This window comes from Streptomyces sp. NPDC001153 (genome assembly GCF_053598315.1).
Genome location: NZ_JBSFJZ010000016.1, coordinates 1 through 195,410, shown reverse-complemented (window position 1 = coordinate 195,410; position 195,410 = coordinate 1). Strand labels below are relative to the sequence as shown.

Below are 195,410 nucleotides of genomic sequence, written 5' to 3'. Positions count from 1 at the left end.
GCCGCCCCTGGACGGAGGGGCGGCGCGGCTCTCTCGTCCGCGGTCAGCCCTCGGTTCCGGTCAGGCCGCCCAGCACTCCCCCGAGTCCTTCCGCCGCCGGGACGGCGCCGATCGGGCCCATCCGGGCGAGCGGTCCGGTCAGGCCGCCGAGGTCGCCGTCGTCCCCCGGCATGACACGGGTGTGGGCGACCGGGGTGTACTGGAGGGCCTGGACGGGGATGGCGGCGTAGTCGGTCAGTCCCGGCACCTGGGTGCCGGCCTGCGGGGCCATCGTCCCGAGCGAAGCGGGCCGCAAGGGCACGTCCGGGACGCGAGCGGCGTCCGCGGACGCCGTCGCCACGCCCGCACCCAGCGCCGCCGAGGCGGTCGCGAGGACGATCAGGGCGCGCCGCGCGGTGTGGTTGCGGGGGGACGTGTGTCGTGTCATGCGGGGTCACCTTCTGATACTCAGGGTGAAACGGTCGACACAGAGGGTAGTTGAGGCGGGAGTCACGCTCAAAAGCCGACCCGCGGGGTCGGCAGGCGCGCCGCCATGCGTCAAACTGGTGTTCCGTGAGCATTCATCCCCCGTCCCCCGCCCGTGTCGTGCTGCTGTGCGGCCCCTCGGGCTCGGGCAAGTCCCTTGTCGCCGCCCGTTCCGGGCTTCCCGTCCTGCGTCTGGACGACTTCTACAAGGAGGGCGACGACCCCACTCTGCCCCTGGTGGAGGGGAGTTCGGACATCGACTGGGACCACCCGGAGTCATGGGACGCGGAGGTCGCGGTGCAGGCCATCGCCCGGCTGTGCGCCACGGGTTCGGCACCGGTGCCGGTGTACGACATCGCGCTGAGTGCCCGTACCGGCGAGGAGACGCTGCACATCGGCCGTACCCCGCTGTTCATAGCGGAGGGCATCTTCGCCGCGGAGATCGTCGCGCGCTGCCGGGAACTGGGCGTGCTCGCGGACGCGCTGTGCCTGAGCCGCGGGCCGTTCACCACGTTCCGGCGGCGGTTCCTGCGGGATCTGAGCGAGGGCCGCAAGTCGGTGCCGTTCCTGTTGCGCCGCGGCTGGCGGCTGATGCGCGCGGAGCGCTCGATCGTCGCCCGCCAGGTGTCGCTGGGCGCGCATCCGTGCGACCGCGACGAGGCGCTGGGGCGGCTCGCGGCAGCCGCGGCGGGGCGGCACGCCCGTCGGCAGACGGTGGCGTGAGCGCCGTACGGAAACGGAAACGGGACTGGACAGGCCCCCCGACCCTCCAGTCCCGCTTCGCGCACTCCCCCGTTTCCCCCGTGGGCCCTCCCCCGGTGCTCCCCCGTGTCCCCCTCCGTTTTCCCCCGTGTCCCCCGTCGGGTCACCTCCCGGTGACCCCCGACCTTCAGGCGACCAGCTCGCCGAAGGCGTCCTCCTCGTCACGGCCGAAGCTGAGGACCTCGTCCTCGCGCAGCCGGCGCAGCGAGCGCCAGATGCTGGACTTCACCGTGCCGACACTGATGTCGAGGATCTCCGCGATCTCCGGGTCCGTACGGCCCTCGTAGTAGCGCAGGACCAGCATGGTGCGCTGGAGCTCGGGCAGCCGGGCCAGCGCCTGCCACAGGACCGCGCGCAGCTCGGTGCCGCGCATCGCGTCCGTGTCGGAGGGCGTCTCCGGCAGTTCCTCGGTCGGGTACTCGTTGAGCTTGCGGCGCCGCCAGGCGCTGATGTGCAGGTTGGTCATGGTGCGGCGGAGGTATCCGCCGACCGCGGCCTTGTCGCTGATCCGGTCCCACGCCTTGTACGTCGAGAACAGCGCGCTCTGCAGCAGGTCCTCGGCCTCGAAGCGGTCGCCGGTCAGGTGGTAGGCGGTGGCGTACAGGGAGGCGCGGCGCTCCTGGACGTAGGCGGTGAACTCCGCCTCCGTCAGGGAACGGCGCTGCTCCCCCGAGTCCTCCCTGTACGCGGATCCCCCGTGCGTCTCCCCCGTGTGCGCGTCAACCACCGTCATGTAGGCGGTGTGCTGACGCCCGGTGCCGCGAGCGCACCCCCGCCCGCTCACGGCACCGGACTTCTCGGAACCCCGGTGCACATCGTGCAGTCGCGTGATTACGGCGCTGGTGCTGATGCTGTGCAGCGTGTTCATCTCGCGCTCCCCGTGGTGGACTTCCGGTCGTTCGGTCCTGCCCGGGCCGGCTCGGCTGGCCGCCCTGCCCGTGCCCAAAAGACTGCCGGGGCGACTTCATGGACGTGTCCGCCGACTGTCACAGACCTGTCACAGGGGTCCGGCCCGGCATCGTCACAGGAAGTGCACAGATGGTGGCGGTGGGGAAGGCCCGGTGTCGGCGGGTCGTACGACAGCCCGTCCATGGGCCAGAATGAGCCCGTGCCTTCCCTGTTGCTGATCGAGGACGACGACGCCATCCGCACGGCCCTGGAGCTCTCCCTGACGCGCCAGGGCCACCGGGTGGCGACCGCTGCCAGCGGTGAGGACGGTCTGAAGCTGCTGCGCGAGCAGCGGCCCGACCTGATCGTGCTGGACGTGATGCTGCCCGGCATCGACGGCTTCGAGGTGTGCCGTCGCATCCGGCGCACCGACCAGTTGCCGATCATCCTGCTGACCGCGCGCAGTGACGACATCGACGTGGTGGTCGGGCTGGAGTCCGGCGCCGACGACTATGTGGTCAAGCCGGTGCAGGGCCGGGTGCTGGACGCCCGGATCCGGGCGGTGCTGCGGCGCGGGGAGCGCGAGTCCAGCGACTCGGCGACGTTCGGCAACCTCGTCATCGACCGGTCGGCGATGACCGTGACGAAGAACGGCGAGGACCTGCAGCTGACCCCGACCGAGCTGAGGCTGCTGCTGGAGCTGAGCCGGCGGCCCGGTCAGGCCCTGTCCCGGCAGCAGCTGCTGCGGCTGGTGTGGGAGCACGACTATCTCGGTGACTCGCGGCTCGTGGACGCCTGTGTGCAGCGGCTGCGCGCCAAGGTCGAGGACGTGCCCTCGTCGCCGACCCTGATCCGTACCGTCCGTGGTGTCGGCTACCGCCTGGACACTCCTCAGTGACCGACGAGCAGGGGGGGCTGCGCGGCTGGGCCGCGGGGCGCACGGGAAATCTGTCGCGGCTCAGGTTCACCAGCCTCAGGCTGCGCCTGGTCGTCGTCTTCGCGCTGGTGGCTCTCACGGCCGCCGTCTCGGCGTCCGGCATCGCCTACTGGCTGAACCGGGAGGCGGTGCTCACCCGCGCCCAGGACGCGGTGCTGCGCGACTTCCGGCAGGAGATGCAGAACCGCGCGGGCACGCTGCCGGCACACCCCACACAGGACCAACTCCAGCGCGTGGCGGGCCAGATGGCGGCGAGCAGCCAGCACTTCAGCGTGCTGCTGGTCGCCCAGGACACCGGTGGCAAGACGGTGTACGGCAACTCGGGCGGCATCAACGGCTTCTCGCTGGAGGACGTGCCGAAACCGCTGCGCGCGGCCGTGGACAAGCGGCAGAAGGTGACCGACGCCAACAAGGAGCCGTACCACCTGTACTGGCAGCGGGTCGTGGACCACGGCACGCCGTACCTGGTGGCCGGTTCGCGCCTGATCGGCGGCGGGCCCACGGGCTACATGGCCAAGTCGCTGGAGCCGGAGGCGAAGGACCTCAACTCGCTGGCCTGGTCGCTCGGCATCGCCACCGGGCTCGCGCTGATCGGCGCCGCGCTGCTCGCCCAGGCCGCCGCCACGACCGTACTGAAACCGGTGCACCGGCTGGGGGTCGCCGCCCGGCGGCTCGGCGAGGGCAGGCTGGACACGCGGCTGCGGGTGTCGGGGACCGACGAACTCGCGGACCTCTCCCGGACGTTCAACAACGCCGCCGAGGCGCTGGAGAAGCGGGTCGCGGAGATGGCCGCGCGGGACGAGGCCTCGCGTCGCTTCGTCGCCGACATGAGCCACGAGCTGCGGACGCCGCTGACCGCCATCACCGCCGTGACGGAGGTGCTGGAGGAGGAGCTGGAGTCGGAGGCCGGCGGCATCGACCCGATGATCGAGCCCGCGGTCCGGCTGGTGGTCAGCGAGACCCGGCGGCTGAACGACCTGGTCGAAAACCTGATGGAGGTCACCCGCTTCGACGCGGGCACCGCCCGGCTGGTCCTGGACGACGTCGACCTCGCCGACCAGATCACCGCCTGCATCGACGCCCGGGCCTGGCTGGACGCGGTCGACCTGGACGCCGAGCGCGGCATCCACGCCCGCCTCGACCCGCGCCGGCTGGACGTCATCCTCGCCAACCTGATCGGCAACGCGCTCAAACACGGCGGGTCGCCGGTGCGGGTGTCGGTGCGCATCGACGGCGACGACCTGGTCATCGCGGTGCGTGACCACGGGCCGGGCATTCCCGAGGACGTGCTCCCGCACGTCTTCGACCGCTTCTTCAAGGCGAGCGCCTCCCGGCCGCGCTCCGAGGGCAGCGGGCTGGGCCTGTCCATCGCCATGGAGAACGCCCACATCCACGGCGGTGAGATCACCGCCGCCAACTCGCCCGAGGGCGGCGCGGTGTTCACACTGCGGCTGCCGCGGGACGCCTCCCGGCTGACGGAGGAGTCCGACGAGGGCGGGAAGACCGACGAGAACGCTTCCGGAAACTCCGGAAGCCCGGGAAGTTCAGGAAAGGAGGGGTGATGTCCGTACGACGCCTGACCGTGCGACGCCTGCTGGCGCTGCCCCTCCTCGGCCTGCTGGTCTCCGGCTGCGGTATCCGGGCCACCCAGGTGCCGACCGACTTCGGGGCGGCGCCGTCCAGGGTGCCGTGCTCGCTGGCCGGGCCGGACCGGGCCACGCAGTCCGCGCAGGGCGTGCCCGTGCAGGTCTTCCTGCTCTGCGGGGCGTCCCTGGTGACCGTCGACCGGACGGTCGGCGTTCCCGAGGGCACCCCGGACGCGCGACGCCGCGTGATCGTGGCCCAGCGGCTCCTGGACCAGCTCGCCGCGTCCCCGTCCGCCGCGGAGCGCTCCGCGGGCTATACGACGTACGTGCCGGGCGGCCTCACGGTGCGCGGGCCCGGCCACGGGGACCCCGAGGACGCGCTCCACCTGAGCACGCCACCGTCCCGGCTCACCTCCTACGCCCTGGCGCAGCTGGTGTGCACCCTGTCCGACTCGGCGGCGACGGAGGGCGACGGCTCGGTCATCCTCGGCGGTCCGGACAACGGACCGCTGCGCCGCTACGCGTGCACCGCCGACGTCCGCGACCGCCCGGGCAGCGTCGAACCGCCGTCCAGCGAGGTCGCGGGGAAGTAGCCGCCCGAGGGTGCGCGGGGTCGTCCTCCCCGTGCGAAACCCCTTTCCGGAGCGCAGGGCAACCGGAAGGTTGCGGGGCGGAACCGATCGGGTGCGGCAGCGCGTCTTGGGGGACGTGCAGCGTCAAGGCTCCATCGGCGGCGACAGCGCCGCGATCCGTATCCGGGTGACGGGAGGTGTCCTCCTCGTCGCCCACCTGGCCCTCGTCGCCTGGCTGATGCTGCGACCCCTGGACGTCCCCTGGGTGTCACCCCCCAACCTGCACCCCCTCGCCGGCATCAGGGCCGACCTGGCCCTGGGCTGGCCGGAGGCCGCCAGACCCATCGGCGAGGGCCTGGCCCTGCTGGCCCCGCTGGGCGTGCTGCTGCCGATGGCGCACGGCAGGCTGACCGTCTCCCCGGTCTCCTCCCTGATCCGTACGGCCGCCGCCGGCGCCCTGGTCTCCGTCGGCATCGCCCTGCTGCAGACCGGCATCCCGGGCCGGGTCGTGGACATCGACTCGCTGCTGCTGAACACCGCCGGCGTCGCGCTGGCCCACCTGGTGGTCGTACCCGCGGGCCGCGCCCGGGTGCGGCGGTGGCAGCTGCAGGACCACACCGGGGCCGAGCCGGTCACCGTCCAGGAGGAGCTGTCTCAGGGGCGTACCCCGACGATTCCCAGGGTCGGGATAGCTCCATAGAGTGACGCTTCGTCCGCTTCGTGTCCGTATCGTCGAAGACAGCTGCTGGAAGACAGCCGACAGGAACCGACGACCACGGAGGAGCCGACATGACCACCCTTGCCCGCCCGACCCACGGCCGCATGATCGGCGGAGTGTGCGCGGCACTCGCCCGGCGCTTCGGCACCTCCGCGACGACGATGCGGGTGATCTTCCTGCTGTCCTGCCTGCTGCCCGGCCCCCAGTTCCTGCTCTACATAGCGCTGTGGATCCTGCTGCCGGCCGAGGACCGGACGAGTACCGCCTGGTGACCGCCGTCTGCCGCCCGGCGACCGGAGTGCGCAAAACGCCGACAGGGCGCCCCCGGACCTGACCGAGGCGCCCCGACGGCGTCGTACGGCGGCCGGCCTCAGCCGAGCGCGATGCCGTTCACCGGCAGGCCGTGCACGGGCGCGCCCTGCACGGGCAGCCCGCCGAGGCGGCTGTGGACCGGCCCGGTCGCCCCGCCCTGCAGCGCGTTCTCGACGGCCGGCTGCGCGGCGGCCATGCCGGCGCCGAGGGCGTCCTGCCCCCGGGAGAGGGCGTCGGTGGTGCCCGGCTGGGCGATGCCGGCGTCCCCGGCCGGCAGCGTCCTGGAGACGGTGTCCAGCGGCGGGGTCGCGTCCGGTACGGCCGGGGCCGCGTTGGCCGCGCCCGCACCGACGGCGGCGAAAGCGGCACCGAGGGCGGCGACGCCGAGAGTCCTGACGGCAGAGTGCTTCATGGTGAGTGCGTCCTTGAAATAGGGGACGGAGAACAAAAACGATGAACGGTCCTCGACCGTAAACACGCCCGATCACCCGCCGCAAACACCGAAATGCGGACGGCTTGTGAACCGTCTTTCACAACCCGTCCCCCCGCCGAACCGCCGCTATCCCGCCGAACCGGCAGAACCGCTGGTGGAGGCCGTCTGCCGGAACAGCCATTCGGATTTCAGCTCGGCATATCCGGGCTTGACGACGTCATTGATCATAGCGAGCCGTTCATCGAAAGGAATGAACGCCGATTTCATGGCATTGACCGAGAACCACTGCAGGTCGTCCAGCGTGTAACCGAACACCTCGACGAGATGCTCGAATTCCTGACTCATACTCGTGTGCGACATCAGCCGGTTGTCGGTGTTCACGGTGGCCCGGAAGTGCAGCCGGCGCAGCAGCCCGATCGGGTGCTCGGCGTAGGAGGGCGCGGCCCCGGTCTGCAGGTTGGAGCTGGGGCACAGCTCCAACGGGATCCGCTTGTCGCGGACGTACGAGGCCAGCCGGCCGAGCGTGACGGAGCCGTCCTCGTGGACCTCGATGTCGTCGATGATCCGCACGCCGTGCCCGAGCCGGTCGGCGCCGCACCACTGCAGCGCCTGCCAGATGGACGGCAGCCCGAAGGCCTCGCCGGCATGGATGGTGAAGTGGTTGTTCTCGCGCTTGAGGTACTCGAAGGCGTCCAGGTGCCGGGTGGGCGGGTAGCCGGCCTCCGCGCCCGCGATGTCGAAGCCGACGACCCCGGAGTCCCGGTAGCGGTTGGCGAGTTCGGCGATCTCCAGGGAGCGGGCGGCATGCCGCATGGCGGTCAGCAGGGCGCCGACCCGGATGCGGCGGCCGTTCTCCCGGGCGAGCCGCTCGCCCTGCCGGAACCCCTCGTTGACGGCCTCGACGACCTCTTCGAGGGTGAGCCCCATGTCGAGGTGCTGTTCGGGGGCGTAGCGCACCTCGGCGTAGACGACGCCGTCCTCCGCCAGGTCCTCGGCGCACTCGCGGGCGACCCGGACGAGTGCGTCCCGCGTCTGCATCACGCCGACGGTGTGCCGGAAGGTCTCCAGATACCGTTCCAGCGAGCCGGAGTCGGCGGCCTCGCGGAACCAGATGCCCAGCTTGTCCGGATCGGTCTCGGGGAGCTCCGTATAGCCGCTCGCATGGGCGAGTTCGACGACGGTTCCGGGGCGGAGACCGCCGTCGAGATGATCGTGCAGCAGAACCTTGGGTGCCCGGCGGATCTGGTCCGGCGTCGGAACGGCCCCACTTGGTGCAGTCTGGCTCGTCATTTCCGCACTGTAACGCCTACGCGCGTAGAGATCCCGGCGAACGCGACAGTTCCGCGGCGGCGGTTTTCCGCCGATACCCAACGGTGACCGCCCATACGGGTTTCGTCCACCGCCCCTTCTGACACTGTTCTGTCATGGGACAGCAAGCGACACCGGTCCGAACGGCCGGGCTGGGAAAGGCGGTCGGCCCGGTGCCGACGGCGGTGAGCGGAGCGGTGCTGCTGCTCCCCGGCGGGGAGGAGGCCTCCACCCGCAGGCCGTCCCCCGTGCGGGCGACGATCGCGCTGCGCTCGCTGGGCCGGCGGTTCGCTCGCGCGGGGCGGGAGGAGGGCTTGGCTGTCCATACCGTCCAGTACCGCTGCCGGGGCTGGAACGGGAGCGAGGCGCATCTGGCCGTGGACGCCGAGTGGGCCGCCGACGAGGTCGTACGCCGGTACGGGGACGTTCCCGTGTGCCTGGTCGGGGTGGACATGGGGGGACGGGCGGCGCTGCGGGCGGGCGGACACGAGGCCGTCAACTCCGTTGTCGCTCTTGCGCCCTGGCTGCCGGAGGACGACGTCGCCGCGCCCGCCGAGCCGGTGAAGCAGCTCGTGGGGCGGCGGGTGCTGATCGTGCACGGCACGAACGACGAGCGGACCGACCCGGAGCTGTCGTTCCGGTTCGCGGCGCGGGCGAAGAAGGTCAACCGGGAGGTGTGCCGGTTCGAAGTGCACTCCGACGGGCACGGGTTGCACGGCCACCGGGAGGAGGTCGCCTCCCTGGCCGTCGACTTCATGATGGGGGCGTTGTTCGGACACTCCGTGTCCCGCCCCGTCGAGGACGCGCTTGCCGCGCCGCCGCCGATCGGGCTTCGGATGCCGTTGGCGGTGGGATTCGGTAAGTCGTTGAAGCGGTAGGGCTCAGGGAAGCAGGCTGCCCCTTCTCGAGAGCAGGAACCTCTTGAAGGCGGCCACCGGAGGTGTGTCCGGGCGGTCCGCCAGCCACGCCACGCCGATCTCCCGTACCGCTCTCGGGGCCGTGACCGACAGTTCCACGACCCCGGGCCTGGGGACTGTGGGCGGGGGCAGAAGGGCGACGCCCAGGCCCGCCGCCACCAGGCCCCGCAGGGTCTCCGCCTCCTCGCCCTCGAAGGCGACCCTCGGGCGGAAGCCGGCCTCCCGGCACAGGGCGTCGAAGATGCGGCGCAGGCCGTAGCCGGCCTCCAGGGTGACCCAGGATTCGTCGGCCGCCTCGGCGAGGCGGACGCGGCGGCGGGTGGCCAGGCGGTGGTCGGCGGGGACGACCAGGCGGAGTTTCTGCTCGTCCAGGCGGCGGGCGACCAGGTCCGGGGCGTCGGGGACGGGTGAGGTGAGGCAGAGGTCCAGTTCGCCGGCGCGCAGGCCCTCCAGCATGGCCTCGCCGTAGTTCTGCACCAGGCTGAAGCGCACGCGCGGGTGGTCCTCGCGGAAGGCGTGCAGGAGGCCCGGGACGGTCTCGGCGCCCATGGTGTGCAGGAAGCCGAAGGCGACCTTGCCGGTGGCCGGGTCGGCGTCGGCGCGTACCTCCTCCGCGGCCCGCTCGATCTCGGCGAGGGCGCGTTCGACGGAGGTGAGGAAGGTGCGCCCGGCGGGGGTCAGGGAGACCGTGCGGCCGTGCCGGGCGAACAGGTCGACGCCCAGGTCCTGCTCCAGGCGGGCCATCGCGCGGGAGAGGGTGGACTGGGGGACGTTCATCTCGTGGGCGGCGCGGGTGACGTGCTCGGTACGGGCCACACCGGCGAAGTACGCGAGGCGGGGAGCCAGTACCCGCGACATCGCGGACATGTCTTCTGTGTCACTGTTCGGTGACAGGCGAGGCTGTGAGCTCTGCTGATGCGGCATGGGAACGATTATGGCGATTCCATGCATTGGACGGATGAGACGGGCCGTACCTACGGTCGTGGCATGTCTCCCGCCAGTACCGGGGCGTCCACCACCGTGGGCGCCGCACCGACCGTCCCCGTCTCCGACACCTCCGCCTCCGACTCCGACTCCCGTATGACTCCGGGCGGCCCCGGCTACCGCCGGATGAGCCTCGCCCTCTTCCTCGCCGGAGTCGCGACCTTCGCTCTTCTGTACTCCACGCAGGCCCTGCTGCCGCTGATCTCCGGCGAGTTCGGGGTCGCGGCGAGCGAGGCGAGCTGGACCGTGGCGGCCGCGACCGGCGGACTGGCCCTGTTCGTCCTGCCGATGAGCGCCCTGTCCGAGCGCTTCGGCCGCCGTACGGTGATGACGGCCTCGCTGGCCGTCGCGGTGGCGGTGGGACTGCTGGTGCCGTTCGCGCCGTCGCTCGGCGTGCTGGTGGTGCTGCGGGCGGTGCAGGGCGCGGCGCTGGCCGGTCTGCCGGCCTCGGCGCAGGCCTATCTGGCCGAGGAGGTCCGGCCGAAGGCGCTGGTCACGGCGATCGGCCTGTTCGTCGCGGGCAACAGCGTGGGCGGCATGAGCGGCCGGGTGATCACCGGCTGGGTGGCCCAGGAGTGGGGCTGGCGGGTGGCCGTCGGCGTGATCGGCGTGATCGCGGTGGGCTGCGCGATCGCCTTCCGGCTGCTGCTGCCGGCGCCGAGGCACTTCACGGCGGGCTCGCTGCGGCCTCGCGTCCTGCTCGGCACGGTCCGCGACCACCTCGCGAACCCGCTGCTGCGGCGGCTGTACGCGATCGGCGCGCTGTTCATGACGGTGTTCGGCGGCGTGTACACGGTGATCGGCTACCGGCTGACGGGCGCGCCGTTCGGGCTGCCGCAGGGCATCATCGGCTCGATCTTCCTGGTCTACCTGGTGGGTACGGTGTCGGCGTCCACGGCGGGCCGGCTGGTGGGCCGGCTCGGCCGCCGGGGCGCGCTGTACCTGGCGGGCGGTACGACGGCGGCGGGCCTGCTGCTGTCGCTGGTCCCCTCGCTGCCGCTGGTCCTGCTGGGTCTGGTGCTGATCACGGCGGGCTTCTTCGCGGGCCACGCGGTCGCCTCCTCCGCGGTCAGCAAGACGGCCACGCGGGGCCGCGCCCAGGCCTCGGCCCTGTACCAGTCCACGTACTACATCGGCTCCAGCGTCGGCAGCACGGTCGGCGCGACGGCGTTCCACGCGGCGGGGTGGAGCGGCACGGTGCAGGTCGGCCTGCTCGCGGTCGTCGGGGTCGTCACCATCACGGTGCTCGGCACGCGGGCGGCCCGGGTGGCGGCCCGGCGCGCAGTCGTGGCCAACGCGCACTGAAGCGCCCCGTCCGACCTGCGCTTTTCCCACTCTGGGCGCCATTGTCAGTGCCCTGCGGTAGCTTCCAAGGTGCTGGGGCGCGAAGGCGCGCCACAGGAACGGCCACAGGGGTGGGTGGACGATGGGCGACAGCACGGCGACGGCGGACCTCGACGTCGCACTGGAGAAGCACCGGACCGAGCTGACCGGGTACTGCTACCGCATGCTCGGCTCCTCCTTCGAGGCGGAGGACGCGGTGCAGGACACCCTGGTGCGGGCCTGGCGGAGCTACGACAAGTTCGAGGGCCGCTCGAGCCTGCGCTCGTGGCTGTACCGGATCGCGACGAACGTGTGCCTGGACATGCTGACGGCGGGCAACAAGCGGGCGAGACCGATGGACCTGACGGAATCGACCCCGCTCGCGCAGGCCGCGCTCTCCCCCCGCCCGGACCACACCTGGCTGGAGCCGATGCCGGACGCGCGGGTGCTGCCCACGGTCGACGATCCGGCGGAGGCCGCCGTCGCGAAGGAGTCGATCCGGCTGGCCTTCATGGCGGCCCTGCAGCAGCTGCCGCCCAAGCAGCGGGCGGTGCTGATCCTGCGCGAGGTGCTGGCCTGGAAGGCGAGCGAGGTCGCCGAGCTGCTGGACACCTCGGTGGCCTCGGTCAACAGCGCGCTGCAGCGTGCGCGGGCAACGCTCGCGGAGCGCGCGGAAGCGGGCCCCGAGGGCGCGGTGTCCGATCCTCTGGACGAGGAGCAGCAGAAACTCCTGGAGCGCTATGTCAAAGCCTTCGAGGGCTACGACATGACGGCGCTGACGGCGTTGCTGCACGAGGACGCCGTCATGACGATGCCGCCGTTCGACCTGTGGCTGCGCGGCCCCGCCGACATCACCGGTTTCATGTCGACGCTCGGCGCCTCCTGCGCCGGGTCGCGTCTGCTGCCGGTGCGGGTCAACGGGCTGCCGGGGTTCGCGCACTACAAGCCGGACGAGGAGAAGGGCGGTTTCGGTCCCTGGGCCGTGCAGGTGCTGGAGCTGTCAGGGGGCCGGATCACCGGTTTCCACTGCTTCCTCGACACCAGGCGCTGGTTCCCGCTGTTCGGCCTCCCCCTCCATCTGGAAGCGGAGCCCGACGAGGTCGAGCAGGGCGGGTAGCGCGGGGTCGGGGTCCCGCAGCCGGATCCGCCCGCCGGCCCGGCGGGCGGCCAGCTCCAGCCGCGCCAGCAGGTCCACGGCGGCCAGGCCCGGGGGCCCGAGTGCGCCCACGTCGCACACGACGACGCGGGCGCCGCCGCCCGCCAGCAGCATCCGCACCTGGGCACACAGCGACGCCAGCTCGTCCCCGCTGACGGGGCCGGGCAGCACGAGCACGGCGGGTTCCTCGGCCTTCACGTGCGGTAGACCGGCGGGCCTGGCGTAACTCATCGCCACGGATCACCGTCGGCACAGATCACATTGACCAGTTCCCTCTTCTCCTCGGAGGGTTGGCCGTGTGACGGGGGTGCTGAGCGGGTTCGCGGTGATCGCGGTCGTCATCGGGGTGGGCTATGTGCTCGGGCGGCGCGGGACGCTCGGGGCGCAGGGCGGCGAGGTGCTGACCCGGCTGGCCTTCACGGTGGCGGGCCCCGCGCTTCTCTTCACGACCCTCGCGCGCGCGGACCTGTCGGTGCTCTTCTCGGCACGGCTGCTGGTGACGGCGCTGAGCACGGCCGCGGTCGCGGGGGTGTTCGCCGCGGTGGGTGCGGTGCGCCGCTGGGGTGTGGGCCGTACGACCATCGGCGCCCTGTGCTCCGGTTATGTGAACTCGGGCAACCTGGGTATTCCGATCGCGGCGTACGTTCTGGGCGACGCGTCCCTGGTGGCACCGGTGCTGCTCTTCCAGGTGGTCCTGGTGACGCCGGTCGCGCTGACGATCCTGGATCTGTCGGGCATGGGCGAGAAGGGAACGCTGTGGCGGCGCCTGGGGACACCGCTGCGGAATCCGATAGCGGTGGGCTCGCTGTCGGGGGTCGCCGTGTCGGCGGCGGGCTGGACGATCCCGGGCCCCCTGATGAACCCCCTCACCCTGATCGGCAACATGTCCGTCCCCGCGGCCCTGCTGGTCTTCGGCATGTCGCTGCACGGCAGTTCGGCCCCCGGCCGGGGCCGCGACCGCCAACTCGTCCTGCTGTCCGTCGTGTTGAAGTCCCTGGCCCAGCCCCTGGCGGCGTGGGCACTGGCGACGGCGGTCTTCGACCTCCACGGCGCCCCGCTGCTGGACGTGGTGGTGACCTCGGCCCTCCCCGCCGCACAGAACCTCTTCACCTACGCCAGCCGCTACCGCGTGGCCGAGGGCCTGGCCCGCGAGTCGATCCTGCTGTCGACCGTGGTGTCGGTGCCGGTGCTGGTGGGGGTGGCGGCGGTGTTGGGGTGACGCCGGGTCAGTCGACTGGGAACTCGCTGGTGTCGATCGTGATGTCGAACGGTGCCGGGAGCTTGATGGGGTCGCCGAACTTCACGGCGCTGAGGACCCGGTAGACATCGCCCTTCGGCTCCCCGTAGAGGGTGGCGGTGGGGCCTCCGGGGGCCCAGCGGTCGATGAGGAGGTAGAGCGGGATCCCGGCGGTGGCGTACGCGGCAGCCTTGCTGACGCGGTCGTGGCGCGCGTTGGACTTGGAGGTCACTTCGACGACGAGTTCGGCGAGGGCAGCGGGAATGTAGGAGTCCGTCTCCGGGGGCTCCTGCACCAGCGTCACCAGCAGGTCCGGGATGAACATGCCCAGCCGTGAAGGTACGGCGATCGACAGTGTCTGGAAGATGCCCCAGTCGTCAGGGATTACGGAGTAGAGGCGACGCTGGATGCGTTCCGCGATCACGTTGTGGCGGAACGCGGGAGTGGGTGACACGGTGATGATCCCCTCGATGATCTCCACCTTGCTGCCCTCGGGCCATTCCATCTCCTCCCAGTACCGGACGAGGTCGTCCCAGTTCTGGTCGGGGTCCTGGCTCACGGTGAGTGCGCTCACGGCGGTCTCCTATCGGTGCGTCACCGATCCCAGCATGCCGAACGGGACCGGCGGCGGTCCACCGATCCCGTTCACTCAAAAGAGAAATCCCCTGGTCAGGCGATACGTTCCAGCACCACCGGCGATGCCGTGAAGTCGGTGCCCGGTGCCGCGATGTCGTAGGAGCCCTCCACCGCCTGCAGCGCGTACGGGAAGCGCTCGGGGGTGTCCGTGTGCAGGGTCAGCAGGGGCTGGCCCTCCGTCACCGTGTCGCCCGGCTTGGCGTGCATCTCGACGCCCGCCGCCGCCTGCACCGGGTCCTCCTTGCGGGCGCGGCCGGCGCCCAGACGCCAGGCGGCGATGCCGATGCCGTAGGCGTCCAGGCGGGTCAGGACGCCGGAGGACGGCGCCTTGATCACGTGCTGTTCCTTCGACGTGGGCAGCACGGCGTCCGGATCGCCGCCCTGGGCCGCGATCATGCGGCGCCATACGTCCATCGCCGAGCCGTCGGCCAGGGCCTTCGCCGGGTCGGCGTCCTTGACCCCGGCCGCCTCCAGCATCTCGCGCGCCAGGGCCAGCGTCAGTTCCACCACGTCCGCCGGGCCGCCGCCCGCCAGGACCTCCACCGACTCGCGGACCTCGAGCGCGTTGCCGGCCGTCAGGCCCAGCGGGGTCGACATGTCGGTCAGCAGGGCCACCGTCTTCACGCCGTGGTCGGTGCCCAGGCCCACCATCGTGGTCGCCAGTTCGCGGGCGTCGTCCAGCGTCTTCATGAAGGCGCCGCTGCCGACCTTCACGTCCAGGACCAGGGAGCCCGTGCCCTCGGCGATCTTCTTCGACATGATCGAGGAGGCGATGAGCGGGATCGCCTCCACCGTGCCCGTCACGTCCCGCAGCGCGTACAGCTTCTTGTCCGCCGGGGCCAGGCCGTCGCCCGCCGCGCAGATCACCGCGCCGGTCCCCTCCAGCACGGACAGCATCTCCTCGTTCGAGAGCAGCGCGCGCCAGCCCGGGATCGACTCCAGCTTGTCCAGGGTGCCGCCGGTGTGGCCCAGGCCCCGGCCCGAGAGCTGCGGGACCGCGGCACCGCAGGCGGCGACGAGGGGAGCCAGCGGGAGCGTGATCTTGTCGCCGACGCCGCCCGTCGAGTGCTTGTCGGCCGTCGGGCGGGACAGGGCGGAGAAGTCCATGCGCTCGCCGGAGGCGATCATCGCGGCCGTCCAGCGGGCGATCTCGCGGCGGTTCATGCCGTTGAGCAGGATCGCCATGGCGAGCGAGGACATCTGCTCGTCGGCGACCTCGCCGCGGGTGTACGCGTCGATGACCCAGTCGATCTGCTCGTCGGTCAGCTCGCCGCGGTCCCGCTTGGTGCGGATCACGGAGATGGCGTCCATGGCCATGGCGGGTGTGGTTCCTTCCGGGAGGTGCGAAGTGTGCGGCCCCCCTGCGAGCGGGGCAGGGGGGCCGTACGGGACTTACGAGGAGAGGTGCCCGGGCCCGAAGGCCTGGGGCAGCATCTCGGAGAGGGGGAGGACGCCCTCGGGGGTGTCCAGGAGGAGGTCCGGGCCGCCGAACTCGTACAGCAGCTGACGGCAGCGGCCGCAGGGGACCAGCAGGCCGCCGGTGCCGTCGACGCAGGTGAAGTGCGTCAGCCGGCCGCCGCCCGTGCGCTGCAGGTCCGAGACCAGGCCGCACTCGGCGCACAGGCCGATGCCGTAGGAGGCGTTCTCCACGTTGCAGCCGGTGACCGTGCGGCCGTCGTCGACCCGGGCCGCCACACCGACCGGGAAGCCGGAGTAGGGGGCGTACGCGTGGGACATCGCCTCGCGCGCCACCTCCCGCAGCGCCTCCCAGTCGAAGTCGGCGGCCGTCACTTGCCCTGGCCCTTCCGGTAGCGCATGCCGTCCGCCTTGGGCATCCGCAGACGCTGCGCCGACAGCGACAGCACCAGCAGGGTGACGACGTACGGCGTGGCGCCCACGAAGTCGCTCGGGACCTCGTCGGTGACCAGGTACCAGAGCAGGACCAGCGCGGCCACGATGAGGCTGACCGCGCCCTGCCACAGCGACGTGCGGTACAGCTTCCAGCCTGCCAGGACGACGAGCAGGATGACCAGCAGGAGCAGCAGCGCGTGGACGGTCGGACCGCCGTTGCGCAGCTGGAGCGCGTCGGAGTAGCCGAACAGGCCCGCGCCCATCGCGAGGCCGCCCGGACGCCAGTTGCCGAAGATCATCGCCGCGAGGCCGATGTAGCCGCGGCCGCCGGTCTGGCCCTCGAGGTAGGTGTGCGAGGTGACCAGCGCGAGGAAGGCGCCGCCGAGGCCGGCGAGGCCGCCGGAGACGGCGACGGCCGCGTACTTGTACTTGTAGACGTTGACGCCGAGGGACTCGGCGGCGGTCGGGTTCTCGCCGCAGGAGCGCAGCCGCAGACCGAACGGCGTGCGCCACAGCAGCCACCAGCTGCCGACGAACAGCACCGCGGCCAGGATCGTGATCACGGACAGGTTGGTGATCAGACCGCCGAGGATGCCGGCGAGGTCGGAGATCAGGAACCAGTGGTGGTTCTCCAGCGACTGCAGACCGTCGGAGAGGCCGGGCACGGTGACCTGCGGCAGCGAGTCCACCGGCGGGGACTGCTTGGGGTTGCCGCCCGCGTTGGCCGCGCTGCCGCCCGCGAAGAACAGCTTGGCGAGGTACTGGGTGGCACCGAGCGCGAGCAGGTTGATCGCGACACCGGAGACGATGTGGTCGACGCCGAAGGTGACGGTGGCGACGGCGTGCAGCAGGCCGCCGAGGACGCCGAAGCCGATGCCGCACAGCAGGCCGAGCCAGGGGTTGGACTGCCAGCCGACCCAGCCGGCGCCGAAGGTGCCGAGGATCATCATGCCCTCGAGGCCGATGTTGACCACACCGGACCGCTCGGACCACAGACCCGCGAGGCCGGCGAGGCCGATCGGCACGGCGAGGCCGAGCGCGGCGCTGACCTGCCCGGCGGAGTCGAGCTGGTTGGAGCCGGTGATCACGCGGACCGCGGCCAGGAGCAGCAGCGCGCCCGCGACGAGCAGGAGGATCTGGCCGAAGGAGCGGCCGGAGCGCTGCGGCGCGCCCGCCGCCTTGGGCGCCGCGGGCGGCGGCGTGTCGGTCATCGTGGCAGTCATCACGCCACCTCCTGCTTCTTCGTCGGGGCGGCGGCCTGCGCGGCGAGTTCGGCGCCGACCTTCTGCTGCTGGCGCTTGAGGCCGTAGCGGCGGACGACCTCGTAGGCGATCACGACGCACAGGACGATGACGCCCTGGATGACGCCGAGGATCTCCTTGTCGTAGCCCTGGAACTCCAGGTGGTTGGTGGTGCGCTCCAGGAAGCCCCAGAGCAGGGCGCCGAGCGCGATGCCGACCGGGTGGTTGCGGCCGAGCAGCGCGATGGCGATGCCGGTGAAGCCGACGCCGACCGGGAAGTCGTTGCTGAACGCGTAGGAGTCGTTGAGCAGGGTCGGCATGCCGATCAGACCGGCCACCGCACCCGAGATGATCATGCTGGTGGCGATCATCTTCTTCACCGACACGCCGCTCGCGGAGGCCGCGCTCTCGGACTGGCCGACGGTGCGCAGGTCGAAGCCGAAGCGGGTGCGGCCGAGCACGAACCAGTACGCGACGCCGACGGCCGCGGCGATGAAGATGAAGCCCCACAGCTGCCCGGCCGGGCCGGTGTTGATGCTGAAGAAGTACGAGGACGACGGCAGCGGCTTGGTGGAGACGACGGTGCCGCCCTGTTCCAGCTGGGCCAGCTTCCCCGGCTGCAGCAGGTAGGCGATGATCGCGGTGGCGATCGAGTTCAGCATGATGGTCGAGATGACCTCGCTGACGCCCCGGGTCACCTTGAGGATGCCCGCGATGGCGGCCCACAGGGCGCCGGTCGCCATGGCGCAGATCAGGATCAGCGGGATGGCGATCCAGCCGGGCACGGTCAGCGCGCCGCCGAGGACGGCGGCGAAGAACGCGGCGAGCCGGTACTGGCCGTCGACACCGATGTTGAACAGGTTCATCCGGAAGCCGATGGCGACGGAGACACCCGCGAGGTAGTACGTCGTCGCCTTGTTCAGGATGTAGACCTGGCTGTCGCTGGCGAGGCCGTAGGTCACCATGTCGCTGAACGCGTTGCCGGGGTTCTTGCCGGTCGCGAGGATCACCAGGGTGGTGACGACGAGCGCGGCGACGACCGCCAGCACCGGCGCGGCGATGCCGAGGAGCAGCCGCTCCTTGTCGATCCGAGAGGTCAGCTTGTTCATCGCTCGTCGTCCTCTGTGTGCTCCAGGTGGCCGGTGGCCGCACCCGTCATGGCGGAGCCCAGCTCTTCGGGGGTGATGGTGGCGGGGTCGGCGTCGGCGACCAGGCGGCCGCGGTACATCACCCGCAGGGTGTCGGAGAGCCCGATCAGCTCGTCCAGGTCCGCGGAGATCAGCAGCACGGCCAGGCCCTCGCGACGGGCCTCGCGGATGTAGTCCCAGATCGCGGCCTGCGCGCCGACGTCCACACCGCGGGTGGGGTGGGCGGCGATGAGCAGCTTGGGGTTGTGGCTCATCTCCCGGCCGACGATCAGCTTCTGCTGGTTGCCGCCGGACAGCGAGGCCGCGGTGACGTCGATACCGGGGGTGCGGACGTCGTACGCCTGCACGATCCGCTCGGTGTCGGTGCGGGCGGCCTTGATGTCGAGCAGCTGGCCGCGGGAGTTGGGCTTCTCGGTGACGTGGCCGAGGATGCGGTTCTCCCACAGCGGGGCTTCCAGCAGCAGGCCGTGGCGGTGGCGGTCCTCGGGGATGTAGCCGATGCCGGCCTCGCGGCGGTCGCGGGTGGGGGTGCGGGAGATGTCGGTGCCGTCGAGGGTGACGACACCGGCGTCCGGGTGGCGCATGCCCATGATCGCCTCGACCAGTTCGGACTGGCCGTTGCCCTCCACACCGGCGATGCCGAGGACCTCGCCCTTGTGGATGGTGAAAGAGATCTGGTCCAGGATGATCCGCTCGATGCCCTCGAGGTCGGTCTGCGCCAGGTGCAGCCCCTCCACCCTCAGCATCGGGACGTCCGTGACGGTGGACTCCGCGGTCTCGGGGGTGGGCAGCTCGGCGCCGACCATCAGCTCGGCGAGCTGCTTGGGAGTGGTCCCCTGCGGCGAGACCGTGCCGACGGTGGTGCCGCGCCGGATGACGGTGATCTCGTCGGCGACCGAGAGCACCTCGCCCAGCTTGTGGGAGATGAAGATGACGGTGAGGCCCTCGGACTTCAGCTCGCGCAGGTTGTCGAAGAGCGCTTCGACCTCCTGCGGCACGAGTACGGCCGTCGGCTCGTCCAGGATGAGGGTCTTGGCGCCGCGGTAGAGGACCTTGAGGATCTCCACGCGCTGGCGGTCGGCGACGCCCAGCTCCTCGACCAGCACGTCCGGGCGGACGTTCAGGCTGTAGGCGTCCGAGATCTCCTTGATCCTGGCCCGGGCCTTGCCGCCGATGCCGTACAGCTTCTCGGCGCCGAGGACGACGTTCTCCAGCACGGTGAGGTTGTCGGCGAGCATGAAGTGCTGGTGCACCATGCCGATGCCGCGGGCGATGGCGTCGCCGGGGTTGTGGAAGGTGACCTGTTCGCCGCCCACCGTGATGGTGCCCTCGTCCGGCTGCTGCATGCCGTAGAGGATCTTCATCAGGGTGGACTTGCCGGCGCCGTTCTCACCGCACAGGGCGTGGACGGTGCCCGTGCGGACCGTGATGTCGATGTCGCGGTTGGCGACGACGCCGGGGAAACGCTTGGTGATGCCGCGCAGTTCGACGGCAGCGGGAGGGCTGGACGCGTTGATGGCGCACTCTCCTGTGGGAAAGGGGCTGCGTAGGGGAGGGCTGGGGCGTCGGCGACGCTAGCGCGGCAACTCCATGCTACACGCGTAGAGTTGACACATTGTTATGGCTCGGCGGGGGGCTCCGGAGGGCGCCCCCGCGCCGAGCCTCAAGTCCCACGGTACGGCCGGACCGTCACATCGGCGGTCCGGCCGTACCGGACGGGTCACGGGGTGGTCTTGACCTTGATCTGGCCGGAGACGATCTTCTGCTTCGCGGCGTCCAGCTTGGGCTGGATGTCGTTGATGAAGCCACCGCTGGTGGCCAGCGAGACACCGTTCTTGGCGAGGGAGTAGGCGTTGAGGCCGGCCAGCGGCTTGCCGTCGTGCACGGACTTGATGAAGTCGTACACACCGACGTCGACGTTCTTGACCATGGAGGTCAGGATCGAGCTCTTGTACTTGGCCAGACCCGGGATGTTGTACTGGTCCGAGTCCACGCCGATGGCCCAGGCGCCCTTCTTGCCGTTGACGGCCTCGATCGCGCCGTTGCCGGAGGAGCCGGCCGCCGAGTAGATCACGTCGGCGCCGTTGTCCAGCATGCCCTGCGCGGCCGCCTTGCCCTTGTCGGGGCTGGCGAAGCCGGAGAAGTCCGAGCCGTGGCTCAGGTACTGGGTGTCGACCTTGATCTTCGGGTTGGTGTCCTTGACGCCCTGGACGTAGCCCGCCTCGAACTTCTTGATCAGCGGGACGTCGACACCGCCGATGAAGCCGACGTGGTCCGTCTTGGTCTTCAGTGCCGCGGCGACACCGGCCAGGTAGGAGCCCTGCTCCTCGGTGAACGTGATGCTGTCGACGTTGCTCGCGTTCACGACCGAGTCGACGATGCCGAAGTTGGTCTTCGGGAACTGCTTGGCGATCTTGGTCACGGCCGGCGCGTAGGAGAAACCGACGGCGACGATCGGGTTGTACCCCGCCTGCGCCAGGTCCGACAGCCGCTGTTCGCGGTCGGCCTCGGTGTCGGAGGTCTTGGCGGTCAGCTCCTTGATGGAACCGCCGAACTCCTTCGCGGCCTTGTCGGCACCGCGCGCGGCGGAGTCGTTGAAGGAACGGTCACCACGGCCGCCGACGTCGTAGGCGAGGCCGATCTTGATGCCGCCCTTGGCGCTGCCCGAGGACGAGGGGCTGGCGTTGTTGTCGGAGGACGTGCTGCCACACGCGGTGGCAGTCACGGCGAGAGCTGCGGTGGCGATTGCCGCAGCGGAAAGCTTGGCTACCCGGCGCACGGGAGGCTCCTTCACCTGACCTGAGCGCCGTGTCGGCGCTTGATGTGAGCACCATGCCAGTGCTCGAGCCGAAACGCCCCGGCGGCGTCGGCTTCGCGGCATCGTAACGCGCGTAGATGTCGCAAAAAACCCTCTCGCGACTCCGTTATCGATTCGAGGCAAACAGCGTCTGAACTCGGCCTCTCGGCCCTCTCATGGCGCTGTTGCACAGCGTGTACGAATGGCTTACGAGTGTGTTGCGCCGCCCAGGGGAAGGACACTCGGGGCCCCGCCCCCCGCCCCCGAAGGCCCCGGCCGGCCTTCCGGTGTCGAGACGCCCGGCCTCCCGCGTCGAGGCTCCCGGACTGCAGCGTCGGAGGTGCGCGTCTCCCACCTCGGGGGCGCACCGGTCTCCCACCTCCGGGCGCACCGGTCTCCCACCTCCGGGGGGCGCCGGTCCCCCACCTCCGGAGGGCGCCGGTATCACGCCTCGGTCCCGCGCCGGTCTCCCGCTTCGGGGCTCGCCCAGGAATCCCGCCTCGGGGCCCGAGCCCGGTCTCCGCCTCGATCCCCTCTGAGGTCCCGCCGCGGCGGGCGCGCCCGCCGCCCGCGCCTCGGGGCCCCAGCCTCCTGCCCCGGGGCCACGCCTGACTCCCACCTCAGGCCCCGGACTCCGGCCTCGAGCCTCCCCGGACTGCAGCCCCGGGCCCGCACCGGATTCTCGCTTCGGGGCCCGGACTCCCACCTAGGGGCGCCCGGGCCTCCCGCCTCCGGCCCGTGCCGGACTCACGCCTCGAAGCCCCCGGACCAGGCCTCCGGGGCGCGCCGATCTTCCCGCCTCAGGGCCGCGCCGGACTCTCACCCAAGACTCCGGACTCCCCGGCGGGGCCCGCCTGACTCTCGCCGCTGAAGCGCGCCTGGCCTCTGCCTCGGGCCGATCTCCCACCTCGGGACACCCCAGCCCCCGGACTCCCCGCCCCGGCGACACCCCGAGCCCCCAGCCCAGACCCCGGACTCACGCCTCGGGGACAGCCCGGTCCCCCGCCTCGGGCCGCCGGACTCCCGCCTCCGGCCCGCGCCGGACTCCCACCGCGGGAGCGCCCCAGCCTCCCGCCTCGAAGCCCCCGGACCGGAACTCAGAGGCGCGCCGGACTCCCCGCCTCAGGGCCGCGCCGGACTCTCACCCAAGACTCCGGACTCCCCGGCGGGGCCCGCCTGACTCTCGCCGCTGAAGCGCGCCTGGCCTCTGCCTCGGGCCGATCTCCCACCTCGGGACACCCCAGCCCCCGGACTCCCCGCCCCGGCGACACCCCGAGCCCCCAGCCCAGACCCCGGACTCACGCCTCGGGGACAGCCCGGTCCCCCGCCTCGGGCCGCCGGACTCCCGCCTCCGGTCCGCGCCGGACTCCCGTCTCGGGACACGGGACTCCGCCGAACGGCCGCACCGCGGACCGCGGGGTCAGCCCTGTACCTCGTTCGGTTCCAGGAAGGCCGCTGCCGTGAACATCTCCACGCCGACCGTGATCGCGTGCTCGTCGGCGTCGAAGTCGCCCTGGTGGAGATCGCGCACGGTGCGCTCGCCGGGCCGCCGGACGCCGAGCCGGGCCATGGCGCCCGGGACGTTCTCCAGGTACCAGGAGAAGTCCTCGCCGCCGAGGCTCTGCTCGGTGCTCTCGACGGAGTCCCGGCCGCGGCGCGCCGCCATCGCCCGGCGCAGCAGGTCGGTGGACTCCCGGTCGTTGACGACCGGCGGCACCCCGCGCACATAGGTGATCTCGGACTTGGCGCGGTGCAGGGTGGCAACCTCGTCGATGGCCGCGTGCACGATGTCGGGGGCCTGCCGCCAGGCGTCCAGGTCCAGGCAGCGCACGGTCCCGGAGAGCTCGGCGTGCTGCGGGATGACGTTCGGCGCGTGCCCGGACTCGATCCGCCCCCAGGTCAGCGCCAGCCCGGCGCGGGTGTCCACACGGCGGCCGATCAGCGCGGGCACGTCGACGGCGACGCGGGCGGCGGCGGTGACCAGGTCGGTGGTCAGGTGCGGGCGGGCGGTGTGGCCGCCGGGGCCGTCGAGCGCGATCTCCAGCCGGTCGCAGGCGCTGGTGATCGCGCCGTGCCGCAGTCCGATCTTGCCGGCGTCGACGCGGGGGTCGCAGTGCACGGCGAGGATCCGCTCGACCCCCTTCAGCACCCCCTCCTCGATGGCGTCCAGCGCGCCGCCGGGCAGCACCTCCTCGGCGGGCTGGAAGATCAGCCGCACGGGACGGGGCAGCAGACCCTTGCTGTGCAGGTCGGCGAGCACGAGCCCGGTCCCCAGCACGACGGTCGTGTGCACGTCATGACCGCAGGCATGGGCCCGATCGGGCACGGTCGACCGGTACGGGCAGTCGGTCTTGGTGTCCGGGATGGGCAGGGCGTCGATGTCCGCGCGCAGTGCGAGCAGCGGTACGGCCGGCCGATCACCCTCCGCCACACCGATGTCACACACGAGTCCGGTTCCCTTGGCGAGCACCCGGGGCCGAAGCCCGGCCAGCTCCAGCCGCTCCTTGATCGCGGCGGTCGTACGGAACTCCTGATTGCCCAGCTCAGGGTGCATGTGCAAGTCGCGACGGAAGGCGACGAGTTCGGCGTGCAGGGCTTCGCTCAGCACGCCGGGGAGCACATCCCCCGCGAGGCCGGCCTCGGACTCTAGGGACATCAATTGCTTCACCCTCTGAAGGGTAGGACGCCCGGCTGGTCAACTACCCCTCGATCAACAAAACTTCAGCCCGTTAGGGGAAGAAAATCTGACCGGCGGACGCATGGCGGCGGACTGTGATGGGTAAAACCCTTCTTTCTCCTTCCACGGATACCATGCCTCGCCACGGTCACGCTCGCGATGTCCACGAACCGGACTACAGCGCGACCCGCGTCCCGCTGGGGCCCGCACTCGTGACCGACGCGACCTGGACCTTCCTGCACACGACCTTCCTGCAGACGAACCGCATCTCCTACGACGCGATCGCCAAGGACTACGCCGCCCGGTGTCCGGCCGACGGCCGGCATCCCCTGGGCCGCACCGTGATCACCGCCTTCGACCAGCTGGTCGCCGAGCACGGCGCGGCCCCCTGGCCGACCTGGGCAGCGGCCCCGCACACGTCACCGCACTGCTGCACGAGCTGGGCGTCCCGGCCTTCGGCGTGGACCTCTCCCCCGCCATGGTGACGCCGGCCCGCGACACCTACCCCGAACTGCGCTTCCCCATCGGTTCGATGACCTCCCTGGACCTGCCGGACGCCACCCTGGGCGGCATCCTCGCTCTGTACTCGACGGTTCGCACTGGCCAGGAAGGCCGGCCGAGTCAGTCGCTCCGCGCCGGTACGGCGTCCCGCCAGAGGGTGATGTCCAGGGTGACGTAGGTGCTGGCACTGGTGCTGGGCGACTGCCCCTCGAAGGTCACCAGGGCCACGATGCCGTCCCGGGTGATCGCACACAGCTGCCTGCCCCTGGAGAACCGGCTCACCGAGACCTCCGGGGGCAGAGACGGCGATCACGATCGCGGCGGAAGCCGACGAGGAACCGACCTGACACGCCGGCCAGGCCGGCTACGCCGGGCTCACCGCGGCCAGCCGGTGCACGTCCCTCGCCGTACCAGTAACCCCCGACAGGAAGCCCTGCGCCCGTGGGGAAGCGGACTCGGTCAGCCAGGTCGGGTCGATGTCGAAGACCGCCACCCGTACCCCGGTGCCCGCGAGGGCCAGCGGCAGGGTGTGGACGACCGTCGACGGGAAGCTGAGGACCGTACGGCCGATCGGGCCCCGGCGGGCGATCACTTCCAGGGGGAGGTCCGGGCGGACTATCTCCAGGCCGGTCTCGGCGGCCAGGCGGTGGAGTTTCTCGGCGCTTTCGCGGCGGTGCGCGAAGTAGCGGGTCGCGCCGTGCGTCCTGGCCAGGCGACGGACCGCCTCCAGATAGGCCGCCCCGTCCACAACTCCCGTTTCCACCAAGGACGTTCCCACCATGTCCGCGCTCTTGGTGATGCGCGGCGGACCGAAGCGGGCCCGGGTCCAGGAGAAGTCGTTCGCGGTGACCGTGACGCCCTGCGGGGTCTCCGTCACCGGCATCGAGGAGAAGACCTCCACCCTCCGGCGCGCGCTGGGTGTCAGCCGGCGGCGGGCCGAGGACGACACCGGCGCGAAGAGCAGGTCCCTGGCCCCCGGACGGCCGCCCTTGCGGTGCCAGCGGACCAGCCGCTCGCCCCGGGCCAGCTGGGCGACGAACTCCATCGTCGCGGTGCCGTCGTCGACCACGACCAGGTCCTTGGCCCGCGTGATCGTCAGCAGCAACTGCACATACCGCGAGAACGGGTCGCCCATGACGATCCGGTCGGCCCGGCGCAGCGCGCCCGCCAGGCCGCCGATCGTCGAGAAGGGCGCGGTCGTGCCGCCCCGCGCCTCCTCCCAGCGCACCCGGTACCCCTCGTCCCGCGCCAGGTCCGCCATGCGGCGCAGCTGGCCCCGGGTCATGGGGTCGGTCGGGGACAGGACGACGACCGTGAGGTCCGCGCCGGTCCCCGGCGGGTCGCCGGCCACCGTCCGCCGCACCTGCGAGGGCACGGACGGAAGCGGGTCCGTGCCCGGCAGCGGCTCCGAGCCCGGCAGCCGGACCGGGTCCGCGCCGCGCAGCCCGTGCAGATGCGCCCACTCCAGTACGTTCAGCAGCTGGACGGGGCTCTCCACGAAGGCGAGCGTGCGGGGAGGGTGGCCGGCATGACCGGCGCGGGGGCTCATCGGCGTACGACCGTCCCGTCGTAAGGGGCTCAAGAGGTCGGGCTTCAGACCGTGACCGGCTCGCCGGCCGCGGCCGCGATCTCCGCCTCGGCGACGGCACCGGCGACGCGGCGCAGCTTCTTCATCGGGCCGAGCTCGGAGTCGTAGACCTTCTTGACGCCGTCACCGAGGGACGCCTCGATCACGCGGATGTCGCGGACCAGGCGCTCCAGGCCCTGCGGCTCCACCGACGCGGCCTGGTCGGAGCCCCACATGGCGCGGTCGAGGGTGATGTGACGCTCGACGAAGGCCGCCCCGAGCGCGACCGCGGCGAGGGTGGTCTGCAGACCCGTCTCGTGGCCGGAGTAGCCGATCGGGACGTTCGGGTACTCCTTCTCCAGCGTGTTGATCACGCGGAGGTTCAGCTCCTCGGCCTTCGCCGGGTAGGTGGAGGTGGCGTGGCACATCAGGATGTTGTCCGAGCCCAGGACCTCGACCGCGTGGCGGATCTGCTTCGGGGTCGACATGCCCGTGGAGAGGATGACCGAGCGGCCGGTGGCGCGGAGCGCGCGCAGCAGCTCGTCGTCCGTCAGGGAGGCGGAGGCCACCTTGTGGGCGGGCAGGTCGAACTTCTCCAGGAAGGCGACGGCCTCGGTGTCCCACGGGGAGGCGAACCAGTCGATCCCCTTCTCCTTGCAGTACTCGTCGATCTGGCGGTACTCGTCCTCACCGAACTCCACGCGGTGGCGGTAGTCGATGTAGGTCATCCGGCCCCAGGGGGTGTCGCGCTCGATGTCCCACTGGTCGCGCGGGGTGCAGATCTCCGGGGTGCGCTTCTGGAACTTGACCGCGTCGCAGCCGGCCGCGGCGGCCACGTCGATCAGCTTGAAGGCGTTCTCCAGCTCACCGTTGTGGTTGATGCCGATCTCGCCGCAGATGTAGACGGGACGGCCCGGGCCGACCTCGCGCGAACCGAACGTACGCAGACGGGAGTTGGTGCTCATCAGGGGGATGTCCTTACTTGGGGAGGGAGTCGAGAGAGGGGCCGAGGATCCAGCTGGCGATCTCTCGGATCGCGCCGTCACCGCCGGGGAGGGTGGTGACCGCGCGTGCGGCGCCGCGTACGACGTCGTGGGCGCTCGCGACCGCCACGGGCCAGCCGACGAGGGCGAAGCACGGCAGGTCGTTGACGTCGTTGCCGACGTAGAGCACGCGCTCCGGCGCGATGCCCTGCTCCTCGCACCACTGCTTCAGCGCGAGGTCCTTGCGGTCGATGCCGTGCAGCACCGGGAGCTTGAGCTTCCGGGCGCGGGCGGCGACCACAGGGTTCTGTTCCGTGGACAGGATCAGCATCTTCAGGCCGCTCCTGCGCAGGGCGGCGATGCCGAGTCCGTCACCGCGGTGCACGGAGACGAACTCCCGTCCCTCGGAGTCGATCAGCACCCGGTCGTCGGTCTGGGTGCCGTCGAAGTCGAGGACTACGGCGTCGATGTCGTCGTAGGCGGGCAGCGAACCGGGGCGGTCCGCGTCGAACAGGGGGGCCAGGGCGCGGGCGCGGGCCAGGTCGTGCGGGTCGTCGATCTCCAGGACCCGGGCGGGGTCGGTGCGGACGAGTTCCGTACGGCCGAAGAAGCGGTGCTGGTGCTTGCGGAAGCCGGCCGCGTCCATCGCGTAGGCGGCGCCGGTCTCCAGGAAGTCCTGGGGGCGGTCCTGGCGGCGCGGGCGGTAGGACTTGTCGTGGTTGACCCCGGCGCCGCCCTCGGACTCGGCGTCGGCCTCCCGCCAGACGAAGCCGTGGAAGGGGGCCACGGTGACGGCCGTGTCCGCGCCGTTCTCGACGACCGCGCCGGCCACCCCGTCTATGTCCTCGCGGACGATGAACGGGCTGGTGCACTGCACGAGCAGGACCGCGTCGACCGCCGCGCCGTGCAGCGCCTCGTGGGCGTCCATGGCGTGCAGGACCGCGGCCTCGGAGGTCGCGGTGTCCCCGGCGATGGCGGCGGGCCGGAGCACGACCTCGGCGCCGGCCTCGCGGGCGGCGGCGGCGATGGCCTGGTCGTCGGTGGAGACGACGACGTCGGTCACCAGCCGGGTCGCCCGGCACTCGCGCACCGCGCGCGCCACCAGCGGGACTCCGCCGACGGGGGCGAGGTTCTTCGCGGGCACGCCCTTGGAGCCGCCGCGCGCGGGGATCACCGCGAGCACCCGGCGCACCGTCGCGCCCTGTCCCGCTTCCGAGTTGGACATCCGATCTCCTTGAGAGGTCACAGCTCCCCCATCCGGCGGATCACCGGGGCGACCCGCTGCACGCCGTGGCGGTAGGCGCCACGCGCGGCACGGCGCACGATCTGGCGGACCGGCCCGGGCTCCTTGTCGGCGGCGGGCGCGCCGGGCAGCGGTACGCCGTCGGGGCCGAGGTGGTGGCGGGCGAGGATGCCGGGCAGATAGCCGGGCGCGGTCTCGGGGGTGTAGTAGGGGTTCACGGGCGGCAGGCCGCCGGGGCGGTCGAGCAGCTTGGCGATGCGTTCACGCGCGACGTCGAAGGCCGTCCCGTACGACCCGTCGGCGGCCACGCCCTGCCGGGCCACCCACTCCGCGTCCGGCACCGGCCGGTACCCGGCGTCGAGCTGGTCCCAGGAGGCCAGGCACCCGGAGCCGGTGAAGTGGTGGTTGCCGAGCACCTCGCGCACGCCCAGGTCGGTCAGGAGCACCGTGGGGATGCGGCGGTGCAGGGCCTCCAGGGCGGCCGTGGAGCTGACCGTGACCAGCAGGTCGGTGCGGTCCAGCACCCCGCCCATGTGGCCGTACACCAGGCGGAAGTTGGCGGGCACGTCCTTGCCCTGGACCAGCTTCTGGTACGGCAGCTCCTCGATGTGGGTGGTGTGTTCGCCCGGCTTGGAGCGCAGCTTCAGCAGCACCTCGCGCTCGGGGTGTTTCCGGGCGTGCTCGATCAGCCGGTTGAGCAGGTACGTACGGTCCTTGCGGCTGTCGGGGACGGACGGCTGGGCGGCGAACACCACGGTGTAGGGCTCGTGTTCACCGGTGTAGGGCGCCCCGCCGAGGAAGGGCAGCGCGACCTCGGTGACCGAGGAGGCGTCGGCGCCCACACCCTCGTACACGGCCCGGAACCGGTCCGCGTCGTGGCGGGAGTTGGCGAGGACGAGGTCGGCGCCGTGCCGCAGCAGCAGGCCGTCGGCGAGCTTCTCGTAGACGACACCGACGTACCCGGTGACGACGACGGGACGCCGGGCGGCGCCCGCCCAGGTGGCGCGCAGCCCGTGCAGCATGGCCTGGACGCCGCCGCCGACAAGCGCGAGGATGAGGACGTCGTACCGGTCTTCGGCGGCGCCGCCCATCCCGCGCAGGAACTCGACGCCGGTGACCTCGCGGAGGGAGTCCGCCCGGACGCCGACCTCCTTCAGCTGACGGGCCGTCGGGGTGGCTCGCCCCCGCAGGAGGTAGCCGTCGAGCCGGATCTCGGCGTCCGCGGGGGCGAGGCGCTGCGCTGTGAGCGCACCCCACTTCCACCGGGTGTCGGAATCGGCGAGGACGGCGACCCGCAGGGACTTCGTAGCACTTGCTGGCACGCCGAAGACGCTAGGAAGCCATTCCGAGGTTCCGCCCAACCCGAATGCAACAAACGGTTAACAGCACACCGCCGAATGGCGAATCGGGCCGCCGGGGCAAGCGAAAAAGACCTGGTTCACGGCTTCGCCACATGCCGTTCACTCAGCATCAAGCGGGCGGTCAAGACGAATGACGGGCTTCGTCCTAACGTTCAAGCCGTGGTCAAGCTCTCCGTCATCGTGCCGTTCTACAACGTGCAGCAATACGCGCCCGACACGCTCAGGAGCCTGAAGGCGAACGCGCGTGAGGACTTCGAATTCATTCTCGTCGACGACTGTTCGCGCGACGGGACACCAGAGATTCTCGCGCGCGCGGAGCGCGAGCTGCCCGGAGCGGTCTACGTCCGGCACGAGCAGAACGGAGGGCTGGCGACCGCCCGCAACACCGGTATCGACCGGGCGCGCGGTGAGTACCTGACCTTCCTGGACGGCGACGACTGGCTCGCCCCCGGCTACTACCCGCAGCTGGTCGCGGCCATGGAGGAACTCGGCTGCGACTTCATCCGCACCGACCATGTGCAGTGCACCGCACGGTCGCGCACGGTGAACCGGGTGCCCGTCGGCCGGCGGAACGTGGTGCTCAGCCCGCGGGAGGCGATCCTGCCCGCCGACCGGTCCACCTCCGTCGACTACGCGTACGCGTGGGCGGGCGTCTACCACCGCCGACTCGTCGACAAGGGGCTGCTGCACTTCACCGACGGTCTGCGCACGGCCGAGGACCGGCCGTGGATCTGGAAACTGCACCGGGAGGCGGAATCCTTCGCCGCGGTGAGCATGCTCGGCGTGTTCTACCGGCGCGGAGTCGCCTCCTCGCTCACCCAGATCGGCGATGTCCGGCAGCTCGATTTCATTCGCGCGTTCGATCAGGTCATTACGGAAACCGCCCAGGACCGGGACGCCGATGACCTGTTGCCGAAGGCGGTCCGCACCTATTGCGCCATCATTTCCCATCATCTGGGATCCATCGAAAGGTTCGAGCCCGCGGTGGCGAAGAAACTGAAATCCATGAGTGCCGCGGCCCTGCGGCGCATGCCGCAGGACGTGCTGGACGACGCGCTCGACTCCATGGACCTGGAGCGCGCCACCAAGCTGCGCCGAATGCGCCGCCGTCCCGCCTCCGCGGGGGCCGCCGCGTGACCACCCAGATCTTCCAGGCGTCGACGCTCTACGGCACGGCCACGCTCGCCGCCGCCCTGGACTCCGGCTGCTTCCGCCCGGCCGACCGGCGGATCCTGCTGGTCTGCAACAACGCGGCCACGCCCGAGACGACGCCCGGGCTGGACGAGGCGCCGGGCTTCGAGAAGCTGCGCGACCGTTTCGACGACGTGATCCTGTACAACGAGACCATCTTCCCGTTCCACCCGGGCGGCTGGGCACCCCGCGTGGACGACATGCCGCTGTGGGAACGCTTCCTGCGCCACGAGTGGCAACTCGGCGACGAGGACGTGGAGCTGGCCGTCGAGTCGATCCAGGTCAACCCGTCCCTGGCGCTCGCGCAGATCTTCAACGGCGCCCCGGTGACGGTCTACGCCGACGGCCTGATGAGCTACGGCCCGACCCGCAACAAGATCGACCCGCTGGCCGGCACCCGCGTGGACCGGGTGCTCCACCTGGACCTGGTGCCGGGCCTGAAGCCGCTGCTGCTGACCGAGTTCGACGTGCCCGGCGAGCTCGTGCCGACGGCCGCCTTCACCAAGGTCCTCGCCGAACTCGCCCCGTCCGGCGCCGAGTTGCCGGACGTCGAGGAGCCCGCGCTGCTGCTCGGCCAGTACCTGTCCGCACTGGACATCCTCACCGCCGAGCAGGAGGAGAACCTGCATGTGCGGATGCTGAAGGGCGCGGCCGCGCTCGGGCACACCAAGGTGGTGTTCAAGCCGCACCCGTCCGCCCCGGCCCGCTTCGCCCGCCTGCTGGAGCAGGAGGCGGAGCGGCTGAAGGTGGAGCTGACCGTGCTCGACACCCCGGTCCTCGCCGAGGTGCTGTACCAGCGCATGCGTCCGGCGCTGGTCGTCGGCTGCTTCTCCACCGCCCTGCTCACGGCCAAGGCCCTGTACGGCCTGCCCGTCGCCCGGATCGGCACCGAGGTGCTGCTGGAGCGGCTGACGCCGTACGAGAACAGCAACCGGGTCCCGGTGACCATCGTCGACGCGCTGCTGCCCGCCCTCGGCGACCGCGGCGCGGTGACCGAGCAGCGCACCGGCATGGCCGTGGACGCGCTCGGCGCGCTGATCCGCGCGGTGGGCTTCGCGATGCAGCCGAAGATCTACCCGAGCCTGCGCCCGGAGACCGAGGCCTGGCTGGCGCGGAACCTGAACCAGCGCACCATGCGCTACTTCAAGCGCCGGCGCCTGTCCTCGCTGGCCCTGCCCGGCGGGGTGCCCGCCCAGCTGGCGTTCATCCCGCGCAACCCGACGGTCCGCCGGATGGCGAAGAAGGCGCGCAGTCTGCGCAATTCGGTGCGCCGCTGACAGCTCCGAGTGAATGTTCACCGACCAGTTGACGAACAGTGTGCCGAGCGGCCCGGTCGTGGGTGTGAGGCGCCGAGACCCTGGCAAGGCGGCCTACACCATGGTTGCTCCATCCCCCGCCCGCACCGCCGTTCCCGTTCCTCCCGCCCCCGGAACGGCCCCCGCTTCCAGGCCCCGCAGCCGTCTGCTCGCCCTGGACGGTCTGCGGCTCGTCGCCGCGCTGATGGTCTGCCTCTACCACTACACCGGCCGCGGCGGCACGGTCTCCGCGTCCTGGCACGGGAGCCCGGGCCACCTCTTCCCGGGCCTGTCCCGGGCCGCGGTCTACGGCAATTTCGGCGTCGAGCTCTTCTTCGTCATCAGCGGTTTCGTGATCTGCATGAGCAGCTGGGGCCGCACCCTCGGTGACTTCTTCCGCTCCCGGGTCGCCCGTCTGTACCCCGCGTACTGGGTGGCCCTGGCCCTGGTCACGGGGGCGTCCCTGGCCCTGCCCGTCGTCGTCCACCCGGTCCGGCTCGACGAGTTCCTGGTGAACCTGACGATGCTCCAGCAGCCGATGGGCGCGACCCGGGTGCTGGGCGTGTGCTGGACGCTCTGGGTCGAGGTGCGCTTCTATGTGCTGTTCGCGCTGCTCGTCGTCCTGCGCGGGGTGACCTACCGCCGGGTGGTGCTGTTCGCGTGCCTGTGGACCGTGGCGGGCGTGCTGTGCCACTCGTCCGGCAACGAGCTGCTGAACCAGGTCGTCATGCCCGAGTACGCCCCGTTCTTCATAGGCGGTCTGGCGCTGTACCTGATACACCGCTTCGGCAGCGACCTGCTCGCGTGGGGCATCGTCGCGATGTCCTGGCTGCTCGCCCAGAGCGAGGCCACCCGCGGGCTGTGGGGCCCGCACCCGCACCGTGACCCCTACGTCGTCGTCCTGATCGTCACCGTCGCCTTCGCGGCCGTCGCCGCCGTGGCACTGGGCTGGACGCGCTGGGCCTCCTGGTCCTGGCTGGTCACGGCCGGCGCGCTGACGTACCCGTTCTACCTGGTCCACGAGCACCTCGGCTGGTTCGCCATACGGGTGCTGCACCGGGGGCTCGGCCTGCCCGCGTGGCCGACGCTCGCGGTGACCGTGCTCGGCATGCTGGTGCTGGCCTGGCTGATCCACCGGTTCGTGGAGAGGCCGTTCGGGCCGCGGCTGAAGCGGGCCCTGAAGGAGCGTAAGTTGGGCGACCGTTCACCTGGTCTTGGGTTTTGAACCGGGCCGTCGGGCAGGCACCGTAGAGCCCTTGCCGCAGATGCCGCACAGGCTTTCCGCAGGGATCTCACAGACGCCGTACCGAGGGAGTGCCCACCCCGCATGGCCACCATCCAGGATGCGATCCGACCGCCCCGCCGTCTCGACGACGTCCCCGGCTGGTTCCCGGTGCTCGACCAGCTGCTCTTCGACTGGTTCCTGAACCGGCAGGAGACCACCGGGATGCGGGGTGATCTGCTGGAAGTCGGGGTGTACATGGGCAAGAGCGCGATCTTCACCGGCCGGCACCGGCAGCCGGGCGAGCGGTACACGGTGTGCGACCTCTTCGAGGGCGACGCCCCGGACGACGCCAACCGGGCGGAGTCGGCGAAGTCGTACGGCGCGCTGACCCGGCGCGTCTTCGAGGACAACTACCTCTCCTTCCACGACGAACTGCCCCGCGTGCTGCAGGGCCCCAGCTCGCTGGTGCCCGGCGAGGTCGAGCCGGACTCCTGCCGGTTCGTGCACATCGACGCCTCCCATCTGTACGAGCATGTGCACGGCGACATCGGGGCCGCCCGCGATCTGCTGCTCCCGGACGGGATCGTCGTCCTGGACGACTTCCGCTCCGAGCACACCCCCGGCGTCTCCATAGCCACCTGGGAGGCCGTGCTCAACCGCGGCCTGCACCCGGTCTGTCTGAGCACCCAGAAGCTCTACGGCACCTGGGGCGACCCGGAGCCGGTCCAGGAGGAGCTGCTGGCCATGGTGCGGGAGCGGTCCGACTGCCATCTGAGCGTCCAGGAGGCCGCCGGGCACCGGATCGTCCGGCTGAAGTCGAAGGGGATGCGGGCGCCGGAGTTCCCGCCGTCCAGGCATGCGGCGGCGGACGCGGAGCCGGAGCCGGTACCGGTACCTCAGGAGGCCGCGGCGCCCTCTCCCGCGCCGGCGCCGGTCCGGCACGCGCCGCGGCGCAACGCGAGCAGGGTCCGCCGGATCGCCGTCGACCTCCTCCCGCCGGTCGCCACCCGGGCGATCCGCAAGGCACGCGCCCGGGCACGCGCCAACCGGCGCTGACCGCCCGCTCAGCCGATCCCGTACCGCGCCCCGATCCCCGCGATCACGATCGCCAGCCCCTCCTCGAACTGCTCGTCGTAACCGTCGAAGAGCAGCTTCCCGGCCTCGGCGGCGAGCGGGTGGCCGGCCAGCCGCCGGGCGCGTTCCTCGATGTCGTACCCCTCTCGGCGCTCGCCCGGGAGGGGCTGTACGCCCTGCTCCTCGGTGACGAAGCCGACGGTGTACGCGTTCACCGTGCGCGCCGCGTGGACCGCCTGGGCGAGGGTGAATCCGGCCTCCGTCAGCAGCCGCAGGCCGGCCTCCTGCTGGGGGGCGTGCTCCGTGCCCGTGAACCGTGAGCCGCTGTAGACCTTGGCGCCGTCGCGGTAGCCGAGCAGCGCCGCCCGCAGTCCGCGGCCGGCCTTGAGCAGCCGCTCCTGCCAGCTGTCGGCGGGGTCGAGCGTGGTACCGGCGGCCATCCGCCGGTACATCTCCGTCGCCATCTCGTCCAGCAGCGCCTGCTTGTCCTTGAAGTGCCAGTACAGCGCGGGCGCCTTGACGTCCAGTTCCCTGGCGATGGCGCGCAGGGTCAGGCCGTCCAGGCCGACCTCGTTGAGCAGCCGCAGGGCGGTGGCGGCGACGCGGCGGCGGTCCAGGGGGGCGCGTTTCTCAGGGCTCACGCTTGACAGCTTAACAGCGTTAAGGGCACCCTTCTGGGCAACGGCACTTAACGGCGTTAAGGAGAAGTGTGATGGATGTGCTGATCGTGGGCGCGGGTCCCACCGGCCTGACCCTCGGCATCGACCTGGCCCGCCGGGGCGTGGAAGCGCTGGTCGTGGAGCGGGCGGAGGGGCTGTTCCCCGGCTCGCGCGGCAAGGGGCTCCAGCCGCGCACCCTGGAGGTCTTCGACGACCTGGGCGTGGTGGACGCGATCCGGGCGGCGGGCGGCCCCTATCCGCACCGGGTGACCTGGAAGGACGGCGAGCGGGTCGGCGAGCTGCCGATGTTCGAGAGGATCGAGGCGGACGAGGGCGCGCCGTACACCGAGCCGTGGATGGTCGCACAGTGGCGGACGCAGGAGATCCTGCACGCGCGCCTGCTCGAGCTGGGCGGCCGGGTGGACTTCGGGCGCGAGGTGACGGGCCTGGAGCAGGACGCCGAGGGCGTGACCGTCCGGTTCGCCGACGGTACGGCCGTGCGCGCGGGGTACGTCGTCGCGGCCGACGGCGGGCGCTCGGTGGTCCGGCGCGCGGTGGGCGTGGGCATGGCCGGGGAAACGGTCGACCCGGCGCCGTTCCTGGTGGCGGACGTACGGCTGACGGGCCTGGACCGGGACTTCTGGCACGTCTTCCCCAAGGACGACGGCACCGTCGTCGGCCTGTGCCCGCAGGCCGGCACGAACGACTTCCAGCTCCAGGCACGCCTCGCCGAGGGCACGGAACCCGACCCGGGCTTCGATGGCATCCGTAGGCTGGTCGCCGCGTACACCCACCTGGACGCCGAGGACGTCACCGAGCTGCGCTGGTCCTCCGGCTTCCGCCCGCGCGCCGCCCTCGCGGACCGCTTCCGGGTGGGCCGGGTCTTCCTCGCCGGCGATGCCGCCCACGTCCACTCGCCGGCCGGCGGCCAGGGCCTGAACACCAGCGTCCAGGACGCCTACAACCTGGGCTGGAAGCTGGGCGCGGTCCTGCGCGGCGGGGCGCCGGAGGCGTTGCTGGACACCTACGAGGAGGAGCGCCGGGCGAACGCGGCGGCCATGCTGGACCTGTCCACGGGCGTCCACCGCGGCGAGGTACGGCGCGGAAGGGCGACGGTGCAGCTGGGGCTGGGCTACCGGGAGTCGTCCCTGAGCAGGGAGACGCGGGACGAGCCGGCCGGCGTCCGGGCGGGCGACCGCGCCCCGGACGGCACGGTGTCCGGCGTGCGCCTCTTCGACGCGTTCCGGGGACCGCACTGGACGCTGCTGGGCGCGGACGCCTCCGTTGCCGGTGTGCGGGCGCTCCCGGCGGCGCCGGAGTCCTACGGCCCGGGCGTCCGCCTGATCCGCCCGGACGGCTATGTGGGGTGGGCGGGAGACTCGCCGGACGGGGCCGAGGCCTACCTGGCCGAGGTCGGCGTCTGACCGGGGTGGTGGTCAGTCGTCGCCGTCGAGGAGGGTGCCGACGGGGAGGTCGAGGGTGACGCCGACGGATTCCGGGACGGGGACGAACTGACCTCGCTTGAAGCGCTGAGGGTCGGGGTACTTGCCGTCGGCCGGGTCGGTGTAGAGGAGGACCTCGTCGTGCTTGCGGTCAGCGATGAGGTAGGCGGGAAGGTCTGCCTGGGCGTAGCACTCGACCTTGGGACCGAGGTCGTCGGACCAGTTCGAGGACGTCACTTCCACCACCATGCGGAAGACGTTCGGTGCGTAGTAGTTCTTCGTGACATGGGCGTCGCGGAAGTCCTGGTCGACGACCGAGAAGTCGGGGATCGCAAAGTCCTCAGGCAGCGTGGGCAGCCAGAGCCCGACGCCCTGGACGTACTCGTACCCCGCCTCAACGAGCCCCGCCCGGTCGAAAGCCCTGCCCAGTTTCGTCAGCGACAGAGCGTGCGAACCATCCGGCGGCGGTGTCACAGTAAGCCTCCCCTGGAGAATCTCCACGCGGTGGCCAGGCAGTGCACGGGCAAGCTGGTCGGCAGCCTCGCCCAGGGTCAGCTCCTGCTGCAGTACGGCCATGGCGTCCTCCTTTTCGGGGCCCACTCTGCGACGAGAGTAACCGGGAACATGGGGACTCGGCTCGCGATCACCCATACGAAGTAACCACCCAGCTCAGAACACCTCCGACGGCTCGTAAGCCCCCCAAACCCCGCGGAGCGCTCCGCACACCTCCCCCACCGTCGCCCGCGCCCGCAGCGCCTCCTTCATCGGGTACAGGACGTTCTCCTCCCCCTCCGCCGCCTTCCGCAGCGCGTCCAGCGCCGAGTCCACCGCCCGCCGGTCCCGTTCGGCCCGGAGCTTCTCCAGGCGTTCCGCCTGCCGGGCCTCGATGGCGGGGTCGACGCGCAGCGGCTCGTACGGCTCCTCCTCGTCCAGCTGGAAGCGGTTCACGCCGACCACCACCCGCTCCCCGGAGTCCGTCTCCTGGGCGATCCGGTACGCGTTCCGCTCGATCTCGGCCTTCTGGAAGCCCCGCTCGATCGCCGCGACCGCCCCGCCCAGATCCTCCACCCGACGCATCAGCTCGACGGCCGCGTCCTCCACGTCGTCCGTCATCCGCTCCACCGCATACGACCCCGCGAAGGGATCCACCGTCGCCGTCACGTCCGTCTCGTGGGCCAGCACCTGCTGGGTGCGCAGGGCCAGCCGGGCGGACCTGTCGGTCGGCAGCGCGATCGCCTCGTCGAAGGAGTTGGTGTGCAGGGACTGGGTGCCGCCCAGCACCGCCGCCAACGCCTGCACCGCGACCCGCACCAGGTTCACCTCCGGCTGCTGGGCCGTCAGCTGGACGCCCGCCGTCTGGGTGTGGAAGCGGAGCATCAGGGACTTGGGGTTCCGGGCGCCGAACTCCTCCCGCATCACCCGCGCCCAGATCCTGCGGGCGGCGCGGAACTTGGCGACCTCCTCCAGCAGCGTCGTACGGGCCACGAAGAAGAAGGACAGGCGGGGCGCGAAGTCGTCCACGGACATCCCCGCCGCCACCGCCGTGCGGACGTACTCGATGCCGTCCGCCAGCGTGAACGCGATCTCCTGGACGGGCGACGCCCCGGCCTCGGCCATGTGGTAGCCGGAGATCGAGATCGTGTTCCACCTCGGGATCTCGGCGGTGCAGTACTTGAAGATGTCCGCCGTCAGGCGCAGGGAGGGCTTCGGCGGGAAGATGTACGTCCCCCGCGCGATGTACTCCTTCAGCACGTCGTTCTGGATCGTGCCCGTCAACTGGTCGGCCCGCGCGCCCTGTTCCTCCGCCACCAGCTGGTAGAGGAGCAGGAGGAGGGCGGCCGGGGCGTTGATCGTCATCGACGTGGAGACCTGGTCGAGCGGGATGCCGTCGAACAGCACCCGCATGTCCTCGATCGAGTCGATCGCCACGCCCACCTTGCCGACCTCGCCGTGCGCGAGGAGTGCGTCGGAGTCGTGGCCCATCTGGGTGGGCAGGTCGAAGGCGACGGAGAGGCCCGTGGTGCCGTGGGCGATCAGCTGCCGGTAGCGGGCGTTGGATTCGGCGGCCGTGCCGAAGCCCGCGTACTGGCGCATGGTCCAGGGCCGGCCGGTGTACATGCTCGGGTAGACCCCGCGGGTGAAGGGGTACACGCCCGGTTCGCCCAGTTTCCCGGCCGGGTCCCAGCCCTGCAGGTCCCGCGGCCCGTAGACCGGCTCGATGGGCAGTCCCGACTCGGACTCACGCGACATGGATGCCTCCGGAGTACGTCTTGTCACCCCTCACCATGCCCCGTCGTTCGGCGACGGTCACGCGGGGAAGCATCCCGGCATGACGATCTCGCGAAGACCCGCCGCCGCCCTCACATCGGCCACCGCACTCGCCGCCCTCACCGCCCTGTGCGGCTGCACCGTGCATCCCTCGGACGCCGACGGCAAACCCCGGGCCCCGGTGTACGCCCAGAGCCCGGCACCGCCCCTGGAAAGCCGCGCGGCACAGCCCACCCGGACGGAGCAGCCGTCCCCGGCCGCGCCCGCTCCCCGGCCGCCGTCCCCCGCCGTGCCCGCGCCCGCTCCCCGGCTGCTGTACTCGCGCGGCGACAGCGGGCTGGGGGTACGGGAGCTGCAGGCGCGGCTGCGCCAGCTGGACTGGCTGTTCGAGGGGCCGACGGGGTCGTACGACGCTCCGACCGAGCAGGCCGTGCAGGGGTTCCAGGGCAAGCGCGGGCTGCCGCGGACGGGGCGGACGGACACCGTCACCTGGCAGCGGCTGGTGGGGATGACCCACGCGCCCGGCACATGGGAGCTGTATCTGATGGGCGGTCAGCCGGCCGGCGCGCCCGACCCGCGCTGTATGACCGGGCGCGTGCTGTGCATCGACAAGACGACGCGGACGCTTCGCTGGATGGTCGGCGGGCGGACGCTCTCGACGACGGCGGTGCGGTTCGGGGCGCAGTACACGCCGACCCGCGAGGGTGTCTTCCACGTCTACCGCAAGGAGCGGAACTGGGTGTCGACGCTCTACCACTCGCCGATGCCGTACGCGATGTTCTTCAGCGGCGGCGAGGCCGTGCACTATTCGTACGACTTCGCGGCGCGTGGCTACGCGGGGGCCTCGCACGGGTGCGTGAACGTCCGGGACGAGACGGCGATCCAGCAGCTGTTCGCTCAGGTGCGGGTGGGCGACAAAGTCGTCGTCCACTGGTGAGGCGGGATTGCGGGGCGCGGGCGGGACCGGGGGAACGTGTCCCGCCCGCGCCAGGTGCACGAGCCGTGGGTACGGGGGGAACCCCGGCTCAGTGCGACGGCCGATGACCAGTCGGCTCACTCAGTACTGCGTACCGGCCGCCGAAAACGTCACACCCCGCCCGAAGAATTTTTCACGACCCACAAAAGCGCAGGTCAGAGGGGCAAAAAAGGGAGCGGAGGGAGGGAGCGGCCCGCGGGCCGGTCGGGTCAGAGGGCGGTGTACGTCGGGCTCGGCGCCGGGCCGGGCCGGGTGCCGGTGCTCCGGGCGGGGCGGGCCGGGGCGAAGGCCGTGGGTGCGGGCGCCACAGCGTCGCCGTGCCAACCCTTGCCGCCTCCGCTGCCCTTGCCGTCGCCGGTGCCCTTGCCGGGGTTGCCGCCCCAGCCGGGGTGACCGTCGCCGCCGTGGCCGGGGTTGCCTTCCTCGTCGCCGCCCCGGCCGTTTCCGTTGCCCTTGCCCTTGTCGCCGTTCTCGTCGCCCTTGCCGCCGCCCGTCGCGCCGTCGGCCGAGTCGACGGTGGCCAGGACGACCTTGCAGTACCGGCTCACCCGGGCACTGCCGCCCGCCAGGTGCTCCAGGACGCGCCGGCGGCCGGAGTCCAGCTCCTTGCCGTCGCGGATGTCCCGGCAGGCCGAGGCCGCGTCCCGCCACCAGCCGCCGGGGGTGCCGGAGGGGTCGCCGGTGCCGGGAGAGCTGCTCCTGCCGTTGCGGTCGCCCGGTACGACGGCCTCGCCGGAGGCGCCACCGCGGTCGGTGCCCGCGCTGCCGCTCGGCGCGCCGGGCCCCGCAGTCGCCCCCGGGGTGCCCTGCGGGACGGAGGCGAGCGGCGTTCGGGAGGTCGGGTCGGCGGAGACGGAGGCGGCGGGGTGCTCGTGCCGGAACGGTGTGGGCAGCATCCCGGTCCCGGCGGCCATGGCGACCCCGCCGACCGTGCCCACGGCCACCGCCGCGGCCAGCGCCAGCCGCACGGGGCGGGCCCAGCGGGTCCGGCGGGCGGGGATTCCGGTACGGGCCGGGGCGGCGATGCGGACCAGGCCCGCGTCGCCGCCGGGCACGGACAGGCCGGAGGCGCCCTCGGCACGGCCGACGGCGGTGCCTTCCGCGGCGGCGGCCTCGCGGGCCTTGCGGAACGCGGCCAGGGCGGCCTGCTCGCCGGGGAGTTCGCCGGTGGCGGGGGCCGTCCGGGAGGTCAGCGCGCCGAGCGCCCGGGAGAGTCGTTCGGCCTGGTCACGGGCGGAGGCATCGACGGCTTCCAGCGACTCGCCGCGCAACAGGCGTTCCGCCGTCTCACGGTTCAGCCACTTGTCCTGCTCGTCGGCCATCACATGTCCTTCTGCGTCCGCGCACGCGTATCCGTCACAGTTGCGGACGACACCGCGCGGCCGCGCGGTTCTCGCTGGGGTGGGAGCGCGTCGAGCACGCCCGCCGATTCCGGATCGTCACCGAGCAGCTCCGCGAGCCGCTTCAGGCCGCGGTGTGCCGCGGTGCGCACGGCGCCGGCGCGTTTGCCGAGGGTCTCGGCGGCGCTCTTGGCGTCCAGGCCGACCACGACGCGCAGGACGACCGCCTCGGCCTGGTCCTGCGGGAGCCGCGCGATGAGGGAGAGGGTGCCGTCGGTGGTCAGGGCCTCGATGGCCTCGCCGGCCGTGTCGGACTCGGCGGCCCGGCCGGTCAGTTCCGTCTCGTCGCCGCCTATGGCGGGGCGGCGGCCGCGCATGCGTATGTGGTCCAGGGCGCGGTTGCGGGCGATCCGGGCGGCCCAGCCACGGAAGCGGTCGGCGTCTCCGCTGAACCGGTCGAGGTCGCGGGCGATCTGCAGCCAGGCCTCGGACGCCACGTCCTCGGCGTCCGGATCGCCCACCAGCGTCCGTACGTATCCGAGCAACCGTGGATGCACCGCGCGGTACACAGTACGGAACGCGGTCTCGTCACCGTCCTGCGCCGATCGCACCGCGGCGGTCAGCTCCGCGTCGTCCCCCAGCACCTGACTCCCTTTACGCCTGTTTCCCGGTCGGCGCGAAAGGCACGTTACGGCGTGAAACAGCTCCCCGTCCATGTCCGTAGAAGATGCAACTAACTCGTGACCAGGTGCGGATGTGCGCAGGGTGAGATTCGACGGTGGCCGGGTGTGACAGAAACAGCACGCACGGCGCTGTAGAGAGTACGGGTCGCGCGCGGCCCGTCAGCGCGACGGCCGGGGCCTCTCCTGTGGGGGGTGGCGGCCCCGGCCGTTGCATCAGTTTGCCGTTCTGACCTGGGCCGATGCGCGGCATCGGCGACCAATGCGGCCAACGCGCGGCCAATGCTGGTGTGCGGGCCCGTTCGACTCGGCGCTTTCCGTGCCGGGCCCTGGTTGCGGCCCGACGAGGGGTGCCTCACCTGCGCGGAGGCCTCCACGGGTTCTCACCCGCGTCTAGAACGTCCGTGACCTTGCCGTGACACACCGACGGGCCCGCGTGACGAGGACTACTTCTTCCCCGGGGCCCTACGGTCGGAACTGCCACTGTTTCCGGCGCTGTTGCCGCCCTTGTCGGCTTTCTTCCCGTATGCGGCTTTCACCTGGGCCGCACAGTAGGCCGCCACCTTCTCCTCGCCGCCCGCCGCCCCGACGAGCCGCTGCCAGGCCGTCGCGTCCAGGGCGCCACTCCGGTCCCCTGCCCGCTCGTAGGCGCGGCAGTGGGCCACCGTGTCCCGGGCGGTGGCCGGATGGTGCGGGCGCGTGGACGCGGCGCCGGATGCCTGACCGGCGGTCCCGGCGGGCGTGCCGGGAGCGGGCGGCCGGTGCGGGGTGCTCGCCGACGGGAGGGCCGGATGCGGGGTACCGGGGCGGCCGTGGGTGCCGGAACCGGCGGAGCCGATCGCCGCGAAGGCGACACCGCCCAGCGTGAGGCTCGCAAGCGCCACCGAGAGCGCGGCCCTCAGCGACACCCGGGCACGCCTCGGCACGGCGGGCCGCCAGTCGTCCCGGCGCCGGGTGCGGGCGCGGGACGCCCGCGTCGCATGGGCGGCGCGGAAGGCGGCCACGGCCCGGCGCTCGGCCTCGGCGTCGACGCCGCCGGCGCGCAGGGCGGCACCGAGCCGCGCCTCGAACCCGGAGTCCGCACCGCCCTCGTCCGCCTGGTCCGCGCAGGCGTCGCCGGGCGCGGAGAGGGTGCCGCCGGGGTGCGCACGGCGGCGACCGAAGGGACCGTCGCCGCCGTGCCGTTCACCCATGCCCGTTCCCCGTCCTCGTCCGGCGTACCGGAGACATACCGCTTCCCGGGCCTCGTGCGGGCTCCGGGACCGACCGCGCTCCCGTATCCATACGGCTCGCGGCCGGCACCGTTCATGTCGACTCACCCGGCGTCCGGGTGCCGCCGTCCGTCACACCCTCGTCCGCCGGGTCCTGGACGCCCAGTTGCCGGGCGAGGCGCTTCAGCCCGCGGTGCGCGGCCGTGCGGACGGCGCCGGGGCGCTTGCCGAGGACGCGCGCGGCGGCCGGGCCGTCGAGGCCGACGACCACGCGGAGCATGACGGCCTCGGCCTGGTCGCTGGGCAGGGTGCGCACCAGCTCCAGCGCGCGGGCGGTGGACAGCGACTCCAGGGCCTGGTCGTGGGTGTCGAGCCGGCCGGGCAGCTCCAGCGCGTCCTGCTCCAGCGGCGCGGCCTGGGGCCGTACCCGCCGGCGGCGCAGATGGTCCAGGGCGCGGTGCCTCGCGATGGTCGCGGTCCAGCCGCGGAAGCCGGCGCCGTCGCCCTTGAACCGGCCCAGGTCGCGGGCGATCTCCAGCCAGGCCTCGGACGCCACGTCCTCGGCGTCCTCGCCGACCAGGCCCCGCAGATAGCCGAGCAGGCCGGGCTGCACGATCCGGTAGGCGACCGCGAAGGCGGTCACGTCGCCGTCCTGGGCCCGCGCGACGGCCGCGCCCAGCTCCCCGTCGTACGCCTGCCGGCGGCGGGGTTCCCCTGCGTGACCCAAGAACCGTCCTCGTCCGTACCGAGCCCACGCCCGCTTCGGACCTGCGCTCGTGCTCGTAGCGAATCCCCAGGGACATCAGCGTCAGGGCTCACGGAAGTGTCACAGCCTTCCGCCCGCCGCGGCCCGCGGCACGGAGACCGGACCGGCAGACGACCGGCGGACCCGCCAACCCGCCTGGCCCATGGGGGAGTTACCGCGGACAGCGGCACGAGTGACCGCCTGGGGCGGGTGGTGTCACCAGTGACGCGGCGGGGCTCCCGGCCGGTCAGCGGGAGCCGGTCGCGTCCCGGCAGAGCAGCCGCAGCGAGCCCTGGCCCTCGTAGGCGCGCCGGGCCTCCTCGATGGGGTCCCAGAGCCGGCCGTCGGGGGTGCGCACCCAGTGGTCGCCGCCGGTCGTCCACCACTCGGCGCCGCTCTGCCGGACGATCACCTCACCGGCGTAGGCACCGAAGCCGCGCAGCACGCTCTCGACGGCGGCGTACGGCGGCCCCTCGCGCCGGATCTCCTCGATCATCCGGTCCACCCGCCACAGGCTCTGCGCCGAGTAGTCGAGCCGCACCCGCGCGCCCTCGCGCATGGTCGCCACGGTGTCCGCGGCCCATCGCACGGGCTTCGCCGCGGCGTGCGGCCTGGTGTCCTGCTGCGCTGTCACGTAATGGGCTGTCACATAGGGAAGAGCGGGCTGGACCGATCATCCGTCACGCCAATTCGAAACGTTTCGCCAACCGTCGCGGAACTACCCCACGTCCACCGCACGACAGGCACAGGACTCACGCACGCAGGGGGGTTTGACCCCCGGATCGCCGTAACCGCGGCGCTGCTCAGGACCCACTGCGGGCCCGCCGTGACACCACCGCGCGCAGGACGCGCCGTCCCTCGATCGACAGGTCCAGCGCGCGGCGCAGGCCCTGCGGACCGTGCTCGGCGAGGAGGTCCAGCACCGCCGTCTGCCGGCGCAGCTCCGCCGCGACCAGCGGAGGCAGGTCCGCCGTCTCCCCCGCCCGCCCGGCGTCGAGCCCCTCGGTCGCCGACGTACCGTCCGCCGCGGGGTCGAGCAGCCGGTGGATGCGCAGGGAGGCGACCGAGCAGGCGTCGGCCCAGGGCCGTACCGCGTCGGCGGTGCGCTCGGCCGGAACGGCCTGCAGCATGCGGCGGGCCAGCCGCACGGCCTCGTCGTCGCCGGGCCCCTCGGCGCCGACGGCTCCCCGGGCCTTCTCCAGGCTCGCGCCCCAGTCGGAGCCATCGGCAAGGCTCGCCCACAGCGGCCGCAGCAGCTCGTCGTCGGCGCCGAGCAGCGGCAGACACCGATCCAAACAAGCCAGCCCGCTGGTGGCCAGTCCGCGTTCGTCGGCCTGTGCGATCCGTTCCACCAGGCTCATGAAATGTCTCCCTCGCCGGGGCGCCGACCGTTACGGAGCCCGCACTTCCCTTTACTGCGTGATACGGCGCGGGAGTGTCACAGCAGATGTTTCCGGCCAAGTCAGCCCAGCCGGTTCGCCAGGTTGCGGAAGTCGGTCCAGGACAGCGCGGGCGCGCCCGGGTCCCACAGCTTCTGCGCGGTGGCCCGCAGCGGCATCCGGATGCCGGCCGCGACCTGGGCCTCGGTCTGGGCGTTCGGGAAGTCGCCCCAGACCGCGAACGCCCCGCCGAGGATCTGGCCGTCGTAGCTCGCCGGTACGGCGGTCGTGCCGCGCAGCACCCGTGGGTTCCACTGCTCGTAGATCCGCTGTCCGGTCGGATAGACGAAGGTCTGCGGCTGGCCGAGGACGTAGTAGAGGAACTCGTCGTTGTAGTTGATGACCTTCCGGCCCGCGCTCAGGTACTCGGCCGGCTGCCGGGCGCCGATCTCCTTGCCGGTCCAGTAGGCGACCTGGAGATCCCCGGCCGCCTGCACGGACGTGCCGCGGTAGAAGCCGTCGTTCCAGGCGCGCATGGTCCTGCCGTGGGCGCGGACGGTGGCGGCACGGTCGTTCAGCCAGCTGGTGGTGAGGTCGGCGACGGTGCCGCCGGAGCCGTACTTCTGCCGGGCGGCGGCCGCGAGCTGCGGATAGGAGGCCTGCGGGTCCTTCATGGTCAGCGCCTGGTACTCGTCGCCCCCGAGGTGCCACTGGTTGCCGGTGAACAGCCCCGCGTACTCGTTCAGCAGATCGTCCACGAGCTTGGCGGAGGCGGGCTTGGAGATGTCGATGGCGCCCTTGGTCACGACCCCGCTCGCGTTGCGCAGCTTCAGGTCGGGGTGGGCGGCGAGGACGGCGCCCAGGTGCCCCGGCGAGTCGATCTCGGGCACGACGGTGATGTGCCGGCTGCCGGCCAGGTCCACGATCCGCTTGACCTGTGCCTTGGTCAGATGGTTGGCGGAGACGATCTCGGGGTGGGTGCTGGACTCGATCCGGAACGCCTGGTCGTCGGAGAAGTGCAGCCCCAGTTCGTTGAACTTCAGGTCTCCCAGCTCCCGTATTCGGTCCTCTATCCAGGACTCGGAGTACGGTTTGCGCGCGATGTCCAGGTTGAACCCGCGCACCGGCTTGGCCGGCTCGTCCCGTACGACCCCCTCCGGGGCCGTGCCGCCGCCGTGCACCTCCTGCTTCAGGGTGCGGGTGCCGTAGAAGACGCCGGCGTCGCCGGGGCCGCTGATGTCGACCCGCCCGTCGCGGACGGTCATGGTGTACGACTCCTGGTTCCCGCCCCCGCCGCCGAGCGCCAGCCGGACGTCCCCCGCCCGCACGTCGTCCTTCTCCCCCGCGTAGGTCAGCCCCAGCTCCCCGGCTATCAGCCGCCCCTCGTCGGCCAGCTCCCCGTCGCTGATCACCACCCGGTCCGCCTTCTGCGGCTTCCAGCCGGGCCCGCGCGCCGGCGTGTGGGAGCGCACCGCGGGTATCGTCCGCGGCGCCTGGGACAGCGGATAGGACCGGCTGGGCGTCGGACGCGCCGACGGCGCGCCCGCCCCGCCGGAAGCGGTACCGGCCACCCGGCCGGACGACGACTGCCGGGCACCCCCTTGCGACGCCCCGCCGCCCGCGCCCGACGAAGCCCACACGCCGACCCCCGTGCCGACCGCGACCGTCCCGAGGACCGCCGCGGCCACGACCGCCCGCTTGCGTATCACCTGGTGCGCCGAGGCACGGCGCTTGTGCTGGGTCACCCCGCCAACGTACGACCGATCCGGGCGTCACCCGTCACCCAGACGTTCCGAAACTCTCCCGTTCGGGTGAATTTCAGGCATCACACAGACACACAGTGACCACTCTCGATAACCTGACGACACACCTTTCACAGCATCCCCTGCCACGCCACATGTGACGCGAGGACCCACGCTGCCCGCCCACCGTCTTCCGTATCTCCCCAAGCCCCTCGACGCCTTCAACGCCGCACCCGCCGACGAGGCACGCGCCCTCCTGCTGCACTGCCTCCACAGCCTGCGCTGGTCCCACCGCGTCGCGGACCACCGCCCCTACCCCGACCTGGACTCCCTCCTGGCCGCGGCGGACGAGGCGGCGTACGACCTTTCCCCGGGTGACCTGTCGGAGGCCCTGGCCGGGGAGTCCCTCCCGGACCTGCCCGAGGACACCTACTCGGCGGCCCACATGGCCCTGAGCGCGGCACACGCGGCCTACGAGGCCAGGTTCGGACACGCGTTCGTCATCTACCTGGGCGACACCCACCCGGACGAATCCCTCGACCGCATCCTCGAAGCGATCCGATCACGATTGACGAACGATCCGGAGGAGGAACGGGTGATAGCGGCGGAGGAGCTCCGGCGCCTGGCGAGAAGCAGACTGGGCACCTGCCTGAGGGGCGCGGGGCCTTGTCCGTCAGCGGCTCCGCCGCGGGGCGCGACCAGCCCCAACGCACCCGCAGTCGGCAAGTAACAGGACACACCACCCCAGTAGCCGCGCGCCCGCTCCCCCATCCGGTGCCAATTTGATCACACAAGGTAGGCCCCCCGTAAGGCACAACGCGGCGCATGGCTACGATGCTGGGGGCCGGTGGACCGTACCCGGCCGGGCCCGCCCGACACCGAAGCCGGCGCGGCCCCAATCCCCGCTCCCGGAGGGACTTCCGTGCCGGCTGGAACGCTGTACCGCGGCCGGGAAGGAATGTGGTCCTGGGTGGCTCACCGAGTCACCGGCGTCCTCATTTTCTTCTTCCTGTTCGTTCACGTGCTGGACACCGCTCTCGTGCGTGTCTCCCCCGAGGACTACGACAAGGTCGTAGCCACGTACAAGACGCCGATCGTCGCGCTGCTGGAGTACGGCCTCGTCGCCGCCATCCTCTTCCACGCGCTCAACGGCCTGCGTGTCATCGCCGTCGACTTCTGGTCGAAGGGCCCGCGCTACCAGAAGCAGATGTTCTGGACCGTGATGGGTGTCTGGGTCGTCCTGATGGCGGGGGCGATCTACCCCGTCCTCGGCCACGCCGCTCGTGTTCTGTTCGGGAGCTGAGGCCCATGTCCACGACTGAAACCACCGCGTCCGGAATCGGCCCCGTCGAGGGCGCCCCCGTCTACAGCGCCGACAACCCGGCCCCGCTGATCGAGGCGCCGCGCAAGCGCACCAAGAAGACCCCGAAGTCGACCCGGGGCAACTTCGAGCTGGCGGCCTGGCTCTTCATGCGCCTGTCCGGCATCGTGCTGGTCGTCCTGGTCATCGGCCACCTGCTGATCCAGCTCGTGCTGGACGGCGGTGTCTCCAAGATCGGCTTCGCCTTCGTGGCCGGCCGCTGGGCCTCCCCCTGGTGGCAGGTCTGGGACCTGCTGATGCTGTGGCTCGCGATGCTGCACGGCGCCAACGGCCTGCGCACGGTCATCAACGACTACGCGGAGCGCGCGAGCTCCCGCATGTGGCTGAAGGCCCTGCTGTACACCGCCACGGTGTGGACCATCCTGCTGGGCACGCTGGTGATCTTCACCTTCGACCCGAACATCCGCTAGGCACGGGGCTGCGAGAATCATGAAGATCCACAAGTACGACACCGTCATCGTCGGCGCCGGCGGCGCGGGCATGCGTGCCGCCATCGAGGCGACGAAGCGCAGCCGCACCGCCGTGCTGACCAAGCTCTACCCCACCCGCTCCCACACGGGCGCCGCGCAGGGCGGCATGGCCGCCGCGCTCGCCAACGTGGAGGAGGACAACTGGGAGTGGCACACCTTCGACACGGTCAAGGGCGGTGACTACCTGGTCGACCAGGACGCCGCCGAGATCCTGGCGAAGGAGGCCATCGACGCCGTCCTCGACCTGGAGAAGATGGGTCTGCCGTTCAACCGCACCAAGGACGGCACCATCGACCAGCGCCGCTTCGGCGGTCACTCCCGCAACCACGGCGAGGCCCCGGTCCGCCGGTCCTGCTACGCCGCGGACCGCACCGGCCACATGATCCTCCAGACGCTGTACCAGAACTGCGTCAAGGAGGGCGTGGAGTTCTTCAACGAGTTCTACGTCCTGGACCAGCTGATCACCGAGGTCGACGGCGTCAAGAAGTCCGCCGGTGTCGTCGCCTACGAGCTGGCGACCGGCGAGATCCACATCTTCCAGGCGAAGGCCGTCATCTACGCCTCCGGCGGCTGCGGCAAGTTCTTCAAGGTGACGTCGAACGCCCACACGCTGACCGGTGACGGTCAGGCGGCGGTCTACCGGCGCGGGCTCCCGCTGGAGGACATGGAGTTCTTCCAGTTCCACCCGACCGGCATCTGGCGCATGGGCATCCTGCTCACCGAGGGTGCGCGCGGCGAGGGCGGCATCCTGCGCAACAAGGACGGCGAGCGCTTCATGGAGAAGTACGCTCCCGTCATGAAGGACCTGGCGTCCCGTGACGTCGTGTCCCGGTCCATCTACACGGAGATCCGTGAGGGCCGCGGCTGCGGTCCCGAGGGCGACCACGTCTACCTGGACCTCACCCACCTGCCGCCGGAGCAGCTGGACGCCAAGCTGCCGGACATCACCGAGTTCGCGCGGACCTACCTCGGCATCGAGCCGTACACGGACCCGATCCCGATCCAGCCGACCGCGCACTACGCGATGGGCGGCATCCCGACCAACGTCGAGGGTGAGGTCCTGTCGGACAACACCACCGTCGTCCCGGGTCTGTACGCGGCCGGCGAGGTCGCCTGTGTCTCCGTGCACGGCGCCAACCGCCTCGGCACCAACTCGCTGCTGGACATCAACGTCTTCGGCCGCCGCGCGGGCATCGCCGCCGCCGAGTACGCCCACACGGCGGACTACGTCGAGCTGCCGGAGAACCCGGAGTCGTTCGTCGTCGAGCAGATCGAGCGGCTGCGCAACTCCACCGGCACCGAGCGGGTGGCGACCCTGCGCCGCGAGCTGCAGGAGACCATGGACGCCAACGTCATGGTGTTCCGCACCGAGCAGACGATCAAGACGGCCGTCGAGAAGATCGCCGAGCTGCGCGAGCGCTACAAGAACGTCGCGATCCAGGACAAGGGCAAGCGGTTCAACACCGACCTGCTGGAGGCCATCGAGCTGGGCAACCTGCTGGACCTGGCCGAGGTCATGGCCGTCTCGGCGCTGGCCCGCAAGGAGTCCCGCGGCGGTCACTACCGCGAGGACTACCCGAACCGCGACGACGTCAACTTCATGCGCCACACCATGGCGTACCGCGAGGTCGGCGCCGACGGCTCGGAAACCGTCCGTCTCGACTACAAGCCGGTCGTCCAGACCCGCTACCAGCCGATGGAGCGTAAGTACTGATGGCTACCCCTGTTCTGGACAAGGAAGAGGCGGCCGGCAAGCCCGAGCCCGGTTTCGCCGACTCCCCCTACATCACGGTCACCTTCCGGATCCGCCGGTTCAACCCGGAGGTCTCGGCGGAGGCGGCCTGGGAAGACTTCCAGCTGGAGATCGACCCGAAGGAGCGTGTCCTCGACGGCCTCCACAAGATCAAGTGGGACCTCGACGGCACCCTCACCTTCCGCCGCTCGTGCGCGCACGGCATCTGCGGCTCGGACGCGATGCGGATCAACGGCAAGAACCGCCTTGCCTGCAAGACGCTGATCAAGGACATCAACCCCGAGAAGCCGATCACGATCGAGGCCATCAAGGGCCTGACGGTCCTGAAGGACCTGGTCGTGGACATGGAGCCGTTCTTCCAGGCGTACCGGGACGTCATGCCGTTCCTGGTCACCAAGGACACGAACGAGCCGACCCGTGAGCGGCTGCAGTCGGCCGAGGACCGCGAGCGGTTCGACGACACGACGAAGTGCATCCTCTGCGCGGCCTGCACCTCCTCCTGCCCGGTGTTCTGGAACGACGGCCAGTACTTCGGTCCGGCCGCGATCGTGAACGCCCACCGCTTCATCTTCGACAGCCGTGACGAGGCGGGCGAGCAGCGCCTGGAGATCCTCAACGACCGTGACGGCGTGTGGCGTTGCCGTACGACCTTCAACTGCACGGACGCCTGCCCGCGTGGTATCGAGGTCACCAAGGCGATCCAGGAAGTGAAGCGCGCGCTGATCACGCGCCGCTACTGATCCTGCCGGTCCGGCGCCGAGGGCCCCGCTTCCGATCCTCCGGAAGCGGGGCCCTCGGGCGTTTTCGACCGGGTTTGCGCGGTTTGTATTCCCCGCGGCTCTAATCTGACGACATGGCAGACGATGAGTCCTACGAGCTGCTCGGTTTCGACAACGTGCTGCTTCCCGTCGGCGACCTCGGCGAGGCCGTCGGCTTCTACGAGCGGGCCGGATTCACCGTGGGGTTCCGCTTCGACGAGGGCGGTATCGCGTTGCTGAAGGTCGGGGGCGAGACACCCGGGATCCTGCTGCAGGCGGAGGAGGCGGTGGGGCGCCGGACCCCGCCCTGGCCCTCGCCGCGTGTCTGGCTGGAGGTACCGGACGCCCGGGCGGCGGCGCGGGAGCTGGCCGCCGCCGGCATCCCGCCGCTGGACGGGGTCTTCCAGGTGGTCACCGGCTGGACCGTGGAGTTCGCCGACCCGTGGGGCAACATCCTCGGACTCACGGACTACACCAAGCGCCCGGAGCTGGGCCGCCGAAGCTGACCACCCGGGGCGCCCGAGCCACTCGTTAGGCTCTCTGCCGTGCCCGCGAAGAACGACGGCCCCGAGACGGCCGGCTCCCCCAGCAGCAAGTCCGAGCCCAGCAGCAAGTCCGAGCAGACCCGCGCGCTGATCCTTCAGACCGCGATGCGGTTGTTCCAGGAGCGCGGGTACGACAAGACCACCATGCGGGCCATCGCCAAGGAGGCCGGGGTCTCCGTCGGCAACGCCTACTACTACTTCGAGGGCAAGGAGCACCTGATCCAGGGCTTCTACGACCGGATCGCCGCCGAGCACCAGCGGGCGGTCCGCGAGGTCCTGGACCGGGAGACCGACCTGGAGGCGCGGCTCGCGGGCGTGCTGACCGTCTGGCTCGACATCGCCCGGCCCTACCACGAGTTCGCCGTGCAGTTCTTCAAGAACGCCGCCGACCCCGACAGCCCGCTCAGCCCCTTCTCCCCGGAGAGCGAGCACGCCCGTGAGCAGGCCATCGCCGTCCACCGCGAGGTGCTGGCCGGCTCGAAGTCCAAGGTTCCGGCCGAACTCCGCGATGTCCTGCCGGAGTTGATGTGGCTCGCCCAGATGGGCCTCGTCCTGTACTGGGTCTTCGACCGGACGCAAGGGCGCGAGCGCAGTTACCGGCTGGCCCGGCGCGGGGCCCGGCTGACCGCCCGTGGCGTGGCGCTCGCCCGCTTCCGCGTGCTGCGCCCCCTGGTCCTGGAGATCCATGAGCTGTTCACGGACTTCCTGCCCGGCATGACGAAGGCGCTGCCGGACCCACGGACCACGGGGGCCGAGGGGACCAAGGGGCACGCGGAGCAGGCCGGCTGATCAGATCCACTGCAGACGCCACAGGCGGAAGACACCCGTGCCGTCGTCCAGGTACTGGCTGCCGCCCACGTCCTCGGTGCTGACCACGTACTCCTTGCGCTGCCACAGCGGGATCAGCGGGACGTCCTGGGCGACGTCCGCCTGGATGTCCCTGAAGTCGTTCGCGGTCCGGCTGCGGTCGGCGTACTGCTGGCTGTCCAGGATGAGATGGTCGACCAGCTTGTTGCTGTACCCGGTGCTCATCGTGGAGCCGGTGCCGACGAGCGCGGCGCCGAAGGTGTCCGGGTCGGGATAGTCGGGCACCCAGCCGACCGCCCACGCGTCGATCTTGCCGGTGGCCCAGCGTTTCTGGAAGTCGGTCCACTCGTACCCCTGGACGTCCACCTTGAACAGGCCGCCGGCCTCCAGCTGCCTCTTCAGCGCCGCGGCCTCCTGCTCACCCGCGCCCCGGCTCCTGCCGTAGCCGAAGGTGAACCGGACGGGCAGGGACACCCCCGCCTGGGTGAGCAGCGCCCGCGCCTTCTGCACGCTCTGCCTCGGGTAGTCGTCGAAGAACGAGGTGGTGTGGCCGGTGATGCCGGTCGGGATCAGCGAGTACAGCGGGTCGACCGTGCCCTCGTAGACCGTCGAGGCGAGCTCCTCGCGGTTGACCAGCCAGGCCATCGCGCGGCGCACCCGCACGTCGCGCAAGGGCGAGTCGGCGCGCGTGTTGAGGTACAGGTTGCGGGTCTCGGCGCTGTCGGACTCGGTGACCCGCTGGTTGGGGTCGCTCGGGTTCAGCGCGGAGAGCACGCCGGGCGGCAGCTCCCGGGTGGCGACGTCGACCTGCCTGGCCTTCCAGGCGCTGTCGAGCTTCGCGGAGTCCGCGTAGTAGCGCAGCTCGATCGGGCGGCCGGTGCCGCTGAGGTAGCCCTTGTAGCTGCCGTTCGGCTGGAGGACGGCCTTCTCGTTCCTGGTGTACGACGTCAGGATGTACGGGCCGGTGCCGTCGACGGCGCTGTCCTTGCGCAGGGAGTCGGCCGGGTACTTGTCCTTGTCCACGATCGCGCCGGCGCCCGTGGCGACCTTCAGCGGCCAGGTGGCGTCCGCGGACGACAGGTGGAAGGTGACCGTCGTCGCGTTGTCGGCGGTGACCGAGGCGAGCGTGGAGAACAGCGATGACGGGCCGACATCGGAGTTGATCTTCTTGACCCGGTCGAACGAGTACTTGACGTCCTCGGCCGTCATCGCGCGTCCGCTCGGGAAGGTGATCCCGGAGCGGAGCGTGCACTGGTACGTCCGCAGACCGCTGCCCTGGAAGGCACAGCTCGTCGCCGCGTCCGGGACCGGCTCGACGCCGCCCGGCTCGAACGTCAGCAGCGACTGGAAGACGTTGCTGAACAAAGCCCAGGAACCGGCGTCGTAGGCGCCCGCCGGGTCGAGGTTCGTGACGGCGTCCGTCGTACCGACCGCGATGGTTTTGTCCTTGTTGTTCTGCGACGGCAGCAGTTGCCAGCCGCCGATTCCCGCGATCGCGAGCACGAGCAGTGCCACGAGAACGCGCATGCGAACAGATCGCATGGTGGTGCCCTCCCCAGGCCCCTTCAAAGGCCCTACCCCTGGCCAGCACGATTTCGCCACTCCCCTAGTGGCGCGGCTCACCTAATCACACGGGTTTCGCCCGGGGGAAGGGCTTTCTGACCAGATGGGGAAAGAACTTACCGAGGCGTTGTTTCCCCCGGGTTTCACAGCGCCTTCACAGGTGTGGGAGCGGTTTCGGCCAGGGGGGTACGGCGACCCGGTGCGAAGTCCCGGGTGTCCGCTATGACGTACGGCGCAGTGCCCGCAGTCCGCGCAACCCGATGACCCCGACGGCCGTCCCCAATACGAAGGAAACGACCGCCAGCAGCAGGTGCACCCAGAAGTACGCGGTCGGGTGACCGTTGTCGAAGGCGAGCCCGCTGCTGTCCTTGACCAGGTTCTTGACGAAAGTGACCCAGATGACCCAGGACCACACCCCGAAAGCGAGCAGGAACCAGGAGACCGGGCGGCTGAGCTTCATGCGACCAGTATCGCCGTTCGCCGTCCGGTTCCGTGTCGGGGGTGAGGCGGGTCATGGGACTTCACGGCCGACAAAAGGTACGTTCTCGACCGTGCCCGCTCCGATGAAGACCGGCCGGCGATCCCTGCTGGTCACCTCCGCCACCCTGCTGTGCCTGTCCGCCACCGCACCCGCCGCCCTCGCCGCCCCGTCCCCCCCGGCCGGTCCGACGGCCACGCCCCCGGCCGCCATGTCGACCGTGGGCGGCGTCCGGCTCGGGCAGCCCGGCACACAGGTCAATCTCGCGCCCGGGGTCCCGGTGCTGCCGAAGGACCTCACCGCGCGCTCCTGGATCGTCAGCGACGCCGAGTCGGGGGAGGTGCTCGCCGCGCACAACGCGCACTGGCGGCTGCCCCCGGCGAGCACGCTGAAGATGCTCTTCGCGGACACCCTGCTGCCCCGCTTCCCGAGGGAGGAGAGGCACAAGGTCGCGCCGTCCGACCTCGCGGGCATGGGCGCCGGCTCCAGCGTGGTCGGGATAAAGGAAGGGCACACCTACAGCGTCCACGACCTGTGGCTCGGGGTCTTCCTGCGCTCGGGCAACGACGCGGTGCACGTGCTGTCCGCGATGAACGAGGGTGTCGCACAGACCGTCAAGGACATGCAGGCTCACGCCGACGAACTGCAGGCCCAGGACACGCACGTGGTCTCGCCCGACGGCTACGACGAGCCGGGCCAGCTGTCCTCGGCGTACGACCTGACGCTGTTCGCCCGGTCCGGGCTGCAGAAGAAGGACTTCCGCGACTACTGCTCGACCGTCAGCGCCAGGTTCGAGTCGGGCGAGATCCGCAACACCAACCGGCTGCTGAGCGGTGACACCGATGTGCCCGTCTACCAGGGCATCGCGGGTGTGAAGAACGGCAACACCACCAACGCGGGCGCCACCTTCACCGGGGTCGCCGAACGCAACGGCAGGGTGCTGCTGGTCACGGTGATGCATCCGGAGAAGGCCGCGCACAACGAGGTCTACAAGGAGACGGCCAAGCTGTTCGACTGGGGCTTCCAGGCGGCCGGCAAGGTCAGTCCGGTGGGCGAGCTGGTGCCGCCGAAGAGCGCCCTGCCGAGCCCTGGGCCCAGCGGCTCCGGCGGGAAGGCGGGCAAGGACGGGTCCGGGACCAGGCCGGTGGCCGGCGCCGCCACCGGCTCCGGCTCCGGCGTCGGCACCGCCGCGGCCATCACCGGCGGGGTGCTGGTGCTCCTCGCGGGCGCGGCGTTCCTGGTCAATCGCCGGTGGCCGCTGCCGGACCTGATGCGCCGTCGGCCGCGTCCGTGACGCACGCGGGTTCGGCCGCCGCACTCGGCGTCGCCGTCCAGGAGGCGCAGAACAGCACCAGTTTCGCGGTGAAGTTGATCCACAGCAGCAGCGCCACGGGGACGCCGAACGCGCCGTACATGCTCTTCGCGGCGACTCCCTGGATATAGCCGCTGAGCAGCAGCTTCAGCAGCTCGAAGCCGACCGCGCCGAGCAGCGCCGCGACCACCAGGCGGCGGCGCGGCGGCTCGACACCGGGCAGCAGGGTCAGGACGTAGAGCAGGACGAGGAAGTCGGCGAGCGCGGCGACGGCGAACGCGGCGATCCGCAGCAGCAGGCTCCCCCAGCTGTGCGCGGCCAGGCCGAGTTGGCGCGACACCAGGCCGACGGCGGCCGAGGCCAGCGTGGACGCGGCGAGCGTGACCAGCAGGGCCCCGCCGAGGCCGAGGAGGATGCCGGCGTCCTTGGCCTTGGCCACCACCGGATTCTGCTGCTGCTCCGGCAGCTCCCACACCGCGCGCAGACAGTCCCGCATCTGGCCGACCCAGCCGATGCCGGTGAACAGCAGCAGGGCGCCCGCGATGACACCGACCGTGCCGGCGTTCTGGACGAGCGAGGTCAGGTCCAGCCGGCTGGAGAGGACGCCGGGGAACTGCTCGGCGATCTTGTGCTCGACGGTCTTCTGCCGGTCCGCGCTGAGCGTGGCGGCGCTGATCGCGGCGACCAGGGTCAGCAGCGGGAACAGCGCCACGAAGCTGATGAACGTCATCGCGGCCGCCAGCCGGGTCCACTTCACCCGGTCCAGCCGTTCGTAGCAGTGCCACGCGTGTGTCTCCGTCAGCCGGACCACGATCGGCCCGATGCCGGGGAGTCCCTTCAGCCAGTCCATGATCCGTTCCTGCCCCTGACCGTGCGCTCGTAAGACATCCCACTAATCACCCATTGTGTGGAGCGGCCGAATGTTCAGTAACTAATCCCTCATATCGGGACGATACGGTCACCGACATGCCTGGAGACACAGCCTTCGGCCTCCCCCAGTCCCTGCTCGTCCTCGGCGGCACGTCCGAGATCGCGCTGGCCACCGTGCGCCGGATGATCGCCCGCCGCACCCGCACGGTGTGGCTGGCGGGCCGCCCCTCACCGGCGCTGGAACAGGCCGCCGAGAGCCTGCGTGCACTCGGCGCGGACGCCCGTACCGTCGCCTTCGACGCCCTCGATCCCGAGTCGCACGAGACCGTCCTCGGCAAGGTCTTCGCCGAGGGCGACATCGACCTGGTGCTGCTCGCCTTCGGCATCCTCGGCGACCAGGCCCACGACGAGCGGGACCCGGTACGCGCCGTCCAGGTCGCCCGGACCAACTACACCGGAGCCGTCTCCGCGGGCCTGGTCGCCGCCCGCGCCCTGCAGGACCAGGGGCACGGCTCCCTCGTGGTCCTGTCCTCCGTCGCCGGCGAGCGGGCCCGGCGCGCCGACTTCATCTACGGCTCCAGCAAGGCCGGCCTCGACACCTTCGCCCAGGGCCTCGGCGACGCCCTGCACGGCACGGGCGTGCACGTCATGGTCGTACGGCCCGGGTACGTCGGGGTGGAGGGGCTTCTCACGACGACCCCTCAGGCGGTGGCCACGGCCATCGAACTGGGTCTGCGCAGACGCTCGGAGGTGGTGTGGGTGCCGGGCGCGCTGCGGTGGGTGATGGCGGCGCTGCGGCACATGCCGCGGGCGCTGTTCCGGCGGCTGCCGATCTGAGGCCTTCCTACGACACCGCGCTACGGCCCACGCCGCGCAGCGCACCGGCCTGCGGCGGTACCACCGTTCCCCCGAACGTGTACTCCCGCAGCTTGCGCCACACCCCGTCGGCGCCCTGCTCGTACAGGGCGAACCCCGTGCACGGCCACTGCGCGTCGAAGCCGGCCAGCTCCTCGAAGGCGCGGTCCATCGCCGCCTCGTCGATGCCGTGCGCGACGGTGACATGCGGGTGGTACGGGAACTGCAGCTCACGCGCCACCGGCCCCGAGGCGGCCCGCACCCGCTGCTGCAGCAGGGTGCAGTCCTCGGCGCCCTGGACGACGCGGACGTAGACCACCGGGGAGAGCGGACGGAACGTGCCGGTGCCGGACAGCCGCATCGGGAACGGCCGTCCGCCCGCGGCGACCTCGGTGAGGTGCGCCTCGACCGCCGCCAGCTCGCTCTCGTCGAGCTCGGTCGGCGGCAGCAGCGTGACATGCGTGGGGATGCCATGAGCCGCGGCGTCGCCGAAGCCCGCGCGCCGCTCCTGGAGCAGGCTGCCGTGAGGCTCCGGGACCGCGATCGACACGCCGATCGTTACGGTCCCCACGTCGTCTCCTGTCGTCGGTCTCTCGTCGGTCTCTCGTCGGACTTGTCGGCCTGTCGTCGCTCTGTGGTCTTGGCGGCCGTCCCGTTTCGTCACGTTCGGGCCGTTGGCTATCGACTGTACGGCCACGGATGTCCCGTGGGCAGGCGCAGCGGAAGTGATGTGCAGCGCTCTGCCGAGCGGGACATGTGTACGGTCGTGCGCCTCGGCGCCGGTCCGTGCTCCTCAGTGCTTCGCCGGCAGGAAACCGACGCGGTCGTAGGCGTGCGCCAGCGTCTCCGCGGCGACCGCGCGCGCCTTCTCCGCGCCCTTGGCCAGGATCGAGTCGAGCGTCTCGGAGTCGTCCAGGTACTGCTGGGTGCGCTCCCGGAAGGGCGTCACGAACTCGACCATCACCTCGGCGAGGTCGGTCTTGAGGGCGCCGTACATCTTGCCCTCGTACTCCCGCTCCAGCTCGGCGATCGAGGTGCCGGTGAGCGTGGAGTAGATGGTGAGGAGGTTCGACACGCCCGGCTTGTTCTCCGCGTCGTAGCGGATCACGGTGTCGGTGTCGGTGACGGCGCTCTTGACCTTCTTGGCGGTGGTCTTCGGCTCGTCGAGCAGGTTGATCAGGCCCTTCGGCGTGGACGCCGACTTGCTCATCTTGATCGACGGGTCCTGCAGGTCGTAGATCTTCGCCGTCTCCTTGAGGATGTACGGCGAGGGGACCGTGAACGTCTGCCCGAAGCGGCCGTTGAAGCGCTCGGCCAGGTCGCGGGTCAGCTCGATGTGCTGGCGCTGGTCCTCGCCGACCGGCACCTCGTTCGCCTGGTAGAGGAGGATGTCGGCGACCTGGAGGATCGGGTAGGTGAACAGGCCGACGGAGGCGCGCTCCGCGCCCTGCTTGGCGGACTTGTCCTTGAACTGGGTCATGCGGCTGGCCTCGCCGAAGCCGGTGAGGCAGTTCATGATCCAGGCGAGCTGGGCGTGCTCGGGGACGTGGCTCTGGACGAAGAGCGTGCAGCGGTCCGGGTCCAAACCGGCGGCCAGCAGCTGCGCGGCGGCGAGCCGGGTGTTGGCCCGCAGCTCCTTCGGGTCCTGCGGGAGCGTGATCGCGTGCAGGTCGACGACCATGTAGAACGCGTCGTGGGTCTCCTGCAGGGCCACCCACTGGCGGACGGCGCCGAGGTAGTTGCCGAGGTGGAACGAGCCGGCGGTGGGCTGGATGCCGGAGAGCACGCGGGGTCGGTCAGCAGAGGCCATGTTTTTCATTGTCGCAGAGAGCACGGGGGGTTCCGTGCGAGGGGAACTGCGCGTGATCCGTGGTTGCCCGCACAGTTCCCCACACCGCTTACGGGGCGCTTCAGCCCAGGTCGATCTCCGGGTAGAGCGGGAACGCCGCCACCAGGTCGGTCGCTCGCTGAGCGATCTCCTGGGCGACCTTCTCGTCCAGGACGTGGGCCGCCTTGCTCGGGGCGCCCGACTTGGTGGTGCCCGGCTCGGTGGTGGTGAGGACGCGGTCGATCAGGCCCGCCACCTCGTCCATCTCCGCGGTCCCCAGGCCGCGGGTCGTCAGCGCGGGGGTGCCGATGCGGATGCCGGAGGTGTACCAGGCGCCGTTGGGGTCGGCCGGGATGGCGTTGCGGTTGGTGACGATGCCCGAGTCGAGGAGGGCGGCCTCGGCCTGGCGGCCGGTGAGGCCGTAGGAGGTGGCGACGTCGATCAGGTTCAGGTGGTTGTCGGTGCCGCCGGTCACCAGCGTGGCGCCGCGCCGCATCAGGCCCTCGGCCAGGGCGCGGGAGTTGTCGACGATGCGCTGGGCGTAGTCCTGGAAGGCGGGCCGACGGGCTTCCGCGAGGGCGACGGCCTTGGCGGCCATGACGTGCGGCAGCGGGCCGCCGAGGACCATCGGGCAGCCGCGGTCCACCTGGTCCTTCAGGGAGTCGTCGCACAGGACCATGCCGCCGCGCGGGCCGCGCAGCGACTTGTGGGTGGTGGTGGTCACGATCTGGGCGTGCGGGACCGGGTCGAAGTCGCCGGTCAGGACCTTGCCCGCGACCAGGCCCGCGAAGTGCGCCATGTCGACCATGAGGGTCGCGCCGACCTCGTCGGCGATCTCGCGCATGATCCGGAAGTTCACCAGACGGGGGTACGCCGAATAGCCCGCCACGATGATCAGCGGCTTGAACTCGCGGGCCTGGGCGCGCAGGGCCTCGTAGTCGATGAGGCCGGTGGCCGGGTCGGTGCCGTAGGAACGCTGGTCGAACATCTTGCCGGAGATGTTCGGGCGGAAGCCGTGGGTGAGGTGGCCGCCGGCGTCCAGGGACATGCCGAGCATGCGCTGGTTGCCGAAGGCCTGGCGCAGTTCGGCCCAGTCGGCCTCGGTGAGGTCGTTGACCTGGCGGGCGCCGGTCTTCTGCAGGAAGGGGGCCTCCACGCGGTCGGCGAGGACGGCCCAGAAGGCCACGAGGTTGGCGTCGATGCCGGAGTGCGGCTGGACGTAGGCGTGGCGGGCGCCGAAGAGCTCGCGGGCGTGCTCGGCGGCCAGGGCCTCCACGGTGTCGACGTTGCGGCAGCCGGCGTAGAAGCGGCGGCCGACGGTGCCCTCGGCGTACTTGTCGCTGAACCAGTTGCCCATGGCCAGGAGCGTGGCCGGGGACGCGTAGTTCTCGGAGGCGATCAGCTTGAGCATCGCGCGCTGGTCGGTGACCTCCTGGCCGATCGCGTCGGCGACGCGCGGTTCGACCGCGCGGACGACGTCGAGGGCCGCGCGGAAGGCGGTGGACTCGGTGGAGAGGGGCTGCTGCTCTGGCATGAGGACCTCCGGACGGCGTGTGTACAGCGTTCACGTTCGGCCCAGGCGCACGGCACACATCACACTCGGGCCGCTCCCCGATGGTCCGTCCCATCCCAGCGCGCCAGTCACGGCCCGGTGATCAGCCTACCGGGCGAGCCGGACGGCGCAGGTCCCGCGTCCACCATGCGAGCGACGATAGGAAGGGGGCCACCGTCCTTTCCGGGAGAGGCCATGACCGCTGCAGAAGACCTCGTCGCCGCCGCCGAAGCCCACTGTGCGCCCACCTACCATCCACTGCCGGTCGTCGTGGCCACGGCGGAGGGGGCGTGGATGACCGACGTGGAGGGACGGCGCTATCTGGATCTGCTGGCGGGCTACTCGGCGCTGAACTTCGGGCACGGCAACCGGCGGCTCGTCAAGGCGGCGAAAGCCCAGCTGGAGCGGGTGACGCTGACCTCCCGCGCCTTCCTGCACGACCGGTTCGCGGCCTTCTGCACGGAGCTGGCCGAGCTGTGCGGGATGGAGATGGTGCTGCCCGTGAACACCGGGGCGGAGGCGGTGGAGAGCGCGGTGAAGACGGCCCGGAAGTGGGGGTACCGGGTGAAGGGGGTGCCCGCGGAGATGGCGAAGATCGTGGTCGCGGGCGGCAACTTCCACGGCCGTACGACGACCATCATCAGCTTCTCCACCGACCCCGGGGCCCGGGCGGACTTCGGGCCGTACACGCCCGGGTTCGAGATCGTGCCGTACGGCGATCTGACCGCGATGCGTCAGGCGCTGACCGAGAACACCGTGGCGGTGCTGCTGGAGCCGATCCAGGGCGAGAACGGGGTGATCGTGCCGCCGGCCGGCTATCTCCCCGTGGTGCGGGAGCTCACCCGCGAGCGGAACGTGCTGTTCGTCGCCGACGAGGTCCAGTCGGGTCTCGGCCGCACCGGGCGGACCTTCGCCTGCGAGCACGAGGGGGTGGTCCCGGACATGTACGTGCTGGGCAAGGCGCTGGGCGGCGGGATCGTGCCGGTGTCGGCGGTGGTGTCGAGCGCGGAGGTGCTCGGGGTGTTCCGGCCGGGCGAGCACGGGTCGACGTTCGGCGGGAATCCGCTGGCCTGCGCGGTGGCGCTGGAGGTGATCGCGATGCTGCGCACGGGCGAGTTCCAGGCGCGGGCGGCCGAGCTGGGCGAGCGGATGCACCGGGCGCTGGGGGCGCTGCTGGACACGGGCGCGGTGACGGCGGTGCGCGGGCGTGGGCTGTGGGCGGGCGTGGACGTCCCACGCGCCCGCGGCACCGGGCGGGAGGTCTGCGAGCGGCTGATGGAGCGCGGGGTCCTCGTGAAGGAGGCCCATGGTCCGACGCTCCGGATCGCGCCACCGCTGGTGATCGAGGAGAGCGAACTGGATTGGGGGGTGGCACAGTTGGCGGCAGTGCTGGAGGCTTAGGGGATCACCGTGTCCGGGGGGATCTGATGGCCATGAACCGTGGGACCGTGCCCACGTCCACCGCACGTGCACTCGGCGCGATCATCTGTGTCGTGCTGGCGTTGCTCGAACTCGCCTGGATGATCCGGGACTTCCGTGGCGCCGGGCTGCACGACACCGTGTGGACCTGGTTCGGGGGGATGCTGCCGGGACAGCACCACGGAATCCTGGCGACCTCCGCCGTGGACGTGGTGCTCCTCGTCGTGTACGCCGTCGCCGGCCTGACGGCCACGAAGCCCGCCGGTCGCAGCGCCCTGGCCACGGCCGCCGCGCTCACCCTCGCCTACCGGACCCCCACCGTGTGGATGCTCGGCGCGGACTGGGCCGAGGGGGCGCCGGACCGCACCCTCGTGCTGGTCACCGCCGTCGCCGAGGTCCTCGGGGCGGTCTATCTGATCATCGCCGCACTGGTGGCCGGCCGGCCGGCGGGAGCCCCGGCCGCACCGCCGCGGCCCGGTCCGGCCGTCTGCGCCGGGGTGCTGCTCGCGGTCTTCGGGGTGGTGGGCGCCGCCTGGCAGCTGTGGGACATGCGGGAGTTCACCGCCGAGAAGTACGGCCCCCTCACCTACTGGCACATGCTCACCGGTGAGCACACCATCAGCGCCCTGCTGGCGCCCGCGCCCGCCTGGAGCGGCTGGGCGACGGCGGTGCTGTGCGTGCTCACCGCGGTCCAGGCGTTCGTCAGGACACCGCTGGCCCGCACGATGGGCATGGCTCTCGGCGGGACGCTGATCGTCTTCGGCACGGTGGCACTCGTCCAGTACCACACGGAGCACATCCCGTTCACCCTCCACCACGCGGCCACGAACGTCGTCCTGCAGCGACTCACCCTGCTCCTGGAGATCGCCGTCGGCGTCGTGGCCCTGCTGCTGCTCGCGATCCCGGACCTCCGCCCGGTCATGACCGACCAGCCCGGCCGGCGGCCACCGGCCCAGGCGTACGGCGGCTGGAACCCCCCGGCGCCGTGACAGCCGCCGCGGGGCGTCAGCCTAGAGAACGGTAAGAGCGCAGGCCACAGGGGTTGGCCGGATCAGCCGTCTCCTAGAGTCCCCTTGTGGTCTTCGGAATGGTGTGCGCCCTTGGCGCGGCGGTCTGCTTCGGCACCGCGACGGTGTTGCAGGCGGTTGCCGCGCGAGCGGCGAGCATGGACGGGGGTGGCGGCGGTGACGCGGCACTGCTGCTGCGGGCGCTGCGACAGTGGCGGTACATCGCCGGGCTCGCGCTGGACGGGCTCGGCTTCCTGTTCCAGATCGCGGCGCTGCGGTCCCTGCCGATCTATGCCGTCAGCGCGGCGCTGGCCTCGAGTCTGGCGGTGACCGCGGTGGTCGCGGCGCGGCTGCTGCGGGTGCGGCTGAGCGGGACCGAGTGGAGCGCGGTGGCCGTGGTGTGCGCCGGGCTGGCGATGCTGGGGCTGGCGTCCGGGCCGGAGGGGAACCAGGACGGTTCGGACGCCTTGCGGTACGTGATGCTCGCGGTCGCGGTCGGCATGCTGCTGCTCGCGTTCGCGGGCGGTCGGCTGACCGGCCCGGGGCGGGCGCTGGTGCTCGGACTCGGGGCCGGGTTCGGGTTCGGGGTGGTGGAGGTCTCGGTCCGGCTGATCGACAGCCTGGCGCCGCTTGATCTTCTGACCAACCCGGCGGCCTATGCGCTGCTGATCGGAGGAGGCGCGGCGTTCATGCTGCTCACCTCGGCCCTGCAGCGGGGTTCGGTCACCACCGCCACCGCCGGCCTGGTGATCGGCGAGACCATCGGTCCGGCGGCCGTGGGCGTGGTGTGGCTGGGGGACCGCACGAAGGAGGGGCTCGCCTGGCTGGCGGTGCTGGGGTTCCTGGTGGCTGTGGTGGGGGCGTTGGCGCTGGCCCGATTCGGAGAGGCACCCGCGGAGGAGCAGCCCGCCTGAGCGGGCGGCACCTACCTCACCACCCGCCGCACCCAGGCCGCCCACCAGGACGACCGCTACCGCGTGCAGACCCGACGCGGCCCTGCTCGACCTCGTTTACCGGCAGTTCCTCGAGGCGGGAGGTCCGCATGAATAGCGCGATCGCCTCCCTCGGTACCGGCCGAAGGCCCCGTTCCTACGGCAGCACCCTGCACAACGCCTCCAGTGCCCCCGCCCACGCGCTGTCCGGTGGGGTCGCGTATCCCACGACCAGCGCGTCCAGCGGTTCGGCGACCGCCTCCGGGTGGCGGTGGAAGGCGAGGCCCTGCAGGGCCAGGCCCTGCCAGGTCGCGGCCTGGATCACCGACTGTTCCATGCCCGCCGGCAGGCGCAGCACCGCGTGCAGGCCGGCGGCGATGCCGGTGACCGTCACCTCGGGGGCGCGGGCGGAGACGGCGGCGGCGAGGGCGTCGCGGCGGCGCCGGTAGCGCAGGCGGCAGGAGCGGACGTGACGGTCGTACGCGCCGGAGGTGATGAACTCGGCGAGGGTGAGCTGTTCGAGCACCCCCACGGTGTCGGTGGTGCCCTTGGCCGAGGCCGCCTCCTCCGCCAGAGACGCCGGCAGCACCATCCAGCCCAGTCGCAGGCCGGGGGCCAGTGACTTGCTGGCGGTGCCGAAGTAGATCACGCGGTCGGGGTCGAGGCCCTGGAGGGCGCCGACGGGCTGGCGGTCGTAGCGGAACTCGCCGTCGTAGTCGTCCTCCAGGACCAGCCCGCCGGTGCGCCGCGCCCAGTCCACGACGGCGGCCCGCCGGTCGGGGTGCAGGGGCGTGCCCATGGGGAACTGGTGGGCGGGGGTCAGCAGGACCGCGCCCTGCCCGCCCAACGCCCTTGTGTCGGTGCCGAGTTCGTCGTACGGGAGGGCCGGTGTGGTCAGTCCGGACCGCTGCAGCAGGCCCCGGTACGCGTCGAGGCCGTACGACTCGACCGCCACCGTCCGCACCCCGCGCGCCCGCAGCAGAGTGCCGGTGAGGCGCAGCGCGTGGGCGAACCCGGAGGTGATCAGCACCCGCTCCGGGTCGGCGCGGACACCGCGCACCCGTGCGAGGTACCCGGCGAGGGCGGTGCGGAGTTCGGGCCTGCCCCGCGGGTCGCCGTAGCCGAGGGCGTCGTACGGGGCGGTGGTGAGGGCGCGGCGGGCGGCCCTGAGCCACTCGGTGCGCGGGAAGGCGGCGAGGTCGGGGGCGCCGGGCAGGAGGCTGTACGTCGGCCGGTCGGGCTCCCGGTGGCGGGGTCCCGCGCCCCTGCCGGAGGGCGGAGTCGCCGCCAGCGCCGCCACCCGTGTGCCCGAGCCCTGCCGGGCGGTGAGCCAGCCCTCCGCCACCAGGTCCGCGTAGGCCTCGGCGACGGTGTTGCGGGCGATGCCGAGATCGGCGGCGAGGGTGCGGGAGGAGGGCAGCCGGGTGCCGGGGGCGAGTCGGCCGGTGCGGACGGCCTCGCGCAGGGCGTCGGTCAGGCCCCGGCGCAGCCCGCCGGAGCCGGCCGGTTCGAGGTGCAGGTCGACGCCCAGAGTGGCCCAGGATTCCACCATGGAAATGGACCATACTCCTGGGCTGCCTCGCTCGTAGGGTCGGAGGCATGAGTACTGCAGAGGAAACCGTCGAGTACGCCCCCGAGCCGGCCCCGCGACTGGCCTGGGCCAAGCACGCCCCCGAGGTCTACAAGGCGATGGTCCGGCTGGACAGCGCCGCCAAGCAGGGGCTGGACCCCCAGCTGTACGAGCTGGTGAAGATCCGCGCCTCGCAGCTCAACCACTGCGCCTTCTGTCTCGACATGCACACCAAGGACGCGCTCGCGGCCGGTGAGAGCGTGCAGCGGATCGTGCAGCTCAGCGCGTGGGAGGAGTCGAGGCACTTCTACACCGGGAAGGAGCTGGCGGCGATCGAGCTGACCGAGGCGATCACCGTCCTGACCGACGGCTTCGTGCCGGACGAGGTCTACGAGAGGGCGGCGAAGCACTTCGAGGAGGCCGAGCTGGCCCAGCTGATCGCCGCGATCACGGTGATCAACGCCTGGAACCGGTTCGGTGTGACCACGCGGATGGCCCCGGGCCACTACCAGCCGGGGTCGCACAAGTGAACCGTACCCAGCTGCTGGACCCGAAGGTCGGGCAGGCGATGTCCGCGCTCAGCGCGGCCGCGAAGAGGGGGCTCGGCGATCCGGTCCTCGCCGAACTGGTGATGATCCGCGCCTCGCAGCTCAACCACTGCGCGTTCTGCCTGGACATGCACCGTCGAGTGGCCCGCGGGAACGGCGAGTCGGAGGACCGGATCCAGCTCCTCAACGCCTGGGAGGAGACCGGGGACCTCTTCAGCGAACGGGAGCGGGCCGCGCTCGCGCTGACCGAGGCGGTCACCGTGCTGACCGAGGGCTTTGTGCCGGACGAGGTGTACGAGAGGGCGGCCAAGCACTTCACCGAGCCCGAACTCGCCCACCTGATCGCCCTGATCACTGCCATCAACGGCTGGAACCGGATCATGGTCAGCCGTCGCGTTCCACCCGGGGGTTACCAGCCGTGAACAAGGTCGATGTCTTCCGTGCCCTGCATCGCAGACGCCCCCAGGGCGACCCGCTGGTCCTGCCCGGCCCCTGGGACGCGGCCAGTGCGCGGGTGTTCGTGGAGGCGGGGTTCCCGGCGCTGGCCACACCGAGCGCCGGGGTGGCCGCCTCGCTCGGGTACGCGGACGGGGCCACCCCGGCCGACGAGATGTTCGCCGCGGTCGCCCGGATCGCGCGGGCGGTGGACGTGCCGGTGTCGGCGGACATCGAGAGCGGGTACGGGCTCGCGCCGAAGGAGATCGTGGAGCGGCTGCTGGAGGCCGGCGCCGTCGGCTGCAACCTCGAGGACTCCGACGGGGGTGTTCTCAAGGACCCGCACGAGCAGGCCGAGTTCCTCGCCGAGGTCCGCTCGGCCGCCGCCGACCGGCTGTTCGTCAACGCCCGGGTGGACGTCTTCGTGCACGGCGACAAGGATCCCGAGCGGGCCATCGAGCGGGCCGCGCTGTACGTGGCGGCGGGCGCGGACTGCGTCTATCCGATCCTCGCCCCCGCCGGCGTACTGCCCCTGCTGCGGTCCGGCATCCAGGGCCCGCTCAACGCCCTGTCCCGCCTGGACGGGGAGGGCCCCTCACCCACCGGACTCGGCGAACTCGGGGCCACCCGCATCACGTTCGGGCCGGGACCGCAGCGGCGGGCCACCGCGGCGGTCCAGGACCTCGCCGAGGCCCTCAAGGGATGACGGCGTCAGGACAGCCACCGCTTCCACACGTCAGGGTGGCTGTCCACCCACTTCTTCGCCGCGTCCTGCGGCGAGAGCTTCTGGTCGGCGATCATCAGGGAGACCTCGTTCTGGTCCTCGGTCGTCCACTGGAACCTCTTCAGGAAGGCCGCCGCCTTGCCTCCCGACCTGGCGAAGCCGGCGTTGAGGTACTTCTGCAGCGGGGTGTGCGGGTAGGCGCAGGCGACCTTCGCCGCGTCCGCGTCGCAGCCGTCCTTGTACGGCGGCAGCTTCACCTCCGTCATGGGCACCTTCTTGAACAGCCACTGGGGGGCGTACCAGTACGTCAGGAAGGGCTTGTGCTGCTTGGCGAACTGTTTCATCTGGGTGATCTGGGCGGCCTCGGAGCCGGCGAAGACGACCTGGTAGTTCAGTCTCAGGTTGTTCACCAGGGCCTTGTCGTTGGTGACGTACGACGGGGAGCCGTCCATCAGCTGGCCCTTGCCGCCGCTCTCCGCGGTGCGGAAGAGGGAGGCGTACTTGTCGAGGTTCTTCCAGTTCGTGATGTCCGGGTGCTGCTGGGCGAGGTAGGTGGGGACGTACCAGCCGATGTGGCCGGTCACCCCGAGGCCGCCGCCCCGCCGAATCGTCTTCTTGTCCTCGACGTACCGCTTCTCCTGGTCCGGGTGGCCCCAGTCCTCCAGGATGGCGTCGACCCGGCCCTGGCTGAGCGCGTCCCAGGCGGGCACCTCGTCGACCTGGACGGTGTCGACGCGGTAGCCGAGCTTGTGCTCCAGCAGGTACTGGGCGACGGCCACGTTGGACTGGGCGCCCACCCAGGACTGCACGGACAGGGTCACGGACTTCGCGCCCTGGGCGTTGGCGAAGGGCGACGCCTGCTTGGTCATGTCGGCGGCGCCGCAGCCGGTCACCGTCAGCAACAGCAGCGAGCCCACCGCGAGTGTCGTACGTGCGCGCATGTCAGGCTCCCTTCCTCGCGCGTCGCTCGGTCGGCTGCGTCACCCGGTCGAGCATCAGGCCCAGGCAGACGATCGCGGCACCGGCCACCAGACCGGTCGCCAGGTCGCCCTGGGCGAGGCCGAAGGCCACGTTGTAGCCGAGGGCGCCGCCGCCGACCAGGCCGCCGATGATGACGACAGCGAGGACCAGGACCACACCCTGGTTGACGGCGAGCAGCAACGACCGCTTGGCGAGCGGGAGTTGGACCTGCCACAGCTGCTGCCGGCCATTCGCGCCGAGCGAGCGCGCCGACTCCAGTGCGGCCGGGTCGACCTGGCGCAGGCCCTGGGCGGTGATCCGGACGACGGCGGGCAGCGCGTAGACGACGGCCGCGGCGACGGCCGGGGCGCGGCCCACGCCGAACAGGGCGACGACCGGGATCAGGTACACGAACTGCGGCATGGTCTGGAACACGTCGAGGATTGGGCGCAGGGCGCGTTCGACGCGGTCGCTGCGGGCGGCGGCGATGCCGGTCGCGAAGCCGAGGACCAGGGTGACGGCGACGGCCGCGAGCACCTGGGACAGCGTGTCGAGGGCCGGTTCCCAGACCCCGAGGACGCCGATCGCGGCCATGGCGAGGACGGCGGTCAGCGCGGTGCGCCAGGTGCCGATCGACCAGGCCAGGGCGGCGATGATCAGCAGCACCGACCACCAGGGCAGCCACTGCAGGCCGCCGCGGACGGGGTCCAGCACCCAGGTGGTGAAGTGGCCCGCCCAGTCGGCCGTACCGCCGACGACCGGGACGCCGGAGTAGAGGTGGTTGGTCATCCAGTCGACGGCGCGGTTGACCGGTTCGGCGATGTCCAGTGTCCAGCCGGAGGGCCAGTCGAGGCGGCCGAGGAGCCGGGCGGCCAGGGCGACGGCCACGGTGACGGCCAGGGCGTAGGCCCAGCCGATGGTCTTCGGGCGGGTGGTGCCGTCGCCTGCCGCCGCGGTCACGCGGTCGAGGACGATCGCGAGGAGCACGATCGGGATGCCGGCGGCGAGGGCCTGGCCGACGTCGACCGAGGCGAGCGCCTGGTAGACGCGGTCGCCGAGGCCGCCGGCGCCGATGACCGAGGCGATGACGGCCATGGACAGCGCCATCATGATCGTCTGGTTGAGGCCGAGGAGGAGTTCTCCCCGGGCCAGCGGGATACGGGCGGTCAGCAGCCGCTGGCGGCGGGTCGCGCCGAGCGACTCCACGGCCTCCAGGACCTCGGGGTCGGCGCCGCGCAGGCCGAGCGCGGTGAGGCGGGCCATCGGCGGGGCGGCGTACACGACGGTGGCGAGCACGGCCGCGGGGACGCCGATGCCGAAGACCAGGACGACGGGGAGGAGGTAGGCGAAGGCCGGGAGCACCTGCATGGTGTCCAGGACCGGGCGCAGGGCGCGGTCCAGGCGGTCGGACAGGCCGGCGGCGAGGCCGAGGAGCGCGCCGACGACCACGGAGGCGAGGACCGCGATGACCATGAGCGCGAGGGTCTGCATGGTCGGCACCCACATGCCGAGGGCGCCGCAGGCCAGGAAGGCGATCGCGGTGCCGGCGGCGAGGCGGGGGCCGGCGAAGCGCCAGGCGAGCAGGGCGCCGAGCGCCGTGACGCCGGTCCAGCCCGCGGCGAGCAGGGTGAGGTAGACGGCTCGTACGGACAGGACGACCGCGTTGCTGATGTAGCCGAAGAAGTAGAGGAACAGGGGGTGGCTGTCGCGGTTGTCGATGACCCAGTTGCTGGCGCTGGTGAGCGGTTTGTCCAGGCTGACGGTCAGGTCGTGGGGCCAGGATCCGCCGTGCAGGAGGGGCAGGAGTACGGCGGTGACGAGCGCGAGGAGGAGGAGTTTGCCCGCGGTACGGCTCTTCAGGACGCGGGGTCCGGCGGTACGGGAGGTCGGAAGACTGAGGGTTGCCATCAGACGGCCTCCGGGCTGGTCCGGGGGCCGGGTACGGCCACGTCGATGCCGGCCACGACGTCCAGCAGCAGCTCGTGGTCCACGGTGCCGACGCAGGCGCCGTCCTCCACCACGCACGCCGGTGTGCCGGTCTCGGCCACGGTTCTGATGGCGTCCGCGACCACCGCGTCCGGGGCGAGGGCGCCCGGGTGCTCCGGGCCGCCGCAGGCACCCGGCTTCATCGCCGTACGCACCGTCATGACCTGCTCGCGCGGCACGTCCCGGACGAACTCGCGGACGTAGTCGTCGGCCGGGGAACCGACGATCTCCTCCGGGGTGCCCAGTTGGACGACCTTGCCGTCGCGCATCAGGGCGATGCGGTCGCCGAGCTTCAGGGCCTCGGCCAGGTCGTGGGTGATGAACACCATGGTGCGGCCCTCCTCGCGGTGCAGGCGGGCCACCTCGTCCTGCATGTCGCGCCGGATGAGCGGGTCGAGGGCGCTGAACGGTTCGTCGAACAGCAGCACCTCGGGGTCGACCGCCAGTGCCCGCGCGAGCCCCACGCGCTGGCGCTGGCCGCCGGAGAGCTCGGCGGGGCGGCGGTGTTCCATGCCTTCGAGACCGACCTTGGCGACGACCCCGGCGGCCCGTTCGCGCCGCTCGGCCCTGCCGACGCCCTGGATCTCCAGGCCGTACGCCACGTTGTCCAGGACCGTGCGGTGCGGGAGCAGGCCGAAATGCTGGAAGACCATGGCGGCCCGGTGCCGGCGCAGTTCGCGCAGGCGGGTTCTGTCCATCGCGCGGACGTCCTCGCCGTCGATGGAGATCGTGCCCGCCGTCGGTTCGATCAGGCGGGTGAGGCAGCGGACCAGGGTGGACTTGCCGGAGCCCGACAGGCCCATGACCACGAAGACCTCGCCCTTGCGGACGTCGAAGGAGACGTCGCGGACGGCCGCCGTACAGCCCGTGCGGGCGCGCAGGTCGGCGGGTTCGAGGGCGGCCAGTCCGGGGTCGTCGGGTATCCGCTGCGGCTTGGGGCCGAAGACCTTCCACAGGCCGGAGACGGAGAAGACGGGGGTGTCGTCGGTGGGCGGCTTGCGGGTGGGGACGGTGAGGGTCATCGGGCGTCACCTCCGATAAGGTCGACGGCCCTCTCCCCGACCATGAGCACCCCGATCATCGGGTTGACGGCGGTCATGGTGGGGAAGACGGACGCGTCGGCGATGCGGATGCCGTCGAGGCCGCGGATTCTCAACTCCGGGTCCACTACGGCGAGTTCGTCGTCGGCGGCGCCCATCTTGCAGGTGCCGGCCGGGTGGTAGACGGTGTGCGCGACCTTGCGGGCGTACTCGCTGAGTTCGGCCTCGCCCTGGATCTCGGGGCCGGGGCACACCTCGCGCTTGAGCCAGCCCGCCAGCGGCTCGGTCCTGGCGATCTCACGGGCGATGCGGATGCCGTCGACCAGGGTCCGGGCGTCGTAGTCGGCCTCGTCGGTGAAGTAGCGGAAGTCGAGGGCGGGCTTGACGGAGGGGTCGGCGCTGGTGAGGTAGAGGCGGCCGCGGCTCTTCGGCTTGGGGATGTTCGGGGTCATCGAGACGCCGTACGGGGGGCGTTCGTAGCCGAGCCGTTCCGGGTTGTCCGTGAACGGGACCTGGTAGAAGTGGAACATCAGGTCCGGGCCCGCGTGGCCGGGGTCGCGGCGCACGAACAGGCCCGCGTCGGAGTCCATCGCCGAGTTCTCCGGGATGGGGCCGTGGGTCTCCCAGACGATGACCGACTCGGGGTGGTCCAGCAGGTTCTCGCCGACGCCCGGCAGGTCGTGGACGACCGGGATGCCCAGCTCCTCGAGGTCCCCCCGGGGCCCGATGCCCGAGTGCAGCAGCAGGCGCGGCGAATCCACGGCGCCCGCGCACAGCACGACCTCGCTCCGGGCCCGTATCAGCAGTCCCTCGCCGTCCTTGGTGCGCACGTGGACGCCCTCGGCGCGGGTGCCGGTCAGCTCGAGCCGGTACGCCCAGGTCTCCAGCAGGACGGTGAGGTTGGGGCGCTGGTCCATCACCGGGTGCAGGTACGCCACCGAGGCCGAGGACCGCTTGTTGTTCTCGGGGTGGTAGGCGAGGTCGAAGAAGCCGGCGCCCTCGGTGAACGGCTTCCTGTTGAAGCCCTCGACGCGGGGGACGCCGAGGGCGGCCTGGGCGGCGTCGACGAAGTCGCGGGCGATGGCGTTGCGGTCCTTCTCGTCGACGGAGACGATGTTGTTCTTCAGGCGGGCGAAGTAGGCCTCCATGGGGACGGCGCCCCAGCCCTTGGCGCCGGCCTCCTCCCACTCGTCCCAGTCGGACGGCAGCGGCTTGAAGGAGATGAGGGTGTTGTGGGAGGAGCAGCCGCCGAGGACGCGGGCGCGGCTGTGCCGGATGTGGGAGTTGCCGCGTGGCTGCTCCACCGTCGGGTAGTCGTAGTCGAGTTCGCCGCCGAGCAGGCCCATCCAGCGGCGCAGGGTGAGGACGTCGTCGCGGCCTACGTCGCTCGGGCCGCCCTCGATGACGGCGACGGTGACGTCCGGGTTCTCGGTGAGGCGGGAGGCGATGACGGAGCCTGCGGTGCCGCCGCCGATGACGACGTAGTCGTAGACGTGGGGGGTCTCGGGCATGGGGGTACTACTCCAGGGGTGTGGAACGAGGTCGGGGCTCAGCCGGCGAACCAGCGCACGGGCTTCGGCGCGAGGTTCTGGTAGACGTGCTTGGTCTCGCGGTACTCGGCGAGTCCGGCGGGCCCCAGCTCGCGGCCGGTGCCGCTCCTGCCGAAGCCGCCCCACTCCGCCTGCGGCAGGTAGGGGTGGAAGTCGTTGATCCAGACGGTGCCGTGGCGGAGCCGGCCGGCGACGCGGCGGGCCTTGCCGGGGTCGGTGGTCCAGACGGCGCCGGCGAGGCCGTACTCGGTGTCGTTGGCGAGGAGGACGGCTTCCTCCTCGGTGCGGAAGGTCTCGACGGTGAGGACCGGGCCGAAGACCTCCTCGCGGACCACCCTCATCTCGCGGTAGCAGGCGTCGAGGACGGTCGGCTCGTAGAAGTAGCCGGACTCCGGGCGGTCCTCACCGGGCTCCGGCCGCTTGCCGCCGCAGCGCAGCACGGCGCCTTCTTCGAGCGCGGAGGCGACGTACGCCTCGACCTTGGCGCGCTGCTGCCCGGAGACGAGCGGGCCGCACTCGACGCCGTCCGCGGTGCCGCGGCCGAGCCTGATCCTCTGGGCGCGGCGGGCGAGTTCGCCGACGAAGCGGTCCCTGATCGACTCCTCGACGATGAGGCGGGAGCCGGCCGAGCAGACCTGGCCGCTGTGGATGAAGGCGGCGTTGAGGGCCTGGTCGACGGCGGTGTCGAAGCCCTCCTCGGTGGCGCAGGCGTCGGCGAAGACGACGTTGGGGTTCTTGCCGCCGAGTTCGAGGGCGACCTTCTTCACGGTCGGGGCGGCGGCCTGGGCCACCTTGGTGCCGCTGGCCAGGCCGCCGGTGAAGGAGACCAGGTCGACGTCGGGGTGCTCGGCGAGGCGGGCGCCCACGGTGTGGCCGGGGCCAGTGACGAGGTTGGCCACGCCCGCGGGCAGACCGGCCTCCGCCAGCAGCTCGATCAGCGCGACGGTGGTCATCGGGGTGATCTCGCTGGGCTTGATCACGAAGGTGTTGCCGGCGGCGAGCGCCGGGGCGATCTTCCAGCTGGCCTGGAGAAGCGGGTAGTTCCAGGGGGTGATCAGCGCGCAGACGCCGACCGGCTCGTGCACGACGACGCTGTGGATGTCCGGGGAGCCCGCGTCCACGACCCGGCCCGGCGCCTCGGCGGCGACCAGGTCGGCGAAGTAGCGGAAGGCGTCGGCGACACAGTCGATGTCGATCCGGCCCTCCTCGGCGGTCTTGCCCGCGTCCCGGCTCTCCAGCAGGCCGAGCCCCTCTCGGTCCCGCACCAGGAGGTCGGCGACCCGGCGCAGCAGGGCGGCGCGTTCGGCGACCGGGGTGTGCGGCCAGGGGCCGTGGTCGAAGGCCTGGCGGGCCGCGGCCACCGCACGCTCGGCGTCCTTCTCGTCGCCCTCGGCGACCACGGCGAACGGCCGGGCGTCCGCGGGGTCGAGGATCTCGCGTGTCGCGCCGGAGAGCGCTGCCAGCCACTCGCCTCCCGCGTGGATGGTCGCCTGGGCCTGTCGTGCCGTTGTGTCCGCCATGATCGGTGTTGCCTTCCGTTCCTGATCCGTGCCCCTGTGTGACATGCGTGTCACGCTCGGGGACCGTCGCCGCCTGCCCAGGACCGGCGACTCGCATGCGCGATCGAGACCCGAAAGTGCGCGGTGTCACATCACCGCACACCTGATCATCAACACCCCGACCATGTGATTCGAGTATTCACGGAATACAATTGGCCGCGCATTTATAATTCCTTAGATCACGCGTCAACAGGAAATCGACAGACCCCACTTCCGGGTCACCGCATTCCCCCGAATGCCTCAGAGCCCACCTCCACCGGCCGTCGTTAGCTGACCGTGATGCGATTGGACTGGCTCACGGCCGAGGATCATACGACGACCACGCTGCGCTGGGGAGCGGAGGCGGATCTCACCTCGTGCTCGGACCTTCTCGACGATTTCCTGAAAAAAATCAACACCATGGAAAATGAATATCGGCGGTCGATGGCAGCTCTGTACAGGGCATCCTGAGGCGGGGGTACGGAGGTAAATCGATGGACACCTGGAACATCCCGGAACAGGACATCGCGCCGAACGACTGGGACCCCGTCGAGGAACTGGCCCAGATACTGTCCACGCCGACCAGCGTCAGCCCCGTCACCACCCCCCTGGACCTGCCGCACCCGCGCAGGGTCAGCCGCCGCAGGCTCCGGCAGGACCATCTGCTCGACGGCGGCCGGCGCGTCACCCACATCACGGTGCTGATCGCGACGGTGTCCGTGTGCGCGGTGTGCATGCTGGGCTGGTCCGTCTGCTATTCCTACGGGCAACTGCGTGAAATCGCCTCGTCGGTGCTGCCGTCGGGACTGGCGCAATGCTGGCCGCTGACGGTGTACGGGCCGTGGTTCGTGGCCGCCCTCTCCGTTCTGCGGGCCACCGCTCAGCGCCGCAGTGCGCGCCGCTCCTGGTGCGTGGTGCTGGCCGCTTCCGCGATGGCCGTGGCGCTGTGCGTCAGCCACTCGTCACATGCGCTGCTGTCGTTAGTGATCTTCGGGATTCCGCCGGTCACCGCTCTGGTGTGCTTCTGGGAACTCGTCGGCCAGATCTCGGCCAGGAGTCGTCCGCGGCACGCCACGCACAGCGAGCCGCCCGATTCCACACCGTGAGGCCGCGTCGTCCGCGCCATGGACGCGGCGGTGGTCTCTGACTACAGTCAAAGAATGAAAGCCTTTGACCAGAGTCAAAGACCACCGGTCCGGGCGGAGGACGTGGCCGCCTTCCGCCGCTTCAACCGGTACTTCACCCGCCGCATCGGCGTCCTGGACGACCACTACCTCGGTCAGGACCGCCCGCTCGGCGAGGCCCGGCTGCTGTTCGAGATCGGTGAGGGCGTGTCCCTGCGGGAGCTGCGCCGGCGGCTCGGTCTGGACGCCGGATACCTGAGCCGGATGACGAAGGCCCTTCAGGCGCAGGGCCTGATCCGGCTCGTGGTGCCCGCGCACGACAACCGGCTGCGGCTGGTCGAGCCGACCGCGGCCGGCCGCGCCGAGGTCGCCGAGCAGCAGCGCCGGGCGGACGCCCTCGCCGCCGGTCTCCTCGAAGGCCTCGGCCCCGCCCAGCGGGCCGAGCTGACCGCGGCCATGGCGACCGCGGAGCGGCTGCTGCGGCTGGCCGCGATCAGCGTGGAGACCGTCGACGGCGCCTCGGCGGACGCGCGGGCCTGCCTGGACGCCTACGCGGCGGACATCGACGCCCGCTTCCCCGAGGGCTACGACAAGGCGGCCCTCGTACGCCCCGAGGAGGTGGCCGGGGACGCCGGCGCCTTCCTGGTGGCGTACGAGGAGCGGCGCCCGGTGGGCTGCGGCGCCCTCAGACGCCTCGCCCCCGGGGTCGGCGAGATCCGGCATGTGTGGGTGCACCCCGAGGCGCGCCGGCTGGGGCTCGCGCGGCGGCTGCTGGCGGGGCTGGAGCGGGAGGCGCTGACGCGCGGCCTGACGGTCGTACGCCTGGACACGCACACCGTGCTCACCGAGGCGCAGGCGATGTACCGGGCGTGCGGGTACACGGAGATTCCGCGCTACAACGACGACGTCTACGGCGGCCACTGGTTCGAGAAGCGGCTACCTCTCGAGGACGGCGCCTGACACCTCGTTCATCAACTCCCGTACGCAGCCGCGCAGCCAGGCGTGGGCGGGGTCGGCGTCGTGCCGGGGATGCCAGGCGAAGCCCACCTCGACCGCGGGGAGCGGCAACGGGATCTCGAAGGTGGCCAGGCCGAGGGAGTCGGCCATCGGGCGGCTGTTGGTGGTGATCAGCCCGATCAGGTCGGTCTCGCGCAGCACGAACAGTGAGGCCGGGTAGGTGCCGACGCTGCCCACCACCCGGCGGGTGAGGCCGAGTTCGGCCAGGGCGTCGTCGATCGGGCCGCGCTGCCGGCCGCGCCGGGAGACGACGAGATGACCGGCCTCCCCGGCGAACCGCCCGGGCGTCAACTCCCCCTGCAGCAGCGGGTGTCCGGGCCGTACGACGCCCAGCATGCGCTCCTCGTACACCGTCTCCCGGTGCACCTCGGGCGCGGTCGTGTCGATCACCCCGACCTCCAGGTCGGCGGTGCCCTGGCGCAGGAACGGGACGTCCACATGGCTCTCGGACAGGAAGCGCAGCCGGATGCCGGGGGCCTCGCGGGCGGCGCGGGCGAAGAGGGTGGCGCCGTGGGCGGCGGCGATCGCGTCGTGGCCGAGGATCGTGAAGGTACGGGAGACCGCCCGCAGGTCGGTGTCGCGGCCCGGCGCGAACAGGGCCCGGGCGCGCTCCACCACCGCGCTCACCTCGGCCCGTACGGCCAGCGCGTGCGGAGTGGGCACCATCCGGCGTCCGGCGCGCACCAGGACCGGATCGCCGAGCGCCTTGCGGATCCGGCCGAGGGTACGGCTCATGGCGGGTTCGGACAGATGCAGCCGGTGGGCGGCGCCCTGCACGCTCTGTTCCTCCAGCAGCACGTCCAGCGCGACCAGCAGATTCAGGTCGAGCCCGGCGGATTGCGTCATGTGCAGGTATCCCTTGCGAAGGTTGCACTGGAAAGCAGGTCACCGGCGAGCCTACGGTGAGGGCGCATCCCCCACCACCCACCGAAGCTCCCGGGAGGAGCCGTGCCCACGCACGCCCTGAAACGCCCCACCCTGCTCGCGCTGTGCGCCTGCGTCCTGGTCGCGCAGAGCATGGTCGCCGCCGTCAACCTCCTCATACCGCAACTGAGTTCGTCGTCCCTGCATCCCTCGCGCACCGAGATCCTGTGGACGGTCGACGCCTACGTCATCGTCTTCGCGGGCCTGCTCATCCCGGCCGGCGCACTCGGGGACCGGTACGGCCGCAAGGGCGCCCTGCTCGCCGGGCTCGCCCTGTTCGCGGCGGGCGCCGCCACCAGCGCGCTCGCGACCGGCCCGGCCGTCCTGACAGTCGGCCGGGGCCTGTCCGGCGCCGGTGCGGCCCTGATCACCCCGGCCACCCTCTCGATCCTGATGCAGCTGTCCGCGCCCGAGCACCGGGCCCGCTCGATGGGCGCCTGGACCCTGTCGATCGGCCTGGGCGGCGCGGCCGGCAACCTGGGCGGCGGCCTGGCCGGGCAGTTCCTCACCTGGCGCGCCCTGTTCGCGGTGATGGTCCCGCTCGCCGTCGTCCTCGCGGTGGCCGTCTCGACCACGGTCCCGCGCACCGAACGCTCCCCCGCCGGCAACCCCGACCCGCTCGGCACCCTGCTGCTGACGGCGGGCCTGGTGGCGATCCTGTTCGGCATCATCGAGGGCCCGGCGTACGGCTGGACCTCCGCACGCATCCTGGGTGCCTTCGCGGCGGGCGCGCTGCTGATCGCCGCCTTCACCGCCCACGCCCTGCGCTCGGCGGCCCCCCTCTTCGACCCGCGGGTCTTCGCCTCCGCACGCCTGCGGGCGGCCTCCCTCGGCACGGCCACCGGCTTCTTCGGCCTGTTCTCCCTGTTCTTCGTCAACTCCCAGTACCTGCAGGGCGTGAAGGGCTACGGCGCCGCCCTCACCGGAGTGGCGATCATGCCCCTGGTCTTCGGGATGGCCGTGGCCCAGAAGCCGGCCACCCGCTGGGCCGACCGCCCCCGCGCGGTCATCGGCACCGGTCTCGCCCTGATCGGCCTCGGCCTGCTCGGCGCGTCCACGGCCGACGCGGGCACGCCGTACGCGGTGTTCGTCTGCTGGCTGCTGGTCATCTCCGCGGGCGCCGGACTGTCCATGCCCGCCCTGACCGTCGGCGTGGTCACCTCCCTCCCGGCCCACCGGGCGGGCCTCGGCTCCGGCCTCGGCACCACGGCCCGCGAGACGGGGGCCGCGCTCGGCGTCGCCGTCACCGGCACGGTGCTGTCGGCCCACGCGGACCTGCTCCACGGGATGGGGCCGGCGCTGCGGACGGTGGGGGTGGTGGTGCTGGCGGCCACGGCCCTGGTGGTGGCGGGGTACGGCGGCGGCGGGGCCGGGGGCCGCGGGGTGAGCGCCGGGCGGGCGCGGGAGCTGTCCGGTGCGGGCCGCCCATGACCGGGGCGGCAGGGCAGGCACACCGCTGCGGGCCGGGCTCAGGGGACGACTGACGACCGGGACCGGCCCGCGCTCCGGCTCACTCCCTGTGCCCCGTCGCGCGCGCAGCGCCTGGATTCTCCCCCACTCCCCCACTCCGCGACCTGACCCCGAACGCACCGGTCCCCGGCCGCTGTCGCAGCGGCCGGGGACCGAGTGGGATGCTGCCGATCAAGCGTGACCGGTCAGATCAGGCCGAGGCCGCGAACCGCGTCGCGCTCCTCCTCGAGCTCCTTCACCGACGCGTCGATGCGGGCGCGGGAGAACTCGTTGATGTCCAGGCCCTGGACGATCTCGTACTTGCCGTCCTTGCAGGTGACCGGGAAGGAGGAGATCAGGCCCTCCGGGACGCCGTAGGAGCCGTCCGACGGGATGCCCATGGAGGTCCAGTTGCCCTCGGCGGTGCCGTTGACCCAGGTGTACACGTGGTCGATCGCGGCGTTGGCGGCGGAGGCGGCCGACGAGGCACCGCGGGCCTCGATGATCGCGGCACCGCGCTTGGCGACGGTCGGGATGAAGTCCTCGGCGAGCCACTTCTCGTCGTTCACGACCTCGGCGGCGTTCTTGCCGGCGACCGTGGCGTGGAAGATGTCCGGGTACTGGGTGGCGGAGTGGTTGCCCCAGATGGTCAGCCGCTTGATGTCGGCGACCGTGGAGCCCGTCTTCTTCGCGAGCTGGGTCAGCGCGCGGTTGTGGTCCAGGCGGGTCATCGCGGTGAAGCGCTCGGCCGGGACGTCCGGCGCGGCGGCCTGCGCGATGAGCGCGTTGGTGTTGGCCGGGTTGCCGACGACCAGGACCTTGATGTCGTCCGCTGCGTGGTCGTTGATGGCCTTGCCCTGCGGCTTGAAGATGCCGCCGTTGGCCTCGAGGAGGTCGCCGCGCTCCATGCCCTTGGTACGGGGACGGGCGCCGACCAGGAGGGCTACGTTGGCGCCGTCGAAGGCGACGTTCGGGTCGTCCGTGATGTCGATGCCCTGGAGCAGCGGGAAGGCGCAGTCGTCCAGCTCCATGGCCGTGCCCTCGGCGGCCTTGAGCGCCGGGGTGATCTCCAGCAGGCGCAGCTTGACCGGCACGTCCGCGCCGAGCAGCTGGCCGGAGGCGATGCGGAAGAGCAGGGCGTAACCGATCTGGCCGGCCGCGCCGGTGACGGTGACGTTCACGGGAGTGCGGGTCATGGCGTTCTCCGTATGACAGCTGGCGGTGGGGCGTCCCGGGCCCCGGGCGGATGATCGATCTCTTGGCGTCAAGAGATCGATCCAGCGGTCAGGCTATCGCGCATCCGGCATGCGAGACGCGCAGGGCCCTGTGGCTCACCCCACAAGTCGGAGGAGTGTCGAACGAAAGGGGCGGCCGCCCGTCCGGGAGAGGGGGAGAGGACGGAGGCGGCCGCCAGGTGGGGGTACCGGACTGCCGGACTCCCGTGGGGGTATCGGGCCGCGTGCCCAGAATCCGGCCCGGCATGCACCCGGCCCCGGAATTTCATCGTCCCGATTCCCCGCACACCGTCCGCGCACGCCGTCCAGCGGATGTGCCGAGCCCCATCTGTCCTGTTCGGGCAGTCCGTTCTGCCCTGTTCGGGCAGTCCGTTCCACCGCACGCCGTACGCCGGTGCGCCGCCCGCCCCTGTCGGGGGGGAGTGCCGCGCCGCCGTACGGCCGCCACAGACACCACAGGACAGGGCCGGGCCCGTCGACTCCGGGCCACCACCGGGGATCGACGCGACACACCCGCAGCGACCGACAGGCGCCACCGCCGGGTGCCATGGGCCAGGCCCCAACCGCGCCTTGTCCGGTGCGCCCCTTCGCCCTACTTGGTGCACCCCGTCCGCCCGGACGCCAGCGTCGCACAGGCCTTGGCCTCCGCCGCGTCCTTCACGGCGACCATCGGGGTGTAGGCGATGGTGTCGCCGACGCCGGAAGTCTCGCCGGTCTGCCGGGCCTTCCCCACGGAGATCTGGACCTTGTCACCCTGGCCGGCGCCGGTGATGCGGCCCCAGGCGGTGCCGCAGGCCTTGCTGTAGCGGACCTCCAGGGTGGTGGCCCCGACGGTGGCGGTCTTGGCGGTGGTCACCAGGTCACCGCTGCACCCCATGGCCTCGGCGTCCTTGCCGTCGCAGGTGGCGCCGGCGCACTTGACCCCGGGCGGCGGGGTCGCGTGCGCGGTGGCGCTCGGGGACGGCTGCCTGGCGGCGTTGCCGTGCTTCGCTCCGCCCTGGTTGGTGAAGAAGAAGACGGCGCCGATGACGACGAGCACGCCGACGAGCCCCGCGAGGAACATGATCACCCGCTGCCGGCCGGCGTTCCCCGGGGCCGGGGTGCCTCCCCCGGACGGGGTGGCCCCAGCGGGCCCGGGCTCCTGTGGCCGGCCGTCGTACGGGTTAGGGGCGGTCGGGGTCCGGCCGGGACCCTCGGGCGGGCCGGCGGGCCGCGCACCGTTCGCGGCAGCGGCGCCGGCCCCTGCGCGGACCCCGCCTCCGGGGCGGGCGCTCGCCTTGGACGGGCCCTGATACCCGGCCAGACCCCAGGAGTTGCCACCCGAGGTCCCACCAGGCCCGAAGCCTTCCCGGCGGGCCTCACCGAGGCCCATCGCATCTGCCGTACCCGGGCCCGCTGCGTCGGACGCCTCCCGGCCCGTGCCGTCGGCCACACCGCCGCCCGCTCCGTCGGCCGGCCCCCGGCCCACGCGGTCGACGGCGCCCAGCCCTGCTGCGTCGACCGGCCCCGGCCCCACGCCGTCGCCCGAGCCACGCCCGGATCCATCTCCCGAGCCACGCCCCGAGCCGTCACCCGAACGCCGCCCCGAGCCCTCGCCCGCACCACGCCCCGGACCATCACCCGAGGCACGCCCCGGACCTTGCCCCGAACCCCCGCCCGGGCCACCACGCCCCGAGCCGTCGACCGGCCCCCGCCCCACGCCATCGTCCGGCTCCGAACCAAAACCGTCGCCCGGACCACGACCCATACCGTCGCCCGCGCCATGCCCCGGACCGCCGCCCGACCCACGACCCGGCTCCTGCCCCACGCCGTCCCCCGGTCCCCGAAGGGAACCGTCGGTTCGACCACGGCCGCCGGCCCGATCGCGTCCGCGTCCCGCCTCGTCCCGCGCGTCGGCGTCGGGGGCCGTCGGCTGGGTGGGGATCGTCGGGGAGACGCCGGCCGGGCCGGCGATGCCCATGGCCGCGCCGGCGCCCTTGCGGCCGGACGGGCCGCCGGTCGCCTCGGCCGCCCCGAACTCCCCCAGCGCGGCGCGCGCCTGGGAGATGCGAATCGCCTCCATGGTGCGGTCGTGCCGCAACTCGGCCCGGCTCCAGGCGCGTTCGGCCAGCTCCCACATCGTGGTCAGATGCACGAGGTTGGTGCCGGTGACCTCCGCGAGCGCGACGATCGCGCCCTTGGGGGCGAGAAGCCGGCCGCCCAGGTAACGCTCCCAGGACGTCTTGCTGTAGCCCGTGCGGTCGGCGAGTGCTGCGATGCTCAGGCCGCTGCGGTCCACGAGCCGCCGCACCTGCTGGGTGAACTCCTTGATCTGCGGGTCCAGGTCCTCGGGCAGATCTTTCCAGCGAGGCATCGATTCCCCCTCTTGCTCTCCCCCGGCGTTTCCCCGTCCTGGCTACCCACAAGGATGCGCCGACTCGGGATCCCAGTTCCCGGAGTGGGGGCGCACGGGAGCACCAATGCCGCCGGTCATGCCCCAACGTATCCCGAACTGTCAAGACATCGACACGGTGAGGACACATGTCGCAGTGCCGGAACACGGTAGCGGAACGGTCACTTCCGTGCCACAGCGCACAGACAGGCGTTGAACAGGCAGTTCCCGTCGGGGAAGGCTGAGTTGTGACGGTGGCCCACCCCTCATCGGGGGAGGGGGTGGGCCACCGTTCTGCCGCACCGCCGTGCGGACTCGCTCACCTGTTGCTGAGCGTGACGTGCAGGAGATCCTTCAGGAACGGGACCACGATCCACGGCCTGGGCTGGGCCATCATCGCCAGCAGGACGATCGCGAGGCCGAGGACGCCGTAGGTGGCGATGTCCGTGAAGCGGGAGCGCACGGCGAGCATGCCGACGCTCGGAAGTATCCAGCGCATGACCGCGCCCGCCAGCAGGGCCGCGCCGATCAGCAGGGTGCCGGCGCGGAACGCGTCGAGGGCGGTCAGCAGCAGGCCGAACGCGACCCCGCCGAGCACCACGAGCAGGGGCCACTGCCGCGCCGGGGCCGGGGCGTCACCGGAGGCGGCCCGGCCGCCGCCCTCGGGCCGCGCGGTGTCCCGGGTGATCCTCGGGAAGCGGCGGGTGGTCCGCTTCGCAGGCTCCCCGGCGCTGTGCGTACCGCGGGTGACCGCCCCCGCGCGGGCGCGCTCAGCCGGCACTGCGCTCCGCCGCCTCGACCACGTTGACCAGCAGCTGCGCCCGGGTCATCGGGCCCACACCACCGGGGTTCGGGGAGATCCAGCCGGCCACCTCGGTGACGTCCGGGTGGACGTCGCCCATGATCTTGCCCTCGGCGTTGCGGGAGACACCGACGTCCAGGACGGCGGCGCCCGGCTTGACGTCCTCGGCGCGGATCAGGTGCGGGGCACCGGCCGCGGCGATGATGATGTCGGCCCGCTTCAGGTGGGCGGACAGATCGCGGGTTCCGGTGTGGCACTGGGTCACGGTGGCGTTCTCGCTGCGCCGGGTGAGCAGCAGCGGCATCGGCCGGCCGATCGTGACACCGCGGCCGACGACCACGACCTCGGCGCCCTTGATCTCCACGCCGTGCGCGCGCAGCAGGGAGAGGATGCCGTTGGGGGTGCAGGGCAGCGGGGCCGGCTCGTTCAGCACCAGCCGCCCGAGGTTCATCGGATGGAGCCCGTCGGCGTCCTTGGCCGGATCCATCAGCTCCAGGATGCGGTTCTCGTCGATGCCCTTGGGCAGCGGCAGCTGGACGATGTAACCGGTGCAGGCCGGGTCCTCGTTCAGCTCGCGTACGACCGCCTCGATCTCCTCCTGGGTGGCCGTGGCCGGCAGCTCGCGCTGGATGGAGGCGATGCCGACCTGCGCGCAGTCGCGGTGCTTGCCGGCGACGTACTTCTGGCTGCCGGGGTCGTCCCCGACCAGGATCGTGCCGAGGCCGGGCGAGACGCCCCTCTCCTTCAGCGCCGCCACGCGGGCGGTCAGATCGGACTTGATCGCGGCTGCGGTGGCCTTGCCATCGAGAATCTGGGCGGTCATACCCCCATCCTCGCGGATGACCCGCCCCCGGTTCCAATCCGGGTGCCCCGCCGCCCTCCCCCGCTATGTCACAGCATGATCAGTGATGTTGCACTTGCACAACACCTCACGATTCCGGCTGGACAAGTAAGACCGACCTAAAGAACGATGAGCACTACAGTGCCGCGGACAGTGCCGGGGGGACGGACCGCATCTGTAGAACTCTCCTCCGAACCGTGCCGCGCGTCGTCCCCGCACTTGGATCAACGGAGGAAGAGCGCCATGAGCTTTGGCGACCCGAACAACCCCTACGGCCCGCCGCCCCAGCAGCCTCCGGCCGCTCCCGGTTACGGCTACCCGCAGCAGCCGCCCGCTCCGCCGCAGGGCTACGGTTACCCGCAGCAGCCCGCCTACCCCGGCTACCCGGGCGGCGCCATGATGCCGCAGACGATGCCGGGCCTGATGGTCACCGCGCGGGTCATGCTCTACATCGTGGCGGCCGTGCAGATCATCATCGGTATCTTCGCGCTGTACATCGCCGCGACGATCAACGACGTGTCCAACGCGGGCGAGGACACCTTCGGCAACAACACCTTCTCCAACATCGGTCACGACGGCGCCGGCATCGTCCTCGTCCTCGCGCTGATCTTCCTGGGGCTCTCCGGGCTGTCGATCACACTGGGCGTGAAGTTCACCCGCGGCGGCCAGGGCATCCGCATCACCACGATGATCTACGGCATCCTCGGCGCCCTCGTCGGCGTCCTGATCCTGATCGGCGCGGCGAACCAGGGCACCAGCACCGGACTGATCTCGGCGCTGCTGTGGATGGGCTTCGGCGGCATCATGGCCGCCGCGATGATCGCCCCCTCCGGGGCGGCCTGGTTCGACCGCCCGCGCTACTGAACCCGCCCGCGCGACGGAACAGTTCGCGCCATTTCAACGCCGAGGGCCGTGTCTCACCCGTCCAGGGGGAGGCACGGCCCCGCTGTCTCCCCCTAGGCTGACCGGCGGAGCCGTTCCCGGCCGGAGTGGCCGTCAGGCACGGGGAGACGCACCTTGTACAGCATCATCGTCGTACCTCCGCCGACCCCGGAGGACCGACAGCACGGCAACCGGATCGAGCTCGCCCCGGGTGAGCGCCTCAGTTTCGGACGGGCGTCCGGCAACGGTCTGACGATCCCGCACGACGGGGTCTCCCGCCGGGCCGGCGAACTCAGCGCCCAGGGCGCGTTCTGGATACTGAGCAACCTGTCCGCGCGGCAGACCTACGTCGTGGAGAACCCGGAGGGCGCCGGCGAGCACGTGAAGGTCGGCCCGGGCCGGCTCGACGCGCCCATCCCTTTCGAGTTCTCGCGGATCGTGCTGCCCGCGGCCGGAGACCTGCTGACGATCGAGGTGTGGGCGCCGCGCCACGACTATCTGCGGGAGGGGGCCGGGCCGGACGGGGACACCACCGCGCCCGCCTTCTCCGTCGACCGCACCAAGCGCTACTTCGCCGTCCTGGCCGCCCTGTGCGAACCGCGGCTGCGCGGCGACCCGCACGCCCCGCTGCCCACGGTCGACCAGGTCGTCGACCGGCTGAGTCCCGCCTGGCCGGCCGCCTCGCGCACCTCGGTGCAGTGGAACATCGACTACCTGGCGGTGAAGCTGCGGCTCAAGCCCGGCCCGGAGACGGCGGACACCGGTCCGCGCCTCAACGGCAAGAAGGAGTCCCTGGTGTCCCTGGCGCTCCGCTTCGACCTCGTACGGGAGGACGACCTGGTCGTCCTGTCCGCCGCCGACGCCGGCCGGACGGCCCGGTGACCGAGCCGTACGCCGTCCCCGTGCCGCGGGGTTACCGGGTGGGCACCTGGGAGGTGCGCGAGCCGATCGCGACGGGCGCCTTCGGCAGCGTGTACGCGGGCCGGCACACCGGCGACTCCGACGAGCTGCCCGGCACCGCCGCGCTGAAGTTCCTGCCCACCGGCACCGGCACCCCGCGCCAACTGACCCATCTGCGCGAACTCATCGAGCGCGAGATCGACCTGCACCGACGGCTCAGAAGGCCGCGGCTGATCCGGATGTACCAGTCGCTCGTCGTCGACGACCCGGACCGCCCCGAACTCGACGGCGCCACCGTCCTCGTCCTGGAGCGGGCCGAGGGCTCCCTGTCCGCCCTGCTCGCCGCCGCGCCGCGCCCGGACGCCGGGCCCGCCCTGCTCGCCCAGATCTGCGAGGGGCTGGCGCAACTGCACCGGGCGGGCTGGGTGCACGGGGATCTGAAACCGGCCAACGTGCTGCTGATGGCGGACGGTTCGGCGCGGCTCGCCGACTTCAACATGGCCGCCGAACTGGAGGGCACCCACGCCTACACCCCGGCCTTCTCCACCCCCGACTACACCCCGCCCGAGCTGCTGTGGGCGGAGATCGGCGAACGCGGCCGGCGGATCCGCCCGTCCGCCGACGTCTGGGCCTTCGGTGTGCTCGCCCATCTCGTCCTCACCGACTCCTTCCCGCTGTCCGGCGCCACCCCGACGGCCCGCCGCGACGCGGCCGCCGCCTATGCGCGCGGCACCGACGAACTGCGCCTGTCGCCCCAACTCCCGGACGCCTGGCGGGAGATCGTGCGGGACTGCCTGGCCCGCACGCACGAGGCGCGCATCGGCACCGAGGCACTGCTGCGCCGCGTCGAGGCGGCCGCCGGCACGGGCCGCTCGCCGCGGCTGCCCCGCCGGCTGTTCCCGCGCCGCGGACGCCGACGCGCGGCCGTCGCGGGCGCCGCCGCCGCGACCGTCGCCGTCGCGGCCCTCGGCTACGGCATCAGCAGCTGGGCGGGCAACGGCGGTGACGGCACGGGCGACAAGGCTCTGGCCGCCTACGGCGCCTCCGACCTCCGTACGGACAAGGGTGTCCCGGCGCGGTACCGGAAGCTCATCGTCGACTCCGCTCACGCCTGCCCCGAGCGCGACGTGACCCCCGCGCTCATGGCGTCGATGCTGAAGGCCGAGAGCAACTTCGACCCGAACCTCTCCGACCCGGCCAAGCACGAGTTCGGCATCGCCCGCTGGACCCCATCCGTCCTGCGCTGGTACCTGCGCGACGACGGCATTCCCGCCTCGGCCACGCCCACCCCGCCCCTCACCCCCTCCGTCTCCATCCCGGCCATGGGCCGCTACCTCTGCTTCATGGCGCCCCTTCTGAAGGCCGGCCTGCCCGGCGACAGGCGGGTGCTGCTCTCCGCCGCCTACCGGACGTCGTACAAGAAAGTGAACGACACGAACGGAGTTCCCCCGAAGTACCGCGACTACTGCGCCCGTGTCGCCCACTACCTCAAGGAGTACGCGCCCCCGGGCAGGAAGTGACCCTCAGACGTCCGAGGTACCGGCACAGGGACACGGCTGCGACGGTGGGACCACTCCGCCAGGACGTCTCCGGCATCACGGACGTCAGGGGGAGCGACCGACACCGTTCGTTCACATGGGGGAACACGTGAACATCGCCAAGCCCGCCGCGCTGCTCGTCGCGGCCACCGCCCTGCTCGCCGGGTCCACGGTGGCGGCCACCGCCGCCGCACCGGACGGCACCCGCGTCACCGGCGTCCAGCAGGTGGCCGACCAGGTGCTCGCGGGGCACCCGAAGCCGCTCTCGGCCTCCGCCGGCAAGGTCCGCTACGACGGCCTGACCCTCACCGAGGCCCCGCGGGGCAAGGTCGCCGCCAAGGACCTGGACTGCGCCTACGGCCACCTGTGCATGGTCGTCAAGGGCACCAAGTTCGACTTCTACAAGTGCCAGACCTGGACCGTGAACAACTGGACCGGGGACGGCCCGTTCACCAACAACCAGACGCCGGGCACGGTCGCCAGGTTCTTCAACCAGGACGGCAGCGTCCGCTGGACCTCGACGGCCTACGAGGCCGGCACGGCGACGTGGGACCCGATCTACTCCCTGCGTCCCTGCTGACCCGATGGGCCGACGGCCTCCGGCTCCCTCGGGGGAGGGCCGGAGGCCGTCGTGTGTTCCAGGTGATCAGCGTGATCCGGGGTGATCAGTGGAAGAAGTGGCGCGTGCCCGTGAAGTACATCGTCACGCCCGCCTTCTTGGCGGCCTCGACGACCTGCTCGTCACGGATCGAGCCGCCCGGCTGGACGATCGCCCGGACACCGGCGCCGATGAGGATCTCCGGCCCGTCGGGGAAGGGGAAGAACGCGTCCGAGGCGGCGTAGGAACCGCGCGCCCGCTCCTCACCGGCCCGCTCGACGGCCAGCTTGCAGGAGTCGACCCGGTTGACCTGGCCCATGCCGACGCCGACCGAGGCGCCGTCCTTGGCGAGCAGGATCGCGTTGGACTTGACGGCGCGGCAGGCCTTCCAGGCGAAGGCGAGCTCCTTGAGCTCCTCGGGGGAGAGCGCCTCGCCGCTGGCCAGCGTCCAGTGCGCCGGGTCGTCGCCGTCGGCCTGGAGCCGGTCGGTGACCTGGAGCAGGAGACCGCCGTCGACCGGCTTGGCCTCGACCCGGTTGCAGGGCGCGCCCGGGGTCTTCAGGACCCGGATGTTCTTCTTCTTGGTGAGGGCCTCCAGGGCCCCCTCCTCATAGTCCGGGGCGACGATGACCTCGGTGAAGATCTCCGCGACCTGCTCGGCCATCTCCCGGCTCACCGGACGGTTGACGGCGATGACACCGCCGTACGCGGAGACCGGGTCGCAGGCGTGCGCCTTGCGGTGCGCCTCGGCGACGTCCGAACCCACCGCGATGCCACAGGGGTTGGCGTGCTTGATGATCGCGACGCACGGCTCGTCGTGGTCGTACGCGGCACGGCGGGCGGCGTCCGTGTCCGTGTAGTTGTTGTACGACATCTCCTTGCCGTGCAGCTGCTCGGCGTCCGCGAGTCCGCCGCTGCCGTCGACGTACAGGGCGGCCGGCTGGTGCGGGTTCTCGCCGTAGCGGAGGGTGTTCCTGCGCTCGAAGGTGGCGCCGAGGAAGTCGGGGAAGCGCGACTCGTCCACCGGGGCGTAGGAGGAGGCGAACCAGGAGGCGACGGCCACGTCGTAGGCGGCGGTGTGCTGGAACGCCTCGGCGGCCAGCCGCTTGCGGGCGGCGAGGTCGAAGCCGCCGTCCTGCACGGCCGAGAGGACGTCGGCGTACCGCTCGGGGCTGGTGACCACGGCGACCGACGGGTGGTTCTTGGCGGCGGCGCGGACCATGGAGGGGCCGCCGATGTCGATCTGCTCCACGCACTCGTCGTCCGAGGCGCCGGAGGCGACCGTCTCGCGGAAGGGGTAGAGGTTGACGACGACGAGGTCGAACGGCTCGACGCCGAGCTCGGCGAGCTGCTGCCGGTGGCTCTCCAGCCGCAGGTCGGCGAGGATGCCCGCGTGCACCCTCGGGTGCAGGGTCTTCACCCGGCCGTCCAGGCACTCGGGGAAGCCGGTCAGCTCCTCGACCTTGGTGACGGGGACGCCGGCGGCGGCGATCCGGCCGGCCGTGGACCCGGTGGAGACGAGCTCGACACCGGCCTCGTGCAGCCCGCGCGCGAGGTCTTCCAGCCCGGTCTTGTCGTAGACGCTGACGAGCGCGCGACGGATGGCCCGCTTGCCGCTCTCGATGCTCTCGGCGGTCACTGGATAACTACCTTTCGTCCCTCAATGCGATGGCCGTTGCGGGCGAGCCGCCCCACGACCTCGACGAGCAGCCTTCGCTCGACTTCCTTGATGCGCTCGTGCAGCGCGCTCTCGTCGTCCTCGTCCCGGATCTCGACCACGCCCTGGGCGATGATCGGGCCGGTGTCGACGCCGTCGTCGACGAAGTGGACGGTGCAGCCGGTGACCTTGGCGCCGTACGCCAGCGCGTCACGCACGCCGTGGGCCCCCGGAAAACTGGGCAGCAGGGCGGGGTGCGTGTTCACGAACCGCCCGCCGAACCGGGCCAGGAACTCCTTGCCGACGATCTTCATGAACCCGGCGGAGATCACGAGGTCCGGCTCGTACGCGGCCACGGCCTCGGTGAGGGCGGCATCCCACTCCTCGCGGCTCGCGTGGTCCTTGACCTTGCACACGAAGGTCGGCAGCCCGGCCCGCTCGGCGCGGGCGAGCCCCTCGATGCCGGCGCGGTCGGCCCCTACGGCGACGATCCGGGCGCCGTACCGCTCGGCTCCGGTGCGCTCGATCTCGTCCAGGAGCGCCTGCAGATTGGTGCCGGATCCGGAGACCAGCACGACGAGGCGCTTGACCGCTGGGCCAGCGGGGGTGGCGGCCACGATGGGGCCCTTTCTGGGGTGGCGACGGTTCCGGCCGGTGCTTTGTGCATTCGTACGAATGCGTTACGCCCCTCGATACAGGGAAGTCTACGAAGCGGCCGACCGTCAGCAACGATACCGGCACACAGGAAGGCCCCCACGGGACGGGGGCGTGGCCGGAAGGTAGCGTTCGTGGCGAATCAAGAAGGGGGCTGACTCCGGCAGCCCCGGGAACGTGGCCGTCACGCGGCGCGTTCACGGGGTGGAAGCTCACGTCGGACTGCCGTATTGACCTAGGGGAAGACGCTCTTTTGATGCCCGATCGCAGCCTGCGACTCCTGACGTTCCCTCTGCGCCCGGCCCAGGGAGGCGAGCGTCGCGCCGTGCTGCTGCGGGAGCGGCCGGCCTCGCCGCCGGAGGCGCCCCAGGGCGGACGCGACGGTGACGGACGGGGCAGTGGGCCGCAGGACGACAATCCCTTCGCGCCGCCGCCCGAGGGCGCCCCGGACCGGCCCTGGCAGCCGCGCCACCCGGAGGACTCCCAGGGCTCCGGGCACGGCACCGGCCCCGGCGGCGGCGCCCCGTGGGGCAACCAGTGGAGCGACCGCCAGCCCGGGCGCTCTCCCGGCGGCTTCGGCGAGCGGCCCGGCGGCGGCTCCCAGGGCCCCGGCGGACCGGCCTCTCCCGGCGGCATGCGCTGGGACCCGACCGACCCCGCCCAGCGCCGCGCGCGCTACGCCCTGCTGTCCGGCATGTGGGCCGTCTTCTTCGCCCTGTTCAGCTGGCCGTACGTGGCCCTGCTGCTGGGCGCGCTGGCCCTGTACTGGGGCGTCAGCGCCCTGCGCGCCAAGCCGCGCACGCCCGACCCGAACACCTCGGCCCCCGCGGGCGGCCGTCCCCAGATCACGGCAGCGGTCGGCGGCCTGCTGACGGCATCCCTGGCCCTGGTCCTGGTGGCCTCGACCTTCACGGTCCAGTTCGTCTACCGCGACTACTACACGTGCGTGAACGACGCCCTCACCCACGAGGCCAAACAGTCCTGCGACCAACTGCTGCCGCAGCAGCTGCGCGGGGTTCTGGGCACCGGCAACAGCTGAGGCTCCGCCTGTCAGGGGGTTTCGGGCGTGCCGGGCGACGCATCGGTGTGGTCCGGCCGGGGCTCGGGCGGGGGCGTCGGCTCCGCGGTGGGCTTCGAGTCTGTGGCAGGCGCCGCGTCTGCGGTGTCTGTGGTGGGCGCGGCGTCTGTGGTGGGCGCTGAGCCTTCGGCGGGCAACGAGCCTGCAGGAGGCGATGAGTCTTCCGTCGGCGTTGAGCCTGCGGGGGGCCCTGACTCCGCCGTGGGCACCGACTCCGCGGGCAGCCGTGACTCTGCGCGGGGCGTCGCCTCCGCGGGGGGCGTGGGAGGGACCGCGGGGCTCGGCCAGGCGGCGGGCAGGTCACGGGGGCCGGTTGCCTCTCGAAGAGCGGCCCAACGGGAGGCGCGGGCCAGGTCGTCGTGCCAGTCCGTGGGGAACGCGTCGCCGGCCGGGAGGAAGTCGTACATCTCCTCCTCGTCGGGCACGGCCACCCCCGGCCGGGGCGCGGGCGTCCTGCCCTTGCCCGGCTCCTTGGCCTTGCCCCGCTCCTTCCCCTTGGCCGAGTCCTTGTCGGCCGAGTCCTTGTCGGCCGAGTCCTTGCCCTTGGCCGATTCCCCGCCGGTCCGCGCGAGCCCCTCGCCCGCGCCCTCGCCGTTGCCCTTGCCCCCGCCCTTGGTCGTCTCCTCCTCCCGGCCCGCCTTCTCGGCCTTGGCACCGGTCTTCTCCCGCTCCTTCGCCGCGTCCTTCGTCCTCCCCTGTTCCGTTCCGCCCCCGGAGTTCTCCGTCCCCGTCCCCTGTGCCGGGATCTCCCCGCCCCGCGCACGCCGGCCCCACAGCCGGCACGCCCGTACGATCAGCGCCACCGGCAGCCCGAACAGCGCCGTCCACGCCCCCGCCGCTCCCCCGGTCTGCCACCACACCGGTCCGAAGCGGGCCAGCGCGGACACGCCCAGCGGACCGCCGGCCAGGTCGGCGAGCAGGGCGAGGGCTGCCGCGCAGAGCGTCGCGGTCAGCAGCACCACCCCCGCCGTACCGACGGCCGACCAGCGGGCCGACACCGGTGCGCCGGACTCCGGCCGTCGTACGGCCCCGCGCGCCACGAACCACCCCACCGTCATCCCGGCCGCCACCGGCACCAGCCCCGCCGCCCAGTTCGGCAGCGTCCCCACACCGGCGTCCGGAACCGCCGCCAGCAGGGGGAACGGCGGCAACAGGGGGGCCGGGTCGGAGGCGAAGGGTTGCACCACATGCCCGGCGCCGAGGAGGAAACCGGGTCCGAGGGCGTAGGACGCGGCCCACAGCGCCGCGTTGGGGATCAGCGCGACGCCGAGCAGGAGTACGGCGAACCGTCCCGTCCACCCCTCCGTCAGCTGGACGAAGGACGCCCGCGCGACTCCGCCGTGCCACACCAGCGACACCGCGAGCAGCAGCACCCCACCGCCGAGGAGCACCGCCGTGGCGGCGCCGGTGGCCCGTACGGCCGTACCCAGCCGGGCGCGTTCGTCCGCGCCGAACAGCAGCCGCCGCACGCGCCCCGGCAGCACGCCCAGCGCGCTCAGCACCGGCTCGCGCGGACGGCCGTACGCCGACCACACCCCGGCCGCCGCCGAGCCCGCCGCGACCAGCGGCAGACACACCGTCACCCAGGACCAGGACGGCCGCAGTTCGCCGCCCGAGCAGTACAGCGCGACCGCGCCGCCGACGCCGAGGTAGCCGAGGACGACCCCGGTCCACACCGTGTGCGCCGGTACCGGCGGCGGGCCGTCGGCGTCGGTGGGCGCGTCCACCGCGTCCCTGGCCGCCCGGTACACCAGCCACACGGGCAGCACGAGCAGCAGCAGCGGAGTCACCCCCACCGGCATGGGGGCGCCCGAGAGCGTCTCGGTGCGGACCAGTTCGACGCCGTGGGCCAGCAGCCACAGCGCACCGGCGACGTGCAGCGCGCCGCCGGGACCGCTGTCGGGGTACGGCGAGCTGACCCACAGCACCATCAGCAGCGCGGCGAAGGAGGCGAAGCCGAGTCCGGCCGCGACGGCGCCGCCCAGCAGGCTCGCGGCCAGTCCGGGCTCGCGGTCCCGCATCCGGGTCAGCAACGGCGACAGCGAGGGTCGGCGAGCGGTCATCAGGTTCACGTACGCCATGCTCCCAACGGCACACACTTTCCCGTCGTAACAGGCGAACCTCCGTAGTGTCGCTCAATATACGATTATGTTCTTTTTCGTACGGAAGGGCGCACGAACGACGCGGAGTGCCGCCCGTTCGCTGCCACCGCCGAGGGAACGCCGACGCCTGCGCCGTTCCCGGTCGCTGACGCGGGCTCAGGTCGCCGCGCGGGTCGGCGTCAGCCGCTCGACGCTGGGCGCGTGGGAATCCGGCCGCCGCGTCCCGCAGGACGGCGAGGGCGAGGCGTACGCCCGGCTGCTGACGACGTACGTTCTCCAGGAGACGGTCGAGCGGGCGGCAGCCCTCGAGGCGAGCCCCGGGCCGGAGACATCCCCGGCCCCCCTGGCGGCCGAGGCCGATCCCCTGACGCCCGCTCAGGCCTTCGACGCGCTCTACGCGTTCTGCGCCCCCGCCCTCGTACGCCAGGCCTATTTGCTCACCGGACGCCGGGAACTGGCCCGCGAGGCCGTGGAGCGGGCGTTCCAGCTGGCCTGGCAGCGCTGGCCCGAGGTGGCCCGGGACCGGGATCCGGGCGGCTGGGTGCGGGCGGCGGCGCACGACTGCGCTCTCTCGCCCTGGCACCGCTTCCGGCCCCGGTACCGCGACCCGGAGCCGCCGCCCACCGACCCGGCCGACCGGGCGCTGCTGCACGCCCTGCTGGAGCTGCCGCCGGTGTACCGGCGCACGCTCGTCCTGTACGACGGTGTGGGCCTCGACCTGCCGGAGACGGCGGCGGAGACGGAGGCGAGCACGCCGGCCGCCGCGAACCGGCTGACCCACGCCCGCGAGGCGCTGGCCGCGGGGCTGCCGGAGCTGGCCGACCCCGCCGAGCTGCATCGCCGGCTGCTGGTGCTGGCCTCGGCGGAGCGGCTGCCCGCGGCCGGGCCGGAGCCGGTGCGGCGGGAGAGCGAACGGCGGAACGTGTTCTGGACGCGCGCGGCGATCGCGTTCACGGTGGCGATCATCGGCGCGACAACGCTCACGGTGCGGTCGGCGCCGACGCACTACGAGGCGCCGCTCGCACCGGCGCAGGCGGTGCAGGGGGTTCCGCCGGTGGGGGCGATGGGGCCGCTGTCGCGCAAGGAGCAGGCGTTGCGGGCGAAGTTGCAGAGCGCTGCCGCGAAGGGGCCGCAGAGGCTGGGGCCGGAACCCCGGTGACCGCCGCGGCGCGCCACCCGGCGTGGCGCGCGTGAACGCCGGTGGGCCCGCCCCAGCCAAGGGTACGGGCCCACCAAACGGTCAGCTGGAAAGCTCAGCCGCCCAGGATCTCGCGGGCGAGCTTGGCCGTCTCGGTCGGGGTCTTGCCGACCTTGACGCCCGCGGCCTCCAGGGCCTCCTTCTTGGCCTGCGCCGTGCCGGAGGAGCCGGAGACGATGGCGCCGGCGTGACCCATGGTCTTGCCCTCGGGCGCCGTGAAGCCCGCGACGTAGCCGACGACCGGCTTGGTCACGTTCTCCTTGATGAACGCGGCCGCGCGCTCCTCGGCGTCGCCGCCGATCTCACCGATCATCACGATGAGCTCGGTCTCCGGGTCGTCCTGGAACGCGGCCAGGGCGTCGATGTGGGTGGAGCCGATGATCGGGTCGCCACCGATGCCGACGGCGGTCGAGAAGCCGATGTCACGCAGCTCGTACATCATCTGGTACGTCAGCGTGCCGGACTTCGACACCAGGCCGATGCGGCCCGGCTTGGTGATGTCGCCCGGGATGATGCCGACGTTCGACTGGCCCGGGGTGATGATGCCGGGGCAGTTCGGGCCGATGATGCGGGTCTTGTTGCCCTTCTTGCCGGCGTACGCCCAGAAGGACGCCGTGTCGTGCACGGCGATGCCCTCGGTGATCACGACGGCCAGCGGGATCTCGGCGTCGATGGCCTCGACGACCGCGTCCTTGGTGAACTTCTCCGGCACGAAGATGACGGAGACGTTGGCGCCGGTCTTGTCGATGGCCTCCTTGACGGAGCCGAAGACGGGTACCTCGGTGCCGTCGAAGTCCACGGTCTGACCCGCCTTGCGCGGGTTCACGCCGCCCACGACGTTGGTGCCGTCACCGAGCATGAGCTTGGTGTGCTTCATGCCGGTGGAGCCGGTCATGCCCTGGACGATGACCTTGCTGTCCTTGTTGAGCCAGATAGCCATGGTGTGTTGGTGTCCTCGTCCTGAGTGCTTACTTGGCGGCGGCCAGCTCGGCGGCCTTGTCGGCCGCGCCGTCCATGGTGTCGACGCGCTGCACCAGCGGGTGGTTGGCGTCGGTGAGGATCTGCCGGCCCAGCTCGGCGTTGTTGCCGTCGAGGCGGACGACGAGCGGCTTCTCGACCTTCTCGCCGCGGTCCTCCAGGAGCTTCAGGGCCTGCACGATGCCGTTGGCGACCTCGTCGCAGGCGGTGATGCCACCGAAGACGTTGACGAAGACGGACTTGACGTCCGGGTCGCCCAGGATGATCTCCAGGCCGTTCGCCATGACCTGGGCGGAGGCGCCGCCGCCGATGTCCAGGAAGTTGGCGGGCTTGACGCCACCGTGCTTCTCACCGGCGTACGCGACGACGTCCAGGGTGCTCATGACGAGACCGGCGCCGTTGCCGATGATGCCGACCTCGCCGTCGAGCTTGACGTAGTTGAGGTTCTTCTCCTTGGCGGCGGCCTCGAGCGGGTTGGCCGCGGCCTTGTCGTGGAGTTCCTCGAAGTCGGGGTGGCGGAACTCGGCGTTGTCGTCGAGCGACACCTTGCCGTCGAGGGCGATGACGTCACCGGAGGCGACCTTGGCCAGCGGGTTCACCTCGACGAGGAGGGCGTCCTCCTTGATGAAGGTGTCCCACAGCTTGACGAGGACGTTCGCGACCTTGTCCGCGACCTCGGCCGGGAACTTCGCGGCCGCGACGATCTCGCGGGCCTTGGCCTCGTCCACACCGTCGATCGGGTCGATCGGCGTCTTGGCGACGGCCTCCGGACGGGTGGCCGCCACCTCCTCGATCTCCATGCCGCCCTCGACGGAGGCGATGGAGAGGAAAGTCCGGTTGGCACGGTCGAGGAGGAAGGAGACGTAGTACTCCTCGAGGATCTCCGGAGCGGTCTCGGCGATCATCACCTTGTGGACCGTGTGGCCCTTGATGTCCATGCCGAGGATGTCCGTCGCACGGGCGACGGCCTCGTCCGCGGAGGCGGCCAGCTTGACGCCACCGGCCTTGCCGCGACCACCGACCTTCACCTGCGCCTTGACGACGGACTTGCCGCCCAGACGCTCGGTGATCTCGCGCGCCGCCTCAGGCGTGTCGATGACTTCACCGGCCAGCACCGGTACATCGTGCTTGGCGAAGAGGTCCCTCGCCTGGTACTCGAACAGGTCCACGCGCTTCCGTCCCTATCAGTGATCTCGCGGTTCGTTGGATGCGTGGGCGTGCCGCGAAGGGCAACGTGACGTCCGCTTGTCACAAGGGAGGCGCACACGGTGTCCGAGCGCGCGGCATGTCCGTCTCGCAGGTTATCGCCGCTTGAGGGGGCACCCTAAATCGAGGGTCACACACGAGCGGTGATACCTGTCACATGATGCCTGGTTTTCTGGCACGGCGTGCCGAGAGCGGCTGCCTCGGTGGCGATGTGCGAGGCCTCACCGGGCTGGGGTTGACCCGGTGAGGCCTCTGGGGCGGCCCCGGTGGCGCCGGGGCCGGGGCGGTTGATCCCCACCCCAATGGGGACCACCCGCCCGGGCCCGCGGGGCCCCGGCCGAACGGGCCGACGGCATTCGGCCATCCGGGTCCGGACACCCCGCGGAGCGGTGGGGGCTCTCAGCCCTGTCTGCGACTCAGCCCTGGTACCGGATGCCGTACCCGTCGTGGACGTCCTGGAAGTCCTGCCGGCTGTGCGCGTCCTGCAGGTACGTGGGTACGGCCGCACGGGCGACCCCTTCGGCCCCGCCGACGGCGTGCCCGGCGAGCGAGCCGCCGGCGTCCCGGACGGTGCCGTGGACGTCGCGGGCGAACCCTCCGGCCGACCGGCCGACCGGCACGGCCGCACCGGCGACCCCGGCCGCGAACGGCCCGGCCTCGCCCGCGACACCACGGCCCAGACCGCCGGCACTCCCACCGACACCACCGGCCACCGGCAGCACGGCGTCGGCAACCCGACCGGCGACGGGCCCCACGACGCCGGCGGCGGTCCCGGCCGTCTGGTGCACGGTCCCGGTCGCCTGGTAAGCGGTCCCGGTGGCGGTTCCTGCCGTCTGGTGCGCGGTTCCCATCGCGGTACCGGCCGCCCGGTAGACGGTCCCGGCGGCGGTCCCGGCCGTCTGGTGCACGGTCCCGGTGGCGGTTCCTGCCGTCTGGTGCGCGGTTCCCGTCGCGGTACCGGCCGCCCGGTAGACGGTCCCGGCGGCGGTGTCCGTGGTCTGTGCGGCCGCGGACCTCGTGGTGTCGGTGAGCGGTGCCGTCGCGCCGGTGATCCCGGCCGTGAAGGGCGGCACCTGGGCGGTGACGCCCTCGGCGAAGGCTCCGGTCTGCGTGGTCACACCGTGCGCGAGCGGGGGTACGGCGCCGACGACGCCGCCCGCGAAGGGGCGGACGTCACCCGCCACGCCGTGGCCGAGGGCGCCCGCGTCCGCGACGGCCTGCCCGGCGACCGGCACGACCCCGTGCACGGCACTGGCGGCCACCGGCGGCAGCACCGCGTCCGTGGCATCCCGTCCGGCCTGTCCGACCGGCCCACCGGCGTACGCCGTCGCATCCGCGCCCACCGGCCAGGCATCTCCGACGGCGCCCGTGGCGACCCCCTGCACCCCGTGGACGGCGCCCGCGACGGTGCCGTACCCGCCCGACACCGCGTGCCCGGCCGTGGCCCGGACGCCGCTCACGGCCTGGCCCGCGAGCGGCACGGCGCCGTTCACCGCAGCGGCGGCCACCGGCGGCACAGCAGAGGCGGTCGTCCCGTCCACCACCGGGGTGACCGCGCCCGGCACGGCCCGGACCGTGCCGACGACGCGCTGCTCTGCACCGGTGGCCGTGCCGGTGACCTGGGCGGGCACGCCGGCGACGGAGGCCCCGGCCGCGCCGGCCGCCCCGGTGGCCGTGCCTCGCACGGCGCTCGCGGCACCGGCGGTCCGGCCCTGCGCCGCGGCGACGGTCTGCTGCGCCGTCGTCCGTACGACGCCCTCGACACCCCGCGCCTTCAGGCGCGCGGCCGCCTGGGTGGCCTGGAACTTGCTCTGGGCGGCGGCCAGGGCCTCCTCCACCTCGGGAGCGAAAGAGGCGAGCGGGCCGAAGAGGTAGTCGATCTCGCTCTCGGGAGTGACATGGGCAACGGCCCGGGACGCACTCGAGACGCCGTGCGCAGCCGTGCGGGCGGCATGGGCCACGTCGCCGCCGAGGTGCGTGCCGCCGACGTGCGCACTGTCGACGTGTGTGCCGTCGGCCCGGACGTGCGCCCGCGCCTCGCGGGCGGCATGCGCGCCCCGGAAGGCCTCGGCGCCGCGGATCCTCGCGGCGGCCGGGACCTTGGTGTCGACGTGGCGGCGGGCCTGGTCGACGCTGCCGGAACCGATGCCGGTTGTCGCGGTCAAGGTGGCCGAGCCGGTCGAGCCGGCCGTACCGGTCAGACCGGAGACGGTGTCGGTGACTGTGTTGCTGACGGTGTTCTGGACGCCGGAGACGGTGTCGTGGACGCCGGAGAGGACGCCGTCGACCGTTCCGGCGACGGAGTCGGTGGTGCCGTCGGCCGCGGTGCCCGCGTCCGGCACGGTGACGGAGCCGGCGGACAGCTCGTCGGCGCTGGCGACGGCCGAGCCGAGCGCCCAGGCACCGGTGACACCGGCGGCGATCACGATCGAACGACGGATGTTCTTGTTCATTGCGTGCGTCAAGTCCTTCGGAAACGGCTGGGAACGTCTGGAATCGGCTGTGGGTGCCGTCCGGAGCCCGCTGAACGCCGCTCGCGATGAACGCTTCGACGGCCGGCAGCGCTGATCGCTGGAAGAGTCCGGACGGACGGGGCAGACCTGTTCCGCCCCGCGCGACAGATCCGCGGCGGGGAGGTCGGCCCTGCTGCCTAGCCGGGGAAGACGGGGATGTCCCGGTGCCGTTCCCGGGTGCGGGGCGCATCGACGCGCGCGGCGGCGCCGGGCGCGAGCCGCAGGGGCGCCCGGTCGTCGGGGGTGACGGCGTGCGCGTCACCGTGGCGGGACGCACTGCCGTCGGCGGCCTGCTTGCCGAGCACGCCGTCGGAGTCTCCACTGGGCGCGGGCCGGCCGGGGACACCGAGGGCGACGGCGCCGTGGCGCGCGAAGGTGTGCACCGCCGGCCACGGGACGGGGGCGGCCTCAGGGCCGGACACGGCGACCGGCGCCGGTGCGGCGACGGCGGTACGGCCCTGTTCGCGAGGGTGCCGCTGCTTCTGCCGTTCCACCGGAGCGGGCGCCGCCGTACCGCTGTGCCGCTGCGGGCCGGGCGCCGTGGACTTCGGCTCCGGCGTCAGCCGGCCGGGCATGTCCGTGACGTGGGTGACGTCGGGCAGGGACAGGGAGGGCGCCGAGGTCCGGGGCTCGTCGGCCACGGCCTGGGCGGCCGCGGTCACAACGGTCCGGGAAACGGTGTCGAGCACGTCGCGCACGGGAGTGACGGCCTGTTCGCCTGCGGTGTGGACCTGTCCGGCCACCCGCTCGGTCGCCGTACGGACCGCCTGTACGGCCCGTACCGCGTGCTCTTCCTGCCCGGCGGCCCCCACGGACCGCACCGAAGTCGCCCGCGCCGGCACCAGGGTCCCGTCGGCCGCGTGTGCCTGCTCGCCGCAGAGGAAACCCAGCGCGAACAGTCCGCCCACCAGCAGCACCAGTTGGAGCGCACGCCGCCCGGCCGCCGTACGCAGCGCGCGCACGGTGGTACCAAGGAGGGCTGCTGGGAAGGTCAAGGAGCTGGACATCCTCGGCTCGGCACGACACGGGCTCCGCCGATCCTTGCACGGCGCGCCCGAGACCGCGCAAGCCCCCTGTTACCGATGAGTAGTCATGTCCCTTTTCTGGCCTCTTTCGTGTCCGGTTCTCGCCTCTTTCGTGTCCGGCGTCACACGGTGTCCGGTATCGGCAGCGGCCGCTTCTCCAGCGCGGCGGCCATGACGTCGGGGAACAGATCGGGCGTGCAGGCGAAGGCCGGTGCGCCGAGGGCGGCGAGCGCCGCCGCGTGCTCCCGGTCGTAGGCGGGCGCGCCCTCGTCCGACAGCGCGAGCAGCGCCACGAACTGCACCCCGGACGTCTTCATCGCCGCCACCCGCTTGAGCATCTCGTCGCGGATGCCGCCCTCGTAGAGGTCGCTGATCAGCACGACGACGGTCTCGGCGGGCCGGCTGATCCGCGACTGGCAGTAGGCCAGCGCCCGGTTGATGTCCGTGCCGCCGCCGAGCTGGGTGCCGAAGAGGACGTCGACCGGGTCGTCCAGCTGGTCGGTGAGGTCGACCACCGCCGTGTCGAAGACGACCAGCCGGGTGCCGATCGACCGCATGGAGGCGAGGACCGCGCCGAACACGGACGCGTAGACGACGGACGCGGCCATCGACCCGGACTGGTCGATACAGAGGATGACCTCCTTCCTCACGGACCGGGCGGCCCGCCCGTATCCGACGAGCCGTTCGGGCACGACCGTGCGGTACTCGGGCAGGTAGTGCTTGAGGTTGGCCGCGATGGTGCGGTTCCAGTCGATGTCGTGGTGGCGCGGGCGGCTGATCCGCGCGCTGCGGTCGAGGGCGCCGGTGAGGGTGGCCCGCGTACGGTTCGCGAGCCGCTTCTCCAGGTCCTCGACGACCTTGCGCACGACCGCGCGTGCCGTCTCCTTCGTCGTCTCCGGCATCGCCTTGTTCAGCGAGAGCAGCGTGCCGACCAGATGCACGTCCGCCTCCACCGCTTCCAGCATCTCCGGCTCCAGCAGCAGGGAGGCGAGGCCGAGCCGGTCGATGGCGTCGCGCTGCATGACCTGGACGACGGAGGAGGGGAAGTAGGTGCGGATGTCCCCGAGCCAGCGCGCCACGGACGGCGCCGAGGCCCCGAGCCCCGCTGAACGGTCCCGTCCCGCCTGCGGCTTGTCCCCCTTGCCGTAGAGCGCGGCGAGCGTGCCGTCCATCGCAGCGTCCCGGCCGGAGAGCGCGCATCCGGTGCCGTCGGCCTGATCCCCACCGAGCACCAGCCGCCACCGCCGCAACCGCTCCCGCGCCGGCTCCCCGGCCTCCAACGACACCGATTCGCTCGTCATGCACCCACCCCCGCAAGGCTGTTGTCCTCGGCCGTGCCACGCCCACTCGTGCCACACCCGCTCATGTCACACCGGGTCGTGCCGCACGCGGTCCTGTGGCATCGGATCGTCGGGCACGCGGTCGTGGGGCACGCGGTCGTGGGACACCCTGCTCGCTCGGCGGCATTCGGCCGGGCCGTCCCCGCCTCGACTCTCCCCTTCTCGTGAATCCCCGTCTCGTGAATCCCCGTCTCGTGGATCCCCGTCCCGAAAATCCCCGTCTCGGACATCTCCCGCGCAGTCGGCTCGCGCCCGGTCGAGCCCGGCCGGTCGGGGGCGCACTCGGCCGACGACCGCCGAGCCGTTTCCCGCTCGGTCGCGTCGCGCTCGGCTGTTTCCCGCGCGGCCGCTCTGCGCTGGGCCGCGTCACGGTCGGTCGGGTCGGCCAGGCCGAGCAGCAGCCGCAGCACCGGCAGCACGGCGTCGGAGCGCTCGGTGTCCGGTTCGGCGGCGAAGCCGGGGGTCATGGCCCGCTGGGCCGCCCGGCCGGCCTTCCGCTCTCCCGGGCCGCGCCTGACCAGTTCGCCGAGCGTTCTGCGCACCCCGGGCTCATACGCCGCGAACGTGCGGCGCAGCAGCGGCAGTACGTCCGTGAACGCCTCCGCCGAGACCCCGGTCAGCCAGCTGTCCACCAGACCGAGCAACCGCTCGTCGTGCACCAGCAGCAGTCCGCCCGTGCCGCCGACGAAGCCCTCGATCCAGGCGGCGGCGTCGGCGGGCGGAGTCCCCGGCGACAGCGCGAGCCCCATCAGCCGCGCCGCCTCGTCGGGCCCCACTTCACCGTCGTCCAACAGCAACCGCACCGCCCGCCCCCGCAGCACACCGGGCACGCTGTCACGCGACGACAAGGCCCGCAGCACCGCTCGCCAGCGGTCACGCAGATCACCGCGTCCGGCATGGGCGACGGCACCGCCGCCCGCCCCGCCCCCGGCGCACCCTCCAGCACCCGGACCGGCACCCGCGTTGGGATCGCCGGCCGCGCCGGCCCCCGCAGCAGGACGGCCAGGATCACCGGCTCCGGCACCGGCGTGCGCGCCCGCTCCCGGACCCGCGCTGCCACCCGCCCCGGCACCCGCCGCCGCCAGCGTCTCCGTCAGCAGACTCACCGCCGTGTGCACGGCGTCCACATGGGCGCGCATCTCAGCCGCCGCATCCGTGTCGAGCGCGGTGCACGCCGGGGGCAGGCCGACGAAGATGCGTTCGGCGAGGCCCGCGGCGACGCCGGCCAGCGCGCCGGTGTCGGTGCCACGCACGTCGCCGTAGCGCAGGGAGCGGACCAGGGCGGGCAGGGCCTGGGCGAGATGGCCCACGTCGGCGTCAAGCGCGGCCCGGTCGGCGAGGACGCGCATGACGACGGGCAGCGCATCCGGCAGCCCGGCGAGCAGGCACTGCTCGGCGAGCGCGGTGACGTCGGCGAGGGTGCCCGCGGCCGTCGCGTCCGCCTCGGCCCTGGCCTGCGCCGCGCCCAGTACGGTCGTCCCCCACACGCCCGCCTCGGCGACCCGCACCGACAACTCCGGCTCCCACCTCAGCCGCCACGTCTCCCGGAACGTGCCCGTGCTCCCCCGTGACCGCGCGGGCTCGCCCCAGCCGACGCCGAGCAGCCGGAGCCGGTGCAGCAGCCTGCTGCGGCCCGCGTCGGTGTCACCCCGCAGGTCCAGCTCCAGTTCGCGCTCCAGCGCCTCGGGTTTCAGCCGCAGCGACCGCTGTTGCCGGGCCAGGTCGCGCTGCAGCGGCACCGCGGGCGCCGACTCCGGGACCTCGCCGAGGGCGTCCCCGACCACCAGCCGGTCGTGCACCAGCGCCAGCGGCACGTCCGAGCCGTCCCCCATCACCGCGCGCACCGCGTCGGTGGTCTCGCCCAGCCCCGGCAGCGGGCGCCCGCGCAGTGCCGCCAGGGTCTCGGCGAGCCGGACGGCCTCGATGACATGGGCGGAGGAGACGATCCTGTCCTCCTCGCGCAGCAGCCGTGCCACCTTGGTCAGCCATCGCTCGACCGGGCGGTCGGGGGCGTGGAACAGATGGCCGTACCAGCCCGGCGAGTCGATGCCCGCGCCGTACCCGCTGGACCGGGCGAGTCGGCGGTGGGTCCAGGGCACCCAGGTCAGGTCCGTTTTGACCTTGGGCAGCCCCTTCAGCAGGGATCGGTCGGCGGTGACCGTGGTCTTCTCGCGCAGCGCGGGCACATGCCAGGCCCCGCAGACCACGGCCACCCCGTCGCCGAACTCCTTGCGCGCGGTGCGCAGCCGGAGTCGCATGTGCGCCTCGCGGACCAGGTCCCGGGAGTGCCCGCCGGCGCCGTACCGCTCGCGGAGTGCCCCCATCGCCTCCTCCAGCGCGGCGAAGGGCGCGAACGGGTCCCGCTCCCCCGGTCCCCGGTGCTCGACCACGTCCTCCCACCAGCGTTCGGGGTCGTCGTATCCGGCGGTCTCGGCAAGCACGGCGAGCGGGTCGACCCGGACCTGCTCGCCACTGCCCCGGCCGTCATCGGCGTCCGGGCCGGCGCCGGGCCGGGTGGACGGGCCGGGTCCGGGAAGAGCTTCCCCCTTCTTCTCCTTCTCCTCCCACGCGAGCGTGTGCGCGGCCGGCAGATCGATGAAGTGGGCCGGGACGCCGTGTTCCAGGGCCCAGCGGATCGCCACCCATTCGGGGCTGAACTCGGCGAACGGCCAGAACGCCGAGCGGCCTGGCTCGTCCACGGCATGGGCGAGCAGGGCGACCGGGGGCCGTAGGTCCGGGTCGGCGGCCAGCGGGATCAGCGTGTCGGCCTCGGGCGGGCCCTCGATCAGGACGGCGGCGGGCCGGGCGGCGTCCAGGGCGGTGCGCACCGCGCGGGCGGAGCCGGGGCCGTGGTGCCGCACTCCCAGCAGGAGCGGTCCGCAGCCGTGGGTCTTGGGCCAGCGGCTGTCGTCGTCGGTCATGCGCTTACCTCCCGGCACGCGCGGTAGAACTCCGTCCAGCCCTCGCGCTCGCGGACGACCGTCTCCAGGTACTCCTGCCAGACGACGCGGTCGGCCGCCGGATCGCGTACGACGGCGCCGAGGATGCCGGCGGCGACATCGCCCGGGCGCAGCACGCCGTCGCCGAAGTGGGCGGACAGAGCGAGGCCGTTGGTGACGACCGAGATCGCCTCCGCCGTGGACAGCGTGCCGCTGGGCGACTTCAGCTTGGTGCGGCCGTCGGCGGTGATGCCGTCGCGCAGCTCGCGGAAGACGGTCACGACCCGGCGGATCTCCTCGATGCCGTCGGGCGCGGCCGGCAGGTCGAGGGAGCGGCCGATCTGCTCGACCCGGCGGGTGACGATGTCGACCTCGGCGTCGGCGCTCTCCGGCAGCGGCAGTACCACGGTGTTGAAGCGGCGGCGCAGCGCGCTGGAGAGGTCGTTGACCCCTCTGTCCCGGTCGTTGGCGGTGGCGATGAGGTTGAACCCGCGGACCGCCTGGACCTCCTGGCCCAACTCGGGGATGGGCAGGGTCTTCTCGGACAGGATGGTGATCAGCGTGTCCTGCACGTCGGCCGGGATACGGGTCAGCTCCTCCACGCGCGCCGTCATGCCCTCGGCCATGGCGCGCATGACGGGGCTGGGCACGAGGGCGTCGCGGCTCGGTCCGTGCGCGAGCAGCTGCGCGTAGTTCCAGCCGTACCGGATCGCTTCCTCCGGGGTGCCTGCCGTGCCCTGCACGAGCAGGGTGGAGTCACCGCTGACGGCGGCCGCCAGGTGCTCCGACACCCAGGTCTTGGCGGTGCCGGGCACGCCGAGCAGGAGCAGGGCGCGGTCGGTGGCGAGCGTGGTGACGGCGACCTCGACGATCCGGCGCGGGCCCACGTACTTGGGTGTGATCACCGTGCCGTCCGGCAGGGTGCCGCCGAGCAGGTACGTCGCCACCGCCCACGGCGACAGCTTCCAGCGGGCCGGACGCGGACGGTCGTCCTGCGTGGCGAGTGCGGCGAGTTCGGCGGCGAAGGCGTGCTCGGCGTGCGGTCGGAGCGCCTGTGCGCTCTCGGACGCGCCCTCGCCGTCGGTCGGTTCGGCGGTCGTCGGTCGCACGGACGCGGACATGGCTGACATGGCTGAGGCCCCCTCCAGCTCGGCCGGTTCGGATCTGGCATCCACCGTGCACCACGCCACTGACAATCGCTCTGACCTGCGCAAACGCCTGCTCCAGACGGATTGTCAGTGGCGGGACCTACCGTCGGAGGCATGACTGAGCAGGGGGTGCGCTGGACCGCGGAGCAGGTGCTGTCGCTGGCGCCTGACATCGCGTCACGCAAAGCGGGAGGCAAGCTCGGCACGGCCGGTCCGTGGTCCGAGGCGGGGAGCGGAGAGGGGACGGTGTGGGGGCTGTGCAAGGGCAGCGGCAGCAGGCCGTACCAGACGGTGGTCGATCTCGCGGACGCGGCCGGACCGGCGTACACGTGCAGTTGCCCGAGCCGTAAGTTCCCGTGCAAGCACGCGCTCGGACTGCTGCTGCTGTGGGCGGGTGACGACGGCTCGGTGCCGGCGTCCGCAGAGCCGCCGGACTGGGCCGGGCAGTGGCTCTCGGGCAGACGCAGGCGCGCCGAGAGCAAGCAGGGCCCGAGCGAGGGGGGTTCCGGGAGCGGGTCCGCCGATCCGGAGGCGGCTCGGCGGCGGGCCGACCGCCGGGCCGCGCGGGTCACCGCGGGTGCGACGGAGCTGGAGCAGCGCCTCGCGGACCTGCTGCGCGGCGGCCTGGCCGCGGCCGAACAGGCGGGGTACGGCCTGTGGGACGAGACGGCGGCCCGCATGGTCGACGCCCAGGCACCCGGACTTGCCGCGCGTGTACGGGAGTTGGGGGCGATCCCGGCATCGGGCGCGGGCTGGCCGGCCCGGCTGCTGGAGGAGTGTGCGCTGCTGCACCTGCTCGACCAGGGCTGGCTGCGCCGCGACCGCCTGCCGGACGCCCTCGCGGCCACGGTCCGCTCCCGGCTGGGTCTGCCCGCCACGGCGGACGGTGCCTCGCTGCGCGACCGCTGGCTGGTCCTCGCCCAGTACGACACGGCCGACCCGAAACTGACGACCCGCCGGATATGGCTGCACGGCGCCGGCTCGGACCGCACCCGCCTGCTGCTGTCCTACGGCGCGGCGGGCCGGGCTCCCGAGCTGTCCCTGCCGGTCGGGCTGGTCCTGGACGCGGAGCTGTCCGCCTATCCAGGGGCAGGCCAGTTCCGGTCCGCCCTGGGCGAGCGGTTCGCCCCTCCCGCACCGGCCGCGTTCCGCCCGCCGGGCACGAGCACGGCCGAGGCGGCGGCCCGGTACGGCGAGGCGCTGCGCGACGACCCCTGGCTGGAGTCGGTCCCGGTGACGCTGGGCGGGGTGATACCGGTCCTGGACGGCGACGAGTGGCAGCTGGCCGACGCCGACACGGACTCCGCTCTGCCGCTGACCCGGGCCGCCCGCTCCCGCCCCGGCCTGTGGCGGCTGGTCGCCCTGTCCGGCGGCGCCCCGGTCACGGTCTTCGGCGAGTGCGGCCACCGCGGCTTCACCCCGCTCACGGCCTGGCCGGACGGCGCGGGCGAGCCGGTGCCACTGTGCTGACCGGCCTGCCGGAAGGCAGAACGCACCGGCACCCCTCGGACACTCGCAGGGAAGGGAACGCGATGAACGGGACGACGACTCCGGCCGACGTGGACGGCGGGGCCCCGGCCGGCTCCTGGGAAGACCTGGTCACCACCGCTCTGCTCGGCACCGACCGGCGCCCCGCGGCGTACGCCGGGTCCGGCCGGGAGGCACCCCTGGCGCTGCTCGACGAGGCCGCCGTGGCGACCGTACGGCGGCGGGCCGGGCTACGGCCCGCGCGCTCGGCACGCCGGCCGGACCCGGCGCCCGAGGATCCCCGTCCGGCCCTGCCCGCCGCGGCGGCCCGCAGGCTCACCACGTTGCTGGCCGACCGTTCCGGCGGCGGAAGCGGTGGCCGCCGGGGCAGCTCACCGGACCTCATGGAACTGCTCCCGCAGTGGCTGGCGGCGGCCAACGCGCACGGGTACGCGGCACCCCCGCAGACGCTTCCCGCCCTGCTGGACGCGGCCCGCGGCCGTACGGACCTGCGTCCGGCGGCGCTGGCGTTCGCGGGACCGCGGGCGCTGTGGCTGGCCCGGCTGAACACGGACTGGCGCTTCGCGCTGCGCGCGGCCCCTGGCGGGGGCACCGCGCTTCCCGAGCCCGGCGACAGCGAGGCCGTGCGCAGGCTGTGGCAGGAGGGGCTGTTCGCCGAGCGGGTGGCCCTGCTGGGCGCATTGCGCGCCGGTACGCCCGCGCTCGCGCGCGAGCTGCTCGCGTCGACCTGGCCGACGGAGCGGGCGGAGGACCGGCTGATGTTCCTCGACTCGTTGCGCACGGGCCTGTCCGCCGCGGACGAGCCCTTCCTGGAGCAGGCGTTGGGCGACCGCAGCCGCAATGTGCGGGCGACGGCGGCGGAACTGCTGTCGGCGCTGCCCGCTTCGGCGCTCGCCGCGCGCATGGCCGTACGGGCCGCGGCCTGTGTGGCCCTCGACCGCACGGGGAACGGACCGGCGATCGCGGTGGAGGCGCCGCTCGAGTGCGACTCCGGCATGGAGCGCGATGGTGTGGTGGCCACACCTCCCACAGGGAGAGGGGAACGCTCATGGTGGCTGGGGCAGTTGGTGGAGGCAGCGCCGCTGGGCACGTGGCCGGGACGGCTCGGCGGCCGGACGGCGCAGGAGATCGTGGCGCTGCCGGTGTCGGACGGCTGGCAGGGCGAGCTGCACGCGGCCTGGTGCCGGGCGGCGGTGCGGCAGCGGGACGCCGAGTGGTCGAGGGCGCTGCTCGGCTCGCCGTCGGCGCCGGAGGCCGGCGGGCCCGGCGCGGTGTCGCTGGCGGAACGCGCGAAGCTGCTGGCCTCCCTGGGCCCGGCGGAACGGGCGGCGTGGGTGGCCGGGTTCATCGCCACGCACGGGCTGTCGGAGGCGTTCCAGCTGCTCGGGGTGTGTGCGGTGCCCTGGGCCGCGCCGCTGGGCCGGGCTGTCGTGGACGCGCTCAACATCGCGCGGGACGCGGGCAGTTACCCCTGGAGCTTCAGCGGGGTGATGGGGCTGGCCGAGCGCTGCCTGGACCCCGCGGAGGCCACCCGGCTCGAGGCGCTGCTGGCGATACCGGACGAACGGGAGGACGCCGCGCCGGGGGCCGGAGGCTACTGGGCGGAGGCGTTCCAGCGGCTGGTGACCACGTTGCGGCTGCGGGCGGAGATGACCGCGGAACTCGCCCCGGACCGGCCCCCGCTCTCCGGCCGCACCGAGCCGTCGGCCCGACCGCCGGAAGCAGCCGCCCAACCGCCGGAGGCAGCCGCTCAGCCACTGGAGGCAGCCGCTCAGCCGCCGGACGCGGCCGCCTGACGGACGTTCTCCCGCACCCACTCCACGATCGACGCGGTCGTCGCGCCCGGTGTGAAGATCGCCGCGACGCCCTTCTCCCTGAGCGGCGGGATGTCCTCCTCCGGGATGATGCCGCCGCCGAAGACGAGGATGTCCTCGGCGTCGCGCTCCTTGAGCAGGTCGATCACCGCGGCGAACAGCGTGTTGTGCGCGCCGGAGAGGATGGACAGGCCGATCGCGTCGGCGTCCTCCTGGATGGCGGTGTCCACGATCTGCTCCGGCGTCTGGTGGAGCCCGGTGTAGATGACCTCCATACCGGCGTCGCGCAGGGCCCGCGCGATGACCTTGGCCCCTCGATCGTGGCCGTCGAGCCCCGGCTTGGCGACCACCACGCGGATCGGACCGGCTGCCACACCCATCACTGCCTCCATCAAACGACCACGGAAGCGATCGCTTCCGTCCGTAACGACAAGTACCGCACTTTTGGCGCGTTCCGCCACCCGTCGCGAAGTGAACGAACGTTATCTCCAGCATCCCGCAACCGGCAGTTTTACGGTGCGCAGCGAGGGGGAAATCACATGGTGGGACATGAGGGCACACGGGGGATCGAGCCGTCCTCCGGCGTGCCGACAGGAGGTCGGCCCATGAAGGTCACCGGAGTACTGCCGCTCTTTCTCCCGTTCTGCCGGCGCCTGTGGCCCGGCAGAATCGCCGGAATCTCCGTGGCACTGCTGAAGGCGACCGCCCTCGAGGCCGCGATCCTGGCCGGCCATCTCCTGCTGTACCCGACCGGCCTCACCCAGGAGCGCCGCTCCCCCGCCCTGCCCGCCGGCGACGGCACCGCCCAGCTGCCGGTTCGGTCCGGCCCGCCGGTGGTGCTGCTGCACGGTTTCATCGACAACCGCTCGGTGTTCCTGCTGCTGCGCCGCAACCTCGCCCAGCACGGCAGGCAGCGCGTCATTTCGCTCAACTACTCCCCGTTGACCTGCGACATCCGCGCCGCAGCCGAGCTGCTCGGCCGGCACCTCGAGGAGATCTGCGAGCGCACCGGCAGCGACCGGGTCGACATCGTGGGGCACAGCCTCGGCGGGCTGATAGCCCGTTATTACGTTCAGTGCCTGGGTGGCGACCTGCGGGTGCGCACCCTCGTCACGCTGGGTACACCGCACTCCGGGACCAGCGCGGCTCCGCTGGCCAACGCCCATCCGATCGTGCGCCAGATGCGGCCCGGTTCGGGGGTCATCGAGGAGCTGACCCGGCCCGCGCCCGGCTGCCGTACCCGGTTCGTCAGCTTCTGGAGCGACCTGGACTCCGTGATGGTGCCGCTGCAGACGGCCTGCCTGGAGCACCCCGACCTCGACGCGCAGAACGTCCGGGTGACCGGCATCGGGCATCTCGCCCTGCCCGTGCACCCCGCCGTCGCGGCCGGGATACGCGAGGCGCTCGACGCCCCGCACCCCGGGGACCGTGTCGCCGGCGACCTGACGGTGGCGTGACATTTCCGACGGCGGAGTGACGCACAGGTGACGAACAGTCACCACACATCGAACGTCAATCGAACTCTCGGCCAAACTCGTGTCCGGCGCCCCCCGAAACGCCGCCGAATGCCCGTTTACGGCGGGCGCGAAACCAGCTGAAGATTGTCGCGCCCAGGTACCGGCGGGTACAGTCGCCGCACTGCTCTGGCAGCCCCTGTTGTCGAGGCGAAAGAGAAGTTGGTGAACGACCGTCACCCGTCGGGGACCATGACCACCCCGGCCCCGGCTTCCGACGCCTCCGCCGCGCACTACGCGCCGTACGGAACGCATGGAGCCCCCTACGGCGACTTCACCACGTACGGCGGCTACGACACCACCGGTTTTCCGGACACCACCGGCTCCTTCTCCACGGACCCGCTCTTCGGCAGCCTGCCCGGGGAGCAGGGCACCGGCGCGTACGACAGCACGCAGTGGCAGACCGGCCAGACCCCGGGCTACGACCCGTACACGGCCCAGCACCACAGCGCCTACGACTCCGGCGTCCACGACTCCGCCTCCTGGACCATCCCCGCCCAGGCGACGGGCAACGACATCAGCGGCCAGTGGGACGCGAGCGCCTGGCTGCAGCCCGACCAGTCGGGTATCGCCGAACCGACCCAGCAGTGGGCGTGGGGCACCCAGACCTTCGAGTCGGGCACGTTCGACGCGACGCAGTGGAACTCCGGTGGCCAGGCCGTGCCGGCGGCGGCCGAGCAGGCTGGCGAACCGTTCGTCCAGCAGACCACCGCCGTCTTCGACCAGGTCGGCGACCCGCAGGCGACCGCGGCCTTCGCGCAGGTGCCGTACCAGCAGGGCCCGTACGAGGACGAGGCGGCGTACGAGGCCACCGCGTTCGGCGAACCCCACACCGGGGACGACGAGTCGAACGAGTCGGAGGCCGCGGACGAACCGTCCGCCGGGCCCGGCCTGCTGGACGACCAGGAAGAGAGCGTGCCGACGACCCGCGCCGGCGCACGCAGCGCCGCGCGCTCCCGCCGTCGTACGACCCCCAAGCGCTCCGCGCTGCTCACCGTCGCCGTGCCCTCGGCCTGTGTGGTGGGCGTCGCCGGCATCGCCGCAGCCTCGGTCGGCGCGTTGAGCGGCAACGGCCAGGACACCTCCGTCTCCGCCTCGGACGCGCACACGGTCAAGGCCTCGGCCGCCAACAGCAAGCTGGACACCCAGCTCAACACCCTGTCCGCCGGCGCTCACGACTTCGCCGACCGGGCGAGCCGGACACAGGAACGGCTCGACCTCAAGAACCAGCAGGAGCTGGAGAAGAAGAAGGCCGCCGCAGCGGCCGCGCTCAAGGAGCGGCTGCGCCCCAAGTTCGTGCTGCCGGTCTTGCAGAAGGGGCTCAGCGCCTACTTCGGGCAGGCCGGGGTGAACTGGATGTCCGTGCACACGGGCATCGACTTCCCCGTCTCGTACGGCACCACGGTGATGGCCGCGACCGACGGCGTCGTCTCCACCAAGTGGAACAGCGCCTACGGCAACATGATGATCGTGACGGCGAAGGACGGCACCGAGACCTGGTACTGCCATCTGTCCAGCTACCGCGTTCCCGCCGGGACGTCCGTCAAGGCCGGCCAGCCGATCGCCTACTCCGGCAACTCCGGCAACTCCACCGGCCCGCACCTGCACTTCGAGGTACGGCCCGCGGGCGGGGCGGCCATAGACCCGCTGCCGTGGCTGCGCAGCCACGGGCTCGACCCGACGTAGAACCCGGGGGCCTGAGCCCCCGGGGCCCCTACAGCTTCTCCACCGGCGCGTACCGCAGCAGCAGCCGCTTCGGCTTGGTGTCGCCGAAGTCGATCGTGGCCTCCGCGTTCGCGCCCGTGCCCTTCACACCGACGACCGTGCCGAGCCCGAACTGGTCGTGGGTGACCCGGTCCCCGACGGCCAGCGCGACCACCGGCTTCTCCGTGGTCCGCCGGGTGGCGAACCCGGACGCGCCCGACGCCGAGGAGCGCGAGCGGCTCGAGGACAGCGAGGCCGCGATCCCGGAGGCCGGGCCGGAGGACACCGGCGCCGTCGCTCCCGTCCGCTTCCAGTCCACATGGGTGGCCGGGATCTCCTCCAGGAAGCGGGAGGGCGGGTTGTACGACGGCTGGCCCCAGGCGCTGCGCATCGTCGACCGCGTGAGGTAGAGCCGCTCCCGCGCGCGTGTGATGCCGACGTACGCCAGGCGCCGCTCCTCCTCCAGCTCCTTGGTCTGGCCGAGGGCGCGCATGTGCGGGAAGACGCCGTCCTCCATGCCGGTCAGGAAGACGACGGGGAACTCCAGGCCCTTGGCGGTGTGCAGGGTCATCAGGGTGATGACGCCGGAGCCTTCCTCGTCCTCGTCGGGGATCTGGTCGGAGTCGGCGACCAGCGCCACCTGCTCCAGGAAGTCGGCCAGCGAAGTGGCCTCGCCTTCGCCGCGCTCCTGCTCGAACTCCAGGGCCACGGCCGCGAGTTCCTGGAGGTTCTCGATGCGAGTCTCGTCCTGCGGGTCGGTGGAGGCCTGCAACTCGGCCAGATAGCCGGTGCGTTCGAGCACCGCCTCCAGGACGGTCGCGGGGCCCGCGCCGGACTCGACGATCGTACGCAGATCCTCCATCAGCGTGTTGAACCGCTTGACGGCGTTGGTGGAGCGCGCGGCCATGCCGTACGCCTCGTCCACGCGCTTGAGCGCCTGCGGGAAGCTGACCTTCTCGCGCTGGGCGAGGGCGTCGATCATCGCCTCGGCGCGCTCGCCGATGCCGCGCTTGGGCACGTTGAGGATGCGGCGCAGCGGCACCGAGTCCTCGGGGTTGGCGAGGACGCGCAGGTAGGCCAGGACGTCCCGGACCTCCTTGCGCTCGTAGAAGCGGACACCGCCGACGACCTTGTAGGGCAGGCCGACACGGATGAAGACCTCTTCGAAGACACGGGACTGGGCGTTGGTGCGGTAGAAGACGGCGACGTCACCCGCCTTGGCCTCGCCCGCGTCGACCAGGCGGTCTATCTCGTCGGAGACGAACTGGGCCTCGTCGTGCTCGGTGTCGGCGACGTAGCCGGTGATCCGCGCGCCCTGCCCGGCGTTGGTCCACAGGTTCTTCGGGCGGCGGGACTCGTTGCGCTCGATGACCGCGTTGGCGGCGGACAGGATGGTCTGCGTGGAGCGGTAGTTCTGCTCCAGCAGGATCGTCGTCGCGTTCGGGTAGTCCTCCTCGAACTGCAGGATGTTGCGGATCGTCGCGCCCCGGAAGGCGTAGATCGACTGGTCCGCGTCACCGACGACGCACAGTTCGGCGGGCGGGAGGTCGTACCCGCCGGGCGGGGTGTCGCCCTCCTCGGCGGAGCGCTCCCCTGTGCCGACGAGTTCCCGCACCAGCGCGTACTGGGCGTGGTTGGTGTCCTGGTACTCGTCGACGAGGACGTGCCGGAAACGGCGGCGGTAGTGCTCGGCGACGTCGGGGAAGGCGCGCAGGAGGTTGACCGTCGTCATGATCAGGTCGTCGAAGTCGAGCGCGTTGGCCTCGCGCAGGCGCGACTGGTAGAGCGCGTAGGCCTGGGCGAGGGTCTTCTCGAAGCCGTCGGTGGCCTGGGCGGCGAAGTCCTCCTCGTCGATCAGCTCGTTCTTCAGGTTGCTGATCTTGGCGCTGAACGACTTCGGCGGGAAGCGCTTGGGGTCGAGGTCCAGGTCGCGGCAGACCAGGGCCATCAGGCGCTTGCTGTCGGCGGCGTCGTAGATCGAGAACGACGACGTGAAGCCGAGCTTCTTCGACTCGCGGCGCAGGATGCGCACGCACGCGCTGTGGAAGGTCATCACCCACATCGCGTTCGCGCGCGGGCCGACGAGCTGCTCGACACGCTCCTTCATCTCGCCCGCGGCCTTGTTGGTGAAGGTGATCGCGAGGATCTGGCCCGGGTGCACGTGCCGCTCGGCGAGCAGATGGGCGATGCGGTGGGTGAGCACGCGGGTCTTGCCCGAGCCGGCGCCGGCCACGATGAGCAGCGGGGAACCGGCGTGCACGACCGCGGCCCGCTGGTTGTCGTTCAGCCCTTCCAGCAGCGCCGCCGAGTCGATCGCGGGGCGCGGGGCGCCGTCGCGGTAGTACGCGTCCCGGTCCGGCGGCGCGTCGAACTTCCCGCCGAACAGATCGTCCGGAAGCGGCTCCGGAGCGTGATCGTCGTCGGGCGGCGGCGGGGGCTCCTCCTCGTGCCCGCGAGGGGCCTGGAGGTCCGCCAGGAAGCTGTCGTCAAAGAGGCTGCTCATCGCTCTCCGAGTCTAGGGCGCCCCACCGACAACCGGTCGCAGTCCCCGGAACATGGCCGGTTCCGGAAGAGAGTTGATCGTGACCGCGGAATGAGCCTCCGCCTGCTCACACAACGGAACCGCCCGATGACACAGGAGCGAAACCTGCCCCAGGTCACGAAAATGTATCGGACATATCACGCACCAACCTTCACAGGAGTCACACGAGTTGGCTAGCGTGCGTGCGGGCCGTACGACCCCTACCGGCGAACCTCGCCGGGCCGCACGGCCTCCGCCGAGTCCGGTGTGCCCCGCAGGGCGCCCGGAGCCGGGGACCCACCGACCTCTGGGGTGAATCGGCCGGCTCCCACCCGGGACGCCGCCGTAGGGCAACCCTTCCGAACCACCGCCCGAACCCGACAGCTAACCCGGTAGGCGGCCCATTGGAAGGAGTCGCCTCCCTTGGCGTCGCACCGCAAGACGCGCCCCGGCGGATCCATCGGATCGGGCCTTCGCACCCCCGCCCTCGCCACCGCCGCCCTCACCTCCATGGCCGTGCTCTCGCAGACCGCAGAGGCCGCCCCGAGTACCGATCGCACCAAGCCGAGCCTGGAGGAGGTCGAGAAGAAGGTCGACGACCTGTACCGCCAGGCGGAGTCGGCGACCGAGAAGTACGACGCGGCCAAGGAGCGGTCCGTCAGACAGCGGGGCCGCGTCGACGCCCTGCGCGACGACGTCGCCCGGCGCACGGCACGCCTCAACAAGGCCCGCGAGGAACTGGGCTCCTTCGCCGCGGCGCAGTACCGCACCGGTGCCGCCGCTCCCGGCACGGCCACCTTCCTGCTGGCCAACGACCCGCAGGACTACTTCGACCAGACCCAGCTGATGAACCGGCTGACCTCGCGGGAGAAGAGCGCGGTCGACGACTACATCGGCGAGCAGGCCGCGACCATGAAGCAGCGGCGGGAGGCCGCGCAGAGCCTGCAGACGCTGACCGACTCACAGCACGACCTGCAGACCGCCAAGGCCACCGTCCAGAAGAAGCTGGCCTCGGCGCGCGAGCTGCTGTCGCAGCTGTCGGCCCAGGAGAAGGCGCGCCTGGCCGCCATCGAGCGGGAGAAGCAGCAGGAGGCGGCGCGCAAGGCGGCCGAGCTGGCGAAGCAGCAGGCGGCTCAGCAGCAGGCCGCCTCGTCGTCACCGTCGTCCTCCTCGTCGTCATCGCCCACGGGGTCCGGATCCGGATCCGGTTCGACGGGCTCCGGCTCGACCGGGTCCACGACGACCGGCTCGTACGACACGAAGGCCGAGAAGGCGCTCGCCTTCGCCCGCGCGCAGATCGGCAAGCCGTATGTGTGGGGCGCCATCGGGCCGGACTCCTACGACTGCTCGGGCCTCACCCAGGCCGCCTGGAGAGCCGCCGGCGTCACGCTTCCGCGCACCACGTACGACCAGGTCAACGCGGGCACCACGGTCTCGCTCGCCGACGCGCGGCCGGGCGATCTGGTCTTCTTCTACGACGACATCAGCCACGTCGGCATCTACATAGGCAACGGCATGATGATCCACGCCCCGAAGCCGGGCGCGTACGTCCGTGAGGAGTCGATCTACTACGGCGGCGAGTCGATCATCCACAGCGTGGTCCGACCGGGCTGACCGCCCCCCGGACCACCGGCGCGGCCCAGCCCCTCCCGCTCCACGCGCGCGTGCCACCGCAGTGCACGTGCACGCGCGCGTGCGGGAGTCGTGGTCTCCCGTGCCCGGGGCCGCCGGATCCACACGCCCACGCACGCCCTGCCGACGCCCTGAGCCTCGCCACCCGGACCGCTGATTCCCGCACACGCGTGCCGGTCTTTCCTGCGCCGATGCCCGGGTGCAGTCTTCGCTGCCGCGTTCCCTGCCGCCGGACATGCGTGGCCCTTCTGCCTCCGGACACGCTCGGCCTCGCCCGCCCCCACGCCCGCGCGCGGCCTCCCCTGTCTCCCCCGCCCGCGCGGGGCTCCCCTGCCTCCCCACGCCCGCGCGGGCCTCCCCTGCCACCACGCACACGTGCGACCTCCCTGCCACCACGCGCGCGTACCGGCGTTTTCGCTCTTCACGCGCGCGTGCCCTTAGGGCAGGGACGCCGCGGCTGCCTGGCATCGGGCGCATGCCCGGCATCTCAGGTCTGCGCGCTTGGTGGGCGGAGCGGTCCCCTGCGGCCGGGGCCGCCGTGATGGCGACCGGCGTGGTGTCGGTGGGGCTGCGCATGACCGGCGCCGAATCGGTCTCACGGGTGGTGCTGGCGATGGCGGGCGTCGCCTGGGCCGCGCTGGCCGCCGCATTCGTCCTGCGGCTGGTCGGCGAGCGCGAGCGCTGGGTGACCGAGGCGGAGAGCCTGGGCGCGCTGACCTCCGTGGCCGCGACCACGGTGCTCGGCACCCGGGTCTCGGCGCTGGGCGGGCAGACCCTGGCCGAGGCACTGCTGGCGCTCGCGGCGCTGCTCTGGCCGGTGCTGCTGGTCATGGTCGTACGGCGCTGGAGGCCGCGCATGCCGGGCGCGGTATTCCTGTGCTGTGTGGCCACAGAGGGGCTCGCCGTACTGGGCGCCACGCTCGCCGCGGCCGAGCGCACGGCGTGGCTCGCGCACACCGCGCTGGTGCTGTTCTGGCTGGGCCTGGTGCTCTACGGCCTGGCGCTGGCCCGCTTCGACATACGGCAGGTGCTGGAGGGCGCGGGCGACCAGTGGATTCGCGGGCGTTGCGCTCGCGATCTCGGCGCTGGCCGGGGCGAACCTGCTCATCGCCGGGGACGCGGGCATGTACCTGTGGAACGACGACGACCGCGGTGCGCTGCGCACTGTGACGACGGCACTGCTCGTGCTGGATCTGGTCTGGTACGTCGTACGGCCCCGGCCCGGCTACGACGTGCTGCGGTGGGCGACGGTGTTCCCGATCGGGATGACGGCGGTGGCGGCCCTGCCCGTCGGCACCGCCCTCGGCGTCCCGTGGCTCGACCGGCCGGGACGGGTGCTGCTGTGGGCTGCGGTGGCGGCGTGGCTCGCGGTCGCCGCCGGTGCGGTGCGCGCGGCCCGCGCCGGCGGCGGGGACGGCTGACCGTCAGGTCCACAGGACGGCGATGAAGATGTTCGTCATGGTCAGCGCGCCGACCACTCCGAACAGGCTTTTGTCGATCTTCTCCTCGTCGCGCTTGACGTAGACCAGCCCGAGGATCACGATCAGCAGCGCCAGCTTGACGCCGATCTTGAAGGTGTTGACATGGTGGTCGTCGGCCTGGTTGAGACCAACCAGGGCCACGCCGGTGACCAGCATCGTCAGCGCGCCGTGCAGCATCCCGGGCACGAACCGGGCCGTGCCCTGGCCCATCGCCTTCATCTGGGTGAGGAAACCGCCGAGCAGCGCGGCGATGCCGATGATGTGCAGGCCGACGAAGAGATGGATGAGTACGTCCATGGGCCCGGAGCCTAACCAGGGGCCCCACAGCCCCCTGCCACCGGCCCCGGTCACAGCGGTCGGCGAGCCCGCCGGCGATCTTGCATATATGCGCCCCATAGCACCGTGCGCATCCCGTCCGTACCGCTTTCCGCGCTTCGGTCACCACGCTGCGTGAAGCCGACGACTCCGGAACGGCGATGCGATCACATGCGGTCACATCCCGTTCCGTCGAAGCCAGTTCCGTACACCGCGTTACACGCTCGTCACAATCGGGCCTAGCGTCCTCCCCCAGGTGACCGGCTCCCCATCGCCGCCCGGGCCAGGGGCGGCCGTCGGCCACCACCGCCGAGAAGGGTCCGGCGGCGGCCTGCTTCCCCTGTGCGGGCCGCCGCCGGACGCACAGACCCCTCGGTCGTGCGAGTCGTACGGAAGGACGTGACGGTCCAGGTGGCAGCGCACCGCAAGCCCCGGCAACGTTCGACGGGCGGCCATACGGCCCGGACGGCAGCCACGCTCGCCCTGGCGGGCGCCGCCACCGCGACGGGGTTCGACGGGACGGGACACGCCGAGCCGCGGCTGACTCCGGCACAGGTGAAGGCCGAGGTGGACAAGCTGTACCAGGAGGCCGAGGCCGCGACCGAGAAGTACGACGGCGCGAAGGAGCAGGCTGACGCGGAGCAGCGGCAGCTGAACGCGCTGCGGGACGAGACCGCCCGCAAACAGCAGAAGCTCGACATCGCCCGGAACGCGCTGGGTTCGTTCGCGGCGGCGCAGTACCGCGAGGGCGGCTTCGCACCGGCCTGGCAGCTGGCCCTGTCCGGCGACCCCGACCGGTACCTGGACGACGCCGCGTTCGTGGAGCGGGCCGGTGACCGGCAGGCCGCTGCGGTGTCCCGGGTACGCGGACAGCTGCGGGAGATCGAGCAGTTGCGGGGCGCGGCACGCATCGAGCTGAAGTCGCTGCGGTCCCGGCAGGCCGAGCTGCAACGGCGGAAGAGGACCGTCACCGGCAAGCTGGACGAGGCCCGGCGGCTGCTGGCGCTGCTCCCTCCGCAGCAGCGGACCCAGGTCACCGGTGGTGACGGCGCCGCACCGGGACGTGCCTCCCGCTCGGCCTCGGACACCCGGGACGCCCTGGAGCAGGCCGGCTCGGACACCGCCTCGAACACACGCGCCGCGGCCGCCGTCGACTACGCCTACGCCAAGCTCGGCAGCCCCTATGTGTGGGGCGCGGCCGGCCCGAACGCCTTCGACTGCTCGGGCCTGGTCCAGGCCGCCTACCGCTCCGCCGGCATCTCCCTGCCCCGCACCACCTACGCCCAGATCAACGCGGGCCGGCGCGTCTCCCGCTCCGAACTCCAGCCTGGTGACCTGGTGTTCTTCTACTCCGGGATCAGCCACGTCGGGATCTACGTGGGCAACGGGCAGATCATCCACGCTCCGAACCCCTCGGCACCGGTCCGGCTGGCCCCGCTCGACCTGATGCCGTTCGCGGGGGCGACCCGGGTGGCCTAGGGGCGGGCCCGTAGGGATCAGACCAGCCGGCGGGCCGTCGCCCAGCGGGTCAGTTCATGGCGGTTGGACAGCTGGAGCTTGCGCAGGACCGCCGAGACATGGGACTCGACCGTCTTCACCGAGATGAACAGCTGCTTGGCGATCTCCTTGTAGGCGTAGCCACGGGCGATCAGACGGAGCACCTCGCGCTCGCGCTGGGTGAGGCGGTCGAGGTCCTCGTCCACGGGCGGGGCGTCGGTGGAGGCGAAGGCGTCCAGGACGAACCCGGCCAGGCGCGGGGAGAAGACGGCGTCGCCCTCCTGGACACGGAAGATGGAGTCGACCAGGTCGGTGCCGGTGATGGTCTTGGTGACATAGCCGCGGGCGCCGCCGCGGATCACACCGATCACGTCCTCCGCCGCGTCCGACACGGACAGCGCGAGGAAGCGCACGGGCCGCTCGGCGTCCGTCATCAACGCCGCGCACCGGCGCAGCACTTCGACGCCACCGCCGCCCGGCAGGTGCACATCGAGGAGGACCACCTCGGGCCGGGTGGCGGTGATGACCGTGACCGCCTGGTCGACGTCCGCGGCCTCCCCGACCACCTCGACACCGGTCTCGGCGGTCTGCCCGATCTCGGCCTGGACACCGGTGCGGAACATCCGGTGGTCGTCCACCAGCACCACCTGTACGTGCCGTCCGCCCGCGCCGCCGTCGGCAGCCCCGGAACCGGCCCCCTCGGGGGCACCCGCAGTGCCGTTCGCCTCGGTCGCGTCGCTCATGACGTCTTCTCCGCCCTCTCCATCTCCAGCTCGACCTCCGTGCCGCCGCCCGGCACCGACCGCAGCCGGGCCGTGCCGCCGTGGCGCTCCATGCGGCCGATGATCGATTCTCTGACGCCCATGCGGTCGGCGGGTATCGAGTCGAGGTCGAAACCGGGACCGCGGTCGCGCACGGACACGAAGACCGTCCTCCCCTCGACCTCGGCATAGACCTGTACGGCACCGCCCTCGCCACCGTACTTGGCGGCGTTCACCATCGCCTCGCGCGCGGCCTGCATCTGCGCGCCGGTCCTCTCGTCCAGCGGGCAGTCGCCGACTATGACGACCTCGATGGGCACGCCGTGCTTGTCCTCCACCTCGGCGGCGTTGCGCCGCACCGCCTCGGCGATCGTGTCCGGCTCGTCCGCCTCGTCCTTGCCGGTGCCCTCCGGCTTGTACAGCCAGGTGCGCAGGTCGCGTTCCTGGGCGCGGGCGAGACGGCGCACCTCGCCCGCGTTGTCGGCGTTGCGCTGGATCAGCGTGAGGGTGTGCAGCACGGAGTCATGGACGTGGGCGGCGACCTCCGCTCGCTCCTGGGCACGGATGCGCATCAGGCGCTCCTCCGACAGGTCCTGGGTCATGCGGACCAGATACGGGCCGGCGAGGAGCGTGATGCCGACGATGACGGCGAGGGCCGCCTGGAGGACCGCGCCGAGATGGGCGGCCGAGCCCTGCAGCACGAAAATGGCGGACACACCGGCCGTGACGAGCAGGACACCGCCGGCCGCGCGCAGCAGGGTGAGGGTGCGGCGCCGACGGCCGACCTCGACCCAGCGGGCCCGGCGGGCGTTGTCGGCCTGGCGCCAGACGAGGGCGACCCCGGCCGCGACGAGGACGGCGGGCAGCAGATAGGCCTTGGCCGCGCTGGTCAGGTTCACGCTGCCCACGAACACGATGGACACGACGACCATGAGGAGCAGCGCGACGATCTGCCCGCGGTCCGGCTTGCGGGCCACGAGTCTGCGGCGGCCGCCCGGCGCGGTCTCGGCGGCGGCCAACGGCGGCTTGTGACCGCCGACGCCGCCGACGCCCAGCGGGACGAAGAACCAGAACGCCGCGTAGAGCAACGCGCCGAGGCCGTTCGCCATGAACAGGCCGACGAAGGCGAGCCGGACCCAGATGACGGGCAGCCCGAGATGCCCGGCGAGGCCCCGCGCCACTCCGCCGAGCCAGCGTCCGTCGCTGCTGCGGTAGAGCTTGCGCGGCGGCCGCGGGTCGTCGACTGGCAGGCTTGCGGCTTCCGGCATGCCAACGATGGTCACACGCCCGGCGGGGCCAGGCATCAGGGTCGGCCCCCGAGACACCCCTGATCTTCCTCGGGGCCGGGTCGGGGAGCACCTCGCAGGGCTGGTCACGTGCGGCTCGAACGGTTCCCCGCCTCGTCTCAGGGCCGATTTCAGGGTTCGGCCAGGGTCGTCCCGACTGCCGCCGCGGCGGCCGGGCCGTCACCATGGACGCATGACGGATCACGAGCACGCCGCGACGGGTCCGGGACCCGGCTCCGGCCCGCGCCCGGCCCCGGGCACCGGACCGACGGATGCCGCGCCCGCCGCGACGGAGAAGACGGGAGCGGCCGGCGCCGGCACGCAGGCCGGCGCACAGCAGCAGGACCAGGAGCAGCCCGGCGCCGGGGCCCTCGAGCGGTTCCGGCGCGACCGCGGGCACAAGATGATCGCGGGCGTGTGCGCGGGCCTCGGCCGGCACACCGACATGGACCCGCTGATCTTCCGGATCACTCTGGCCGTGCTGTCCGCGACCGGCGGCATCGGCCTCATCTTCTACGGCTTCGCCTGGCTGCTGGTGCCGTACGAGGACGAGGAGGAGAACGAGGTCCGCAAGCTCCTGACGGGCCGGGTCGACGGCCAGGCGCTCGCCGCCGTGCTGTTCGCCCTGGTCGGCTGCGGGATCTTCCTGACCATGCTGAGAAACGGCGGGGTGCTGGCCTTCGCCGTGGTGCTCTCCCTGCTGCTGGCAGGTGCCGGGTACTGGTCACGGCGGCGCGGCGCCCCCGACCCCGACCCGCTCGCCGCCCAAGCCGCCGCCGACGCGCCGCCGGAGGCCCAGGCGCCGCCGGTCGTCACCGTCTACCCGTCGTGGTGGCGGGACCCGATCGTCAAGGACGGCACCCATGTCGGCGGCACCGGCTATCTGTGGGGGCCCGGCGGCACCCGCGACCCGGACCTCACCTCGGTGGTCGACGTCGGCATCGCCACCCCCTGGACGCACCACGGCCACCAGACCTCCATACAGCCGCGGCCCAGTGCGGCCCCGAGACCGCGCGGCCCGCGCTGGATCGGCGGCTGGGTGTTCCTGCTCGCCCTGGTGGCGGGCGGCCTGGGCTCCGGACTGACCTGGGGCACGCACCCGCTGGGCACCAGTCTGCAGACCGGTCTGGCGTGCGCGCTCGCGGTGTTCGGCCTGGGCATCACGGTCAGCGCGTTCCTGGGCCGCACGGGAGCCGGGACGGTCTTCCTGGCGATCGTCACGGCAGCGCTGCTCGCCGGGGCGGCGGCCATGCCCAAGGACATCACCACCCACTGGAGAGACACCTCCTGGACGCCCGCCGCGGCGGCGCAGGTACGGCCGGCGTACGACCTGGGCACCGGGCGCTTCACGCTGGACCTGAGCCGGGTGCGCCCGGGCAAGGGGCGGACGGTCGCGACGGACGCCCACGTGGGTGCGGGACAGCTGAAGGTGATCGCGCCGGCGGACGCGACCCTCCGGATGAACATCGAGGTGGGCCTCGGCGACATCCGGTTGCCCGGGGAGAGCAGAAAGGACGTGGACGTGCAGCCGCGCAGGCTCAAGAACGTGACGCTGGCGCCGGCCAAGGGTGCCAAGGACGCCGGCACGCTGGACCTCACGCTGAGGGTCGGTGCGGGACAGGTGGAGGTCGATCGTGCTGCGTCATGAGTTCCAGCCCGGGAAGCTGGTCGCCGGGCTCTTCCTCACCGCCACCGGCGTGGTCTTCGCGGGGGATGCGGGCGGCCTGTGGGAGACGCCGTGGTTCGCGGTCGTGCCGCTGATCGTGGGCGGCCTGTTCCTCGCCGGTGCCACGGCAGCCGTGGCCCGGGGGATACGCAGACGGGGCGACGCCGAGAGCGGCTGACGGTCGCGGTCCAGCGGGCTGGTGGGTGTCCGGCGATCGGTGGGTGTACGGCCGCTAGCGATAGCCGCCCAGTCGCTGCCGGCGGCGGGCTCGCCAGGCCGCGTCCACGGAGAGGTAGGGGGCCCCGGCGAGGATCAGGGGGATCCAGGCCATGAAGTAGGCGAGGTCGTTGCCGTAGTAGTAGGGGGTCGTCGACCAGCTCACCGTCATCCACAGACTGAACGAGATCATCGCGCCACCGAGCGCGGCCAGCCGGGCGAGCAGACCGAGCAGGGTGCCGATGCCGACGGCCAGTTCACCGAGGGCGATGGCGTAGCCGAAGCCGACCGGGGCCTTCAGGGCCAGGTCGACCAGGGCCGGGATGGCGGCGGAGTCGCGGGCCGAGCGCATGGTGTCACCGATGGACCCGGCCCCGCCGGACTTCAGGAAGGAGCTGCTGGTGAGCTTGTCCAGGCTGGCGTAGATGAACGTGACGCCGAGGAAGACGCGCAGGGGCAGGAGGGCGTAGTGGGCGGCGGTGTCCCGCCAGCCTCCCGGGCCGTTCATCCGGTTCATGTGCGTGTCCGTCCGAATGCCGTGAGTCATCGCCGCAAACCGCCCTCTCGCCCGACGTCCCGCCCCTCAGTTGACCATACGTACGACAAGGAGGCGCAGTTCAATCCCAACCCGGATGTTTTTCCGGATTTCGGCGCCTGGATGAGCGGGGGGCGCTGTGGTTTCCGGGGGGCGATCTCGAAACGGGCCGTGCCCGCACGGCCGGTCGAAGTCCAGTCGGTCCAGGGAGGTGGCGGTGGTGCGTCAGGGGGTGGTGGTGCCGAGGGTGGTCAGGCCATCGCCCGGCTCGTCGTACACGTCGGGCAGGTGCCGGCCTCCGGTGCCGGCCGGCCGTGCGGGCCGGCCGTGCGGGCCGGCCGTGGTCAACGACAGGACGCTCCCGCTCATCGGCCGGCCGTTCCCCCCGCCGCTCACTCGGTGATCTGGACGATACAGCGGTTGGTCGCCACCCCGGCCGCGGTGACCACCTGCACCTCCACCGCGCCGGGCTCGACGTCGGCCGGTACGGGCACGGTCAGGACGCTGTCGGTGGGGTTGCTGAAGCCGCCGGTGACGGGAATCAGCGGGACGTGCACGTCGACGCTGCCGATGCGGACCACCATGCGGGAGAGCCGGTCGGCGCTGTGGGCGCCGGGCGGCACGAAACCGGCGCCACGGATCTCGATGTCGTCGCCGGTGCGGATCGGCCCGTCCAAGTCGCCGATTTCACGGGCGCGGACCACGGAGAGGACGACCGGGCGGCCGCCCTCGGTGTACTTGCCGGCCAGGTAGGTCAGGGCGGAGATCAGCACCACCACGCCCAGCCCCCAGGGCAGGTCGGGCAGCTGGTCGGGGCGGCGGGCCAGCCGTACGGCGGCGAACAGCAGGGCGACGGCGTGGATGGCGACGTACTGGATGTCGGTGAAGGCGCCCCGCCCGGAGTCGTCGGTGAGCAGGTCGGCGGCGCGCGGCCGGTGCGCCGGCACCTTCTGCAGCCGCTGCGCCAGGATGCGCAGGCCCACCACCCGGCGGACCAGCACGGCGATGCCGCACACCACGGCGAGGACGGTCACCACGCCCGCGCCCCGCGCGAGGTCGAGGCCGGAGATCAGGGCGTCGCGTTCGGCGTGGTCGGAGGCGGCGGCCAGGCGGGTGGCCAGCAGCAGGACGGCGTAGCCGACGAACAGCACCCAGCAGGCGGCGACCGTACGGGAGGTGGACATCCGGTTGTCCTCGCCGATCACCGGGGCCAGCGCCCCGCCGCGCGCCCGGTGCAGCCAGGAGGCGGCGCTGAACACACCGGCGACGACGAGCGCGGCGGTCAGGCCCGCGGTGCGGGCGCCGGCCCAGCCCGCGCCGACCGCGGTGAGCGCCTCCCCGAGCAGCAGCGCGAGCACCGCGCCCCACGCCACGCACACCGTGCGCAGCCACAGGCGGGCCAGCCAGGCCTCGCCCTCGGCGCGCCCGCGTTCGGCGACGGCCTCCGCCGTCTGGGTCAGTTCCTCGGAGACCCACTGGCGGGACGCCGAGGCCGAGTGCGCCACGGCCACCGGCAGGCCCTGCCCGGCCGCGAACTCGTCCCGTCGGCGCAGGAACGCGGCGACGGCCCGCCGGTGTCCCTCCCGGGCGCCGTGCGGGCAGTCCCCGCAGGTGCAGCCGCCCTCGTGGATCCCCTCGGCACCCGTGCCCTGTCTCGCCTCCTGCACCGCCACGACCGGCGCCCGCCTTCCCCACGACCTTCCGGCACGTCGGAGGGACCTTCGCCGGAAGGCCTCACCGCCGCGCAACTGCCCTGCGTCGACAGCGAATTGTGCCCTACGCCGGGCCGTCCGGGGCGCTCGGGCCGGGTCACGGCGGGTGAAGTACGGGCCGCCGTGTTGACCCGGCTGCGAGAATTTCCGTATGGCCGAGATCATCCAGCGGGACGGGACCTGGGCCTTCGACGGCAGCACGATCCGGATCACCCCCGGACTGCACCGCTGCGTTCCGCTGTTCCGGCAGACGTACGGGGAGATCTCCGTGCCGCTGGAGGCGGTCTCGGAGGTGGTCTGGGAACCCGAGCGCAAGCGTGGCCGGCTGCGGATGCGGCTGCGCGAGGGCGCCGACCCGTTGCTGCAGGCGACGGGCGGGCGGCTGCCGGATGCGGCGGATCCCTACCGGCTGACGGTGGACGTGGACCGCGGCGGCGTCGCGGAGTACGTCGCCGAGGAGATCCGGCACGCCCTGCTCCTCGACCGGGTCACGAAGGAACCCACGACCGCCTATCTGCTGCCGGGCCCGCCGGTGCCGGTGTCCGTGCGGTCCTCCGACGGCACGGTGTCCTTCGACGGCACGCAGGTGCGCATCGACTGGGCCGACACCTCCGACCGGGTCAAACGCGCGACCGGCCCGCGGATCATCGCCCTGGGCGACCTGGTGCAGGTGGAGTGGCTGCCCAACTCCGGGTACGAGGACGGCTTCCTGCGGTTCGTGACCCCGGAGACGGCGTTCTCCAAGCTGCCGCCCGAGCGGGACCCCTACACCCTGGACCTGTGGGGCAGCGTGCGGCGCGATCTGCTGACCGCGCTGGTCGCGACGGCCGTCACCGCCCGGCTGCCGCATCCCTCCACCCGCACGGTCGGCGCCCACGGCGGCCGGGACCGGCAGCGTGCGGCCGTACCGGAGCAGGCCGACCACCATGACGTACTGCTGTGCCGGCTGCGGGAGTTGGGGGAACTGCACCGGGACGGGGTGCTCACGGACGAGGAGTTCGCGATGACCAAGGCAGCCGTGCTGAGAGGCTTCGGCTGAGCGGGCCCGGCCTCCCCGCCGAGGCTTCGGGTCAGCTGAGCAGGTCCGGCTCGCTGCGGCTGATGTCCTGCCACAGGGGCTGGTAGTTGATCCAGGCCACCAGGTCGCCGCCGAGCTGCTCGCGGGTGGCGACGGCCAGTTTGTGGTCGATGAGCACCGGGCGGCCGGCGGCCTTCGCCGTCAGCTGCACCTGGCAGGACCGCTCCATGGACAGGAACCACCAGGCGGCGGCGTCCACCGAGTCACCGACGGTGAGCAGTCCGTGGTTGCGCAGCACGAGCGCCTTGCGGGAGCCGAGGGCCCCGGCGATCCGGCGGCCTTCCTCGATGTCCACGGTGACGCCGGTGTAGGCGTCGTAGAGGGCCACGTCCTCGTAGAAGGCGCAGCTCTCCTGGGTGAGGGGGTCGATCAGCTCGCCGAGCGCGGCGAGGGCACGGCCGTACACGGAGTGGCAGTGGGCGACGGCGACGACGTCCGGGCGGGCGGCGTGGACCTGGGCGTGCACGGTGAAGGCGGCCTGGTTGACGTGGTAGCGGCCCTCGACGACCTGCCCGTCCTGGTTGGCGAGGACGAGATCGCCGACGGTGACGTGCTTGAACGGCATCCCGAAGGGGTTGACCCAGAAGCAGTCGGTGAACTCCGGGTCGCGGGCGGTGATGTGCCCCGAGACGCCGTCCTCGAGCCCGGCCCGCCCGAAGATCCGCAGCGCACCGGCGAGCCGCTCCTTGCGGTGCCGGCGCTCGTCCTCCACCGAGTCGAACATCGGCGGCATGGCGAACCGCAGCTGGTCGGTGGGCAGCGGCAGGGGCGGGGTGGGCCCGTGCATAGGTCCTCCAGCGCTGGAATTGCTGTACGCGCCGGAAGTTACCGCCGGTCAGCGCAAAAGGGCAGAGCTGTTTTGTAAAGATGACGTACGCGACGGATACAGGACAGAGGATGTCGGGTTTGCCGGTGAGACTGGCGCGCATGACACGGATGAACTGGGCGGCCTTCGTTTCCGCCGAGCCTGGGCCGGCGACGACCGTCGAGCAGCGTTTCCGGGCGTTCCGTCACCATGTCCTTGCCACGCTCCGCAGGGACGGCTCGCCGCGCACCTCCGGTCTGGAGGCCGACTTCCGCGGTGGCGAGCTCTGGCTCGGCATGATGGCGGGCTCACTCAAAGCCCTCGACCTGCGGCGCGATCCCCGCTTCGCGCTCCAGGCGAACCCCGGCGAGGGGACCGGCATGGACGGCGGGGACGTGCGGATCGGCGGGCGGGCGTACGAGGTCGGGGACGGAGCCGGGGACGCGGAGACCAAGGCCGAGTACGTGAAAGAGGTGAAACCGCCGCAGCCGTTCCACCTCTTCCGCACCGAGCTGACGGAGGTCGTGCGGACCTACGTCGAGGACGACACGTATCTGGTCGTCGAGATCTGGAAGCCCGGTGAGCCCCTGCGCACGATCAGGCGCACCTAGGGCCTACTCCCACTCGATGGTGCCCGGCGGCTTCGAGGTGACGTCGAGGACGACCCGGTTGACGTCCCGGACCTCGTTGGTGATCCGGGTCGAGATGCGGGCCAGGACGTCGTACGGCAGCCGGGACCAGTCGGCGGTCATGGCGTCCTCGGAGGACACCGGGCGCAGCACGATCGGGTGGCCGTAGGTGCGGCCGTCGCCCTGGACACCGACGGAACGGACGTCCGCGAGCAGTACCACCGGGCACTGCCAGATGTCCCGGTCGAGGCCGGCCGCGGTCAGTTCCTCGCGGGCGATGGCGTCGGCATCGCGCAGGAGGTCGAGTCGCTCCTTCGTCACTTCGCCGACGATGCGGATGCCGAGGCCCGGGCCGGGGAACGGCTGGCGCTGGACGATCTCGTCCGGCAGGCCGAGCTCCTGGCCGACCATGCGGACCTCGTCCTTGAACAGCTTGCGCAGCGGCTCGATCAGCTTGAACTCGAGGTCCTCGGGCAGGCCGCCGACGTTGTGGTGCGACTTGATGTTGGCGGTGCCGGTGCCGCCGCCGGACTCGACCACGTCCGGGTACAGGGTGCCCTGGACCAGGAACTCCACGGCCGGGCCCTCGTCGGCGATGATGTCGGCCTGCGCCTGCTCGAAGACACGGATGAACTCGCGGCCGATGATCTTGCGCTTCTCCTCGGGGTCCGAGACACCCGCGAGCGCGGTCAGGAAGCGCTCCTCGGCGTCCACGACGACCAGCTTGACGCCGGTCGCGGCCACGAAGTCCTTCTCGACCTGCTCGGTCTCACCCTTGCGCATCAGGCCGTGGTCGACGTACACGCAGGTCAGCTGGTCGCCGATGGCGCGGGCGACGAGGGCGGCGGCGACGGCGGAGTCCACACCGCCGGACAGACCGCAGATCGCGCGCTTGTCGCCGACCTGCTCGCGGATCGCGGCGACCTGCTCCTCGATCACATTGCCGGTCGTCCAGTCCGGCTTGAGGCCCGCGCCGCGGTACAGGAAGTGCTCCAGCACCTGCTGGCCGTGCGTGGAGTGCATGACCTCGGGGTGGTACTGGACGCCGTAGAGCTTCTTGTCGTCGTTCTCGAACGCGGCGACCGGGACGACGTCCGTGGACGCGGTGACCGTGAAGCCCTCGGGGGCGGCGGAGCAGGCGTCGCCGTGCGACATCCACACGTGCTGCTCGTCCGGGGTGCCCTCGAAGAGCGTGGAGGACGTCTTGGAGACGTGCAGGTCGGTACGGCCGTACTCGCGGGCACCGGTGTTGTCGACGGTGCCGCCGAGGACCTGCGCCATCAGCTGGAAGCCGTAGCACATGCCGAAGACGGGGACGCCGGCCTCGAAGATCTCGCGGTCGAGGCGGGGGGCGCCCTCCTCGTACACGGAGGACGGGCCGCCGGAGAGGATGATCGCCGCGGGGTTCTTGGCGAGCATCTCCTGGACCGGCATGGTGCTCGGCACGATCTCGCTGTAGACCCGGGCCTCGCGGACGCGACGGGCGATGAGCTGGGCGTACTGCGCGCCGAAGTCGACGACCAGGACGGTGTCGGGGGTGGCGGCAGCGGGGGTCGCTGATGACACGGGGTGCCTTGCCTTCCGGCGGTTTGGGCGGGGGTCTGTAGTACCGATTCTAACGGGGCGCCGGTGGGACAGCTCCCGCCACCGGGGGCTCCGCCCTCGGACCCAGGGTGCCGTTGCCCACCCGCCCACGCGACTCGCTCGGCTGAGAAGCGACCCGGCCGGGCTGCCTCGGGTGGGCGGGGATGCGCGGGAAACAGGCGACTCGGGTGGGTGGTGAGAGTGGGCTGGTCTGGCCGACGGGATGGCGCCGGCGCCGGTGGACACGGCAAGGGCCGGTCCGGGCGGGGACCGGACCAGTGGGCAGAACCGAAGCCGAACCCGAGGAGGGGCCCGAGCCCGGACCGGCCGGCGCCCCCGGCCCGGCAGTGAGCGGGCCCAGGCCGAACGGTCGGCGGGCCGAAGAGTCGCCGGACCGCCCGTCAGGCCGGAGAGGGAGCCATCGCCCCGGAGCCGGATCCCGGCGCCCGGAGCCGGCCAGAGGCCCATCAGGAGGCCAGAGGCCCGTTCAGGCGGCCCGTGGCAGATCCAGAGGGCCGGAGCCGGAGGATTCGGTGGGGACGGCGTGCGGGCAGGGCGTGGCATACTGGCGCCATGCTCGCGCACTCGACCTTCGTCTTTACCTATGGCATCCGGCCCGCCGGCTGCCATGGTCGTGCTGCTTGAGCGCAACGCCAAGCGACTTCCCAGGCGCCCCGGGCCGACAAGGCCCGGGGCGTCTGTCGTTTTCGGGTCCTGCCGGTCCGGGGCGTCCAGTCACCTCATCAGGAGCCCCGACATGACCACCACCACCCCGGAAGAGACCGCCTCGGTCCCCGAAGAGACCGCCTCGGTCCCGGAGAAGACCATCGCCGACGCCCGTGAGCGCATCGACGTGCTCGACGACCGGATCATCGGTCTCATCCAGGAGCGGATGGCCGTCTCCGCCGTCGTCCAGCAGACCCGCATCGCCTCCGGCGGACGCCGGGTGCACCTCTCCCGGGAGATGGAGATCCTCGGCCGCTACCGCGAGGCCCTCGGCAAGCCGGGCACCGGCCTCGCCATGACCCTGCTCGAACTGTGCCGGGGTCGTATCTGAGTGCGAACGCCGTCTCACCCGTACGGCGCGTGACCGGCTCGCGCGGCGCCTCGTTGAGCGGGGTGTCCGTGCCAGCCAGGGGCGGGCCCGACAGAACCACGCGTGGCTCGCTGGAGCGATGAGGCGTACGGGTCGTGCCGTACGCCGTGGGACCTCGCTCCAGGGAAGTGACCGGACGGCAGGGGACAGCAGCCCGGTCACCCAAGAGAACGGTCGGCTCCGGGGACGCCCGGGGCCGACCGGCGGAAAATTCCATAGGAATTGCCCCAAGTCCCCCGCAGGTGCCGGCATTGCCGCACTCTGCACTCCGTCCGCCTCGGCTCGCCGAAGACCGATCCGGGGCCGGGACCATGAACCAGCGGCGCAGCCCCCCGGCGCCGCCCAGGCACCGGCGCTGCCCTGACGCCGGTGCTGACCAGAAGAAGGGCCCCGCGGCCTCTCCGTCCCGCGGGGCCCTTCGTCATGCCCCGGCGAGACTCCGTCGTGCCCGGCGGAACCTCCCTCACGCCCGGCGGGATGTGACCCACTTCACGGCACTCTCGCTTCGGGCGACGCACAACCCTCCTCACAGGTCACGGGTCTCACGTACGCAACCAACGGCCATGCCCGTGCCCCACACACGGAGGCCTCCGAACACGTGCTGCCGCGCGGCAGCACGGGAGCCCCACAAGAGGTCCTCAATGAAGCTTCGCCGCGCCATGATGACCGCGGCCGCGACGGCTGCCCTCGCGCCGCTCGCTCTGGTCTGTGCCCCCGCCGCGTTCGCCGACGACTCCCCGAGCACCTCTGTCAGCAGCTCGGCCTCGACCGAGACGACGCCCGCGGCAGACGCCGGCACCAGCCCGGCCGCCGACCAGAACGCGTCCGCCGCCCCGTCGTCGGACAGCCCGGCCGCCTCCGAGTCGGCCGGCGCCGGCACGTCGGCATCCGCCTCCGCCTCCGAGTCGGCCTCCGCAACCGCCTCCGCGTCCGCGTCCACCTCGCCCAGCGAGAGCGCCCAGCCCAGCGACGAGCCGACCCCGCCGTCCGGGATCTGCGAGGAGGGCGACGCCCACTACAAGTCCAAGATCCACTCCTCGCTCGGCGGTCTGCCCGGTGAGATCGCCGTGGGCAGCGGCTGGCACCCCTTCACGCTCAGCGTCAAGAACCCGACGTCGGCCGACCTCAAGGACGTCATCTTCTACGCGGGCGTCGGCCCGAGCGACCCGAACGCCCAGTACGCATTCAGGACCAGCCAGGTCCAGCTCCAGGTGAAGTACGACGGAACCTGGTACGACGTCGAGGACGGCGCCGGCCACTCCAACGGCTACCTCGACCTCGCCGACATCAAGGCCGGCCAGACGGTGAACTACCAGCTCCGGCTGAACGTGAAGGCCAACGCGCCGGTCGGCGAGGGCCTCACCATCGGTGGCGGCATGTACTTCGACGACGAGGAGAACTGCATCGGCTCGGACCAGGCCGGCTACCTGATCAAGATAGTCGAGGCCGGCACCGACACCGGCGGGACGAAGCCCCAGGAGGGCGGCCAGGTCCCGGTTCCCACCCAGAAGCCGGGCAAGACCAACACCCAGGACGTCACCGGCTCGCTCGCCGAGACCGGTTCCAGCTCCATGCTGCCGACCATCGGCCTGGTCGGCGGTGCCGCCGTCGTCGTCGGCGCCGGAGCGGTGTTCGCCGTCCGCCGCCGCAAGGGCGCCGGTTCGGACGCGGCCGCGTAGGCAACGCCGCAGCAACGCCGCCGCGCGAGCGCGGTCGCACAGCCGAAGGGGCCTGCGCCAGGAGGGGGGCGCAGGCCCCTTCGGCATACCCGCGCTACTGCTTCGGCGGTACCGCCGGCACCCCCAGGAACGGCAGGCGCAGCGCGCCGAACGCCTCCGCGGGAACCGCCGGGGCCTGCGGCTCCACCGGCTTGAGCCGCTCGTACGCCGCGCCCTGCGCCGGACGCGGATCCTCCTCGCCCTGGTTCGGCCAGAAGGACATCGCGCGCTCGGCCTGCGCGGTGATCGTCAGCGACGGGTTCACGCCCAGGTTCGCCGAGACCGCGGCGCCGTCCACGACCGAGATGCCCGGGTGGCCGTAGAGGCGGTGGTAGGGGTCGATCACGCCGGTCTCCGGGGAGTCCCCGATGGGGCAGCCGCCGAGGAAGTGCGCGGTGAGCGGGGTGCCCATCAGCTCGCCGACGTTGCTGCCGGCGAAGCCGTTGATCTCGGCGGCGAGCGCGGAGGCGGCCTCCGTGGCGGCCCTGATCTGCTTGGGGTTGGGGGCGCCGTGGCCCTGGCGTGCGGTCAGCAGGCCCTTTCCGACACCGTCCGGCTTCAGGTACGTCGTCAGGGAGTTGTCCAGCGACTGCATGACCAGGCCGATGATGGTCCGCTCGGACCAGCGCCGGTTGGACAGGGAGCGCAGGACCAGCAGCGGGTGCCGGGCCGCGTTCGCCAGCCAGGCCAGCGCGCGCGAGGAGCCCTCGGCGTAGGGGACCTGGAGGATGGACAGGCCGCCCATCGAGTTGGAGCCCTTGCCGTAGCGGACCGGTTCGATGTGGGTGTTCTCGTCGGGGTGGATGGAGGACGTGATCGCGACGCCCCGCGTGAAGTCGGCCCTGGCCTCGCCGGTCGCCTTGCGGTAGCGGCGGTTGTCGGTCTGCGCGCCCACCAGCGCCTCGGAGTTGGTGCGGGTCAGGTCGCCGAGCCGGGCGGAGAGGTACGGCAGCTGGCCGCCGGCCTTCATCCGGTGCAGCAGGGTCTGTGTGCCGTAGGTGCCGGCCGCGAGGACGACCCGGCGCGCGGTGAAGAGCCGGCCCTCGCCCTTCTTCTTCCGGTCCGTCGGCAGGGTCGCCACCGCGTACCCGCCCCGGGAGTCGTCCGTGACGGACACGACCGTCGTCATGGGGTGGACCACCGCGCCCGCCTTCTCGGCGAGGTGGAGGTAGTTCTCGTTCAGGGTGTTCTTCGCGCCGTGCCGGCAGCCGGTCATGCACTCGCCGCACTCGGTGCAGGCGTTGCGGGCCGGGCCGGCGCCGCCGAAGTACGGGTCGTTCACCTGCTCGCCGGGCCGCGCCTTCGCCTTGCCGTCCGCGTCCTTGCCGTCGCCGAAGAACACGCCGACCGGGGCGAGATGGAAGGTGTCGCCGACGCCCATCCGCTGCGCCGCCGCCTTCAGGTGGACGTCGGAGGGGGTCATCGTCGGGTTGAGCCGTACGCCGAGCATGCGCTGGGCCTGGTCGTAGTAGGGCTTCAACTCCTCCTGCCAGTCGGTGATGTGCCGCCACTGGGGGTCGTCGAAGAAGGGCTTCGGCGGTACGTAGAGGGTGTTGGCGTAGTTGAGCGAGCCGCCGCCGACGCCCGCGCCGGCCAGCACCATGACGTTGCCCAGCAGATGGATGCGCTGGATGCCGAACATGCCGAGCCTGGGGGCCCAGAGGTAGTTCTTCAGGTCCCAGGAGTTCTTCGGCAGGGAGTCCCGAGTGAAACGGCGGCCGGCTTCGAGCACCCCGACCCGGTATCCCTTCTCGGTCAGGCGAAGGGCGGACACCGAACCGCCGAACCCCGATCCGACCACGATGACGTCGTAGTCGTACCCGTCCTCGTCCCGGGTCTGGACAGACTTCTCCTGCGACACGTGCTCTCCTCGTCGAGAACGGGGGGGTTGCGAACGGGGTTGGCGGGTTCGGGACTTCTAGCGGAACCGGAATGTCTTCATCAGGCGCAGACTCGTGCTCATGAACCGGGCGTACGCCTCGTCCGTCATGCCCAGCGAGGGAGCCATCGGCAGCAACCGCTGCTGGGCCACCGTCTGGGCCTCGGTGTACTTGAGGATGCCCTCGGAGCCGTGGCGGCGGCCGAGGCCGGAGTCCTTCATGCCGCCCATCGGGGACTGGACACTGCCGTAGGCGGGGGCGTAGCCCTCGTTGACGTTGACCGTGCCGGTGCGCAGGCGGGCGGCGACGTCCCGGCCGCGCGCGGGGCTCTTCGTCCAGACGGAGGAGTTCAGGCCGTACGGCGTGGCGTTGGCGCGCTCGATCGCCTCCTCGTCGGTCTTGAAACGGTAGATCGAGACGACCGGGCCGAAGGTCTCCTCCTCGCACACGGCCATGGAGTCCTCGACGCCGTCGAGGATGGTCGGCTCGAAGAAGTACGGGCCGATGTCCGGACGGGCGACCCCGCCTGCGAGCACCTTCGCGCCCTTGGCGACGGCCTCCTCCACATGCCGCTCGACGGTCTTCAGCTGGCGCTCGCCGACCAGCGAGCCCATGTCGGCGCCGTAGGCGAGGGAGTTGCCGAGCCGCATGGCCTTCGTGCGGGCGGCGAAGCGCTCCAGGAAGGCGTCGGCGACCGACTCGTGGACGTACAGCCGCTCGATGGAGATGCAGAGCTGTCCGGCGGAGGAGAAGCAGGCGCGTACGGCGCCGGCGGCGGCCTTCTCGATGTCGGCGTCCTCGAGCACCAGCATGGCGTTCTTGCCGCCGAGTTCGAGGGACACGCCGACGAGGCGGGCCGCCGCACCTTGCGCGACCTCGCGCCCTGTGCGGGTGGAGCCGGTGAAGGAGACGTAGTCGGCGTGCCGGACGAGCTCCGGGCCGACGACCGGGCCCTCGCCGAGCACCACCTGGAAGACGCCCTCGGGCAGACCGGCCTCGATGAGCAGGTCGCGCGCCCACAGCGCGGTGAGGCAGGTCTCGGTGTCCGGCTTCATCACCACCGCGTTGCCGGCGACGAAGGCGGGCAGCGCGTCGCCGACGGACAGCTCCAGGGGGTAGTTCCAGGGGGCGATCTGGCCGACGACACCGCGCGGGTGGCGCAGTTCGGTGACCTTCGTGAGCGTGGGGACGGCGCCGGTGTGCCGCTTGGGCCGCAGGTAGGCGGGGGCCTTGCGGCCGTAGTGGCGGGCCGCGACGGCGACGGCCTGCACCTCCTCGTGCGCGTGCAGCCGGGCCTTGCCGGTCTCCAGCTGGATCAGGTCGAGCACCTCGGCCTGCCGCTGCAGCACCAGGTCGTGGAAGCGCAGGAGGACGGCGGCCCGCTGCCGTACCGGGGTCCTCTCCCACACCGCCTGGGCGGCCCGGGCGGCCTCGAAGGCCGTGCGTACGTCCTCGGGGGTGGACTCGGGCAGGTCGGCCAGCTTCTCGCCGGTGAACGGGGTGTGGTTGGCGGTGCGGCCGGAGCCGGTGACGCCCTTGGTGAGCCGGGCCACCAGTTCCGGGGTGACCACGTCGGCGGCGGTGCGCACGCCCTCGGGGGCGGGCGCGAGCGGGTTGGTGCCGGTGCTGTCCGGGGCCTGCGTGTCCGTCATGACGCGCAGGGTATGCCGGAGCGCAGGCTTTGTGTACCCGTCGGTAACGGGGATTCACCGAGTGCTCACACACTGCCAGTGATCACTGGCAGCAAATGTGCTGATCAGGGCGTCGGCAGGGTGACTGGCGGAAGGATCATTCGAGTCCGGCTTTTTTCGCCAGGAGCAGTCCGAACGCGGTGCGCGGGGTGCGGCGACGAGGGCCGGGGGGTGGCGGGGTGGCGGGCGCGGGCGCGGGTGCGGCGCCGGACCGGTCGTCGGTGATCGGCGCAGTGTCGGGTTCCGGTACGGGCGCCAGTCCGAGGTAGTCCCGCAGGGCCGCCGTGACCTCCTCCGCGCCGGGGCGGGCCCCGGGCTCGTCGGCGTGCAGGCGATCCAGCAGGGGTCCCAGCGGGCCGGGGTCCGTGTCCGCGAGGGCGGCGCGGAGGAGCGCGCCCAGGGACCACAGGTCGGAGGCCGGGCCGGCGCCGGGGCCCGCGGCGCGCTCGGGGGCGACGAATCCGGCGGGCGCGTCCGCCCGGTGGCCGTCGCCGGTCCCGAAGTCGGTGACGACCACCCGCCCGGTGCCGGACTCCAGCAGCACGTTGGCCGGTTTGACGTCCCGGTGCACGATGCCGACGGCGTGCGCGGCACGCAGGGCGCCGAGGACGGCGAGCCCGATCCGGGCGGCCTCGGCGGGCGGGAGGGGGCCGCGCCGCAGAACCTCCCGCAATGACTCGCCCTCCACCAACTCCCTCACGATCCAGGGGGCTTGGCCCTCGGTGACGACGTCGTACACCGTGACGGCGGAGGGATGGCGCACCCGGGCCGCGGCGCGGGCCTCCCGGTGCAGCCGGTGGGCGATACGGCGGCTGTCCTCGTCGTCGGCCGGATCGCCGGGCAACAGAGGCTCCTTGACGGCGACCCGGCGACCCGGCCGCTGCTCGTCCAGGGCCCGCCAGACGGTCCCGGTGGGCCCGGACCCCAGGCGTCCGGCCAGCCGGTAGCGGCCACCGATCAGACGTGCGTCGGGCGGGAGTTCGCCGTCTCCACTCATGTCACATGAGTACCGTGCGCACCATGCCCTTGTCGAAGCGGGGCACAGCGAAGCGGTCGCCCGTGTCGCGGCACCCGGGAGTCAGAGCTTCTTGATGTCCAGGTTCGTGATCGCCGCCTCGGCCACGTCCCGGCCGCGGGCCGTGAAGTCGCCCTTGTCGGGGTAGCCGACGGTGAGCTTGTACAGGTCGCCCCCGCTCGTGCGGTAGTAGAAGATCTGGAGTTCGCGCGGGCTGGGGGGCCCGCCGTCGTTGGTCCTGAAGACGACGGTGTTCTTCGCGGCCTCCTTGCCGTGGTACGTCGCGGTGTCGTCCGGATGTGTCCTCGCACCGCCGGGCATGTCGAGGGTGTAGTCGCCGCCGCCGCGGAACTTCTCGTCGTCGGCGTACATCTGGGACCGCGCACTGTTCTTGATCTCGCCCAGGGAGTCCTGCGACTTCTTCGCTAGCTCCAGCGTGATCCAGACGCCGCCGCTCCAGTCCTCGTACGTCACCCAGTTCTGGTCCTGGTCGTCCTTGGCGGGCGTGACCACCTGGTAGCTCGCCGGGGCGGCGAGGGTGGCGCCCAGCTTCGGGACCGGGCGCTCGGCCCAGCCGTCGGGCAGCGGGCCCGCGAAGGGATCGGCCAGGACCAGGTACGCCGTCACCGCCGCCACGACCAGTGCCGCGCCCGCGCCGAGCCACGCCGTGCGGCCGAGGCGCCCGACCCGGGTGCGGGCGACCACCTGGACGGGCTGGGTGGGTATCGGCGGTGCCGGGGGCCTGGCCGCCTCCTGGAGCAGCGCCCCTACCCGGTCCGCCTGGGGCCGGTGCGCGGGGTCCTTGTGGAGCAGCCCGTTGATGACCTCGGCCAGCGGGCCGGAGGCGGACGCGGGCGCGGCCGGGGTGGAGTTGAGGACCGACTGGAGGGTGGCCGGGGTGTTGCTGCGGCGGAACGGCGAGACGCCCTCGGTGGCCGTGTAGAGCAGCACGCCCAGGGACCACAGGTCGCTCGCCGGGCCGGGCCGCTGCCCCAGCACCCGCTCCGGCGCGATGTACTCGGGCGAGCCGACGAAGCCGCCGGTGTCCGTGAGCCGCGTGTCGCCCTCGATCTGCGCGATCCCGAAGTCCGTGAGGACCACCCGGTCGTGCCGGCCGAGCAGGACGTTGTCGGGCTTGACGTCCCGGTGCAGGACGCCCGCCGCGTGCGCCGCCTGGAGCGCGCCGAGCACCTGCAGTCCGATCCGGGCGGCCTCGCGCGCGTCCAGCGTGCCCTCGCGCAGGACGTCGCCGAGGGTGCGGCCGCGCACCAGCTCCATCACGATCCAGGGCCGGCTCTCGACGACCGCGACGTCGTGGACGTTCACGACCGCGGGGTGGTCGAGACGGGCCGCCGCGCGGGCCTCGCGGCGCATGCGCTCGAAGACGTTGGCGCGTTCCCGTTCGGGAAGGTGGTCCGGTACGCGGGGCTCCTTGACGGCGACCTCCCGGTCCACCGTCTCGTCCTGGGCCCGCCACACGGTGCCCATCCCGCCATGGCCCAGCTTGCCGAGCAGCCTGTACCGGCCGGCGATGAGCCGCCCGGCGCCGGGATCGTGCTGCTGAGCCGGGATGGAGTGCGGCTGTGCGTTCGGCTGCGGCTGTGCGTTCGGCTGCGGATGCGACTGCGGATGGGACTGTGGATGCGGCGGTTGCAGAACAAAACTCGTCGTGTCGTCGGCGCCCTGACCGACTCCCCCGTCACTGCTCATGCGTCATCCATATCGCGCCACCGGCCCCCACAGCCACCGGCAGTACGAACCGGTCACAGACCCGTGACCGAGCCGCCGTTCAGGCCCCCGCCCGGAAGGTGTCGACGGCCACGTCGAAGTACTCCCGGGCCTCCCGCACCTTGCCGACCGGCGCCGACACCCACACGTCGTACATCCGCCCGGCCTCCTCCCAGCACAGGTCGTAGGTGTGGCGCGGGCCCTCCGCCGCGCTGAAGCCGTTCCAGGTGAACTCCCAGAGCGCCGCCGGGTGTCCGTCGTGCGTGGTGGGAGTGACCCGGCCGTCGTGGTAACCCGGGTTGGTGGAAGGGCCCTTGGCGGCCGACCGGTCCATCACGGCCTGCGGACCGCCCGGTTGGGGATCGGCGGCCTTGATGCCGAGCCGGAAGGTGCCGCCGGGTGAGAGGTAGAAGACGCGCTCGCCCTGCGGGCTGCGGGTGAAGTCCTCCGGTACGGCGAGGGAGAAGCCGGCCGGGTCCCGGGCCGTGCGGTAACCGGAGGGCGCGGTGCGCGGGCCCGCCGGGCCCGAGTCGGTGGCCGACGGGCCTGTCGCGGTGGGCGCCGGGCCGGAGGTGGTGGGTGTCGGGGGTGCGGTCCGCGACGAGGTCGCGCCGGTACCGGTGCCGGTCGCCGGGGAGGTCGCCGTACCGCCGGGGCTGCCGCCGCCCCCGCCCCCGTCCCGGTGCAGCAGCAGTGCCGCCGACACGCCTGCCCCGGCCAGCGCGGCGACCAGCAGGGATGCGACCAGCACCCCGCGCGTGGCGGACGACCGGGCCCGGGGCTCCGGCGCCGGCCCGGCCGCGGCGGGCGGCTGCGGCCCGCTGTGCGGAAGGTCCGGCTGGGTCGGCGAGTACGGCGCGGCGGCCTCCGGCGTACCCGGCTTCGTGGCACGTCCCCCCGTCGCACCGGACCTCGCCGTACGGCCGCCCGCCGTACCGGACTTCGCGGTACGACTCCCCGCCGTACCGGGCCTCGGCGTCCAGCCGCCGGTGATCCGGTGCGCGCGGCCGGTGGCGGTGGGGCCGGAGGACGGGTCCGGTGCCTCCGGGGTCCGGCCCGTCTCCAGGTACGTCCGCAGCATCTGCTCGGCCTCGGCCGCGCCGAGCCGCCGGTCGGGGTCGCGTTCCAGCAGCCCCCGTACGACCGGCAGCAGCGGCTCGGCCTCGGCGGGTGGGCGGATCTCGGCGGCGACCACGGCGTGCAGGATGCCGCCGATCGAGTCGCGCCGGAAGGGCGACTCCCCGCTGAGCACCGTGCACAGCAGCGCGCCCAGCGACCACAGGTCGGACTCCGGGCCGGTGCGCAGCCCCGACATCCGTTCCGGCGCGGTGTATTCGGGCGAGCCGACGAAGGAGCCGGTCTCGGTGAGCGTGGTGGCGCCCTCGACCTGCGCGATACCGAAGTCGGTCAGCACGACCCGGCCGGTGCCGGACTCGATCAGCACGTTCGCGGGCTTGATGTCGCGGTGCAGCACCCCGGCCTCGTGCGCGGTGCGGACCGCGCCGAGCAGGGCGACGCCGATCCGCGCGGCCTCGTCGGCGTCGACCGGGCCCTGCCGGGAGATGCGGTCGGCGAGCGAGCCTCCGTCGACCAACTCCATGACCAGGTAGGGGCGTTCGTCCTGCTCCACCACGTCGTGCACGACGATGATGTGCGGATGCCGCAGCTGGGCGACCGCCCGTGCCTCACGGAACGTACGGTCCCGGCGGCGCCGCGCGTCGCCCTCGGGGAGGGAGTCGTCCGGGAGGAGTTCCTTGACCGCGACACGCCGGCCCAGCACTTGGTCCACGGCCCGCCACACGACGCCCATGCCGCCGCGCCCGATGCGTGCCTCCAGACGGTAACGGCCCGCGATCACCCGGAAGTCGGCGCCCTCGGTCCCCATGAGCCCCATCATGCCTCACCGGACCCGCCCGCTCCGGGGCGCCGATCGGCCAAGCAGGGCCGATCGACCAGCCATTTTCGGCCGTTCAGCGGTCGTACGGCGTCGTACGGCCGCCTCGGTCACGTCAGCCGGCGGCCGGCTCCTGCCAGCCCTGCAGCACCCACTTGAACTGCTTGCTGGTCCTCGCCCAGTCCTGTTCCGGCGTGGACATGTAGATGGCGTACTCGGTGCCGGAACGCGCGTAGTACGTCTCCTCGATCGCGTGGCGCGGACCGGCGATGTGCGGCGGGTCCTTCTTCAGCGCGGTCCAGGTGTACTCCCACAGCGAACCGCTGCGGTCGCGGTAGATGTTCGGTTTCAGGGCCACACGCTTGTAGTCGACCAGTCGCTGCAACTGCTGTTCCAGATCCACCTGGTGCTGGTGGGCGTCGGCGAAGTCGGGCGAGCTGTTGATGGCGATGCGGACGAAGTGGTAGCCGCCGTCGGGGCTGTAGTCGATCTGTTTGAGGCCGCTGCTGAGCTCGTACACCGTCCGCTTCCAGCCTTTGGGCAGGGAGAGGCTGAAACCGAGCGGGTCATGCTGGACCTGCCAGCTGGCGGGCACGGTGCCGTCGGGACCCGGCGCGGCGCTGCCGCTCGCCGAGGGCGAGGTCGTGGCCGGGCCCGCGCCACCGCTCGACCCGGTGTTCCGCGCCGAGCCGCCGCCCCACTCCTGGAAGGCCACGGCCGCGCCACCGCCGAGCACCGCCGCGACGGCGATGACCAGGACGAGGGTGCGCAGCCGACGGCGGGGCCGGGGCCGTACGGGGGCCGGGCCCGGGGGCGCGGGCGCCACGGCCGTCGGTCCGGTCATGGAACGGCCCGGGCCGCCCGGCACCGCGGGGCCGTGTCCGGACGCGGAGGCCGAGGCGGTTCCTGAGGGGTCGAAGCCGGGGAGGTTCCCGCCGGGCTCGTGACCGGAGGCGTGGGCGGTGGGGCCGTAGCCCCGGGTGGTCCCGGTGGGGCCGTAACCCGATCGGGACGGGTTGCCCGTCCCGCCGGTGTGCAGGCCCGAGCCCTGGGTGGGGATGAACGCCTGGGCCGTGTGCGGGCGGCGGCCCTCCACCGCCTCGGCGAGCATCTGCTCCGCCTCCTCCGCGCTCGGCCGGCGCTCCGGTTCCTTGCGCAGCAGGGCGGCTATGACGGGGCCGAGCGCACCGGCGTGGCGCGGCTCGTCGACCTCCTCCTCCACGACCGCCTGCATGGTGCTCAGCGGTGAGGTACGGCGGAACGGCGAACGGCCCTCGACCGCCGTGTACAGCGTGGCGCCGAGCGCCCACAGGTCCGAGGCCGGGCCCGGGTCGTGGCCCCGCACCCGCTCGGGCGCGAGATAGTCGACCGAGCCGACGACCTCTCCCGTGCGGGTGATGGTGGAGTCGCCCTCTATCTGCGCGATGCCGAAGTCCGTGAGCAGGACCCGGCCGTCCCGGCCGAGGAGGACGTTGCCGGGCTTGACGTCCCGGTGCAGCACACCGGCGGAGTGCGCGGCGCGCAGCGCCCGCAGCACCCACAGCCCGATACGAGCGGCCTCCCTGGGCTCCACCCGCCCCCGCTCCTTGACCTCGTCGGCCAGCGAGTTGCCCTCGACCAGCTCCATGACGATCCACGGGCGGCCGTCGTGTTCGAGGACGTCGTGCACGGTGACGACGGCGGAGTGGTTGATCCGCGCGGCGGCGCGGGCCTCGGCCCGGGTACGGGCGAGCAGCACGGTCCGGTCGCTGTCGGAGACGTAGAGCGCGGCGGTCAACTCCTTGACGGCGACCGTCCGGTGCAGCACCTCGTCGTGGGCGCGCCACACCCGGCCCATGCCTCCGCTGCCGATGGAATCGGCGAGCCGGTAGCGGCCCGCTATGAGCAGGCCCTGCATCTGATTCACGTTGCCCCGCAATGCTCTTGACAGGGTCAGACTAAGGACCGGTCAACCAACAGGGAACCAGGGGGGTAGCAAGGTGACAGCACTGTGACGGTTGCCGCCGCCCGAACCGGCCGGGATCGGCCAACCGGTATACGGGGCGCTCAACCGGTGTAGCGGTACGTCGCCGTGGCCTGGTCGTAGAACCGGGTCACCGCGTCGCGCTCGGACTCCGGGCCGCGGACCTGGATGATGTGGTAGCGGCCGTTCAGCAGGATCGCCATGTTGCGCACGAACAGGTCGCGGCCCTGGCCGTCGGTCCAGGTGAACTGCCCCTCGGCCATGGTCCGCCCGCCCACCTCGATGGTTCTCAGTCCGGTGGCCGTGGCCCAGCTGGAGTCGCGGTACGGCTGGAGCTCGCTCTCCTTGTCCCGCTGGTAGGTCATCGGGTCACTGCCGTAGGTCGAGGCGCTGTCCCGTCCGGGTACGACGACCAGCTCGAAGTTCCCGTGCGCGTACACCACCTGGCCGCTGCCGTTCTTCGGGGTGCGGTCCCAGCCCGTGGCCACGGCGATCTTGAAACCCTCGGGGTCGGTACGCAGGGCGAAGCCGTCGGCGACGGACGGATCGCCGCCGGTCTGGGGCTGGGTCTGGGTGGCGGGCGCGGACGCGGAGGAGCTGCCGCCCTGTGGCGAGGGGGGCTGCTGTGCGGACGAGGGCGCGGGACCTGCCTCCCCGGCGCTGCCCGTGCGGTCCGGACTGCCCGCGGCGCCGCTCTCGCCCTGTCTGGGCATGAACAGCATCGCGTACGCGATCGCGCCGGCCAGCAGGAGCAGGATCAGCAGAAGCAGGGTGCGGCCGAGACTGCGCGGCGAACGAACCTCCTCCCGGACCCGGGCGCGCTTGTGCCGGCCGTGCGGATGGACCTCCGGCGGTTGGGCGCGCCGTCGCCGCAGCCGCACCAGCTCGCCGCGGCGCCGGACGATCGGCAACCTGCTCGGGTCGGCGGGCGGCACGGGTACGACGTGGGTGCCGGCGTCCGGCTCGGGCGCGGAGCGCACCAGCGAGCGCAGCCAGCCGTTCAGCTCCTCGAAGTCCAGACGCTCGGTGGGGTCCTGGCGCAGCAGCGACTCCACGACCGGCCGGAGCGGGCCGCACTCCTCGGCGAAGGCGGGCGGCTCGGCGCACACCAGCTGCACCAGCTCGGCCGTCGACTCCTCCGGGTACGGCGCGTGTCCCTGCACGGCCCGGAACAGCAGCGCCCCGAGCGCCCACAGGTCGGTCGCGGGCCCGATCGGCGCCGCCAGCTGCCAGTTCTCGTGCACGGGACCGGCCTGCTCCGGCGCCCACCGCTCGGTCACCGGCCCCACGACGGTCATCCGCACCTGCCGCGCCCGCTCGGCCGCCAGCGTGGTCGCGGGGCCGCGCCGGGTCCCGCCCGTGGCCCCGCCGGTGTCGTCCCAGCGGGGGCGGACGGGGGTTTGCGGGGGGAGGAGTCGGGGGGTGGGGTGGTGCGGGTCGGTGCCGTGGGGGGACAGCGGTGCGCCTTGACGGACGGGGCCGCTGCCGTTCGGGGGCAGGTCGGTGCCGTGGGTGGGATCGAGGTCCGGGGAGGCCGGCCGGCCGGGGACGGACGGGTGTCCGGGGCCGGGGCTCGGCGAGGGGAGACCGGGGCGCTGGGGGGCGCCGCTCAGGGCCGGGGAGGTGCCGGTGGAACCGGGGCGCGGTGCGGCGCCGTGCCAGGGCGCGCCCTGCACTCCGTAGGGGTCGGCGATCCGGCCGGGCGGCGTGGTGCCCCCCGGCCCGCCGGGGTACGACGACGTACCCGTGCCGTCGGCCCGCTCGGCACCGGTGTCGCCCTCGGCGGGCGGCCGGGCGCCGGGCAGGGCGGCGCGCCCGCTCTGCCGGGCCTCCTGCACCCGGGCGGCGGCACGGGTGCCCGCCCGGTACGCGGCGATGGCCCCCGCGCGGGCGGCACGGACATCCGCGCCGTTCTCCAGCGGCCGTTGCCCCGCCGGGCCGGACCCCGCGGTCCCACCGGAGACCCCGTTCGCTCCCGGCACCGGCAGTCCTCCGGCCGCCCGTGCCTGGATCGCGGCCCGGCGCGCGGCCTCGGGATCGGCGTCCGCGGACGGAACCGCGCCCGCTCCAGCACCGGCGCCCGAGGATCCCTGCCCTCCCCCGGCGATCGGAGGCGTGCCCCCGCCCGCTCCGCCGTCCTCGAAATCCTCCTGGGCCGGTACCGGGTCGTACCCGCACAACGCCTCCTCCGCGGCGCCGACGGCCAGGCCGGTCAGCATCACGCGGCCGTCGTCGCAGACGAGCACCGTGCGGGCGGTGATGTTGCGGTGCACCCAGCCGTGCGCGTGCAGCACCCGGAGTGCCATGAGCACATCGGCGGCGACCTCGGCCGCCCGGTACGGCGACAGCGGCTGCTCGGCGAGCAGCGCGGCCAGCGGGCGCGCGGCCACCAGCTCGCTGACGATCCACAGCGACCCGCCCTCGGCGAACACGTCGAAGACCTGGTCGAGGCGCGGATGGTCGGGGATGCGGGCCGCCGCCTGGGCGGCCTCGACGGCACGCCGTACGGCCGGGTCGGCGGGCCGCCGGGTGGCGGTCCGGGCGTCCGGCGCCCGCCGGGTACCACGCTCACGTGCGGTGAAGCCCTCGGGCAGTCCCTCCGCGTCGAGCACCTCGGCCTCGACGACCTCGGGCAACGGCACCTGCCGGACGAGTACTTCCTGGCCGCTGTAGGTGTCGAAGGCGCGGGTCTCGGTGAGTTCGTACTCGTCGGAGGGCGGCAACGGCAGGCGGTAGCGGTCGGCGAGCACCCGACCCGCGTAGTCGTCCACGTCGTTGCCTCCCCCGGCCGCCCGGTCGGTCACTTCCGTTCGCCTCACGACCGTTTCGCACGCACTTCCGGCTGCGTACGGTCCGCAACCATTCACGATACGTGCCGGAGGCAACCCGCACCGAGTGGATGACGGATTCTCACGCCCCGAACCGTCGCCGAGCGCCTATGACTTGGGCTCGAAGGACGTGGTGAGCGTCTTCCAGGTGTCCTTGCGCAGCTCGCTGTCCCAGTTCGCGGCCTTCGCCGTGTACATCAGTCCGTAACCGAGATGGCCGTTGACCACGAACCCCCGGTCGATGGTGCGGTACTCGGTGCCGCCGTCGACGTACGTGAACTCCCAGTCGGCCGTGTTCCAGCCGCGGTAGTCGACCTTCTCGATGCGGATCCGCTGGTACTGGGAACGCACCATCCCGCGCTCCTGGTTGTTCCAGTCCGCCACCGGGTCGCTCTTGGGGCTGTCGGTCCAGCCGATGAGCAGCTTCTGCCCGTCGGGACCGGTGTAGCGGTCACCCCCGCTGTCGGTGGACTGGTACGACCACCCCTTGGGCAGCCCGATCGAGTACCCCTGGCCGCCCTTGCGGGTCGTCACCACCGGCGCGCTCCCGCCGGCCTTGGCACCGGACTTGCCGGAGGAACCGGCCGGGCCGGAGGTGGACGCGCTCGCGTCGACGGCGTTGCCCGACGCGGAACCGGTGCCGCCCGACGACGGGCTCGCCCCGCCGCCGGTGCTCTTGTCGCCCTTGTCCTGCTTGGTCGACGCGCTCGCGCTCGCCGCGGCCTTGGCCCCGCTGCTCTTGCCGTCCTTGCCGTCGCCGCTCAGGGCGATGGCCAGCACGGTGCCGATCACCGCGAGGACGACCACCACGGCGATGATCACCAGCGTGCGTTTGGGCACCACGTCGGTCAGCGGCGCCCTCGGCACCGGCCGCGGCGGCAGGTCCAGGTCCGGCGGCGGCATCACGGGCCAGCCCGAACTCGGCTTGTTCGCGCTGGAGTTCGGCCCACCGGCAGCACCGGGGGCTCCGGCAGCAGGACCCGTCTGTCTCCCGGCGGATCCGCCGCCCCCACCGGAGGCCGCGGGCCGCGATCCGCCGGAGGCGGATGTGGGGCGCGCGCCGCCCGAGGAGGACGTCGGGCGCGCTCCGCCGGAGGAGGCCGGCCGCGTCCCGCCCTGGGCGGCAGGACGTGCCCCGCCCGCGGTGGCGCCGCCCGCCTTCGTGGCCTCACCGGCACCCGGCGCCGGCGTGTCGTCGCCGCTCTTCGTCCGCGCGGACGCGGCCGCCGTGGCCGCCCCGGCCGCCTTGCGGACCGAACGCAGCGCGCCGCGCAGCTTCTCCCCGGCCTCCTCGCCCCGCCTGCCCTCGGACGAACCCGGCTGCGGCGGCAGCGGCACCACGCGCGTCGCGTCCATCGGCTCCGGCTCGGGCGCGTGGATCACGGCGTTGAGCATGGCCCGGGCGCCCGCGTCGTCGAGCCGCTTGGCCGGGTCCTTGGTGAGCAGGCCGTAGATGACGTCCCTGAGCGGGCCCGCGTTCTTGGGCTCCTCCAGGGGCTCGGTCATCACCGCGGTGAGGGTGGCGATCGCCGAGCCCTTGTCGTACGGGGGCACGCCCTCGACCGCCGCGTACAGCAGGCCGCCGAGCGACCACAGGTCGGCCGCCGGACCCGGCTTGTGGCCGCGGGCGCGCTCGGGCGAGATGTAGGAGGGGGCGCCGACGAGCATGCCGGTGGAGGTGATGGACGGGTCGCCCTCGACCTGCGCGATACCGAAGTCGGTGAGCACGACCCGGCCGTCCTCGGCGATGAGCACGTTCGACGGCTTCACGTCCCGGTGCAGGATGCCCTCGCGGTGCGCGGAGCGCAGCACGTCGAGGATGGCGAGCCCCACCTCGGCGGCGCGCTTCGGCTCCAGCAGGCCGTCCTCACGGATGGCCTCGGCGAGGGACTTGCCCTCCACCAGCTCCATCACGATCCACGGCCGGTCGTCCTCGTCGACCACGTCGAAGACCGTCACCGCGCTGTTGTTGCGGATCCGGGCGATCGCCTTGGCCTCGCGCAGGGTGCGCGTGATCAGGCGCCGCTTCTCCTCCTCGTCGATGTTCGACGGGAACCGCAGTTCCTTGACGGCGACCGTCCGGCCCAGGGTCTCGTCCTCGGCGCGCCAGACCGTGCCCATGCCGCCCCGGCCCAGCACGTCTCCCAGCCGGTACCGCCCGGCGAGGAGACGACGCTCGCTCTTGTCCTGACGAGTCCCCTGACGAGATGTTCCCGCCCGCTCCGCCTCCGACATGCGTCCCCTCATACAACCCGCCCTGACAGAGCCTCCATTGTCTCTCACTCGACAAGTGGCCGACGCCCAGGGGGCCCTTCGCCGCAGGCGGGATCCGGTGCACCGGTTTCGGGGAAATACGCCTGGTTTCGGCAGGGGTGACGGGCGTTCGGGTGCCCTCGGGCACCCGGCTCACGGGCCGGCTTCGGCCACGGTCCCTCAGGTGAACGGCACTATGTCCGGCGCTCCCAGCCTCGCCGCGTCCGCCGTCTGGTCGTCGGGCTGGAGCTGGGACTCGCGCTCGGCCTCCACCCGCTTCTCGTAGTGTTCGACCTCGCGCTCTATCTGGTCCTTGTCCCAGCCGAGGACCGGTGCCATCAGCTCGGCCGCCTCACGGGCGCTGCGGGTGCCCCGGTCGAAGGTCTCGATGGAGATGCGGGTGCGGCGGGTGAGGACGTCGTCCAGGTGCCGGGCTCCCTCGTGCGAGGCGGCGTAGGCCACCTCGGCGCGCAGATAGTCGTCGGCGCCCTGCAGGGGCCGGCCCAGGGCGGGGTCGGCGGTGATGAGGTCCAGGACCTCCTCGGCCAGGGAGCCGTAGCGGTTCAGCAGGTGTTCCACACGGGCGACGTGCAGTCCGGCGCGGGCGGCGATCCGGGCGCGCGCGTTCCACAGCGCCTGGTACCCCTCGGCGCCCAGCAGCGGGGTCTCCTCCGTCACGCAGTCGGCGACCCGCATGTCCAGGCCGTGCACCGCCGCGTCGACCGCGTCCTTCGCCATCACGCGGTAGGTGGTGTACTTGCCGCCCGCCACGACCACGAGTCCCGGCACCGGATGGGCGACCGTGTGCTCGCGGGACAGCTTGCTGGTGGCGTCGGACTCGCCGGCGAGGAGCGGGCGCAGGCCGGCGTACACCCCCTGCACGTCGTCGCGGCCGAGCGGCACCGCGAGCACCGAGTTGACGTGCTCCAGCAGGTAGTCGATATCGGCGCTGGACGCGGCCGGATGGGCCTTGTCGAGGTTCCAGTCGGTGTCGGTGGTGCCGACGATCCAGTGCCGGCCCCAGGGGATGACGAACAGGACGGACCTCTCGGTGCGCAGGATCAGGCCGGTGGTGGAGTGGATGCGGTCCTTGGGCACGACCAGGTGGATGCCCTTGGAGGCGCGGACGTGGAACTGGCCCCGCTCCCCCACCATGGCCTGGGTGTCGTCGGTCCACACACCGGTCGCGTTGACGACCTGCTTGGCGCGGATCTCGTACTCCCCGCCGCTCTCCACGTCCTGCACCCGGGCGCCGACCACCCGCTCGCCCTCGCGAAGGAATCCGGTCACGCGCGCGCGGTTGGCCGCCCTCGCGCCGTAGGACGCCGCCGTGCGCACCAGGGTGGCCACGAAGCGGGCATCGTCCATCTGGGCGTCGTAGTACTGCAGGGCGCCGACCAGGGCGTCCTTCTTCAGGCAGGGGGCGACGCGCAGGGCGTGACGGTGGCTCAGATGACGGTGCAGGGGCAGGCCCCGGCCGTGGCCGCGGGCCATGGACATCCCGTCGTAGAGCGCGACGCCCGAGCCGGCGTAGAGCCGCTCCCAGCCCTTGTGCTGCAGCGGGTAGAGGAACGGCACCGGCTTGACCAGGTGCGGGGCGAGCCGCTCCAGGAGCAGTCCGCGCTCCTTCAGGGCCTCGCGGACGAGCGCGAAGTCGAGCATCTCCAGGTAGCGCAGTCCGCCGTGGATCAGCTTGCTGGACCGGCTGGAGGTGCCGGAGGCCCAGTCGCGGGCCTCGACCAGACCGGTGGACAGGCCGCGTGTGACGGCGTCCAGAGCGGTGCCCGCGCCGACGACTCCGCCGCCGACCACCAGCACGTCCAGCTCCCGCTCCGCCATCGCCGCCAGTGCCTCGGCGCGCTGCGTCGGCCCCAGAGTCGCTGTCCTCACGCTGCCTCCCGCTGTCGAGACTCGCTCGCGTCGGCCGCACCCGGTGGGCGAAGCCCGGTTCATCCCCTCCTCATGCCCAAATTCTGACCGGCTTGCCCGACTTCAGCCACCACGGGTTCCCAACCTGTGGACAACTCGCGCACAACCCTCGGAAGACACACGAACACAATCACACATAACGGTCATATATGTACCTAGCCTGACATAGCGCTCGCTGACGCTGCCCACAGCGATTGCGCACCTGTCCCGCTTCGGCTATTGGGAAGGACGGCCCAGCCATGCCCGCAGACCTCGCCGTCATCGGACTCGGCCCCTACGGTTTGCCGCTCGCCCAGGCCGCTGTCGCCGCGGGCATCCCCACCGTCGGCTATGCCACCGGCCCCGAGGCGGGCTCGCTCAGCCCCGCCGAGCTGCGCCGGATGCTCTCCGCGGGTTTCCGGCCCGGCACCGACCCGGCCCAGCTCGGCCGGGTGCGCACCGCGGTGATCTGCGCGCCGACCCCGCGCGGCGCCGACGGCGGACTCGACCTCGGCCAGGTGGAGGCGGCCGCCCGCGCCCTCGCCCAGCGGCTGCGCCCGCACACCACCGTCATCCTGGAGTCGCCGGTGCTCCCCGGCACCACCGAGGAGTACCTGCGCCCCCTGCTGGAGGAGGGCTCGGGGCTGCGCGCCGGCCGCGACTTCCACCTCGCCTACTCACCCAGCCGGGTCGACCCCGGCAACCGCGACCACGTCCCCGCCAACATCCCCAAGGTCATCGGCGGCCTCACCCCCGCCTGCACCGAGTCGGCCGCCGCCTTCTACGGCCGGATCACCGACAAGGTGGTACGCGCGCGTGGGCTGCGCGAGGCGGAGACCGTACAGCTGCTGGAGACCAACTTCCGGCACGTCAACATCGCGCTCGTCAACGAGATGGCCGTGCTCTGTCATGAGCTGGGCGTCGATCTGTGGGACGTGATCCGGTGCGCCGAGACCAAGCCCTTCGGCTTCCAGACGTTCCGACCCGGACCCGGCGTCGGCGGGCACGGCGTCCCGCAGGACCTGACCGGTCACGCCACCCGCACCCTGCGCATGGTGGAGCTCGCCCAGCAGGTCAACAGCCGGATGCCCCGGTACGTCGTCCAGCGCGCGGCCACTCTCCTCAACGAGCACGGCAAGTCCGCCCGCGGCGCGCGCGTGCTGCTGCTCGGCGTCACCTACAAGCCCGATCTCGCCGATCTGCAGGGCACCCCGGCCCAGGAGATCGCGATCCGGCTGATGGAGCTGGGCGCCTCCGTCAGCTACCACGACCCGCTCGTGGCCTCCTGGAACGTCCTGGAGCGCCCGGTCCCGCGCGCGGACTCGCTCTACGAGACCGCCGCCGAGGCCGACCTGACGATCCTGCTCCAGCAGCACCGCACGTACGACCTGCAGGGGCTGTCGGTGAAGGCGCAGCTGCTGCTGGACACGCGCGGGGCCACGCCCACCGGGGCGGCGCACCGGCTCTGAGCCCGGTCACGAACGGAAAACGGCCGGGGGCGTTGTCGTCCCCGGCTGTTAGTCTCCCCCGGACTCGCCGCACGCACGTGCACGGCGAGCGCACGCGCGCGTGCGCGGGCCTTCCGCATCCGTCTTCCAGTCGTGCTCCATCTCGGGGGGATTTCTGTCATGAGCCAGTCAGCACCACCGCCGCAGCCGCCCCAGCCCGGTCCGGTCGACGGCAACCCGTACGCCCAGAACGCGTACGCCCAGCCGGCCCCGGCCGGTGCGCCGTACCCGCCGCAGCCGGGCGCCCACGCGCCCCAGCCCGGCGCCTTCGCCCCGCCGGCACCGCCCGCGCCGGGCCGGAACAACCTCGTCCTCGGCCTGGTCGCCGCGGTCGTCGCCGCCCTGGCCGCCGCCGCGCTCTACGGCGTCGTCATCGGCGCCACCAAGCACGAGATCGGCTACGCGGCCGTCGGCGTCGGCTTCGTCGTCGGTGTCGCGGCGGGCAAGGCGGGCGGCCGCAACCCGGCACTCCCCGTGGTGAGCGCGATCCTCGCGCTCGGCGCGGTGTACGTCGGTCAGCTGGTCGGCGAGGCCATGATCATCGCGGACTACGTGCACGCGGGCTTCTCCGAGGTCTTCTTCGGCCACCTCAGCCTGGTCCAGGAGGCCTGGAAGAAGGACGCCGACCCGCTGACCTTCCTCTTCTTCGCCATCGCCGCGTTCGCCGCGTTCTCCGGCACCAAGAAGGCCGCCGCGTAACGCCTTCCCGCGAACGGCAGGGCCCGGCCACCTCCTCGGTGGCCGGGCCCTGTGCGTCGTGCGTGTCAGCGGCGGTGCTGGCTGTCCGCGACGGTCACCTCGACCCGCTGGAACTCCTTCAGCTCGCTGTAGCCGGTCGTGGCCATCGCGCGGCGCAGGGCGCCGAAGAAGTTCATCGAGCCGTCCGGGGTGTGGGACGGGCCGGTGAGGATCTCCTCGATGGTGCCGACCGTGCCCAGGTCGACCTTCTGGCCCCGCGGCAGCTCCTCGTTGACCGCCTCCATGCCCCAGTGGTGGCCCTTGCCGGGCCCGTCCGTGGCGCGGGCCAGCGGGGAGCCCATCATCACGGCGTCGGCGCCGCAGGCGATCGCCTTGGGCAGGTCGCCGGACCAGCCGACGCCGCCGTCCGCGATCACGTGCACGTACCGGCCGCCCGACTCGTCCATGTAGTCACGGCGGGCCGCGGCCACGTCGGCGACGGCCGTCGCCATCGGGACCTGGATGCCCAGCACGTTGCGCGTGGTGTGCGCGGCGCCGCCGCCGAAGCCGACCAGGACGCCGGCCGCGCCGGTGCGCATCAGGTGCAGGGCCGCGGTGTAGGTGGCGCAGCCGCCGACGATCACCGGGACGTCCAGCTCGTAGATGAACTGCTTCAGGTTCAGCGGCTCGTGCGAGGACGACACGTGCTCCGCCGAGACCGTCGTACCGCGGATGACGAAGATGTCCACGCCCGCGTCCACGACCGCCTTGGAGAACTGGGCGGTGCGCTGCGGGGAGAGCGCGGCGGCCGTGACCACGCCGGAGTCGCGCACCTCCTTGATGCGCGCGCCGATCAGCTCCTCCTTGATGGGCGCCGCGTAGATCTCCTGCAGGCGGCGGGTCGCCTGCTCGGCGGGCAGCCCGGCGATCTCGTCCAGCAGCGGCTGCGGGTCCTCGTACCGCGTCCACAGGCCCTCGAGGTTGAGCACGCCGAGGCCGCCCAGCTCACCGATGCGGATCGCGGTGGCCGGGGAGACCACGGAGTCCATGGGGGCGGCCAGGAACGGCAGCTCGAAGCGGTAGGCGTCGATCTGCCAGGCGATCGAGACCTCCTTCGGGTCCCGCGTACGGCGGCTGGGGACGACGGCGATGTCGTCGAAGGCGTACGCCCGGCGGCCGCGCTTGCCGCGCCCGATCTCGATCTCAGTCACGTCTGTGGCCTTTCCCTATGCGTTGCAGCGCCTTCCAGTATCGCCGACGGGTACGACAGAAGCCCTCCGTGGGGACGACAACGGCGGCCCCGGATGCTCCGGAGCCGCCGCCGCGCGACCTGCACGCGCCTTCACGCGCGCGTGGGCGTCACTTCTTGCTGCTGTAGTTCGGCGCCTCGACCGTCATCTGGATGTCGTGCGGGTGGCTCTCCTTCAGACCGGCCGAGGTGATCCGCACGAACCGGCCCTTGGACTCCATCTCCGCGATGGTGGCGGCGCCGACGTAGCCCATGGTCTGGCGCAGGCCGCCGACGAGCTGGTGCAGGACGTTGGCGAGCGGACCGCGGTAGGGCACCTGGCCCTCGACGCCCTCGGGCACGAGCTTCTCGTCGGTGGTGACGTCGGCCTGGAAGTAGCGGTCCTTCGAGTACGACCTGCCCTGGCCGCGGGACTGCATGGCGCCGAGCGACCCCATGCCCCGGTACGACTTGAACTGCTTGCCGTTGATGAACAGCAGCTCGCCCGGGGACTCCTCGCAGCCGGCGAGGAGGCTGCCCAGCATCACCGTGTCGGCGCCCGCGGCGAGCGCCTTGCCGATGTCACCGGAGTACTGCAGGCCGCCGTCGCCGATCAGCGGGATGCCGGCGGGACGGGCGGCGAGGGACGCCTCGTAGATGGCGGTGACCTGGGGGACGCCGATGCCGGCGACCACTCGGGTGGTGCAGATGGAGCCCGGGCCCACGCCCACCTTGATGCCGTCCACACCGGCGTCGATCAGCGCCTGGGCGCCGTCGCGCGTGGCGACGTTGCCGCCGACCACGTCGACGTGCACGCTCGACTTGATCTTGGACATCCAGCTCAGGGCGTTGCTGTTGTGGCCGTGCGACGTGTCGACGACCAGGAAGTCCACACCGGCCTCGGCGAGCGCCTGGGCGCGCTCCAGCGCCTCCGGGCTGGCACCGACCGCGGCACCGACGAGCAGCCGGCCCTCGGCGTCCTTCGCGGCGTTCGGGTACTTCTCCGCCTTGACGAAGTCCTTGACGGTGATCAGGCCCTTGAGGACGCCCTCGTCGTCGACGAGCGGCAGCTTCTCGATCTTGTGCTTGCGCAGCAGCTCCATGGCCTCGGGGCCGGAGGTGCCGACCTTGCCGGTGACCAGCGGCATCGGGGTCATGACCTCGTGCACGCGGCGGGTGCGGTCGCTCTCGAAGGCCATGTCGCGGTTGGTCACGATGCCGAGCAGCTTGCCGGCCGGGTCGGTGACCGGGACGCCGCTGATGCGGAACTTGGCGCACAGCGCGTCCGCCTCGGCGAGCGTGGCCTCCGGGTGCACCGTGATCGGGTCGGTGACCATGCCGGACTCGGACCGCTTCACCAGATCGACCTGGTTGACCTGGTCCTCGATGGAGAGGTTGCGGTGCAGGACGCCGACACCGCCCAGCCGGGCCATCGCGATCGCCATGCGGGACTCGGTCACCTTGTCCATCGCCGCCGACAGCAGCGGGATGTTCACCCGGACGTTGCGGGAGATGCGGGACGAGGTGTCGGCCGCGTTGGGGAGCACCTCGGATGCGCCCGGAAGCAGCAGCACGTCGTCGTAGGTCAGCCCGAGTGTCGCGAATTTTCCGGGCACTCCGTCGACGTTTGCAGTCATGACACCTTCCCCAAATGGCCTTGATCGGTGCGGATGTCCATGCTAACGGGAAGCATCGCTAGCAAATTCCACGGTACGGGGTGACTTCAGGCTTCGTATGTTCGTACGGAAGCGGAAGCATGCCTGTTCACCAAAGGGAGCTGCAGAGGCTTCGTACAAGGGTGTTACTGCTCGGCGAGCGCGCGCAGGCGGCTCAGTGCCCGGTGCTGGGCGACCCGGACCGCGCCGGGTGACATTCCCAACATCTGCCCCGTCTCCTCCGCAGTCAAGCCCACGGCGATGCGCAGCAGGAGCAGTTCGCGCTGGTTCTCGGGGAGGTTGGCCAGCAGCTTCTTGGCCCACTCGGCGTCGCTGCTGAGCAGGGCGCGCTCCTCGGGGCCGAGGGAGTCGTCGGGCCGTTCGGGCATCTCGTCGGAGGGCACCGCCGTCGAACCCGGGTGGCGCATAGCGGCACGCTGCAGGTCGGCGACCTTGTGGGAGGCGATGGCGAAGACGAACGCCTCGAAGGGCCGGCCGGTGTCGCGGTAGCGGGGCAACGCGAGCAGGACCGCGACGCAGACCTCCTGGGCGAGGTCCTCGACGAAGTGACGCGCGTCGCCGGGCAGCCGGGACAGCCGGGTCCGGCAGTAGCGCAGCGCCAGCGGGTGGACGTGGGCGAGCAGGTCGTGCGTGGCCTGCTGATCCCCGTCGACGGCGCGGTGGACGAGCGCACCGATCGCCCCGTGGGCCGTGCCCGCCTCGTCGTCGCGCATCGGTCCATGGTGCCTTGTGGCCGTCCGGTCCGTCGCATTGTGCTCGTGGTTGTGCACTGAAGCGTTATGAGCAGGCGCGCCGGCACTCATCTCCTGCGCCCTCCCCTTCCGCTCGACCGACTCGTCCCCGAGAGACTCCACATCTCAAGGATGCGGCATCCGCGGCGAAACGAGCAGCGCGCGTCGTGCGGGCCGACTTGCGCACCGTCCGCCGAAGCGCCCTGCGGAGCCGTACGCCGGGGGCACGGACAGCCCGACCGTGTACGTCGCGGGCCTCGCCGGGCGGCGCCGACCACGGGTGTTGCCGGAGTGGATCTCCGTGCGCGCTCACGGCCGGCCGCCTGCCGCGCGGTTCCCCGGATGTGACCGGGTCCACCCCTCGACGGCACACCACGGCCGCTTCCACGGGCAGCCGAAACCCCCGTCAGAGCTTCTCACCGGCCCCACCTCCTCGAGCGGACCGGGACCAGGACCGGACGCGCCGATACGACACCGGACCCGAGGGGCCCGGTGGCCCACACCACGCACGGACGCCGCGTCGTGCATGGTGATCGTCCCCACCACGCATGGGCGGCGCGTCGTGCATGGTGATCGTCCGCCCATGCCAGGGCCGGGCAGGACACGCCCGCCCATGACGGCCACGCCGCGCGCGGCAATGCTGGGCAGGACGCCCTTCCACGGCCGCCACGCCGCGCCATGCACCGCTGCGCAGACTCACCCGCCCACGGCAGCCACACCCCGCATTGGCGACCGTTCCCCACACAGCGCTTGGCGCGGCGCCCCGCAGGGCGGTCGTCGACGCCGCAGACGAGCGCGCGCCCGCGCCGGCCACGGCGGCGCGGGGCAGGACGCGCCTGTACGTGCGACGGAGCCGCAGTGCAGTCCCGCGCACGCGCGCGTGCCGCCAGGGCGTGCCGGTACGGACTCGGGGCCGACGGCGCCGCCGAAGGGCATGCTCGTCCGGCTGCGCGCGGGGCCGAGGCACGGCGCTTCGGCGCCTGAGCCCGGCGCGGTGCCGTACGTGCGTCGCCTTCGGGTCGGCAGTCGGCCCGGGGACTCCCCGAGGGGCCGGTGGGACGTTGCGCTGCTGCCAGGGGAGGCGGATATGCGTCCGGCTCCGGGAGTGGCACCCGGCGCCGGAGCGGCCCCGCCCGCCCCGCAGGGCTGGGCACTGTCTACCGGACCAGTCCCCAGCGGAAGCCGAGCGCCACGGCGTGGGCCCGGTCCGAGGCGCCGAGCTTCTTGAACAGACGCCGCGCGTGCGTCTTGACGGTGTCCTCGGAGAGGAACAGCTCGCGGCCGATCTCCGCGTTGGAGCGGCCGTGGCTCATGCCCTCCAGGACCTGGATCTCGCGCGCGGTGAGCGTGGGCGCGGCGCCCATCTCGGCCGAGCGGAGCCGACGCGGGGCCAGTCGCCAGGTCGGGTCGGCGAGGGCCTGCGTCACCGTGGCCCGCAGCTCGGCGCGCGAGGCGTCCTTGTGCAGGTAGCCCCGGGCGCCGGCGGCGACCGCGAGGGCCACGCCGTCCAGGTCCTCGGCCACGGTGAGCATGATGATGCGCGCGCCGGGGTCGGCGGACAGCAGGCGCCGCACGGTTTCCACGCCGCCCAGGCCGGGCATGCGCACATCCATCAGGATGAGGTCGGAGCGGTCGGCGCCCCAGCGGCGGAGGACTTCCTCGCCGTTGGCCGCCGTCGTCACACGCTCGACACCGGGCACGGTCGCGACCGCGCGGCGGAGCGCTTCTCGGGCAAGCGGGGAGTCGTCGCAGACGAGGACGGATGTCATGACCGCCCTCCGCAGCTGATGCGCGTCACCTTGAGCCTCCAGGCTGGTACGGAATCGTCACCTGTGCGGTCGACCGTCTCGGACGCCTGCCCGAGCTCTTGTGTTTTCAACCGCCTCCGCACTCTCAACGACGGTCACTCGAAAGAGTTACGGGGCTACATGCCGTCTTCGGCACTCTACGTGAGGGCCTCGACACGGTGCAGACACGAACAACAGACCCTCAACTTTTCATCACAACTATGCCCCGTTTGGCCCCTTTTCTTCCCGTTTCGCAGTGTCTGAGGCTAGATTCGCAATGAGTCATATTTTCATCTCCTTAGACCGGAGATGTACGGTCGTTGGCACCGTATCCGCTCAGAACGGCTACAAGGGGTCACGTAATGGCAGATTTCTCCCGCCTTCCCGGACCGAACGCGGACCTGTGGGACTGGCAGCTGCTGGCCGCCTGCAGGGGCGTGGACAGCTCGCTCTTCTTCCACCCCGAGGGCGAGCGCGGGGCGGCTCGGAGCGCTCGCGAGAACTCGGCCAAGGAGGTCTGCATGAGGTGCCCTGTCCGCGCGGAGTGCGCGGCGCACGCGCTGGCGGTACGCGAACCGTACGGCGTGTGGGGCGGCCTGACCGAGGACGAGCGTGAGGAGTTGATGGGGCGCGCGCGCAACCGCCTGGTGACGGCTTCGGCCGCCGGCGCGGACACCGCCCCGAACCACTGAAGGAACGTTTTTGCATCCACAGACCACCGGATGCACTCATCCCCCCCCAGGGCACGCCGCCTCGCCACGTGCGTGCCCTCGACTCTGCCGGCGCCACCCGGCCGGGTTCGGTCCGCCGGCCGTCGGGCGGGACTCGGTCCGCTAGCCGCGCCCCGTCGCCCGGGCCAGCTGTTCCAGCGTCGCCGCCACGGCCGGCACGTGTGCCAGGTCGGGCAGGGTGAGGGCGACGATCTCACGCCGTACCGCCGGTTCCAGCCGGACCGTGCGCACGCCCCTGGGCCGTACCGACTCCACCGCCAGCTGGGGCAGCACGGCGACGCCCAGACCCGCGCCGACCAGTCCGGCCACCGCCGGATAGTCGTCCGTGGCGAAGTCGATGCGCGGGGTGAAACCGGCCCCCTCGCACACCTCGACCAGCTGGCCGCGGCAGCGCGGGCAGCCCGCGATCCAGGGCTCCTGGGCCAGCTCACCGATGGCGACGCTCTCCGCGCGCGCGAGCCGGTGCCGCTCGGGCACCAGCGCCACCAGCCGGTCCATCAGCAGGGGCCGTACGACGAGGTCGTCCCAGTCCTCCGCGACCGCCGCGCCCTCGTAGCGGAAGGCCAGGGCCAGGTCGCAGTCGCCCTCGCGCAGCAGCTCGACGGACTTCGGGGGCTCGGCGTCCTCCAGGGAGACGCGGGTGCCGGGGTGGGCTGCGCGCAGGGCGGCCAGCGCGGTGGGGACCAGGGTGGAGCTGCCGCTGGGGAAGGAGACCAGCCGGACCCGGCCGGCGCGCAGGCCCGCGATGGCGGCGACCTCCTCCTCGGCCGCGGTGAGCCCGGCGAGGATGCCGGAGGCGTGCCTGACCAGGGCCTCCCCGGCCTGGGTCAGCCGCATCTCGCGGCCGCTGCGGACCAGCAGCGGGGTGCCGACCGAGGTCTCCAGGGCCTTCATCTGCTGGCTGACGGCGGGCTGGGTGCAGCCCAGTTCGCGCCCCGCAGCCGAGAAGGAACCGGTGGCGGCGACGGCGCGCAGGACGCGGAGATGACGGGCCTCGATCACCCTTAGAGTATAAGCGCAGCTTGGGGATGATGCGCGATATTCGCTCGACGCTTTGAGGTGCGGTCCCGTACCGTGCGGTCATGAAGCTTCTCTCGGTCAATCTGGGCCGCCCGCAGCCGGTGCCGTACACGGACCAGGCGGAGGGTGTGACAGGCATCGACAAGAAGCCGGCCGAGGGGCCGGTGCGGGTGGCGGCGCCGGGCCCCAAGGGCGTCGGTGGGAGCGGCCTGGCCGGGGACGCGGTGTGCGACCTGCGGCATCACGGCGGGCACGACCAGGCGGTGTACGCCTTCGCGCGCGAGGACCTCGACGACTGGGAGCGCGAACTCGGCCGACCGTTGGCCAACGGTTGCTTCGGGGAGAACCTGACGACGGACGGCCTGGACGTCTCCGGCGCGCTGATCGGCGAGCGCTGGCGGATCGGTTCCGGGGTGGTCCTGGAGGTGACCTCGGGCCGGATCCCGTGCCGTACGTTCCAGGGCCATCTGGGCGAAGGCGGCTGGGTCAAGAGGTTCACACAGAAGGGCGCAACGGGTGCCTACCTCCGGGTGATCGAACCGGGTGAGATACGGGCGGGCGATCCGATCGAGATCGTGCACCGCCCGGACCACGGGGTGACGGCGGCGCTGCAGTTCCGCGCGGTCACCACCGAGCGGGAGCTGCTGCCGCGGCTGCTCGCGGCGGGTGAGGCGCTGCATCCGGAGGCGCTGGCGAAGGCCCGCAAGTACACGGCGGAACAGGCGGGCTGAGCGGCCGTCACCCACGAGCACGGCGATCCGGCCGGGCCGAACAGGCCCACCGGGAGGCCCGGGAGGCCGGTGCGGGGCGGAGCGTACGCCGCGCGGGTCCGCCCCCGCGCAGGTCCCGCGCACCACGCCCCACGCGCCGCGGCTCGGAACCCGTGTGGGCCAACTGCCGTGTCCGAGGGCAGCGGACGCGCTCGCTCCGGGTCACTAACCTTGGGTCATGACAACGGCTCTGATTACGGGATCGACCGCGGGGATCGGTGCCGCGTTCGCGCGGCGGCTGGCGGCTGACGGGCACGACCTCGTCCTGGTGGCCCGGGACACCAAGAGGCTGCGCGAACAGGCGACCGAACTGCACGACCGGCACGGCATCGAGGTGGAGGTGCTGAGCGCCGACCTGGCCGAGGACAAGGGCATCGAGGCGGTGGCCGACCGCCTCGGCGACCGGAAGAACCCGGTCGACCTGCTGGTCAACAACGCCGGCTTCGGCAACAAGGGCCGCTATCTGGACGTGGCGCTGGCCGACGAGCTCAGGATGCTCAAGGTGCACTGCGAGGCGGTGCTCCGGCTGACCTCGGCGGCGACCGAGGCGATGCGCGAGCGGGGCCGGGGCGGTGTCGTCAACGTCGCCTCCGTGGCCGCCTTCGTCCCCCGGGGCACCTACGGCGCCTCCAAGGCCTGGGTCGTGCAGTTCACGCAGGGCGCGGCGAAGGACCTGGCCGGCAGTGGCGTCCGCCTGATGGCCCTGTGCCCCGGCTTCGTGCGCACCGAGTTCCACCAGCGGGCCGGGATGGGCACGGACAACATCCCCGGCTGGATGTGGCTGGACGCCGACAAACTGGTCGGGGCGGCCCTGTCCGACCTCGCCCGCGGCAAGTCCCTGTCGATCCCCGACCCCCGCTACAAGGCGCTGATGGGCCTGGTGAAGGTCACCCCGCGGGGACTGCTGGGCGGGATCACGTCGAAGACGGGGCGCAGGTACGGGCCGCAGTAGCGGACGGGTGGCGCTGCCGTCACGGTGCGAAAATGAGCGTGACACAGACCGGGCCAGGGGGGCCGGGAGGCGGCGTCATGACCTTCGTACAGCTCATCGAGTGCCGGACGAGCCGGCTGGACGAGATGAACCGGCTCATGGACGACTGGGTCGCGCAGACCAAGGGGAAGCGGACGGCGACGCACGCGCTGGTCGGCAAGGACCGGTCGGACGCGTCGCACATCGTCGAAGTGGTGGAGTTCCCGTCGTACGAGGAGGCGATGCGGAACTCGAACCTCCCGGAGACCGGCCGGACCTTCCAGGGGATGGTCGCGCTGTGCGACGAGATGCCGACGTTCATCGATCTGGACGTCGTGCGGGACGAACGGCTGGCCGAGGACACGGTGCGGCGGTTCTTCGCGGCGCTGCAGACCTCCGGTGAACTGCCGCCGCTCAACGACGTGCTGGAGGAGGACATCCACAGCCACGATCCGGTGAACCCCCAGGACACCATCGGGCTGGACAACGCCCGCAGCGAATTCCGGATGTGGCGCGGGGGCTTCGACTTCACGTTCACGCTCGAGGACGTGCTCGCCCAGGGCGACCGGGCCTGCGCACGGTGGACCTGGAACGCCACGCACAACGGCGACTTCCTCGGCATCCCGCCCACCGGCAGGCAGGTCACCATGTCCGGGTTGACGCTGTTCCGCCTCACGGACGACGGCAAGATCGCCGAGATGTGGTGGCAGCACGACCAGCTGGGTCTGATGCAACAGCTGGGTGCGCTGGACGAGTTGGAGCACTAGAAGACGCGCGAGCGTGAACCTTAGACCACCTGGAGGTGGTGCTTCAGCGCCGCGGCGATGCTCGCGGTGTCTCCGGCCGCGGGCATGCGCCACGATTCCGTCCTCCGTCACGAACCGGAAGCACAGCCGCCGCGGGCGGGGAAAAGGGCGAAGGCCCGGCTCCCCCGCAGGGAACCGGGCCTTCGTGCGAGCGTGTCGGGCTCAGTGGGCGTGGCCGTGGCCGTGGCCCGCGGCGGCCGGCTCTTCCTCTTCCTTCTTCTCGACGACCAGGGTCTCGGTCGTGAGCAGCAGGGAGGCGATGGAGGCGGCGTTCTCCAGGGCGGAGCGGGTGACCTTCACCGGGTCGATGACGCCGGCCTTGACCAGGTCGCCGTACTCGCCGGTGGCGGCGTTGTAGCCCTGCCCCTTCTCCAGGTCCTTGACCTTGGAGACGATGACGTAGCCCTCCTGGCCGGCGTTCTCGCCGATCCAGCGCAGCGGCTCGACGACGGCGTTGCGGACGACCGCGACACCGGTGGCCTCGTCGCCGGTCTTGTCGAGGTTGCCCTCGAGGACCTTGGAGGCGTGGACCAGGGCGGAGCCACCACCGGAGACGATGCCCTCCTCGACCGCGGCGCGGGTCGCGGAGATGGCGTCCTCCAGACGGTGCTTCTTCTCCTTCAGCTCCACCTCGGTGGCGGCGCCGACCTTGATCACGCACACGCCGCCGGCCAGCTTCGCGAGGCGCTCCTGGAGCTTCTCGCGGTCCCAGTCGGAGTCGGTGTTCTCGATCTCGGCCTTGATCTGCGCGACGCGGCCGTGCACGTCCTCGGACTTGCCGGCGCCGTCGACGATGGTGGTGTCGTCCTTGGTGACGGTGACGCGGCGGGCGGAGCCGAGCACCTCGAGGCCGGCCTGGTCGAGCTTGAGGCCGACCTCCTCGGAGATGACCGTGGCGCCGGTGAGGATCGCCATGTCCTGCAGCATCGCCTTGCGGCGGTCGCCGAAGCCGGGGGCCTTCACCGCGACGGCGTTGAAGGTGCCGCGGATCTTGTTGACGACCAGGGTCGACAGGGCCTCGCCCTCGACGTCCTCGGCGATGATCAGCAGCGGCTTGGAGGCGCCGGCCTGGATGACCTTCTCCAGCAGCGGCAGCATGTCCTGGATGGAGCTGATCTTGCCCTGGTTGATGAGGATGTACGGGTCGTCGAGGACGGCCTCCATGCGCTCCTGGTCCGTCACGAAGTACGGCGACAGGTAGCCCTTGTCGAAGGCCATGCCCTCGGTGAAGTCCAGCTCCAGACCGAAGGTGTTGGACTCCTCGACGGTGATGACACCGTCCTTGCCGACCTTGTCCATCGCCTCGGCGATGAGCTCACCGACCTGCTGGTCCTGGGCGGACAGCGCGGCGACGGCGGCGATGTCGGACTTCTCGTCGATCGGGCGGGCCGAGGCGAGCAGCTCGTCGGAGACGGCCTTGACGGCCGCGTCGATGCCCTTCTTCAGGGCGGCCGGGGAGGCGCCGGCGGCGACGTTCTTCAGGCCCTCGCGCACCAGCGCCTGGGCGAGCACGGTGGCGGTGGTGGTGCCGTCACCCGCGATGTCGTTGGTCTTGGTCGCCACCTCCTTCACCAGCTGGGCGCCGAGGTTCTCGTACGGGTCCTCGATCTCGACCTCGCGGGCGATCGTGACACCGTCGTTGGTGATGGTGGGGGCGCCGAACTTCTTGTCGATGACGACGTTGCGGCCCTTGGGGCCGATCGTCACCTTCACCGTGTCGGCCAGCTTGTTGACGCCGCGCTCGAGGGCGCGACGGGCGTCCTCGTCGAACTTCAGGATCTTCGCCATGACAGCGGGAGCCCTCTCGGAAATCTATGGGTGACAAGACAACTGCGCCCCGGACGCCCGGCTTCTTTATCGGTCGCGGGGGCCAGGGGCGCAGCTCAGGAGCAAAAGAATGCTCGGGGTGAATTACTTCTCGATGATCGCGAGCACGTCGCGAGCCGAGAGGACGAGGTACTCCTCGCCGTTGTACTTCACCTCGGTGCCGCCGTACTTGCTGTAGAGGACGACGTCGCCGACCTTGACGTCGAGCGGAAGGCGCTCGCCGTTCTCGAACCGGCCCGGGCCCACGGCGAGGACGGCGCCCTCCTGGGGCTTCTCCTTCGCGGTGTCCGGGATGACCAGGCCAGAGGCCGTGGTCTGCTCGGCGTCCAGCGGCTGGACCACGATGCGGTCCTCGAGCGGCTTGATGGCAACCTTGGAGCTGGCGGTCGTCACGATCCGACCTCCCCCTTCGGAGATCTCACGGGGTTAACTGTCTGAGGTGGCGACCAGGTCGATCCGTCGTCGCGGGTGCCGGACCTGCCCGTCGCTTTGTTGGCACTCTCCAGGGGGGAGTGCCAGAGCCGAGACTATGACCGCGATTAGCACTCGGTCAAGCGGAGTGCCAATGCCGTGCGGCGCGTCGGCGGAATCTCGTCCGCGCCGGGTTCCTGGTGGGCCGGTGTCGCCCCGCCGTCCCGGGGGCTGCCGCCCCCAGATCCCCGCTTCGGCCTGAACGGCCTCGTCCTCACACGCCGGACGGCTGTTTTTCGCCGACCGGCGCCGAAAAGGGCTCTACAGATAGTCCTCCAGCCTCCCCACCGTCAGCCCCCGCTGCTGCACCCTCCGCAGCACCCTCGCCGTGCGTTCCCGCTGGCTGGGGCCCGGCGTCTCGTCCGGGCCGACCAGGATGACGTCGCCGGGGCGCAGGTGGTGTTCGCCGTGGGTGTAGGCGAGCTCGGTCGGGGTCATCGCGGCGCGCCAGAGGACGACCGTGGAGATGCCGCAGTCTGCCGCCGCGCGCAGGGTGGTGGTGTCGTACGCGCCGTACGGCGGGCGGAAGAGCCGGGGGCGCAGGCCGAGGCGGGATCCGAGCCTGTCCTGCTGGCCGCAGATCTCGGCGCGCTGCCCGGCGTACGGCAGTCCGGCCAGCGCGCGGTGGTCGAGGGTGTGGTTCTCGATGCCGGCGCCCAGCCCGTGCAGGCGGGCGAAGTGGCCGTAGCCGGGGCCGACGGCGCTGTCGGTGAGGAACATGCTGACCGGCAGCCGGAGTTCGCGGACCATGGCGACGAAGCGGGGGTCCTTCTCGGCGCCGTCGTCGTAGGTGAGGAAGACGACCCGGTCGCGGGTGGGGACGTGGTCCAGGACGCGGGGCAGGGCGGCACGGTCCCCGGTTCGCGGGCCGAGGGGGAGGGCGCGGGCGGCGGGCTGCGGAGGGCGGGCGAGGGGCTCGGTCAGGCCCCAGCGGCGGTAGGTCCGGTCGGGGGCGGGCCCGTGCGGGTGCACTCCCTCGGCGGCCTTCTTGCCGAGGCGTTCGATGGGGTCGACGGACTGGGCGCAGCCGGTGAGGAGGAGGGCCGAGGCGAGGAGGGCGCCGGCGTACCGGACCGGGCGCCGCCCGCGGCCGGCTCTCCCGCGCACCGCCCCCGGCCTCACAGGTAGTCCTCCAGGCGGGCCACGGCGTAGCCCTCGCGCGTGACCTTGTTCAGGAAGCGGCGCATGTCGTCGACCATCGTGCCGTTCCAGTCGGAGCGGCCGCGGAAGTGGGTGAGGACGATGTCGCCGCGGCGCATCTTCTGGTCGTCCTCGCGGTACTCCCAGTGGTCGACGTAGACCTCCTCGTTCCAGATCGGCGCGTACCTGATGCCGCAGGCCTTGGCGGCGCGCAGGGTGTCCTGGTTGTAGTTGCCGTAAGGGGGCCGGAAGACCGTCGGGCGCCGGCCGAACTGCTTCTTCATGATGTCCTGCATGCCGCAGATCTCGTGCTTCTGGTCCTCGTAGGACAGGCCCGGCAGGTAGGGGTGGTGCAGGGTGTGGTTGTCGAGGGTGTGGCCGTAGGACTGCATCGTGCGGAAGTAGCCGTAGTCGTCCTTGACCAGGTAGTTGCTGAGGAAGGCGGTGTAGGGGATCTTCAGGTCCTGCATCATCCGCAGGAACCTCGGGTCCTTCTCCGAGCCGTCGTCGATGGTGAGGAAGACGATCTTCTGCTTGGTGGGGATCGTGGTGAAGACCGGGGGCAGGTCCCAGTCCTCCTGGTGGTCCACCTCGAAACCGGCCCGGGCGGCGATCTCCGGTTTGTTCCTGGGCGGCGGGGGCGGTGCCAGGGGGACCCGGGCCAGGCCCCAGCGCCGGGCGGCGGCGACCAGGCGGGCGTGTTCGGCGGCCTGGCGGGCATGTTCGGCGGCCTGGCGGTCCTGGGGACTCAGGACCTGCACGGGGCCGCCCTGGGCGGGCGCGGGGCGAGTCGCGTCGGAGGAGCCGGCGCAGCTGGACAAAAGGGCGGAACAGGCCAGGGCGGCGGCTCCGCAGCCGAGAGTGAGACGCCCACACCTGACCCGATTTTTATCTTTTTGTACGACTACTCGCATAGTGCCGGATCCTCCCAGGCCAGAGCCCGGAGCCCGGGCCGACACCGCCGCCGGAAGGCGCACGATCCACCGGCTGGCCCACAATGACCCGGTGAACGACCTCGCTCTCCTCCTCACCCCCGAAGGCCGTGCCCTCCTCGACGAGGTCCGCGACACCGCCCCGGCCGACGAACTCGCCGTCGCCACCCGGCTGCGCCGCGACCACCCCGCCGAGCTGGTGTCGGCCGCGCTCGGCCAGGCCCGGCTGCGGCAGCGGGCGGCGGCGAAGTTCGGGGCGGCGGACGCGGGGCGGATGTTCTTCACGCCGAACGGGGTCGAGCAGTCGACGCGGACGAGTGTGGCGACGTACCGCGCGCAGCGGCTCAGGGGCCTCGGCGTGACCTCCGTGGCCGACCTGTGCTGCGGGATCGGCGGGGACGCGATCGCGTTCGCCCGGGCGGGGATCCGGGTGCTGGCCGTGGACCGCGATCCGGTGACCGCCGCCGTGGCGCGGGCGAACGCCGAGGCGCTGGGGCTGGGCGAGCTGGTCGAGGTGCGCGAGGCGGATGTCACTCGGGTGGACACGGGCGGGTACGACGCCGTGTTCGTGGACCCCGCCCGGCGGGGCGGGCGGGGAAGGATCTTCGATCCGGAGGCGTACTCGCCGCCCCTGTCCTGGGCGGTCGAGGCCGCCCGCACGGCACCCCGCGCGGCCCTGAAGGTGGCGCCGGGCATCCCGCACGAGGCGGTGCCCGACGACGCCGAGGCCGAGTGGATCTCGGACGGCGGAGACGTGAAGGAGGCCGTGGTGTGGTTCGGCACCGAGCCGGGCGCGGTGCGCGCCACCCTGCTGCCCGGGCCGCGCACCCTCCTCGGCGAGGGGCTGCCCGACCCGGAGGTCCGGCCGGTGGGGCGCTATCTGTACGAGCCCGACGGCGCCGTCATCCGCGCCCATCTGGTCGCCGAGGTGGCGCAGCACCTGGACGGCGGCCTGATCGACCCCACCATCGCCTACGTCACCGCCGACGAACCGCACCCCACCCCGTACGCCTCCGCCTACGAGATCACCGACCATCTCCCGTTCAACGTCAAGAAGTTGAAGGCCCTGCTGCGGGAGCGCGAGGTCGGCACGCTGACCGTGAAGAAGCGCGGGTCGGCCGTCGAGCCGGAGGAACTGCGCAGGAAGGTCAAGCCGCAGGGGCCGAACGCGGCGACCGTGTTCCTCACCCGGGTCGCGGGGGCGCCGGCCATGCTGATCGGGGCGCCCGCGCCGCTGTGACCCCTCAGTGATCGGCGAGGGAACGGATTCTCGTCAGCAACAGCTGCCGCTCGCGTTCGTTGCGGGCCAGGCCGGCCGCGCGCTCGAACTCCGCGCGGGCCTCCGCCGTACGGCCGAGGCGGGCGAGGAGATCGCCGCGGACGCTGGGCAGCAGGTGGTAGTCGCGCAGGGCGGGTTCGGCGGTCAGGGCGTCCACGAGCTTCAGGCCCTCGGCCGGGCCGTCGGCCATCGACACGGCGACCGCGCGGTTCAGCTCGACCACCGGTGACGGGGCGCGGGTGGCCAGCAGGCCGTACAGGGTGGCGATGGCACGCCAGTCGGTCTCCTCGTAGCGGTGGGCGTGCGCGTGGCACGCGGCGATGGCCGCCTGGAGGGCGTACGGGCCCGGGGCACCGGTCGCTGTGGCGCCGGCCCGGTCCAGCGCGCGGATGCCGCGGGCGATGAGCATGCGGTTCCAGCGGCGGCGGTTCTGGTCCTTCAGCAGCACCGGCTCGCCGCCCGGACCGGTGCGGGCGGCCGTGCGGGACGCCTGGAACTCCAGCAGCGCGGTCAGACCGTGCACCTCCGGCTCCTTGGGCATCAGCGCGGACAGGACGCGGGCCAGGCGCAGCGCGTCCTCGCACAGGCCGGGGCGCAGCAGATCGTCGCCCGCGGTGGCCGCGTAGCCCTCGTTGAAGATCAGGTAGATGACGTCCAGGACGGAGCCGAGGCGGGCCTCGCGGTCGGGGCCGTAGGGCACCTCGAAGGCGACGTTCTGCTTCGCCAGGGTGCGTTTGGCGCGGACGATGCGCTGGGCGATCGTCGGCTCCGGGACGAGGTAGGCCCGGGCGATCTCGGCCGTGCTCAGGCCGCCGAGCAGGCGCAGGGTGAGCGCGGTGCGGGCCTCGGGCGACAGCACCGGGTGGCAGGCGGTGAAGACGAGCCGGAGCAGATCGTCGTCGATGTCGTCCGGGTCGGCGGGCTCGTCGTACGACGGCGGGGCCGTCTCCAGGTCCCGGCCGATCTCCTGCAGCTTGCGGGCGTAGGTCTCGCGGCGCCGGATCAGGTCGACGGCGCGGTGCCGGGCGGTCGCCATGAGCCAGGCGCCGGGGTTGCCGGGCACGCCGTCGCGGGGCCATTGCTCCAGGGCGGCGACCAGCGCGTCCTGCGCCAGTTCCTCGGCGATGCCGACGTCCCGCACGATCCGGGCGACGCCGGCGATGACCCGGGGCGACTCCAGGCGGAAGACGGTCTCGATCGTGTGCGCGGCGGTGGGCGCCGCGGTGGGCTGTGGTTCCACAGCCCACCATGCAACACCGCCGTACGGCACGGCGCCAGGCACTCAGCCCTCGGCGATCTCCCGCACCTCACAGGTCACGGTCCAGAAGTCCTCGTGGACCTGCAGGAACCGCTTGGTCCACTCCAGGGCCTCGGCCTTGTCCTTGCACTGCATGAGGGCGTAGCCGCCGACGGCCTCCTTGGTCTCGGTGAACGGCCCGTCGGTGACGGAGATCCTGCCGCCCTCCCAGCGCACCCGGGTGCCCTCGGCGGACGGGGTGAGCCCGGCGGTGTCGAGCATGACGCCGGCCTTGGTGACCTCCTCGATCAGCTCGCCCATCCGCTGCATCAGCTCGGGGCTGGGGCCCTCGGCGGGCGCGGAGGACTCGTCGATGCGCACGAGCGACAGGTAGCGGGGCATGGTGACTCCTTCGGTCGGGCGGCGGGGTCTCTTCCCCGCCGCTCACCCGTGCGTCGAACGGGAGGCACCCGGATCGACACGCTCGCCGAAGATTTTTCCGGCGGATTTTTCCGACGAACCTGTCCGGTCCTCGTCGGGGCCGTACCGGCTCAGCGCAGGGACGCCCACAGCTCGGTCGCCGCGGGCTCCTTCGCGATCACCCGGTTGGGGTCGGAGGGGGCGGTGACGACCGGCATCATCACCGTCCTCACATGGTCGGCCGTGAGGCCCTTCAGGCTCTGGCCGAGCCGCATCAGCTCGCTCAGGGAGTCCAGGCCGGTGTCGGTGGTGAGGCTCGCGGTGACCGCGTCGGCGACCCGGTACAGCTTGGCCGGGTCCGTGAGCAGGTCGGTGCCGGCCATCTGCTCCAGCAGGTCCTTGACCAGCATCTGTTGCAGTCCTATGCGGCCGAGGTCGCTGCCGTCGCCTATGCCGTGCCGGGTGCGGGCGAGCGCGAGGGCCTGGGTGCCGTTCAGATGGTGGCCGCCGGCCCGCAGGTGCAGATGGCTGTAGTCGTCGTCGATGTCCTGCGTGGTGGTGACGTCGACCCCGCCGAGCGCGTCGACCAGCTTGGCGAAACCGGAGAAGTCGATCTCGATGTAGTGGTCCATGCGGACGTTCGTGATCGACTCCACGGTCTTCACCGCGCACACCGGCCCGCCCACCTCGTAGGCGGTGTTGAACATCGCGCCGTACGCCTGCGCCGTCGAGCCGCCGGAGGCGAGCGGGCAGGACGGGCGGGTGACGAGGGTGTCGCGGGGGATGCTGACGACGGTGGCCTTCGTACGGCCCGCGTCGATGTGCACGACCATCGCCGTGTCCGAGCGGGCTCCGGAGCTGTCGCCGCCGCCGAGCTCCTTGTTGGCCTTGCCGCTGCGCGAGTCCGAGCCGAGGACCAGGATGTTCAGGGAGCCGGTCGGCAGCGGGGAGGCGGTGGCCGCCGGGGCGATCACCGCCCTCGCCGGGCGGTCGTCGCCGAGCGCGCTGTTGATGTCGACGCCCTTGATGTTGTGGTTGAGATGCCAGTACGCATAGCCGGCCACGGCCGTGCCCAGCACCAGGAATCCCGCCAGAGTGAGGCCGACGGCCTTCAGCGCTCCCGACCGCCGGCCCACTCGTCTGCCCGCGTCGCCTTGCTCCTCTTGTCGCGTCACGGTCAGGAACGTAAGTCCGAATTATTAGGGGACTGTTAGCGGAAGCTGCGAGAACCCGCTTTCTTGGGAAATTCTCATCCCAACGCCGCCCCGTAAGCCGGGGAAAGCCATCCGAAAGTTTCGGTCAGCCAACCGATTTGCTTCGGGGCAGTGTGGGGGGGCGCCCACCTCATCCGTCACACGGCCGCGGGCGAGGCCGTGCTGCTGCGGACGACAAGGCTGGTCGCGAGCTCCACCCGGGTCGCCGCCCGGTCCTGCCGCTCGCGCCCCAGCTCCAGCACCAGCCGGGCGGCGGCCTCGGCCATCTCGGTCAGCGGCTGCCGTACGGTCGTCAGCGGCGGGCCGACCCAGCGGGCCACCGGCAGATCGTCGAAGCCGACCACACTGAGGTCCTCCGGGATGCGCAGGCCCAGCTCACGAGCGGCCTCGTACAGCCCGAGCGCCTGCAGGTCGTTGCCCGCGAACACGGCCGTCGGCCGGTCGGGGCGGCGCAGCAGCCGCAGACCCAGGCGGTAGCCGGCGTCGTGGTGGAAGTCGCCGGCCACGATCAGCGAGGGGTCGACGGGCAGGCCGGCCGTCTCCAGGGCGGCGCGGTAGCCGTCGACGCGGGCCCGGCTGCACATCATCCTCGACGGGCCGCTGATCGCGCCGATCCGGGTGTGGCCGAGCTCGACCAGATGGCGGGTGGCGGCGAGTCCGCCCTGCCAGTTGGTGGCGCCGATGGACGGCACGTCCGGGCCGGGGTCGCCCGCCGGGTCCATCACCACGAACGGGATGGAGCGGCTGGTCAGCAGGGCCCGCTGGGACTCGTCGAGCCCGGACAGCACCAGCACCACGCCGTGCGGGCGGCGCGCGGCCACCTGGTCGGCCCAGGTACGGCCCGGGGTGAGCCGGCCGGCCGACTCGGACAGCACGACGCTCAGTCCGGCGTCCCGGGCCACGTTCTCCACGCCCCGGATGACCTCCAGCGCCCAGGCGCTCTCCAGCTCGTGGAAGACCAGGTCGATCAGCGGGGAGCGGGACGCCTCGGCGCGGCGGCGCCGGTAGCCGTGGGCGCGCAGGAGCTCCTCGACCCGGGTGCGGGTCGCGGGGGCGACATCGGCACGGCCGTTGAGCACCTTCGAAACAGTCGGAGCCGACACCCCGGCCGCACGGGCGATTTCGGCGAGGGTCGCCGTCTGCGTTTCTGCGGGCTTCGAAGGCTTCATGCCCGCGATCGTATCCCCGCCGTTACCCCTTGACGAAGGTCTGTGCGCGCCATAGGTTCCCGGAACATTCGATATCTCTAGCGAAACATTCGATACCATTCGTGAGCGACAGTCAGAGTGACGGGAGTTCCATGACCACCGCTCCTTGGCGCGACCCCGCCCTGCCCGCCGACGCGCGCGTGACCGACCTGCTCGCCCGGATGACCCTTCAGGAGAAGGCCGCCCAGCTGTACGGCGTGTGGGTGGGCGCCGCCACGGACGGCGACGGCGTGGCCCCCCTGCAGCGCGAGATGACCGCCGACGTCGACTGGGACGAGCTGATCACCCACGGCCTCGGCCAGCTGACCCGCTCCTTCGGCACCGCCCCCGTGGACCCGGCCCTCGGCGCCCGGGCCCTGGCCCGCGCCCAGCGCCGGATCGCCGCCGCCGGCCGCTTCGGCATCCCGGCCGTCGCCCACGAGGAGTGCCTGGCCGGGTTCACCGCCTGGCGCGCGACGGCCTACCCGGTGCCGCTCGCCTGGGGCGCGGCCTTCGACCCGGCGCTGGTGGAGGAGATGGGCCGGCGCATCGGCCACGACCTGCGCGCGTCCGGCGTCCACCAGGGCCTCGCCCCCGTCCTGGACGTGGTCCGCGACCCGCGCTGGGGGCGGGTGGAGGAGACGATCGGCGAGGACCCGTACCTGGTCGGCACGATCGGCACGGCGTATGTACGCGGCCTGGAGTCGGCCGGGGTCGTCGCCACGCTCAAGCACTTCGCCGGGTACGCGTCCTCGGCGGGCGCCCGCAATCTGGCGCCGGTCCGGGCGGGCGTACGGGAGTTCGCGGACCTCACCCTTCCCCCCTTCGAGATGGCGCTGCGCGAGGGCGGGGCCCGTTCGGTGATGGCGGCCTACACCGAGACCGACGGCGTGCCCGCCTCCGCCGACCCTCGCCTGCTGACCGAGCTGCTGCGCGAGGAGTGGGGCTTCACCGGCACGGTGGTCGCCGACTACTTCGGCATCGGGTTCCTTCAGAGCCTGCACCGGGTCGCGGCGGACGAGGCGGAGGCGGCGCACCGGGCGCTGGCCGCGGGCATCGACGTCGAGCTGCCGACCGTGAAGTGCTACGGCACCCCGCTCGTCACCGCCGTACGCGAGGGACGAGTCCCGGAGTCGCTGGTGGACCGGGCGGCCCGCCGCGTGCTGCTGCAGAAGTGCGAGCTGGGCCTGCTGGACCCGGACTGGCGGCCGGAGCCGCGGGGCACGGTGGACCTGGACTCGGCGGAGAACCGGGCCGTGGCCCGGCGGCTGGCCGAGGAGTCGGTGGTGCTGCTGGACAACCCCGGCGGGCTGCTGCCGCTGGCCCCCGGCACCCGGATCGCGGTGGTCGGCCCGCGCGCGGCGGACCCGCTCGCCATGCTCGGCTGCTACTCCTTCCCCGCCCACGTCCTCACCCACCACCCCGGCGTCCCGCTCGGCATCGGGATCCCCACGGTCCTGGACGCCCTGCGCACCGAACTCCCGGACGCCAAGGTCACGTTCTCCGAGGGCTGCGGCGTCTCGGACCCGGACACGAGCGGCTTCGCGGAGGCGGTGGCGCGGGCGGCGGAGGCGGACGTGTGCGTGGCGGTGCTCGGCGACCGGGCGGGCCTGTTCGGCCGGGGCACCTCGGGCGAGGGCTGTGACGTGACCGACCTCCAACTCCCGGGAGTGCAGGGGGAGTTGCTGGACCGGCTGGTGGCGACGGGAGTCCCGGTGGTGCTGGTCCTGCTCACCGGGCGGCCGTACGCCCTGGGCCGCTGGCACGGCCGGCTCGGCGCGGTCGTCCAGGCCTTCTTCCCGGGCGAGGAGGGGGGACCCGCGGTGGCCGGGGTGCTGTCCGGCCGGGTGAACCCCTCAGGGCGGCTCCCGGTGAGCGTGCCGCGCGTGCCCGGCGGCCAGCCCTGGACCTACCTCCAGCCCCCGCTGGGCCTGGCCGGAGAGGTCAGCAGCCTGGACCCGACCCCGCTGTACCCGTTCGGCCACGGCCGCTCGTACACGACATTCACCTGGGAGGACGTCCGCGCCCCCGGGGCCGAGATCCCGACCGACGGCTCGTACGACCTCTCCGTCACCGTCCGCAACACCGGAGACCGCGCGGGCGCCGAGGTCGTCCAGCTGTATCTGCACGACCCGGTGGCGAGCGTGACCCGGCCCGACGTACGGCTGATCGGGTACCAGCGGGTGGAACTGCCGCCGGGCGTGTCCCGCCGGCTGACCTTCCGCTTCCACGCCGACCTGTCCTCGTTCACGGACCGCACGGGGGCACGGGTGGTGGAGCCGGGCGCGCTGGAGCTGCGGCTGGCCGCGTCGAGCACGGACGTACGGCACCGGGTGCGGCTGCGGCTGACGGGGCCGGTCCGGGCGGTCGGGCCCGGGCGGCGACTGCGGTGCGATGTGGTGGTGTCCCAGGGAACCGATTGAACCTCAGGGGGCGGGTGGAACGTATTGAGTCACGGCGAAGCACAGCGAACGTGCTTTCGCAAGACCCCTGACACGGGCGTTCAGGATGCTTTCAGGTTGCCCCTGACAGGGTCGTTGATCACCTGACACCCCCCACAGGAGCAACCTTGACGTCCGTGACGACCACGAAATCCGTCATGAAGAAGCTGCCCGAGGTCACCCTCGCGTTCTGGATCATGAAGATCGCGGCGACGACCCTGGGCGAGACCGCGGGCGACCTGTTCGCGCAGACCCTCAAACTCGGCTATTTCCTCACCACCATCGCCCTGTTCCTGGTCTTCGTGGTGACGCTGGTGGTCCAGCTGCGCTCCGCGCACTACAACCCGTTCTTCTACTGGACCGTGATCCTGTCGACCTCCATGGCCGGCACCACCATGTCCGACTTCATGAACCGGGACGCCAGCGAGAAGTACCTCGCGAACGGCGCGACACGCCTCGGCTGGGGCCCGCAGGGGCTCGGCCTCGGCTACCCGGAGGGCGCCGCGATCCTGATCTCGATCCTGCTGCTGATCTTCCTCGGCTGGAAGCTGAGCGGGATGACCTTCCAGATCACCGAGATCGTCACCTTCCGGGGCGAGGCCCTGTTCTGGTCGGCGATCCTCGTCTCCAACACCCTCGGCACCTCGATGGGCGACTTCCTGTCCGACAGCTCGGGCCTGGGCTATCTGGGCGGCGCGTCCCTGGTGACCGGCCTCCTCCTGGTCCTCTTCGCCCTGATGAAGGTCCCGGCGGTGCCGAACGTCCTGCTCTTCTGGATCGCCTTCGTGCTGACCCGCCCGCTGGGCGCCACGGCCGGCGACTTCCTGACCAAGCCGGTCGCCAAGGGCGGCCTGGACCTGGGGACGGCCGGTTCCTCGGCGGTGCTGCTCGCGGTGCTGTTCGGGCTGATGGGATACGCGCAGGTGAAGGAACGGCGGGCCGCGGCCCACGCTTTCGGCGGCCCCGAGGCGGCGGCGGTCCAGCCCGAGGAGGCCGGGCGCCGGTAACGCGAAACCCCGCCCGCGGATCACCGGGGGCGGGGTTTTCATGGAGCGCCGGGCAGGCCTTGCACCTGCATCTCCCCGCAGGAAGCGGGGCGTCTTTCCTTGGACCACCAACGCACTGCGATCTGGCCGGTTTTCCGTTTCCGGTTTCCTGCCGTTCGCTGTGTGATGATCATAGCGCAGGCCGGGGGGATCTTGGCAACTCAGCCGTCGGCCACCGACTCGAACCGCCAGCGGTGCACCGGACGCGTCACCACCTCCTCCGCAGGCTCCGGCAGTTCGGGGATCCCGGCGTCGTACGGCGCGTCCCACCAGGTGATGACCAGGACGCGGTCCTGCGGCGCGCGCAAGGTCTCGCGGCGCAACGGCTCCGGGTCCAGCGGCTGTTCCCGCACCCAGGCCAGCAGTTCCTCGCCCCGGCCCTCGACGGCCCGGGCCTCCCACATCAGCGCCACGGTCACGAGTACAGGTTCTCCTTGCTGACCTCGTGCACATGGTCGTGGTCGCCGGGGACGTGCGGGTCCGTGACCGGCAGGGAGGAGTCGGCCGACAGGTCCCAGCCGGAGGCGGACCGGTTGCGGGCGACCATCTCGGCGCCGAGCGCGGCCACCATCGCGCCGTTGTCCGTGCACAGCTTGGGGCGCGGGACGCGGAGGCGGATGCCGGCCGCCTCGCAGCGCTCCTGGGCGAGCGCGCGCAGCCGGGAGTTGGCCGCGACGCCGCCGCCGATCATCAGGTGGTCGACGCCCTCGTCCTTGCAGGCGCGGACGGCCTTGCGGGTCAGGACGTCCACGACGGCCTCCTGGAAGGAGGCGGCCACATCGCGGACCGGGACCTCCTCGCCGGCCGCGCGCCTGGCCTCGATCCAGCGTGCCACGGCCGTCTTCAGGCCGGAGAAGGAGAAGTCGTAGGCCGGGTCGCGGGGGCCGGTCAGGCCGCGTGGGAAGGCGATCGCCTCCGGGTCGCCCTCGCGCGCGTACCGGTCGATGACCGGGCCGCCCGGGAAGCCCAGGTTCAGCACCCGGGCGATCTTGTCGAAGGCCTCGCCGGCCGCGTCGTCGATGGTCGAGCCCATCGGCCGGACGTCGGAGGTGATGTCCTCCGACAGCAGCAGGGACGAGTGGCCGCCGGAGACCAGCAGGGCCATCGTCGGCTCGGGCAGCGGGCCGTGCTCCAGCTGGTCGACGCAGATGTGGGAGGCGAGGTGGTTGACGCCGTACAGGGGCTTGCCGAGGGCGTAGGCGTACGCCTTGGCCGCCGAGACGCCGACGAGCAGGGCGCCCGCGAGACCGGGGCCGGCGGTCACGGCGATGCCGTCGAGGTCCCTGGCGCTCACCCCCGCCTGCTGCAGCGCGCGGTCGATGGTCGGGACCATCGCCTCCAGGTGGGCCCGGGACGCCACCTCCGGTACGACACCGCCGAAGCGGGCGTGTTCGTCCACGCTGGAGGCGACGGCGTCCGCCAGCAGGGTGGTGCCGCGGACGATGCCGACGCCGGTCTCGTCGCACGAGGTCTCGATGCCGAGGACGAGAGGTTCGTCAGCCATTGATCTCGGTTCCTTGTACTGAAGAAGGGTCGGTCAGACGCATGACCAGGGCGTCCACATTGCCCGGCTGGTAGTAGCCGCGTCTGAAGCCGATGGGTTCGAAGCCGTAGCGCTCGTAGAGCTTCTGGGCGCGGACGTTGTCGACCCGGCATTCGAGCATGACCTCGGCGCACTCGAAGGCGGTGGCCGCCCTCAGCAGCTCGGTCAGCAGCTGCCCGCCGAGGCCGGTGCCCTGCAGGCCGCGGGCCACGGCGATGGTCTGGATGTCGCCGACCGCGGCGGAGCCGCTGTCGGGTGCAGTGCCGGAGGCGGCGAGCCCGGCGTATCCGACGATCCGGCCGGCCTCCTCCGCCACGACGTACCGCCGGGTCGCCTCGGGACCCCGCGCGTGTGCCAGCTCGGACCAGAACATGCCCCGGGACCAGGCGTCCTCGGGGAACAGGTCCTTCTCCAGCTCCAGGACCGGGTCGATGTCCCACCAGCGCATCTCGCGCAGTCGTACGGTCACTTCGGGGTGACCACCTTGTAGTTCTTGGGCACCTGCGCGTCCGGGCGGCGCAGGTACAGCGGCCGGGGTGCGGGCAGTTCCTCGCCGGCGGCCAGCTTCTCCGCGGCGAGCGAGGCGAGGGCGGCGGCGGAGACGTGCTCGGGCTCGTGGGCGCTCGGGAACGTGTCCGGGTAGAGCAGCGCGCCCGCGCCCACCGAGGGCAGACCCGCGACCTGCCCGGCGATGTCGGCCGGCCGGTCGACAGCCGGGTCGGTCAGCCGGGTGCGGGAGTCGGCGTACGTCGCCCAGTAGACCTCCTTGCGCCGGGCGTCGGTCGCCACGACGAAGGGGCCCTTCTCGATGTCGGCGGCGTAGGCGAGGCCGTCCAGCGTGCACACGCCGTGGACGGGGACGCCGAGCGCCAGACCGAAGGTGTCGGCGGTCATGAGGCCGACGCGCAGGCCGGTGTAGGGGCCGGGGCCGATGCCGACGACGATGCCGGTGACGGCGTCCAGTCCGAGCCCGGCCTCGGCGAGCACACGGTCCACGGCCGGCAGCAGCAGCTCTCCGTGCCGGCGCGCGTCCACCTGACTCGACGAGGCGATGACGTCCGTGCCGTCGTGCAGCGCGACGGTGACGGCGGGTGTTGCGGTATCCAGAGCGAGCAAGAGCACGCGAACAGCCTACGGCGCCCGCGCCGCGTGCATGGCCGTCCGGGGCGGACGGTCACTGACTGCTACGGTCTGTACGAAGTACGACATATCGCATGAGACACAGCGCACGAGTACACAGCGCACGAGGCAGGGCGCACGAGGCAGAGGTGAGCGCACGTGGCAGGGACCAGCTCGGCGATCGTGGCCGGCCTCACCGCGGCGGCCCTCGGAGCCGTCGGCTTCCTCGCCTTCCAGGCCCGGGCGAACGTACCGGCGAGCCTGAGCGGCAGGCCCGGCCCGAACGCGGCCGCGGTGACCGCCACGGCACACCGGCACAGCCCGACCGCGGTGCCGGGCGGGTCCGGTACGGGTGAACGGGTCGTGTACTCGGTGGACGACGACCGGGTCTGGCTGGTCGACACCGGGAACCGGCTGGAGCGCAGCTTCAAGGTCGACCCCGGCACGGTCGACCCTCCGCCGGGCATGTACTGGGTCACGTCCCGGTCGAGCGCGACCACCGGCACGGACGGGGTTCCCGTCGAGCATGTGGTCCGGTTCACCAGCGTGGACGGGATCGCGATCGGGTTCAGCGCGGCGGTCGCTCCGCGGACGGCTGCCGGTCCGAAGGTGCGGACCGGGGGGATTCGGGAGAGCCGGGCCGACGGGGATGCGATGTGGATGTTCGCGACGATCGGGGTGCGGGTGGTGGTCGTGCGTTAAGCCGCCGCTCGTGGGTCCCGCGAGGTGTCCTCGGGCGTGTGCGGCGCCTCTTTGGGACGCGGGCGCTCCTCAGGGGCCCGGGGTGGACGGGAGACCGCCTTCGCCGCCTCGCATGACGCCAAGAGGTCGCGCATGGACACGGCGGTGGAACCGGACTCGGTCATGGGACGCCTCCTGACGTGCGGGGGCGGGCGTAGTTAGGTACGCCTAACTACGGGCTGGACACCATGTGACCACGCCCGGGACGTTCCGCGCAACATGTTGCCGACGGCCTGTCGGAATCCTGGCGCTCAGGCTGCGAGCGTCTCCAGGCCCGCGTCCGCCCAGCGCTCCCCCAGCCCCGTGACGGTGACGTGCCGTACCTCGTCCGTGGTGTCGCCGACGGAGCGGTGGATGACGACCTGGAGCCGGTCCTCGGTCAGCTCCTCGACCTTGCCCTCGCCCCACTCCACGACGATCACCGAGTCGGGCAGCGAGACGTCGAGGTCGAGGTCCTCCATCTCGTCCAGGCCGCCGCCGAGCCGGTAGGCGTCCACGTGGACCAGGGGCGGGCCGTCGCCGAGGGAGGGGTGAACCCGGGCGATCACGAAGGTCGGGGAGGTGACCGCGCCACGCACGCCGAGCCCCTCGCCGAGCCCGCGGGTCAGCGTGGTCTTGCCCGCGCCGAGCTCACCGCTGAGCATCACCAGGTCACCCGCGCGCAGCAGCTTGGCCAGCCTGCGGCCCAGTTCCCGCATCTGCTCGGGCGCGGTGATCGTGAGCCGGGTCTCAGCGGGGTTCTGCGGTGCTGCTGGTGCTTCCATAGCCCATAACCGTAGCTCCTGCGGGTACCGCACCCGCCCGGGTGAGCAGGTCGGCGAGGCGGTCGGTGACCACTTCCGGGTGTTCCAGCATCACCAGGTGCCCGGCGTCCGGGACGAGGACCAGCTCGGCCTCGGGCAGCAGGTCGGCTATGGCCTCGCTGTGCTCGCTGGGCGTGACCAGGTCCTGGACACCGGCCAGGACCAGCACGGGCATGTCCCGGAAACAGGCGAGGGCCTCGGTCTTGTCGTGGTCGGTGAAGGCCGGGTAGAACTCGGCGACCACGTCGATCGGCGTGGACTCGATCATCCGCTCCGCGAACCGTTCGACGGCCGGATCGACGTCCCGCCCCGCGAACGAGTAGCGCTTGATGATCCCGGCGAACAGGTCGGCGGTGGCCCGGCGCCCCTTCTCCACCAGCTCCGCCTGCTGCCCGAGCGCCTTCAGCACTCCGGGCAGGATCCGGCGCACGGCGTTGACGCCGGCGAGCGGCAGCCCGAAGTTGACCTCGCCGAGCCGCCCGGACGAGGTACCGACGAGGGCGGTGGCGACGACCCGCTCCGCGATCAGCTCGGGGAAGTGGGCGGCGAGCGCCATGATCGTCATGCCGCCCATCGAGTGGCCGACCAGCACGACCGGGCCCTCCGGTGCGGCGGCGTCGAGGACGGCCTTCAGATCGCGGCCGAGCTGGTCGATGGTGACCGGCACCCGGTCCCGGGTCTGGGCCACGCCCCGCCCGGAGCGGCCGTGGCTGCGCTGGTCCCAGTGCACGGTGCGCACGACCCCGCGCAGGGCCGCGCGCTGGAAGTGCCAGGAGTCCTGGCTGAGGCAGTAGCCGTGGCAGAAGACGACGGTGACCGGGGCGGGGGCCTTACGGCCGAACAGCCGGCGCCGGCGCGGGGAGACGTTCGGGCCCGGGTCGGGCTCGACCTCGTCGACCTCGTAGTACAGCTCGGTGCCGTCGTCGGCGATCGCCTTGCCGGGGGTGCCGCGCAGGGTGCCGTAGGGGCCCGCGGAGTCCAGCGCGAGCCGGGCCTTCCTGCGCATCCCGCGCCCCACCGTCATCCGCTCTATGGCGACGCCGGCCGCCGCACCCGCGGCGATCACCCCTATCGCGGCACCGGCGATGCCGGTCGCTTTGCGCCAGCTGCCGACCGCCCCCGCGGCGGAGGCGGCCGCCGAGGCGACGACGTCCGCCACGGCCTCGGCACTGCTCTCGCTCACGTACCGCTCCTCTTCGCCGTACTGCAGTTCGCTGGGTTGGTGCGACGATGGTGCCTGTGCTCCGGCGGTAACAGGTATGACCGGAGTTACACGTGATCCCGGTCGCGCGCCCCCAACGGGTTACCCGGGTCCTTCCCCGTTCGCATGGACACGGTCACATGAACGCGTCACACGGACGCGTCACATGGGCGCCGCCGCTCGGACGCCGTCACACGGACCCGTTCACATAGACGCGCGGAACCCGGGTTCCGATGCGCGTGACGATTTCGTATGCAATCGTGCCGCAGGCCTGCGCCCAGTCCTCGGCGGTGGGCTCACCGCGGTCACCGGGCCCGAACAGCACGGCCTCGCTGCCCACCGCGGGCTCGTCGCCGCCCAGGTCCACCACGAACTGGTCCATGGCCACCCGGCCGGCGACCGTGCGCCACTTGCCGTCGACCAGCACCGGACCGGTGCCGGAGGCGTGCCGGGGGATGCCGTCCGCGTAGCCCACCGGCACCAGGCCGAGCGTGGTCTCGCCGGGCGTGACGTAGTGGTGGCCGTAGCTGATGCCGTGCCCGCCGGGTACGTGCTTGACCAGGGCCAGCGAGGCGCTGAGCGTCATCACCGGGCGCAGCCCGAAGTCGGCCGGGGTGCCCAGCTCCGGGCTGGGTGAGATGCCGTACAGGGCGATACCCGCGCGGACCAGGTCGAAGTGGGTCTCGGGCAGGGTGAGGGTGGCGGGCGAGTTGGCGATGTGCCGCACCTCGGGGCGCACCCCCTGCTGCTCGGCGTACGCCAGCATCTCCCGGAAGCGGCCGAGCTGGGCGGCGATGGAGGGATGGCCGGGCTCGTCGGCGCAGGCGAAGTGCGACCACAGCCCGGTGACCTTCACCAGCCCCTCGGCCTCGGCGCGCAGGGACTCGGCGACCAGCTCGGCCCAGTCCGCCCCGGGCTGGCAGCCGTTGCGGCCGAGCCCGGTGTCGGCCTTGAGCTGCACGCGCGCGTGCCGCCCGGCCTCCCTGGCCGCCGCGACGACCTCGCGCAGCGCCCACATACCGCTCACCGACACGTCGATGCCGGCCTCGATCGACTGCCGCCAGGGGCCGCCCGGCACCCACAGCCAGCACAGGAGGGGATCCTGCAGTCCGGCCGCGCGCAGCGCGAGGGCCTCCTCGGGCGTGGCCGTGCCGAGCCAGGTCGCGCCCGCCGCCAGGGCCTCGCGGGCGCAGGCCGCCGCCCCGTGGCCGTAGCCGTCGGACTTGACCACGGCCATCAGGGCCGCGCCCGGCGTCCGGGCACGCAGGGCGCGCACATTGGCCCGCAGGGCGCCCAGATCGATCTCGGCGCGGGCGCGCAGGGGGGCGGTCGGCACAGTCGCAGTCTCACTCATCGCGCCCCCAGTCTCTCAGAGGGCCGTCAGGGCCCCGGTCGCAGTCTCGGGAACTCAGGTACCCGGCCGCTTCCCCCATACGTAGACGTGGTCGCCCTTCTTCAGAACGTCCCACAGTCTGGCGGCGTCGCCGAGTGTCAGGTTGACGCAGCCGTAGGAGCCGACGGTGGTGTAGATGCTGCCGTAGACGGCGTGGAAGGCCTCGCCGCCGTCGAAGAACTGGGCGTACGGCATGGGCTGGTCGTACAGGGTCGACCAGTGGTTCTTGTGCCGCCAGTAGATGGTGTGCCAGCCCTTGCGCGTGAGATGCCCCGTGCGCCCGCTGCGCATGGGCACGGGCCCGAACTCCACCTCGGAGCCCTTCTGGACCCAGGTGAGCTGACGGTCCAGATCGACACAGGCGACCTTGTACGACCGGACGGGGCACTTCCTGGCGGCGTTCGGGTTCTTCCTCGCCGAGACGAGCATCATGGTCGACCAGGTGACGGGCCCGGCGAAGCCGATGGCGGGCTTGATCTTGTACTTGAGCTGGAAGGCGCGGACGGCCTTGCAGTCGGCGGCGGACTGCTTCCCGTCGACCTTCAGCTTCAGCCACTTCTCCACCTGCCGCTGATAGGGCCCGGCCTGCTTGCTGCACGTCGCCTTGCCGACGGCGTCGGCGAGCGGCACGTACTCGATGAGGTCGTACGTCCCCGGCGCCGCGGGCTCGGGTTCCACGGCGTCCTCCTGGGCGCTGGGCGTGTACACCTTCGGCGGCAGCGCCTGGTCGGGCGTGTCGATCTGCCAGGGCCGGCCCGGCCCGGGGGCGACACCGGGGACCAGCTCGGGGGCGGGGGCAGGGGCGGGGGGCACGGGAGCGCCGGCCGCGGGGGCGCCGGCCGCCGAGGAGGCCATGGCGGTGCCGGCCGCCGGGAGAGCCGTCGCGGTGGCGAGCAGCACCGCGACACCTCTGGACGCGATTCGTCTGCTGATCATGCGATCAGCCAAGCGTGGGGCTCCGCCGGATCAGCGGTGCCGCGCGGGAGGGTCACCCCGGGGGGTGGACCTGGGTACGCCGGTGGTCGTCAGGGTGCGGCTGCGCGGGTGGGGGCGGCGGCTTCGAGGCGCCGCCGCCCCTGCGGGCAGTCGTGCCGCGCCGCAGCACCGGTCCCCCCTGTCGGCTACAGCGCGCGCACGTCCCTCCAGGCCTCCGGAATCTGTTCGGCCACGTCATGCGCCCCCGCCGGCGCCCCGTTCGCCGCGAACCTCCCCGCCAGGCCGTGCAGATACGCCGCCGCGCTCCCCGCGTCCAGCGCGGACAGGCCCGCCGCCAGCAGCGACCCGGCGAGGCCCGACAACACGTCACCGCTGCCCGCCGTGGCCAGCCAGGAGGTCCCCGTGGCGTTCACCCGCACGGCCCCGCCCCCGGCGTCGGCGACCAGGGTCGTGGAGCCCTTCAACAGCACCGTCGCCCGGTACGCCGCCGCCAGCTCCCGTACCGCGGCCAGCCGGCCCCCCTCGACCTCCTCGCGCCGTACCCCGAGCAGCGCGGCCGCCTCCCCGGCATGGGGCGTCATCAGGGTCGGTGCCGTACGCCCGCGCACCGCGTCCCGGTCGGCCAACCGCAGCCCGTCCGCGTCGAGCAGCACCGGCACGTCCGCCCGGAGCACCTCGGCGACGCTCGCCGCGTCCTCCCCGGCGCCCGGCCCGACCACCCACGCCTGTACCCGCCCCGCCTTCGCCGGCCCCTGGTCGGACACCAGCGTCTCCGGGAAGCGGGCGATGACCGCCTCCCCCGCGGGCCCGACGTACCGCACGGCCCCCGCCCCGCCCCGCAGCGCCCCGGAGACGGCGAGCACGGCGGCGCCGGGATAGCGCGCGGACCCGGCGGCGATGCCGACGACCCCGCGCCGGTACTTGTCGCTCTCCGCGGCGGGCACCGGCAACAGCCGTGCCACATCGGCGTGTTGCAGGGCGTGGAGCTCGGGCCCGGCGGGCAGGTCGAGACCGATGTCGACGAGTCGCACCACCCCGGCGTACTCCCGCGCCGGATCGATCAGCAGGCCCGGCTTGTACGTTCCGAAGGTCACCGTCAGATCGGCCCGGATCGCCGCCCCCCGCACCTCCCCGGTGTCCGCCTCGACCCCGCTGGGCAGGTCCACGGCCACCACGGCGGCCCGGGACCGCCCGGCGGCCAGGGCCAGGGCCTCGGCCTCGGGCCGCAGCCCGCCCTTGCCGCCGATCCCGACGATCCCGTCCACGACGAGGTCGGCCCGCTCGATCAGCCCGCCGGCGGAATCGGCCGCGGCGACCGCGCCCCCCGCCCGCCGCAGCGCGGCGAGCCCGCCCGCGTGCGCCCGCTCGGGCGTCAGGAGTACGGCCGTGACCCCGGCCCCGCGCCGGGCCAGCCGCGCCCCGGCGTACAGCGCGTCCCCGCCGTTGTCGCCGCTGCCGACGAGCAGCACCACCCGGCTGCCGTACACCCGTCCGAGCAACTCGGCGCAGGCGGCGGCCAGCCCCGCGGCGGCCCGCTGCATCAGCGCACCCACCGGCAGCCGCGCCATCAGGGCCCGTTCGGCCGCCCTCACCGTCTCCACGCTGTACGCACTACGCATGGCACCGAGTCTGCCCCGGAACCTCCACCGCCCACACCCGGGGGGCTCAGCCCTCGGCCACCACCACGGCCGAGGCGACGCCCGCGTCATGACTGAGCGACACATGCCAGGACCGCACACCCAGCTCCGCGGCCCGCGCGGCCACGGTGCCCGTCACCCGCAGCCGGGGCTGCCCGCTGTCCTCGACGTACACCTCGACATCGGTCCAGTGCAGCCCGGGCGGTGCCCCCAGCGCCTTCGCCAGCGCCTCCTTGGCGGCGAACCGGGCCGCGAGCGAGGCGACCCCGCGCCGTTCCCCGCTGGGCAGCAGCAGTTCCCGCGCCACGAACAGCCGGTCGGCCAGCCCGGGCGTCCGCTCCAGGGACGCGCGAAACCGGTCGATCTCGGCGACGTCGATCCCCACTCCGATGATGCTCATGCCGGGCAGCCTACGGTCGCGGACCCGGCCGCACCCGCCCACCTGCCGAAACCCGACTGCCGGTCAGGGCCCGTGCCGTCTACGCTCCGTCCATGACATCCCAGGCCTATCTCTCCGAACTCTTCTCGCTGGACGGCCGTGTCGCCGTGGTGACCGGCGGCAGCTCCGGCATCGGCCGGGCCATCGCCGGGGCGCTGGCGCGGGCCGGCGCGAGCGTGGTGGTCGTGGCCCGCACCAAGGAGCAACTGGAGGAGACCGTCGGCGAGTTGACGGCCGAGGGCGGCCGGGCCGGCTGGGTCGCGGCCGACCTGGGCACCCGCGACGGTGCGCGCGCGGCCGCCGAGGAGGCCGCCGGTGTCTTCGGCGAGCCGGACATCCTCGTCAACTCCGCCGGGATCAACCTGCGGCCGCCGATGGGCGAACTGGGCGAGGACGTGTGGGACACCACCATGGCCGTGAACCTTCAGGCGCCCTTCCTGCTGGGGCAGCGGTTCGGGCCCGGCATGGCGGAGCGCGGCTTCGGCCGGATCATCCACCTCACCTCCCAGCAGGCCCACCGCGCCTTCGTGCAGAGCGGGGCGTACGGCGTCTCCAAGGGCGCGCTGGAGTCGCTGGCCCGCTCGCAGGCCGAGGCCTGGTCGCCGTACGGCGTCACCGTCAACACCCTGGTGCCGGGGTTCGTGATGACGCCGCTCAACCGGCGGCTGTCGTCCGACCCGGAGAAGGTGGCCGCCCTGGCCGCCCGCACGATGACCGGCCGCAACGGACTGGCCGAGGACTTCGAGGGCGCGGCCGTCTTCCTCGCGAGCCGCGCCTCCGCCTATGTCACCGGCCAGTCGATCTTCGTGGACGGCGGCTTCTCGGTGCACTGAGCCCGCGCCCGAAACGGGCACCCGGCAGACGAGTGGCCGCACCCGCCCCTACTCGACCGTGACCGACTTGGCCAGGTTGCGCGGCTGATCCACCTCGTTCCCCCGGGCGGTGGCCAACTCGCACGCGAAGACCTGGAGCGGCACCGTCGCCACCAGCGGCTGCAGCAGGGTCGGGGTGGCCGGGACGCGGATCAGGTGGTCGGCGTACGGGACCACCGCCTCGTCGCCCTCCTCCGCGATCACGATCGTGCGCGCCCCACGGGCCCGGATCTCCTGGATGTTGGAGACGATCTTGTCGTGCAGGACCGAGCGGCCGCGCGGCGACGGGACGACGACCACGACCGGCACGTCCTCCTCGATCAGCGCGATCGGGCCGTGCTTCAGCTCGCCCGCGGCGAAGCCCTCCGCGTGCATGTAGGCGAGTTCCTTGAGCTTCAGGGCGCCTTCGAGGGCGACCGGGTAGCCCACGTGCCGGCCCAGGAACAGCACCGTGTTCTTCGACGCCAGGCTCCGGGCCAGCTCACGCACCGGCTCCATCGTCTCCAGGACCTGCTCGACCTCCACCGAGATGCGGGACAGGTCCTTGATCACGGCCTGGATCTCGTCGCCCCACTTGGTGCCGCGCACCTGGCCCAGGTACAGCGCCACCAGGTAGCAGGCCACCAGCTGGGTCAGGAACGCCTTGGTGGAGGCCACGGCGACCTCCGGTCCGGCGTGCGTGTAGAGCACCGCGTCCGACTCGCGCGGGATCGTCGAGCCGTTGGTGTTGCAGATCGCCAGCACCTTGGAGCCCTGCTCGCGAGCGTGGCGCAGTGCCATCAGGGTGTCCATGGTCTCGCCGGACTGGGAGATGGCGATGACCAGGGAGCGGCCGTCCAGGATCGGGTCCCGGTAGCGGAACTCGCTGGCCAGCTCCACCTCGCACGGGATGCGCGTCCAGTGCTCGATGGCGTACTTGGCGATCAGGCCGGCGTGGAAGGCCGTACCGCACGCGACGATGACGACCTTGTCGATCTCCCGCAGCTCGAAGGGCGAGATGCGGACCTCGTCCAGCGTCAGCGAACCCGACGGGTCGATGCGGCCCAGCAGCGTGTCGGCGACCGCCTTGGGCTGCTCGGCGATCTCCTTGAGCATGAAGTAGTCATAACCCCCCTTTTCCGCGGCGGAGGCGTCCCAGTCCACGTGGTAGCTGCGGACCTCGGCCGGGCGGCCGTCGAAGCCCGTCACCGTCACGCGGTCGCGGCGCAGCTCCACCACCTGGTCCTGGCCCAGCTCGATCGCCGAGCGCGTGTGGGCGATGAACGCGGCGACGTCCGAGGCCAGGAACGCCTCACCCTCTCCAACGCCCACCACCAGCGGCGAGTTCCGCCGCGCGCCGACGACCACGTCCGGCTCGTCGGCGTGCACCGCGACCAGCGTGAACGCGCCCTCCAGCCGCCGGCACACCAGCCGCATGGCCTCCGCGAGGTCCGCGCCGGCGGAGAACTCCTCGGCCAGCAGGTGGGCGACGACCTCGGTGTCCGTCTCGGAGGTCAGTTCGTGGCCGCGCTCGGCGAGTTCGGCCCGCAGGACGGCGAAGTTCTCGATGATGCCGTTGTGGACGACGGCGACCCGGCCCGCGTTGTCGAGATGCGGGTGGGCGTTGGCGTCCGTGGGGCCGCCGTGCGTGGCCCAGCGGGTGTGGCCGATGGCCGTCGGGCCCGTCGGCAGCGGCCGTTCGGCCAGCGCCTTCTCCAGGTTGACCAGTTTCCCGGCCTTCTTCGCCGCGGCCAGCCCGCCGTCGGCCAGCACGGCGACACCCGCCGAGTCGTAACCCCGGTACTCCAGCCGCTTCAGCCCGGCCATCACGACCTCGAGCGCCGACTGTGATCCTACGTATCCAACGATTCCGCACATGAGTCGCAGCCTACGACCCGCGAACGGCCCGAACTGGCCTCCGCCTGCCCGAAATCGGAAATTCCCACCGCCGTACGAGGGCCGTTTCGTGGTCGAACGGTCCGGTGCGGGGACGGCGCCGCGACGTTCCACGGGCACGCCTCGGAAACACGTCGCCCGGCCGTCAGGGACGTCACCGGGAGACCTGGGCCACCGCTTCCCCCTCACTGGAGGCGTGACGGAGCCCACCCGCCGTCGTGTTCAAACTCCGTTAACAATGGACTGTGATCTCACCGGTCTCCTCGATGCCCCGGAGCGCCCACCGGCACAGGCCGGAGGCGACTCCCTACGTCGACCTCACCCGCGCCGAGTGGAGCGCGCTGCGCGACAAGACGCCGCTGCCGCTCACCGCCGAGGAGGTGGAGAAGCTGCGCGGTCTGGGCGACGTGATCGACCTGGACGAGGTGCGGGACATCTACCTCCCGCTGTCCCGGCTCCTCAACCTCTACGTCGGCGCCACGGACGGCCTCAGAAGCGCGCTGAACACCTTCCTCGGCGAGCAGGGCTCCCAGTCCGGCACCCCGTTCGTCATAGGCGTCGCCGGCTCGGTGGCCGTAGGGAAGTCCACCGTCGCCCGCCTGCTGCAGGCGCTGCTCTCCCGCTGGCCCGAGCACCCAAGGGTGGAGCTGGTGACCACGGACGGCTTCCTGCTGCCCACCAAGGAGCTCCAGGCGCGCGGCCTGATGTCGCGGAAAGGTTTCCCCGAGTCCTACGACCGCCGGGCCCTGACCCGTTTCGTCGCCGACATCAAGGCGGGCAAGGCCGAGGTCACGGCCCCCGTCTACTCCCACCTCATCTACGACATCGTCCCGGACCAGAAGCTCACGGTCCGCCGCCCCGACATCCTGATCGTCGAGGGCCTGAACGTGTTGCAGCCCGCCCTGCCCGGCCAGGACGGCCGCACCCGGGTCGGTCTCGCCGACTACTTCGACTTCAGCGTGTACGTCGACGCCAGTGCCGAGGACATCGAGCGCTGGTACCTCAGCCGCTTCAGGAAGCTGCGCCAGACCGCCTTCCAGGACCCGGACTCCTACTTCCGCAAGTACACCCAGGTCTCCGAGGACGAGGCCCTGGACTACGCCCGCACCCTGTGGCGGACGATCAACAAGCCCAACCTGGTCGAGAACATCGCCCCCACCCGCGGCCGGGCCACCCTTGTGGTCCGCAAGGGACCGGACCACAAGGTCCAGCGGCTGAGACTGCGCAAGCTCTAGACAGGGGCCTCTAGAACACTCTTTCGCAGTTGACGACGGTGTCGCCGGGGTCGCGGAACACCGTGTCGGTGCCACCGCCGCAGTTCACGACGTCACCGCCGGCGTTGTCCTGCACACCGATCGTGTCGTTGCCGCCGTTGGTGGTCACCATGTCGACGCCCGTACCGGCGTCGACGGTGGAGTTGACCGGAGCCATGGAACCGTCGAAGGTGTCGTTCCCGTCGCCCAGTTGGACCGCGATGCTGGTGACAACGCCGCAGTCGGCGCTGTTGGGGTCGTTGGGCACTCGGGTGCACCCTGGACCGACCGCGATGCCCGTGGTGTCGGTGAAGATCAGATGGTGGGTGATGGGGTCGACTCTGGCCGTGACGTGGTTCGCCACGCCGGAGCGGGCCTGGAGCAAAGCCATGCCGAAGAGCCGGAACGCCGTGGAGCCCGGTGTCTGGGCGGCGGCCGGGGTGGCGGCCGAGGTGACGACCAGTCCCGCCACCAGGGCCGGACCGACCGCTCGCTTCAAGGTACTGCTCACGATCTTCATGCTGGGTTTTCTCACTTCCGTCGAGGGGGGCGCGTCACACGGGACGGCCTCGACGGAAGGGATACCGACAGCGATCGATCACGCATCCTTTATTAGGTTCATAGAGTGACTCGCGTCGCGCGAAAGGACGCACACGTGTGGGACGTCCGGGGCAGGAAGCACTCCCGCCCCGGCCGCATCCCGCTGGACTAACCCAGAGCCGACTTCACCGCGTCGGCCAGCCGGCCGGCCACCGACCGCGCCTGGTCGATGTCCGCCGCCTCGACCATCACCCGCACCAACGGCTCGGTGCCGGACGGCCGGAGCAGCACCCGTCCCGTCTCCCCCAGCTCCCGCTCCGCCTCGCTGACGGCGGCCGCGAGTTCGGCCGAGGTCCTGACCCGGGACCTGTCCACGTCCGGCACGTTGATGAGCACCTGCGGCAGCCGCTCCATCACCGACGCCAGTTCGCGCAGGCTGCGGCCGGTCTCGGCGACCCGCGCCGCCAGCAGCAGCCCGGTCAGCGTGCCGTCACCGGTGGTCGCGTGGTCGAGGACGATGACGTGCCCGGACTGCTCGCCGCCGAGGGCGAACCCGTGCTCCTTCATCTCCTCCAGCACATACCGGTCGCCGACGGCGGTCTGCACCAGGCGGATCCCGGCCTTCTCCATCGCCAGCTTGAAGCCCAGGTTGGACATCACGGTGGCGACGACGGTGTCGGCCCGCAGCGCGGAGTGCTCCCGCATGGCGAGCGCCAGCACGGCGAGGATCTGGTCGCCGTCGACCTCCTCGCCGGTGTGGTCCACGGCCAGGCACCGGTCGGCGTCGCCGTCGTGCGCGATGCCGAAGTCGGCGCCGTGCTCGACCACCGCGGCCTTGAGCAGGCCCAAGTGGGTCGAGCCGCAGCCGTCGTTGATGTTCAGACCGTCCGGCGCGGCGCCGATCGTGACGACCTCGGCGCCGGCCCGCGCGAACGCCTCCGGCGAGACCCCCGAGGCCGCGCCGTGCGCTTCGTCCAGGACGATCTTCAGTCCGTCGAGCCGGTTCGGGAGGACGGACAGCAGGTGGCCGACGTACTGCTCGAAGCCCTCGGCGTACGACCGCACGCGGCCCACGCCCGCACCCGTCGGCCGCTCCCACGGCTCGCCGTGCCGGTGGGAGTCGTACACCGCCTCGATCCGGTCCTCCAGCTCGTCGGCGAGTTTGTGGCCGCCGCGGGCGAAGAACTTGATGCCGTTGTCCGGCATCGCGTTGTGGCTGGCGGAGAGCATCACGCCCAGGTCGGCGCCGAGCGCGCCGGTCAGATACGCCACCGCGGGCGTCGGCAGCACACCGACGCACAGCACGTCCACGCCGGCGCTCGCGAGGCCGGCGACCACGGCCGCCTCCAGGAACTCCCCGGACGCCCGCGGGTCCCGACCGACCACCGCCGTCGGCCTGTGGCCCTCGAAACTGCCCGCCTCGGCGAGCACGTGGGCCGCCGCAACGGACAGGCCGAGCGCCATCTCGGCCGTCAGGTCCGCGTTGGCGACGCCGCGCACGCCGTCCGTGCCGAAGAGTCGTCCCACTTGTCCTCCATCCGATCGCACAAGCCTTTGAGCACCTGAGCGTCTTGTGTCGTTATACGCCCTCGACTGGGATAAACGAACGCCCCGACGGCACATGTGGCGTGCCGCCGGGGCGTTCGGAGTACGAGCAGGCGACGCTTAGCGCTTGCTGTACTGCGGAGCCTTGCGGGCCTTCTTCAGACCGGCCTTCTTCCGCTCGACCGCGCGGTCGTCGCGGCGCAGGAAGCCGGCCTTCTTCAGCGGGCCGCGGTTGTTGTCGACGTCGGCCTCGTTCAGGGCACGGGCGACACCGAGACGGAGGGCACCGGCCTGGCCGGAGACACCGCCACCGGCGATGCGGGCGATGACGTCGTAGCGGCCGTCGAGCTCGAGCACCTTGAAGGGCTCGTTGACTTCCTGCTGGTGCACCTTGTTCGGGAAGTAGTCCTCGAGGGTGCGACCGTTGATCTTCCACTTGCCGGTGCCCGGAACGATCCGGACGCGGGCGATGGCGTTCTTGCGGCGGCCCAGGCCGGCGGCCGGCTGGGGCTCGCCGAAGCGGGAGGCCAGGGACTCCGAGGTGTACTCGCCCTCGACGGGGACCTCGGACTCGGTGGTGTAGCTCTCGATGTCGATCTCTTCGATCGGCTGCTCGGCAGTGGTCTCGGCCACGATTCTCCTCAGATTCTCTTCAGTCTTAGGGGGTGGCCGGACTTACTGCGCGACCTGGGTGATCTCGAACGGCACCGGCTGCTGGGCAGCGTGCGGGTGCTGGTCGCCCGAGTAGACCTTCAGCTTCGTGAGCATCTGACGGCCCAGGGTGTTCTTGGGGAGCATGCCCTTGACGGCCTTCTCGATGGCCTTCTCGGGGTTCTTGGCGAGCAGCTCGTCGTAACGGACGGAGCGCAGACCACCCGGGTAGCCGGAGTGGCGGTACGCCATCTTCTGGGTCCGCTTGTTGCCGGAGAGGTGCACCTTGTCCGCGTTGATGATGATGACGAAGTCACCAGCGTCGACGTGGGGCGCGTAGATCGGCTTGTGCTTGCCCCGGAGAAGGGTCGCTGCAGTGGTGGCGAGACGGCCCAGGACAACGTCCTGAGCGTCGATGACGTGCCACTGGCGCGTCACATCGCCGGGCTTGGGGCTGTACGTACGCACGGTTCGTAGCCTTCGCTTCGAGTGAATGGTCCTGAACAGGTCACCGAAACGATCACGACAGCCTGGACCGCACGGCGGCGACGCATACCGCGTACATGGGGTCGCTGGTCATCGGCCCGGTGGACCGGTGTAAGGGCCCGTCCCGTGAGAATGAGCAAGCCAATACACAACGAACAAGCAGAATACCGGGGTCGTCGGCGAGGGTCAAAACGAGCGATCAGCGTGCCGAGCCGCGCCCCCCGTCTAAGATGCGCCCCATGAGTTACGGGCAGGGGGGACCCCAGTCTCAGTGGGATCCCTGGAAACCGCATTCCCAGCAGCAGTCCTGGAACAGCGGCGGTGACGACGGAACCCCGGACTGGGCAGCGCTCGCCGAGGCATCGGAGAGCCGCAACAAGCGCCGCAAGCTGCTCTTCGTCGGCGCCGGCGCGGTCGCCACGGTCGCCGTCGGCACGGCCGTCGCCATGGCCGTCGTCTCCGCGAACAGCGGCAACGACGCCCACGGCACGCCCACGAACCTGCCCGTGAGCGGTTCCGTGCCCAGCGGCTCGGCCACGCCGTCCTTCGCGCCCACCAGCGCCCCGCCGCCGCTGGACCCCAAGGACTTCATATCCAGCGCCAAGAAGGACACCGCCCCGCTCAGCGCCGACACGCTCTTCCCGGGCACCCAGCTGACCATGGGCACCACGGTGTACAAGAAGGGCGCCACGGCCGACACCACGAACTGCGCCTCGGCCGCCGGCGGCAACCTGCCGAAGATCCTCACCGCGGGCGGCTGCACCCGCCTGATCCGCGCGACCTACACCAGCGGAGGCGTCGCGATCACCGTCGGCGTCGCCGTCTTCGACGACCAGGCGCAGGCCACGAAGGTCAGGAAACAGGCCACCAAGAAGGCCGTGGTGCGCTCCCTGCCCGGCAAGGGCGTCAAGGACTTCTGCAACGCCGCGATCTGCCTGACGACCACGAATGCCGTCGGCCGCTACGCCTACTTCACCACCGGCGGCTTCCTCAACGGCAAGAACGTCACCAACAAGGACACCCAGGTCTTCTCCGTCGGCAACGACCTGCAGCAGTTCATCTTCAACCAGATCTACCGCCGCGGCCAGGCCCAGGCGTCCGCGGCGGCGAACCGGTAGCTCAGCAGCACCCCGCCGACGGAAGCGACCGCTTGTTCCGCGCCTCCTTGTTGCGCGCGGCCAGCAGCTCGTCGGCGGGGTAGCCGACCTCCTCCAGGGTCAGCCCGTGCGGCCGTACGACGTGTACGGCGGAGTCCCGCACCCCCGCGGCCAGCACCTTTCCGGGCCACTCCGGCCCGCGGTGCCCGTCCCCGACGAACAGCAGCGCGCCGATCAGCGAGCGCACCATGTTGTGACAGAACGCGTCGGCGCGCACGGTGGCCGTGACGATCCCGTCGGACCCGCGCACGAGGCTGAGCTCCTGAAGGGTCCGAATGGTCGTGGCCCCTTCCCTCTTCTTGCAGTACGCGGCGAAGTCGTGCTCGCCGAGCAGCGCCCGCGCGGCCTCGTTCATGGCGTCCACGTCGAGGGGCCAGTCGTGCCACAGGACGTGGTTGCGCAGCAGGGGGTCCACTCCCCCGGGGTTGTCCGTCACCCGGTAGGCATAGCGCCGCCAGACGGCCGAGAAACGGGCGTTGAAGCCGCTGGGAGCCTCCCTGAGCGCCCAGACCCGCACGTCCTTCGGCAGCCGCCCGGCGAGCCGCTTGAGCAGCTTCTCGTGGTGCTCCCGCCAGACGCCCTCGGGCAGATCGACGTGTGCCACCTGCCCGCGCGCGTGCACGCCCGCGTCGGTCCGGCCGGCCACGGTCAGGTCGTACGTCTCCCTCGACCGTGTCACCGTGCGCAGGGCGTCCTCGATCTCACCCTGCACGGTCCGCCTGCCGCCGGCCTGCTTGGCCCAGCCGTGGAAGCCGGTGCCGTCGTAGGACAGGTCGAGGCGGATACGGACGAACCCGGGCTGTACTTCTTCGCTCACGTGGAAATCCTCTCAAGGACGCGAAAGCGGGCCCGCCCCGAAGGACGGACCCGCTTCACGTCAGGCAGAGACTCAGGCCTCCGACTCCTCGGCAGCGGCCTCCTCGGCCGGCGCCTCGGTGGTCTCCGCAGCCTTGGCCTCGTCGGCCTCCTTGACCGCACGCTTGGTGGCGGCCTCGGCCTCACCCACGGCCTTCTGCTGCACCGTCAGCGCCTCGACCAGCTCGATGACGGCCATGGGCGCGTTGTCGCCACGGCGGTTACCGATCTTGGTGATGCGGGTGTAGCCACCCGGACGGTTCTCGTAACGCGGGCCGATCTCGGTGAAGAGCGTGTGGACGACGCTCTTGTCCGTGATGACCTGGAGCACCTGACGGCGGTTGTGAAGGTCGCCCTTCTTCGCCTTGGTGATCAGACGCTCGGCGTACGGGCGCAGGCGGCGGGCCTTCGCCTCGGTGGTGGTGATACGGCCGTGCTCGAAGAGGCTCTTCGCCAGGTTCGCGAGGAGCAGCTTCTCGTGCGCGGCGCTGCCGCCCAGACGGGCACCCTTGGTGGGCTTCGGCATTGTTCTTCTCCTGTGTGTCTGCCCCGGCCGTATCAGGTACCGGGGTCAGGAACCCGATGAGCGGATGCTCACCGGCTGCGACCGATCAGTACTGCTCGGTCTCCACGAAACCCGCGTCCGCGTCGTCGTCGGCGCCGAAGGCGTCGGCAGCGGCCGTGGGGTCGAATCCGGGCGGGCTGTCCTTCAGGGCCAGGCCCATGCCGGCCAGCTTCGCCTTGACCTCGTCGATCGACTTCGCACCGAAGTTGCGGATGTCGAGGAGGTCGGCCTCGGAACGCGCGACGAGCTCACCCACGG

Annotated in this window: 174 protein-coding genes, 1 tRNA gene, 1 pseudogene and 2 riboswitches; of the genes and pseudogenes, 69 read left to right on the top strand and 107 right to left on the bottom strand. The window is 72.1% G+C overall.

Annotated elements, in window-relative coordinates; all coding sequences use genetic code 11:
• Positions 1-43: 43 nt before the first annotated feature.
• A complete protein-coding gene (locus ACWDEN_RS20400) occupies positions 44-427 on the bottom strand; it encodes a hypothetical protein (RefSeq protein WP_351606058.1) in 384 nt (127 codons plus the stop codon).
• A gap of 125 nt (positions 428-552) precedes the next feature.
• On the opposite strand from ACWDEN_RS20400, the gene ACWDEN_RS20395 reads away from it, so the two are divergent.
• Complete coding sequence (locus tag ACWDEN_RS20395; RefSeq protein ID WP_450859810.1) at positions 553-1,188, top strand: uridine kinase family protein; 636 nt, start codon at positions 553-555, stop codon at positions 1,186-1,188.
• 166 nt (positions 1,189-1,354) lie between these two features.
• Here ACWDEN_RS20395 and ACWDEN_RS20390 read toward each other — a convergent pair whose 3' ends face one another.
• Positions 1,355-2,095 carry a SigE family RNA polymerase sigma factor gene (locus ACWDEN_RS20390; protein WP_069779063.1) on the bottom strand — a complete coding sequence of 247 codons (741 nt, stop codon included), beginning with the start codon at positions 2,093-2,095 and terminating at the stop codon, positions 1,355-1,357.
• A 240-nt stretch (positions 2,096-2,335) separates the two neighbouring features.
• Between ACWDEN_RS20390 and afsQ1 the strand changes: the two genes are divergently transcribed.
• The 5 genes from afsQ1 (at position 2,336) to ACWDEN_RS20365 (ending at position 6,200) form a co-directional block, all read left to right on the top strand.
• A complete protein-coding gene (gene afsQ1 / locus ACWDEN_RS20385; protein WP_067041772.1) occupies positions 2,336-3,013 on the top strand; it encodes a two-component system response regulator AfsQ1 in 678 nt (225 codons plus the stop codon).
• Positions 3,010-4,614, top strand: coding sequence for a HAMP domain-containing sensor histidine kinase (locus ACWDEN_RS20380; RefSeq protein ID WP_351606052.1), 1,605 nt, complete (start codon positions 3,010-3,012; stop codon positions 4,612-4,614). The genes afsQ1 and ACWDEN_RS20380 overlap by 4 nt, the downstream gene beginning before the upstream one ends.
• Entirely contained in the window at positions 4,614-5,231 is a 618-nt protein-coding gene (locus ACWDEN_RS20375) for a hypothetical protein (RefSeq protein WP_351606049.1), read from the top strand. Before ACWDEN_RS20380 ends, ACWDEN_RS20375 begins: the two co-directional genes overlap by 1 nt.
• Positions 5,232-5,346: 115 nt before the next feature.
• On the top strand, positions 5,347-5,910 hold the full coding sequence (locus tag ACWDEN_RS20370; RefSeq protein ID WP_351606046.1) for a VanZ family protein: 564 nt from the start codon (positions 5,347-5,349) through the stop codon (positions 5,908-5,910).
• A gap of 89 nt (positions 5,911-5,999) precedes the next feature.
• The gene (locus ACWDEN_RS20365; protein WP_351606043.1) at positions 6,000-6,200 is read left to right on the top strand and encodes a PspC domain-containing protein; all 201 of its coding nucleotides are present in this window, start codon (positions 6,000-6,002) and stop codon (positions 6,198-6,200) included.
• A 98-nt stretch (positions 6,201-6,298) separates the two neighbouring features.
• Here ACWDEN_RS20365 and ACWDEN_RS20360 read toward each other — a convergent pair whose 3' ends face one another.
• Positions 6,299-6,652, bottom strand: a complete 354-nt coding sequence (locus ACWDEN_RS20360; protein ID WP_351606040.1) for an ATP-binding protein — start codon at positions 6,650-6,652, stop codon at positions 6,299-6,301.
• A 147-nt stretch (positions 6,653-6,799) separates the two neighbouring features.
• Positions 6,800-7,963: an adenosine deaminase gene (locus tag ACWDEN_RS20355; protein WP_351606038.1), complete on the bottom strand. Its 1,164-nt coding sequence runs from the start codon at positions 7,961-7,963 to the stop codon at positions 6,800-6,802.
• A 134-nt stretch (positions 7,964-8,097) separates the two neighbouring features.
• On the opposite strand from ACWDEN_RS20355, the gene ACWDEN_RS20350 reads away from it, so the two are divergent.
• Positions 8,098-8,859 (top strand): alpha/beta hydrolase, encoded by a 762-nt coding sequence (locus ACWDEN_RS20350; RefSeq protein WP_450859809.1) that lies wholly within the window; start codon positions 8,098-8,100, stop codon positions 8,857-8,859.
• Positions 8,860-8,862: 3 nt separating this feature from the next.
• Here ACWDEN_RS20350 and ACWDEN_RS20345 read toward each other — a convergent pair whose 3' ends face one another.
• Positions 8,863-9,822, bottom strand: coding sequence for a LysR family transcriptional regulator (locus ACWDEN_RS20345; RefSeq protein ID WP_351606033.1), 960 nt, complete (start codon positions 9,820-9,822; stop codon positions 8,863-8,865).
• A 63-nt stretch (positions 9,823-9,885) separates the two neighbouring features.
• Between ACWDEN_RS20345 and ACWDEN_RS20340 the strand changes: the two genes are divergently transcribed.
• Complete coding sequence (locus tag ACWDEN_RS20340; RefSeq protein ID WP_351606031.1) at positions 9,886-11,187, top strand: MFS transporter; 1,302 nt, start codon at positions 9,886-9,888, stop codon at positions 11,185-11,187.
• Between the two features lie 121 nt (positions 11,188-11,308).
• Positions 11,309-12,322 carry a sigma-70 family RNA polymerase sigma factor gene (locus ACWDEN_RS20335; RefSeq protein ID WP_351606028.1) on the top strand — a complete coding sequence of 338 codons (1,014 nt, stop codon included), beginning with the start codon at positions 11,309-11,311 and terminating at the stop codon, positions 12,320-12,322.
• Here ACWDEN_RS20335 and ACWDEN_RS20330 read toward each other — a convergent pair.
• Positions 12,206-12,592, bottom strand: coding sequence for an STAS domain-containing protein (locus ACWDEN_RS20330; RefSeq protein WP_351606025.1), 387 nt, complete (start codon positions 12,590-12,592; stop codon positions 12,206-12,208). The genes ACWDEN_RS20335 and ACWDEN_RS20330 overlap by 117 nt on opposite strands.
• A 67-nt stretch (positions 12,593-12,659) precedes the next feature.
• On the opposite strand from ACWDEN_RS20330, the gene ACWDEN_RS20325 reads away from it, so the two are divergent.
• Positions 12,660-13,580: an AEC family transporter gene (locus ACWDEN_RS20325; RefSeq protein ID WP_351606022.1), complete on the top strand. Its 921-nt coding sequence runs from the start codon at positions 12,660-12,662 to the stop codon at positions 13,578-13,580.
• A gap of 7 nt (positions 13,581-13,587) precedes the next feature.
• Here ACWDEN_RS20325 and ACWDEN_RS20320 read toward each other — a convergent pair whose 3' ends face one another.
• The 8 genes from ACWDEN_RS20320 to ACWDEN_RS20285 form a co-directional block, all read right to left on the bottom strand.
• Positions 13,588-14,172, bottom strand: coding sequence for a Uma2 family endonuclease (locus ACWDEN_RS20320; protein WP_351606019.1), 585 nt, complete (start codon positions 14,170-14,172; stop codon positions 13,588-13,590).
• Between the two features lie 95 nt (positions 14,173-14,267).
• A complete protein-coding gene (locus tag ACWDEN_RS20315; RefSeq protein ID WP_450859808.1) occupies positions 14,268-15,551 on the bottom strand; it encodes a thymidine phosphorylase in 1,284 nt (427 codons plus the stop codon).
• Between the two features lie 75 nt (positions 15,552-15,626).
• Positions 15,627-16,025: a cytidine deaminase gene (locus tag ACWDEN_RS20310; RefSeq protein WP_351606015.1), complete on the bottom strand. Its 399-nt coding sequence runs from the start codon at positions 16,023-16,025 to the stop codon at positions 15,627-15,629.
• Positions 16,022-17,308, bottom strand: a complete 1,287-nt coding sequence (locus ACWDEN_RS20305) for an ABC transporter permease (protein ID WP_351606012.1) — start codon at positions 17,306-17,308, stop codon at positions 16,022-16,024. Before ACWDEN_RS20305 ends, ACWDEN_RS20310 begins: the two co-directional genes overlap by 4 nt.
• On the bottom strand, positions 17,308-18,435 hold the full coding sequence (locus tag ACWDEN_RS20300; protein WP_351606009.1) for an ABC transporter permease: 1,128 nt from the start codon (positions 18,433-18,435) through the stop codon (positions 17,308-17,310). The genes ACWDEN_RS20305 and ACWDEN_RS20300 overlap by 1 nt, the downstream gene beginning before the upstream one ends.
• Positions 18,432-19,958, bottom strand: a complete 1,527-nt coding sequence (locus ACWDEN_RS20295) for an ABC transporter ATP-binding protein (RefSeq protein ID WP_351606209.1) — start codon at positions 19,956-19,958, stop codon at positions 18,432-18,434. Before ACWDEN_RS20295 ends, ACWDEN_RS20300 begins: the two co-directional genes overlap by 4 nt.
• 236 nt (positions 19,959-20,194) lie before the next feature.
• Positions 20,195-21,253, bottom strand: coding sequence for a BMP family lipoprotein (locus ACWDEN_RS20290; RefSeq protein WP_450859807.1), 1,059 nt, complete (start codon positions 21,251-21,253; stop codon positions 20,195-20,197).
• A 1,438-nt stretch (positions 21,254-22,691) separates the two neighbouring features.
• The gene (locus ACWDEN_RS20285; protein WP_351606004.1) at positions 22,692-23,927 is read right to left on the bottom strand and encodes an amidohydrolase; all 1,236 of its coding nucleotides are present in this window, start codon (positions 23,925-23,927) and stop codon (positions 22,692-22,694) included.
• 155 nt (positions 23,928-24,082) lie between these two features.
• On the opposite strand from ACWDEN_RS20285, the gene ACWDEN_RS20280 reads away from it, so the two are divergent.
• Positions 24,083-24,433 carry a hypothetical protein gene (locus tag ACWDEN_RS20280; protein WP_450859818.1) on the top strand — a complete coding sequence of 117 codons (351 nt, stop codon included), beginning with the start codon at positions 24,083-24,085 and terminating at the stop codon, positions 24,431-24,433.
• On the top strand, positions 24,337-24,627 hold the full coding sequence (locus ACWDEN_RS20275; RefSeq protein ID WP_351606206.1) for a class I SAM-dependent methyltransferase: 291 nt from the start codon (positions 24,337-24,339) through the stop codon (positions 24,625-24,627). Before ACWDEN_RS20280 ends, ACWDEN_RS20275 begins: the two co-directional genes overlap by 97 nt.
• Here the strand turns inward: ACWDEN_RS20275 and ACWDEN_RS20270 are convergent.
• The 5 genes from ACWDEN_RS20270 to ACWDEN_RS20250 all read right to left on the bottom strand — a co-directional run bounded on the left by ACWDEN_RS20270 (position 24,570) and on the right by ACWDEN_RS20250 (position 29,564).
• On the bottom strand, positions 24,570-24,731 hold the full coding sequence (locus ACWDEN_RS20270) for a hypothetical protein (RefSeq protein ID WP_450859817.1): 162 nt from the start codon (positions 24,729-24,731) through the stop codon (positions 24,570-24,572). The genes ACWDEN_RS20275 and ACWDEN_RS20270 overlap by 58 nt on opposite strands.
• Before the next feature lie 82 nt (positions 24,732-24,813).
• On the bottom strand, positions 24,814-25,998 hold the full coding sequence (locus ACWDEN_RS20265; protein ID WP_351606001.1) for a hypothetical protein: 1,185 nt from the start codon (positions 25,996-25,998) through the stop codon (positions 24,814-24,816).
• A gap of 44 nt (positions 25,999-26,042) precedes the next feature.
• Positions 26,043-26,981: an N-acetylneuraminate synthase family protein gene (locus ACWDEN_RS20260; RefSeq protein ID WP_351605998.1), complete on the bottom strand. Its 939-nt coding sequence runs from the start codon at positions 26,979-26,981 to the stop codon at positions 26,043-26,045.
• Between the two features lie 13 nt (positions 26,982-26,994).
• Positions 26,995-28,224, bottom strand: coding sequence for an N-acylneuraminate cytidylyltransferase (locus ACWDEN_RS20255; RefSeq protein WP_351605996.1), 1,230 nt, complete (start codon positions 28,222-28,224; stop codon positions 26,995-26,997).
• A gap of 17 nt (positions 28,225-28,241) precedes the next feature.
• Positions 28,242-29,564, bottom strand: coding sequence for a DUF6716 putative glycosyltransferase (locus ACWDEN_RS20250; RefSeq protein WP_450859806.1), 1,323 nt, complete (start codon positions 29,562-29,564; stop codon positions 28,242-28,244).
• A gap of 198 nt (positions 29,565-29,762) precedes the next feature.
• Between ACWDEN_RS20250 and ACWDEN_RS20245 the strand changes: the two genes are divergently transcribed.
• From ACWDEN_RS20245 to ACWDEN_RS20230, 4 genes are all read left to right on the top strand, one after another.
• Positions 29,763-30,740 (top strand): glycosyltransferase family 2 protein, encoded by a 978-nt coding sequence (locus ACWDEN_RS20245; protein WP_351606204.1) that lies wholly within the window; start codon positions 29,763-29,765, stop codon positions 30,738-30,740.
• Positions 30,737-32,071: an alpha-2,8-polysialyltransferase family protein gene (locus ACWDEN_RS20240; RefSeq protein ID WP_351605990.1), complete on the top strand. Its 1,335-nt coding sequence runs from the start codon at positions 30,737-30,739 to the stop codon at positions 32,069-32,071. The genes ACWDEN_RS20245 and ACWDEN_RS20240 overlap by 4 nt, the downstream gene beginning before the upstream one ends.
• 100 nt (positions 32,072-32,171) lie before the next feature.
• Complete coding sequence (locus tag ACWDEN_RS20235; RefSeq protein ID WP_351605987.1) at positions 32,172-33,314, top strand: acyltransferase family protein; 1,143 nt, start codon at positions 32,172-32,174, stop codon at positions 33,312-33,314.
• Positions 33,315-33,416: 102 nt separating this feature from the next.
• Positions 33,417-34,370, top strand: coding sequence for a class I SAM-dependent methyltransferase (locus ACWDEN_RS20230; RefSeq protein WP_450859805.1), 954 nt, complete (start codon positions 33,417-33,419; stop codon positions 34,368-34,370).
• A gap of 8 nt (positions 34,371-34,378) precedes the next feature.
• On the opposite strand, the gene ACWDEN_RS20225 is transcribed toward ACWDEN_RS20230, so the two are convergent.
• A complete protein-coding gene (locus ACWDEN_RS20225; protein WP_450859804.1) occupies positions 34,379-35,029 on the bottom strand; it encodes a TetR/AcrR family transcriptional regulator C-terminal domain-containing protein in 651 nt (216 codons plus the stop codon).
• Between the two features lie 71 nt (positions 35,030-35,100).
• Between ACWDEN_RS20225 and ACWDEN_RS20220 the strand changes: the two genes are divergently transcribed.
• Positions 35,101-36,471: an FAD-dependent monooxygenase gene (locus ACWDEN_RS20220; protein WP_450859803.1), complete on the top strand. Its 1,371-nt coding sequence runs from the start codon at positions 35,101-35,103 to the stop codon at positions 36,469-36,471.
• Positions 36,472-36,483: 12 nt separating this feature from the next.
• On the opposite strand, the gene ACWDEN_RS20215 is transcribed toward ACWDEN_RS20220, so the two are convergent.
• Positions 36,484-37,065: a Uma2 family endonuclease gene (locus ACWDEN_RS20215; protein WP_450859802.1), complete on the bottom strand. Its 582-nt coding sequence runs from the start codon at positions 37,063-37,065 to the stop codon at positions 36,484-36,486.
• A gap of 93 nt (positions 37,066-37,158) precedes the next feature.
• On the bottom strand, positions 37,159-38,739 hold the full coding sequence (locus ACWDEN_RS20210) for an acyl-CoA mutase large subunit family protein (protein WP_450859801.1): 1,581 nt from the start codon (positions 38,737-38,739) through the stop codon (positions 37,159-37,161).
• 79 nt (positions 38,740-38,818) lie between these two features.
• Here ACWDEN_RS20210 and ACWDEN_RS20205 point away from each other — a divergent pair, with 79 nt between their 5' ends.
• Positions 38,819-39,694 carry a L,D-transpeptidase family protein gene (locus tag ACWDEN_RS20205; RefSeq protein ID WP_450859800.1) on the top strand — a complete coding sequence of 292 codons (876 nt, stop codon included), beginning with the start codon at positions 38,819-38,821 and terminating at the stop codon, positions 39,692-39,694.
• Between the two features lie 248 nt (positions 39,695-39,942).
• Here ACWDEN_RS20205 and ACWDEN_RS20200 read toward each other — a convergent pair whose 3' ends face one another.
• The 7 genes from ACWDEN_RS20200 to ACWDEN_RS20170 form a co-directional block, all read right to left on the bottom strand.
• Positions 39,943-41,055 (bottom strand): hypothetical protein, encoded by a 1,113-nt coding sequence (locus ACWDEN_RS20200; protein ID WP_450859799.1) that lies wholly within the window; start codon positions 41,053-41,055, stop codon positions 39,943-39,945.
• Positions 41,055-41,717: an RNA polymerase sigma factor gene (locus ACWDEN_RS20195; protein ID WP_450859798.1), complete on the bottom strand. Its 663-nt coding sequence runs from the start codon at positions 41,715-41,717 to the stop codon at positions 41,055-41,057. The genes ACWDEN_RS20200 and ACWDEN_RS20195 overlap by 1 nt, the downstream gene beginning before the upstream one ends.
• Before the next feature lie 482 nt (positions 41,718-42,199).
• Positions 42,200-42,946, bottom strand: coding sequence for a hypothetical protein (locus tag ACWDEN_RS20190; protein ID WP_450859797.1), 747 nt, complete (start codon positions 42,944-42,946; stop codon positions 42,200-42,202).
• A gap of 112 nt (positions 42,947-43,058) precedes the next feature.
• A complete protein-coding gene (locus tag ACWDEN_RS20185) occupies positions 43,059-43,691 on the bottom strand; it encodes an RNA polymerase sigma factor (protein WP_450859796.1) in 633 nt (210 codons plus the stop codon).
• Between the two features lie 265 nt (positions 43,692-43,956).
• Entirely contained in the window at positions 43,957-44,343 is a 387-nt protein-coding gene (locus ACWDEN_RS20180) for a hypothetical protein (protein ID WP_351611043.1), read from the bottom strand.
• 169 nt (positions 44,344-44,512) lie between these two features.
• The gene (locus ACWDEN_RS20175) at positions 44,513-45,070 is read right to left on the bottom strand and encodes a hypothetical protein (protein WP_351611044.1); all 558 of its coding nucleotides are present in this window, start codon (positions 45,068-45,070) and stop codon (positions 44,513-44,515) included.
• A gap of 101 nt (positions 45,071-45,171) precedes the next feature.
• Complete coding sequence (locus tag ACWDEN_RS20170; RefSeq protein ID WP_450859795.1) at positions 45,172-46,833, bottom strand: beta-N-acetylhexosaminidase; 1,662 nt, start codon at positions 46,831-46,833, stop codon at positions 45,172-45,174.
• A gap of 154 nt (positions 46,834-46,987) precedes the next feature.
• Between ACWDEN_RS20170 and ACWDEN_RS20165 the strand changes: the two genes are divergently transcribed.
• The 7 genes from ACWDEN_RS20165 (at position 46,988) to ACWDEN_RS20135 (ending at position 52,526) form a co-directional block, all read left to right on the top strand.
• Positions 46,988-47,560 (top strand): 2-oxo-4-hydroxy-4-carboxy-5-ureidoimidazoline decarboxylase, encoded by a 573-nt coding sequence (locus ACWDEN_RS20165; protein ID WP_450859794.1) that lies wholly within the window; start codon positions 46,988-46,990, stop codon positions 47,558-47,560.
• Positions 47,561-47,752: 192 nt separating this feature from the next.
• Positions 47,753-48,133 carry a succinate dehydrogenase, cytochrome b556 subunit gene (gene sdhC / locus ACWDEN_RS20160; protein ID WP_076087831.1) on the top strand — a complete coding sequence of 127 codons (381 nt, stop codon included), beginning with the start codon at positions 47,753-47,755 and terminating at the stop codon, positions 48,131-48,133.
• A 5-nt stretch (positions 48,134-48,138) separates the two neighbouring features.
• Positions 48,139-48,621, top strand: a complete 483-nt coding sequence (locus ACWDEN_RS20155; RefSeq protein WP_351611050.1) for a succinate dehydrogenase hydrophobic membrane anchor subunit — start codon at positions 48,139-48,141, stop codon at positions 48,619-48,621.
• 19 nt (positions 48,622-48,640) lie between these two features.
• Positions 48,641-50,395 (top strand): succinate dehydrogenase flavoprotein subunit, encoded by a 1,755-nt coding sequence (sdhA, locus tag ACWDEN_RS20150; RefSeq protein ID WP_351611052.1) that lies wholly within the window; start codon positions 48,641-48,643, stop codon positions 50,393-50,395.
• A complete protein-coding gene (locus ACWDEN_RS20145) occupies positions 50,395-51,174 on the top strand; it encodes a succinate dehydrogenase iron-sulfur subunit (RefSeq protein ID WP_351611055.1) in 780 nt (259 codons plus the stop codon). Before sdhA ends, ACWDEN_RS20145 begins: the two co-directional genes overlap by 1 nt.
• Positions 51,175-51,287: 113 nt before the next feature.
• A complete protein-coding gene (locus ACWDEN_RS20140) occupies positions 51,288-51,698 on the top strand; it encodes a VOC family protein (protein ID WP_351611057.1) in 411 nt (136 codons plus the stop codon).
• A 39-nt stretch (positions 51,699-51,737) separates the two neighbouring features.
• Positions 51,738-52,526 carry a TetR/AcrR family transcriptional regulator gene (locus tag ACWDEN_RS20135; RefSeq protein ID WP_351611059.1) on the top strand — a complete coding sequence of 263 codons (789 nt, stop codon included), beginning with the start codon at positions 51,738-51,740 and terminating at the stop codon, positions 52,524-52,526.
• Here the strand turns inward: ACWDEN_RS20135 and ACWDEN_RS20130 are convergent, their stop codons facing one another.
• Positions 52,527-54,071, bottom strand: coding sequence for an ABC transporter substrate-binding protein (locus ACWDEN_RS20130; RefSeq protein ID WP_450859793.1), 1,545 nt, complete (start codon positions 54,069-54,071; stop codon positions 52,527-52,529). It lies immediately after the preceding gene.
• A 256-nt stretch (positions 54,072-54,327) separates the two neighbouring features.
• Entirely contained in the window at positions 54,328-54,567 is a 240-nt protein-coding gene (locus ACWDEN_RS20125; RefSeq protein WP_351611063.1) for an SCO4848 family membrane protein, read from the bottom strand.
• Between the two features lie 91 nt (positions 54,568-54,658).
• Between ACWDEN_RS20125 and ACWDEN_RS20120 the strand changes: the two genes are divergently transcribed.
• On the top strand, positions 54,659-55,879 hold the full coding sequence (locus ACWDEN_RS20120; protein ID WP_351611066.1) for a D-alanyl-D-alanine carboxypeptidase family protein: 1,221 nt from the start codon (positions 54,659-54,661) through the stop codon (positions 55,877-55,879).
• On the opposite strand, the gene ACWDEN_RS20115 is transcribed toward ACWDEN_RS20120, so the two are convergent.
• The gene (locus ACWDEN_RS20115) at positions 55,827-56,747 is read right to left on the bottom strand and encodes a YihY/virulence factor BrkB family protein (protein ID WP_351611069.1); all 921 of its coding nucleotides are present in this window, start codon (positions 56,745-56,747) and stop codon (positions 55,827-55,829) included. The genes ACWDEN_RS20120 and ACWDEN_RS20115 overlap by 53 nt on opposite strands.
• A gap of 116 nt (positions 56,748-56,863) precedes the next feature.
• On the opposite strand from ACWDEN_RS20115, the gene ACWDEN_RS20110 reads away from it, so the two are divergent.
• The gene (locus ACWDEN_RS20110; RefSeq protein WP_351611072.1) at positions 56,864-57,604 is read left to right on the top strand and encodes a decaprenylphospho-beta-D-erythro-pentofuranosid-2-ulose 2-reductase; all 741 of its coding nucleotides are present in this window, start codon (positions 56,864-56,866) and stop codon (positions 57,602-57,604) included.
• A gap of 7 nt (positions 57,605-57,611) precedes the next feature.
• Here the strand turns inward: ACWDEN_RS20110 and ACWDEN_RS20105 are convergent, their stop codons facing one another.
• From ACWDEN_RS20105 to ACWDEN_RS20095, 3 genes are all read right to left on the bottom strand, one after another.
• Entirely contained in the window at positions 57,612-58,193 is a 582-nt protein-coding gene (locus ACWDEN_RS20105; RefSeq protein ID WP_450859792.1) for a 2'-5' RNA ligase family protein, read from the bottom strand.
• A gap of 222 nt (positions 58,194-58,415) precedes the next feature.
• Entirely contained in the window at positions 58,416-59,441 is a 1,026-nt protein-coding gene (gene trpS, locus ACWDEN_RS20100; RefSeq protein WP_450859816.1) for a tryptophan--tRNA ligase, read from the bottom strand.
• Positions 59,442-59,532: 91 nt separating this feature from the next.
• Positions 59,533-60,984, bottom strand: a complete 1,452-nt coding sequence (locus ACWDEN_RS20095) for a glycine hydroxymethyltransferase (protein WP_351611080.1) — start codon at positions 60,982-60,984, stop codon at positions 59,533-59,535.
• A 32-nt stretch (positions 60,985-61,016) separates the two neighbouring features.
• Positions 61,017-61,105: riboswitch (ZMP/ZTP riboswitch) on the bottom strand.
• Between the two features lie 92 nt (positions 61,106-61,197).
• On the opposite strand from ACWDEN_RS20095, the gene rocD reads away from it, so the two are divergent.
• The 3 genes from rocD (at position 61,198) to ACWDEN_RS20080 (ending at position 64,342) form a co-directional block, all read left to right on the top strand.
• The gene (rocD, locus tag ACWDEN_RS20090) at positions 61,198-62,403 is read left to right on the top strand and encodes an ornithine--oxo-acid transaminase (protein ID WP_351611083.1); all 1,206 of its coding nucleotides are present in this window, start codon (positions 61,198-61,200) and stop codon (positions 62,401-62,403) included.
• Between the two features lie 47 nt (positions 62,404-62,450).
• Entirely contained in the window at positions 62,451-63,410 is a 960-nt protein-coding gene (locus ACWDEN_RS20085) for a hypothetical protein (RefSeq protein WP_351611086.1), read from the top strand.
• Positions 63,411-63,508: 98 nt separating this feature from the next.
• Positions 63,509-64,342: a hypothetical protein gene (locus ACWDEN_RS20080; protein ID WP_450859815.1), complete on the top strand. Its 834-nt coding sequence runs from the start codon at positions 63,509-63,511 to the stop codon at positions 64,340-64,342.
• 175 nt (positions 64,343-64,517) lie between these two features.
• Here the strand turns inward: ACWDEN_RS20080 and pdxR are convergent, their stop codons facing one another.
• Positions 64,518-65,912 carry a MocR-like pyridoxine biosynthesis transcription factor PdxR gene (gene pdxR, locus ACWDEN_RS20075; RefSeq protein ID WP_450859791.1) on the bottom strand — a complete coding sequence of 465 codons (1,395 nt, stop codon included), beginning with the start codon at positions 65,910-65,912 and terminating at the stop codon, positions 64,518-64,520.
• A gap of 47 nt (positions 65,913-65,959) precedes the next feature.
• On the opposite strand from pdxR, the gene ACWDEN_RS20070 reads away from it, so the two are divergent.
• From ACWDEN_RS20070 to ACWDEN_RS20060, 3 genes are read left to right on the top strand one after another with little or no spacing between them, the layout of a single operon-like run.
• Positions 65,960-66,460 (top strand): carboxymuconolactone decarboxylase family protein, encoded by a 501-nt coding sequence (locus tag ACWDEN_RS20070; RefSeq protein ID WP_351611091.1) that lies wholly within the window; start codon positions 65,960-65,962, stop codon positions 66,458-66,460.
• Positions 66,457-66,900 (top strand): carboxymuconolactone decarboxylase family protein, encoded by a 444-nt coding sequence (locus ACWDEN_RS20065; protein ID WP_351611093.1) that lies wholly within the window; start codon positions 66,457-66,459, stop codon positions 66,898-66,900. The genes ACWDEN_RS20070 and ACWDEN_RS20065 overlap by 4 nt, the downstream gene beginning before the upstream one ends.
• On the top strand, positions 66,897-67,619 hold the full coding sequence (locus ACWDEN_RS20060; protein ID WP_450859790.1) for an isocitrate lyase/PEP mutase family protein: 723 nt from the start codon (positions 66,897-66,899) through the stop codon (positions 67,617-67,619). The genes ACWDEN_RS20065 and ACWDEN_RS20060 overlap by 4 nt, the downstream gene beginning before the upstream one ends.
• Before the next feature lie 5 nt (positions 67,620-67,624).
• Here ACWDEN_RS20060 and ACWDEN_RS20055 read toward each other — a convergent pair whose 3' ends face one another.
• From ACWDEN_RS20055 to ACWDEN_RS20035, 5 genes are read right to left on the bottom strand one after another with little or no spacing between them, the layout of a single operon-like run.
• Entirely contained in the window at positions 67,625-68,578 is a 954-nt protein-coding gene (locus tag ACWDEN_RS20055; protein WP_351611098.1) for an ABC transporter substrate-binding protein, read from the bottom strand.
• A 1-nt stretch (position 68,579) separates the two neighbouring features.
• Positions 68,580-70,505, bottom strand: a complete 1,926-nt coding sequence (locus ACWDEN_RS20050) for an ABC transporter permease (protein WP_450859789.1) — start codon at positions 70,503-70,505, stop codon at positions 68,580-68,582.
• Positions 70,505-71,605, bottom strand: a complete 1,101-nt coding sequence (locus ACWDEN_RS20045; protein ID WP_351611103.1) for a quaternary amine ABC transporter ATP-binding protein — start codon at positions 71,603-71,605, stop codon at positions 70,505-70,507. The genes ACWDEN_RS20050 and ACWDEN_RS20045 overlap by 1 nt, the downstream gene beginning before the upstream one ends.
• Positions 71,602-73,134: a GMC family oxidoreductase gene (locus ACWDEN_RS20040; protein WP_351611106.1), complete on the bottom strand. Its 1,533-nt coding sequence runs from the start codon at positions 73,132-73,134 to the stop codon at positions 71,602-71,604. The genes ACWDEN_RS20045 and ACWDEN_RS20040 overlap by 4 nt, the downstream gene beginning before the upstream one ends.
• Before the next feature lie 38 nt (positions 73,135-73,172).
• Positions 73,173-74,693, bottom strand: coding sequence for an aldehyde dehydrogenase family protein (locus ACWDEN_RS20035; protein WP_450859788.1), 1,521 nt, complete (start codon positions 74,691-74,693; stop codon positions 73,173-73,175).
• Positions 74,694-75,017: 324 nt separating this feature from the next.
• On the opposite strand from ACWDEN_RS20035, the gene ACWDEN_RS20030 reads away from it, so the two are divergent.
• From ACWDEN_RS20030 to ACWDEN_RS20020, 3 genes are read left to right on the top strand one after another with little or no spacing between them, the layout of a single operon-like run.
• Positions 75,018-75,182, top strand: coding sequence for a hypothetical protein (locus ACWDEN_RS20030; RefSeq protein ID WP_351611112.1), 165 nt, complete (start codon positions 75,018-75,020; stop codon positions 75,180-75,182).
• 23 nt (positions 75,183-75,205) lie between these two features.
• Positions 75,206-75,817 carry a DUF2637 domain-containing protein gene (locus ACWDEN_RS20025; protein ID WP_351611115.1) on the top strand — a complete coding sequence of 204 codons (612 nt, stop codon included), beginning with the start codon at positions 75,206-75,208 and terminating at the stop codon, positions 75,815-75,817.
• Between the two features lie 54 nt (positions 75,818-75,871).
• A complete protein-coding gene (locus tag ACWDEN_RS20020; RefSeq protein ID WP_351611118.1) occupies positions 75,872-76,795 on the top strand; it encodes a bifunctional helix-turn-helix transcriptional regulator/GNAT family N-acetyltransferase in 924 nt (307 codons plus the stop codon).
• Here the strand turns inward: ACWDEN_RS20020 and ACWDEN_RS20015 are convergent.
• Positions 76,772-77,698 (bottom strand): LysR family transcriptional regulator, encoded by a 927-nt coding sequence (locus tag ACWDEN_RS20015; protein ID WP_351611121.1) that lies wholly within the window; start codon positions 77,696-77,698, stop codon positions 76,772-76,774. The two genes, ACWDEN_RS20020 and ACWDEN_RS20015, sit on opposite strands and share 24 nt — an antisense overlap.
• Positions 77,699-77,800: 102 nt before the next feature.
• Here ACWDEN_RS20015 and ACWDEN_RS20010 point away from each other — a divergent pair, with 102 nt between their 5' ends.
• Positions 77,801-79,207, top strand: coding sequence for an MFS transporter (locus ACWDEN_RS20010; protein ID WP_450859787.1), 1,407 nt, complete (start codon positions 77,801-77,803; stop codon positions 79,205-79,207).
• 224 nt (positions 79,208-79,431) lie between these two features.
• Here the strand turns inward: ACWDEN_RS20010 and ACWDEN_RS20005 are convergent, their stop codons facing one another.
• The 4 genes from ACWDEN_RS20005 to ACWDEN_RS19990 form a co-directional block, all read right to left on the bottom strand.
• Positions 79,432-80,421: a malate dehydrogenase gene (locus ACWDEN_RS20005; protein WP_351611127.1), complete on the bottom strand. Its 990-nt coding sequence runs from the start codon at positions 80,419-80,421 to the stop codon at positions 79,432-79,434.
• A 631-nt stretch (positions 80,422-81,052) separates the two neighbouring features.
• Positions 81,053-82,813 carry a DUF2690 domain-containing protein gene (locus ACWDEN_RS20000; RefSeq protein ID WP_450859786.1) on the bottom strand — a complete coding sequence of 587 codons (1,761 nt, stop codon included), beginning with the start codon at positions 82,811-82,813 and terminating at the stop codon, positions 81,053-81,055.
• Positions 82,814-83,150: 337 nt separating this feature from the next.
• On the bottom strand, positions 83,151-83,612 hold the full coding sequence (locus ACWDEN_RS19995; protein ID WP_351611129.1) for a DUF3017 domain-containing protein: 462 nt from the start codon (positions 83,610-83,612) through the stop codon (positions 83,151-83,153).
• Positions 83,602-84,456 (bottom strand): bifunctional methylenetetrahydrofolate dehydrogenase/methenyltetrahydrofolate cyclohydrolase, encoded by an 855-nt coding sequence (locus ACWDEN_RS19990; protein WP_351611132.1) that lies wholly within the window; start codon positions 84,454-84,456, stop codon positions 83,602-83,604. The genes ACWDEN_RS19995 and ACWDEN_RS19990 overlap by 11 nt, the downstream gene beginning before the upstream one ends.
• A gap of 261 nt (positions 84,457-84,717) precedes the next feature.
• Between ACWDEN_RS19990 and ACWDEN_RS19985 the strand changes: the two genes are divergently transcribed.
• From ACWDEN_RS19985 to ACWDEN_RS19970, 4 genes are all read left to right on the top strand, one after another.
• Positions 84,718-85,338 (top strand): hypothetical protein, encoded by a 621-nt coding sequence (locus ACWDEN_RS19985; protein WP_351611135.1) that lies wholly within the window; start codon positions 84,718-84,720, stop codon positions 85,336-85,338.
• Between the two features lie 153 nt (positions 85,339-85,491).
• Entirely contained in the window at positions 85,492-86,238 is a 747-nt protein-coding gene (locus tag ACWDEN_RS19980; protein ID WP_450859785.1) for an FHA domain-containing protein, read from the top strand.
• Positions 86,235-87,776 carry a serine/threonine protein kinase gene (locus ACWDEN_RS19975; protein WP_450859784.1) on the top strand — a complete coding sequence of 514 codons (1,542 nt, stop codon included), beginning with the start codon at positions 86,235-86,237 and terminating at the stop codon, positions 87,774-87,776. Before ACWDEN_RS19980 ends, ACWDEN_RS19975 begins: the two co-directional genes overlap by 4 nt.
• 115 nt (positions 87,777-87,891) lie before the next feature.
• Complete coding sequence (locus ACWDEN_RS19970) at positions 87,892-88,374, top strand: hypothetical protein (RefSeq protein ID WP_351611142.1); 483 nt, start codon at positions 87,892-87,894, stop codon at positions 88,372-88,374.
• Positions 88,375-88,459: 85 nt separating this feature from the next.
• On the opposite strand, the gene purH is transcribed toward ACWDEN_RS19970, so the two are convergent.
• Positions 88,460-90,031 carry a bifunctional phosphoribosylaminoimidazolecarboxamide formyltransferase/IMP cyclohydrolase gene (purH, locus tag ACWDEN_RS19965; RefSeq protein ID WP_351611145.1) on the bottom strand — a complete coding sequence of 524 codons (1,572 nt, stop codon included), beginning with the start codon at positions 90,029-90,031 and terminating at the stop codon, positions 88,460-88,462.
• Entirely contained in the window at positions 90,028-90,666 is a 639-nt protein-coding gene (gene purN / locus ACWDEN_RS19960) for a phosphoribosylglycinamide formyltransferase (protein ID WP_351611147.1), read from the bottom strand. Before purN ends, purH begins: the two co-directional genes overlap by 4 nt.
• 293 nt (positions 90,667-90,959) lie before the next feature.
• Here purN and ACWDEN_RS19955 point away from each other — a divergent pair, with 293 nt between their 5' ends.
• On the top strand, positions 90,960-91,742 hold the full coding sequence (locus ACWDEN_RS19955) for a hypothetical protein (protein ID WP_351611150.1): 783 nt from the start codon (positions 90,960-90,962) through the stop codon (positions 91,740-91,742).
• Positions 91,743-91,753: 11 nt separating this feature from the next.
• Here the strand turns inward: ACWDEN_RS19955 and ACWDEN_RS19950 are convergent, their stop codons facing one another.
• Entirely contained in the window at positions 91,754-93,862 is a 2,109-nt protein-coding gene (locus ACWDEN_RS19950) for a cell division protein PerM (RefSeq protein WP_450859783.1), read from the bottom strand.
• A gap of 67 nt (positions 93,863-93,929) precedes the next feature.
• Here ACWDEN_RS19950 and ACWDEN_RS19945 point away from each other — a divergent pair, with 67 nt between their 5' ends.
• On the top strand, positions 93,930-95,042 hold the full coding sequence (locus tag ACWDEN_RS19945) for a sigma factor-like helix-turn-helix DNA-binding protein (protein ID WP_450859782.1): 1,113 nt from the start codon (positions 93,930-93,932) through the stop codon (positions 95,040-95,042).
• Between the two features lie 94 nt (positions 95,043-95,136).
• Here the strand turns inward: ACWDEN_RS19945 and sucD are convergent, their stop codons facing one another.
• The 7 genes from sucD to ACWDEN_RS19910 all read right to left on the bottom strand — a co-directional run bounded on the left by sucD (position 95,137) and on the right by ACWDEN_RS19910 (position 106,203).
• Complete coding sequence (gene sucD / locus ACWDEN_RS19940) at positions 95,137-96,021, bottom strand: succinate--CoA ligase subunit alpha (RefSeq protein ID WP_450859781.1); 885 nt, start codon at positions 96,019-96,021, stop codon at positions 95,137-95,139.
• A 28-nt stretch (positions 96,022-96,049) separates the two neighbouring features.
• Positions 96,050-97,228, bottom strand: a complete 1,179-nt coding sequence (sucC, locus tag ACWDEN_RS19935) for an ADP-forming succinate--CoA ligase subunit beta (RefSeq protein ID WP_055706939.1) — start codon at positions 97,226-97,228, stop codon at positions 96,050-96,052.
• A 453-nt stretch (positions 97,229-97,681) separates the two neighbouring features.
• Positions 97,682-99,718 carry a hypothetical protein gene (locus ACWDEN_RS19930; protein WP_351611161.1) on the bottom strand — a complete coding sequence of 679 codons (2,037 nt, stop codon included), beginning with the start codon at positions 99,716-99,718 and terminating at the stop codon, positions 97,682-97,684.
• Between the two features lie 197 nt (positions 99,719-99,915).
• Entirely contained in the window at positions 99,916-100,773 is an 858-nt protein-coding gene (locus ACWDEN_RS19925; RefSeq protein ID WP_450859780.1) for a hypothetical protein, read from the bottom strand.
• 152 nt (positions 100,774-100,925) lie between these two features.
• A complete protein-coding gene (locus tag ACWDEN_RS19920; RefSeq protein WP_351611166.1) occupies positions 100,926-102,104 on the bottom strand; it encodes a VWA domain-containing protein in 1,179 nt (392 codons plus the stop codon).
• Positions 102,101-105,064 carry a DUF5682 family protein gene (locus ACWDEN_RS19915; protein ID WP_450859779.1) on the bottom strand — a complete coding sequence of 988 codons (2,964 nt, stop codon included), beginning with the start codon at positions 105,062-105,064 and terminating at the stop codon, positions 102,101-102,103. Before ACWDEN_RS19915 ends, ACWDEN_RS19920 begins: the two co-directional genes overlap by 4 nt.
• Complete coding sequence (locus tag ACWDEN_RS19910) at positions 105,061-106,203, bottom strand: ATP-binding protein (RefSeq protein ID WP_351611171.1); 1,143 nt, start codon at positions 106,201-106,203, stop codon at positions 105,061-105,063. Before ACWDEN_RS19910 ends, ACWDEN_RS19915 begins: the two co-directional genes overlap by 4 nt.
• 141 nt (positions 106,204-106,344) lie before the next feature.
• Between ACWDEN_RS19910 and ACWDEN_RS19905 the strand changes: the two genes are divergently transcribed.
• Together ACWDEN_RS19905 and ACWDEN_RS19900 are read left to right on the top strand one after the other, a co-directional pair.
• Entirely contained in the window at positions 106,345-107,700 is a 1,356-nt protein-coding gene (locus ACWDEN_RS19905; RefSeq protein ID WP_351611173.1) for an SWIM zinc finger family protein, read from the top strand.
• A gap of 62 nt (positions 107,701-107,762) precedes the next feature.
• Positions 107,763-109,514 (top strand): DUF5691 domain-containing protein, encoded by a 1,752-nt coding sequence (locus ACWDEN_RS19900; protein WP_450859778.1) that lies wholly within the window; start codon positions 107,763-107,765, stop codon positions 109,512-109,514.
• On the opposite strand, the gene ACWDEN_RS19895 is transcribed toward ACWDEN_RS19900, so the two are convergent.
• On the bottom strand, positions 109,490-109,912 hold the full coding sequence (locus ACWDEN_RS19895; protein WP_351618209.1) for a cobalamin B12-binding domain-containing protein: 423 nt from the start codon (positions 109,910-109,912) through the stop codon (positions 109,490-109,492). The genes ACWDEN_RS19900 and ACWDEN_RS19895 overlap by 25 nt on opposite strands.
• Before the next feature lie 225 nt (positions 109,913-110,137).
• Here ACWDEN_RS19895 and ACWDEN_RS19890 point away from each other — a divergent pair, with 225 nt between their 5' ends.
• On the top strand, positions 110,138-110,989 hold the full coding sequence (locus tag ACWDEN_RS19890; RefSeq protein ID WP_351618207.1) for an esterase/lipase family protein: 852 nt from the start codon (positions 110,138-110,140) through the stop codon (positions 110,987-110,989).
• 222 nt (positions 110,990-111,211) lie between these two features.
• Complete coding sequence (locus ACWDEN_RS19885) at positions 111,212-112,732, top strand: M23 family metallopeptidase (RefSeq protein WP_351618205.1); 1,521 nt, start codon at positions 111,212-111,214, stop codon at positions 112,730-112,732.
• A gap of 28 nt (positions 112,733-112,760) precedes the next feature.
• Here the strand turns inward: ACWDEN_RS19885 and pcrA are convergent, their stop codons facing one another.
• Positions 112,761-115,253, bottom strand: a complete 2,493-nt coding sequence (pcrA, locus tag ACWDEN_RS19880; protein WP_450859777.1) for a DNA helicase PcrA — start codon at positions 115,251-115,253, stop codon at positions 112,761-112,763.
• A gap of 262 nt (positions 115,254-115,515) precedes the next feature.
• A riboswitch (cyclic di-AMP (ydaO/yuaA leader) is annotated at positions 115,516-115,687 on the top strand.
• A gap of 7 nt (positions 115,688-115,694) precedes the next feature.
• Here pcrA and ACWDEN_RS19875 point away from each other — a divergent pair.
• Together ACWDEN_RS19875 and ACWDEN_RS19870 are read left to right on the top strand one after the other, a co-directional pair.
• Positions 115,695-116,885, top strand: a complete 1,191-nt coding sequence (locus tag ACWDEN_RS19875) for a C40 family peptidase (RefSeq protein ID WP_351618199.1) — start codon at positions 115,695-115,697, stop codon at positions 116,883-116,885.
• Positions 116,886-117,378: 493 nt separating this feature from the next.
• Positions 117,379-118,324: pseudogene (locus ACWDEN_RS19870) on the top strand (tellurite resistance/C4-dicarboxylate transporter family protein).
• A 3-nt stretch (positions 118,325-118,327) separates the two neighbouring features.
• Here the strand turns inward: ACWDEN_RS19870 and ACWDEN_RS19865 are convergent.
• Positions 118,328-118,681 carry a hypothetical protein gene (locus tag ACWDEN_RS19865; protein WP_351618194.1) on the bottom strand — a complete coding sequence of 118 codons (354 nt, stop codon included), beginning with the start codon at positions 118,679-118,681 and terminating at the stop codon, positions 118,328-118,330.
• A 429-nt stretch (positions 118,682-119,110) separates the two neighbouring features.
• Here ACWDEN_RS19865 and ACWDEN_RS19860 point away from each other — a divergent pair, with 429 nt between their 5' ends.
• Positions 119,111-120,178 (top strand): NlpC/P60 family protein, encoded by a 1,068-nt coding sequence (locus ACWDEN_RS19860; RefSeq protein WP_450859814.1) that lies wholly within the window; start codon positions 119,111-119,113, stop codon positions 120,176-120,178.
• A 17-nt stretch (positions 120,179-120,195) separates the two neighbouring features.
• On the opposite strand, the gene ACWDEN_RS19855 is transcribed toward ACWDEN_RS19860, so the two are convergent.
• Together ACWDEN_RS19855 and ACWDEN_RS19850 are read right to left on the bottom strand one after the other, a co-directional pair.
• On the bottom strand, positions 120,196-120,939 hold the full coding sequence (locus ACWDEN_RS19855) for a response regulator transcription factor (protein WP_351618192.1): 744 nt from the start codon (positions 120,937-120,939) through the stop codon (positions 120,196-120,198).
• On the bottom strand, positions 120,936-122,225 hold the full coding sequence (locus tag ACWDEN_RS19850) for an ATP-binding protein (RefSeq protein WP_450859776.1): 1,290 nt from the start codon (positions 122,223-122,225) through the stop codon (positions 120,936-120,938). The genes ACWDEN_RS19855 and ACWDEN_RS19850 overlap by 4 nt, the downstream gene beginning before the upstream one ends.
• Before the next feature lie 211 nt (positions 122,226-122,436).
• Here ACWDEN_RS19850 and ACWDEN_RS19845 point away from each other — a divergent pair, with 211 nt between their 5' ends.
• Positions 122,437-123,891, top strand: coding sequence for a PspC domain-containing protein (locus ACWDEN_RS19845; RefSeq protein WP_450859775.1), 1,455 nt, complete (start codon positions 122,437-122,439; stop codon positions 123,889-123,891).
• On the top strand, positions 123,878-124,087 hold the full coding sequence (locus ACWDEN_RS19840) for a hypothetical protein (protein ID WP_228621160.1): 210 nt from the start codon (positions 123,878-123,880) through the stop codon (positions 124,085-124,087). The genes ACWDEN_RS19845 and ACWDEN_RS19840 overlap by 14 nt, the downstream gene beginning before the upstream one ends.
• A gap of 54 nt (positions 124,088-124,141) precedes the next feature.
• On the opposite strand, the gene ACWDEN_RS19835 is transcribed toward ACWDEN_RS19840, so the two are convergent.
• From ACWDEN_RS19835 to ACWDEN_RS19825, 3 genes are all read right to left on the bottom strand, one after another.
• Positions 124,142-124,672: a DoxX family membrane protein gene (locus tag ACWDEN_RS19835; RefSeq protein WP_351618183.1), complete on the bottom strand. Its 531-nt coding sequence runs from the start codon at positions 124,670-124,672 to the stop codon at positions 124,142-124,144.
• A 213-nt stretch (positions 124,673-124,885) separates the two neighbouring features.
• Positions 124,886-125,029: a hypothetical protein gene (locus ACWDEN_RS19830; protein ID WP_450859774.1), complete on the bottom strand. Its 144-nt coding sequence runs from the start codon at positions 125,027-125,029 to the stop codon at positions 124,886-124,888.
• Positions 125,030-125,052: 23 nt separating this feature from the next.
• Complete coding sequence (locus ACWDEN_RS19825) at positions 125,053-126,333, bottom strand: hypothetical protein (protein ID WP_450859773.1); 1,281 nt, start codon at positions 126,331-126,333, stop codon at positions 125,053-125,055.
• Positions 126,334-126,523: 190 nt separating this feature from the next.
• Between ACWDEN_RS19825 and ACWDEN_RS19820 the strand changes: the two genes are divergently transcribed.
• Positions 126,524-127,411 carry a DUF4429 domain-containing protein gene (locus ACWDEN_RS19820; protein ID WP_450859772.1) on the top strand — a complete coding sequence of 296 codons (888 nt, stop codon included), beginning with the start codon at positions 126,524-126,526 and terminating at the stop codon, positions 127,409-127,411.
• A gap of 31 nt (positions 127,412-127,442) precedes the next feature.
• On the opposite strand, the gene ACWDEN_RS19815 is transcribed toward ACWDEN_RS19820, so the two are convergent.
• Positions 127,443-128,237 (bottom strand): class II aldolase/adducin family protein, encoded by a 795-nt coding sequence (locus ACWDEN_RS19815; RefSeq protein WP_351618174.1) that lies wholly within the window; start codon positions 128,235-128,237, stop codon positions 127,443-127,445.
• A 149-nt stretch (positions 128,238-128,386) separates the two neighbouring features.
• Here ACWDEN_RS19815 and ACWDEN_RS19810 point away from each other — a divergent pair, with 149 nt between their 5' ends.
• Entirely contained in the window at positions 128,387-128,866 is a 480-nt protein-coding gene (locus tag ACWDEN_RS19810; RefSeq protein WP_450859813.1) for a pyridoxamine 5'-phosphate oxidase family protein, read from the top strand.
• Between the two features lie 3 nt (positions 128,867-128,869).
• Here ACWDEN_RS19810 and guaA read toward each other — a convergent pair whose 3' ends face one another.
• Complete coding sequence (gene guaA / locus ACWDEN_RS19805; RefSeq protein ID WP_351618168.1) at positions 128,870-130,450, bottom strand: glutamine-hydrolyzing GMP synthase; 1,581 nt, start codon at positions 130,448-130,450, stop codon at positions 128,870-128,872.
• Between the two features lie 775 nt (positions 130,451-131,225).
• Between guaA and ACWDEN_RS19800 the strand changes: the two genes are divergently transcribed.
• Positions 131,226-131,525: a chorismate mutase gene (locus ACWDEN_RS19800; RefSeq protein ID WP_351618166.1), complete on the top strand. Its 300-nt coding sequence runs from the start codon at positions 131,226-131,228 to the stop codon at positions 131,523-131,525.
• A 680-nt stretch (positions 131,526-132,205) separates the two neighbouring features.
• Positions 132,206-133,243 carry an LAETG motif-containing sortase-dependent surface protein gene (locus tag ACWDEN_RS19795; protein ID WP_450859771.1) on the top strand — a complete coding sequence of 346 codons (1,038 nt, stop codon included), beginning with the start codon at positions 132,206-132,208 and terminating at the stop codon, positions 133,241-133,243.
• 94 nt (positions 133,244-133,337) lie between these two features.
• On the opposite strand, the gene ACWDEN_RS19790 is transcribed toward ACWDEN_RS19795, so the two are convergent.
• The 9 genes from ACWDEN_RS19790 to ACWDEN_RS19750 all read right to left on the bottom strand — a co-directional run bounded on the left by ACWDEN_RS19790 (position 133,338) and on the right by ACWDEN_RS19750 (position 150,424).
• On the bottom strand, positions 133,338-135,143 hold the full coding sequence (locus tag ACWDEN_RS19790) for a GMC family oxidoreductase N-terminal domain-containing protein (protein ID WP_450859770.1): 1,806 nt from the start codon (positions 135,141-135,143) through the stop codon (positions 133,338-133,340).
• Positions 135,144-135,200: 57 nt separating this feature from the next.
• The gene (locus ACWDEN_RS19785) at positions 135,201-136,814 is read right to left on the bottom strand and encodes a succinic semialdehyde dehydrogenase (protein ID WP_450859769.1); all 1,614 of its coding nucleotides are present in this window, start codon (positions 136,812-136,814) and stop codon (positions 135,201-135,203) included.
• 136 nt (positions 136,815-136,950) lie between these two features.
• On the bottom strand, positions 136,951-137,850 hold the full coding sequence (locus ACWDEN_RS19780; RefSeq protein ID WP_450859768.1) for a serine/threonine-protein kinase: 900 nt from the start codon (positions 137,848-137,850) through the stop codon (positions 136,951-136,953).
• A gap of 81 nt (positions 137,851-137,931) precedes the next feature.
• Positions 137,932-139,578 carry a protein kinase domain-containing protein gene (locus ACWDEN_RS19775; RefSeq protein ID WP_450859767.1) on the bottom strand — a complete coding sequence of 549 codons (1,647 nt, stop codon included), beginning with the start codon at positions 139,576-139,578 and terminating at the stop codon, positions 137,932-137,934.
• A gap of 79 nt (positions 139,579-139,657) precedes the next feature.
• On the bottom strand, positions 139,658-141,481 hold the full coding sequence (locus ACWDEN_RS19770; RefSeq protein WP_450859766.1) for a protein kinase domain-containing protein: 1,824 nt from the start codon (positions 141,479-141,481) through the stop codon (positions 139,658-139,660).
• A gap of 124 nt (positions 141,482-141,605) precedes the next feature.
• Positions 141,606-143,387, bottom strand: coding sequence for a serine/threonine-protein kinase (locus tag ACWDEN_RS19765; RefSeq protein WP_351612748.1), 1,782 nt, complete (start codon positions 143,385-143,387; stop codon positions 141,606-141,608).
• A gap of 149 nt (positions 143,388-143,536) precedes the next feature.
• The gene (locus ACWDEN_RS19760) at positions 143,537-146,224 is read right to left on the bottom strand and encodes a protein kinase (RefSeq protein WP_450859812.1); all 2,688 of its coding nucleotides are present in this window, start codon (positions 146,222-146,224) and stop codon (positions 143,537-143,539) included.
• 165 nt (positions 146,225-146,389) lie between these two features.
• Entirely contained in the window at positions 146,390-148,516 is a 2,127-nt protein-coding gene (locus ACWDEN_RS19755) for a serine/threonine-protein kinase (protein ID WP_450859765.1), read from the bottom strand.
• A gap of 198 nt (positions 148,517-148,714) precedes the next feature.
• Entirely contained in the window at positions 148,715-150,424 is a 1,710-nt protein-coding gene (locus ACWDEN_RS19750) for a glycerol-3-phosphate dehydrogenase/oxidase (protein WP_351614342.1), read from the bottom strand.
• Between the two features lie 278 nt (positions 150,425-150,702).
• On the opposite strand from ACWDEN_RS19750, the gene ACWDEN_RS19745 reads away from it, so the two are divergent.
• Together ACWDEN_RS19745 and ACWDEN_RS19740 are read left to right on the top strand one after the other, a co-directional pair.
• On the top strand, positions 150,703-151,911 hold the full coding sequence (locus ACWDEN_RS19745; RefSeq protein ID WP_351614345.1) for a nucleotide sugar dehydrogenase: 1,209 nt from the start codon (positions 150,703-150,705) through the stop codon (positions 151,909-151,911).
• Between the two features lie 159 nt (positions 151,912-152,070).
• The gene (locus tag ACWDEN_RS19740) at positions 152,071-152,649 is read left to right on the top strand and encodes a hypothetical protein (protein WP_450859764.1); all 579 of its coding nucleotides are present in this window, start codon (positions 152,071-152,073) and stop codon (positions 152,647-152,649) included.
• A gap of 65 nt (positions 152,650-152,714) precedes the next feature.
• On the opposite strand, the gene ACWDEN_RS19735 is transcribed toward ACWDEN_RS19740, so the two are convergent.
• The 4 genes from ACWDEN_RS19735 to ACWDEN_RS19720 form a co-directional block, all read right to left on the bottom strand.
• Complete coding sequence (locus ACWDEN_RS19735; RefSeq protein ID WP_351614351.1) at positions 152,715-153,839, bottom strand: GuaB3 family IMP dehydrogenase-related protein; 1,125 nt, start codon at positions 153,837-153,839, stop codon at positions 152,715-152,717.
• Between the two features lie 148 nt (positions 153,840-153,987).
• On the bottom strand, positions 153,988-155,493 hold the full coding sequence (gene guaB, locus ACWDEN_RS19730) for an IMP dehydrogenase (RefSeq protein ID WP_450859763.1): 1,506 nt from the start codon (positions 155,491-155,493) through the stop codon (positions 153,988-153,990).
• Between the two features lie 164 nt (positions 155,494-155,657).
• Positions 155,658-156,245, bottom strand: coding sequence for a sigma-70 family RNA polymerase sigma factor (locus ACWDEN_RS19725; protein WP_228621181.1), 588 nt, complete (start codon positions 156,243-156,245; stop codon positions 155,658-155,660).
• Between the two features lie 1,175 nt (positions 156,246-157,420).
• Positions 157,421-158,032 (bottom strand): response regulator transcription factor, encoded by a 612-nt coding sequence (locus ACWDEN_RS19720; protein ID WP_003948568.1) that lies wholly within the window; start codon positions 158,030-158,032, stop codon positions 157,421-157,423.
• A 380-nt stretch (positions 158,033-158,412) separates the two neighbouring features.
• On the opposite strand from ACWDEN_RS19720, the gene ACWDEN_RS19715 reads away from it, so the two are divergent.
• Positions 158,413-158,742: a WhiB family transcriptional regulator gene (locus ACWDEN_RS19715; RefSeq protein WP_351210476.1), complete on the top strand. Its 330-nt coding sequence runs from the start codon at positions 158,413-158,415 to the stop codon at positions 158,740-158,742.
• A gap of 141 nt (positions 158,743-158,883) precedes the next feature.
• On the opposite strand, the gene ACWDEN_RS19710 is transcribed toward ACWDEN_RS19715, so the two are convergent.
• Positions 158,884-159,783, bottom strand: a complete 900-nt coding sequence (locus ACWDEN_RS19710) for a LysR family transcriptional regulator (protein WP_351614357.1) — start codon at positions 159,781-159,783, stop codon at positions 158,884-158,886.
• An 80-nt stretch (positions 159,784-159,863) separates the two neighbouring features.
• Here ACWDEN_RS19710 and ACWDEN_RS19705 point away from each other — a divergent pair, with 80 nt between their 5' ends.
• From ACWDEN_RS19705 to ACWDEN_RS19695, 3 genes are all read left to right on the top strand, one after another.
• Positions 159,864-160,532 (top strand): MOSC domain-containing protein, encoded by a 669-nt coding sequence (locus ACWDEN_RS19705; protein WP_351614359.1) that lies wholly within the window; start codon positions 159,864-159,866, stop codon positions 160,530-160,532.
• A gap of 217 nt (positions 160,533-160,749) precedes the next feature.
• The gene (locus ACWDEN_RS19700) at positions 160,750-161,523 is read left to right on the top strand and encodes an SDR family NAD(P)-dependent oxidoreductase (protein ID WP_351614362.1); all 774 of its coding nucleotides are present in this window, start codon (positions 160,750-160,752) and stop codon (positions 161,521-161,523) included.
• Between the two features lie 77 nt (positions 161,524-161,600).
• Positions 161,601-162,308 carry an ester cyclase gene (locus ACWDEN_RS19695; protein WP_450859762.1) on the top strand — a complete coding sequence of 236 codons (708 nt, stop codon included), beginning with the start codon at positions 161,601-161,603 and terminating at the stop codon, positions 162,306-162,308.
• A gap of 201 nt (positions 162,309-162,509) precedes the next feature.
• Here the strand turns inward: ACWDEN_RS19695 and groL are convergent, their stop codons facing one another.
• The 4 genes from groL to ACWDEN_RS19675 form a co-directional block, all read right to left on the bottom strand.
• Positions 162,510-164,135 carry a chaperonin GroEL gene (groL, locus tag ACWDEN_RS19690; protein ID WP_351614368.1) on the bottom strand — a complete coding sequence of 542 codons (1,626 nt, stop codon included), beginning with the start codon at positions 164,133-164,135 and terminating at the stop codon, positions 162,510-162,512.
• Positions 164,136-164,258: 123 nt separating this feature from the next.
• Positions 164,259-164,567: a co-chaperone GroES gene (groES, locus tag ACWDEN_RS19685; RefSeq protein WP_039652762.1), complete on the bottom strand. Its 309-nt coding sequence runs from the start codon at positions 164,565-164,567 to the stop codon at positions 164,259-164,261.
• A 339-nt stretch (positions 164,568-164,906) separates the two neighbouring features.
• The gene (locus tag ACWDEN_RS19680) at positions 164,907-165,752 is read right to left on the bottom strand and encodes a polysaccharide deacetylase family protein (protein ID WP_450859761.1); all 846 of its coding nucleotides are present in this window, start codon (positions 165,750-165,752) and stop codon (positions 164,907-164,909) included.
• Positions 165,753-165,763: 11 nt separating this feature from the next.
• A complete protein-coding gene (locus ACWDEN_RS19675; RefSeq protein ID WP_450859760.1) occupies positions 165,764-166,699 on the bottom strand; it encodes a polysaccharide deacetylase family protein in 936 nt (311 codons plus the stop codon).
• Positions 166,700-166,790: 91 nt separating this feature from the next.
• Here ACWDEN_RS19675 and ACWDEN_RS19670 point away from each other — a divergent pair, with 91 nt between their 5' ends.
• The gene (locus tag ACWDEN_RS19670) at positions 166,791-167,957 is read left to right on the top strand and encodes a class I SAM-dependent methyltransferase (protein WP_450859759.1); all 1,167 of its coding nucleotides are present in this window, start codon (positions 166,791-166,793) and stop codon (positions 167,955-167,957) included.
• 4 nt (positions 167,958-167,961) lie between these two features.
• Here the strand turns inward: ACWDEN_RS19670 and ACWDEN_RS19665 are convergent, their stop codons facing one another.
• The 4 genes from ACWDEN_RS19665 to ACWDEN_RS19650 form a co-directional block, all read right to left on the bottom strand.
• The gene (locus ACWDEN_RS19665; protein WP_450859758.1) at positions 167,962-169,236 is read right to left on the bottom strand and encodes an RNA polymerase sigma factor; all 1,275 of its coding nucleotides are present in this window, start codon (positions 169,234-169,236) and stop codon (positions 167,962-167,964) included.
• Between the two features lie 42 nt (positions 169,237-169,278).
• Complete coding sequence (locus ACWDEN_RS19660) at positions 169,279-169,635, bottom strand: YciI family protein (protein ID WP_351614382.1); 357 nt, start codon at positions 169,633-169,635, stop codon at positions 169,279-169,281.
• Positions 169,636-169,784: 149 nt separating this feature from the next.
• Positions 169,785-170,828, bottom strand: coding sequence for an LCP family protein (locus ACWDEN_RS19655; RefSeq protein WP_450859757.1), 1,044 nt, complete (start codon positions 170,826-170,828; stop codon positions 169,785-169,787).
• Positions 170,829-171,004: 176 nt separating this feature from the next.
• Complete coding sequence (locus tag ACWDEN_RS19650; protein ID WP_351614387.1) at positions 171,005-172,036, bottom strand: LacI family DNA-binding transcriptional regulator; 1,032 nt, start codon at positions 172,034-172,036, stop codon at positions 171,005-171,007.
• A 131-nt stretch (positions 172,037-172,167) separates the two neighbouring features.
• Here ACWDEN_RS19650 and ACWDEN_RS19645 point away from each other — a divergent pair, with 131 nt between their 5' ends.
• On the top strand, positions 172,168-174,477 hold the full coding sequence (locus tag ACWDEN_RS19645; protein WP_450859756.1) for a beta-xylosidase/alpha-l-arabinosidase: 2,310 nt from the start codon (positions 172,168-172,170) through the stop codon (positions 174,475-174,477).
• Positions 174,478-174,632: 155 nt separating this feature from the next.
• The gene (locus tag ACWDEN_RS19640) at positions 174,633-175,502 is read left to right on the top strand and encodes a COG4705 family protein (protein ID WP_450859755.1); all 870 of its coding nucleotides are present in this window, start codon (positions 174,633-174,635) and stop codon (positions 175,500-175,502) included.
• Positions 175,503-175,543: 41 nt separating this feature from the next.
• Here ACWDEN_RS19640 and ACWDEN_RS19635 read toward each other — a convergent pair.
• The 5 genes from ACWDEN_RS19635 to tsaB all read right to left on the bottom strand — a co-directional run bounded on the left by ACWDEN_RS19635 (position 175,544) and on the right by tsaB (position 178,206).
• Positions 175,544-175,616, bottom strand: a tRNA-Gly gene (locus ACWDEN_RS19635).
• Positions 175,617-175,702: 86 nt separating this feature from the next.
• Entirely contained in the window at positions 175,703-175,960 is a 258-nt protein-coding gene (locus ACWDEN_RS19630) for a hypothetical protein (protein WP_450859754.1), read from the bottom strand.
• On the bottom strand, positions 175,957-177,045 hold the full coding sequence (tsaD, locus tag ACWDEN_RS19625) for a tRNA (adenosine(37)-N6)-threonylcarbamoyltransferase complex transferase subunit TsaD (RefSeq protein ID WP_351614400.1): 1,089 nt from the start codon (positions 177,043-177,045) through the stop codon (positions 175,957-175,959). The genes ACWDEN_RS19630 and tsaD overlap by 4 nt, the downstream gene beginning before the upstream one ends.
• Positions 177,038-177,532, bottom strand: coding sequence for a ribosomal protein S18-alanine N-acetyltransferase (gene rimI / locus ACWDEN_RS19620; RefSeq protein WP_351614446.1), 495 nt, complete (start codon positions 177,530-177,532; stop codon positions 177,038-177,040). The genes tsaD and rimI overlap by 8 nt, the downstream gene beginning before the upstream one ends.
• A 17-nt stretch (positions 177,533-177,549) precedes the next feature.
• On the bottom strand, positions 177,550-178,206 hold the full coding sequence (gene tsaB, locus ACWDEN_RS19615; protein WP_351614401.1) for a tRNA (adenosine(37)-N6)-threonylcarbamoyltransferase complex dimerization subunit type 1 TsaB: 657 nt from the start codon (positions 178,204-178,206) through the stop codon (positions 177,550-177,552).
• A gap of 156 nt (positions 178,207-178,362) precedes the next feature.
• Between tsaB and ACWDEN_RS19610 the strand changes: the two genes are divergently transcribed.
• On the top strand, positions 178,363-178,905 hold the full coding sequence (locus ACWDEN_RS19610) for a hypothetical protein (protein ID WP_351614404.1): 543 nt from the start codon (positions 178,363-178,365) through the stop codon (positions 178,903-178,905).
• A gap of 290 nt (positions 178,906-179,195) precedes the next feature.
• Here the strand turns inward: ACWDEN_RS19610 and tsaE are convergent, their stop codons facing one another.
• The 6 genes from tsaE to ACWDEN_RS19580 form a co-directional block, all read right to left on the bottom strand.
• Positions 179,196-179,708, bottom strand: coding sequence for a tRNA (adenosine(37)-N6)-threonylcarbamoyltransferase complex ATPase subunit type 1 TsaE (gene tsaE, locus ACWDEN_RS19605; protein WP_351614407.1), 513 nt, complete (start codon positions 179,706-179,708; stop codon positions 179,196-179,198).
• Positions 179,674-180,930 carry an alpha/beta fold hydrolase gene (locus ACWDEN_RS19600; protein ID WP_351614409.1) on the bottom strand — a complete coding sequence of 419 codons (1,257 nt, stop codon included), beginning with the start codon at positions 180,928-180,930 and terminating at the stop codon, positions 179,674-179,676. Before ACWDEN_RS19600 ends, tsaE begins: the two co-directional genes overlap by 35 nt.
• 208 nt (positions 180,931-181,138) lie before the next feature.
• Entirely contained in the window at positions 181,139-182,302 is a 1,164-nt protein-coding gene (gene alr / locus ACWDEN_RS19595) for an alanine racemase (RefSeq protein WP_450859753.1), read from the bottom strand.
• Positions 182,303-182,356: 54 nt separating this feature from the next.
• Positions 182,357-183,277: a L,D-transpeptidase family protein gene (locus ACWDEN_RS19590; RefSeq protein WP_351614414.1), complete on the bottom strand. Its 921-nt coding sequence runs from the start codon at positions 183,275-183,277 to the stop codon at positions 182,357-182,359.
• Positions 183,278-183,462: 185 nt separating this feature from the next.
• On the bottom strand, positions 183,463-184,896 hold the full coding sequence (locus ACWDEN_RS19585; RefSeq protein WP_450859752.1) for an NAD(P)H-hydrate dehydratase: 1,434 nt from the start codon (positions 184,894-184,896) through the stop codon (positions 183,463-183,465).
• A gap of 46 nt (positions 184,897-184,942) precedes the next feature.
• Positions 184,943-185,314, bottom strand: coding sequence for a holo-ACP synthase (locus ACWDEN_RS19580; RefSeq protein WP_351614420.1), 372 nt, complete (start codon positions 185,312-185,314; stop codon positions 184,943-184,945).
• 92 nt (positions 185,315-185,406) lie between these two features.
• On the opposite strand from ACWDEN_RS19580, the gene ACWDEN_RS19575 reads away from it, so the two are divergent.
• Positions 185,407-186,186, top strand: a complete 780-nt coding sequence (locus ACWDEN_RS19575) for an SDR family NAD(P)-dependent oxidoreductase (protein ID WP_351614422.1) — start codon at positions 185,407-185,409, stop codon at positions 186,184-186,186.
• Positions 186,187-186,234: 48 nt separating this feature from the next.
• Here ACWDEN_RS19575 and glmS read toward each other — a convergent pair whose 3' ends face one another.
• Positions 186,235-188,082, bottom strand: coding sequence for a glutamine--fructose-6-phosphate transaminase (isomerizing) (gene glmS, locus ACWDEN_RS19570; RefSeq protein ID WP_450859751.1), 1,848 nt, complete (start codon positions 188,080-188,082; stop codon positions 186,235-186,237).
• A gap of 284 nt (positions 188,083-188,366) precedes the next feature.
• Here glmS and coaA point away from each other — a divergent pair, with 284 nt between their 5' ends.
• Entirely contained in the window at positions 188,367-189,335 is a 969-nt protein-coding gene (gene coaA, locus ACWDEN_RS19565; protein WP_450859811.1) for a type I pantothenate kinase, read from the top strand.
• A gap of 10 nt (positions 189,336-189,345) precedes the next feature.
• On the opposite strand, the gene ACWDEN_RS19560 is transcribed toward coaA, so the two are convergent.
• From ACWDEN_RS19560 to rplM, 4 genes are all read right to left on the bottom strand, one after another.
• Positions 189,346-189,864, bottom strand: a complete 519-nt coding sequence (locus ACWDEN_RS19560; RefSeq protein ID WP_351614431.1) for a hypothetical protein — start codon at positions 189,862-189,864, stop codon at positions 189,346-189,348.
• A 197-nt stretch (positions 189,865-190,061) separates the two neighbouring features.
• Positions 190,062-191,420 (bottom strand): phosphoglucosamine mutase, encoded by a 1,359-nt coding sequence (glmM, locus tag ACWDEN_RS19555; RefSeq protein ID WP_351614434.1) that lies wholly within the window; start codon positions 191,418-191,420, stop codon positions 190,062-190,064.
• A gap of 138 nt (positions 191,421-191,558) precedes the next feature.
• Entirely contained in the window at positions 191,559-192,071 is a 513-nt protein-coding gene (rpsI, locus tag ACWDEN_RS19550) for a 30S ribosomal protein S9 (protein ID WP_351614436.1), read from the bottom strand.
• Positions 192,072-192,113: 42 nt separating this feature from the next.
• The gene (gene rplM / locus ACWDEN_RS19545) at positions 192,114-192,557 is read right to left on the bottom strand and encodes a 50S ribosomal protein L13 (protein WP_189978663.1); all 444 of its coding nucleotides are present in this window, start codon (positions 192,555-192,557) and stop codon (positions 192,114-192,116) included.
• A gap of 257 nt (positions 192,558-192,814) precedes the next feature.
• Here rplM and ACWDEN_RS19540 point away from each other — a divergent pair, with 257 nt between their 5' ends.
• Positions 192,815-193,693 (top strand): hypothetical protein, encoded by an 879-nt coding sequence (locus tag ACWDEN_RS19540; RefSeq protein ID WP_351614439.1) that lies wholly within the window; start codon positions 192,815-192,817, stop codon positions 193,691-193,693.
• A gap of 1 nt (position 193,694) precedes the next feature.
• Here ACWDEN_RS19540 and truA read toward each other — a convergent pair whose 3' ends face one another.
• From truA to ACWDEN_RS19525, 3 genes are all read right to left on the bottom strand, one after another.
• Positions 193,695-194,549: a tRNA pseudouridine(38-40) synthase TruA gene (gene truA / locus ACWDEN_RS19535; RefSeq protein WP_351614441.1), complete on the bottom strand. Its 855-nt coding sequence runs from the start codon at positions 194,547-194,549 to the stop codon at positions 193,695-193,697.
• A gap of 72 nt (positions 194,550-194,621) precedes the next feature.
• Positions 194,622-195,113: a 50S ribosomal protein L17 gene (rplQ, locus tag ACWDEN_RS19530; RefSeq protein WP_351614443.1), complete on the bottom strand. Its 492-nt coding sequence runs from the start codon at positions 195,111-195,113 to the stop codon at positions 194,622-194,624.
• Positions 195,114-195,198: 85 nt separating this feature from the next.
• Positions 195,199-195,410 (bottom strand): DNA-directed RNA polymerase subunit alpha C-terminal domain-containing protein (locus ACWDEN_RS19525; protein ID WP_351256086.1); only part of this gene is annotated, 212 nt, incomplete at its 5' end.

What these genes read in the sequence shown, in the direction of transcription:
- ACWDEN_RS20400 (WP_351606058.1), bottom strand. Translation starts at nt 427, where the DNA reads ATGACACGACACACGTCCCCCCGCAACCACACCGCGCGGCGCGCCCTG.
- ACWDEN_RS20390 (WP_069779063.1), bottom strand. Translation starts at nt 2,095, where the DNA reads ATGAACACGCTGCACAGCATCAGCACCAGCGCCGTAATCACGCGACTG.
- ACWDEN_RS20375 (WP_351606049.1), top strand. Translation starts at nt 4,614, where the DNA reads ATGTCCGTACGACGCCTGACCGTGCGACGCCTGCTGGCGCTGCCCCTC.
- ACWDEN_RS20365 (WP_351606043.1), top strand. Translation starts at nt 6,000, where the DNA reads ATGACCACCCTTGCCCGCCCGACCCACGGCCGCATGATCGGCGGAGTG.
- ACWDEN_RS20360 (WP_351606040.1), bottom strand. Translation starts at nt 6,652, where the DNA reads ATGAAGCACTCTGCCGTCAGGACTCTCGGCGTCGCCGCCCTCGGTGCC.
- ACWDEN_RS20355 (WP_351606038.1), bottom strand. Translation starts at nt 7,963, where the DNA reads ATGACGAGCCAGACTGCACCAAGTGGGGCCGTTCCGACGCCGGACCAG.
- ACWDEN_RS20350 (WP_450859809.1), top strand. Translation starts at nt 8,098, where the DNA reads ATGGGACAGCAAGCGACACCGGTCCGAACGGCCGGGCTGGGAAAGGCG.
- ACWDEN_RS20345 (WP_351606033.1), bottom strand. Translation starts at nt 9,822, where the DNA reads ATGCCGCATCAGCAGAGCTCACAGCCTCGCCTGTCACCGAACAGTGAC.
- ACWDEN_RS20340 (WP_351606031.1), top strand. Translation starts at nt 9,886, where the DNA reads ATGTCTCCCGCCAGTACCGGGGCGTCCACCACCGTGGGCGCCGCACCG.
- ACWDEN_RS20335 (WP_351606028.1), top strand. Translation starts at nt 11,309, where the DNA reads ATGGGCGACAGCACGGCGACGGCGGACCTCGACGTCGCACTGGAGAAG.
- ACWDEN_RS20330 (WP_351606025.1), bottom strand. Translation starts at nt 12,592, where the DNA reads ATGAGTTACGCCAGGCCCGCCGGTCTACCGCACGTGAAGGCCGAGGAA.
- ACWDEN_RS20315 (WP_450859808.1), bottom strand. Translation starts at nt 15,551, where the DNA reads ATGGCCATGGACGCCATCTCCGTGATCCGCACCAAGCGGGACCGCGGC.
- ACWDEN_RS20305 (WP_351606012.1), bottom strand. Translation starts at nt 17,308, where the DNA reads ATGACTGCCACGATGACCGACACGCCGCCGCCCGCGGCGCCCAAGGCG.
- ACWDEN_RS20300 (WP_351606009.1), bottom strand. Translation starts at nt 18,435, where the DNA reads ATGAACAAGCTGACCTCTCGGATCGACAAGGAGCGGCTGCTCCTCGGC.
- ACWDEN_RS20285 (WP_351606004.1), bottom strand. Translation starts at nt 23,927, where the DNA reads ATGTCCCTAGAGTCCGAGGCCGGCCTCGCGGGGGATGTGCTCCCCGGC.
- ACWDEN_RS20280 (WP_450859818.1), top strand. Translation starts at nt 24,083, where the DNA reads ATGCCTCGCCACGGTCACGCTCGCGATGTCCACGAACCGGACTACAGC.
- ACWDEN_RS20265 (WP_351606001.1), bottom strand. Translation starts at nt 25,998, where the DNA reads ATGAGCCCCCGCGCCGGTCATGCCGGCCACCCTCCCCGCACGCTCGCC.
- ACWDEN_RS20260 (WP_351605998.1), bottom strand. Translation starts at nt 26,981, where the DNA reads ATGAGCACCAACTCCCGTCTGCGTACGTTCGGTTCGCGCGAGGTCGGC.
- ACWDEN_RS20255 (WP_351605996.1), bottom strand. Translation starts at nt 28,224, where the DNA reads ATGTCCAACTCGGAAGCGGGACAGGGCGCGACGGTGCGCCGGGTGCTC.
- ACWDEN_RS20235 (WP_351605987.1), top strand. Translation starts at nt 32,172, where the DNA reads ATGGTTGCTCCATCCCCCGCCCGCACCGCCGTTCCCGTTCCTCCCGCC.
- ACWDEN_RS20230 (WP_450859805.1), top strand. Translation starts at nt 33,417, where the DNA reads ATGGCCACCATCCAGGATGCGATCCGACCGCCCCGCCGTCTCGACGAC.
- ACWDEN_RS20220 (WP_450859803.1), top strand. Translation starts at nt 35,101, where the DNA reads ATGGATGTGCTGATCGTGGGCGCGGGTCCCACCGGCCTGACCCTCGGC.
- ACWDEN_RS20215 (WP_450859802.1), bottom strand. Translation starts at nt 37,065, where the DNA reads ATGGCCGTACTGCAGCAGGAGCTGACCCTGGGCGAGGCTGCCGACCAG.
- ACWDEN_RS20210 (WP_450859801.1), bottom strand. Translation starts at nt 38,739, where the DNA reads ATGTCGCGTGAGTCCGAGTCGGGACTGCCCATCGAGCCGGTCTACGGG.
- ACWDEN_RS20205 (WP_450859800.1), top strand. Translation starts at nt 38,819, where the DNA reads ATGACGATCTCGCGAAGACCCGCCGCCGCCCTCACATCGGCCACCGCA.
- ACWDEN_RS20200 (WP_450859799.1), bottom strand. Translation starts at nt 41,055, where the DNA reads ATGGCCGACGAGCAGGACAAGTGGCTGAACCGTGAGACGGCGGAACGC.
- ACWDEN_RS20190 (WP_450859797.1), bottom strand. Translation starts at nt 42,946, where the DNA reads ATGGGTGAACGGCACGGCGGCGACGGTCCCTTCGGTCGCCGCCGTGCG.
- ACWDEN_RS20175 (WP_351611044.1), bottom strand. Translation starts at nt 45,070, where the DNA reads ATGAGCCTGGTGGAACGGATCGCACAGGCCGACGAACGCGGACTGGCC.
- ACWDEN_RS20155 (WP_351611050.1), top strand. Translation starts at nt 48,139, where the DNA reads ATGTCCACGACTGAAACCACCGCGTCCGGAATCGGCCCCGTCGAGGGC.
- sdhA (WP_351611052.1), top strand. Translation starts at nt 48,641, where the DNA reads ATGAAGATCCACAAGTACGACACCGTCATCGTCGGCGCCGGCGGCGCG.
- ACWDEN_RS20145 (WP_351611055.1), top strand. Translation starts at nt 50,395, where the DNA reads ATGGCTACCCCTGTTCTGGACAAGGAAGAGGCGGCCGGCAAGCCCGAG.
- ACWDEN_RS20140 (WP_351611057.1), top strand. Translation starts at nt 51,288, where the DNA reads ATGGCAGACGATGAGTCCTACGAGCTGCTCGGTTTCGACAACGTGCTG.
- ACWDEN_RS20130 (WP_450859793.1), bottom strand. Translation starts at nt 54,071, where the DNA reads ATGCGCGTTCTCGTGGCACTGCTCGTGCTCGCGATCGCGGGAATCGGC.
- ACWDEN_RS20125 (WP_351611063.1), bottom strand. Translation starts at nt 54,567, where the DNA reads ATGAAGCTCAGCCGCCCGGTCTCCTGGTTCCTGCTCGCTTTCGGGGTG.
- ACWDEN_RS20115 (WP_351611069.1), bottom strand. Translation starts at nt 56,747, where the DNA reads ATGGACTGGCTGAAGGGACTCCCCGGCATCGGGCCGATCGTGGTCCGG.
- ACWDEN_RS20110 (WP_351611072.1), top strand. Translation starts at nt 56,864, where the DNA reads ATGCCTGGAGACACAGCCTTCGGCCTCCCCCAGTCCCTGCTCGTCCTC.
- trpS (WP_450859816.1), bottom strand. Translation starts at nt 59,441, where the DNA reads ATGAAAAACATGGCCTCTGCTGACCGACCCCGCGTGCTCTCCGGCATC.
- ACWDEN_RS20095 (WP_351611080.1), bottom strand. Translation starts at nt 60,984, where the DNA reads ATGCCAGAGCAGCAGCCCCTCTCCACCGAGTCCACCGCCTTCCGCGCG.
- rocD (WP_351611083.1), top strand. Translation starts at nt 61,198, where the DNA reads ATGACCGCTGCAGAAGACCTCGTCGCCGCCGCCGAAGCCCACTGTGCG.
- ACWDEN_RS20080 (WP_450859815.1), top strand. Translation starts at nt 63,509, where the DNA reads ATGGTGTGCGCCCTTGGCGCGGCGGTCTGCTTCGGCACCGCGACGGTG.
- pdxR (WP_450859791.1), bottom strand. Translation starts at nt 65,912, where the DNA reads ATGGTGGAATCCTGGGCCACTCTGGGCGTCGACCTGCACCTCGAACCG.
- ACWDEN_RS20070 (WP_351611091.1), top strand. Translation starts at nt 65,960, where the DNA reads ATGAGTACTGCAGAGGAAACCGTCGAGTACGCCCCCGAGCCGGCCCCG.
- ACWDEN_RS20055 (WP_351611098.1), bottom strand. Translation starts at nt 68,578, where the DNA reads ATGCGCGCACGTACGACACTCGCGGTGGGCTCGCTGCTGTTGCTGACG.
- ACWDEN_RS20050 (WP_450859789.1), bottom strand. Translation starts at nt 70,505, where the DNA reads ATGGCAACCCTCAGTCTTCCGACCTCCCGTACCGCCGGACCCCGCGTC.
- ACWDEN_RS20045 (WP_351611103.1), bottom strand. Translation starts at nt 71,605, where the DNA reads ATGACCCTCACCGTCCCCACCCGCAAGCCGCCCACCGACGACACCCCC.
- ACWDEN_RS20040 (WP_351611106.1), bottom strand. Translation starts at nt 73,134, where the DNA reads ATGCCCGAGACCCCCCACGTCTACGACTACGTCGTCATCGGCGGCGGC.
- ACWDEN_RS20035 (WP_450859788.1), bottom strand. Translation starts at nt 74,693, where the DNA reads ATGGCGGACACAACGGCACGACAGGCCCAGGCGACCATCCACGCGGGA.
- ACWDEN_RS20025 (WP_351611115.1), top strand. Translation starts at nt 75,206, where the DNA reads ATGGACACCTGGAACATCCCGGAACAGGACATCGCGCCGAACGACTGG.
- ACWDEN_RS20020 (WP_351611118.1), top strand. Translation starts at nt 75,872, where the DNA reads ATGAAAGCCTTTGACCAGAGTCAAAGACCACCGGTCCGGGCGGAGGAC.
- ACWDEN_RS20015 (WP_351611121.1), bottom strand. Translation starts at nt 77,698, where the DNA reads ATGACGCAATCCGCCGGGCTCGACCTGAATCTGCTGGTCGCGCTGGAC.
- ACWDEN_RS20005 (WP_351611127.1), bottom strand. Translation starts at nt 80,421, where the DNA reads ATGACCCGCACTCCCGTGAACGTCACCGTCACCGGCGCGGCCGGCCAG.
- ACWDEN_RS20000 (WP_450859786.1), bottom strand. Translation starts at nt 82,813, where the DNA reads ATGCCTCGCTGGAAAGATCTGCCCGAGGACCTGGACCCGCAGATCAAG.
- ACWDEN_RS19990 (WP_351611132.1), bottom strand. Translation starts at nt 84,456, where the DNA reads ATGACCGCCCAGATTCTCGATGGCAAGGCCACCGCAGCCGCGATCAAG.
- ACWDEN_RS19985 (WP_351611135.1), top strand. Translation starts at nt 84,718, where the DNA reads ATGAGCTTTGGCGACCCGAACAACCCCTACGGCCCGCCGCCCCAGCAG.
- ACWDEN_RS19970 (WP_351611142.1), top strand. Translation starts at nt 87,892, where the DNA reads ATGGGGGAACACGTGAACATCGCCAAGCCCGCCGCGCTGCTCGTCGCG.
- ACWDEN_RS19955 (WP_351611150.1), top strand. Translation starts at nt 90,960, where the DNA reads ATGCCCGATCGCAGCCTGCGACTCCTGACGTTCCCTCTGCGCCCGGCC.
- ACWDEN_RS19950 (WP_450859783.1), bottom strand. Translation starts at nt 93,862, where the DNA reads ATGGCGTACGTGAACCTGATGACCGCTCGCCGACCCTCGCTGTCGCCG.
- ACWDEN_RS19945 (WP_450859782.1), top strand. Translation starts at nt 93,930, where the DNA reads ATGTTCTTTTTCGTACGGAAGGGCGCACGAACGACGCGGAGTGCCGCC.
- sucD (WP_450859781.1), bottom strand. Translation starts at nt 96,021, where the DNA reads ATGGCTATCTGGCTCAACAAGGACAGCAAGGTCATCGTCCAGGGCATG.
- ACWDEN_RS19930 (WP_351611161.1), bottom strand. Translation starts at nt 99,718, where the DNA reads ATGAACAAGAACATCCGTCGTTCGATCGTGATCGCCGCCGGTGTCACC.
- ACWDEN_RS19920 (WP_351611166.1), bottom strand. Translation starts at nt 102,104, where the DNA reads ATGACGAGCGAATCGGTGTCGTTGGAGGCCGGGGAGCCGGCGCGGGAG.
- ACWDEN_RS19915 (WP_450859779.1), bottom strand. Translation starts at nt 105,064, where the DNA reads ATGACCGACGACGACAGCCGCTGGCCCAAGACCCACGGCTGCGGACCG.
- ACWDEN_RS19910 (WP_351611171.1), bottom strand. Translation starts at nt 106,203, where the DNA reads ATGTCCGCGTCCGTGCGACCGACGACCGCCGAACCGACCGACGGCGAG.
- ACWDEN_RS19905 (WP_351611173.1), top strand. Translation starts at nt 106,345, where the DNA reads ATGACTGAGCAGGGGGTGCGCTGGACCGCGGAGCAGGTGCTGTCGCTG.
- ACWDEN_RS19900 (WP_450859778.1), top strand. Translation starts at nt 107,763, where the DNA reads ATGAACGGGACGACGACTCCGGCCGACGTGGACGGCGGGGCCCCGGCC.
- ACWDEN_RS19895 (WP_351618209.1), bottom strand. Translation starts at nt 109,912, where the DNA reads ATGGGTGTGGCAGCCGGTCCGATCCGCGTGGTGGTCGCCAAGCCGGGG.
- ACWDEN_RS19890 (WP_351618207.1), top strand. Translation starts at nt 110,138, where the DNA reads ATGAAGGTCACCGGAGTACTGCCGCTCTTTCTCCCGTTCTGCCGGCGC.
- pcrA (WP_450859777.1), bottom strand. Translation starts at nt 115,253, where the DNA reads ATGAGCAGCCTCTTTGACGACAGCTTCCTGGCGGACCTCCAGGCCCCT.
- ACWDEN_RS19865 (WP_351618194.1), bottom strand. Translation starts at nt 118,681, where the DNA reads ATGGACGTACTCATCCATCTCTTCGTCGGCCTGCACATCATCGGCATC.
- ACWDEN_RS19855 (WP_351618192.1), bottom strand. Translation starts at nt 120,939, where the DNA reads ATGAGCGACGCGACCGAGGCGAACGGCACTGCGGGTGCCCCCGAGGGG.
- ACWDEN_RS19850 (WP_450859776.1), bottom strand. Translation starts at nt 122,225, where the DNA reads ATGCCGGAAGCCGCAAGCCTGCCAGTCGACGACCCGCGGCCGCCGCGC.
- ACWDEN_RS19845 (WP_450859775.1), top strand. Translation starts at nt 122,437, where the DNA reads ATGACGGATCACGAGCACGCCGCGACGGGTCCGGGACCCGGCTCCGGC.
- ACWDEN_RS19835 (WP_351618183.1), bottom strand. Translation starts at nt 124,672, where the DNA reads ATGACTCACGGCATTCGGACGGACACGCACATGAACCGGATGAACGGC.
- ACWDEN_RS19830 (WP_450859774.1), bottom strand. Translation starts at nt 125,029, where the DNA reads ATGAGCGGGAGCGTCCTGTCGTTGACCACGGCCGGCCCGCACGGCCGG.
- ACWDEN_RS19820 (WP_450859772.1), top strand. Translation starts at nt 126,524, where the DNA reads ATGGCCGAGATCATCCAGCGGGACGGGACCTGGGCCTTCGACGGCAGC.
- ACWDEN_RS19815 (WP_351618174.1), bottom strand. Translation starts at nt 128,237, where the DNA reads ATGCACGGGCCCACCCCGCCCCTGCCGCTGCCCACCGACCAGCTGCGG.
- ACWDEN_RS19810 (WP_450859813.1), top strand. Translation starts at nt 128,387, where the DNA reads ATGAACTGGGCGGCCTTCGTTTCCGCCGAGCCTGGGCCGGCGACGACC.
- ACWDEN_RS19800 (WP_351618166.1), top strand. Translation starts at nt 131,226, where the DNA reads ATGACCACCACCACCCCGGAAGAGACCGCCTCGGTCCCCGAAGAGACC.
- ACWDEN_RS19795 (WP_450859771.1), top strand. Translation starts at nt 132,206, where the DNA reads ATGAAGCTTCGCCGCGCCATGATGACCGCGGCCGCGACGGCTGCCCTC.
- ACWDEN_RS19785 (WP_450859769.1), bottom strand. Translation starts at nt 136,814, where the DNA reads ATGACGGACACGCAGGCCCCGGACAGCACCGGCACCAACCCGCTCGCG.
- ACWDEN_RS19780 (WP_450859768.1), bottom strand. Translation starts at nt 137,850, where the DNA reads ATGAGTGGAGACGGCGAACTCCCGCCCGACGCACGTCTGATCGGTGGC.
- ACWDEN_RS19775 (WP_450859767.1), bottom strand. Translation starts at nt 139,578, where the DNA reads ATGAGCAGTGACGGGGGAGTCGGTCAGGGCGCCGACGACACGACGAGT.
- ACWDEN_RS19770 (WP_450859766.1), bottom strand. Translation starts at nt 141,481, where the DNA reads ATGGGGACCGAGGGCGCCGACTTCCGGGTGATCGCGGGCCGTTACCGT.
- ACWDEN_RS19765 (WP_351612748.1), bottom strand. Translation starts at nt 143,387, where the DNA reads ATGCAGGGCCTGCTCATAGCGGGCCGCTACCGGCTCGCCGATTCCATC.
- ACWDEN_RS19755 (WP_450859765.1), bottom strand. Translation starts at nt 148,516, where the DNA reads ATGTCGGAGGCGGAGCGGGCGGGAACATCTCGTCAGGGGACTCGTCAG.
- ACWDEN_RS19745 (WP_351614345.1), top strand. Translation starts at nt 150,703, where the DNA reads ATGCCCGCAGACCTCGCCGTCATCGGACTCGGCCCCTACGGTTTGCCG.
- ACWDEN_RS19740 (WP_450859764.1), top strand. Translation starts at nt 152,071, where the DNA reads ATGAGCCAGTCAGCACCACCGCCGCAGCCGCCCCAGCCCGGTCCGGTC.
- guaB (WP_450859763.1), bottom strand. Translation starts at nt 155,493, where the DNA reads ATGACTGCAAACGTCGACGGAGTGCCCGGAAAATTCGCGACACTCGGG.
- ACWDEN_RS19725 (WP_228621181.1), bottom strand. Translation starts at nt 156,245, where the DNA reads ATGCGCGACGACGAGGCGGGCACGGCCCACGGGGCGATCGGTGCGCTC.
- ACWDEN_RS19720 (WP_003948568.1), bottom strand. Translation starts at nt 158,032, where the DNA reads ATGACATCCGTCCTCGTCTGCGACGACTCCCCGCTTGCCCGAGAAGCG.
- ACWDEN_RS19715 (WP_351210476.1), top strand. Translation starts at nt 158,413, where the DNA reads ATGGCAGATTTCTCCCGCCTTCCCGGACCGAACGCGGACCTGTGGGAC.
- ACWDEN_RS19705 (WP_351614359.1), top strand. Translation starts at nt 159,864, where the DNA reads ATGAAGCTTCTCTCGGTCAATCTGGGCCGCCCGCAGCCGGTGCCGTAC.
- ACWDEN_RS19700 (WP_351614362.1), top strand. Translation starts at nt 160,750, where the DNA reads ATGACAACGGCTCTGATTACGGGATCGACCGCGGGGATCGGTGCCGCG.
- ACWDEN_RS19695 (WP_450859762.1), top strand. Translation starts at nt 161,601, where the DNA reads ATGACCTTCGTACAGCTCATCGAGTGCCGGACGAGCCGGCTGGACGAG.
- groL (WP_351614368.1), bottom strand. Translation starts at nt 164,135, where the DNA reads ATGGCGAAGATCCTGAAGTTCGACGAGGACGCCCGTCGCGCCCTCGAG.
- ACWDEN_RS19675 (WP_450859760.1), bottom strand. Translation starts at nt 166,699, where the DNA reads ATGCGAGTAGTCGTACAAAAAGATAAAAATCGGGTCAGGTGTGGGCGT.
- ACWDEN_RS19660 (WP_351614382.1), bottom strand. Translation starts at nt 169,635, where the DNA reads ATGCCCCGCTACCTGTCGCTCGTGCGCATCGACGAGTCCTCCGCGCCC.
- ACWDEN_RS19650 (WP_351614387.1), bottom strand. Translation starts at nt 172,036, where the DNA reads ATGAAGCCTTCGAAGCCCGCAGAAACGCAGACGGCGACCCTCGCCGAA.
- ACWDEN_RS19645 (WP_450859756.1), top strand. Translation starts at nt 172,168, where the DNA reads ATGACCACCGCTCCTTGGCGCGACCCCGCCCTGCCCGCCGACGCGCGC.
- tsaD (WP_351614400.1), bottom strand. Translation starts at nt 177,045, where the DNA reads ATGGCTGACGAACCTCTCGTCCTCGGCATCGAGACCTCGTGCGACGAG.
- rimI (WP_351614446.1), bottom strand. Translation starts at nt 177,532, where the DNA reads ATGCGCTGGTGGGACATCGACCCGGTCCTGGAGCTGGAGAAGGACCTG.
- tsaE (WP_351614407.1), bottom strand. Translation starts at nt 179,708, where the DNA reads ATGGAAGCACCAGCAGCACCGCAGAACCCCGCTGAGACCCGGCTCACG.
- alr (WP_450859753.1), bottom strand. Translation starts at nt 182,302, where the DNA reads ATGAGTGAGACTGCGACTGTGCCGACCGCCCCCCTGCGCGCCCGCGCC.
- ACWDEN_RS19590 (WP_351614414.1), bottom strand. Translation starts at nt 183,277, where the DNA reads ATGATCAGCAGACGAATCGCGTCCAGAGGTGTCGCGGTGCTGCTCGCC.
- ACWDEN_RS19585 (WP_450859752.1), bottom strand. Translation starts at nt 184,896, where the DNA reads ATGCGTAGTGCGTACAGCGTGGAGACGGTGAGGGCGGCCGAACGGGCC.
- ACWDEN_RS19580 (WP_351614420.1), bottom strand. Translation starts at nt 185,314, where the DNA reads ATGAGCATCATCGGAGTGGGGATCGACGTCGCCGAGATCGACCGGTTT.
- ACWDEN_RS19575 (WP_351614422.1), top strand. Translation starts at nt 185,407, where the DNA reads ATGACATCCCAGGCCTATCTCTCCGAACTCTTCTCGCTGGACGGCCGT.
- glmS (WP_450859751.1), bottom strand. Translation starts at nt 188,082, where the DNA reads ATGTGCGGAATCGTTGGATACGTAGGATCACAGTCGGCGCTCGAGGTC.
- coaA (WP_450859811.1), top strand. Translation starts at nt 188,367, where the DNA reads ATGCCCCGGAGCGCCCACCGGCACAGGCCGGAGGCGACTCCCTACGTC.
- ACWDEN_RS19540 (WP_351614439.1), top strand. Translation starts at nt 192,815, where the DNA reads ATGAGTTACGGGCAGGGGGGACCCCAGTCTCAGTGGGATCCCTGGAAA.
- rplQ (WP_351614443.1), bottom strand. Translation starts at nt 195,113, where the DNA reads ATGCCGAAGCCCACCAAGGGTGCCCGTCTGGGCGGCAGCGCCGCGCAC.